Consider the following 230686-nt stretch of genomic DNA (forward strand, 5'->3'; position numbering starts at 1 on the left):
TCACTGATAAAGGTTTCGCAGAAGTTTTGATGATATCATCAATATTTTTATATCCCTCTTTATTTAACTTCACATTTAGAGGGAAATAGGCAGGAGGAGGTAATAATCCATCAGTAACTTCTTTGACGAATTCTTCTTTGGTCATATTTGCTCTTAATGCGTAATTGGTTTCTTTTTGATTCCCAATTGTACCAATCGTTTCTTTGCTTAAATTTTTACCGCAAGCAGAACCTGCTCCATGCGCAGGATATACAATAACTTCATCTGCCAAAGGCATTACTTTATTACGCAAACTATCAAATAAAAAACCTGCTAAATCTTTTTCTGTAAGCTCTCCTTTTTGAGCCAAATCGGGCCTACCAACATCACCTAAAAACAATGTATCTCCGCTAAAAAGTGCATGATCCTTGCCATATTTATCTTTCAATAAAAAACATGAACTTTCCATTGTATGACCTGGAGTGTGTAATACAGTTATAGTAATATCTCCAACTTTAAAAACCTGATCATCTTTTGCAATAATTGCCTCAAAATTGGTTTTTGCTGATGGTCCAAAAACAATTGCTGCTCCTGTCTTTTCTGCTAATGTAACATGACCACTAACAAAATCCGCATGAAAGTGGGTTTCAAAAATATATTTAATTTTTGCATTATTTATAGCTGCTTTATCTACATAATCTTGCACTTCTCTTAATGGATCTATAATTGCTACTTCTCCCTTACTTTCTATATAATAAGCCCCTTGTGCTAAACAGCCTGTATAAATTTGTTCTATTATCATAATTCTTAACTACCGCGATTTTTAACCGGTAAAATTACATTTAAGTTTAACTATTTTAAATGATATTTATCATCCAAATTATAACCTATTTGTATGCTTGATGTATATACTTTGAATACTTCTCTTGCTGTTTTCTATTGCCAGTTTTATAAAACTTTACCGCTTGATTTGCTTTCATAAAAAAATGATTGATATCTATAATCTCTAAAATACCACTTCTAAAAAAATCATCTCTTACGGGGCCTTTAACACCTGCAAAATAAAAAACCACCCCTTTTTTCTGATAATACTTAATGCGTTCTTTCAACATTTCTACTCCCGTACTATCTACTCTATTAATACTCTCTGCATCCAATACTATCAATTTTAATGCCTTTCCTTTTTGGGCTGCCATTTCGTCTAAATTATCTCTAAAATAACTTGAATTTGCATAAAATATCTGAGCATCAAACCTAAAAACTAAAATGTCATCCTCAATAATTACTTCTTCAAAACGATTTTTATTTCTGTAAAAATTTGAGTTTGGAACCTTTCCTAATTCAGTTACATAAGGTCTTGATGTTCTGTAAATTAGAACAACCAAAGACAAACCAACACCGACTATAATTCCGTATTCAATTCCTAATAACAAGGTTGCTAAAAAAGTGGATAACATCAACCAAAAATCTAAATTATTAGCCTTCCATAAAAAAATAGCTTCTTTGAAATTTATCAATCCAAAAACGGCAACAATAATAATTGCAGCCAATACTGTTTTTGGTAAATGATAAAATAATGGGGTTAAAAATAATAATGTAATGATAACCATGACAACAGAGATGAGTGCTGCCATTCCTGTTTTTCCACCACTTTCTTGATTGATTGCTGACCTAGAAAAACTTGAGGTTGTTGGATAAGATTTAAAAAAAGAACCAACCATATTACTTAACCCTAAAGCAATTAATTCTTGGTTAGGTCTTATTCTATATTCGTCTTGTTTTGCCTCCAAAGACTTACCAATAGAAATAGTTTCTAAATAACCCACCATGACTAAAGTTAATGCAATTGGAAACAACTCTCTTATAAGATCTAAATCAAATTCAGGAATCCCGAAAACTGGCAATCCTGACGGAATATCTTTTACGATTGAAACATCGTTAAAACTTTTTCCAAAATATTTCATAATTACAATCCCAAGAATTACAACGATTAAGGCATTCGGAATTTTTTTATTTATCTTTCTGAAAATAATTATAGTAATAACCGATATCAATCCAATTATTGTTGTGGGTTTCTTAAAGGTTGCCATTTGAAACCAAATATCTTCTAAAACATATTGAATTTGGTCACTTTGAATAAAATCTACACCCAATAAATTTCTGAATTGATTCAGCCCAATTATGAGGGCAACAGCAGAGGTAAATCCAGTAATTACTGGTTTTGATAAAAAATTTACAATAAACCCTAGACTAAAAACTCCTAGTATAAATTGAATAGTCCCTACCATTAAACCTAACAGAATAGCGATGGCAATGTAGCTTTCTGAACCTGCTAATGCTAAGGTCGATACACCCGTTGCAACAATTAAGGAATCCATTGCAACAGGACCAATAGCTACCTGTCTTGAAGATCCAAAGATAGCATACATAACCTGCGGAACTAATGCGCAATACAGCCCATAAATTGGTGGCAAACCAGCAATTAATGCATACGCAATTCCTTGTGGAATTAAAATGATACCCACAATAATTCCTGCAACTAAATCTCCTTTAAAAAGAGATCTATTGTAGTTTGGTAACCACTCTAAAATTGGTATAACTTTTTTGATATTCATGAATTCTTAGACTTTGCCTGTGAACTTTTTGTTAAGAACGAATTATTGAATCATAATTAGCCTTTTAAAACAATTTTCCTTGATCTCTGCCCTTCGTCCTACCCAAATGCTGATAGGCTAATTCTGTAACTTCTCTCCCTCTTGGAGTTCTCATAATAAAACCTTGCTGAATTAAAAAAGGTTCATATACTTCTTCAATAGTCTCTGTATTTTCGGAAACCGCAGTTGCGATAGTACTAATTCCTACGGGTCCTCCTTTGAATTTATCAATGATCACCTCCAAAATCTTATTATCCATTTCATCTAAGCCGTGAGCATCAACATTTAATGCTTTTAATGCATATTTTGCTATTGCAATGGTGATAGATCCATCTCCTTTTATCTGAGCAAAATCTCTTACCCTACGCAGCAAAGAATTCGCAATTCTTGGAGTACCTCTGCTTCTTCCTGCAATTTCAATTGCTGACTCCATAGAAATTGGCACTTTTAAAATATGTGCACTTCTTTGAATAATTGTTGTTAGCAGTTCTGTTGAATAGTAATGTAGTCTTGTACTTATTCCAAAACGAGCTCTCATTGGAGCAGTCAACAATCCTGATCGTGTTGTAGCCCCAATTAAAGTAAAGGGTTCTAAATTGATTTGAACAGTTCTAGCATTAGGGCCAGATTCGATCATAATATCAATTTTATAATCTTCCATTGCTGAATACAAATACTCTTCTACAATTGGACTTAATCTGTGAATTTCATCAATAAATAAAACATCTCGTTCATCAAGATTTGTGAGCAGTCCGGCTAAATCACCCGGTTTATCTAAAACTGGACCAGAAGTAACTTTAATACCTACCTGTAATTCGTTTGCTAAAATATGTGCCAACGTAGTTTTCCCTAAACCTGGAGGGCCATGAAACAAGGTGTGGTCTAAAGCTTCATCTCTTTGATTGGCCGCCTCAACAAATATTTTCAGATTTTCTAAAGCTTGGTCTTGTCCTGTAAAATCATCAAAAGATAGTGGGCGTAATTTTTTTTCTACGTCTATATCTTCATTTGTTAAATGACTGTTATCAGGATTTAAGTTTTCATTCATACTTACAAATATAAGAGATTTTGAATCAGGTTAAATATACCTTTTACCAGAGAATGAGAAAACCTTTCCAAATAGGAAAGGTTTTTAAATTTTTATGATAAGATACCGTTTATTAAACGGATAAAATCAGAACTTTAAGATTGTTCTTCTCCTTCTAATAAAGGTGTAGTTTGTAGCACAAAATCTTGACCATGTAAATAATCGCTATCATCATCATTTGCATCTACTCTTTTACTATAATCATAAGCCCATCTATGAACTTCTGGTATTTTACCTGGCCAATTTCCGTGAATATGTTCTACTGGTGTAGTCCATTCCAAGGTATTAGATTTCCAAGGATTTTGAGTTGCCTTCGCTCCTCTATACATTGAGATAAAAAAGTTCGCAATAAAGATTATTTGAGCAATACCACCTACTAAAGCAAAAAGTGTAATAACTACATTTATCTGAAGTAAATCGTCAAACATTGGAAATGCAGTATTAGAATAATATCTTCTCGGTAAACCTGCTAATCCAATAAAATGCATTGGCCAGAAAACTCCATAAGCACAAATAATTGTAATCCAAAAGTGCCAATACCCCAATGTTTTATTCATCATTCTACCATACATTTTTGGAAACCAATGATAAATACCAGCATACATTCCAAAAATTGCAGAAACACCCATCACCAGGTGAAAGTGAGCAACCACAAAATAGGTATCGTGAATATTAATATCTAGCGCAGAATCTCCTAAAACAAGACCCGTTAAACCACCTGTTACGAATGTTGAAACTAATCCGATAGAGAATAACATTGCAGGATTTAACTGCAAATTACCTTTCCACAAAGTTGTAATATAATTAAACGCTTTTACCGCTGATGGAATTGCAATTAATAGCGTTGTAAATGTAAATACTGATCCTAAGAAAGGATTCATTCCTGAAATAAACATGTGATGCCCCCAAACAATCGTCGATAAAAATGCAATTGCCATAATAGACATAATCATTGCTCTATATCCAAAAATTGGTTTTCTAGAATTTGTTGAAATAATCTCTGATGTTATTCCTAATGCTGGCAACAATACAATGTATACTTCTGGGTGACCTAGGAACCAAAACAAGTGTTCAAATAATACTGGCGATCCTCCTTGATAATGCAATACTTCTCCAGAAATAAAAATATCTGATAAATAAAATGATGTTCCAAAACTTCTATCAAAAATCAACAATAAAGCTGCCGATAATAAAACAGGGAAAGAAACTACACCAATAATTGCAGTGATAAAAAATGCCCACATTGTTAATGGCAACCTTGTCATTTTCATTCCTTTTGTTCTTAAATTGAATATTGTAACAATATAATTCAAGGCTCCAATTAGCGAAGATGCAACGAAAATAGCCATAGACACTAACCACAATGTCATACCTGCTCCAGATCCTGGAATAGCTTGTGGTAAAGCACTTAAAGGAGGGTAAATTGTCCAACCTGCAGACGCCGGTCCTGCTTCAACAAATAATGAAATTACCATGATTACACTCGATACAAAGAATAACCAATATGAAATCATATTTAAAAATCCAGAAGCCATATCTCTAGCTCCAATCTGCAATGGGATTAATAAATTTGAGAATGTTCCACTCAAGCCTGCCGTTAAAACAAAGAATACCATAATAGTACCATGAATTGTTACTAAAGCAAGGTAAAAATCTGGATCCATAACCCCATTGGTTTGATGAGAACCTAAGAATGCTTCAATGATTGTAAACGATGTTTCTGGCCAAGCTATCTGTAAACGAAATAACATAGACATAAAAACGGCTATCATTCCCATAAACATTCCTGTAACCAAGAATTGTTTAGAAATCATTTTATGATCTTGACTAAAAATATATTTGGTTACAAATGTTTCTTTATGATGATGTTCTGACATAATCTTTTAATTTGTAGTGTCTTTAAATTTATTATTTAATAATTGATGCTAAAGTTGGTTGTTCTGCAATCCACTCGTCATAATCTTCTTGCTCTACAACCGTAATCTTCATTTGCATGTTGTAGTGTGAAGCCCCACAAATTTTATTACATAATAACAAGTAATTAAACTCATAAAGTTCTTCTTCTCCTTTGGACTTTCTAATTTTATTGATTCCGATAGTTTTTGCAATAACCTCAGGATTCTGTCTCATTTCTTCTGTGGTAAACTTTGGCGTAAAACCAAACTCGGTCACCATTCCTGGTACACAATTCATTTGAGCTCTAAAGTGTGGCATATAAGCCGAGTGTAAAACATCTTGAGACCGGAACTTGAAATGAATCTTTCTTCCCTTGGGCAAATACAATTCAGTAACCTGCTTGTCATCTGATGCGTTTTTGTCAGACATATCCACACCCATTGTATTTATACCCTTGATATAATTTACGTTTCCTAGGCCTAAAGTATTATCTTCACCTGCATAACGCGCATCCCATCTAAATTGTTGAGAGTAAACTTCTATAACAATTGGATCTTCGGCATCCGATAAATCCATTACGTTATTCCATTGCCATAAACCATATGATACTAAAACTACTAGAACTACCGCTGGAATTATAGTCCAAATCATTTCTAATTTATGACTATCTGCATAAAATTTTGCTTTTCTTTCTTTACTTCCTCTGTACTTAAATGTAAAGTAAAAAATTAAAAATTGCATGATAAATTGTACAATCCCAATTAACCAAAAGGTAATATTAAATAAGATGTCATCGTGTTCCCCTTCAATAGAAGCAGATTCTGGTAACATTATTACATTCATGAAGATTAAACAATAAATCATCATTGCATAGAAAAATGCCATAAACCATAGCGAATACTTTCCTTGTTTTCTATTATCCTCGTCAGTAGCAATAACATCTCTCAGGTTCATGATTCTGGTAATTTGCCAGAAACTAACTCCGATTGCAATGCCTATAAAAATATAAAATAGCGCTAACATATATTTATCGTCTTAATTATTTTAATTCAATTATTTATTAATGATCTCCTGATTCTTCTCCTGAATGCTCAATATTGTAGTAATGAAAGTGTTTACTTTCTTCTAAAAAAGGATTTCCTTTTGGTATTGGACTCACTTTTGAAAATGCATTTAAAGTGGTGTAAATTAATAATCCAATAAAGAAACATAAAGCACTTATCTCTGGAATACCAATATACCATTGTGCACCTACTGTAGAGGGCATAACCATAATAAATACATCCATATAATGACCTGCTAAAATTACAAATCCTCCGATAAACACAAACCAAGGCTTGCTTTTAAAATCACTATTTAATAATAATAGTATTGGAAAAACAAAATTCATCACAACCATTCCTAAAAAAGGTAACTTATACTCCGTAAATCTTGCAACAAAATAAGTAGTCTCTTCAGGAATATCTGCATACCAAATTAACATAAATTGAGAAAACCATAAATACGTCCAGAACACAGAGAAACCAAACATAAATTTAGCTAAATCGTGAATATGACTATCGTTTACGTGAGGTAAAGCACCTTTAGCACGCAAATAAATTGTAAAAAATGCAATTACAGTTAATGCGCTTACTAATAAAGAAGCTAATACGTACCAACCAAATAATGTTGAAAACCAATGAGGATCTAGCCCCATAATCCAATCCCAAGACATCATCGATTCTGTGATCATAAATAAGAACAAGAAAATAACGGATGCGTTATAATTTTTCTTGTATGTTTTATTCCCATCATTTGCAGTATCTTCTTTAATAGAGCTCCTTCTAATAAAGAATCTATAAGCATTCCATATTAAAAGATACGCAATGCTTCTTAATAGAAAACCTGTAGAATTCATCCACCAAGATTTGCCATCTACAATTGGATCATAATTATCACTTGTAGGATCAACAGTACCTTCTGCCATCCATGGAAATAGATGATTCAAATGCATTACCGAAGCAACAACAACTATTGCCATTATAATCGAGACTGGTAATAGATTTGCTGTAATAGCTTCCATTACTCTTAAAATAACAACGGACCAACCAACTTGTGCAACTCTTTGAATCGCATAGAAAGCTAAAACTAATAATGTTATTCCTAAAGAGAAAAATAAAGCTACATAAAATGCTGACCAAGGTCTATTTTGTAGTTGATGTAAAACGTGTTCTGCATGTTCATTATCATGTGAATTTTCATGTGCAGCAGCAACTTCACTGTGTGCTTCAATCATTGAAGCATGTGCTTCTTTATCTGTTTTTTCAGCATGCGTATCATGGTTGACAGCTTCTCCATGTGGGGCAGCTGTTTCACCATGTGCGCCACCATGAGCATCACTGTTAGAAGCTTCTATTGCATGTTTTGCATCTTCTATAGTTTTTTGAGAACCACTATAAAAACTGAATGCAATTCCTACAACACCAAAAATAATTAGTGCTAATGAGAATGTTTTTAATTTACCTGAGAATTGATACATATCTTTCGTATTCTATCTTTTTGTATTCTATTTTAACAAATCAGCACGTAATACTTCTACGTGTTGAACAATTTGCCAACGTTCTTTGTATGTTAGTTGAGAGGAATGCGAACCCATTAAGTTTTTACCATGGATTAATACATGATAAATACTTCCCTCTGTGATGTCTCTGTCTTTATAGTTTGGAATTCCAGAAAATTTTTCTGAAGTTGATAAATAACCGTTACCATCCCCTTTTTTACCATGACAAGAGACACAATAAATTGTGTACATTTTCTTCCCATTAGTTAAATTCTTTTCATTTACTTCTAAAGGTGATTTTAAAGCTGTTTTAGCTTCTTCATAACCTTCCATAGTATCTGGAATATCATAAGCAGGAGTTCCTCCTCTTGCAATAGTACCAGTTACTGGTTTACTATTTACAGGTTCTCCTCCTAATCCTTCTGCACCATCCGCATTATAAGGAACAGATTCATACATGTCTGGCATGTATTGTGACTGTCTTGTTGTTTTGTCATTACAAGAAATAATACTTGCAAAAACTACTAAGGCGATAATTAATTTAAAATTCTTCATTATCTATTTATTAGTGCTTATCTACGATATTAATTTCTACAGCTCCAGTTTTCGATAACAAAGAAGTTAATGCTTCTTCATTATTGTGAATTGGAATTTCCATTAAAAAATGATCATCTGTAGTTCTAGGATCTGGATTTTCAGCATCTTTAAACGGCCAAATTCTACTTCTCATATAAAAAGTGATTACCATTAAATGGGCTGCAAAAAATACTGTTAATTCGAACATAATTGGCACGAATGCTGGCATATTTTCAAACCATGAAAAACTTGGTTTACCACCAATATCTTGTGGCCAATCCTCAATCATAATGTAATTTGTCATCCAAATTGCAAAAGCTAAACCCGTAATTCCGTACATGAAAGCCGTAATTGCTAATTTTGTTGGAGCTAAACCCATTGCTTTGTCTAGTCCATGCACTGGAAATGGACAAAATACTTCTTCGATATGATGGTGTTCTGCTTTTACAGCTTTAACCGCATCCAACAATACTTCGTCATCGGTATAAAATGCGTGAATAACTTTTGATGCTTCCATAATTATCCGTTTAAATTGTTATCAGAATCCTTCTTTTTATTCCTTGACTTTAAAACAACAATTGCTGGTTTAGTAGGAATTCCTTGTTCACTTCTCTTCTTGTAAAACTCACCAGAAGATTTTAGTATTGTTTTTACTTCCGCTTGCGCGATTACAGGGAACGTTCTTGCATATAATAAAAACAATACGAAGAAGAAACCTATGGTTCCAATAAAGATACCCACATCAACAAATGTAGGCTCAAAACGCCACCAAGTTGATGGCAAATGACCTTTACTTAATACAATTGCAATAATGTCGAAACGCTCAAACCACATTCCAATATTAATAGCTATAGAAATAATAAAAGTGATGATAAAACTTCTTCTAAATTTCTTTATCCATAATAGTTGAGGCGTAATAATATTAAATATAATTAACGACCAGAATGCCCATTTATAAGGACCCGTTGCAGCCCCTACAGATAAATACGTATAGTTTTCGTAAGGAGAACCTGTGTACCATGCGATGAAGAATTCAGTTGCATACGCTACCGCTACAATTCCACCTGTAAGAATAATTACAATATTCATATATTCAATGTGCATACGAGTAATATAATCTTCCATGTTTGTCACCTTTCTCATAATTCCTAATAACGTTTGAACCATTGCAAATCCGGAAAAGATTGCTCCTGCTACGAAGTATGGAGGAAAAATAGTTGAGTGCCATCCAGGGTTTATTGAAGTAGCAAAATCCATAGATACAATTGTATGCACAGAAAGAACTAATGGTGTTGCTAAACCTGCAAGCACTAAAGATACTTCTTCGAAACGTTGCCAATCTTTTGCTCTACCAGACCAACCGAATGATAATAATGCGTAAATTTTCTTTTGAAAAGGCTTCACAGCTCTATCACGAATCATTGCAAAATCTGGTAATAAACCTGTCCACCAAAAAACTAGTGATACCGATAAATACGTTGAGATTGCAAAAACATCCCACAATAATGGAGAATTAAAATTCACCCACAACGATCCGAATTGATTTGGAAGCGGTAACACCCAATATGCATTCCATGGACGTCCCATGTGAATAATTGGAAACAATCCTGCTTGAAAAACCGCAAAAATTGTCATTGCTTCTGCAGAACGGTTAATTGCCATTCTCCACTTTTGACGGAATAATAAAAGTACTGCAGAAATTAAAGTTCCCGCATGACCAATACCTACCCACCATACAAAGTTCGTAATATCCCAAGCCCATCCAATGTTCTTGTTTAATCCCCAAACTCCAATACCAGTTCCTACTGTGTAGAAGATACATCCAAATCCCCATAGCATTGCTGCTAAAGAAATATAAAATGCTATATACCAATTCTTATTTGCAGCACCTTCTATAGGTCTTGCAATGTCTTCGGTAATATCGTGGTAACTTTTATCACCTAATACTAAAGGTTCCCTTATGGGTGCTTCGTAATGAGACATATTTTTATATCTTAGTTTTTAATTACGCTTCGTTTGTATTCTTAACTTTCACTTGATAGATTACATTTGGTTTTGTCTGTAAATAATCTAACACGTTATAAGCTCTCTTATCCGCTGCTAATGCAGCTACTTTATCTTCTTTTTTATTAACATCTCCAAAAACCATAGCTCCTGTTGTACATGCAGACGAACAAGCTGTTTCAAACTCATCGGTATTTACAGTTCTACCTTCTTTCTTAGCTTTTAGAATTGTTGCCTGTGTCATTTGAATACACATAGAACACTTTTCCATAACTCCTCTAGAACGAACAACAACATCTGGATTCAATACCATTTTACCATATTCGTTGTTCATGTTAAAATCAAACTCGTTATTATTTGAATAATTAAACCAGTTAAATCTACGAACTCTATATGGACAGTTGTTTGCACAATATCTTGTACCTACGCACCTGTTATACGCCATTTGGTTTTGACCTTGACGGCCATGTGATGTTGCTGCTACTGGACAAACCGTCTCACATGGAGCATGGTTACAGTGCTGACACATCATTGGCTGAAAACTAACTTCAGGATTCTCTGCTTCAGTTTCTAAAGCTTTATATAAGTCTCCACCACTTAAGCCCATTTCTTTAGCTTCTTCTCGAGTTTCAACTTCTGAAGAGTAGTATCTATCAATACGCAACCAATGCATGTCTCTACCAACTCTAACTTCATTTTTACCTACAACAGGTACATTATTCTCTGCATGACATGCAACAACACAAGCACCACAACCTGTGCAAGAGGTTAAGTCTATTGATAAATTAAAGTGATGACCAATTTCTCTATTGTGCTCATCCCATAAATCAATTGTTTTTGCCTCAACTTCTTTATGATCGTATGATACATATGCAGGTTTGTTCCAACCGTGATGGTGGTCTTTAGGCGCTACTGTATTATATTCTTTTAATGATGCTACTTTTAGGATGTCATGACGACCTGCAATTGTTTTTTGTACTTGTGTACAAGCAAATTGATGCGTTCCATCCACTTTCTCAATAGCAACATTATATTGAATGTTATTACCCCCTTTGTATAAAGGATATGCATTAACACCTACTTGCATTTCTTCTTTTAAACCGAAGGTTTTTCCAAAACCTAAAGCCAATCCTACAGAACCTTTTGCTTGGCCTGGTTGCACCATAACTGGAACAACAACTTCAACGCCATTTAAAGATACTTTGGCATAATCGCCATCAATAGCACCATTATCTTTAACAGGATTAGAAAAACCTAAATCTCTAGCATCTGCCATAGACATGGTTAAATAATTATCCCAAGATGTTCTTGTAATTGGATCTGGAAATTCTTGCAACCAAGGATTGTTTGCTTGTTTACCGTCTCCTAAACCAGTTTTAATATATAAATTCAACTCCATCCCAGAAGTTAATGTACTTTTCTTTAATAATTTTGCAACTTCTGCAATTGAAATATCTCTTGGAGTTTCTGTTCCTAAAGAAACAACTTTATTGTAAAAACCATTATGTAAAGCTTTATTCCAAGAAGATCCATCCAAAACTTCTGCAGACCAGAAAGATTTTAAATAGTCATAATATGAAGTTGAACTTCCAGACCATTTTAATAATGTGTCTTGTATTTGACGTGTTTTGAATAATGGTTGAATTGTAGGTTGAATTAAACCATAATTCCCTTCAGAGAACTGAGTATCTCCCCAAGACTCTAAGAAATGTGGCGTTGGTAAAGCATATTCCATTGCATCTACAGTCTCATTATTCTCTATAGACAATGCTACTTTTAAATCTACTTTCTTTAATGCTTCTGTAAATTCAGCTGCATTTGGTAATGAATAAGAAGGATCCACATTCACCGTAAAAATACCACTAACCTTTCCAGATTTCATATCTGAAATCACCTCTTGAACTTGGTTAAAACTTCCTTGACGAATGTTTAATGAGTTCTTACTATCTAAAACTTCACTATTTAAAGCATTGTTAATTGCTAAAGATATTAATTGTGCATTCACATCATTAATACCCGTCATTACAACACCTTTAGAACCGGCTTTTTTAAGTGATTTTGCTAATTCCTTAATTTCACTATCAATAGTTGTAGCGTTCGATACTAAAGAATTACCTGTAATTTCATTATATAAGTTCAGTAAGGCAAAAACAACATCCGATGGTTTTGCAACTATACGTTTGTCTGCATTGGCTCCTGTAAGAGACATGTTACTTTCTATCTGAACATGGTAAGACATTTTACCTGATTCTGGTTTTCTACCAGCAACATACGCTTTTTCAAAACCTCCATGAAAATCGCCTAAAAAATCAGCACCAAAAGAAACAATTGTTTCTGCGTTTTCTAATTTATAATTTGGCAAAGCTCTTCTACCATACATTGTTTCAAACGCGTCTGCTGAGGGCGCTTCAGAAACTGCATCATAAATAACATGTTTTGCATTTGGATAACTCGCTAAAAATTCACCAACAACTTTATCTGTTGACGGGCTTGCCATTGTTCCAGTTAATAAAACAACTTGCTTCCCTTCTTTTTTAAAGACAGTTAATTTTTGTCCTATTTCCGAGTCAGCTTCCGCCCAAGAAATAGCATCACCATTTTTAGTTGGTTCTTTTAAACGTAACTTCTCATCGTATAAAGAAAGAACTGCTGCTTGAACTCTAGCACTTGTTGTTCCGTTTGCTTCTTTATTTGGCATTATTTGAATTGGACGACCTTCACGTGTCTTAACCAACACACTTGCAAAATCATACCCATCAGCCATAGACGTTGCGTACCAATCTGCAACACCCGCAATAATATCGTCTGGTTTTACTACGTAAGGAATAGATTTTACAACTGGTCCTTCACATGCCGCTAATGATGCTGCAGCTGTTGTAAAACCAATATACTTTAAGAAATCTCTACGTGAAGTAGAAGAATTCTCAAGTGTTTCTTTATCACCTAAAAAATCATCTGTAGGAATATTTTCTACAAACTCATTTTTACTCAGCGTTTCAACAACAGAACTATCTTTTAGTTCTTCAACACTTTTCCAGTATTTTTTGTTTGAAGCCATTTATACTTTTTTATTTAATGATTTAAAAAATTGAGAAAAAATTCTCGAGATTTTTTAATTTTTGAATTTTTTATTTCTTCCTTTAGTAATGACACTTACCACACTCTAATCCACCTAACTGAGATATAGTAACTTTTTCTACTCCGTATTTCTTTGCCAATTCGTCGTGAATCTTAGCGTAATATTCATTTCCTTTTAAATCTACGTTTGTCTCTCTGTGACAATTGATACACCAACCCATTGTCAATGAGGAATACTGGTACATTTCATCCATCTCCTCCACAGGGCCATGACATTTCTGACATTTCAAACCTGCAACCGTTACGTGTTGTGCATGATTATAATAGACAAAATCTGGAAGATTGTGAAGGCGAATCCATTTTATCGGTCTTTCTTTTCCTGTATATTCTAATTCTTCTGGATCCCAACCTGCGGCCTTGTAAACTTTTGCAATTTCTTGATCTAATTGTGTTTTACCGTATGTTTGACCGTTCCATTGAATCTCAGTTCCTTCTGCAACTTCGGCAATAGCTTTGTGACAATTCATACATACATTTACAGAAGGTATCCCTGAATGCTTGCTATGCTTTGCTGATGAATGGCAATATTGACAATCAATTTTATTATCTCCAGCATGAATCTTATGAGAAAATGCAATAGGTTGAATTGGCTGATACCCTTGATCTACACCAACACTGAACAACATTCCAAATACAATATAGGCTCCTATCAATAATAAAAATATTGTAGATAATACTTTTAAGAAGGTATTGTTTTTAACACCTACCCAAAGCTCTTGTAAATCTCTTCTTAAATTCGATTGTATTGCTGGTTTTTTATTCCCTTTTAACTCACTTACTTGCTTTAGCAAACTGGCAATCATTAAAAACGCAACTACAATAGCAGCTGCTAAAATATAAATTAACCAATCTGGAGCACCACTTTTCTCTAACACTTGTCCCCCTACTAAAACTTCACCCGCTGCTGGCGCATTTTTAATTTCACCAACAGTTGTATAGTATAAAATATCATCTATATTTTTATCTGTTAACTGAGGAAAAGCATTCATAGCTGTTGCGCTGTATTGAGCTGCTTCGTAGGCTTCAGCATTTACTTTTTGAAACTCTGCATTATTTTTTATCCAGGCTTTTAACCAATCATTTTCTCTACGCTCCTCAACTGCTCCTAAAGCAGGACCTACTAGTTTCTTATCCAATTTATGACAAGATGCACATAAAGATCTAAATAATTTTCTACCCTCTTTCTGACGAGCTTCATCCATCTCTTGGGAATACGAAGAAATGCTAAACCCAAAAATTAAAAGTAATGTAAGACTTTTTAGAAATACTGACATTAGTCTACTCTGAAATGCTACACTTTTCATATTTACAAACTATAATTTTAGTATTGTGTATAAAATGGCCCAAAACGATTTTTGAACAGTCCGTCAAAAGTACTACTTCTTCCTACATTTTGAAAAGTTAAAGGAACGTTAACTATTAATTTATAATAATTCTAAATAATAATTTATCAAATTTATTCTAAGACAACTCGTTACTTTTGTAGAAACGAATTTTAGAATGAAAAATAAATCTTATGTAAACGTATTTATCTTTGTATTAATTGCAGGTTGTTTCTCTTTTTCTGCTCAAAACAAGACAAATACTAGTAAACAAATTAAAAACTTGATCGCCCAAAAAAGAGCTTTTAACAAAAAGTATGGGTATGGTTTTAGGGTTCAGATATATTACGGTAATGAAACTAATGCAAGAAGCTTACAAAGTAAATTTAGACTAAATTACCCTAAAGTATTCACAAAGCTTGATTATGAACAACCATATTGGAAAGTACAAGTTGGAAATTATAAAACAAAATTAGAGGCAGATAAAGCCATGGTTGGATTTTCAGAAAAATTTTCAGGATTAATTGTGATTCCTTTGGGCAAATAAGCTTAAAAATAGTGCACAAAAAACGCCAAAATCAAAAATGATTTTGGCGTTTTTACTTTTCTTATAAAGGACGTTTATTTCAACTTCTTTTTAACGGCTACTTCTTTGTATGCCTCAATAACATCTCCTTCTACAATATCATTGTAATTTTTAAGTTGAAGACCACAATCATAACCCTTGGCTACTTCTCTAACATCGTCTTTAAAACGTTTTAAAGATGACAATACTCCTTCATGAACAACAATACCTTGTCTAATAATTCTAATTTGAGAATCTCTGAATATTTTACCAGACATCACCATACAACCAGCAATGTTACCAACTTTAGAAATTTTATACACCTCTCTAATCTCTACATTACCTGTTACTTCTTCTTTCATCTCTGGAGACAACATACCCTCCATCGCGTCTTTTAAGTCGTTAATAGCATCATAAATAATAGAATATGTTCTAATATCAACTTCTTCTCTATCTGCAATCATTCTTGCATTTCCTTGCGGACGAACATTAAACCCAACAATAATAGCGTCTGAGGCTGTTGCTAATAACACATCACTTTCTGTAATGGCTCCAACTCCTTTATGTAAAATATTAACTTGAATTTCTTCTGTTGATAATTTCTGGAACGAATCGGTCAAAGCTTCTACAGAACCATCTACATCACCTTTTAAGATAATGTTTAATTCTTTAAAGTCTCCAAGTGCAATTCTACGTCCAATTTCAGCTAAAGTAAGAGTTTTTTGTGTTCTTACAGATTGCTCTCGTTGCAATTGAGAACGTTTTGAAGCAATTTGTTTCGCTTCTCTTTCATCATCAAAAACAACAAATTTATCTCCTGCTTGTGGCGCTCCATCTAAACCTAAAATAGATACTGGCACAGATGGTCCAGCTTCTTTTAAGTTGTTTCCTTTATCGTCAAACATTGCTCTTACCTTACCACTGTGTTTACCTGCTAACAAGTAATCTCCAATTTTTAAAGTTCCTGCTTGTACTAATATGGTAGAAACATATCCTCTACCTTTATCTAATAACGCTTCAACAACTGCTCCAACTGCATTTTTATTAGGATTTGCTTTTAATTCTAAAATTTCTGCTTCCAATAAAACTTTTTCTAATAATTCAGGAATTCCTTCTCCCGTTTTAGCAGAAATATCTTGAGACTGAATGTTTCCACCCCATTCTTCAATCAACAAATTCATTGAAGATAATTGTGTTTTTACATTATCTGGATTTGCATTCGGTTTATCAATCTTATTGATTGCAAATATAATTGGCACACCCGCAGCTTGCGCATGAGAGATTGCTTCTTTGGTTTGTGGCATTACATCATCATCTGCTGCAACCACAATAATAACTAAATCCGTTACTTGTGCTCCACGCGCGCGCATTGCTGTAAAAGCCTCGTGACCCGGAGTATCTAAAAATGCAATATTTTGATCGCCAACTTTTACTGAATAAGCTCCAATATGCTGAGTAATTCCACCACTTTCGCCTTCTATTACATTCGCTTTTCTGATATAATCTAGTAAAGAAGTTTTACCATGATCTACGTGACCCATTACTGTAATAATTGGCGCACGCGTTTCTAAATCTTCTGGCTTGTCTTCTACTTCTTCTATAGATTCTTCTACCTCTGCACCTACAAACTCTACTTTATGGTTAAATTCTTCTGCAACGATCACTAATGTCTCCGCATCTAGACGCTGATTCATAGTTACCATCATTCCTAAAGACATACATGCCGAAATGATATTTGTTACAGGAACATCCATCATTGTTGCCACTTCACTTACCGTAACAAACTCTGTTACTTTTAATATTTTATTATCTAATGCTTGTGCTTCTAATTCAGCATCTGAATGCTCTCTACGGGCATCTCTTTTATTTCTTCTGTATTTTGCTCCTTTTCCTCTACTCGATTTTCCTTGAAGCTTTTCTAGGGTTTCTCTAACTTGCTTTTGAATATCTGCTTCTGTTGGCTCAACCTTTTTTACTACTGGCCTTTGAGCTCCTCTTGGCCTAAATGCAGGTCTACCAGTTCCTGAACCGCCTCTACTTGGAGTCCCTCTGCCTGGAGCTGTTCTCGTATTAGCAGTACCCGGCGCACCTGGTTTACTGATACGCTTACGCTTCTTTTTAGCGTCTGCATTTGCATCTTTTTTAACTTCAGGTTTTTTCTTTTTTGGTCTGTCAAATTGTTTTAAATCAATTTTCTTACCTGTAAAATTAGGTCCATCTAACTTTTTATACTGTGTTTTAATCGCTTCTGCATTTTCTGCCGTAACCTCTTCTGCTTTTTCCTCTGTCTTAGAAATTTCTTTTTTAGAAGGCGTTTTTTCTTCAACCTTAGAAGCTTCTTTTTCTATTTCAGAAACAGGCTTTTTAACTTTTTCTGTTTCAGAAACAGGCTGCACTATTTTCGGCTCAACAAAAACTTCCTCTTTCGCTTTTGGCTCAACAACAGGCTGTTCTATTTTAGGTTCAATAACCACAGCTTCTTCTTTTGCTATCGGATCAACGATAACTTCTTCTTCTTTTTTAACAACTGATTTTTTACCAACGTTGTCAATATCTATTTTACCTACAGTTTTAAACTCTAATTTATCTGCTTTGGCTTTTAAGACTTCTTCTTTCTTAGCTTCTTCTGCTCTTTTCTTTTCTAACTTAGCTTCTATCTCTAAACGAATTGCCTCTTTCTCTTTACGTTTTTCTTCGCCAACTTCTTTGGATGCAGCTTTTTTATTTGCATCTGTTTCAAAGCCATCTTGTAAAACTTGGTAGATATCACTAGAAATTTTAGTTGTAGGTCTTGCATCTATATCATGACCATTTTTTGCTAAATATTCTACTGCTCTATCAAGAGAAATATTTAATTCTCTTAGAACTTTATTAAGCCTCATTGTTTTGCCTTCAGACATATATTATTTTTTAGCCTTTAATTCTGTAAAATTATACTTTTTACTTTAATTTTATATTGTTGATTATTCTTCGAATTCTTCTTTCAAAATTCTTTGAACATCTAAAATAGTTTCTTCTTCTAAATCGGTTCTTTTCACCAATTCAGCAACACTAGTTTCCAAGACACTTCTTGCAGTATCCAAACCAATCTTTTTCAATTCTATAATCACCCAGTCTTCAATTTCATCTGTAAACTCGGTTAACTCTACATCTTCCTCCTCAAGTCCTTCTCTCTTAACATCTATCTCATAACCCGTTAACTCACTAGCTAAACGGATATTTACACCACCTCTACCGATTGCTTTCGAAACCTCCTCTGGTTTTAAAAGTACACTTACACGTCCTTTTTTACCATTCTTTTCTTCGTCGAACAATTCTATTTCCATAGAGGTTACTTTTGCTGGACTCAATGCTCTAGAAATAAATAATTGTTCGTTTTTGGTATAGTTGATAACATCTATGTTCTCATTACCTAATTCACGAACAATACCATGAATTCTGGACCCTTTAACCCCAACACAAGCTCCAACCGGATCAATTCTATCATCATAAGAATCTACCGCTACCTTTGCTTTTTCTCCAGGAATTCTTGCTACACCTTCAACAGTAATTAAACCATCAAAAACTTCAGGAATTTCTTGTTCAAACAATTTATTTAAAAATGCTGGTGCGGTTCTAGATAATATAATTGCTGGTTTATTCCCTCTTAATTCTACTGTTTTTATAACGCCTCTTACAGAATCACCTTTTCTAAAGAAGTCTGAACGGATTTGCTCGCTTTTCGGTAAGACAATTTCATTACCATCATCATCTAACAAAATAATTGCATTGTGACGTATGTGATGCACCTCTGCAGTATACAACTCGCCTTCTAAGTCTTTAAAATGCTTAAAAATATTTGTGCTATCGTGTTCATAAATCTTAGAAATTAAGTTTTGACGCAATGCTAAAATGGCTCTTCTTCCTAGATCCACTAATTTAACCTCCTCAGATACATCTTCACCAATTTCAAAATCCGGCTCAATTAATCGTGCTTCAGCTAATTCTATTTCTTCATTATCATCTTCAGAAAAACCGTCTGCAACTACCACTCTATTTCTCCAAATTTCTAAATCTCCCTTATCTGGATTGATAATAATATCAAAATTATCATCAGAACCAAACTTACGTTTTAAGGTCGCTCTAAATACTTCTTCTAAAATAGACATTAATGTTACTCTGTCTATACTTTTATTATCTTTAAATTCTGAAAACGAATCAATTAACGCTATATTTTCCATTACATTTTTGCTTAAAATACAATCTTCACTTTTGCTTCTATAATATCTTTATACTCTATAGTCACCGATTTTTGAACGGTAACTTTTCCTTTCCCTATCAGTTTTGGCTCTCTTGCTTTCCAGTTTAAAACAATTTTATCTTCATCAGCGGCTACCAAAGTTCCTTCAAACTCTTCTTCCGCATTTTTTACTTTAAGAATTCTATTTAAATTCTTAATATATTGTCTTTTTACTTTTAATGGATGTGCGATATCCGGCGTAGTAACCTCCAAAGAAAAATCTTCTTCTTCCCTATCTAAATTATCATTTATGTTTCTACTTATTCTTATACATTCACTTAATGGAACACCCGTATCACCATCTACAACAACTTGAACTTTGTTGTTTTCAGATATCGATAAATCTATTAAGTACAGTGACTCATTAAGTGCCAATGCTTCGTCTACTAAGTCTTTTACCGCTGTTTGAATCATCCTAAACCTTAAAATGAAGTATAAAAAGAGGGGACTTTTAAGTCCCCTTCCCTCTTCATCTAATATAATTTTCGGTGCAAATATACGAATTGTTTATGATTTACCAAACCAACTCTAATTCATTATTTTTTTGTAACTTTATGTATAGTAATTATTTCTACTTAAAATGCTGACTTATGAAAAAAATTCTAGTCCCAATCGACTTTTCTAAACCATCAGAATATGCTGCAAAAATGGCCGCTAAAATTGCTAAAAAAACCAGCGCTACAGTATATCTTATACATATGATTGAACTTCCTTCTGGCGTTATAGACATGGGTTCAAACAGTAAATTTAGCATCCCTGAAAGTATGTTATATCTTAGAAAAACAAAAGAAAAAGTATTAGAATATAAAGAGAATTTTTTTTCTGAAGATATTAAGGTCGAATATTTTATCAAAAAAAATAATCCGTTTGAAGGGATAAAAAAATATGCTGAGAAAATTGATGCAGATCTAATTGTAATGGGCTCTAAAGGACATTCTGAGTTTGAAGAAATTATGATTGGCTCTAACACCGAAAAAGTGGCAAGAACCTCTACCATACCTGTACTTATTGTAAAAAGAGATGCTAAAAAATTTAAATTAAAAAACTTAGTTTTTGCTTCTAATTTTAAAAAAGAAGATAAAGCTGTTTTTAATAAGTTTATCGATTTTGCTGAGCAGTTTAATAGTAAAATTCATTTATTAAAAGTTAATACACCATCAAATTTTGAGAGCACGAGGGAGGCTAAAGAAAAAGTATTGGATTTTATTAAAGATTATAGTTTACCTAAACACTCGATAAATATTTACAATGATACCTCTGTAGAAAAAGGAATTTTAAATTTCTCGAAAGACATTAACTCCGATTTAATTGCTCTGTGCACGCATGGCAGAAGTGGTTTATCGCATTTGTTTTCGCCAAGTGTCACCAAAAATTTATCTAAAAAAGCTTTAAAACCAATGCTAACAATTAAAGTTTAGTCTAAAAATTAATTCGCAGAGACCTTATTTGTGGTATCAAAAAAAAACCTCAAAAGACTGAAATAATTTCAGTTTAAAGAGGTTTTTTTAATTTCAAAATTTATTACAAAAGGTAATCTGTATTGATAAAATTAGAGTTTTTCTTGTCTAACAATTCTTGTAAAATTGCATTATTGTACGGCGTGTCTTTTGAAGCTACAAACGTTCTAATAGAAAAAGAACGCAATGCATCGTGCACACTTAAAGTTGCTACTGCTGAGTCTTTTCTTCCCGTAAAAGGATACACGTCTGGTCCACGTTGAGCAGCACTATTTAAGTTTACTCTGCACACCAAGTTTACTAACGCATCAATTAATGGTGCTAATGTTTTTACTTCGCTACCAAAAACACTTACTTGCTGGCCATAATTAGACTCTGCCATATCATTTAAAGGTTCTTGAATGTTTTTAAAAGAGACAATAGGCGTTACGGGTCCGAATTGTTCTTCTTGAAACACTCTCATGTCTTTAGAAACCGGATATAAAACTGCTGGGAAAATATAATTTTCCGTGGCTTCCCCTCCTTTTTTATTAATCACCTCTGCTCCTTTTGCAGTAGCGTCATCAATTAACTCTTGAATGTAAGAAGGTTTTCCTGGTTCTGGCAATGGTGTTAATTTTACCCCATTTTCCCATGGGTTTCCAAACTTTAAAGCATCTATTCTTTCTACAAATCGTTTGTTAAATTTAGTAACAATATGCTCGTGCACATATATTATTTTTAATGCAGTACATCGCTGTCCGTTAAAAGATGTTGCTCCAGAAATACACTCATCAATGGCCAAATCTAAATCTGCATCTGGTAATACAATTGCAGGATTTTTAGCCTCTAAACCTAACACTAAACGTAACCTGTTTTTAAAAGGATGGTTTGCCTGTATCGCGTTTGCAGATTTACTGTTCCCTATTAAGGCTAACACATCTACTTTACCTGTTTTCATAATAGGCGTAGCCAAAACCCTACCTCTACCATAAATTACGTTCACAACGCCTTCTGGAAAACTATTCTGAAAAGCTTCCATAAGCGGAGACAATAATAAAACGCCATGTTTTGCAGGTTTAAAAACAGCTGTATTCCCCATAATTAAAGCAGGAATCAATAATGCAAACGTTTCATTTAAAGGATAATTATACGGCCCTAAACAAAAAACCACCCCTAAAGGACCCCGTCTAATATGTGCATGCACTCCGCTATGTTTTTCAAACTTAGCAGAATTTCTGTCCATTTTCTTATAATCTTCAATTGTATCGAAAATATATTCTATGGTTCTATCAAATTCTTTTTCAGAATCTGGTAACGATTTTCCAATTTCCCACATTAATAGTTTTACAACTTCATCTCGTTTGGTTTTCATTTGCTCTGCAAATTCCTCCATACATTCAATTCTATCTATAACCCTCATTGTTGGCCACAAACCTTGCCCTTTATCATAGGCCTTATAAGCAGAATCTAAAGCCTCTAAACCTTCCTCTCCTGTTAAATTTGGAACCGTTCCTAGTAAAGTTGGTTGGTATTCTTTGGTTGATGAAATTGTGGAATAAACCTCCGTAAATGCGCCCTTCCACTCTTTTAATTCACCATTAACTAAATATGTTTTTTGATGCAAAAGTGACGTGATTTTATATGCCTCTGGAATTTCTGTAAATTGTTTGCTCATAAATTGCTTTTAAATCAAAACCCTAATTAATTCTATTGAGATCTCTAGTACCAAATTAACGAAAAATAAGAGAGAATTACCTTCATAATTTCAATTAAATGTTCATTTATTAACGAAAAGCATTTCGAAATTTTGGTTATTTTGATGGAAATATTAAATACACACTACACTAAAACCTGAAGTAAATCAGGCTTGTCATTTAGGTAATCACCAAAGAAATTGCTTTCTTTCATTCTATGGATTAAAGGTTGTAAATCTCGAGAAGATTTTAACTCTAAACCAACCACAGCAGCACCATTTGTCCTATTATTCTTTTTGGTATATTCAAAATGAGTAATATCATCATTTGGCCCTAAAATTTCCGCTACAAATTCTTTTAATGCTCCGGCTCTTTGAGGAAATTTTACTATAAAATAATGTTTTAAATTTGCGTATAATAATGCGCGTTCTTTAATTTCTGCCGTTCTTGTAATATCATTATTGCTACCACTTACAATACAAACTACATTTTTGCCTTTAATTTCATCAGCAAAAAAATCTAGAGCCGCAATACTTAATGCGCCTGCAGGTTCTACTACAATGGCATCTTTATTGTACAAATCTAAAATAGTCTGACAGATTTTACCTTCTGGAACTGTAATTATATCATGTAAATTTTGCTGACAAATTGCAAAATTTAAATCCCCAACCCGCTTAACAGCCGCTCCATCAACAAAAGAGTCTATTTTTTCTAAAGTTGTATTTTTTTTGTTTCTGATAGATGTTAACATAGAGGGAGCTCCTGCTGGTTCTACGCCAATAATTTTGGTTTTTGATGATAGGCATTTAAACATAGAGGATAAGCCAGATGACAAACCACCACCGCCAATAGCGACAAAAACATAGTCTATTTTTTTATCAGTTTGATTTAAAATTTCTAAACCCACTGTTGCCTGCCCTTCAATTACTTTTTTATCATTAAAAGGATGGATAAAGGTTTTATTTGTTGAATCACATTCGATTTTTGCGGCATTAAAAGCATCATCAAAAGTATCGCCTTCAATAACGACTTCAATAAAATCTTCACCAAACATTTTTACCTGATTAATTTTTTGATTTGGTGTTGGAGAAGGCATATATATAGTACCCTTTATTTGCAATAACTTACACGACAAAGCAACGCCTTGCGCATGATTTCCTGCACTTGCACAAACAATTCCGCGCTTTTTTTTAGCAACACTTAAAGAAGACATTTTATTATATGCTCCTCTTATTTTATAAGACCTTACCACTTGTAAATCTTCTCTTTTAAACAAAATAGTTGCTTCTAATTCTTTTGAAAGATTGAAGTTTTTACTTAAAGGAGTAATGGAAGCAACCCCTTTTAAATTTTCAGAAGCTGCCTTTACATTATCTAAGCTAGGGAAATAGGTTTGTTTAGTTTCCATTATTAAAAGGTAATAAGAATACCTGTCAGGTATTTAGATCTGACAGGTATTTATAAAATTTAAAATCTTTATTTAACTATGCTGATTTTATCACTTTCATTGCCGTCATAGAAGCTCTTAATTTTGCTCCTACTTTTTCAACAGGATGACTTCTAATAATAGCGTTTACTCTAATTAATTCTTGATTATCAACATCATTTGAATCTGTAAATTTCTTACCAATAAGATCTGTACTAACCATTTTCATAAAATCAGTTAATAAAGGCTTACAAGCATGATCGAATAAATAACAACCGTATTCTGCAGTGTCAGAAATTACACGGTTCATTTCATATAATTTTTTACGGGCAATTGTATTTGCTATTAATGGCGTCTCGTGCAAAGATTCATAATAAGCAGAAGCATCTATAATACCAGACTCTGTCATTGCTTCAAAAGCTAATTCTACACCAGCTCTTACAAAAGCAACTAATAATGTTCCGTGATCAAAATACTCTTGTTCTGGTATCTCTTGCTCTGTAACTTGTTGTTTTTCAAAAGCAGTATCACCAGTTGCAGCTCTCCAAGTTAATAAGTTTTTATCATCATTTGCCCAATCTTCCATCATGGTTTTAGAGAAATGACCCGTCATAATATCATCCATATGTTTTTGAAACAACGGACGCATAATGTCTTTTAATTCTTCAGAAATTTCAAAAGCTTTTATTTTAGCAGGATTAGACAATCTGTCCATCATATTTGTGATACCACCATGTTTTAAAGCTTCAGTTACAGTTTCCCAACCATATTGAATCAATTTAGCCGCATAACTTGCTTCAATTCCTTCTTCAACCATTTTATCAAAAGATAAAATTGCTCCTGTTTGCAACAAACCACATAAAATAGTTTGCTCTCCCATTAAATCTGACTTTACTTCAGCAACAAAAGAAGATTCTAAAACTCCCGCTCTGTTTCCTCCCGTTGCAACTGCATACGCTTTCGCTTGTGCCCAACCTTTTCCTTCTGGGTCATTTTCTGGATGCACTGCCGTTAAGGTTGGCACTCCGAACCCTCTTTTATATTCTTCACGAACTTCGGATCCAGGGCATTTTGGCGCTACCATAATAACCGTTAAATCTTCACGAATTTTCATTCCTTCTTCAACAATATTAAAACCATGAGAATACGATAAGGTTGCTCCTTTTTTCATTAAAGGCATTATCGTATGAACTACATTTGTATGCTGTTTATCTGGTGTTAAATTCAACACTAAATCTGCAGTAGGAATTAACTCTTCGTACGTGCCTACTTCAAAATTATTTGAAGTTGCGTTGATATAAGACTCTCTTTTTTGATCGATAGCAGCTTGTCTTAAGGTGTAAGAAATATCTAAACCTGATTCTCTCATGTTTAAACCTTGATTTAAGCCTTGCGCTCCACAACCTACAATAACAATTTTCTTTCCCTTCAATGCATCTACGCCATCTTCAAATTCCGAGGCGTCCATAAACCTGCATTTTCCTAACTGCTCTAATTTCTCTCTTAATGTTAATGTGTTAAAATAATTTGACATTTTTATTTATTTAGTTGTTGTATGTTTCTAACAATGTTGATATTTTCATTTCTTCTTTGGTAACTGCAATACGTCCTGAACGCGTATATTGCATAATACCAAAAACACTTAATTTTTTGTGTAACTGAACCAATTCTTCTTTCCTTCCTGATTTTTCAAGGACAAAAAAATCTGTATTTACTGTAACAATTCTAGCGTTACTTTCTTTGATAATATTTTGAATTTGGCGCTCTTCAAACAACAATTCAGACTTAATTTTAAATAAGCCCGAAATCTGATAAATAGTATCTTCTTCATTATGAAAATACGCTTTAATAACCTCTACTTGCTTTTCTATTTGACCTAAGATTTTCTTAATATTTACTTCTGTCATGTTCACAACAATCGTAAATTTAGAAACACCTTCAATTTCTGATGGAGAGGTATTTAAACTCTCAATATTTATATGCCTTCTTTGGAAAATTGCTGAAATTCTATTCAACAATCCAATATTATTTTCTGTATATATTGATACCGTATATTGCTGCTTTTCTCCACTCATATTATTCTAATCTTATATCTGAAACACATGCTCCTGAAGGAACCATTGGAAATACATTCCCTTCTTTTTCTACACAAACTTCTAAAAAGTAAGCTTCTTTACTTTCCATCATTTCTTTTACCGCTTCTGCTAAATCTTCTCTTTTTGTAACTTTTCTAGCTTTCAGATAATAGCCTTCTGCGATAGCAACAAAATTTGGATTTACCATTTCTGTAGAAGCATATCGCTTATCAAAAAATAACTGTTGCCATTGTCTTACCATTCCTAAAAAATCATTATTTAGAACCACTACTTTTACAGCTGCCTTTTGCTGAAAAATAGTACCTAATTCTTGAATGGTCATCTGGTAACCTCCATCACCAGAAATTGAAACCACTTCACGTTCTGGAGCTGCCATTTTTGCTCCAATTGCTGCCGGTAATCCAAAACCCATAGTGCCTAATCCTCCAGAAGTAATATTACTTTTTGTTTTGTTGAAATCTGCATATCTACAAGCAATCATTTGATGTTGACCAACATCTGTAACAATTGCAGCATCTCCTTTACTCTGAATATTAATTTGATTGATAACTTCTCCCATTGTTAATCCTTCTTTCGTTGGATGAATGTCACCTTTAATTACCTTTTCATATTCAATTTTATATAAATCTTTAAACTCTTGATGCCAAGCAGTATGAGAGTTATCATTTATTAGAGCGAGAATAGCTTCTAAACTTGTTTTTGCATCCCCTAAAACGGCAACATCTGTTTTTACATTTTTATCTATTTCTGCCGGGTCAATTTCAAAGTGAATTACTTTTGCCTGCTTCGCATACGTATCTAAACTACCTGTAACTCGATCATCAAAACGCATTCCGATTGCAATTAAAACATCACATTCATTTGTTAATTTATTAGGTGCATAATTACCATGCATGCCCAACATACCAACATTTAAAGGATGGGAAGTTGGCAGTGCAGAAGCTCCTAAAATTGTCCAAGCAGCTGGAATACCCGCTTTCTCAACAAAGTCTTTAAACTGCTGTTCAGCTTCACTTAAAATTACACCTTGTCCCCAAACAATCAATGGCTTTTTTGCTTCATTGATAATTTTAGCAGCCGCTTCCAAAGAACTTTGTGCCGTTTTTGGAACTGGCATATAACTTCTTACTTTCGTACATTTTTCATATGAAAAATCAAATTCTTCAAATTGAGCATCTTTCGTGATATCAACCAAAACTGGTCCTGGTCTACCACTTTTTGCAATATAAAATGCCTTGGCAATTGCTCCAGGAATTTGTGAAGCTTTTGTTACTTGACAATTCCATTTTGTAACTGGCGTAGAAATACCAACAATATCAGTTTCTTGAAACGCATCAGAACCTAATAAATGAGAAGGAACTTGACCAGTAATACACACCATTGGAGTAGAATCAATTTGCGCATCTGCAATGCCTGTAATTAAATTGGTTGCTCCTGGACCTGAAGTTGCAATTGCAACACCTACTTTTCCAGAAATTCGTGCAAACCCTTGTGCTGAATGCGTTGCTCCTTGCTCATGACGTGTTAATACGTGATGAATTTTATCTTGATATTTGTATAATTCATCGTAGACTGGCATGATTGCTCCTCCAGGATATCCATAAATTATTTTCACCTCTTCTTCTATTAAACATCTTACGATTGCTTCGCTACCAGAAATTCTTTCTGTAACGTTTGTTGAAGTATTTTTATTTAGTATGGTTTGTGTTTCCATATTTATTTATTTTAAATTCCTGCGTATTTAAGAATATCGATCTTTTTTTATAAGTCTGTAACGCATCCTTTAGACGCTGATGCTACTGATTTTGAGTATTTGTATAAAATTCCTTTAGTATGCTTTAATGCCGGTGCCACCCAATTTGCTTTTCTTGCTGCCAATTCTTCATCAGAAATTAAAACATTTATAGAGTTGTCTTCCGCACTAATTCTAATGATGTCTCCCGTTTTTAAAATTCCAATTGCTCCTCCTGATTGTGCCTCTGGTGTTATGTGACCAACTACAAAACCATGGGTTCCTCCAGAAAAACGTCCATCTGTAATTAAAGCTACCGATTTTCCTAAACCTGCTCCCATAATTAACGAAGTTGGTTTTAACATTTCTGGCATTCCAGGACCTCCTTTTGGGCCTACATATCTAATAACAACTACATCTCCTTTTTCTACTTCTCCGTTTGAAATTCCAGTATTTGCAGCTTGCTCACCATCATACACAACGGCTTTTCCTTCAAATAATAATCCCTCGTTTCCTGAAATTTTTGCAACGGCTCCTTCTAACGCAAGGTTTCCATAGATTATTTGAATATTTCCTGATGATTTTAACGCTTTATCTTTTGGATAAATTACATCTTGCTCATCAAATTCCATTGCTTCAACACTTGCTAAATTCTCCGCTAATGTTTTACCAGTTACTGTTAAACAATCACCATGTAAATACCCATTATCTAATAAATACTTCATAATTGCAGGCGTTCCACCAACCCCATGAACATCTTCCATTAAGTACTTTCCTGATGGTTTTAAATCTGCAATTAATGGTGTTCGGTCACTTACTCTTTGAAAATCTTCTAACGTAAACTCAATATCAGCAGCATGTGCAATCGCTAAAAAGTGTAATACGGCATTTGTAGACCCCCCTAAAGCATTTACAATAGCAATAGCGTTCTCTAAAGATTTTTTAGAGATAATATCCAAAGGTTTTAAATCTAATTCTAATAAGTTTTTTATTGCCAAAGCAGTTCTTTCTGCTTCAGATAATTTATTCGGATTTTCTGCGGGAATTGATGAATTATAAGGTAATGCAAAGCCCATACATTCTATGGCAGAAGCCATTGTATTTGCTGTATACATTCCTCCACAAGCACCGGCTCCTGGAATTGCTCTTTTTATAATTTCTCTATACTCTTCCTCTTCAATTTCTCCGGCGACTTTTTGACCTAAAGCCTCAAAAGCAGAAACAATATTAAGTTTTCTTCCTTTGTAATTCCCTGATGCAATTGTACCTCCATACATCATTATGGATGGGCGGTTTAAACGCAACATTGCAATTACAGCTCCAGGCATATTTTTATCGCAACCCACCACAGATATTAATGCGTCATAACTCTGCGCATTCATCACTGTTTCAATCGAATCTGCAATAATATCTCTTGAAGCTAATGAGTAATTCATGCCAGAAGTCCCCATAGAAATTCCGTCTGAAACTCCAATCGTATTAAATCCTAAACCGACTAAACCAGCAATTTTGCTTTCAATTTTTACCTCTGCAGCCAAATTATTTAAATGCATATTACAAGGGTTACCGTCATAACCTGTACTTGCAATACCAACTTGTGCCTTTTGCATATCTTCATCTGTTAAACCAACGGCATATAACATTGCTTGTGAGGCAGGTTGAGATTCATCTTGCGTTAATCTGCTACTATGTTTGTTTAGATTCATTTACTGTATTCTTCAATTTGTTGTCTAAATTACTAAGTTTCCCTCTTTTAAACTTACAACATTCAATAAAACTCTTTAAATTCAGGTGTTAAATTAACTACATAATTAACTTTAAATCAAATACTTAGATATAATTAATTATGACACTCAATCATAAAAATAAATTCATAAAAAAACCTTCTTTTTTACAAGAAGGTTCTATTTAATGTTAGGATATAAATATCACTTCCTGATCATGTCGCACTAATTACGATGACTATGATAATAGAAATAATATTTATAATCTGTTTTTTCATTTATCAAAAATTATAAATTTTTATTTAAGGACATAACTAATTCAATCTTTTTATTGACTAAAATTGATAAACTAGTCTAACTATGATCTAATGGTCTGTTTGAAATTTTTTTGTCTTTTCAAAAAAACAAGTAATGAAAACTGGAAATAGCGTCTAAAAAAAGGACTAAATAATAGTACTTTGCCCCATATGAATATTTTGAAAATTCATATTACTGTCTTCTTGATTTGCAATATAATCAGCAATGAAATGACCTACTTTTGATGTAGATGCTGAATATTGATTTTTACCCTTTATATCTTCTGTAGTTATACCCAAAGCCAACGATTTTTCAACGCCTCTTTGAATTGCATCTGCTTCCTCATGCAAACCTACATGTTCCAATAGCATTGCTGCGGATAAAATTGATGCCAGAGGATTTGCAATGTCTTTTCCTTTTGCTTGAGAATAAGAACCATGAATTGGCTCGAACAGCGCTGTTTTTTCTCCAATTGAAGAAGACGCCAATAAACCGATTGAACCAGCAATTACACTGGCCTCATCTGAAAGAATATCACCAAATAAATTTTCGGAAAGAATTACATCAAATTGTTTAGGATTTAAGATAATTTGCATGACTGCGTTGTCAATAAACATAAAATCCAACTCAACATTTTCATACTTTTTAGCAATCTCTGTAACTGTTTTTCTCCACAAACGAGAGGTTTCTAACACATTTGATTTGTCTACCAAAGTTACTTTCTTCTTTCTATTTTGTGCTGCTTTAAAAGCCAAATGTGCTACTCTAGAAATTTCTTCAACGGTATACGAGCAAACATCAAAAGCGGATTGTTTATCTTGACTTAATTCTTTGTTTCCTGAATAAATTCCACCACTTAGCTCTCTGTATATTGCGATGTCTGTACCTAGAATTACCTCTCTTTTTAAAGGAGAATTTTTAATTAACTTCTCGTAAGCCCTTACTGGCCTCACGTTACAATACAAACCTAACTCTTGCCGCAAACGCAATAAGCCTTGTTCTGGTCTTACTTTTGCGGTTGGATCATTATCATATTTTGGATCTCCAATTGCACCAAATAAAATAGCATCTGCCTTTTTACAAATTTTTATCGTCTCATCTGGCAAAGGATTCCCTGTTGCTTCAATAGCACAGGCTCCCATCTGAGCTTCTGTATATAAAAAAATATGGTTGTATACTTCTGCAACTGCTTCCAATGCTTTCTTCGCTTGAGCAGTTACTTCTGGACCTATTCCGTCTCCTGGAATTAAAGCAATTGTTAATTTCATTTTACTTTTCTAATCTTTAAAAAAATTCACTTTATCAAAGGTAATTAAAAATAATAAATGGATAAAAAGTTCGAACTCGTATAACTTCTTTTGAAGAATCAGCCTAGTTTAATTCCTTATTTTACAGCATTGCAATTTTAGAAATTTTATTAACCTCTTTCATAATTACATGCATATCTTCGTCTTTTACTTCTTTCTGTCTGTCCGCAGTTTCTAAAAAAGATTTATAAGCGATGTCTAGCTGAATTTTAGTTAATTCATATCCTATTTTTTTAGCTCTATACGCTAAAGCTGCTCTTCCACTTCTCGCGGTTAAAACAATGGCACTTTCTGTAACACCAACATCTTCAGGGTCCATAATTTCATAAGTCTCCCTGTTTTTTATAACGCCATCTTGATGAATTCCAGAACTATGAGCAAATGCATTAGCCCCTACGATTGCTTTATTTGGTTGTACCGGCATTCCCATGCTTTCGCGAACCATGATACTTGTATCATACAGCAATCTTGAATTAATACTTGTTTCTAAGTTTAAATATGGATGCTGTTTTAACACCATTACCACTTCTTCTAATGCTGTATTTCCTGCACGTTCTCCAATTCCATTGATGGTACATTCGATTTGACGCGCTCCGTTAATAACCCCTGCAATAGAATTTGCTGTCGCCATTCCTAAATCATTATGACAATGACAAGAGAGAATTACGTTTTCAATGCCCTTCACATTTTCACGTAGATATTTCATTTTTGCTCCGTATTCTTCGGGCAAACAATAACCTGTTGTATCAGGAATATTCAAAACGGTAGCACCTGCTTTAATTACTTCTTCACAAACTTCTGCCAAAAACTCATTATCTGTTCTTCCTGCATCTTCTGCATAAAACTCTACATCATCAACAAAAGATTTTGAATATGAAACTGCTTTCACCGCCCTTTCAATTACTTTTTCTCTGGTAGAATTAAATTTGAATTGTATATGAGAATCACTGGTTCCGATACCGGTATGTATTCGAGGATATTTTGCGTATTTTAATGCTTCTGCAGCTACTTTTATATCATTTTCAACAGCTCTTGTTAAACCACAAACTGTAGCATTTTTTACAATTTTAGCAATTTCAGCAACAGAATTGAAATCTCCTGGACTTGAAACTGGAAAACCTGCTTCTATAACATTTACACCAAGTAAATCTAATCTTTCTGCTATTACCAATTTTTGTTTCGTATCCAACTTACAACCAGGAACTTGCTCCCCGTCTCTTAGTGTTGTATCAAAAATGTGTACCTTATTATCCTGCATAACTTTGTAAAGATTATCTTTATATTTAATCAAATGTATATATTGCAATCTCAATAGATATTTTCACATACTAACTTGTACGATTTCTAATGCAATTATTGAAAATACAACTATTTAATTATCAGTAATTTATGAGTAAAATTGTTACATTAGCCAATCATCAAAATGATGCTCTTTTTGTCCTAATTAAATCTTTAACAAAGTCTGAAAAAAGACAGTTTAACCTTTATGTTGGTAGATTAGAGGGTAATGTAGATGCAAAGTTTTTTTCGCTTTTTAAATTTTTAGAAAAATTAAAAGTATATGATGAAAAAGTAATTATCAATAGTGGTATTGTTACGAAGCAACAACTTTCTAATTTAAAAGCTCATTTATACAAGCAGATATTAATCAGTCTGCGTTTGAATCCTGCTCATAAAAATATTAGAATTCAAATTAGAGAGCAATTAGATTTTGCAACTGTGTTATATCAAAAAGGACTGTATAAGCAAAGTTTAAAGCTATTGGATAAAGCTAAAAATTTAGCTTTAGAAAATGAAGAAAAAAACATTGCTTACGAAATTGTAGAACTGGAGAAAGTAATTGAAACACAATACATTACCAGAAGTTTAAGCAATAGAGCAGACCTGCTTTCAATTCAAGCGAAAACGTTAAGTCAGCAAAATGTAATTGCAAGTAAATTGTCTAATTTATCGTTACAACTATACAGTTATTTATTACAAAATGGATATGTAAAAAACAATAAAGAATTAGAGTTTATAAAGAACTATTTTTATAGTAAACTTCCAAAATATGATTTTGAAACCTTTGGTTTTAGAGAGAAATTATGGCTATACAAATCTCATTTATGGTTTAGTTTTCTATGTCAAGATTTTTTACATAGCTATAAATATGCTAGAAAATGGGTAGATTTATTTAAGGAAGATAAAAAATATATTTCCTTACATCCTGTTTTTTACTTAAAAGGCAAAAACTACTTATTAGAGGCTTCCTTTTTTGTGCAAAAAAGAGCTACTTTCAAAAAAGAATTGGCTTCTTTTGAAGAAGAAGTTGAGCAAAAAATCATTCCGATAAACACAAATACAGAACTTTTAATATTTGAATATTTATACGCCAATAAGTTGCACCTACACTTCTTAGAAGCCACTTTTTCTGAGGGTGAATATTTAGTTGAGATTATTAACAACAAAATTGAAAATTACGGAAACAGACTCGACAATCATTACATAGTTATGCTATATTATAAGATTGCTTGTTTGTATTTTGGAATGGGCAAAAATGAACTTTGTATAGCATATTTACAAAAAATCATAAAGTCTAAAAATTTAGGTTCCGCAGAAGATTTACAGTGCTTTGCAAGGGTTTTAAATTTGATTGCACATTATGAATGTGGTTTAGATTATGATTTAGAAAGACAGTTTGTAGACACTTATAAGTTTTTACTCAAAATGGAAAACCTACAAGAAGTACAAAAAGTTTTTCTAACTTCTATTCGAGATTTAAGTGATGTTTTTCCGCATGAAATAAAAAATGAATTCAAGAAAATTCATACTAAATTAAAAAAGTACGAAGAGCATCCTTATGAAAAAAGAGCTTTTTTATACTTAGATATTTTATCATGGTTAGAGAGTAAAATACAAAACAAACCTATTGCCATTATAATTAAAGAAAAAATAAAAAATAAACTTAAACAATAATAATTTTTGATTTTGGCATTGTTTTTTTTGCGAAAATCACATTAATTCAAGAGAAATCTAAAAAAATATCCACTAAAACCAATCAAAATAAATAATACCTCTATTTTTGTACTGTGAATTATTATAAAATAAATATAAACGCTTCTAAAACTACGGCCTTATTTTGTGTTTCTACGCACGCTTATATTCGCACAACTACCACAACCACAACCCTTTAGGGGTTATTCTATATTTATATCGCTTAGGTTATTTATTGTTTTGCAAAAACAAAAAAAACAATTATAAAAATAATTACACAATCTATCTATCATAAAAGATGAAAGTATTAAAATTTGGAGGCTCGTCTGTAGCCAACTCAGAAAACATAAAAAAAGTTTTAGACATCGTCTTTAACACATCAAAAAGCAGCAAAGTCGCAGTGGTTGTCTCTGCATTCGGAAAAACTACAGACAATTTGTTAGCTGGAGCGAATGAAGCTTTAAAGGATATTACAGGCGCTATTGAAATTTTAGAAACGATTAAGGAATTACATTATCAGGTTATTGATGATTTAATTTCTACAAATAATAAAGAGGTAAGCAAAGAAGTTACTGCTCTATTTAATCGGTTATTATCGATCTATGAAGGTGTTTTTTTACTACAAGAATTGTCCGACAAAACACTTGCAAAAGTTTCTAGCTTTGGAGAAAAACTCTCTTCATACATCATTGCAAATGCTGCCAAGGAGCTGTTTGATGCCACTCACAAAAAAAGTAGTCAATTAGTAATTACGAATAATGACTTCTTACATGCCCAAGTAAATTTTAAAATTACCAATACTAATATTACATCCTTTTTTGAAGAAAATGAGCATCAAGTTACTGTTTTGGGCGGCTTTATTTCATCAAATATTGAAGGAGAGACAACGACACTAGGAAGAGGTGGATCAGATTTTTCTGCCTCCATTTATGCCGCTGCTTTAAATGCTGATGAATTACAAATATGGACAGACGTTAGCGGTATGTTTACTGCAAACCCAAGAGTTGTAAAACAAGCATTTCCAATTTCAGAAATCTCTTATGAAGAGGCTATGGAACTGTCGCATTTTGGGGCAAAAGTTTTATACCCGCCAACAATCCAACCAGCTTTACGTAAAGAAATTCCGATTCGAATTAAAAACACTTTTGATCCAAAAAGTTCTGGAACCTTAATTTGTAAAGACCCAAAAAACAGCAATGAAGTTAAAGGAATTTCACATATCGAAGACATTAGCTTAATTACCTTAGAGGGTGGTGGAATGATTGGAATTCCTGGTTTTTCTAAACGGTTGTTTGAAACACTTTCTCAACAAAAAATAAATGTTGTTTTTATAACACAAGCTTCATCAGAACATTCAATTTGTGTTGGGGTGTATGAAAATGATGCTTCAAAAGCAAAAGATCTTTTAGACGAAACTTTTAATGTAGAAATAGAAAGAAAAAAAATAAAGCCAATTATAATAGAAAATGATCTAGCAATAATTGCTGTTGTTGGCGAAAGTATGAAAAACTACCAAGGTTTAAGCGGACAAATGTTTAGTGCCTTAGGAAGGAACAATGTAAATGTTCGAGCAATTGCGCAAGGTTCATCAGAAAAAAACATCTCTGCTGTGATCAACAAATATGACGCAAAAAAAGCTTTAAATACTTTACATGAGCAGTTTTTTGAAGAAAAAACGAAACAACTAAACTTATTTATAACGGGTGTAGGTAATGTTGGAGAACGATTATTAGCCCAATTGCAACAACAAAAGAAATTTTTAAAAGACAACTTAAAATTAAATATTAGAATAATCGGAATTGCTAATTCTAGAAAAATGTTTTTTGATAATAGCGGCATTAACTTAGGTAACTGGAAAGAAAACTTAGAAAACGGAGAGCCAGCGACCTTAGATAGCTTTTATAAAAAAGTAAAAGAAAGCAATCACAGAAATAGTGTTTTTATAGATAATACCGCAAATCAGCAAGTTTCTGAAGTGTATGAAAAGTATTTGCGTGAAAGTATTTCGGTGGTAACTTGTAACAAAATTGCGTGTGCATCTAGTTTTGACAATTACAAAACGTTAAAACGTGTTTCTAAAAAATACAATGCATCTTTCTTGTTTGAGACGAATGTTGGCGCGGGTTTACCAATTATAGATACACTTAAAAACTTAATTAATTCTGGAGATAGAGTTCATAAAATTCAGGCTGTTTTATCTGGAAGTTTAAACTTTGTTTTTAATAATTTTAATGAGGACTCAACATTTCATGATGTGGTTGCTCAAGCACAAAAAGAAGGTTTTACAGAACCTGATCCAAGAATTGATTTAAGCGGAATTGATGTTGCTAGAAAAATTTTAATTTTAGCAAGAGAAAGTGGGTATCAATTAGAATTAGAAGACATCTCTAATAATGCTTTTTTACCAGACGAAAGCTTAAAAACTACAAACAATCAAGATTTTTATAATTCACTAACAAAAAATGAAGCTCATTTTCAGCAAATTTTTAAAGAAGCAAATGATAAAAACTGTCGTTTAAAATATGTTGCAGAATTTATTGATGGAAAAGCAAATGTTGGTCTGCAACATATTGCTGTAGATCATCCTTTTTATAATTTAGAGGGAAGTGATAACATTGTTTTATTTTTTACGGATAGATATCCTGAAAATCCATTATTAATAAAAGGGGCCGGTGCAGGTGCAGATGTTACTGCTTCTGGTATCTTTGCAGATGTAATTAGAATTTCAAATCAATAAAAACATGGATTATTTAAAAATATTTGCCCCTGCGACTGTTGCTAATGTTTCTTGTGGATTTGATTCGTTGGGTTTTGCTGTGGATGCTATTGGAGATGAGATGACATTTACAAAAACAGATAAAAAAGGAGTTAAGATAACCAATATTACTGGTGCAGATTTAACCTATAATGTTGACGAAAATGCAGCAAGTACCGTTGTGAAAAAAATGTTAAGTGAAGTAAACGCTGATTTTGGAATTGAGCTCACAATTCATAAAGGCTTCTCACCAGGAAGTGGGTTAGGAAGCAGTGCTGCAAGTGCTGCGGGTGCTGCTTTTGGTGCAAATCAATTATTAGGAAATATTTTTCCTAAACTAGAACTCACAAAATTTGCAATGTTTGGGGAAAAAGTTGCTTGTGGAACCCCAATTGCAGATAATGTTGCTGCCGCTATATACGGAGGTTTTGTTTTGGTAAGAAGTTATGATCCTTTAGAAATTATAAAATTACCGGTTCCAACTGCATTGAGAGTTGTTGCCATTCATCCACAAATAGCGATAAAAACAAAAGATGCTAGAGCAGTTTTGCCAGAGAAAATCTCATTAAAAGACGCAGTGACTCAATGGGCAAATGTTGGAGGTTTAATTAGCGGTTTATATACCGATAATTACAATTTAATAAGTAATTCATTAATAGACGTTGTTGCAGAGCCTGCTCGCAAAAAATTAATTCCGTTTTTTGATGAAGTAAAAAGCAGTGCGATTTCGGCAGGAGCCTTAGGTGCGGGAATTAGTGGTTCTGGACCAACAATTTTTGCCCTATGTAAAGGCGATGAAGTTGCACAAAAGGTGTATAATAGCGTCCAAGAAAGTTATAAAAATACCGAAATTGATTTTGAAATGTTTATTTCAAAAGTAAATCAAGAAGGAATAAAAATAATAAATTAACCATCATTACGAAGGAAGCGTAACTAGAGAAATCTCACTGAATAAAAAGATATTCGTTTCTATCGAAATTACTAACAAACAATAAATGAACTATTACAGTTTGCATCATACATCACCAAAAACAAGTTTTAAAAACGCTGTTATTCAAGGTTTAGCAAAAGACAGAGGAATTTATTTCCCAGATAACATCACTAAACTTTCTGAAGACTTTATTAATAATATTTCTGATTTTACAAATCATGAAATTGCCTACGAAGTAATTAAACAGTTTGTCGGTGATGAGATTCCTACTAAAAAACTAAAAGAAATTGTTGCAAAAACGGTTTCATTTGATTTTCCTCTAGTTAAGGTTGATGACAACATAGCTTCTTTAGAATTGTTTCACGGACCAACAATGGCATTTAAAGATGTCGGGGCAAAATTTATGTCTCAATGTTTAGAGTACTTTAATAAAGACAATGACGATGAAGTTACAGTACTGGTAGCTACTTCTGGAGACACAGGTGGTGCTGTTGCCAATGGTTTTTTAGGTGCAAAAGGTGTTAAAGTTGTTATTTTATACCCTTCAGGAAAAGTAAGTGATATCCAAGAAAAACAATTAACTACTTTAGGTCAAAATATTACAGCCTTAGAGGTAGATGGAGTTTTTGATGACTGTCAAGAAATGGTAAAAACTGCTTTTTTAGATCAAGAAATTAAAAAAGCACTAACCTCTGCAAATTCTATAAATGTTGCACGCTGGTTACCACAAATGTTTTACTTTTTCTTTGCCTATAAAGAATTACATAAAAAACATAAAGATCTCGTATTTTCAGTTCCTAGCGGAAATTTCGGAAATATTTGTGCAGGGGTTATGGCTCAAAAATTGGGCCTACCGATCAAACATTTTGTGGCCTCTACGAATGTAAATGATACAGTTCCTAATTATTTAAAAGAGGGCGTTTACAACCCTAAACCATCAAAAGCAACAATTTCTAATGCTATGGATGTTGGAAACCCAAGTAACTTTATTAGGATACAAGAATTATTTAATAACGACATAGAAGCTCTTAAAAACACCTTTTCTTCATACAGTTTTAAGGATGATAAAACTAAAGCTATAATGAAAGAAATTTATACAAAATCTGGATATGTTGCAGAGCCCCATGGAGCAATTGGTTATTTAGGTTTAAAAAAACACGGATTAAAAAAAAACGAATTTGGTGTTTTTCTTGAAACTGCACATCCTGTGAAATTTTTAGATATTGTTGAAGCAACACTGCCTGTTAAAGTTGAAATACCACAGCAAATTCAGAAAATAATCAATAAGGAAAAAGTTTCAATAAAAGCAGCTAGCTATCAAGACTTGAAAGATTTTTTAATGAAATAATCTAATCAAAAACTATTAGAAAAATAAGACCCTAATAAATTTAATTTATTAGGGTCTTTTTGTTGGCCTACAAGGACTCGAACCTTGAATGTCGGTACCAAAAACCGGTGTGTTACCAATTACACCATAGGCCAATGCTTTTCTGCGGGTGCAAATCTAATCTAATCTTTTAATTTTACAAACATTTTTTTATTATTTTTAAGTTTAACATATTTTTATGAGGTATTCTGTATTTAGAAAAGTTTGTAGAACCTTCTTTTAAACATATTTATTAGTAAATTCGCCATAGATTATTTAGTAAATTATGACATCAGAAAAATTTAAAAAATGGAATATCATTTTAGGATGGGTTGCATTTGCCATTGCATTAATTACCTATACACTAACTATAGAGCCAACTGTTAGTGCTTGGGATTGTGGAGAATACATATCGACTTCTGTTAAATTAGAAGTTGGGCATCCTCCAGGAGCACCTCTTTTTCAAATGTTAGGAGCCTTTTTTGCTATGTTTACTTCTGAAGTTACTGAAATTGCAAAAATGGTCAACTTTATGTCTGCATTAGCAAGTGCTTTTACCATTCTATTTATGTTTTGGACAATTACCAATTTAGCAAAAAAATTGGCTTCAAAAACAGGTGAAATCTTAGACGGAAAATATATCGCCATTCTTGGCAGTAGTTTAGTTGGTTCTTTAACTTATACATTTTCTGATAGTTTTTGGTTTAGTGCTGTTGAGGGAGAAGTGTATGCAATGTCCTCATTTTTAATGGCTTTATTATTTTGGCTAGGCTTAAAGTGGGAAAGCGAATTGCATCACCCAAGGGGGAATAAATGGTTGATTTTAATAAGTTTTGTTGTCGGATTATCTTTTGGAGTTCATATACTTTCTCTCCTAGTAATTCCTGCCATTGTCATGTTGTATTTCTTTAAAACCTATAAAACTATTAACCTAAAAACAACGGCCATTGCTACTTTTGTTTCTGTATTCGTTTTGTTACTTGTATTTAAGTTTATATTTCCGTTCACTTTAAAATTCTTTAGCGCTTCAGAATTATTTTTCGTTAATTCGATTGGTTTGCCTTACAATTCAGGATCTATAATTGCTGCAATTATTTTAGTTGCATTGTTCTATTTTGGATTGAAATACACCAGAAAAACAGGAAAAGTAACTGCAAATACATTACTACTTTCTCTATTATTTATTATGGTAGGTTTTTCTTCTTGGATGATGTTGCCCATAAGAGCCAATGCAAATACTACTATTAACGAAAACAATCCATCAAGTGCTCGTGAATTACTAGCGTATTATGAACGAGAACAATATGGAGATGCAAATGTTTTTTACGATACATACTACTCAAATACGTATAGCAGAGAGCAAGACGCTACAAACCCTACAAAGGATGATAAACCTAAGTATGAAAAAAAAGATGGTAAGTATGTTATTGTAAATGTTTATAAAGATGTACTTCCTAATTGGTCGGATAAACACAAAGGTTTTATTCCAAGAATGGTAAACCCTGCTTCAGAAAAAATGTACAAAGCCATTGCTGGTATTCCTGAAAACAGCAAACGTAGGCCAACTTTTGCCGAGAACATTAAGTTTATGATGAGTTTTCAGTTTGGTTATATGTATGGCCGATATTTTATGTGGAACTTTGTTGGGCGTCAAAATGATATTCAAGGTAATTTAGATATTTTTAATGGTAATTGGTTAAGTGGAATTGACTTTATTGATGAAGTTAGATTAGGGTCTCAAGAGAAACTTCCTCCTCAAGTTTTAGAAAATAAAGGTCGAAATAAATATTATTTTTTACCACTGCTTCTAGGAATCATAGGTTTATTGTATCAAATAAAATGGGATAAAGAAAACTTTTTTGCTCTCTTTTTGTTTTTTGCTTTTACTGGTTTTGCGATCATTTTTTACACAAATCCAAAACCTTTTGAGCCAAGAGAACGCGATTATGCAATTGTAGGAAGTTTCTACATTTTTGCCATTTGGATTGGCTTTGGCGTGCTTGCTTTGTATGACTATTTGAAAAGTTTTGGTCCTCAAAAATTAATAGCTATTGCAGTAACATTTATTTCTTTTTTAGCAGTTCCATCATTAATGGCTTTTGAAAACTGGGATGATCACGATCGCTCAAATAGATACACAACTCATTTAAATGCTCAAGCATATTTAGAAAGTTGTGACCCAAATGCAATCTTGTTTACCATAGGCGATAATGATACGTTTCCTCTGTGGTATATGCAAGAAGTAGAAGGCATTAGAACAGATGTAAAATTGGTCAATACAAGTCTTTTTCAAACCGATTGGTATATAGATCAAATGAAACGCGCAACTTATAACGCACCTCCTATTCCATCGCAATTAACACATGATGAATATAAGTATGGAACATTAGATGTTGCTTATTATTTTCAAGAATTATTTCCGAATCTAAAAGATTCTGTTATCGATTTAAAGACCTATATGAAATGGGTTAGAAGTGATAGTAAGAAAACTTTTTATGATTTAGATGAAGATGGAAATCCTGAAAAAATGCTTCCAACTAATAAAATAAGAATTCCTGTTAACAAAGAAAATGTTTTAAAATACGGAATTGTAGCTCAAAAAGATGCAGATAAAATTGTCCCTTATATTGATATTACTGTGGACAGAGCTTTGGCTAAGAACACCCTTTTAATGCTAGATATTCTAAATAATTTTAATTGGGAACGTCCAATTTATTTTACTGGTGGTTCTAATACGGATAGTGAATATATTTGGTTAAAAGATTATTTACAACTCGATGGTGTTGCTTTTAAATTTGTACCAATAAAAACACCTACAAAAACATATAATCAAAAAGGAGAATTACAAAGAGAATTAAGCTTATTTGATATTGGCAGAATAGATGCCCAAAAAATGTACAAAAATGTACAAAAATGGAATTGGAGAAATATTAATGATGGTAAAATTTATTTAGACGAGCAAACTAAAAGAAATGCAATTTCTTTAAGAAATAGCTTAATGCGTTTATCTGCTGCTTTTGCAAAAGAAGGCGATACTTTAAATGCTTTAGAAGTATTAGATTTATCGATTGAGAAATTACCAATTAAAGATTTTGATCACTACAGCTTATCCATGGAATACCCAGAAATGTATTATAAACTGGGACAAAAAGAAAAAGCAAGAGCAACTGCAAAGACTTTAATCACCCTGTTTAAAGATAAATTAGTATGGTTTAGTACTTTTTCTGCAGAAGAATTTGACATGATTTTTGATGAGTTTGATATGACTTTTAGATATTTATATCGAGGAATCATAGATCAAGTTACTAAATATGACACGGATGAGGCTTTTACAACAGAGCTGCAAGAAGATTTTAACAAAACAATTAGTTTGTTTAGTCATATTATGCCAGAAGAAGAATAATTAAGAAAAAGTATAAAAAAGCCCAATTCAAAACATATTAATGTCTTTAGAATTGGGCTTTTTTTAATTTATATATTTAGAAACTAAATTTTAAACGTACTGTTGTACCAAACCAATTAAAGTATTAGCATCTTGAAAACCTGTTTGGCGCCATTTCATTTTTCCATTTTTATAAATCATAAAAGTAGGATTTCCTTTAACCCGCAGAGCATCTGCTAGTGTTTCATTTTCTTTAATATCAATTTTTATCACTTTTGCTCTATCTCCTAAAGCTGCAGCAACGTCCCTTAAGGTATCAATACTATTTTCAACCTCATCCCAATCTGCATAAAAATCAATTAAAACAGGTTTATCGACACTAATTAATTCTCCAAATTTTGTCATAACATAAAATTTTTAATGAAATTAAAATCACTAAACTATTCAATTTTAATCCACAAATATAATAAATCTTATTGAATAAGCTGATTATCAGGCTTTTTTCAGTTCTATGACTGTAATTTCTGGCCAAATACCAACCCTTCCAGGAAATGCATGGTATCCAAAACCTCTATTTACATTAATATATCTACCGAATTCTTGATACAATCCGGCCCATTGTTTGTAAACATATTTCGATGGGCTCCATTTAAACCAACCAGGAATTTCAATACCCATTTGCAAACCATGCGTATGCCCACTTAGAGTTAATTGATAATTAAACTTGTCTTGTTTTACTTTGTATTCCCAATGACTGGGATCATGACTCATTAAAATCTTAAAATCTTCTTTTTTAATATTTGCTGACGCTCTCTCCAAATCTCCTGCTTGGTTAAATCCTTTCCCCCAATTTTCTACTCCCAAAAGCGCAATTTTTTGTCCGCCTTTTTCTAAATAACGATGCTCATCTAACAACAAATCAAAACCAATTTTTTTGTGTATGTTTTTTACCTCTTGAAAATTTTTAATTTTATCTGCAGGGGATCCCCAATCCATATAATCTCCATAATCATGATTTCCTAGGATAGAATATTTTCCTTCTTTCGCTTTTAGCTGAGAAAAAACATCTATCCAATCAGTCATTTCATCTGCTGTATTATTTACAATGTCTCCTGTAAATAACATTAAATCAGATTTTTGTTCGTTGATTAAATCAACACCATACTGTATTTTTTCTTTGTTGGTAAAACTACCTGAATGAATATCAGAAATTTGTGTAATTGTATAGCCATCGAAAGCCTCCGGTAAGTCGTCAAAAGATAGCTGATGTTTTATTACTTTATAATTATATTTTCCTTGAATGATACCATAAGCGAAAGCAGAAAACGGCAATGCAGCAAGCACTAAGGCTAATTGCGAAATAAATTTTCTTCTTCCTTCTAAGGATTTAGTTTCTCCATTTGAAATTGCAGAAATTAGCTTTAAAATCCATCGATAAATGTCTTCTCCAAAAAGAAGTATGATAATCACTAATTTAGGAATAGAAGCGGTTAACAACAAGCCCATGGCCATTTGAAATTGAGGTGTTTGTCCATCGCTTCTTGAATAGGTTAATACTAAACTAAAAAAATTGATATATACCGCAACACTAGCTAATAAAAAGGAATAACGTACAATTTTACTTTTTAAAACTATTTTAAATGCTTGAAATGTATAAATTTCAACTACAATAATTAATATCGTTACAATAATTAATGGGAAAATCCAACGAGACATAAAAAAAGTTTTTACAAATTTAATTCTTTAATGGTTTACTAATTTAGTTTTTAGAAGAGTTTAACAATAAATGCCGAAAATTTATGAGTTTAAGTTTATAATTAAATTGAGCTTCCCTTATGATTTAGCCTCAGAGCTTTAGTTTTTTTTAATTTCTTTGGTCTTTTATATATATATTCATCTTTTATCAAATCATCCAAGCATATATATCATACTTTTTCTTTGCTTAAATTATTTATTTTTTTTGATTCATAAAATCACGAATACTATTTTATCAGCCAAATTAAGTTTCGTAGTTTTATATTCCACAATTTAACATACAATGTCAGATCAAAAAAGAGTTTTTTTAGTAGATGCTTTTGCATTAATTTTTAGAGGATATTACGCATTTATAAAAAATCCGAGAATTAATTCCAAAGGATTAGATACTTCTGCCATTATGGGTTTTATGAACTCTCTTTTAGATGTAATAAAACGAGAAAGACCTGATCATTTAGCAGTTTGTTTTGACAAAGGCGGAAGTGTAGATAGGGTAGAAATGTTTGAAGCCTACAAAGCCAACAGAGACGAAACTCCAGAAGCAATTAAAATTGCAGTGCCATACATTCAAGAGATTCTAAAAGCCATGCACATACCTATTATGGTAAAAGAAGGTTTTGAGGCTGATGATGTTATTGGAACCCTCTCTAAGCAAGCTGAAAAAGAGGGGTACAAAACCTTTATGGTTACTCCAGATAAAGATTTTGCACAGCTAGTTTCAGAAAATATTTTTATGTATAAGCCTCGTTTTGGAGGTGGTTACGATATTTGGGGAGTACCAGAAATACAAGAAAAATTTGGAGTAGAAAGACCAGAACAAGTTATTGATTTTTTAGGAATGATGGGCGATTCTGCAGATAATATCCCAGGTTTACCTGGCGTTGGAGAAAAAACTGCAAAGAAATTTTTAGCCACTTATGGTTCTATGGAGAACTTGTTCGCGAACACGCATGAGCTAAAAGGAAAAATGAAAGAAAAAGTAGAAGGCGCTAAAGAATTGGGCTTACTTTCGAAACAACTAGCAACCATTATGTTAGATGTTCCTGTATCTTTTCATGCCAAAGATTTTGAATTAGATCAGCCAAATATTGAGAAAGTTACTGAGCTTTTTAACGAATTAGAGTTTCGAAATTTATTAACGAACTTCACCAGAACTTTTGCTATTGAAAATGCAGTAAAAACAAATTCAGTAGAAAGTTCTACAAAAGAAAAAACAAACGTTTCCCCTAAAAAAGCAGTTTCAAGTCCGGAAGGACAATTTGATTTATTTGCAGCTCCCGGAACCGGAAGTATTTCTGAAGCCGAAGTTGCATCCGGATTTAAAACCATAAAAAATACGAGTCATTTTTATCAACATATAGACTCTCCATTCTCTAGAAAATTATTAATTAGCAAATTAATGCAACAAAATTCAGTTTGTTTTGACACAGAAACGACTGGTTTAAAAGCCTTAGAAGTTGAATTAATTGGAATCGCTTTTTCTTTTGAAATTGGGAAAGGGTATTATGTTGCATTCCCAGAGAATCAGGAAGAAACGAAAACGATTCTAGAAGAATTTAGACCGTTTTTTGAATCAGAAATTGAAAAAATTGGTCATAATTTAAAATATGACATCAAAGTTTTATCAAACTATAATATGCCAGTAAAAGGGAAATTGTTTGATACCATGATTGCCCATTATCTAATAAATCCAGATATGCGCCATACTATGGATATGCTGGCAGAAACCTATTTAAATTATCAACCAGTATCAATTACAGAATTGATTGGTAAAAAAGGGAAAAACCAACTTTCTATGAGAGTAGTCTCTATTAAAGAGCAAACAGAATATGCTGTTGAAGATGCAGATATTACGCTTCAATTAAAAGAACATTTTACCAAAGAATTAGAAAGCGGAAATGTGACCAAGCTATTTAATCAAATTGAATTGCCGCTAGTTTCTGTTCTAACAGCAATGGAAATTGAAGGAATAAATCTGAATTCTGATTTCTTAAAAGAATTATCCGTTGCATTGACTGATGATATAAACCGATTAGAAAAGAGTATTTACGAGCAAGCAGGAGAAGAATTTAATATTGCTTCGCCTAAACAATTAGGAATTGTTTTATTTGAGAATATGCAATTGGTGGCCAAACCAAAAAAGACAAAAACTGGGCAATACAAAACCGGTGAAGACATCTTATCCTTCTTGGCAAAAGACCATCAAATTATAAGAGATATTCAAGAATACCGTCAATATAAAAAATTACAAAGTACCTATGTAGATGCATTGCCAAATGAAGTAAACCCAAAAACTGGAAGGATTCATACGCAATATATGCAAGCTGTTGCTGCAACTGGGCGCTTAAGTTCTAACAACCCTAATTTGCAGAATATACCTATTAGAACAGAACGCGGACGTGAAGTGCGTAAAGCTTTTATCCCAAGAGATGAAAATTATGTTTTATTAGCGGCAGACTATTCTCAAATTGAATTGCGAATTATTGCTTCTTTAAGTGAAGAAGAAAATATGATCAATGCTTTTAAAAATGGTGAGGATATTCACGCTTCCACCGCTGCTAAAGTATTTAATGTTCCTTTAAATGAAGTAACTCGTGAACAAAGAAGTAATGCAAAAACTGTTAATTTCGGAATTGTTTATGGCGTTTCAGCATTCGGATTGAGCAACCAAACCGATTTGTCTAGAAGTGAGGCTAAAGAGCTAATTGAAACCTATTATGAAACCTATCCAAAATTAAAAGCATACATGTCTGCACAAGTAGATTTTGCCAGAGAGCACGGATATGTAGAAACGGTTTTAAACAGGCGCAGGTATTTAAAAGATATCAATTCTAGAAATGCTATGGTTAGAAGTGGTGCGGAAAGAAATGCTGTAAATGCACCTATCCAGGGTTCTGCTGCAGATATTATAAAGCTAGCAATGATTAATATTCATAATCGTTTTAAGAAAGAAAACTTTAAATCAAAAATGTTATTGCAAGTGCATGATGAATTGGTTTTTGATGCACATAAAGACGAGTTAGAAATCATACAACCAATTATAAAATACGAAATGGAAAATGCTTTTAAAATGAGTGTTCCATTAGATGTTGAAATGGGAATAGGAGAAAATTGGTTGGAGGCTCATTAAAAAATAAAAATGGAATTAGATTATATTGAAAATGTAAATGGTCTAGGCGAAAACATTGTTCGTCTCTTCGACTTTAACAAGGCCGAAGCAATTCTATTTAGAGATCTATTAAAAGAAATGATAATTGAAAAAAAACAAAAACTAGATTTATCGCAAATAGATTTTATAAACACCACTAACTACAATCTAATTTTTGGATTATTCAAATCTGACGAAGGCATATTAACAAAAGATAAAGAAACGTTTTTCTGCATTTTAACTATTGAAGGCTTTATAAAAATGATAAATTTTTTAGAACCTTTTTGTAAGAAGGAGTCAAAAGGATATACATATTTATACGATATTGATAACCCTACAGATTTGCTATTTTCTCCCTATGCTAGTTGATAAAAAAGCATGAAAAATTATTGTACTTAAAGTTTAGAGTAACAGTCAAAGATTAAACAGAATGAGGATTTCTTTCTAACAATTCATGTTTTGAAAACACTATAAGTTTATCGATTTTTAATTCCGCCTTTTACTTTACCTTTGACTTATAAAAAAATCATTGTTTTTTGGATTCGACATATTTTCAAAATTTCACCACTTCTATAGCAGGAATAAAAACTCCAAAAAAGTTTACCTTTCCGTTTTATTATGAACCACATTTACTTGCAAAAATTGCAGTAAAAGAATTACAAGATTATTTAGAATCTCAAACTGATTTTACCCATAACTTTGGATTAGATGCATCTCAAACTGATTTACCAATTGGAAAAATGTTTGGAGTATTAGTTGTTCAAAACCAACAAAATGAAATTGGGTATCTCGCAGCTTTTTCTGGAAAATTAGCAGATAAAAGTTTGCCGAAAAAATTTGTTCCTCCTGTTTTTAACATGAGAACAGAAGGTAGTTTTTATATAAAAGGGGAAATAGAAATTGATGAAATTAATAATCAATTAACTATTCTGGAAAGTAATAAAGCTTATTTAGCTTTAAAAAAAACGCAAACAAAACTTAAGAAAAGGATTGCTGAAAGTTTAGAAAATCAGAGAAAGAAAATGAAGCTTTCTAAATCTAGCAGAAAACTTCATAAGAAAAATGCAATTTTAATTTTAGGTGATTTAGAGTTTAAAGCTCTGACAAAAAAATTAATGCAAGAAAGTTATAATGATCAATTTTTATATAAAGAACTGCAAGAATATTATGATGTTAAACTTGAAAAAAACAGCAAAAAACTAATCATTTTTGAAGATAAAATTACTGCTCTTAGAAAAGAACGAAAAGAAAAATCTAACTATTTACAACAGACATTATTTAGTAAATACTCGTTTTTAAATCAACAAAAAGAGCATAAAAATTTGTTAGATATTTTTGCTAATCCAGCAATAAAACCTCCCGCAGGGTCAGGAGAGTGTTCCGCCCCAAAATTATTAAATTATGCTTTTGCTAGCGATTTAAAGCCGATTGTAATGGCAGAATTTTGGTGGGGTATTTCACCAAATTTAGCCATAAGAAAACATAAAAACTATTATCCTGCTTGCCAGAGTCGATGTAAACCTATTTTATCGCACATGCTCAATGGGGTAGTCATGGATGATAATTTATTATTAGAAAATCTAGCCGATAAAAAAGAACTAAAAATTATTTATGAAGATGATGTTTTAATTGTTGTTCATAAACCCACAGAATTATTGTCTGTCCCTGGTAAAGAAATAAATGACTCTGTTTATAGCAGAATTAAAGAAAAATACCCTGCTGCAAAAGGTCCTTTAATTGTGCATCGTTTAGACATGTCTACCTCTGGAATTTTATTATTGACCAAAACAAAAGAAGCTAATAAAATTTTACAAGGTCAGTTTATAAATAGAACCATTAAAAAACGCTATGTGGCTTTATTAGATGGAAATTTATCGGAAAATAAAGGAACAATAAAATTGCCTTTACGTGTTGATTTAGAAGATAGACCTAAACAGCTAGTAGATTTCGAATATGGAAAAAATGCGAAAACAAATTGGGAAGTCATCCAAAGAGAAAATGGAAAAACGCGTGTTTATTTTTACCCTATAACAGGTAGAACGCATCAATTAAGAGTACATGCCGCACATAAAGACGGCTTAAATACTCCAATTATTGGTGATGATTTGTATGGAAAAAAGACAAATAGATTACACCTTCATGCTGAATTTATTGAATTTATGCATCCATTCACAAATAAAAAAATGAGTTTTACTGTTGCTGCTGATTTTTAAAAAATAAATCAATTTAATCCGTAATTTTGCAAATGAATTATGAGCATTATTTCTAAAGACATACAAAAAGCAATCACACTATTAACCAACGAAGAACTGGTTGCCATACCTACTGAAACCGTTTACGGTTTAGCAGGAAATATCTTTAGTGAGAAAGCGATTAAATGTATTTTTAAAACTAAAAAGCGCCCTTTTTTTAATCCTTTAATTGTTCATATTTCCTCTGTTGATGTTTTAGAAACGATTGTTTCTGAAGTTCCTAAGAAAGCAAAAATCTTAGCAAAACATTTTTGGCCAGGCGCTATGACCTTGGTCTTAAAAAAGCACAAAGATATTCCTGATATTATTACTGCGGGCAAAGATACGGTTGCCGTGCGTGTACCAAATCATCCTGTAACGATAACCCTTTTAAACCAATTGCCATTTCCTTTAGCGGCTCCAAGTGCAAATCCTTTTAACAACATTAGCCCAACAAAACCAGCTCATGTAGAACGTTATTTTAAAAATGATATAAAAATGGTTTTAGATGGCGGTAGTTGTAAAAATGGAATTGAATCTACCATTATAGGTTTTGAGGATGATGAACCAATTATTTACAGATTAGGAGCTTTAGCTTTGGAGGATATTGAAGCCGTAATTGGTGCTGTTCGAATAAAAAATAAAAAGGAAGAAAATCCTGATGCTCCAGGAATGTTAGACAAACATTATTCTCCACTAACACGAACAATCTTAACTTCTTCAATTACTAAGGAAATTAAAAAATATCCAAATAAAAAAATCGGAATTTTAACTTTTAATACTTCTTTTAAAAGTGATGCTATTTCTTATGAAATTATCTTATCTAAAAATAAAGATTTACATGAAGCTGGAGCAAAATTATATGATGCTTTGCATGAATTAGATCATTTGAATTTAGATGTTATTATTGCAGAAAGATTACCAGATACTGGTTTAGGGAAATCTGTTAATGATCGTTTACAAAGAGCGGCATTTCATTAATAATTAGGCTTATCTTCTTTTAATAGTGAGAACAAAGCTGACCTAAAAATTGACAGTAAAATACTAAAAAAGAAGGCTGTAAAAAATCCTGAAACAGCAAAACCATCTATTAACTTATCTGCTAATAAAATAATAATTGCGTTTATTACAAATAAAAATAGGCCTAAAGTTACAATGGTTGCTGGTAATGTAAAAAATACCAAAAGCGGTCTTACAAACATATTTAATAACGAAATTACAACTGCAACAATAATTGCAGTTACATAACTTGTTACTGTTACTCCTGGTAAAATATTAGCTAAAACAATCACTGCTAAAGCCGTTAATAAAATTTTTAAAAAGGTTTTCATAATATTTAAGTTAAATTCCTATCTGCATAGAAATAATAATAATATAAAATCTATAAAGCTAAAATTATACCAAATATAACAGCTGCTTTTTTGGCAGACTTACTAAAAACAAGCCATTTTTCCTCTAAACTAAAATAAATACAACTATGCCTTTTGGAGGTCAGCAGCTTTACGTTCTAGTTCTGCCTGAAACTCTTCCATTACGGGTTTTACGGTACTTTCGGGTATATCTGCAACTTTAATATACATTAATCCATCAACTGCATTATTGAATTTTGGATCTACATTAAAAGCAACTAAACGTGCATTTTGCTTCACATATTTTTTAATTAAAACAGGAATCCTTAGTGCTCCGGGCTCAATCTCATCAATAATTTTATCAAACTTTTGCATATCTGCTTTGGTCGCGTCAAACACAAAATCTTTGTCATCATCCTTTAATTTTACTTTAAATTCTTTCTTTGGGTAAATATATTGAGCTATATATGGATCGTAATAATGAGATTTCATAAACTCAATCATCAACGATTTTGAAAAGTCTGAAAACTGATTGCTTATAGAAACACCGCCCATGAGATACTTATGTTCTGGATAACGCAGAGTTACATGCACAATCCCTTTCCAAAGCAAAAATAAAGGCATTGGCTTTTGTTGATATTCTTTTATGATAAAAGCGCGTCCCATTTCTATGGTGTTTTCCATCATTTGATGCAATTCTGGCTCAATTCTAAATAAAGTTTGCACATAAAAACCATTAATGCCATACTTTTTGTAAATCTCTTTTCCTAGACCCATTCTATAAGATCCAGCCAAACAATTAGTTTTTCTATCCCATAAAAACATATGATAATAATACCGATCATACTTATCTAAATCAATAGATTTTTTTGTTCCTTCACCAACATCTCTAAAAGTAATTTCACGCAACCTTCCTATCTCATGCAGTAAATTGGGAATTTGTTTTGCCTTGGCAAAAAAAACTTCATAATTTTTACTTTCTAATAATCTTCCATTATTTTCTCTTAAAACATCTACTTCTTTTGCAAAGGAATCGATACTTTTTTGAGGCGTAATTTCTTTCGAAGATTTTTTTATTTTTATTTTTTCTGTAGATAAAATCTTATTCTTTTTTTCAAACGGATTGGCCAACATATATGTCTTCCTTCTTATAAAATCAGAAAAAGCGTTAATGTTTTCAAATTCTTTCTGATCCTTTACAGAAATTGGTTTACCAATTCTTATTTTTATAATCTTATTTTTTTGATTAAGCAATTCGGATGGTAATTTTGCCGTTCTTAAAGTTCCACTAATTTTATTTAACATGTAGAAAAACTTACTGTTTTTGGCATGAAAATAAATTGGAATAATAGGTACTTCAGCTTTTTTTATTAATCTTACAGCACCTTCTTCCCAAGGCTTATCGACCATTAACTTACCTTCTTTAAAAGTGGAAACTTCTCCAGCGGGAAAAATACCTAACGAATTCCCTGCTTTTATATGACCTAAAGCTTGTTTAATTCCTCCAATACTAGATTTAGCATCTTTATGATCCTCAAAGGGGTTTACAGTAATTGTATGAGGCTTTAATGGTTCAATTCTGTGAATCAAAAAATTAGAAAGAGTTTTATAATCAGAACGATGTTCTAATAACAATTTCAAGATTAAAATTCCATCTACTCCACCCAGTGGGTGATTCGAAACCGAAATAAAAGGACCGTCTTTTGGTATTCTCTTAAGATCTTCTTCAGGTACTTCAAATTCAATTTGTAACTCGTCAATAACACCGTCTAAAAAATCTAAAACAGGTTTATCTTTATTCTTATTATAGATGCTGTTTATTACAGAAATCCTCAAAATTTTTATAAGTAACCAACCTGTAAATGTACCGAGAAAACCAAGCTTCTCGAGACCAATAACTTGTGCAATTTCTTTAGATGTTACTAATGCCATGTGTGAAAATTAGACCTATCTGCAAAAATAGTAAAAAAAATAAAGCAATCTTTTTTAATTCGGTTCTAAAACTATTTGAAAAGTTTCTTTGTTTATTTGCGTAAGTAATGACTTCCCTTTTGCTTCTATAACTGCTATAGCCTTGTCATCAAAATGGCGAACGGTATACAAATCAACTTCCTTTTGAACATCCATTTTAAACTGTTTTTTTAACTCGTTATAAAAGACATCAAATTTGTTAAATTTATTATCTATACAAACAGAAAAACTAATTGCTGAATTTTGAATTAAATTTACTTTTAATTGATAATCATGTAATTTTTGAAAAATATAACTGATATTATTTTCTACCATAAAAGAAAAGTCTAATGCCGAAATTGATAGTAAAATCTGATCTTTCTTCACAATGAAACAAGGAATGTAAGGCCTTAAACTGCTTCCTTTAGAAACTTTAGTACCAGTTTGTTTTGGATTTAAAAAAGAGCGAACCAATAAAGGAATTTCTTTCCTCTCTAAAGGTTGCAATGTTTTAGGGTGAATTACAGAAGCCCCATAAAAAGCCATTTCAATAGCTTCTTCATAAGAAATTTGTTTTAACAAAGTAGTCTCTGCAAAAACTCTTGGGTCTGCATTTAAAACACCATCAACATCTTTCCAAATGGTAACACTTTCTGCATGCAAACAATAGGCAAAAATAGCTGCTGTATAATCCGAACCCTCTCTACCCAACGTAGTGGAATTTTCAGTATCATTCGCCGCAATAAAACCTTGGGTAATATTTAGTTTAGAAGTATCAACTTTTTTAGAAATAATCTCCTCTGTAAGTTGCCAATCTACTTTAGCATCGCGATAATTACTGTCTGTTTTTATATAATTTCGCACATCAAACCAACAATTATCTATTCCTATTTTAGATAAATATGCACTTACAATTCTAGTAGATAACAACTCACCAAAACAAATAATTTGATCATACACATAATTAGATCTTTGTGAAGTGTTTCTTGCTAAAAACCAGCCAAGTTCGCCAAAAAGAATAGCTACATCTTTATAAACTGTATCCTCTTTATCAAAAAGAGAATTCATAATATTTTTATGAAAATCCTCTATAAAATTAAGCTTCTTGGGTAAATTTTCTGTTTTATTATAATAAGCTTCTACAACATCTTCAAACGCATTTGTCATTTTTCCCATGGCAGAAATAACAACTAAAGTATCTTTTGCTACTTCGGTTCTAATAATGTTGGCAACATTTTTTACACTTTCTGCATCTTTTATCGAAGCACCTCCAAACTTAAAAATCTTCATTTTAATTGTTTTGAATAAATTTCTCTAAACCCTCTTTGTTCATTTGTACCACAGACCAATCCTTTAAATAGATAGCCCCTGTACTTTTGTAAAAATTAATTGCATTTACATTCCAATCAATTACTTCCCATGCAACTCTATTAAAATGATGTTGATGAGCATATTTTAAAACTGCTGTATATAAGGCTTTCCCAGCACCTATCTTTCGTTTGCTTTTAGTAACCATTAAATCTTCTAAATGAATTGTTTTTCCTTTCCAAGTTGAATACCGTTCATAAAATAAGGCAATACCTATAACTAAGCCACTTTCTATAGCAACAAAAAGTTTAAACTTTGGTTCTTTAGAAAAACCGTCTCTTAGTAAATCATCAACAGTAATTTCTACAGCATCTGGCTCTTTTTCAAAAACTGCTAGCTCAATAATTAAATCTAAAACAGCTTGTACATCTTTTTCTTGCCCTTCTCTTATAATAAAACTCATCTTATAAAAATTTTGTCAAAGATAGTCGTTTTGAAATCACGGTAAAATATCTCATGTTTTTGAACATTTATTTTTGATTTGTTAAAAATTAACTTTTTTTAAAAAAGAAAACCCATTTTTACGAAATCGATTTAGTAAAAAATCAGCATCTTTGTAAAATCAATTTATCTCAAAAAAAAATGACTAGACAAAAAGAAACTTTAGGAGAGTTTATTATTAAAAATCAATCTTCTTTTCAATTTAGTTCGGGAGAACTTTCTAGACTTATCAATTCTATAAGATTAGCTGCAAAAGTAGTAAATCACGAAGTTAATAAAGCTGGTTTAGTAGATATTCTTGGTACTGCTGGCGATACAAATATTCAAGGTGAAGACCAACAAAAGTTGGATGTATACGCCAATGAAAAATTCATTCAAACTCTAACAAAGAGAAATATTGTTTGTGGAATTGCAAGTGAAGAAGAAGACAGTTTTATAAGCATAAACAGTCAAGATGAAAAACATCAAAATAAATATGTTGTTTTAATTGATCCTTTAGATGGATCTTCAAATATTGATGTAAACGTTTCTGTAGGAACTATTTTTTCTATATACAGAAGAGTAACTCCTGTAGGAACACCGGTACAGCTAGAAGATTTTTTACAGAAAGGAAGTGAGCAAGTTGCTGCTGGGTATGTAGTTTATGGCACCTCTACTATGTTAGTTTACACCACTGGTCATGGAGTCAATGGTTTTACATTAAATCCAGCTATTGGTTCTTTTTATTTATCCCACCCAAACATGCAGTTTCCAGAAGATGGTAATATTTATTCTGTAAATGAAGGGAATTATTTAGACTTTCCCTTAGGGATAAAAAAATATATTAAATACTGTCAGGAGGAAGAAGGAGAAAGACCTTACACAAGTAGGTATATTGGTTCTTTGGTTTCTGATTTTCATAGAAATATGATTAAAGGTGGAATTTATATGTATCCGAAAGGATCTAGAAACCCTAATGGGAAACTCCGTTTATTATACGAATGCAATCCCATGGCTTTTATTGCAGAACAAGCCAATGGAAAATCTTCTGATGGCTATATAAGAACTATGGATGTTATCCCAACAGAATTACATCAAAGAGTTCCTTTTGTTTGCGGAAGCAAGAACATGGTTGAAAAAGTAGAAGAGTTTATGCGCGCCCATGGAGAATAAATAGTTGTGAAGTAAAACAAATCAACAATTAAATACAAAAAAATATTGGAACCTTTCTATAATAATCAACTTTAAAAGGATGATTTAGATTGGTTTTTTAACGCCTTTGTTTACTCTTTTTATATATCAAAATAAGCCATCTTTATATCACTATCAATTATCAAAACTAGATCTTCTTGTAAAACTATTTTTTAATGTTTAAATTTGTCAATAAAAATTAATTTAATCAATTTAAATATAAAAAAATTATGGCTTTTCAATTACCAGATTTAGGGTATGCTTATGATGCATTAGAACCACATATTGATGCTAGAACTATGGAAATACACCATACAAAACATCATAATGGATATACAACAAAATTAAATGGAGCAGTTGCAGGAACTGATTTAGAAGGAAAATCTATTGAAGATATTCTTGCGAATTTAGACATGAGCAATGGTGCTGTTAGAAATAATGGAGGTGGATTTTACAATCACTCTTTATTCTGGTCAGTTATGAACCCTGAAGGGAAAGGATACTTATCAGGAGAATTAAAAGGGGCTATTGAGGCTGCATTTGGCACTAAAGATGCTTTTATGGAAGCTTTCTCTAAAGCTGCAGCAACACAATTTGGTTCAGGTTGGGCTTGGTTATGTGTACTTCCAGGAGGAAAAGTAGAAGTTTGTTCAACACCAAATCAAGACAACCCATTAATGCCAGGTGTAACTTGTGGCGGAACCCCTATTTTAGGATTAGATGTTTGGGAGCACGCTTACTATTTAAACTATCAAAATAGAAGACCAGATTATATTGATGCTTTCTTTAAAGTAATTAATTGGAATGAAGTTGAAAAACGTTACGCAGAAGCAAAATAATTAGTATAATTAGTTTTAATATCTCACTCGAATGTAAAAAAGTGATTCTATTAAAATTCTAATATAAATAAAAAAGCATCCAATATTTTGGATGCTTTTTCATTTACTATTTAAAAGCTAGTAAGATCTTTTATCACTGCCTTCGTAAAAGTTTATGAACGCCTGGTTTACAACTCTATTACCTCCAGGTGTTGGATAATCTCCCGTAAAATACCAGTCTCCTAAATTATCAGGACATGCTTTATGCAAACCTTCAATAGATTGATAAATAACCTCAACATCTGCTTTAATATCTTCGGTTTTTAACATTTCGGCAATTTTGGCCGATATTTCTTCAGGGGTAAATGGGCTATATATATCCTTTACATGATTTACAATTTCTTCATCACTTTTAGACAGTTGTGCTTTACATTTTTCATAAACAGCTTCTACAATATCATATTTATTATGATCTTTCAATAACTCCAGAGCAGCTTTAAAAGCAATAAAGGCTTCAATTCTTGCCATATCAATTCCATAACAATCTGGATAGCGAATTTGTGGCGCAGAAGAAACAACCACTATTTTTTTAGGACTTAATCTGTCTAAAATTTTAATAATACTTTTCTTCAAAGTTGTTCCACGAACAATACTATCGTCAATAATAACAAGATTATCAGTAGGTTTTACAACACCATAAGTAATATCATAAACGTGTTCTACCAAATCATCTCTAGAATTATCATCAGCAATAAAAGTTCTTAATTTTGCGTCTTTAATCGCAATTTTTTCAAAACGTGCTCTTTCAGATAAAATTTCAGTTACTTTTTCTGCAGATAAATTTTTTCCCCCTGCTAATATTTTTGCGGTTTTTTGTTGATTCAATAAATCTTCAGCGGCTTCGGTCATTCCGTAAAAAGAAGTTTCTGCTGTATTTGGAATATAAGAAAAAACCGTATTAGAAATATCAGAATTTATTGATTTTAAAATCTTTGGAAACACATATTTTCCTAAATTTTTGCGTTCTTCATAGATTCCTGCATCACTTCCTCGTGAAAAATAAATACGCTCAAAAGAACAAGCTTTATTTTCTCTGGGCTCTAAGACTTTTTTGACAGAAACTTTACCACTTCTTTTTATAATTAATGCATGACCTCTTTCCAATTCTTGGACCTCTTCAATCTTAACATTAAACACCGTTTGTATAACTGGTCTTTCTGAAGCAACCACTACAACCTCTTCATCTTCATAAAAAAAAGTAGGCCTAATTCCATTAGGATCTCTTAATACAAAAGCATCTCCATGACCAACTAAACCAGCCATCGCATAACCACCATCCCAATTTTTAGAAGATCTTTTTAGTACTTTTTTTAGACTTAAATTCTCTTCTATATAAGGTGATGCGTTTCTCTTATTAAATCCTTTTTTCTTTGCTTGCTGATATAATTTAGACACTTCATCTTCTAAAAAATGTCCAATTTTCTCCATCACTGTAACGGTGTCAGTAAACTCTTTTGGGTGCTGACCTAAAGATACTAACTCTTCTAACATTTGTTTAGAATTCGTCATATTAAAGTTTCCAGCAACAATTAAATTTTGATGTTTCCAATTACTTTGACGTAAAAAAGGATGCACACTTTCTATAGAATTTTTACCAAAAGTACCATAACGTACATGTCCTAAAAATAAGTTTCCAACATATGGCATATTCTCTTCTTGCCATCTTACATCATCCTTTTTGTCAGGATTTTCCTCTAAAACACCGTTTAAACGACCGTTAATTTGAGCAAAAATATCTTGTATTGGTGTTGGCTTGTTTGAACGAACTCTACTAATGTATCTTGTACCTGGTTCCACATTAAATTTTACACTTGCAAAACCAGCTCCATCTTGTCCACGATTGTGCTGTTTCTCCATCAATAAATACATTTTATTAATTCCGTAAAAAGCGGAACCGTATTTATCTTTATAGAATTGTAATGGTTTTTTTAATCTAACCAGCGCAATTCCACATTCGTGTTTAATAGCATCACTCATTTAGTCGGTTATTTAGTTGTATTTTATGTATAAAAAAATCCGCATTTTTAAACGCGGATTCTTATTTATGATAATTCTATATCAAATTGTGTTAACTCTTTAAAGGCTTGCAAGCGCTCTTTCACTTCATCACTTGTCAACTCTTGCATACGTTCTGTGCCAAATTTCTCAACACAGAATGAAGCTAAATTAGAACCGTAAATAATGGCGTTCTTCATATTCTCAAAAGAAATATCTTCTGTTTTTGCTAAATATCCACAAAAGCCACCTGCAAAAGTATCACCTGCCCCTGTAGGGTCAAAAACCTCTGCTAAAGGCAATGCTGGCGCATAAAACATACTGCCTTCATTAAATAACAAAGCACCGTGTTCTCCTTTTTTAATAACCACATATTTTGGCCCCATTTCATGAATTTTCTTTGCAGCATTTACCAGAGAATATTCTCCAGAAAGCTGACGAGCTTCTTCATCATTAATGGTAATTACATCTACTCTTTTTAAAACAGTATGCAAATCCGCGAGGGCAATATCCATCCAAAAATTCATTGTATCTAAAACAATCAATTTTGGTTGCTCGGTCATTTGATCTAAAACTCCTGCTTGCACCAGGGGGTGTAAATTACCCAACATTAAAATACCTGCATCTTTAAAATTCTCTGGCACAACAGGTTCAAAATTTTCTAAAACATTTAATTCCGTAATTAATGTATCTCTAGAGTTCATATCGTTATGATATTTACCACTCCAAAAAAATGTTTTACCTTCTTTGATGATTTCAATACCGTCTGTATTGATTCCTTTGTTATTCATCATTTTTAAATATGATGCTGGAAAATCTCCACCAACAACGGAAACAACTCCTGTTTCTACACCAAATTGACTTGCTGCTAAACCCACAAAAGTTCCAGAACCTCCAAGAATTTTATCGGTTTTACCAAAAGGAGTTTCAATTGCATCAAATGCTACAGTACCTACTGCTAATAATTTACTCATGTGCTTATCTCAACTTCCCAAAGGGAAGGAATTTAATACGTTAATTAATATGTATTGATACTAACTAACAAAATTAATAATCTATTTACTTTCTATGTATCAAGCATTTTTAATGCTTTTTTATCGTATTTTTGCCTTTTACAAAAGGCATCTTAGATTCCACAAAAATAAGTTTAAAAAATGACTATCAAAGAAATACAAGAAGAAATTATTGATGAGTTTTCTATGTTTGATGATTGGATGGAACGCTATGAATATATTATAGATCTTGGTAAATCTTTACCTATAATCGACGCTCAATATAAATTAGATGAAAATTTAATTAATGGCTGTCAATCTAAAGTGTGGTTGTATTCTGAGCTAGAAAATGATACTATAAAGTACACCGCTGATAGTGATGCAATACTTACAAAAGGAATTGTAGCCTTGTTATTACGTGTTTACTCAGGCCAAAAACCTGCAGATATTCTAACTGCTGAAACTAATTTTATTGATCAAATTGGATTGAAAGAACACCTTTCTCCGACAAGAGCAAATGGCTTAGTTTCTATGGTAAAACAAATAAAAATGTATGCAATTGCGCAACAAACAAAATTGCATAATTAAGATTTAAATAAAATGACAGATAAAGAATTAGAGGAAGTTGGTGATAAAATAATAAAAGTTGTAAAAACTATTTATGACCCCGAGATTCCGGTAGATATTTACGAACTGGGGTTAATTTATGATGTTTTTGTCTCAGAAGAAAACAATGCAAAGATATTAATGACGTTAACATCACCGAATTGTCCTGTTGCAGAATCATTGCCTCGAGAGGTTGAAGATAAAGTGAAAACTTTAAAAGAGATTAACAACTGTGAAGTTGAAATTACATTTGACCCTACGTGGACACAAGAAATGATGAGTGAAGAAGCTAAGCTAGAGTTAGGAATGCTTTAAAAGCTTTGGATAAAAAAACGTTGAAACGACTATAAAAAATGCCAGAAGAAATCTTAAATAGAGTTGCGAATAGTAAACTCAAAACATTTGATCTTGAAGAAATTTATCCAGAAGGAAAAAGAACTCTTTTTGATATTAAAGATTGGTTGTTTCAAGAAATCATTTTAAAAGAAAAAGATTTTAGAGAAGCAATTAGTAATCATGATTGGTCTCAGTATAAAAATTCTTTTGTAGCTGTTACTTGCTCTGTAGATGCGATTATTCCCTCTTGGGCTTTTATGTTGGTCTCATCAGAATTAACGCCTTTTGCAAACAAAGTTGTAATCGGTAATTTAGAATTGTTAGAAACTGTAATTTATCAAGAGTTAATAAGCTTTTTAGATTTTAAAGATTTTGCAGACAAACCCGTTATTATAAAAGGTTGTGCAGATAAACCAATACCAAATTCTGCTTTTGCTTTTTTAATAGCAAAACTACAACCAATAGCAAAATCTATTCTTTTTGGTGAAGCTTGTTCTACAGTCCCTCTTTATAAATCCAAAAAATAATTTTAACTTTTAAGAGATATTGTTATTTTTACTTTTCCAAAAAATACACTTGAAGAAAATTACAATCCTTTTATTTCTCTTATTTTCTGTTAATCTTTCCGCACAAAAAAAGGATACGCTTCCTATTCCTAAATGGAAAATTCAAGGGAGATTTGCATTCATTTTTAATCAATCTTCATTTTCTAATTGGGCATCTGGTGGTCAAAATACAATAGCTGGGAACTTTAACATCAACTACGATTTTAATTACAAAAAAGGAAATGTAAACTGGGATAGTCGAATTATGAGCGGTTATGGTATCAATCATATTAGCGAAAAAGGGTTTCGCAAAACAGATGATCGTTTTGAATTTAACACCTTATATGGTTTTAAAACCTCAAAATATTGGTTTTTTTCTTTTATTGGTAACTTTAAAACACAATACACGAAAGGTTTTGATTACAAAAAAGATCCTAAAATTTTAGTTTCGGAATTTTTATCACCTGCTTATTTAACTTTTGGACCAGGGATGTTATGGAAGAAATCTGATGATTTAAGCCTAAATATTGCGCCTGCAACAACTAGATATACCTTGGTAAATGATTTCTTTTCTGGTCAGTTTGGTGTCGAAGAAGGCAGAAATACGGCATTTAGTTTGGGGTTTAACTTATCTGGTTATTATAAAACAACTTTGATGGAAAATGTTGAAATGGAAAACATTTTAACTATGTATTCAGATTATTTAGCAAATATTGGGAATGTTGATCTTGATTATCAAACCAACATCCGTTTTAAAATAAATAAGCATATTAAAATGCATATGACTTTTCATACAATTATTGATGATAACGCTTCAAGCAGAATTCAATTTAGACAATTATTTGGTTTGGGCGTGAATTATCGATTTCATGAAAAAGTAACTTTTTGATGCCATTATTTTTACACAAAAAAAAAAATCGTATTTTTATGTTTAGAAAATGAAAAAAAATGAAAAAATTATCTATCTTATTACTGGTGTTCTTTATTAGCTTTTCAACCAAAGCTCAAACAGCTGAAGAATTAAAAAAAGAGTTAGCTTCTAAAAAAGACTCTATCTCAAAACTACAAACTAAAGCAAAAGCAATTCAAGGTAAAATAAATGCTCTTCCAGGTTGGAGAAAAGGTGCTTTTGGAACTATTGGTGCGAGCTTATCTGGCTTTAATAATTGGTATGCCAGAGCAGCTCCAAATACATCTGCCGGTAATATAGGTATTACTGTAAATGGGTATGCAAACTTAATTGAAGATAAATTTTTCTGGAGAAACTCTGGAGCTGTAAACCTTGGTTGGGTAAAAATAGACAACAGAGACGATGATACAGATAGCGATGCTTTTGAAACTGCATCAGATGTTTTTACAATTTCATCTTTATATGGTAGAAGAATCAATACAAAATGGGCGCTTTCAGCTCTAGGTGAATACCGAACTACTTTATTAGACAACTTTAATGATCCTGGTTATTTAGATATTGGTGCTGGTTTAACTTGGACACCAACTACCCATTTAGTTGTAGTAATGCATCCAGGAAACTACAATTTTGTTTTTAGTAGTGGAGATACGGTTTTTAACTCTTCTTTAGGAGCAAAAGTTGTTGCAGATTATACCAATAAATATGGTGGTTTAAGTGTAAAATCTAATTTATCGATGTTTCAAAGCTATAAAGATGGAGATTTATCTAACTGGACATTTACCAACTCTTTTGGTTACACAATTTGGAAAGGTATTGGTTTAGGTTTTGAGTTTGGTTTGCGTAATAATAGACAAGAAGCTGCAAATTTTCAAAAAGTTGATTTAGCAGATGCAGATAACAAATTACAATCGTATTGGTTATTTGGATTAAGTTATTCTCTCTAGAAGCTAAAAATATTATGTAAAAAACCTCAAGAAATTCTTGAGGTTTTTATTTTCTTGAATTTTAAGGTTAAATTGGTATTTCCTACTTTTGTATTCTAAATTTATGTAATGACATTATTAATAATTTACGCAACAGTTTCTATTTTCTTTTCTTTCTTATGCTCAATTCTAGAAGCTGTTTTACTAAGCATAACTCCAACTTTTATAAATCTTAAAAAAAGTGAAGGTTTTGAGTTTGCTAATGAATTAGAAACATTAAAAAAAGATGTAGATAAGCCTTTAATTGCCATTCTAACAATTAATACGATTGCACATACAGTAGGAGCAATCTTAGTAGGTGTTCAAGCAAAAGTTGCCTATATAGAAGTCTATGGAACTAAAGTAAGAACCATTTTTGGAATTCAAATAACTGAAGATGTAATGGTGGGTATTGTCTCAACAATTATGACTATTTTGATATTAGTAGCTTCAGAGATTATTCCAAAGACAATAGGTGCAACCTATTGGAAACAGTTGTCAAAATTCACATCTAAGGCCTTAAAAGTGATGATTTTTCCGCTTAAATACACAGGAATTTTATGGATACTACAATTAACAACAAAATTGATTGGCGGAAAAGGTCATGGTAGTATTTTAAGTAGAGAAGGTTTTTTGGTGATGACAGATATGGCTGAAAAGGATGGTGTTTTTCAAAAAAATGAAAGTAAGGTTATTAGAAATTTATTGGGTTTTAAAGAGATAAAGGTAAATGATGTAATGACACCAAGAACGGTTTTAGAAATAGCTGACGAAAGCCAAACTATCGAATCTTTTTATCGAGAACACAAAAATTTACGTTTTTCTAGAATTCCTGTTTTTAAAGAAAACCATGATGAAATAACTGGATATTTTTTAAAAGGAAGTTTATTAGAATCTATAATTAATGGTAAGGGTGCAGAAAAATTAGCTACAATAAAAAGGAATATTTTAATTACTAACAGAGAACAATCGATTCCTGATTTATTCGATAAACTTATTAAAGAAAAAGAACATATTGCCTTGGTTGTTGATGAATATGGTTCTGTTAGCGGAATTGTTTCTCAAGAAGATGTCATTGAAACCTTGCTTGGATTAGAAATTATGGATGAAACTGACTCTGTTGCAGATTTACAATCTTATGCAAGAAAATCGTGGAAAGATAGAGCCAAAAGAATGGGAATTATTGAAAATAAAAAGGACGAATAAACATACTCCAATTTTCTAATGAAGCTAGACCTTGAATTCTGTATTGTAAAAAAACATAATGAGTTTTTTAATTACTTAATATTATTCTTAAAGGTATTACTCTTCCACTTTATATTCATGATATAAAAAATCATTATAAGGGAAGCGTTGAATATGAATTTTCTTTACCTCCTGGTAGGTTTTCTCTTTAAAATTCTCTAGATTATCTTTATTTAATGCAGAAATAAAAATCGATTCTATTTCTAAATCATTCATCCATGTTTTTTCCCAATCCTCTAAAGTGTAGTGCTCTTTTCCTTTCTCTGTTACGATATCATCTTCCTCAATTGTTTCATGTGCAAACGCATCAATCTTATTGAATACCATTAAAGTTGGTTTGTCTCCACATTTTATATCATCTAAAATGGTGTTTACCGAAGCAATATGGTCTTCAAAATTTGGATGAGAAATATCAACCACATGCAACAACAAATCCGCTTCACGCACTTCGTCTAAAGTAGATTTAAAAGACTCAACTAATTGTGTTGGCAATTTTCTAATAAAACCAACTGTATCTGTCAATAAAAAAGGAATGTTTTTAATCACCACTTTTCTAACCGTAGTATCTAAAGTTGCAAACAATTTGTTCTCAGCAAAAACATCACTTTTACTAATTACGTTCATTAAAGTAGATTTTCCAACATTAGTGTAACCTACTAGAGCAACACGTACCATTTTTCCACGATTTTTACGCTGAACAGCCATTTGTTTATCAATGGTCAGTAATTTCTTTTTTAGTATTGTAATTTTATCACGAATTATACGTCTATCTGTTTCAATTTCAGTTTCTCCAGGTCCACGCATCCCAATACCACCTTTTTGTTTATCAAGGTGCGTCCAAAGTCTTGTTAAACGCGGCAATAAATATTGACATTGCGCCAATTCTACTTGTGTTTTTGCAGAACTGGTTTGTGCCCTTTGCGCAAAAATATCTAAGATTAAATTAGTTCGATCTAAGATTTTACAATCTAAAACTTTTTCTATATTTCTTATTTGGGCTGGCGATAATTCGTCATCAAAAATTGCAGTTCCAATACCATTAGACTCAATATAATCTCTTACCTCCTCTAATTTACCAACTCCTAAAAAAGTTTTAGGGTTTGGTTTTTCCATTTTTTGAACAAAACGTTTTATAGTAACACCGCCAGCAGTTAATGTTAAAAATTCTAACTCATCTAAATACTCTTGAGATTGAGATTCATCTTGCTGCTGCGTAATTACCCCTATTAAAACGGCTTTCTCAGAAATGGCTTCTTTTTGATCTATCATACATTGCAAAAGTACAAACAAATCTTGTTTTATAAACAGAAAAAACTTCAATAGAAATTGAGGTCTTAACTAATTAATTCAAATTTTACTATCTATTGTATTATACTTTCTCTTTTTAATAGTGATTTTCCCACTCCGCCTTTACACTTGACAAAAGTAGTTTTCTAAAAATAAATTTAGCAAGTCTTAATGTTAATAAAACATGTATTTAAGGTTATGAAATTACTATAACTTTCAACTCTTTTTAATACCAAATCACATTTATGATTCCGTCAATAGCTTCAATAAAAGAAAAAAAATAACAATTATTGCGTTTTATACGCTAGAAAATTTATTTGATATTGATGATAATTTTGCCTCCAAAAGAAGAATCAATCTTTTTCTTGATTTTTAAAAGCTTTCATCAACTTTTCATCATTTAAAATATATTTCTTGTATTTACCATCTCTATATCTGTAATAAATAAAAAGTGGCATTAACAAAAAAGAAAAGTAAAAAACACCTAAACCCATTACAACTTGTGCTTTTTGATGCTCTATGTTTATCAGATAAAACCCAATTGTCATCCATACTAAAAAGATAACAAACATTATTTTTAACGCTAATTTCATCTTGTAAATTTACAAAAGTTAAATTTTTAGAGAATAAAGAAAAGCATTCTTTTACTAATAATTATATTTGACTTAAAAACAGCTAAAAATATATGAACCCATGAATCAAAAAATTGTCATTGCACACAGAGGTGCTTGTGGGTATTTACCAGAACATACCTTAGAAGCAAAAGTTATGGCACACGCAATGAACGCAGATTTTATTGAGCAAGATTTAGTGTTGAGCAAAGATGATATTCCTATGGTTATTCATGATATTTATTTGGATGACATAAGCGATGTTGTCACAAAATTTCCAACTAGAAAAAGAAAAGACAATCGTTTTTATGTCATCGATTTTAACTTTGATGAGTTAAAAACTTTGTGTGTTACTGAACGTATTGACACAAAAACGGGAGAGCAAGTTTATAAAAATCGTTTTCCAAAAGGAAAAGGAAATTTTAAACTCAATTCTTTGCAAGAAGAAATAGAATTAATTCAAGGGCTAAATAAATCAACAGGAAAGAACATTGGAATTTACCCTGAAATTAAAAAACCTAGTTTTCATCAAAAGGAAGGTAAAGACTTACCCAAAATTGTTCTAAAAGTACTATCACATTATGGCTATAATAGCAAATTAGACCATTGTATCTTACAATGTTTCGATGCTAATGCGTTAGAGAAAATTAGAAAAGAATTGAAGTCTGAATTATTTTTAGTTCAGTTAATAGAATTACCTGAACAAACAAAACAACTGAAACATTTTGCAACGTATGCAGATGGAATTGGACCTTGGTACAAACAAATTTTATCAGAAAAAATTAATGGGAAATTCACCTTTACTTCTTTAGTTTCTGATGCTCATAAATTGGGATTAAAAGTCCACCCATATACATTTAGAGCAGATACTTTAAGTGAATTTTCTAACTTTGAAGAAATGATGCAAACGCTTTTAATCGATGCAAATATTGATGGTGCTTTTACAGACTTCCCTGATTTGGTAGTTGCTTTTTTAAAAAAAAATAAACATGAATAAAATTATTTATAAACTATCTCATTTTAATAACGAACTAAAAGTTTTTAAAGCTGATAACAAAGAAATAATCTATAGCTCTTTTTGGTTTATGGAATTTGGAAAAACTTGTGCCGAAGTTCAAAATTCAGCAGAAGAATTGATTTATTTCATCACAAAAAAGTTTCAATTTTGGAAATGGAGAATGGTTTATCTGATTAAAGATAATAATGAAAAAGACTTAATATTAATCTCTCAAAATAAAAGAAATACTATTTATAAAATTGAAATTGATTCAACTATTTATGAAATTAAAATTCATTACAAAAAGAAGAAATCAGTTTATAAAAACAATAAAAAAATAGCTGAATTTGATGAATCTCTTTCTGATGAAAAATTTATACAATTGTTAGTTTCTGATGAGAAAGATATTAAAATGGTTTTTCTTTTATATACTAGTTTACTAATTGGTGAAACTGATCAAAAGGCAAAAACAGTTATGATAAGTCAAAAACAATTAGAAACTATTAAAGAGCCTTGGAATTAGTTTAAGTGTTTTTTATTCTACCAAAATTAAAGGCAAAAATTGAAGAAGTATTAGAAATAATAAAATTAATAATGAGATAGTGAGGGGTTTTTTTATTTTTTTATTTTTGTATTGAGCATCTTTACCCAACTTTGTATTCCAAAAAAATTCAGTTAAGATCACATATCCAATAAGATTAAAAATCAAAGTAGTAAAAAAAGATTTTGGGAGATAATGTAAAACTACGGCTGAAAGTAAAGTATATCCAATTCCAAAAACAAGTACCTGAAATCTAGCCTTGTAATTATTTACAGCCTTTAAATTAGACATTAAAAGTACAGCTCCAAAAAGAGTACTAAAGAAAATGGTAAAACCTTGTATTGCTTTTTTTGAATACAAAATTGGTAATTCAAGTTCTTCAATAGAACTTTCTTTATTTTCATTAAATTTTTCAAAAATTTGAACATCTTGGTTTTGCGAAGTTTCTTCTAATTTAATTTCACCTTTCTTAATTAGTCTTCTATTTTCAAGTTCCCAAATTACTGCTTGTAATGCTTCTTGCGTATAGTTCTTTTTTTCTTGAATAATCTGCTCTAATTCTGTATTAGATTTTTTACTCATTTTTTGGGTAAAACTATTTGTTCTCATTTTTAATATTTATTGTAATTAAGCAGTTACTTCTATTAATTTATTTCTATACGCAGTAAGTAATTTCGATTTTGAAATAAAACCAACATACTTTTCATTTTCTACTACAGGTAAATTCCAAGCACCACTTTCTTTAAATTTTTTCATTACATCTTCAACAGCATCATCATGAAAAATAATGGCAGGAGCCAATTTCATGAAATCTGAAACGTAGGTCTTGTGATACTGAGATTGATCAAACATCATAGGCCTAATATCATCTAATAACACAATTCCTAAAAAATGTTTCTTTTCATCTAAAACAGGAAAAATATTTCTTTTTGATTTTGCAACCGAATTTTTAAGCATTTCACCAAGCGTCATTTCCCGTGTAATTGATTTAAAATTCCGCTCAATAAGGTTATCAATCCTCATCAACATTATTACGTTTTTATCTTTATTATGCGTAATTAATTGCCCTTTCTTTGCCAATTCTACCGTGTAAATTGAGTTGGATACAAAATATTTTGTAAAAGCAAAAGAGATGGCTGAAACCAACATTAATGGAACAAATAACTCGTACCCACCTGTTATTTCTGCAATCAAGAAAATAGCAGTTAATGGCGCATGGAGCACACCGGCCATTAAACCTGTCATCCCAATTAAAGTAAAATTAGATTCAGACACAAAAAAACCAAGGTGATTAATCACTTTTGCAATAGCATTTCCTAAAGCACTTCCCATAAAAAGTGTCGGAATAAAGATTCCTCCAACCCCACCGGCAGCAAAAGTAGTTGTCATTGCAATTGCTTTAAAAATGGCAATTAATAGCAACATTAAAACAACGACATATACATTTTCTAAATCTAGATTATAAGGAATGTCTTTAAGCGCTACTGCTGTATTTCCTTTTAATAAATTATTAATTAACCCATATCCCTCACCATATAAAGGCGGAATTAAATACAGCATAATTCCGATTGCAATTCCACCAATTAACAATCTTTTAAACGGACTATTAAACTGTTCAAAAAAGTTGATTATTTTAAAATACATTTTAGAAAAATAGACAGATGCAATTCCTGTTAAAAAAGCTAAGGCAGCATAAAAAGGAATATCTTTTACTTCAAAAACATCTACCAATTTAAATCTAAATAGCACATCGGTTCCTACAAAAAAATAGGTCGTAATGACTGCGGAAACTGATGCCAACAACAAAGGAACCAAAGATGCAAAAGCCAAGTCTAAACTAAAAATTTCTACCGCAAAAATAATGGCTGCAATTGGCGCTTGAAACATAGAAGACATTGCCCCAGCTGTTGCACAACCGATTAATAACATTCTTGTTTTAGAGTTCATATGAAACAATTGTGCAACATTAGAACCCAAAGCGGCTCCAGAACTTACAGCAGGTCCTTGAAGCCCTGCAGAACCACCAAAACCAACCGTAATTGGCGCTGTAATTAAAGACGCAAATATTTGATACCTCTTTATAATTCCGTTTCTTCTAGAAATAGCATGCAAAGTGGTCGAAATTCCATGACCAATATTTCTTTTTACTATAAATTTCTTAATCCCAAAAACTAAAAATAAACCTATAATCGGGAAAATAAAATAAAATGCATAATGATATTCCTTAATTAAATTACCTTGCAAACCCTCTTCTATTAAGAAGGTTAAATCTTTTAAAATAAAAGTTCCTATACCTGCCAAGAAACCTACTAATACACTTAAAATATAAATAAATTGTCGCTCAGAAATATATCTATATCTCCAAATTAGAATTTTTCTATATATTTTTTTTGTTGTTGGCATTCTTACTTTGAAATCAAAATATCGGTACCTAAATAACCGTCATTTTTATTATAATACCAAGCTCTATTTTTTGGCATTTTTATATCGTTTATAATTTCTAATCCTGATAATAAAATATACTCTCCACTGTCTTTTTTCTCTTTAAAAAACTGATATACTTCCATCGCATACGTTTTTGGATTGAAATAAAAGTACCAAGTATCTTTACCAACCTGTTTATTGTAAGTCGCTTTTAAAACCAAATACTCTTTTCCTTGGAACTTTTTACGTTCAACTTTTGGATGAATAATGGTCCCATCATCTTTCAGTTTCATTGGTAAACCATACAAATAAGTATAATAATTCTTATACATATTTGCACGTTCACAATTTAGATTATACCTATTTTTTAACTCTTCAGACGGATTTATGTTTCCATTAATTGACATACTACAATCGTCTTTTTGAATGATATATTCTGTAACAATTGTATCTCTAATAGCTTTCACTAAAAAATATTCTTCGGGAAGATTTATTTTAATAGTACTTTTTCTTGAAGCATTCTTTGGCGTTTCCATCGTCACAAAAAGTTCTCCTTTAAAAGTTTCCCAATTTCCCTTTGGGTCATGAAATTGAATCGCTTTTTCTAATAACTCATTGCCTGTAATTTTTTGAGAAAATGAAGTAATTGAAATAAGTAGTAGTAAAAGAGTGGTCGTTTTTTTCATGTGTTTAAATTAATAAAAAATCCCGCAAAAGCAGGATTTAAAATTTTATGATTGAATATCGAGTTTTAAACTTAATTCTTTTAGTTGATCATCATCTATAAATGCTGGCGCATCGATCATTACATCTCTTCCTGAATTATTTTTTGGGAAGGCAATAAAATCACGAATCGTTTCTTGTCCTCCTAAAATAGCAACCAATCTGTCTAAACCAAAAGCCAAACCTCCATGAGGTGGTGCACCATATTCAAATGCATCCATTAAGAAGCCAAATTGTGCTTTGGCATCTTCTTCAGAAAAACCTAAATGCTTCAACATTGTTGCTTGCATTTGTTTATCATGTATTCTAATAGAACCTCCCCCAATTTCATTCCCGTTTAAAACCAAATCATACGCATTTGCTTTAACAGCTCCTGGATCTGTATCTAACAATTCCAGTTGCCCAGGTTTTGGTGACGTAAATGGATGGTGCATTGCATGGTAATGACCCGTTTCTTCATCTAATTCTAACAAAGGAAAATCTATAACCCAAAGTGGCGCAAATACTTTTGAATCTCTCAATCCTAAACGTTCTGCTAATTCCATTCTTAACGCAGATAATTGTGCTCTTACTTTATTTGTTTCTCCGGATAAAACACAGATTAAATCTCCAGGTTTTGCCCCTGTAATTACTGCCCATTTAGCCAAGTCTTCTTGGTCGTAAAACTTATCTACAGAAGATTTAAATGTTCCATCTTCGTTTAAACGACAATAAATCATTCCTAAAGCACCAACTTGTGGCCTTTTAACCCATTTTATAATATTGTCTATTTCTTTTCTAGTATAGGTATTTCCTCCCGGCACTGCAAAACCAACAACTAATTCTGCACTGTTAAAAACACCAAAATCTTTATGTTGTGTAACTTCATTTAACTCTCCAAATTTCATTCCAAAACGAATATCTGGTTTGTCATTTCCATACAATTTCATTGCATCATCATAGAGCATTCTTGGAAATTCTGCGACCTCAACTCCATTAATTTCTTTTAACAAATGACGTGTTAGTCCTTCAAAAACAGCTAAAATATCTTCTTGTTCCACAAACGCCATTTCACAGTCAATCTGTGTAAATTCTGGCTGTCTGTCTGCTCGCAAATCTTCATCTCTAAAGCATTTTACAATTTGAAAATATTTGTCCATTCCGCCAACCATTAATAATTGTTTGAATGTTTGAGGACTTTGCGGTAATGCGTAAAACTGACCTTCATTCATACGAGAAGGAACTACAAAATCTCTTGCTCCCTCTGGAGTAGACTTAATTAAATAAGGCGTTTCAACTTCAATAAATTCTTGATCAGACAAGTATTTACGAACTTCCATCGAAACTTTATGACGAAATATTAAACTGTCTTTTACCGGATTTCTCCTAATATCTAAATACCTGTATTTCATCCTAATGTCTTCACCACCATCTGTTTTATCTTCAATTGTAAAAGGCGGCGTAATAGATGCATTTAAAATCTCTAGCTTAGAAACCAATACTTCAATATCTCCTGAAGACATTTTAGAATTCTTAGATTCTCTTTCGATTACAGTTCCTGTAATTTGAATCACAAATTCTCTACCTAAAGATTTTGCTTTTTCCATCATGTCTTTTGGAGTGCGCTCTTCATCAAAAATTAATTGCGTAATTCCATACCTGTCTCGTAAATCGACCCAAACCATAAACCCTTTATCACGCGATTTCTGGACCCAACCCGCCAAGGTTACTTCTGTATTGATATGCGATGCTCTTAACTCGCCACAAGAATGACTTCTATACATTTCTTTTCTTTTAATGAACCACAAAACTAAACATTTTCTATTAAATATGCCTTTTTTGGGCGTTCATTTCTAAAGAGAAATACCCCGCTTTTCGCACTCGCTTTTTTTAAACAAAAAAGAGCTCAAACAATTGCTGCAATCAGTAACGCAGAATCCATTCAATTCTTTGTAAATTTGCTTTATGAGTGTCATCAATATACAAGAGAAGTTCAAGCTATTTTCTGACCATTGGTCACCAAAAAAAGTAGGTGAATTAAATGGGCAACAAATATTATTAGCAAAATTAAAAGGTGAGTTTTTGTTTCATAAACACGATAATGAAGATGAATGTTTTATGGTGATAAAAGGTTCTTTAGACATTGAACTAAGAGACAAAACAATTTCTTTAAGCGAAGGCGAATTTTACATTGTTCCAAAAGGAGTTGAACACAAACCAATTGCAAAAGAAGAAGTTCATATTGTTCTGTTTGAACCTCTTTCTATTAAACATACGGGAGATATTGTTGCAGATATCACTGTTGAAACTTACGAAAGCATTTAATTATGAGTAAACTATATTTAGTTCCTACGCCAATAGGTAATTTAGAAGACATAACCTTTAGAGCAATTCGTGTTTTAAAAGAAGTCGATTTTATTTTAGCAGAAGATACTCGAACCAGCGGAAAACTTTTAAAACATTTTGAGATTGATACACAAATGCACAGTCATCATATGCATAATGAGCACAAATCTATCATTGGAATTATCAACCGGATAAAAAATGGAGAAACCTGTGCTTTAATCTCTGATGCTGGAACACCTGCCATTTCAGATCCTGGATTTTTACTCACAAGAGCATGTGTAGAAAATAATATAGAAGTAGACTGTTTGCCTGGTGCGACTGCTTTTGTGCCAGCCTTGGTAAATTCTGGCTTACCAAATGACAAGTTTGTTTTTGAAGGTTTTTTGCCCGTTAAGAAAGGAAGACAAACTCGATTTTTATTATTAGCGGAAGAAAAAAGAACTATGATTTTTTATGAATCTCCCCATAAACTAGTAAAAACCTTAGCACATTTTGTAGAATATTTTGGTGCTGACAGACAGGTCTCTGTTTCTAGAGAACTTACAAAAATGTTTGAAGAAACAATTAGAGGAACCGCCACTGAAGTTTTAGCGCATTATACAAACAAACCACCAAAAGGAGAGATTGTTATTATTGTTGATGGCAAAAAATAATTTATTTTTCTAGTTTTAATTCTTTGAATTAATTTCTTTTTTTATAAACCGAAGAATAAAAATTTATAACAAAAAAAAGGAGATTGTTTTTAATTATCTCCTTTTTCTGTTCAAAAAATATTACAATCAATTATTTACCGCCTAAAAATTTAGGCTTTATAACTAACATTGCCCAAGCCCAGTTTTGAGATCCTGCAGCTGCGGATTCAGTAATTCCTTTTAACTCATACATTCCCTCGTTTGCAAACATTTGAGAATATCCAAGTAGCAAAGCATACCCTTTAAATTTCTTTTTGTATACCAAATCTATTTCTGTTCCTAATGATTTTTCTCCACTAGCTAAGGCTTGTTCTCCTCTAAAGTTTAATGCTTTCACCATTAAACTAGAAGATTTATTTAAAGTAAAGTTTGCGCTTACATGAAAATCTACTAAACCAATAGAATTTGCATGGTTGCCCACATAAAAATAATCCATAAATCCATTAAACTTATGATTTGTCCCATATAATGGAAAGAATGCCCCTGTTTCTCCTGCATCACCGTCATTACCACTAATAATTTCTAGACCCGCTCCTAAATTAACTTTTGGCGTTGCTTTGTAACTAAAGTCTATTCCTAATAAATAAGCCCCTTTTGCATCTAATGCTCCTTGACGTTGTCCAGTCTGTAAATAGGCATTTGCGGCGAATCCAAAGCTTCCGTTTTTATAATTTAAATGCGTTCCTAATGTCTGTAAGTTACTTACGCCATCTGCATTATTGTCTGCGTCAAATTCTTGAAATCCATTATTCATTAACAATAAACTACTAGAAAATTTATCCCAACTCTTCTTCATATATAACATTTGCATAGTTTTATATGAGAAAAAACCTTTGGTATTGTAGCCTGTTCCTGCAGAAACAAAACCCGTTGGGTGCGAATAATCTTGGTTAAAAGCCAATGCTACATCTAACATAAAATTGTCCTTTTTATATTTGAGTAAAGCGGCATCATGATTACGTCCTTGCTGTGCCCAATCTAAGCCTCCTAAAATTCTTTGATCGTCGTAAGAAAGAACTTGACGCCCTATTTTTGTTGATGTATTTTCTCCTAACTTAATTTCAGCCCAAGCTTGAAAAACCGCAAAAGAATTGTTCTGATCGTAAGGTAAAATCTGTCTATTTTCTCCCCAAACCATGATATCTTGCAAACTAACATATACCCAATAATTGTCAGTCATATAACTAGTATTTAGTCTTACTCTAGTAGAAATTCCAAAACCAGCCTCAGCAGCATCTGGAATTAAACTTCCAAATCCATGACGATATTCTGTTCTTGGTCTAAACTCGCCATCTAATGTAAATTGTGCTTTTGCAAATTGGAAGCATAAAAGCATTAATCCTAAAATTACGTATTGTTTCTTCATTATTTTCTTATTTTAATTTAATAGTATTTCGTTTTTAATTACTTAAAATTGACCTTTCAAAGGTAAGACCAGTTCCACACCTATATTATGATAAATCTCATAATAAAACTGACAAATAAATCTAGTGCTCTAAAAAATCTATTAAGTGCTTTCTATATGTATAATAATCGTCGTGTTCTAAAACTGATTTTCTAGTTCTTGGTCTTTCAAAATTGATGTCTAGAATATCACCAATTTTTGCTTTGGGACCGCTTGTCATCATCACAACTCTGTCTGCTAAAAAAATAGCTTCATCAACATCGTGCGTAATCATAACAGCAGTAATTTTCTCTTTATTCCATATCTCAATTAAGATATCTTGCAATTCTCCTCTCGTTAAAGAATCTAACATTCCAAAAGGCTCATCTAATAAAAGTACTTTTGGTTTAATCGCAAATGCTCTTGCAATACCCACCCTTTGTTGCATTCCTTGAGATAATTCGCTTGCTTTTTTATGAAAAGAATCTTCTAAACCTACTTTTTGTAAATAGTATTTCGCAATATCATTTCGTTGCGCTTTTGTTCCGTGAGGAAACACTTTATTTACACCCAACAATACATTTTGTAATGAGGTCATCCAAGGCATTAAACTAGGTGATTGAAAAATAACACCCCTATCTGGTCCTGGTCCGCGTATATGTTTTCCTAATACAGAAATATTTCCTCCTGAAATTGGGTTTAACCCTGCAATCATTGAGAGCATTGTTGTTTTACCGCAACCTGAATGACCAATTATAGTCACGAATTCTTCTTTTTTTATCTGAAGATTTAAATCCTCTAAAACTACATAATCACCTTTCGGAGTAGGATACACTTTTTTTAGATTTTTTAAATCCAGCATAACTTCATTCGAATGAAACAGTCTATTATTAGTAATGATTTTAGCTTTTTTTTGTTCTAATATAGTGCTCATATCATTCCATATTTAAACTGATTAACAAAATCTTTCGGACGCAAATCTGGCAATATAAATTCTTCCTTAGCTTCAGATTTTCTCTCATTCCCAATATCCATCAAATACTCAATAATAGCATTTCTTGTTTTCTTAAAATTAGGATTATCGTTCATTTCCGTTTTATCTCTTGGACGATCTAAATCAATTTTAAATTCTGGTCCTAAAGTTGCTCTTGGACCTGGGCGAAGAGGAATAATTCTATCCGCCATATAAATTCCTTCATCTACATCATTGGTAATTAATAGCGCTGTTCTTTTGTCTTTACCCCAAATATTTAAGATTTCATCTTGTAAATTCCCGCGAGTTAAAGCATCTAAAGCTCCTAAAGGTTCATCCATAATTATCATCTCTGGTTTCATTGCCAAAGCTCTTGCAACGGCAACCCTTTGACGCATTCCTCCAGATAATTCTTTTGGTCTTTTATGCATAGCTGGTGTTAAACTCACCATTTCTACATAGTCAGAAACAATCGTTTTTAACTCCAATTTAGATTTCTGTGGAAAAGCTTCTTTTACAGCCATAAAGACATTTTGTTCAACTGTTAACCAAGGCAGTAAGGAATAATTTTGAAAGATAACTCCCCGTTCATGACTTGTACCAATCACGGACTCTCCTTTAAATAAAACTTCACCACTTGTAGGCGCTAACAAACCATTTATTAGGTTTACTAAAGTTGTTTTTCCACTTCCGGTAAAACCAACAATAGCGACAAATTCTCCCTCTTCTATTTTCAAGTTTATGTTAGATAATATTTCTGTTTCCCTATCCCCTTGACCATAGGTTTTGTAAATATTATTTAATTCTAAATATGCCATTTTATAATATTTAATTATTGAATTTTTTTATATTGAATTTTTTTATTTTACAATTTAATCTTTATAGAATTACACATTTATATTGCATTTGTTTTATCAAAAGACACCCAATTTTGTATCGTTAACATTAATCGATCTAATAAAAAACCAATAATCCCAATGACAAACATGGCAACAATAATTTTTGCATTAGAATCGTTTGCTCCATTTTGGAATTCCTCCCATACAAATAGTCCTAAACCAGGACTCTGTGCCAAAAGTTCAATCGCAATTAAAACCATCCAAGCCACTGATAATGTTATTTTTAATCCGGTAAAAATTAATGGCAAGGAAGAGGGTAATACTACTTTAAAAATTTTCTGAAAAGTGCCTAATTTCAAAACTTTTGCAACGTTTATATAATCTTTATCTACAGAAGAAACGCCCATTGCTGTATTGACCAAAGTAGCCCACATAGAGCATAAACCAACACTTATAAATGAGATTGTAAATGAACTGTCTTCATTAGAATCAATCAACAATGTTTTTACAATCATAAAAACTAACAAATACCAAACAACTGGTGATACTGGTTTAAAAATTTGAATAAACCAGTTAAATGAACTTTTTAATGTTGGACTCAATCCTATAAAAATTCCTAAGGGAACAGCGATTAATAACGCCAATAAAAAACCAGCAAATACTGTTTGTAAACTTCTAAAAATTTGATCTACAAAAGAAGGCCTTCCCGTATAGGTAATTGCATTTTTACCTTCAGCGACTCTTTTGGCATTTAAAACTGTTGTCTTTTCTATAAAAGCAGCTTTATCTGCAGTAATAATATTATGATCTCTTAACAAAGATTGAAACGATTTCCAAACTTGAACAGGAGACGGCAATGTATTTGGTTCACAACTAGATTCACCGGAAGCAATACAAACTTTTAAAGCATCTGCTGCAACTTGACCTTGATCTGCTAAAGCCTTTTCTATTTTAAATTCTGCCTCAATATTGTATAAAGACTTTGCTCCTAAATGCCACAAACCAATAAATAATAAAATGGAAGCAAGTGGCACTATAGTCTTGCGTAAAAAGTTTTTAAATTCTTCTTTTTCTAGTTTTCCTATAAACAGATCTTTTAATGTTGTAAAAAAACCTAATCCTATAAAATTAGAAACCTTCCCTAGTGTTAAACTTGCTTTCATAATATTATTTTCTGGGGTATTGTTATTTTTTGTCTTTATTTCCTATTTTGAAACTATTGATGTATCCTAAAGGATCTTTTGCATCGTAAATTGTTCCGTCAATAAAATCTGCTGTTGCTGGCTTATAACCATCGGTCATAGGAATATCTGTAGCAGGTATGTTTCCTTCAGCTACTAAAAGAGCTGCTGCTTTTTTCCAGATATCTGGTCTGTAAATATCTTTAATTGTACTTGCATACCAATCTGCAGTTTTTGCATCAGGTATCTGTCCCCATCTTCTCATTTGTGTTAAAAACCAAATTCCATCAGAATAAAAAGGATATGTTGCATTGTATTTATAGAATACATTAAAGTCTGGCATATCACGTTTATCTCCTTTCTCAAACTCAAAAGTACCTGTCATAGAATTTGCTAAAACTGCTTCTGGCGCACCAACATATTGTGACATTGATAAGATTTTTACCGCTTCTTTTCTGTTTGTTGGTTCATCTAACCACTTACCAGCTCTAATTAAAGCTTTAGTAACTGCAATTGCTGTATTTGGATTTTCATCAATAAATTTCTGAGTCATTACAAATACTTTCTCTGGGTTGTTTTTCCAGATATCATAATTTGTCACAACCGGAACTCCAATCCCTTTAAAAACAGCTTGTTGATTCCAAGGTTCACCAACACAATATCCATGAATGGTACCTGCTTCTAACGTTGCTGGCATTTGTGGCGGAGGGGTTACAGATAATAAAACCTCAGCATCAATTTGTCCTTGTACATTTTCTTTTGTGTACATTCCAGGATTGATTCCTGCTGCTGCTAACCAATATCTAATTTCATAATTATGAGTTGATACAGGAAAAACCATCCCCATTTTAAATGCTTTTCCAGAATTTTTATACTCAGTAATAACTGGTTTTAAAGCTTCTGCTTTTATTGGATGAACTGGCTTACCATCTTTATCTTTTGGCACATGAGATTTCATTTTAGACCAAACATCATTAGAAACTGTAATTGCATTTCCATTTAAATCCATAGAAAAAGTAGTAACTAATTTTGCTTGACGACCAAAACCTGCTCCTGCAGCAATTGGCTGACCTGCTAACATATGCGAACCATCTAATTGACCATCAATAACACGGTCTAAAATATTTTTCCAGTTAGATTGTGCTTCGACAGAAACAAACAACCCTTCGTCTTCGAAAAAACCTTTTTCTTTAGCAATTGCCAAAGGAGCCATATCTGTTAATTTGATAAAACCAAAAGTTAATTGTGGTTTTTCAATTTCTAATGTTTTTGTTTTTGATGTTTTTGCTTCAACAGCTGCTGTTGTCTTTTTAGTTTCTTTACCTCCACAAGCAAATAGTAACATTGCTGCAGGTAAAATGAAAGTTGATTTTTTAAATAGAGATTTCATTTTTAGTAAGTTTTTATTAATCTAAGTATTAATACTTATTTTTTGACAAATATATACCCAGACATAGTTTTAACTTATGGGATTAACCATAAACAAACCTCTTTTTAAAACATATTAAAAACTATTAAAAAACATATTTATATATTAAGTTTTTGATATACAAATATTTAAAATAAAATAAAACTACTTATATTTTATACTTAGTTATTTTTTTAGATTATTTCTATGCGCAAAAAAACCTTTCTAATTAATAAATACTGAAAGGTCTTTTTGTAAACTTATTTTGGGCTCTCGTTTTCACGGAAATAACAAGAATATATTATTTATGAATCTAAATAGTAGTTATGTTCACTAATTTCGTTCTTTAAAGCTTGAAGGTTATTAATGCCAATTTTTTTTCCTTTTGCCGTAATAAGATCTTCTTTTTTAAGTACAGAAAATATTCTGATAACCTGCTCTTCCGTAGTTCCTGCATAATCTGCATATTCTTTTCTACTAAGAGGTAAGTTTAAAAAAACACCTAAATTACCAAACTTTCTGTTGATGTATAATAAGGTGTCGATAACACGTTCGCGAACCGTCATTTGAGAAATAGACTTTACTTTAGATTCGCTTTTGTTTAGTTCATTAGCATAAAAAAGCATCATATCATAAGAAAATTTAGGATTTTCTAACAGAGCTTCTTGTAAATAATCTTTAGAGAAATAACATAATATTACATCTTGTAAAGCAATAGCTCCTATAGAATAATATTCTTCTGTACCAAAACCTCTGTGCCCAATAATTTCTCCTTCTTTAGCAAAACGCACAATCTGTTCTCTACCATTAATACCTGTTCTAAAAACCTTTACAGTTCCTTTAATAATAAAAAACAATCCATTTACAGAAGCTCCTTCCATAATAAATTGCTGCCCTTTCTTACATTTTAAGGTTTTCTTGTTTTTAACAAAAGCTGAATTGGAAAGATAATTTAAATTTTTATTTATCAGACAATTAGCATTAACACAAGAAGCGCAAGAGAAGTCTGTAACCACTTTTCTTGTATTATTTGACACTATATTTTGATGTAACATCAATTCTTATTCTGTTATAATTAAAGTTATTTTTTTTTTGTTTATTTCACTAATACTATTTTCTTAAAATAGTTTTTAGAAGCTTCACATAGAGAACACTCATAAGATACTGGCAATTCAGAAAACATAGTTTTTGGTGGTATATTCTGAGTAATATCTCCAAAACTGTCATCATAAATTGTTAAGCAATCTTGACATTGATAGACTTCTAATTTTGTAGTTTTTTTCTTTACTTTAATTACTATTTCTTCTTCTTTTTCATTTCCTAACTGATCAAAATAAAGTTGACTTAACTCCATTAATAAACCTGGTAATTCTACCTTATCTACATCTTGTACATGTAAGATATAATCTCTCGTATTTGGATCAAAATTTTTTGCATACAACAAATTATAGGTATCTCTTGTTTTAAAATTACCAATCATTTCTGGTTGTTTATTTTTTTCAACAACAATAGATGTAAAATAATAAAAAGACTTGCTGTAATCTGTAATTCCAAAGGTTAAACCATATGTACTAATATCATTTTGATCGAAATTAGAAACCAAATATTTCTTAAGATTTAACGCATCTTTATTAGAAACTGGCAAATGCCAGTTTAATTCTAACATTGAGTGCCTAACATTAATACCTCTTTTACCTAAAAATTTCTCCCATATTAATTTAGATTCTTTCGGTATTCCTTTTACTACAAATGATTTCCATGGAGTTATAGAAATTTTACCAATCTTATTTTCTGAACATAATTCGCACATTTCCTTTAAAAAAGAGATGTCATATTTGTTATTTCTCCAATACAAACCCAACCAATATTTATCCATTCCAATTTTATTCATTCCTTCAAAATATGGAAAAGGGTAAAAAGGCACTTCTAAAGGTTTATCTACGGTTCTATTATTGGTATCAACTGCATCACTTACCAACTCAAAAATAGTTTCTATAGTTTCTGGTTCTTCCTGAAGAATATCTTCAATTGCAGCTTCAATTTTATCTAAATCCCAACTATAAATTAATGCAGGATACATTTTTGTTTTTTTCCAATCTGGAAGTCTCACATACAAATACCAATAATCTTCGTGTTCTGAAGCAATAAAATTAATATGTCCTGTAAACAATGGAACTAAACGTTGTTTTGGATCTGTAATATTGATTTTCAATTTTGATTTAGAACGAAATTGCTCTAAAATATACAAGTATCTATCTCCTGTTAACCAAGAAGTACTTGGAAAAATATCTGCACAAACATAAGAGGAAACAATATTTTCTACACCAGTTTCATCAATTTCTACAATTTTTAGTTTATCAAATTGAGTAAGATCATCTCGTTGTACTTTTTTAGGCAATAAAATATCTTGTCTAGATCCAAAAGAAATCGTTTTTAACCCTAAACTTTCGACAGAATCGCAAATATATTTTAGTTCTCCAGGAGATAAAACGCCTCCTTTTATGATTAATCTATTTAACTGTTTGCTCATACTCCTACTTTTGCATTATTCAAAATTTCTCTAACTTCAGTTTTGCAACTTCCACACCCTAAACCGGCACCAGTTTTGTTACATAATTCTGTAAAATTTGTGCATCCTTTTGCTATTTCTTCTTCAATGTTCCCGGAACCAACTTGACTGCATGAACAAATCAATTCTCCTAACATTGGGGTATTATTTGATGTACCTCTTAATAGCGTGTTTCGCTTATCAGACATTTCGATTTTGCTTTCAATCATTGTTTTGAATTCTGCAAATTCGTTTTTATCCCCCATTAAAACTGCACCAATTAACAAGTCATCTTTTACAATACACTTCTTATAATAGCGTTTAGAAATATCAGTAAAAATGATTTCTTCGTAACTAGAATCATTTTCTGGAACAATAATTTCACCAATACTACAGAGGTTTAAATCATTAAATTTCAAAATATTCATCAACACAGAACCTTTATAAGACTCACTAATATCACCTGCAATAAAATTGGCTAAAACACCTGCTTGTTCTTCCGCTGCTGAAGTAATTCCGAATAATTTATTATTGAATTCTGCTATTTCTCCAATAGCAAAAATGTCTGGATGTGAAGATTGTAAGTGTTGGTTCACCCTAACACCTCTTCCGCAAATAATTCCGTTATCTTTTGCAATTTCTATGTTTGGTCTTGAACCAATTGCATAGACAATTGCATTGGCAGTTATGTATTTTCCACTTTTTAGATTAATGGTTAATTCACCTGTATCTTCATCATCAAAAACAGTGCTAACTTCGTTGTCAAAATAAATTTGAATACCTCTTTCCTGCACGTCTAAAGACAATAGTTTACTTGATGTTTTATCTAATTGACGCTCCATTAGTCTAGAAGCCCTTTGCACAATTGTAATTTTTACATTTTTGTGCTTCATAGCTGCTGCCAGTTCTAAACCCAATAAACCTCCACCAACAATAACAACATGCTGTTCTTCTGGCGGCAGACCTGTGTTCTCCAAATATTTTTTAAAATTATCTGCATCTGTTTTATTTCGCATGGTAAATCTACCAGGTAAATCAATCTGTACATCTTTTGGTATAAAAGCGCGACTTCCTGTTGCCAAAATCAGCTTATCAAATTTATGTGTTACACCATTAGAATCTGTAACTATTTTGTTGTCTTTATCAATCTTATCAATAAAAGTTTCTGGATGAATTTTAATCTCTAAATTGCTTAATTCCGCGTTTTTAATCTTTAATAACTGTTCCCAAGAAAGCTCTTCTGTAATATATTCTGGTAATAAAACTCGATTGTAAAACAAGTTCGTTTCTTTAGAAAAAACATGGATTTCATCCACGTCATTATAATCTCTATAATTTTGTAAAAACCGAAAAGCTGCTGCTCCTGCGCCGGCAATCACAATTTTTTCTTTTGCCTTTTTGTATTTAGAAACAGATACGGATGTAAATTTAAAATCGGGTTCTTTAGAAACCGGATCAACAAGCGTATTTGTTAAATTATTAGCCCTATTTAAATTACTTTGTAACACTTTTCCCCAGTGCATTGGCAAGAAAACAACACCTTCTTTAATGGCATCTGTAATTTTAGCACGAACCCTAACTACACCATTTGAACTTTTTATTTCTGTAATATCGCCATCTGAAACCTTATTTAAATAAGCATCAACCGGATTTATTTCTAAAACAGGTTTTGGATAATGTGTTTTTAATCTAGAAACTTTTCCTGTTTTAGTCATGGTATGCCATTGATCTCTAACACGACCTGTTGTTAAAATCAATGGAAATTCGTCATTTGTTTTTACTGAAGTATTTTCTATGGTTGATGGAATATTGAAAATTGCTTTTTGTGATGCAGTATAAAAGTTCTTATCTTCAAAAAGACGCGGGGTTCCTTTATGGCGATATTCATTTACTGGCCATTGAAAAGTTCCTTCTGTTTTTAAGCGATCATAATTCAAAAAAGAAACATCAATATTTGTTCCTTTTGTCATAGAGGCATACTCGTCGTAAATTTCTGAAGCACTATTATAATTAAAGCCTCTAAACCCCATTCTTTGTGCAAAATCACAAAAAATTTCTACATCTGGTCTTGCTTCTCCCGGAGCATCTATTTCTTTTGGTAAATAAGAAATTCTACGTTCAGAATTTGTCATTGTCCCTTCTTTCTCTAACCAAGCAGCTGCTGGCAAAACCAAATCTGCATATTGTAAAGTATCTGATTTATGAGATATTTCTTGCACCACAACAAACTTAGAATTTGCCATTGCTTTTTCTATCTGATGCGAATTTGGCATACTCACTAAAGGATTTGTACAAGCAATCCAAACTGCTTTTAATTTTCCGCTTTCTAAAGCATCAAACATTTCTGTAGCTGTTAAACCTGGTTTTGGTGAAATTTTATCCACTCCCCAAAATTGTGCAACTTCCCTCCTATGTTCTTCGTTTTGTAAATCTTTATGTACAGCTAATAAGTTCGCCATACCACCAACTTCGCGGCCACCCATTGCATTTGGCTGACCTGTTAAAGAGAAAGGCCCTGAACCAGGTTTACCAACTTGACCTGTAATTAAAGATAAATTTAAAAGTGATGTATTTTTATCTGTACCAATAACACTTTGATTTAAACCCATAGCCCACATGCTAATGAATCCTTTAGAAAGACCTATTATTTCTGCTGCTTTTTTAATGTTATCTTGAGAAACGCCACAGATTTTAGAAGCTTGCTTTAAGCTTGTTTCAAAAATAATTTTCTTGTAAGCATCAAAACCTTCTGTATAATTATTTATAAAATCTTCATTAATTAAACCACTTTTATACAAATATCTACCAATGGCATTGTATAAAATAACATCTGTACCTGGCGTTAGTTGCAAGTGTAAATCTGCAAAATTTGCAGAATCTGTTTTACGAGGATCAATTACAATTATTTTCACATTTGGGTTTTGCTCTTTGTGTTTTTCAATCCTTCTAAATAAAATTGGATGACACCAAGCGGGGTTTGCTCCTGTAATTAAAAAAGTGTCTGCTAATTCAATATCTGCGTAAGAAATTGGCACGCTATCTTCTCCAAAAGTTTTTTTATAACCAACCACAGCAGAACTCATGCACAAACGTGAGTTGGTATCTATATTATTGGTTCCTAAAAAGCCTTTTGTCAACTTATTTGCGATGTAATATTCTTCTGTTAAACTTTGGCCTGAAACATAAAAAGCAACAGAATCTGGACCATGTTTTTTTATAATAGACTTAAAAACACTAGCTGCTCTATCTAAAGCAGTATCCCAACTTACACGCTCACGAGGATGTGAACGACTCCATCTCATCTCTGGATATAAAACCCTGTCTGAAGTATCATTAGCAACATAATGCAAGTTCATCCCTTTAGAACATAACATTCCTTTATTTACTGGATGCTCTTTATCGCCTTCAACAAAAACCTTGTTGTTAATGTCTTTTTTTATGATAATTCCACAACCAACTCCGCAATAAGAACAAGTTGTTTTAATTTCCTTTTTTTTAATCATTGAAACCAAGGTTTTATACTAAATACGACATTAAAATTTTACTAACCAAAGTTTGAATTCATTATTCAGAATACGCTAAAAAAAAGTGTTAAGAATTTTTATATCGGCAAAATAAACATTGCAAATTGATGTATTAGCAATTTCAAAATTAAGTATAAATACTTAATTTTTTAATTAAAAAATACGTATTTATAAATTATTACTACATTAATAATTACGTAATAGTGATATTAAGGATTTGGTAAAATTGACGTTAAAAAATAACCAAAATAAAAAACAAGAAGAAATAAAATTCTTATATTAATTGATATTCTTTTGATTTACTATTTAATTCCATTAAGTTTTTGGCCTCTAATTTCTTCATCAAATTAAAACGATGCACTTCTGCAGTGCGTTTGCTGATTTGCAGTTCTTCAGCAATGTCTTTATTATTTTTTAGTTCTAAAACTAAAATCAATATTTGTTTCTCTCTTTTAGTTAATTTAAAAGGAAGCTCTTTTATTTCTTTTTGTGTCGCCGCAGTTTTACTAATATTGCCGTTTACAAAGTTGTTCATTATAATTGAAGAAACATCACCTGTAAAATACTTACCACCAGAAGCCACTTTATTTAATGCTTTCAAAAACTCTTCTTTACTTGCTCCTTTTAACAAATAACCATCTGCGCCCGCTTGAATAGATCTTACAACATACTCTTCTGAATCGTGCATAGAAAGAACTAGTGTTTTTACATCTTTATGATGTTTATTAATTTCAGCGACTACTTCAATTCCGTTCATTTCTGGCATGCGAATATCAACAATAAGTATGTGAGGTTTATTTTTTGAGACCACTTCTAAAGCTTCTTTTCCATTAGAAGCTTCATCTATAACGTTGATTCCTGTTTGATCTTCTAGAAGAGCTTTGATTCCATCTCTTACCAGAACATGGTCGTCTGCTAAAATTACATTAATCATAATTATAAAAACTAAAGTTATACGCACAAAAGTACCATTTTTTAAGTAAAACTAGGTATTTGTTAAATGGGTATATTTAAAGTAACTCTTGTCCCTTTTCCTAATTCAGAATTCAAAAATAATCTTCCATCAATATATTTAATTCGTTCTTTCATAAAGGTCATTCCCATTCCTCCATCTCCATTATTTACCTTCTTTACTTCAGAGGGCACAAATCCTTTGCCATCATCATCAATTACAAGGCTTAGTAAACTTTTACTGTGAGAAAGTGAAACTACAATATGAGAAGAATCAGCATATTTAATAGCGTTATTAATTGCTTCTTGGGTAATTCTATAAATATTAATTTCAGTTAAAGAATCTAATCGATTATTAAAATCGGTTTTATTAAAAAACAAAATTTCTTTTCCTGTTAACTTTCCTAATTCTTTCGCCAATTTTGCAATCGCAGGCACAATTCCATGATCGGATAATTCTGGTGGAGTTAAATTAAAAGTTGCAGTTCTTACTCCTTTAATAATATTGGTAGTTAACTCTTTTAAATGTTGAATTTTAATAGCTGTACGCTCAATATCATTAATATTAATACTTTCTAAATTGTATTTTAATCCTGTAAGCATTTGCCCAATACCATCATGAACATCTTTGGCAATTCTATTTTGTTCTTTTTCTTGATTCTCAATAATCTTACTAGAAATGATTTTTTGCTGACTCATCTTCTCTTCAAAACTCACTGTAGTTAATCTTTCAATTTCTAACTGTGCAGCTTTTCTTTCAGTAATTTCTGATGCTATTATTAACAATTCTGATTTATCTTCCGTTAGGCGATAAGGAATGATAGACATTTCTAACCAAATATCTAGACCTTCTTTCGTGGTTGATTTTACTTCACCCTGCCAACCTGTTTTTTTATGTTGACTAATTAAATCTTCAATGAATGCCTGTTCATTTTCATTACTGGTTAAAACATTCCAAAACAATACTTCTTTTTTAAATTTAGAAAGTTTAAATAAGCGAGAAAACTTTTTTCCCATATGAATTAAATTCCCTTTTGATGAAATTCTAGCAAACAACAAAGTTTCATCCATTGCATGACTTAAAGCACGTAATTCCTTAATTGATTTTTCTTTAGAAATACTTAATTTATCTGCATCAAAAGCCATTTTTTTAGCTTTCTTTTCTGCTGATAATAAATCTGATAATGTTGCCTTAACTGATTTGGCTGTGGGCCAAAAAATGAATAAAAATTCACCCAAAAGAATTAACAAAGTCAAAACCATTAGCGAAAATTCTAACTTTCTTAACCAAACTACTTTTTCATCAGCTTCTAAATCATATTGATTCACAATTTTATCCATAATGAATAAAAATTCACCTTCATTATTAATGATTTTCTTAATATCTAAAGCTAGCTCATCAATAGATGTTAAAGGGTTTATTTCTAAATTTTTAACAATAGATTTTGATGCTTTCTGAATAGTGTCAAAAACAGGATTAATTGCTTCAAATTGTTGTTTTATTTTAACGCTGTTTTTTTTAGGAAGTCCTAAACTATCATTCCCTTTTTGCAGAGAAGTATGAGATAAATTCCATAAAACAAGGGTCTCTTTGATATCTTTTTTAAGAAGATTTCTCTTATTTTCATCAAATGAAACAGTAAGAGAAACAATTTCTTTTGTTAATTTTTGACTCAGCATTCTTTGTCTTCCAGCAATATTTATAACTGTAGAGTCACTTTTTTGCGTGTCTAAATGATTACGAACTAAAATCTGACTAATAATTACAGAGAGTGCGATTGTGCTTAAAGCAATAATATATAAACGACTTAATTTATCAAACGTTTTTTTGTCTAATGAATTGCCGTTTTTTGTCATGTGTGTATGTGTGTTTAAGAAATCGCTTGTTTCACTAAAGCTAAACCTTTTTCAGAAAAAGTAAGTTTTAAAGCAGCTTCATGACCTTTTGCAGACATTTTAATCCAAGTTTTTTTTAGAATATCTATTACTTTTTCATCAGTATGTTTAGCTGCAAATTCATCAAAATAATAATCTAAAAAAACCAAACAAATAGTGTCTTCTAAAGTTTGAGATTCTTCATTTTTCTTAATCAATTTTTTAAGGATAATTTTCTGAACTCTATCTACAAACTTTTCATCATAATCAACTTGTTGCAAAATTTCACCAGTAATATCAGCATGTAATTTTTTTAGTGTTTCACGCCATTTAAAATAGCCGACTCTATCCATTGGATATTCATTTCTTTGAATTTTCCAACGACAAATGTGCTGCGCACGTGCTGCAATTTGAAGCGGTTTTGATGCATTAGGCTCAAACATTAACAATTTTCTTGTCATTCTTTGAGAATACAATAATTCTTTAGGATATTCTAATCCTGCAACTTGATAAGTATTCTCATCTTCAGCGTTTTTTTTATCTATTAATGCAATTGCAGTTTCAAATCTTGTAGGCCTCATTTTTTGAATTTAATCTAAAAAGCCAATATACACATTTCCATCTTTAATCTTTACAGGGTAGATGGCAATTTTTAAATCTTCACCGGCTAAATTTGATCCATCTTCTAAAGAAAAATTCTTTTTATGCATTGGGCAAGCTACTTTTGGAATCCCCGCCTTATCACCAATCATACCTAAAGATAAAACCATTTCCATTTTATGCGGACATAAATTTTGAGTGGCATACCACTTACCTGTTCTTGTAAAATTATATACTGCAATTTGCTTGGTGTTATGTTTTACACAAGCACCACTATCTTCTGGAAAGTCTGTCGTTTTACCAACCTTAAACCATTCACTTACATTTGATTCTGAAACTGTTTTATATTTTTCTAATACTTCTTGCATATTGTTATTGTTTGTTACTTATTTAAACCCAAGCTTCTGGTTTTTTTTGTCCTCTCATTTTTACAAATTTGATGTTGTCATCTGTATCATCAGAATTTATAAAATGTTTAAAACGCTTCATTACTTCCTCGTTTTCTATTGCCTGTTTCCATTCGCATTCATATCTATTTACAAGCCCTTGCATTTCAGTTTCCAAATCTTCAGCAATTCCTATAGAATTTTCAATAACAACTTGTTTTAAATAATCTATTCCGCCATCTAATTTATCTAACCAAGGAGCCGTTCTAACTAAAGGACCAGCAGTTCTGATATAAAACATTAAAAAACGATCTAAGTATTTTACGACTGTTTCATCATCTAGTTGTTCTGCCAATAAAACTGCATGTTTTGGTGTTGCCCCACCGTTTCCACAGACGTATAAATTCCAACCACCATCTACAGCAATTAATCCAAAATCTTTACCTCTGGCCTCTGCACATTCTCTAATACAACCTGAAACACCTCCTTTTAATTTATGAGGAGAACGCAAGCCTCTGTATCTATTTTCTATTTCAATGGCAAAAGTGACACTTTCATGCATACCATACCTGCACCAAGTAGAACCCACACAACTTTTTACGGTTCTTAGTGATTTTCCGTAAGCATGACCGCTTTCAAATCCGGCGGCAATTAGCTCTTTCCAAATCAGTGGTAATTCATGAACTTGTGCACCAAACAAATCTATTCTTTGGCCTCCCGTAATTTTAGTATATAAATCGTATTTTTTTGCAACTTCTCCGATTACAATTAATTGATCTGGAGTAATTTCTCCAGCAGCAACTCTTGGAACTACAGAATAGGTTCCGTTTCTCTGGATATTTGCCAAAAACCGGTCATTTGTATCCTGAATTGTGGGTTGACGATTTGGAGTCTCCATCGTTACAGTTGCAAAAATTGATGCAACTAAAGGCTTACAAATTTCACATCCGTGGCCCTTTCCAAAGGCATTCAAGGTTTCTTGATAATCAGAAACTTTACTCACTTTTACTAAATCGTATAACTCTTGTCTGTTATAATCAAAATGTTCGCAAATAGTTTCTTTTACTTCTTTTCCAAGAGATTTTAAAGTTTCATTTACCAAATCTGATACCATAGGCTTGCAACCACCACAACCCGTTGTTGCTTTAGTTTTAGAAATTACATCCGCTAAATTATTACAATCTTCTTCGGTAATTGAGCAACAAATATCACCTTTACTGATACTTTCACAAGAACAAACCTGTGCAGTATCTGGCAGATCTAAAACACTTCCAAAAGAAGAACCTCCTTCACTTGCCGGTAAAATTAATTGCGATGGATCTTCAGGAATTGCCATTCCGTTTAAATAAACCTGATGCAACATATTATAATCAGAGGCATCACCAACTAGAATTCCTCCTAACAGTTTTTTACCATCATGACTAACATTAATTCTCTTATATAAATGTTGTGTTTTATTTTCAAAAATAATAGAATGTCCTTTTGAAGCTGGCATAAAAGGCTCTCCAAAACTTGCAACATCCACGCCTATCAATTTTAATTTGGTAGACATATCGATCTCTTCTGGCATTATACTTTCTGTTTTTCCTATAATCTGATGAACAGCTACTCCAGCCATATCATAACCCGGAGCAACCAAACCATATATCATTTGATTGTACAGCGCCACTTCGCCAATTGCAAAAATATTTTCATCTGAAGTTTGCATTTTATTGTTTACAACAATTCCTCCACGCACTCCCATTTCTAAACCAGCATTTTTTCCTAATTCGTCTCTTGGTCTAATTCCAGCAGAAATTACTAACATATCTACATTTAATAAATCACCTACCCCAAACTCCATTCCAACAATAGATCCATTTCCTAAAATTTGATTTGTGGTTTTTCTTAAATGTATGTTTAAACCTAATGACTCTAACTTTAATTGTAATACTTGGCTACTTCTAGCATCTAATTGTCTCGGCATTAATTTAGAAGCAAATTCTACAATATGAGGTTCTAGACCCATATCCATAACTGCTTTTCCTGCTTCTAAACCCAAAAGACCTCCACCTAAAACTGCTGCTTTAGCATCAGGGTTTTCAGCTTTTAATTTTGCTGCATACCCTAACATTCCCTCTAAATCTTCAATTGTTCTATAGACAAAAACGCCTTCCTTTTCAACTCCTTTTATAGGAGGAACAAAAGCAGAAGAACCTGTAGCTAAGACCAAATAATCGTAACTTACAGCTCTATTTTTTGCAGTAATTATTGTTTTAGATGCTCTGTGAATTTCAGAAACTTTTTCATCAACAATTAAATCAATTCCGTTTGTCAAATACCATTCTGCAGGAGCCATTTCTAATGCTTTTGCATCTTGATTCTCAAAAAACTCACTTAAATGAACTCTATCATAGGCAGGTCTAGGCTCCTCTCCAAAAACAATGATTTTAAAATCCTTACTTCTACATTTTGCTGCAAATTTCTCGCAAAACTTGTAACCAACCATTCCATTTCCTACAACAATAACCGTTTGCATAACTACGTATTTTAATACAAAATTAAGTATTTGTACTTAATTTTGTATATTCAAAATTTAAATAATTACGTATTTATCAAATTATTATCGATTTAAAAAAATGAATACTTATAATTTTAATATTATTTAAAATATATCAATTAGAATTATTAATAGTGCATTTCAATTCTAAAAAAATTATAGCTTTTCATATCTTTGACACTCTGTAAATTAATGTTTTCTATGAATGATTTTGTGCTTTATTTTAAAATGGGTCTGAAACATGTGTTAGACTTTTCTGCCTATGATCATATTTTATTTTTAATTGTCTTAGCCGTTGTATTCAACTTTAAGCAGTGGAAAAAAGTTATGTGGCTAGTAACACTTTTTACAATTGGACATTCAATCACACTAGCTTTATCTGCTTATGAAGTATTAAAAATTAGAATGGATTTGATTGAATTCTTAATTCCGTTGACCATCATTATTACAGCTATCATTAATATCTTAATAGCAAAAAAATCACCAACAGGCAAAGAAAACATCAACTTAGTCTTTGCACTAATCTTTGGGCTAATTCACGGATTAGGATTTTCTAATTATTTTAAAATGATGGTTGGAAAAGAAGAAGATAAACTTATCCCTTTAGTAGAATTCGCTTTAGGAATTGAAGCATCACAAATAATTATTGTTTTTGGGATATTAATCTTAGGAACGACACTTCAAAATCTATTTAGAGTATCAAGAAGAGACTGGATTTTAGTTTGTTCCTCTATTGTTATTGGTTTTTCTTGTCCGATAATGATTGAGCGTATTTTTTGGTAACTTATTAACATGATAATTATTCAAATCTTTCTATTTTCGCTTCATGACTGAGAAGAAACAATTAAAATATGATATTGCTTATTTAAAAATGGCAAGGGAATGGGCAAAACTATCACATTGTAAACGCAAACAAGTTGGTGCTTTAATTGTCAAAGGAAGAATGATTATTTCTGATGGTTTTAATGGAACCCCTTCTGGCTTTGATAATTGCTGCGAAGATTCAGAAGGCGTGACAAAATGGGAAGTTTTACATGCAGAAGCGAATGCTATTTTAAAAGTTGCCTCCTCAACACAATCTGCAGAAGGTGCCACTTTATATATTACATTATCACCTTGTACAGAATGCAGTAAACTTATTCATCAAGCAGGAATAAAACGTGTTGTATACGCCAAAGATTATAGAGATTCTTCTGGTCTAAAGTTTTTAGAAAAAGCAGGTGTAGAAATTAAATATTTACCTTATGAATAAGAATAACTTGCCTATATATTTTGCAATTGCTGTTGTTCTCGGAATTATAATTGGTGTTTTCTTTAGTGGTAATTCTAACAATTTATTTTTACTTTCAAAAAACCCTTCTAAAGAGCAAAAAATAAAAAAACTGATCAATTTTATTGAGAAAGATTATGTAGATAATGTCAACACAGACAAATTATTAGATGGAGCAATAACACAAATACTAGGCAAATTAGATCCACATTCTGTTTATATTCCCAAAGAGAATTTGCAAGCAATTACAGAAAGTATGCAAGGTAATTTTGTAGGAATTGGTGTTCAGTTTAGAATGATAAAAGATTCTATTGCCGTTGTTCAAACTATAAAAAAAGGCCCTAGTATTAAAGCAGGACTTAAGGCTGGTGATAGAATTTTAATGGCCAACAAAGACACGTTATATGGCAAAGAATTTAGAAGTGGCAGTATTCCTAAATATTTAAAAGGAAAACCAGAGACAAAAGTTGCACTTCAAATCTATAGAAAAAGTAACGATTCTTTATTTATTGTTGACATTACTCGGGGTGAAGTAAATATTAAAAGTGTAGACTTAGCTTACATGATTAACGATTCTATTGGTTATATAAAAATAGATCGTTTCGCGAGAAATACGTACAAGGAATTCAAATCTTCCATAAATTCTTTAATTGCTAATGGGATGACAGATCTAGTTCTAGATTTACGTGGCAATGGAGGTGGTTTTATAGACATTTCGAACAGAATCATTGATGAATTTTTAGAAGATGATAAACTGATGGTTTTCACTAAAAATAATAAAGCACAAATTGAAGAATTCTTTGCAACCAAAATGGGTTCTTTCGAAAAAGGAGGTTTGTATGTTTTAATTGACGAAAATTCAGCATCAGCATCCGAAATTGTTGCGGGTGCTTTGCAAGACAATGACAAAGGAACCATTATTGGAAGACGTTCTTTTGGAAAAGGTTTGGTGCAAATAGAAATGGATTTAGGTGATGGTTCTGCCGTTCGTTTAACCACCGCAAGATATTACACTCCTACCGGGCGTTCTATTCAAAAACCATATTCAAATGGAGAAAAAGGAAACTATTATAAAGATTATCAAAAAAGAGTTATAAACGGAGAATTGTTAAATAAAGACAGCATTAAAGTAGTTGATTCTCTTCTGTTTAAAACGCCAAAAGGAAAAATAGTCTACGGTGGAGGAGGTATCATTCCTGATGTTTTCGTTCCTATTGACACCACTTCTTACATATCTAATTTCTATTTGAATTCTATAAATAATTTTGCTTTTGAGTATGTAGATAACAAACGAAAAGAGTTGTCAAAATGGACTGTAGACAGTTTTGTACTAGATTTTGACAAAGATGAAACTGTTTTAAACAATTACTTTTCTAAAACCAAATACCAATCAAATCCGTCATTTAAAACAATGGAAAGCATTAAAAAATATTTAAAAGCTTTTATTGCAAATATGCTTTTTGGTGATGTTGGTTTTTACCGAATTATTCATAAAGATGATAAAATGTTGCAAAAGGTTTTAGAGTTGGAAAGTAAGCAGGAATAGCTTTTCTTTGCACCAATGATTACAATAACCACTTCAGGAAATAAAAAAGTCTATTTTGCTTCAGATCAACATCTAGGAGCACCAACAGCAGCAGCAAGTTTTCCTAGAGAAAAAAAGTTTGTTGCTTGGTTAGATGAAGTTAAGAAAGATGCAGAAGCTATTTTTTTATTGGGTGATTTATTCGATTTTTGGTTCGAATATAAAACCGTTGTTCCTATGGGATTTGTGAGAGTTTTAGGAAAATTAGCAGAAATTAAAGACTCTGGAATTCCTGTTTATTTCTTTGTTGGTAATCATGATTTATGGATGCATGATTACTTTGAAACGGAATTAAACATTCCTGTATTTTATAGTCCTCAAGAGTTTCTCATTAACAATAAAAAGATCTTAATGGGTCATGGAGATGGTTTAGGACCGCATGACAAAGGGTATAAACGCATGAAAAAGGTATTTACATTTCCTTTGTTTAAATGGTTTTTTAGATGGTTGCATCCGGATTTAGGTGTAAAGTTGGGGCAATATATGTCTATTAAAAATAAGATGATTTCTGGAGAGGAAGATGCAAAATTTTTAGGCGAAGAAAATGAATGGCTAGTGCAATACTGTAAAAGAAAACTCACTCAACAACACTATGATTATTTTGTTTTTGGCCATAGACATTTACCTTTAGAAATAGAACTACAAGAAAACAGTACCTATATAAACTTAGGCGATTGGATTCAATATTTCACCTATGGACAGTTTGATGAAAATACTTTTAGCCTTCATAAATATAAATCTACGAAAAAAGACTGATTTATATACTAATTCCAGAAATCAGAAGATACCTTGAGAGCGAAAATTAAAAAAGGCCACTAAATTAATAATGGCCTAAATATAATAATATTTAATATTATTGAAATTACAATTTATAAATTGCTTTAAAATAAACCTGACCTCCACTATAACCAATTGGTGTACGTCTTGGAAAAGGCATCCCTTGAGATGCACGAGTTTCAACTTCGTTTGGATATGTATCAAAAACATTAAGTGCTCCTAAAATTAATTGAACAGTTTCTGAAGCTTGATAGCTAAAGTCTAAATCTATTAAAGTTCTTGCTTCTATTTCTTCTCTTTGAGATCTTTCATCAAAAGTAGTTTCGAAATAATTAGCTCGAACTGAAGCATCAAATTTGCCAAAATTACGTTCTAAAGATAAACTAGCTCTATTTTTAGGTAAATTATTCTCTAAGTTAAAAATTCCACTTTCGTTAACAGGATTCACTCCACTAACCTGATTTTGGGACAAAACTTTTGTCTGATTATAATTATATGCTAACCCAATTCATAGCTGGATTTGCTACCCCTTCAATCCCAGAATCTATAACTGCTTGAGCTGCTGCATGTTGATTACCTCTAGCTAATTTTGGATTAAAAGCATATTCTGCCCTTATGTTAATAAATCCATTTTCAGTTAATGGAAAACCGAAATTCATTCCTACTTTATAATCAGTTTCACTTCCATAATTTCTTCCATACCATTTACCAACTTGTGTTTGAACTTCTGCTCCACTTGAGACATCTTTTAATATAAAGTTCATAACCCCTGCAATTGCATCTGAACCATATTGTGCGGCCGCACCATCACGCAAAACCTCTATATTTTTTAACGCAATACTAGGAATATGACCTACATCTGCTGCATGAGATCCTGCATTCATTGCTGCACCAAAATGCGCTATCAAAGAAGATCTATGGCGTCTTTTAGAGTTCATAAGTATTAGTACTTCATCTGGTGGTAAACCTCTTAAAGATGTTGGTTTAACAAATGCTGATCCATCGCCAGTAAGTGGTGTAGACGTGTATGAAGGTATTAAAGCTTTTAATGTTTGTACTATATCACCGTTATTTTGTCTTTCAATCGCTTTTACCCCAATATTATCAATTGGAACAGCGGACTGTAGAACTGTTCTTGGTTTTGAACGAGTACCAGTAATAACAACTTCACTTAAAGCATTATCGTCATTAACCATTATTGTTAAATAAGAAGTATTGTTATTAAAATCAAAAAAAACATCTTTAACCAACTTTTAACAATTAAAAATTATTGAATATTGTAGCTTTGTTTTTCGTAAAATTTAACAGATAATATAAGAGTATCATGGATGTAGATGTAAGAGCTATTAATGAGAAAATAGAAAGAGAAAGTGCCTTTATAGACATTCTTACTTTAGAAATGAATAAGGTAATTGTTGGGCAAAAGCAAATGATAGAAAGTTTGTTAATTGGATTAATTGGAAATGGTCATATTTTACTAGAAGGAGTTCCTGGATTGGCAAAAACATTAGCAATTAATACTTTATCTAAGGCAGTTCAGGCAAGTTTTAGTAGAGTTCAATTTACACCAGATTTGTTACCTGCAGATGTTGTTGGAACGATGATTTATAACATGAAAGAGAATGATTTCATGATAAAAAAAGGACCAATTTTTGCAAATTTTGTGTTAGCCGATGAGATTAACAGAGCACCTGCCAAAGTGCAATCTGCTTTACTAGAAGCAATGCAAGAGCGTCAAATTACTATTGGTGACACTACTTTTAACTTAGACGAACCTTTTTTAGTTATGGCAACTCAAAACCCCGTGGAACAAGAAGGAACTTATCCTTTACCTGAAGCGCAAGTAGATAGGTTCATGTTAAAAGTAGTTATAGATTACCCAAAATTACAGGATGAGCAAATTATTATGCGTCAGAATTTATCTGGTGGTTTCTCAAAAGTTAACCCTGTAGTTTCTGTAGAACAAATTTTAAAAGCAAGAGAAGTTGCTAATGAAGTTTACATGGATGAAAAAATTGAGAAATATATTCTTGATATCATTTTTGCAACTCGTTATCCAGAAAAATACAACTTACCACAATTAAAAGATTTAATTAGTTTTGGTGCTTCACCCGTGGAAGTATCAATTTAGCAAAAGCAGCTAAATGTTATGCTTTTATTAAAAGAAGAGGTTATGTAATTCCTGAAGATGTTAGGGCGGTAGTTTTTGATGTTTTACGCCACAGGATTGGTATTACATATGAAGCGGAGGCAGAAAATGTAACTTCTGTTGAAATTATCAACTCAATTATTAATGAAGTAGAAGTGCCATAAAAGGAGTTTTCAGTAAATCAGTATTAGGAAGTAATTGCTTGCTTAAATCTGATTTTTTTTAAATCGTAACTGAAAATTGCATACTTAAAAGATGGAAACAAAGGAAATCCTTAAAAAAGTTCGAAAAATTGAGATTAAGACAAGACGATTGTCTGATCATATTTTTGGCGGTGAATACCATTCATCCTTCAAAGGGCGTGGTATGACTTTTTCTGAAGTAAGACAATACCAATTTGGTGATGATGTTAGAGCCATTGATTGGAATGTTACTGCGCGTTACAACGAACCTTTTATAAAGGTTTTTGAAGAAGAACGGGAACTAACCATGATGTTAATGGTTGATGTTTCTGGTTCGGAATCATTTGGAACTGCTACACAATTTAAAAAAGATACCGTTACAGAAATTGCTGCAACCCTAGCTTTTTCTGCTACTCAAAATAATGACAAAGTAGGATTAATTCTTTTTTCTGATGATATCGAACTATTCATTCCCCCAAAAAAGGGAAAAAGTCACGTTTTAAGAATTATTAGAGAATTAATAGAGTTTAAGCCAAAAAGCAAAAAGACTGATATTTCTGTAGCTTTAAAATTTTTATCAAGTGTGATGAAAAAAAGAGCCATAGTTTTTATGTTATCAGATTTTATGGATGATGATTATGAAAAAACTTTAAAAATTGCAGGAAAAAAACACGATTTAACAGGCATTAGAGTATATGATAAACATGATGAAGAAATTCCGAATTTAGGAATGGTGCCAATGATAGATGCTGAATCAGGTGCTATTCAACTAGTAAACACCTCGTCAAAAACTACTCGAAGAAACTATAAAGCAAATGCATTACGATTAACTGATTATTATATAAGTACGTTTAAAAGAAGTGGTGCAGGAACTATCAATACGAGAGTTGATGAAGGTTACGTGAAAAAGTTATTAGGATATTTTAAACACAAAGGAAGATAAGCAGAAATGAAAAAATACATTTTACATATTTTTCTATTAATTTCAATAATTGCTTTTGGTCAAAACCCGATGGTAAAGGCCCAAATTGAAACTTCACAAATTAGAATAGGTGAGCAATTCAATTTAAGGATTTCTGTCAATGAAATTGAGAATGTAATTCTACCTAAGCTGGAATTAAAAGGATTAGAAGTTATCGATTCAGCTATGATAGATACTCTAGGCAATATGCTAGTTCAAAAATATATTATAACCGGTTTTGACAGCGGAGCGTACTATATTCCTCAGCAACAAGTTTTTGTTAAAAATCAAGCCTATTTAACAGATTCATTACTAGTAAATGTCGCTACAGTAGCAATAGACACCACTAAAATTAAGAAATTTCCTATCAAAGCAATTAAAGCAGAACCATATACTTTTGATGATTTTAAAATCTATGTATATATTCTTTTAGCGGCATTAGTAATTATAGGTTTCTGGATTTATTGGTTTGTGATAAGAAAGCGAAAAATGGAAATAGAAGAACCAACTTTTAGAGCTTTACCTCCTTATGATGAAGCTATTTATAAGCTAAATGAGTTAGATGAAAAACTACTTTGGCAAAATAATAAAGTTAAAGAATATTATAGTGAGTTAACAGAGATTGTAAGAGGTTATATTGAGCGCGAATTGAAAGTACCTGCATTAGAGAAAACTACAGATGAAATTATAGAAACACTAAAAGATTTTAATGAGGCTGAAACGATATCGACATCCAAAGAAACCATTGACAAACTTAAAGCATTATTGCAAGAAGCAGATTTAGTAAAGTTTGCAAAATCGAAACCTTTAGCGATAGAAATTGAAGAAGATAGAAAAGATGCAAAATTAGTAATTGATAATTTAAAACCTAAACCAATTATAGAAGATGATGAATTGGAATAATTTTGAGTTTTTAAATCCAGAATTTTTGTGGCTGCTAATTTTAGTTATATTATTGGCAATTTGGTATTTTTTTATGCGTAAAAAAGATACTGCAATTTTAACCATGCCAAGTGTTAAAGGGTTTAAAGTAAAAGCATCCATCTTATCAAAATTAAAACCTATTTTATATGTTTTACGATTGTTGGCTTTGGCAGCAATTGTTATTGCTTTAGCAAGGCCAAGAAACGTGTCTGTGAGCAAAAAAACAAAAACAAATAGAGGTATCGACATTGTAATGGCCATTGATGTTTCTGCAAGTATGTTGGCTAGAGATTTAAAACCGAATAGATTAGAAGCTTTAAAAAAAGTAGCTGTAAATTTTGTTGATAGAAGACCCAATGACAGAATTGGAATTGTAGTGTATGCAGGCGAAAGTTTTACCCAAACGCCTATTACAAGTGACAAAGCGATTGTAAAACGAACCATTTCTGAATTAAAATGGGGGCAATTAGAAGGTGGAACCGCAATAGGAATGGGTTTAGGCTCTGGGGTAAATAGACTTAAAGAAAGTAAAGCAAAAAGTAAGGTTATTATTTTACTAACGGATGGAGTAAACAACTCAGGAAACATAGACCCAAGAACGGCAACAGAACTAGCTAAAGAATTGGGTATTAAAGTCTATACAATAGGAATAGGAACCAATGGAATGGCAGATTTCCCCTGGAGTAAAGACCCAAGAACTGGCCAATTAAACTTTAGAAAACAACAAGTAGAAATTGATGAAGATTTACTAAAAGAAATTGCATCAGAAACAAAAGGAAAATATTTTAGAGCAACAGACAATACATCATTAAAAGAAATTTATAATGAAATTGACAAACTCGAAAAAACAAAAATAGAAGAATTCAAGTATTACAATTATCAAGAAATGTACAGGTCTTTAGTACTATTAGCTCTAGGTCTATTGCTACTAGAATTCTTATTAAGAAATACATTATTTAAGAGTTTTATATAAAAATGTACAAATTAGAAGAACCAATTTATTTTTATTTATTAGCAATTATTCCTGTAATGATTGTTGTTTTTCTATTGGTTTTATGGTGGAAAAAAAGAATGCAGCGTAAATTCTCAAATCCTGATTTACTGAAAAAATTAGCTCCGAACTCATCAACATTTAAATCAATACTAAAACTAATAATGTTGTTATTAGGAATTGCCTTTTTAGTGATTTCTTTAGTAAACCCTAAAATGGGCTCTAAACTGAAAACGGTAAAAAGAGAAGGAGTAGATGTCGTTTTCGCTCTAGATGTTTCTAGAAGTATGCTGGCAGAAGATATTGCCCCTACTAGGCTAGAAAAAGCAAAACAAATCATTGCAAAAATTATAGATAAATTAGGAAGTGATCGAGTTGGTATTATCATTTACGCGGGTAACTCTTATCCTCTTTTACCCATAACAACAGACCATGCAGCAGCAAATATGTTTTTGCAAAATGCCAATCCCGATATGGTTTCTAGTCAAGGTACAGCAATTAATGAAGCTTTAGAATTAGCAAAAACTTATTATAATAATGACGAGCAAACCAACAGGTTTTTAGTCATTATCTCTGATGGAGAAGACCACCAAGAAGAAACCAAACAAGTAGCTCTTAATTTGGCTAATGATGGCGTACAGATTTACACTATTGGTGTTGGTACAGAAAAAGGCGGACCAATTCCTATACGTTTAAATGGAGCTATGATTGGTTATAAAAAAGATAACAAAGGAGAAACAGTTATTACCAAACGTATGCCCGATGTTTTAAACGGAATTGCAGATGCCTCTGACGGAGAATATATAGATGGTAATGTAACTGAAAATCCTGTAAAACAGATTTCAGACATTATTGCAAATGCCCAAAAAAGCGAATTTGAAACGAAGCAATTTTCTGATTACAAAGATCAATTTCAATGGTTTTTAGCGATAGGAATTTTATTTTTACTCTTAGATGGTTTCTTGTTAGAAAAGAAAACAAAATGGTTAAAAAAGGTAGATTTATTTAATGAAGAAAAAATAAAAAAATAAAAAATGAACCTTTTACAAAATATCCTTATTTTATTTTTGATGCTGTTTTCATCAACAACAATTCTTGCACAAAAAGATTCTATTGCTTTGCAACGCAAAGCTAGAAAAATGGTAAGACAAGGCAACGAATTATATCAAAAAAAACAATACACAGAGGCGTCTGTTGCTTACAGAAAGGCTCTAGACAAAAGCTCCTATTATGATAAAGCAAGTTATAATTTAGGTAATGCTTTGTATGAAAACAAGAACTTTAAAGAAGCTACACCTCAATATGAATTGAGTGCAAAAACTGCTTCAGATAAATATACGAAAGCAGAAGCTTACCATAATTTAGGTAATTCTATGATGGAAACTAAAAACTATCAAGGTGCTGTAGATGCTTATAAAAACTCCTTACGAAATAATCCTAATGATGATGAAACTCGTTATAATTTAGCGGTTGCTCAAGAATTCCTTGAAAAAGAAAAACAACAAAATAAAGACAATAAAGACAATAAAGACAATAAAGACAATAAAGACAAAGATAAAAAAGATAAAGACGAAAAAAACAAGGACAAAGATAAGAAGGAAGGTGATGATGACAAAGAGAAAAAAGATGGTGATGATGATGACAAAGATAAAGACGAAAAAGGAGATAAGAAGAAAGATAAAAAACAGGATCCTAAAAAGGACGATAAAAAAGAACAGAAGGAGAAACCCAAACCTCAACAAGGAAAAATGTCTCCTCAACAAATTAAGCAGCTATTAGAAAGCTTAAATAATGAGGAAAAAAAGACCCAAAAGAAAATGAATGCTAAAAAAGCAAAAGGTAAAAAAGTAAAACAGGAAAAAGATTGGTAAGTTTGTTGCTTTAAGATGAAGATGAAATTTTACATATCAATATTTATAAGCTTATTATCACTTTCAATTCTAGCACAAGAGGCAGAATTAAAAGTGAAAGTGAGTAAAAATAAACTAGGTTTAAACCAACGTTTACGAATAGACTTTTCTGTTAACAAGCAAGGTGCAGATAATTTTACGCCTCCAGACTTTAAAGACTTTAGAGTCATTCAAGGACCAAGTCAATCTGTAAGTCAATCTTGGATAAATGGAAAGGTTAGTTTCTCTCAATCATACTCTTATATACTAAAACCAAAGAGAAGAGGTGAGCTTATTATAAGTCCTGCAAACATTAAATACAGAGGAAAAACTTTGAATTCGAAAATGATGAAAATCGTTGTTTTGAATCCAGTGGAAATACCTGACAATCCTAATGACCCAAATTACATAGCACAACAAAACATACATTTAGTTGCAGAAACCTCTAAATCTAGACCTTTTGTTGGAGAAGGAATTTATGTTGAATACAGGTTGTATGTTAGCGAAAACGTGAGTGTTTTCGATACTTCTGTAACAGAAGCTCCGCAATATAATGGCTTTTGGAATCAAGAAATTAAAATAAATGGTTTCCCTGTAAAAATGGGAAAATACAATGGTGAAAACTACAGATATATTGTACTGCAAAAAGCGCTACTAATTCCTACAAAAACTGGAAAACTTACCATTGATCCTATGAAAATGGATATTGTCATTGGTGTACCAACAGGAAGAGTAGACTTTTTTGGAAATGTGATTACAAAAAACCTCAAAAAGGAATTCGCTTCTACCAAAAAAATTATTAGACCTAAAAGTCTTCCTTTAGAAAATAAACCAGAAAACTTCACAGGCGCTGTTGGAAAGTTTAAATTTGATGTTTCGTTAAGTAAAAATGCTTTAAAAGCAAATGAATCTTCTCAAATTAAACTAACGGTATCTGGTAAAGGAAATTTAAAATTATTTGAATTACCAACTGTAGAAACTCCTGCTGAATTAGAAAAATATCAACCAGAAAGAAAAGAAAGAGTAAGAGTTGCTGCTGATGGAATTACCGGATCAGTAACTGACACTTATACTGTAGTGCCGCAGTATAAAGGAAAGTACAAAATACCAAATATTGCTTTTTCATATTTTAATCCTAACGAAAAAAAATACCAAACAATTGCTACTGAAGATTTATTTGTTGATGTATTAGAAGGCAAAGAATTGGTGACTAACAACAACTCTTTAATACAAAAAAAGACCGTAATTTCTACCGGAAAAAACTTTAGATACATTCAAACAAAAAGTGAGTTTATGACTAAAGATAGTGCAGATTTTTTCAAATCGAATGTATTCTATTTATTCTTATTACTCCCTTTAATAAGTATTCCAATAGGTATTGTTATTGCTAAAAACAATGAAAAACGTAACCGAGATGTCATTGGCAGAAAACAAAGAAGAGCAGAAAGATTAGCTAAAAAATATTTATCTGAAGCACATAAACAGTTGGGTAAAAAAGAAGCTTTTTACGAATCTTTAGAACGTGCTTTGCATAATTATTTAAAGGCAAAGTTAGGAATTGAAATCGCTGATATTAGCAAAGAAAAAATAGCTCAAATTTTACAACAAAGAAATGTTGATAAGGATACTACTAAAGAATTTATAGCGGTTTTAGAACATTCGGACTTTGCACGTTACTCTCCAATAACTAATACAGAAATGAAGCAAGAATTTGAAAGAGCAAAACTAGTAATCGTCCAATTAGATAAGCAGTTGTAAGATGAAGAAAATCCTATTTTTATTATTGATAATTACTAATACAATCGCTAGTCAAACTACCAGTGAATCTTTTGCTTCGGCAAATAATTTATATAAAAATGAAAAATTTGAACAAGCTATAACTTTATATAAAAAAATAGAATTACAAGGTTTTGTTTCATCTGAATTGTATTATAATTTAGGGAATTCTTATTACAAAATTAACAAAGTAGGACCCTCAATTTATTATTATGAAAAAGCTTTAAAGTTAAATCCTTTAAATGAGGACGTAAAAAATAATTTGGTCTTTGCTAAAAGATTAGCATTAGATAATATTGAAGAATTACCAAAAACAGTCTTTCAAAAGTTTAATAAAAATTATTTACAAAAGCTTTCTTATAATCAGTGGGCAATTATAGTTGTTCTTTTTTCTTTCTTAGCTAGTGTGTTCTTTTTACTTTTTTATTTTGCCATAACTCCTGCTCAAAAACGCTTTTATTTCTCCATAAGTTCATTAAGTTTTATGCTCCTGATTATTTCTTTTTTAATTACCTATCAGCAATATTCATATACTATAAATAATAAAGAAGCTATTGTTTTTGTGGAAAAAACAGAGGTAAGAAATTCACCAACTTTAAATTCTGAGGTAGTTTTCACCTTACACGAAGGCACAAAGGTTTTGGTTTTAGATTTAGTAGACGACTGGAAAAAAATTAAATTAAAAGATGGGAAATTAGGCTGGATTATTGCAGATGAAATAAAAATGTTGAGTGATTTTTAAATTTTCTTTAACAATTATTTCATAAACCTTTATTATTTTTGCCTTTTATATTCTAACACAAAAATTACTTTGAAAACAAAAATTGCATTTTTTTTCATTATATTATTTAGCATTCTAATAGTTGCGCCTACAATCCTTAGTTTTGTAGATGCTAACAAAAATGTTGCTTTTTTTCTTGAAATAAATGAAGAAGAAGAAAATAAAGGTAAAGAAGCTGCTAAGGATTTAAAAATTAAAATTTACCCTTCCGACAACTGTAGCTCTCTGTTTTTAAAAGGAATTCAAAAAAAGAAAAATATAAGTTTTACATCTAAAAACTATATTTCAGAATACCCAAAGATTACAACCCCACCGCCAGAATTCTTAGTTTAAATATCGTTTACTAAGACAAATCAATTACTATTTTTAAAACAATAAACTCTAGATTATTTATTTAGAGTAAAATCATTACGCATATGTTTAAATATATTAAAAACGATTTACCTGCAAGTATTGTAGTGTTTTTCGTGGCATTACCATTGTGCTTAGGTATTGCCTTAGCAAGTGGAGCTCCATTATTTTCAGGATTAATTGCTGGAATTATTGGAGGTATTTTAGTAGGTTCTTTAAGTGGGTCTAAAATAGGAGTAAGTGGACCTGCAGCAGGTTTAGCCGCAATTGTACTAACAGCAATTGGTTCTTTAGGAGGTTATGAGAACTTTTTAGTAGCAGTTGTATTAGGTGGTATTATTCAACTAATTTTTGGTTTCCTAAAAGCAGGAATTATTGGATATTATTTTCCTTCATCCGTCATAAAAGGAATGTTAACTGGAATTGGAATTATTATTATTTTAAAACAAATACCACACTTTTTTGGGTATAACACAAATCCTGAAGGAGATTTCGCCTTCTTTCAAATGGATGGTGAAAATACATTTTCAGAAATTTTTAAAACCATTAATAATATTAGTTTAGGCTCTACGATTGTTGGCTTTATTGGTTTAGGTTTATTATTACTATGGAGTGCTGTTTTATCAAAAAAAGGTAAAATATTTCAATTAATTCAAGGTCCTTTAGTTGCAGTTGTTGCAGGAATTATATATTATTTTGTTACAGATCAAAACTCTAAATATGGAATTAGTCCCTCTAATTTGGTTAGTGTTCCTGTCCCTGATAATTTAGATTCATTTATAGGTCAATTTAGTTTCCCTAACTTCAATGCAATTACAAATCCAGAAATTTGGGTTGTAGCTTTTACCATTGCTTTGGTCGCAAGTTTAGAAACATTGTTATGTACTGAGGCAACAGACAAATTAGACCCTCACAAAAATGTAACACCTACAAACAGAGAATTGCTTGCACAAGGGACAGGAAACATTATTTCTGGCCTTATCGGCGGATTGCCTATTACACAGGTAATCGTTAGAAGTTCAGCCAATATTCAATCGGGAGGAAGAACAAAAATGTCTGCAATTATACACGGATTTCTTCTGTTAATTTCTGTTATTTTAATTCCTACATTATTAAATAAGATTCCCCTTTCTGTACTAGCTGCTATTTTACTTATTGTGGGCTATAACTTGGCAAAACCTGCTTTATTTGTACAAATGTACAAAGTGGGATGGAAACAATTTCTTCCTTTTACGGTAACGGTTTTCGGTATTGTTTTTACAGATTTATTAATCGGTATAGGTATGGGGTTAGCAGTAGGAATTGTAGTAATTCTTATAAAAAGTTTTCAAAACTCTCATTTTTTACATATCGAGGATAAGAGCAATGGCAAACATAAAATAAAAATGACTCTAGCAGAAGAAGTTACTTTCTTTAACAAAGGAGCTATTTTAAAAGAATTAGATAGCCTTCCGAGAGAAACCTATTTAGAATTAGATGTAAGAAAAACAAGGTATTTAGATAATGATATCATTGAAATTCTTGAAGACTTTGCTTTTAAAGCTAAAGAAAGAGACATCGATATTAAATTAGTTTCTGAAAGGGGTATTACAGAAAATCCATCAAGTTATATTGAGTTTTTCGAATTAAGACCTAAAACTGCCTAAAATATAAATATGATGGAAAAGAGCCAATACAAAATATTAGTGCTATCAGATTTAACGAAATCTGCCACTTCTACGTTAAGAAGTAGTGCGAGTTTAGCTAAAATGATAGATGGAAATGTTGAGTTTTTCTGTGTAAAAAAACCAACAGATATTGTTGAAAAAGAAAATCAATTATCAGCAATAAGAACCATAAACCAAAAATATAATATTACTGGTAAAGAAATTGAAAAGATTGTAAAACCTATTTCTGAAACTTATAATTTAGCCATAAAGTATAATCATACATTTGGGAATCTTAAAAATGAAATTCGCAATTATATATCAATTCACGAGCCAGATGTCATTGTTTTAGGAAAGAGAAAATCAAAAATATTAGGCATACTCGGTGATAATATTACTGACTTTATTCTAAAAATATTTGATGGGATTGTTATGATTGTATCCGAGAAAAATGAATTAACTATTTCTGATCAATTATCCATAGGAATTCTGAACGAATCGAAACAATCAAAAAGCAAAGATTTTATAGAAAGTTTAATTTCTGTATCTAAAACTCCACCAAAAGTTTTTAAAATATCTGAAGACAGTAATTTAGAAAAAAATAGTTCCTATTTTTCTACAAAACCTATTGAGTATGTTTTTGAAAAAGGAGCTAATGCTTTGCAAAATATTGCAAATTATTCAGCGAAAAGCAAAACAAATTTAGTGTTGCTTGATAGAAATAAAAATCAAAATAATTATACTTTAAAAGAGGCTATCAATAATTTTAATTGCTCTCTTATACTAACAAACTAAACAATATGAAAGCTCATACAAAAGAAACACAGATGTCAATTTCACCAGAAAAAGCAGTTCACCTTTTAAAAGAAGGTAACAACCGTTTCATAGAAAATAAAACAATAAGTAGAGATTTATTAGACCAAGTTAAGGATACAAGTATAGGTCAATTTCCTTTTGCAACAATTTTAAGCTGTATTGATTCAAGAGTATCCTCAGAGCTGATTTTTGATCAAGGGATTGGAGATATTTTTAGCGCCAGAGTAGCAGGAAACTTTGTTAACGAAGATATTTTAGGAAGTATGGAGTTCGCTTGTAAATTAGCAGGAACTAAAGTTGTCTTAGTTTTAGGGCATACTGCTTGTGGAGCAGTAAAAGGGGCTTGTGATAACGCAAAATTAGGAAATTTAAGCGCGTTGTTAAGTAAAATAAAACCTGCTGTTGAAGCTGTTACAAATCCAATAGATACTAGTTTAAGAAATTCTAGCAATATTGATTTTGTAAATACTGTTGCAGAGAAAAATGTACATATGACTATTGATAATATTCGAGCTCAAAGTCCCGTTTTAAAAGAAATGGAAGATGAAGGAGCGATTAAAATTGTTGGAGCTATGTATGATATTAAAAATGGCTCTGTAACTTTTTTTGACTAGTAAAAGTATGTTTTAATTTAAAAAAATAAAAAATCAATCTTAAAAAAATCAATCTTAATACAAGATTGATTTTTTTTTTGGATTAATAAGACTACATTGTAACATCAAAATTCAAGAGATTATGAAAACTTTATTTTCAAATATAAAAGGTGATGCTTTTGGAGGTATTACGGCAGGTATAGTAGCTTTACCTCTAGCTTTAGCTTTTGGTGTTTCTAGTGGACTAGGACCAAGTGCAGGTTTGTATGGTGCTATTTTTATCAGTTTTTTTGCAGCACTTTTTGGCGGAACTAATACACAGATTTCAGGCCCAACAGCACCTATGACTGCGGTAAGCATGGTAGTTATTGCAGGAATAGTTGCTGCAAATGACGGTGATATTACTAAAGCTTTACCTGCTATTTTAACGGTATTTTTATTGGCTGGGTTATTTCAAGTTGGCTTGGGTTTAATCGGTTTAGGAAAATATATACGATACATTCCTTACCCTGTGGTTTCTGGTTTTATGACTGCAATTGGAGTGATAATTTTATTAACTCAAGTTTTACCTTCGTTAGGATACTATCCAAAAGAAGATGTAGAGTTTGTGTCCAACTTTAAACCATTAGCAGAAGAAGTAATACTCGAAAACATCTTAAAAGAAGAAGCAAAAGAAGGTATTTTAGTTTTAGAAGACTTTAGTAAAACAATAGAAAGAGGAAGTAAAATTACGCCCGAAAATATTTTAAAAGAATCACAAACTTTGGCTGCGAAAGAAACTTCTGGAGCTTTAGGGGCTATAAAAGCATTTCCTAGAGCCATACAAAACATTAATTGGTTAGAATTACTTTTATCGCTTGGAACTATTTTTATTATTTATGGTTTTAAACGGATTACCACTAAAATTCCTAGTACCCTTGTTTCCTTAATTGTTATGTCTGGGATTGCAGTTGGTTTTGGCTTAGAATATAGAACTATTCAAGAAATTCCAAGTGGAATTCCTCAAATTAAATGGGAAATATTTTCAGGATTTTCTCTCAGTAATATTACTCCGTATATTTTTACAGCTTTAACGCTATCGCTTTTGGGGGCAATTGACTCGCTGTTAACGAGTGTCGTCGCAGATAATATGACGAAGACAAAACATAAACCTAATAAAGAATTAGTTGGTCAGGGAATAGGAAATAGTATTGCTGCTTTGTTTGGCGGAATTCCTGGAGCTGGTGCAACAATAAGAACTGTAGTAAATATAAATGCTGGAGGTAAAACCAAACTTTCTGGAATGATTGCTGGTATAATGCTTTTAATAATTATGTTAGGTTTAGGGCCTGTTGCATCTAAAATACCTGCTGCAGTTTTAGCTGGTATTTTAATTACTGTGGGCATTGGAGTAATGGATTATAAAGGTTTAAAAGCAATACCAAGTCTTCCTAGAGACATTAAATTTGGACCCTTAAAATTAAGTTCGGAAGTCTTAATAATGATTGTAGTGTTACTACTTTCAACATTTTGGAACTTAGTGTACGCTGTCGGTATTGGTTTGATAATTGCATCTTTAATGTTTATGAAAAAGATTGGGGATTTAACTGCTGAAAGATCAGATGTGAAAACACTAAAAGAAAAATCATGGGCAGATGAAAAAGACTTCCCGAAAGCTTTCGCAGAAAAAGTATTTATCAAACACATAAAAGGCCCTTTATTCTTTGGCTCTACAAGTGATTTTCAAGCATTAGCGCAACAAATACCAGACACTGCAAAAACGGTAATAATGCGTTTAGGAAGAATGCAATATATGGATCAATCTGGCTTATATGCTATGGAGGACATGTTGCAAGATTTAAAAACTAAAAATATTGAAGTGCTTTTTGTAAACTTATTAAAGCAACCAAGATATATGATGGAACGTATAGACATCATACCCGATTTTATACCAAAAGAGCACATTTTTAAATCTTTTGACGAATGCACAAATTGGATCAAAAAAAATATAAAAAATAATCTTTAAAAAAATAATAAAATGAGAAATACAGCAATAAATAAAGAGGTACAATTAAGTTTATCACCAAAAGATGTTTTACAAGATTTATTAGAAGGTAATCTTCGTTTTATAAATAATGACTTAGAGAAAGTTGCACATTTAGATTTAGTAAAACAAACTATTTCTGGGCAATATCCGAAGGCCGTTGTGCTCTCTTGTATTGACTCTAGAGTGCCTGTAGAACAAGTTTTTGATCAAGCTGTTGGTGATGTTTTTGTAACAAGAGTGGCAGGAAATTTTGAAAATACCGATATTTTAGGAAGTTTAGAGTATTCATGCGCTGTTGCTGGTAGTAAGTTGGTGTTTGTATTAGGTCATGAAAGTTGTGGTGCAGTAAAAGCTGCTTGTGATGGCGTAAAACTTGGCAATATTACCAGTATGTTAGATAATATTATGCCTGCAGTAAAAAAATCTTCCGAAGAAATAGAGGGAGAAAAAAACTCGTCAAACAATGATTTTGTTGCAAAAACTGTGGAAAATAATGTGCTTTTAACTATTGATAGAATTCGTGATAAAAGCGAAATTTTACGCGAATTAGAAAATAATGATAAAATTAAAATTGTTGGTGGAGTTTATTCCTTACAAACCGGTAAAGTAAATATGTTGTAAAAATGAAATTTGTAAAATTTTTTACTTTAGGAGGTCTATAGATGTTTCACCATTTTCATCTTCTTTTATAATCGATGGAAATAAAGCTGGTGCAATCTGCTTTACCGGCTTATAAAGGAGAGATTCATCTAAGGTTTCTTGTTTCAGAAACGGAATTGTATTATTTACTCTTCCAAAGAAAGTGAAAATTACACTTAAAATTAATGCTATTTTTAAAATAGCAAAAACGCCTCCTAAAAGTTTATTCAACATTCCTAATGCTGTAATGTCTGCAAGTTTTGTTAAAATTTTTCCGATAAAAATGATTGCGATAACTACTAACAAAAAAGTAACCGCAAAAGCCACAATTCTGTTGGTTTCATCAGACCAATTTAAATTACTAGAGTTCACTAAATACGCCTCTAAATGGAAGGCATAATGTATTGCCACATAAACACCAGCAATAATTGCTATTAAAGAAGCAACTTCAGCAAAAAGTCCTTTCATAAGTCCTCTTACAAATGCAAAAAGTAGCAAAGCAGCTATAATGATATCAAAAATATTCATTCAAAATAATTTCTTCAAACCTACATCTTTTTTTTACAATTTAAAAATGTGCATTGTATCTTTGCTCTTTAAACGTTTTTTATGGCTAAAGTGGGTAATTTAAAAGAAAAGTGGGATTTTTTAGTAGCAAAACTAACCAACGATTTCTCTGAAGGAGATGAATTAAATTTAGACGGAATCCTCTATTTAATTGGTGTACAGGAATTAGGCCAAGGTCATAGAGCTTTTAAAAAAGACGAAAAAATGAACCTTATGCACATTGCCATCTGTAAATTATTAGAATCGTATGGATATTATGAATTCGATTTTTTTGATGATGATGGTTGGCCACACTACAAATCACTTACTGAGTTACCCAATTTAAAAGCCGGTGAACAAACCGTATTAATGAAAGAAGCAATTATATCTTATTTTGAAGTTTTAGAATATTTTAAAGATTAAGTAACACTCAGTTTTCTTATCATTGTAGAAAAGAATTTCGGATAAAAACGTTTCGCATACACTCCTAATTTTTCTTTTGCACCAGCAATATAAACTTCTTCTTTTTTGTTTTCAATCGCTTTTGCCATCAATTTAGCAAAATGTTTAGGGTCAATTCCATTGGCCGTCGCCACATCCATTTTTTGTTGTGGAGTTCCATTTCCTGTTAATGCATTTTTAGAAATATTCGTATTTACAAAACCTGGACAAACTAAAGTTACTGCAATATTATCTTGATGATGTTCTGCTCGTAAGCTATCAAAAAACCCATGTAAAGCATGTTTACTTGCGGCATAGCTGGAACGCAAAGGAGTTCCTATTTTACCAACAATACTTGTAGTTACTACAAAATGACCGGTTTTATTTTTGATGAAATACGGTAAAACTGCCTTTGATAAAGCTACAGTTCCTAAATAATTAATATCCATAATTCTTTTATCAACTTCAATTTGAGTGTCTTTTACAAAGGATCTTTGACTAACTCCCCCATTATTAACTAAAATATCGATTTCGCCAAAAGCCGCCAGCGCTTCATCAACCTTCGGTTGTAAATTATTATAATCTTCTAAATCTAAAACAATAATTTTTACTTTTGAAGGATCTTTACAAGCACTTTTAACTAATTCTAAATCTTCTATTTTCCTTGATGACAAAATGATTTTTGCATTTTGATTTGAGAGTTCTAGAGCCAAGGCTTTTCCAATCCCAGAAGAAGCACCAGTAATCCAAATTATTTTATCAGAAAAGTTCATGATTTCATTTTTAACATTACAATATACCTATTTTAATGCAGAAATAGTACTTTTGGTGTACTTCTTAAAAATTGATATATCAAGAATAAAACCAACATAAAATAATCATGAAAAATATTTTTACTTTTCTGCTTTTAATATCCTCAATTGCTAATGCACAATATACAGTTAAAGGAATTATGAGTCCTAAAATTGAAAAAAGTGATTGGATTATTTTATATAAACTTGAAGGGACAAAACAAATATTTGTAAACAATACTTCGATAAAAGGTGATTCTATAGATATAAATGGTAAAAAAGAATTTGCTGGTAATTTCGAATTAAAAATTCCTTCATCTGCCAAATCCGGTGCATATAGAATAAATTACAGATTAGAGGGAGCAAGTTTTGTAGATTTTTTTTACAACAAAGAAGATGTTTCCTTTGTTTTTAACCCTGATTATCCAGAACAATCTATTGATTTTTTAGAATCATCAGAAAACAAGTTGTTTAATGAGTATATAGAAACTATTTCTATAGCACAACAGCAGGTAGACTCTATCCAAGTCGCCGTATTACAAAACCCAAATTTAGATTTAAAAAGTCATTACAAAAAAGCAAAGAAAAACGTAGATTCTATTCAAAACAAATTTATAGATATTTCTAAAAAAAAATATGTTGCTCCCTTTATAAAAGCTAATTTACGTAGCAATCCAAAAGGAGTTTTGACCTCTGTAAATGATTATATGTCCAACTTAAAAAACTCCTACTTTAATGCTTTAGATTTTTCTAATAAGACGTTAATGAATTCTTCTTTTTTAACGAATAAAATTTTAGAATATGTATTTTACATCAATTTTTCTGATGACAAAAAAACCCAGCAAAAATTATTTAAACAATCTCTAGAAACGGTACTTTCTAAGATTGACAGTCAACCTTATAAAAAAGATGTAATTGAGTTTTTAATAGAAGAATTTGAAGCTTCTAAAAATTTAGAAATCATAGATTATCTATTTGATAATCAATACAATAAGCTTCCAGAAAATTTACAAGATAAAAAGTTTAAATCTGAAAAAGTAGCTTTATTTATAACAGAAGTTGGCAGAATTGCTCCTGATTTTTCTTGGAAAGAAAATGATAAGACCTTCAACCTTTCTACTTTAAATGATGCGGAAAATTATGTGTTGGTTTTTTGGAGTACAAGTTGTTCTCATTGTTTACGTGAAATCCCTTTATTGCATTCTTACATGGAAAACAAAAAGAATATAAAAGTAATTGCTTTTGCCTTAGAAGATGACTCTTTTGTTTGGGAAAATTACTCTAAAACAAATCTTTTAGGGTGGCATAATGTGTTAGGTTTAAATAAATGGCAAAATAAAATTTCAAGAACCTATCAAGTTTCTTCTACACCAAGTTATTTTGTTTTAGATAAGAATAAAAAAATTATTGCAAAGCCAAATGAAATAAAAGATGTAAAAGCATTTTTTAATAAAAAATAATTATCAAAAATGAAGAAAAGCATCCTTTAAATGCTCAATTTTTGTTTCCTTTTTTTGATGAATGATTGCAATGATATCAAAACGCACTTCAACATCTAAATCCTTTTCAACCACATAATTGTCAATAGCAGAAAGCAATAACTTTATTTTCTTAGGATTTACAAAATCTTGTGGATTTCCAAAATAAGTTGTACTTCTTGTTTTTACCTCAACAACGGCTAAAACATCTTTTTTTTGAGCAATAATATCCACTTCTGCCTTTTGAAAGCGATAATTTTTTTCTAGGATTTTGTACTCGTTTTTAACTAAAAAAGCTATTGCTAGTTGTTCTCCTTTCTTGCCTAATTCATTATGGTCTGCCATTTTATTTTTTAAAAATAATTGAAGATTGTTGGCCATCACTCTTTACTGTTAGCTCAATCTTCCTGCCAAAAATCAAGGCTCTATTATCTAATTCATGACCTGCAGGAAAATCAAATAAAACAGGAATATCTTTTGGTAAAACATCCAAAATTAATTGTTCAATGGAACTTCCCCAAGCAGTAGTATTCTTCTTCACTTTTGTCATATCTCCAACAATAACAGCTTTTACTTGTGTAAAATATTTAGCTCTTTTTAAACTTTGTAACATTCTATCAATAGCATATTTATACTCACCAATTTCCTCAATAAATAATATTTTACCCTCAGTATTTAACTGACTTTGAGAACCTAACATTGATGACAGAATCGCCAAATTCCCTCCAATAACTTGCCCCTCTACTGCGTTGACTGGACTTCGCGAATAAACACTTCTATTGTAAGTTGATGAAGCAATTGTATATGAAAGATCGTCTCCAAAAATTGCTTTTTTCAAAGATGAAACCGTTTCAATGATATCTTCAAGTTCATCACTTAAACTTGTACCCATCATCCCATGAATAGATTCTACACCTAGCGTGTGAATGTGATTGTGGAAAGCAGTAATATCTGAATAACCTATTATCCATTTTGGATTTCTTTTAAACTTAGTAAAGTCTAATTTATCCAGAATTCTTACAGAGCCATAACCTCCTCTTGCTGCCCAAATTGCTTTAATGTTTTTGTTATCTAAAGCATCTTGAATGTCAATACAACGTTCATAATCTGTCCCTGAAAAATGATTATTCTGATTAAATAAATTTTTACCTAAAACCACTTTTAAACCCCAACTTTCTGCCAATTGTTTCGCTTTTTCAATAATCTCTTGCTTGTCTTTTAAAATTCCTGCAGGCGCAACAATTGCGATTGTATCTCCTACTTGCAAATATGGAGGAGTTTTTAATTTTTCTTGCGCGATTATTGATGAAAAGGTCATCAATAATATGGTCATAAATAGAATAGGTTTCTTCAAAATAAATCTTGCTTCTTAGTTCTAACAATGTAAAATTCTAACTATTGTAAATGTATCAAATTTCAATCGGTTTTAAAACTCGGTTTTTTGTACTTTTGTCCTGCAACAATCAAACCACAAATTAAATCAAGGAAAATTCGATGAATACTCCAAAAAGATATACAATTACCGCAGCTTTACCTTACACTAATGGTCCAATTCATATTGGTCATTTAGCGGGCGTTTACGTTCCTGCAGATATTTACGCACGTTACTTGCGCTTAACAGGTAAAGATGTTGCCTACATCTGTGGCTCTGATGAACATGGTGTCGCAATACCTATGAGAGCTAAAAAAGAAGGTGTTTCTCCTCAAGATATTATTGATAAATATCACGGAATAATCAAGCAATCTTTCTCTGATTTTGGAATTTCCTTTGATAATTATTCAAGAACTTCTTCTAAAATTCATCATGAAACTGCCTCTGAATTTTTTACAAAGCTTTATAAGAATGGCGATTTTATTGAGGAAACTTCTGCACAACTATATGATGCAGAAGCGAATCAGTTTTTAGCAGATCGCTTTGTGGTGGGAACTTGCCCTAAATGTGGCTTTGAAGAAAGTTATGGAGATCAATGCGAAAACTGCGGAACCAGTCATAATGCAACAGATTTAATCAATCCAAAATCTGCTATTACCGGAAACGCACCTACTGTGAAAGAAACAAAACATTGGTTTTTACCTTTAGATAAACATGAAGCATTTTTAAGAAAATGGATTTTAGAAGGTCATAAAAAAGACTGGAAACCAAATGTTTACGGACAGGTAAAATCTTGGTTAGAAGATGGTTTAAGACCAAGAGCTGTAACTCGCGATTTAGATTGGGGAATTCCTGTTCCTTTAGAAGGCGCAGAAGGAAAAGTACTCTATGTTTGGTTTGATGCTCCTATCGGGTATATCTCATCCACCAAAGAATGGGCTGCACGAGAAGGAAAAAACTGGGAAGACTATTGGAAAAAAGACGATACTAAATTAGTGCACTTTATAGGGAAAGACAATATTGTTTTTCACTGTATTATTTTTCCATCGATGCTAAAAGCGCACGGAGATTATATTTTACCTGAAAATGTGCCTGCAAATGAGTTCTTAAATTTAGAAGGAAATAAATTATCAACTTCTAAAAATTGGGCCGTTTGGTTGCACGAATATTTAGAAGAATTTCCAAATCAACAAGATGTGTTGCGGTATACCTTAACTGCAAATGCACCAGAGAGTAAAGACAACGATTTTACTTGGAAAGATTTTCAAGCAAAAAACAACAACGAATTAGTTGCTATTTTTGGTAATTTTATTAACCGAGTGGTTGTTCTAACAAATAAATATTACAATGGAATTGTTCCAGCTCCAAATGATTTCACAGAGGTAGATGAAGACGTTTTAGCGGCTGTAAAAGAATTTCCTAATATCATTGGAAAATCAATTGAAAGGTATCGTTTTAGAGAAGCCTCTCAAGAATTAATGAACTTGGCAAGACTTGGAAATAAATATTTGGCGGATGAAGAACCTTGGAAAGTGATAAAATTAGATGAAGAACGCGTAAAAACAATTATGTTTATTGCTCTACAGATCTCTTCAGCACTAGCAATATTGTCCGAGCCATTTCTACCCTTTACCTCAACAAAATTAAAAAATATTTTAAATATTGATAAAAAACTGTCTTGGAAAAACGTTACTGAAATAGCTATTTTATTGCCAGCAGGTCATCAAATAAACAAAGCTGAATTATTATTTTCTAAAATTGAAGACAAAGCTATTGAAGCGCAAGTCGAAAAATTGCAAGCAACTAAAATTGCCAACGAACAAGAGAATAAGGTTATAGAACCGCAAAAAGAAACCATCGATTTTGAAGATTTCACCAAACTAGATATTAGAATTGGAACGATTTTAGAAGCCGAAAAAGTAGTAAAAACAAAGAAGCTCTTAAAATTAAAGGTTGATGTTGGTATTGATACAAGAACCATTGTTTCTGGAATTGCCGAAAGTTTCTCACCAGAAGATATTATTGGTCAACAAGTGTCTGTACTCGTAAACTTAGCGCCAAGAAAAATTAGAGGGGTAGAAAGCCAAGGAATGATTTTAATGACAGATACACCAGATGGAAAATTAGCTTTTGTTGAGCCGGACAAGGCAGTTAAAAACGGACAAGAAGTTAGTTAATGCTAAAAATAGCATTCCATCCAATTTACAAACACGAGCTGCCAGTAGGTCATCGTTTTCCGATGGAAAAGTATGATCTGTTGCCACAGCAATTAATTTATGAAGGAACCTGTGTAGAAGAAAATTTCTTCGAGCCTAAAATTCCGAATAACAAACATTTCTTTACTGTTCATGACCCAGAATATTTTTTCGATTTATTAAATATTACACTCTCACAAAAAGCAGCTAGAAAAATTGGGTTTCCGCTTTCTGAAGTGCTCGTCGCAAGAGAAATGATTATTGCAGATGGAACAATAAAAGCCTCTGAATTTGCACTAAAAAACGGAATTGCAATGAATATTGCTGGCGGAACCCATCATGCATTTTCAAATCGTGGAGAAGCTTTTTGTATGTTAAACGACCAAGCAATTGGTGCAAGATACTTGCAACAAAAAGGATTAGTCAAGAAGATTCTAATTGTAGATTTAGATGTACATCAAGGAAACGGAACTGCAGAAATTTTTAAAAATGACACTTCCGTTTTTACCTTTTCTATGCACGGAAAAAGTAATTATCCTTTTATAAAAGAAACGAGTGATTTAGATATTGCTTTAGAAAATGACACAAAAGACAACGAATATTTATCCATTTTAAAAGAAACCCTTCCAAAGCTCATCAATCAAGAAAAACCAGATTTCATCTATTATTTATGTGGTGTTGATGTTATTGAAACTGATAAATTAGGTAAATTAGGGCTAACCATCGCAGGCTGTAAAGAGCGAGACAAATTCGTTTTACAAACGTCTTTCGATTTAAAAATTCCGGTGATGTGTTCTATGGGCGGAGGTTACTCTAAAGATATAAATATTATTGTAAATGCGCACGCTAATACTTTTAGGTTAGCACAAGAAATTTATTTTTAATTTAACCTAGAACATTCCTCTTTTTTAATTCTTTTACAAAAGGCTGCTTATACATTCTTTTTCCTAAAGCTGCATTAATCGCATTGGAAACTGCACCTCCTGCAGGCGGTAACCCAGGCTCTCCTAGACCGGTGGGCGATAAATTATTTTTCACAAAATGAACCTCAACTTGAGGAGTTTCATTCATTCTAATTAATCTATATGAATCAAAATTTTCGTGTTCGGGTTTTCCATTTTTAAAAGAGAAATCAGCATACATTGCATGTCCTATTCCATCTAAAACTCCTCCTTCAACTTGGTTTCTTGCGCCTGATGGATTTACGACAACCCCGCAATCCACAGCGACTGTGACTTTTTTAATAATTGGCAAACCATTTTTTAATTCGATTTCTGCAATTTCTGCAACATGTGTATTATGACTATAATAGGCTGCAAAACCTTGATAAACTCCTTCAGGTGTTTCACCCCAGTTTGCTTTTTCTCTTACTAATTTAATGGTATCTTCCATCCTTTGACCAGAATATTCTATTCTTTTATCATCAGTCTCTTTTACATTTTGTAATAAATCTATCCGTAATTGAATTGGATCTACATTTAATTCTATTGCTAATTCATCAAAGAAACTTTGTTCTGCAAATGCCAAGAAATTTGTATATGGCGCTCTCCATGCTCCTGTTGTAATATTACTTTTATAATTACCTGTTTCAACTTTGTAATTAGGAATGCATCCTGCAGGAAAAAAATTAGGTATTGAGCCATACATATTGCTACCAATAGCCGCTTCTTTTAAATGATAACTAGTAACTTTTCCATCTTTTAAAGCAGCTTTTATTCTATATTTTACAGAAGGTTTGTAAATACCTGTCGTCATATCATCTTCTCTTGTAGAGATTAATTTAACCGGTTTTTTAATTACAGCTGATATTTCTGCAGCTTCATACACAAAATCTCCATATAACCTTCTACCAAAACCACCGCCCATTCTAGTCATTTCTAAATGAACATTATTTACATCATAACCCAACATATCTGCTACAACCGCTGCTGCATATTCGGGTGTTTGAACAGAGCCAACTAAATGAATTTTATCTGCAGTGACATCTGCATAAAAATTCATTGGTTCCATACAATTGTGAGGTAAAAAAGGCGAGTGATACGTTTTTTCAACAACTTTATCCGCAGTTGAAAATGCTTTTTCAACATTACCATCCTCACGTCTAATATTCGATTTTTTAGTGTCTAGAATTTTTGTTAAAATATTATCGTGATCTTCTGTTGATTCTAATTTAGTATCATCTAACCAAATTGCGGAAAGTACTTTTTTACCCTTAATTGCCGCCCAAGTATTTTCTGCAATTACAACAACTTTATCTGTTTCAGACAATTTAAATGTCCAGTTCTTCTTACCCAATTGGATATACTTTCTTACTTTTTCGCCAATTGTTATAACATCTAAAACACCATTAATTTTCTTTGCTTCAGAAGCATCAAAACTTTCTAATTTTTGTCCAAAAATTGGTGGTCTTAAAACAGAAGCATATACCATGCCTTCTGCCTTATAATCCAAGCCAAAAAGTGGTTTCCCCAAAATAATTTTATCCATATCTACATTAACAATTTCTTGCCCAATTATAGTATAATCTTTAATTTCTTTTAGTTTTACGTCTTCAGGAACTTCCAATAACGCTGCTTCTTTTACAACCTCGCCATAACCAAGTTTATCACCATTTGCATTTGTTATAATTCCTTTTGATGCTTTGCAAGTTGATGCATCTACATTCCATTTTATGGCAGCAGCATTTACTAACATTTGTTTGGCAGTTGCTCCCGTTTGTCTAAAAGCATCCCAACTTGAACGTATTGATTGACTTCCTCCTGCGATTTGTCTTTTAAAATTTTTGGTATCTAATACCCCTTGAATTACATTAACTTTGCTCCATTCCACATCTAATTCTTCTGCAATAATCATTGGCATTGATGTTTTTACACCTTGACCAATTTCTGGATTTGGAGAAAAAACAGTGATATAACCATCATTAGAAATTTTTATAAAAGCATTAAAATCATTGAAATTTAAACTTTCAATATCTACAGGCATTACTGCCTCTGGCTTGCATGCTTTGAGCAAATTAAAACCAATTAACATTCCACCACTTGCTAAAATCGAAGTTTTTAAGAAATTTCTTCTGCTAAAATTATCTATTTTTTGAGATTTCATTTTTGAGTAGTTTCGTTAATTAAGACATTTTTTCTGCAGCAACTTTAACCGCTCTTTCAATTCTATTATAAGACGCACATCTACAAATATTTCCATGCATTGCTACTCTAATTTCTTCTTCTGAAGGATTTTTATTCTCCTTCAAGAATGCTGTTGCCGTCATAATTTGTCCTGCTTGGCAATAACCACATTGTGGCACGTCAAGTTCTTTCCAAGCTTCTTGTACGGGGTGTTTACCATCATCAGACAAACCTTCGATTGTAGTAATTTTTGCATCCTCTATGATAGAAACTTGCATTTGGCAACTTCTTGTGGCAACTCCATCTAAATGAACAGTGCAAGCACCACATTGTGCAATTCCACAACCAAATTTAGTACCTACTAAGTTAAGTTCATCTCTTAAAACCCATAACAGAGGTGTATCTGCATCTGCCGTTACAAAGCGTTCTTTTCCGTTGACATGTATCGTGTAGTTAGGCATAGAGAGTAATTTTATATTGATGTTGAAAGTTACAAAATTTATTTCTTCTTTATTCTAGCCTACAAGTAGTTTGAATTTATAATAACTTGACTAAAATTAAATACCGTGTTTTATTTTATTGTTACTTTTATTGTTTCTGATATGCTGTCTGATGCATTTCCTACATAGATGGAATAAGTCCCTTTTTCAACTGCCCAGTCTGAAATTTTCTCATTATAAAAAGCTAAATCTGAAACATTGATTTCTATTTTTGCAGTCTCCTTTTTATAACTTTTTAAGAATACTTTTTTAAATCCTTTTAATTCTTTTGAGGCTCTTTTTACGTCAGAATTTAATTTGCCAATATATACTTGTATAACCTCAGCCCCTTGTCTATTTCCGTTATTTGTAACAGTGCAATGAACGGTAATTTTATCTGTTAAAGAATACACATTTTTATCTGTTTTAATATCAGAAAATTTAAAATTTGTATAAGACAATCCATATCCAAAAGCATATTGAGGTGCTATTTTTTTAGTATCAAACCATCTGTATCCTACTAAAATATCTTCTTTATAATGTTGAGTCATATTTACTCCTGGATAAGAAGTTTCTCCATAAAAATGCGCGGCATTATCTTTTAATTTTTTAGGAAATGAAAAAGGTAATTTTCCTGAAGGATTTTTATCACCAGAAATAATTTGAGCAATTGCTTCTCCCGCCATACTTCCTAAATACCAAGTTTGTAAAACCCCTTTCGTTTTAGGTAACCAAGACATTTCTACTGCATTACCAGTTAATAAAAGAAAACCTATATTTTTATTTACTTCGTACATTCCGTTAATTAGTTTTTCTTGTTGATAAGGAAGTTGAAATATTTCTCTATCGTCTCCTTCACAATCTTGTAAATGATTTTTATTTAAACCCCCAATAAAAAGAACAACATCAGCTTTTTTAGCAATTTTAATAGCTTTCACGTACAATGAATCTTGATTTAATTTAGTTGGAATTACTTCATCATAAACAGATGGACCAGAAGAATACCCCATCGTATGAATAATTTTTGCATTCTTAAACCTTTTTTTAATCCCTTCTAAAGGAGAAATTTCAAACTGAGGTTTTAATTCTGATGATCCCCGCCGGGAGCCATAACTCTCGTTGCGTTTTCACCAATTACTGCTATTGTAATTGTTTTATCATCTTTAATTGGGAAAAAATCATCTTCATTTTTTAATAATACAATTCCTTCAGTTGCAACATTTAATGCAACTTCATGGTGTTCTTTATTATTAAGTTTCCCTAAAGGCCTATTAAAACTTAAATTGGTTCTGTACATTAATCGTAAAATTCTTCGAACTTTATCATCCAATAAATCTTCGCTTAAAACTCCTTTTTTAATTGCTTTTAAAAATGGTTTTGCTAAATAATAATTATCATAGTGGTTTGCGGTTGAAGTCCCTAAACCATCTGTTCCTGTTCCCATTTCTATATCTAAACCGTATTTTGCAGACTCTTCTGTTGTATGCGCTCCGCTCCAATCACTAATTACAACCCCATCAAAATTCCAATCCGTTTTTAAAATTTTATTTAATAGTAATTCATTATGGCAGGCATATTGCCCTCTAATCTTATTGTATGCGCCCATTATAGACCACACTTTTGCTTCTTTAACTGCTGCCTTAAAAGCGGGTAAATAAATTTCATATAGTGCTCTATCACTTAATTCTACATTAATTTTGTCTCTCCAATGTTCTTGATTATTTAATGCAAAATGCTTTACACAAGCAGCAACACCATTTTTTTGAACTCCCTTTATGTAAGGAACAACCATGGTTGCAGCCAAATAAGGATCTTCCCCCAAATATTCAAAATTTCTACCATTCATTGGTGTTCGGTATATATTTATCCCCGGACCTAAAAGCACATCTTTCTTTCTATATCTAGCTTCTTCACCAATACTAGAACCATAGTTCGCAGATAATTCTGGGTTAAATGTCGCCGCCAAGGCTGTTAATGCAGGAAAGGCTGTAATTGAATCATTTGTCCATTCTGCGTGACTCCAAGAATCCCAACTAATTTCTTCTCTCACTCCATGGGGACCATCTGACATCCAAATTTCTGGTATGCCCAATCTCGCAACACCTTTTGTACTAAATTTAGATTGCGCATGTGTCATTGCTATTTTCTCTTCTAACGTCAGTATTTTTATAATACTATCGATTTTAGCATCTAGTGCTATTGAAGTTAATTTCGTAGCTGTTAATTGAATATCTACTTCTTTATGTTGAGCGCTTGCATAGGTGACATAAAAACATGAGATTACAATAATTAGAAATAACCTTTGAGTAAATTTTATTTTCATAGCTTATTGACATTTTTAAATTAGAAATAATGGAATGAAGTTTCGAAACTATGAATTTTCTTTAGAATAAAAAAGACGATTATTTAGCATTGTCCTTTTTTAAACTATTTATAGTCCATCCTAAAATAGCTTTCCCTTTAAAAATATCTATTTATGGATACAATCGGCAGTAGATTCTCAAAACGTAAAAGAATCCGTCCACAAATGGACGGATTCTTATTTTTCTTAACAATTTTTCTACAGGTGTTTTTTAAAAATCTTTATTCTATGTCTTTTTTCTTTAAAAGGTTTTCTTCTTCCAAAACAAATACTAGTAGGTTTATATAATCATTTACTGTTTCTTGAATCGAAATTGGATGAACAATATCTATATATCCTTTCCAAATTAATTCGCGCTCTTTTATGGGACAAATACAATATAATGAGGTTTCTGCATGGTAAATATTAAACTTTCTATAATACTCTGGATTGTAAAAAATTTCTTGATTTAAATAATAATCATCTTTAAACTTTATATCTAAATAATCCTTTTGCTTAAATGTTTCTGAATAAACTATTTTGTTTTCTATTCCTTTAATTTTTGTAAATAAAATAGCATCAAAATAACTAGTTGCTAAAATTTGTTCCACAATTCTTAACTCTTGTTTAGATTTTTTTTCAGCGGTAAATGTTGGTTCAAATAAATCTAAACTCATTACAGCTTCAATATCTCTAGATTCGAATTCTTTTTTTAACTTTTCTTCAAATTGTTTTCTAGCTTCCATATTTGAAGTCATACCAACAATTAAAACTTTAGATACAGAAAGTGAATCTATTTTTGGATTTTTCCACATCTCTATAAGTTCTATAGAACTGCAGCTCGTTAATAATGTAAATAATAAAAAAAGAAAACTTTTCATCCTTTGTGTTTTTATTCAACATTTATTAACCTTTTTTGTTTTTCTTTTTTCTTAATTTCTTTTATTATGCCAAATAAACTATACTTCAGTTCTTTATGTTCTTTTAAATGATTTTTAAACGAAATTAAAAGTGATTTATGTCCATTTTTGTATGCTTCCTCTTCATTTGGCTGGTCAACTCCATCAATTAAAATTTCAAGTTTATTTTCATGCTCTCTTATTAACTCTTTTAAATTGTCATTCTCCTTTCTAGAATTACCAATTGCCTCAATAATTTTTTTATTTTTAGAATAATCTTGCAAATCAATTAGCTGAAGTGTATAAGATCTCATTAAATCTTCAAAAAAAAGATATTCATCATTTAAAAATTCAAGTTCTAAAACCCATTCTTTAGAATCATTGTGCATATCCTCTGCACTCAACCATTTTACGAAATTTGTGTGTGTCCGTGTTGCTTTCATAATATTATTTTTAAATTTATTACCTAGTTAAAAACTGTACTAAAATCTTAACTACCAAACAAATAGTACTTAAACAACCTCAATAATTTTTTTGGTTGTTCATTTTCTACTTTATTTTGTCGAAGATTCAAGTTTAAAACACCATTTTTATCGGCAGCTTTTAACATTTCTTTTCTATCAATAGCATTTGAAAAGATTAAAAGAATTACTGCCAAATTCTTTATGTTTAGAGCCTTCATTTTTTCCCTCACTAAATTATAAAGGAATACCGTTTAACAAAATGATCTTTATCAGTTTGAAAGAATAATTTAAAATTTAACTTTGAATACACTTTCTAAATATTGAAACCATTTGAATTTTAAATTCATAGATTTAATAAATAACTTCTGAATTTTTTCCTCCAATCTATCGTGACTTCCAATGAAAAAATTATCACAAACCAAGTCTTCACATTCAATTTTATTTGTAATTGAGTTTGAATGCGAATTAATATCTTTTAATAACTCTAAAGTTTCTTTTTCTAAACATTTCATATCTTTTTTAAACTTCTCTAAGTTTTCAAATAAATTAATTGAATTTGACTTATAAATTGATGCTTCTATAAGGTTCTTAAAAAATTTACATTCAATAATTAATTCTTCTAATCTTGTTTTAAATTGAAGCATATTATACTTTAATTCTTCAATCGATTTGTTTTCATTAAAGCTTTTAAAAATATTTTTTGTTTCCATTTTATTATATATTACTTAGATTACAAGTTCTTCAACACTTTCTAATTTTGGAATCGTTGCATCCCAATTATAGGTGTCTTTTATTTTTACTCGAAAAGCGTCTATAGCTGTTGGCTCTCCATGAATTAAAAAAACTTTTTCTGGAATATTTTTAATGTCTTTCATCCAGTTTAATAGTTCTTGCTGATCTGCATGAGCAGACAAACTTCCTAAGTTTTTTACGGCGGCTTTTACAGGATAATATTTACCATAAAAACGAATTTCATGTGCGCCTTCCAAAAGTTGTCTTCCACGAGTGCCTTCTGCCTGAAAACCAACTAACAAAACTGTTGTTGAGGGCTCGCCTATAAGTTGCTGCAGATACGTAAGTACTCTACCTCCTGTTACCATTCCGCTTCCAGCAATTATAATTTTAGATCTTTTATCATCAATTGTTTCCCATGTTTCTTTATATGATTGAATAATATTTATGTGATTACACATTTCATTATATTCTTCTTGAGGTAATTTATGCCATTTTGGGAAACGGTTAAAAACATCTAAAACTCTATTTCCCATGGGACTATCAACAAAAATTGGAATATTTGGAATCTTGTTTTTCTTGTACAATTTCCATAAAATATACATAAGTGTTTGCAAACGTTCAACAGCAAAACTTGGAATAATAAGATTTCCTTTATTAAAAATAGTATCTATAATTATTGTTGAAAGTCTATCTTCAACATCTTCTTTTGGATGCAATCTATTTCCATAAGTACTTTCAATAAATAAAAAATCTGCCCATTCTGGTGTTTTTGGATTTTCTAAAAGATAATCATTACTTCTACCAATATCTCCAGAAAATACAAAACGCTTTCCTTTAATATCTAATTCTATAAAAGTTGCACCAATAATATGTCCATTATATTGAAAACGATATGAAATGTTTTCAGATAAAACAATCCACTTATTTTCTATTTCTACTTCAAATTGATTAATGGTCTTCTCTGCTTCTTTAAGTGTGTAAAAAGGTAAAGCAATTTTATGCGAAGAATAATGCTCTCTATTTGCTTTTTCTGCTTCTTCTTCATGAATTTTAGCACTATCATTCAATATGATTTGTGCAATTGCCAATGTTGGCGCTGTGCCTATAATTTTCCCTATATATCCTTGTTTTACTAATCTTGGTAAATAACCAACATGATCTAAATGGCCATGTGTTAAAAGTACAACATCTATATCTCTAACATTAACAGACAAATCTTTCCAATTAAGCTCCCTTAGTTCTTTTAATCCTTGAAACATCCCACAATCTATAAGTATGTTTTTCTCTGAAGTTTCAATAAGAAATTTAGAGCCTGTTACAACCCCAGAAGCTCCCAAAAATTTGACTTTCGCAAAATGTTCCATTGTTTAATGATTTTTATTAGTACACAATTGCTTAATTTCATTTAGAATTTTTTCTTTTCTTATGTTAGAAATCCCTAAATGATCAAAGTAAAAAACGTCATCTATTAAATCTCTGCATAAAATTACATTTCTATTTAACAAAAATTGTTTTTCTCTTTTCGTAAGCAATGTAGAGACAGTTATGGGGTACAATCCTAAACGATCTATTCTATCTTTTAAGGCATTATTCTTTGGATAATCCCAACTTAACAAATACAGTCCACAACAATTTCCATATTTTATTGCATCTGCTGTAAATCTTGTATTTGTCACAACCCAACCTTTTGCTAATATATTCCTTATTTTATTGTTTTTTTCCCAATGCGTTTTAACATCCGTATAACGAGAGTTAATGTATAAAGGAATTTTAACATTACAGTTTAAACCTTGCTCACCATGAAACTTACATTCTATAATTGTGGTTTCATTGTTTTTGTTTGCAATAACATCTATTTCGTGTGTAACGCATTTACCATTTAGAGTTTTTCCTACTTCAATAGTAAACCCAGAATATTTTAAAATAGCAGCAACAAACCTTTCGAAAGGAAAACCTGTTGGACCTAATTCATAAATTGCTTTTTTCAATTTATATTTAGAGGCTAAATGACTTTCCTTTTTTTTAAGTAATGCAAATGCTCTGTTATAAATTTCTTTTGTTGAAATACCCTCATATAACTCGCTTATTACCCTATTTATAATTTGATTTACAATAGCGTCTTCTGCTCCAGTTCGTTTTAATGAAGTATATAGCTTGTTGCTAGAAAATTTTACTTTTTTCCCAGAATACTTTATGATATTTATGTCTTTATCATTCATATTGAAAACAAAAAAAATGAATTAAAAAACTAAGTTTTAAAGTAGTCTCTTGCCCAAGCTTTTACCTGATTATCTGTCATACTATCAGCCGTTTGAACATCTTTAACTTTTACATTAATTTCTTCATATGAGCTTTCTAATTCTTTTTTAAATTTATCTTTTACTTCTGCTGGTCCAAAAATTAGTATTCCATCTGAACCTTCTATTTCTGATGCTATCTCTTTAAAATAAACTTTAAATTGATGTTTTTCTCTTTCTAAATATTTGCTGTCTTGCACAACATCTTGCGGACCTCCTTTAAAACGTGTTCCGGATCCTCCATGAATATGAAAATTTTCTACGTTTGATATAATTGTTTTAAAGACTTCTGTTTCTTCTGTTAGTGAAACAATAAGTGCCTTGTTTTTATCTAGCCAAATTCCTGTATTTATCATCTTGTCTGTTTTTAGTTTCTTAAATCGTGCATCACTAGTATTGGAACTTTAGAATTAAATCCCATCTCTTTTACTAAAGGTTGTCTTAAAATACTGCCGAAGAAAGTATGCTTTTTATTTATAAATGCTACCATATCACTATCTCTACTCTCTATAAAAATATTTATTGCAGATTCTATCGAATTATTGCCTAATTCGTGAAAAGAATAGTTTACACCTTCAAAAATCTCTTTAAGCATTTGCTGTTTTTCTTTTTGATTTTCATCTAAATTCTCCTCTTCTAAAATATGTAAAACAGCAATTTTAGCTTCACATTTTTTAGCAATATCTATTAGATAATTTAATTCGCGCCGCTTATAATGTGTTTTATAACTTGTTGGAAATACGATTTCCTTTGGTAAATGCTGTTTTGCTTTTTCAGGAACAACAATTACTGGACAATTTCTTACCTTTTCCATCACATAAATTGCTGTATTACCATAGGCCAGGAGTTTAGAGTTAGTTATTCCTTTAGTACCCATTACGATCATTTCGATATCTTTTTTTTCAACAATATTTTTAATTGCTTCTAATGGGTTGTTAAAAGTCGAAATTGTTTTAAACTGATGCTTTTTATTTTTATATCCTTGAGTGTTCAGCCTATCAACAATGTTTTTTAAACCATTTTCGGATTCTATTTTTGCCATTTCATGTAACTCACTTCCTGGTTCTAGATGCGTTAGACTTTCTGCTATATTTCCAGTGGCATAAAAAACATTTAAAATATAAAAATCACAATTATCATTTTTATAGAGTTCTAAAGCATATTTTATAGCATGTAAAGAATTTTTTGAGAAATCTGTTGGTAATAATATTTTATATCTCATCAAAATATTTTTTAAATTTATTAATCTAAAGCTAAAGAAGTATTATTAGCTTAACAATGATATATATCAGTTATTCTGGAATGACCAGAAAAGGAACGATCGGATGAAAACCGATTTTTTTTATAATCGGTTCTTTTGTGATATTTTCTATAAGACTGTGTTTATAATTTACCAAAACAAGCAGATTTATTTTTAGGTCCTTTATAAAATTATTAACTTCTTCTGTTTTTTTTGTGTAATGCGGAATCAAATAAAGGTTATGCTCATATTCTTTTAAATAACTTTTGAGTATTTTAGAATTGTACTTTTGAACTTCATTTAAATATTCTTCATTGTTAATATGAAGAATACTTATTTTTGAATTGTATAAATTTGCAATATCTATTAATGGTTTCAGTTCTTTCTCGTCAAAAAACCGATTAAAATCCGTAGGGAAAACTATTTGTTTTGGAGCTACAAACTCAAAATTATCTGGAACTGTTAAAATTGGACAAAGTCTCATTTTGCTAATAACACTAACAATATTGCTACCAAAAAAGACTTGTTTTGCTCCAATTGCTCCCTTGGTCCCCATGACAACCATTTCTATTTGATGCTTTTTAACCGCTGACTCGATAGCTGTTTTTAATTCTTGAGTGCTTAAAATTATTTCAAAACTATGGTTTGCATTTGCATTAACTCTTTCTATCATTTGTTTTAAATCCAATAAATCATTCATAGCAGTTTCACGCACTGTTTTTGAAAACCTATTAGAAAAACTTGACATGGTTGGACTTTTTATCTGAATAGCATGAAGTATATAAAATTTACATGTTTCACTACTAAAGAGTTTTAATCCATAAATAATAGAATTCCATGCATTATCAGAAAAATCTGTAGACAACAATATTTTCTTTTGCATAGAATCTATTTTAAAAGTTAAACCTTAAAATTAAGTTTGAATACTCTTTTAAACCAGGATATTAATCAGTTTCAAAACCAAGTAAATCTATAATTTAGAGGGTATTACTAGGAGAGGAATATTTAAGTGAAAACCTATTTGATTAATTGTTGATTTAAAAAAAAGATTTTCAAAAAAAGAATGTTTGTTATTAATCAAAACTAATAGGTTAATCCGGACTTTTAATTGAAAATTAGAAATTGCTTCTGTTACATTTTGATTACTCACACTATGAAATAAATGGGCAACTTTTTTAAATAATCCCTCTAATTTTTCTTTATTTTTTTCTTGCTTTTCAGATAAATCATAACCATATGAAGCATTTAAAATATGAACTCTTGAATTATACAAATTCGTAATATCTAAAATTTGCTTTAGTAGTTTTTCATTAAAAGAAACTTCATAATCTGATGGAAATAATATTTCGCGAGGAGATTCAAAAACAAACTCACTAGGTACCGCTAAAACTGGGCATTTTGCATTTTTAATTACATGCACTGTATTAGATCCAAATAAGACTTCTTTTAAACCAGATGCTCCTTTAGTTCCCATAACAATAAGATCCATTACATTACCCTCGTGCAGTTCTTGTATCTCATTAGTTAAAGTGTTAAATGAAGAAATTTTACTAAAACTATGGTTTGGATTGTTAAACTTATTTTCAATTTTCTGCTGAACTTTATTTAGGTTATTTTTTGATGTTTCTCTCATGGCATCAATTAAACCAAACTTTGCAGTATTTACTTCCATGAACTCTACATTATAAATAATAGGAGTATATGTGTTCAATAGAAAGAAATTACATTTTTCATCTTTAAATAATTCAACTGCATATTGAATGGCATTCCATGAATTATCTGAAAAATCTGTCGGTAAAAGAATATTTTTCATAGTAGCTGTTTTTAGTATCTTATTAATTACGTCTCATATTTTGTAGGGCCAAAAAAGGAATATTTACGGATAAACCTATTTTATCTACATTATCTTGAAATAGAATATTTTCTAAAAAAGAATGTCTTCTATTTATCATAACTAAAAGATCAGTTTCGTAATCTTTTATGTATTTATAAATTTCATTCGAAATATTTTTATCTTTTGTTATTTTAAAATGAACCTTTGTATTTCTGAGGTTTTCTTTAATAAAAGACTGGTTACTTTCTTGTCTAAGAGATAAATGATTACCTTCTGAAATGTATAATAAATCTACTATTGAATTATTATCAGATGCTATTTCACCTAAAAGTTCTAACTCTCTTTGTTGATAGGGTATACTATAATCTGTAGCAAAAAGAATATGATCTGGTTCTTTATAAGTAAAACTTTCTGGAATAACCAAAACTGGACATTTAACATATTTTAAAACTTGAAGTGTATGGCTTCCAAAGGTTAATTTTTTGTTATTTGTTTTGCCGCGAGTTCCCATAACAATAAGATCTATATTTTTTTCTTCGACAACTCTATCTGCCTCATCTACAAGAATGTTATTGGCCGATATAATTTTAAATATATGCTTAGAGTTTTGTGAAAGCTTTTTAATTTGCTTTAGTGTATTTTTTAGTTGTAATTGAGAATCTTTTCCAACCGTTCTAATAACCTCTTTGATGATTTCTCTAGTAATTGGAACATTACTTAAATAAATATCTTCTTGATATGCATGTAAAATATAAAACTTGCAAAATTCATCTTTAAACAATGCCAAAGCATAATTAATTGCATTTATTGCATTTTCAGAAAAATCAATAGGAATTAATATTTTTTTCATTGTGAGCTTATTAAAGATATACTCAAAGTTACATTTGAGCACGAGAACAAACAATGACAAATATCAGCTTAAAAAAAGCTTTGTGTTTTTTAACTACATATATGGTTTTACAATTCCCTTTCTCTTCTTAAGTTGAATTTCTAAATCTTTTATTGTGTTTTTTATAGCAAGTTCATAATTTTTTTCATTCGAAGATGCAAACAATCTTGGTCCTGCTGCACTTATTGCTATTTCGCAAATGATTTCTTTTTCTTTATGACTGTTCTCTTTTTTAAAAAACACAGTGGCTTTTATTATCGAATCATATTTTTTTGATAAAGGTTTTAATTTTTTCATAGTATACGCCTCCATAGTTTCACTTGTTGACATATTAACAAATTGAATATTTATTGTCATTTTCTTATGGTTTTAAATTTATAAATCAATTCTTAAGGTTAGAAAGGTATTATTGAGTAAGCTATATTTAAGAGAAATAAACCTACCAGAAAAAGCAGTGTGTAAATTACTTGAATTAGTTTTATGTTTAAAAACGTTAACCAATCTGTTGTTCTTTTTGGAAAAATAAAAAGTGCTAAGCCTATAAATAATGAAGACCAACCTATTAATGTAATTATTAGTTTCCAATTAGATTCCCAAATATTATGAACTAAAATATTTAGCAACCCTGCAATTATTGATAAAAAAGACAAAATAATAAGAAACTTTTCATCTTTTAGATCGGCAAATATTTGCCGAATCCTTTTTGGGTTAAAACTTAAAATAATAAAAAATATAAGTAAAAAATAACCCCAAAACTTTGCTAAAAAAATTGAACTATCCATAATGTAAGTTTTTATTCATGAAGCACTAAAAAAGGTATATCTGTATGATAACTTATTTCCTCTACCTTAGTATGAAATAATATTTGTTCAAAATAATTGAGATTTTTTGCAACCATTGCAATAATATCTACATGTCTACTTTCTACAAAACATTGCACTGCGTCTTCTACTTTTTTATTCGTTAAAAAATAAAAATTGTGTTTGCGATCATAAAAATAATCTTCTAATAATTCTTTGTTTTTTTGCTGATCGGCATTTAATATTGGTGGTTTTTTACCAATATTTAATATACTTATCATTGCATTATTTTTTTCTGAAATTTTAGAAATAGGTTCTAATATTTGTAAATTATTAGAAAGCGAAAAATCTGTTGGAAAAGTAACTTCTTCTATCTTTTTAAACTTTGCATTTTCTGGCACAACTAAAGTTGTACATTTTACTTTTGTAATTACATCTCCTGCATTACTGCCAATAATATATTTACTGAGGCCAGAAGCGCCTTTGGTTCCCATAATAATCATATCTACTTTTTTCTCTTTAATATGTTTTCTAAGAGACTCGATAAAGAAATTATAATCTGTTAAGGTGTAAAAATTATGTTTTTTATTATTTGGGAATTTTTTTACTATTTTTTTTAAAAGTGTCTTTAACCGTGTTTTTGCTGGTTTCACAAACACATCTTCAATCACATCCTGATCAGGAATGTATGGATAATCGTTAGTTATAATATTACTCAATTTACTAACATGTAATAAATAAAAATTACAATCAGTATCCTTATTTAAATTAAGAGCATACTCAATAGCATTCCACGAGTTATCAGAAAAATCTGTTGGCAATAAAATCGTTTTCATAAAATTCATCTTAATATAAAGACAAATTTACAGTATGATTATATTCTAAAATATGATATTAATCATAATCTAGCTTGTGTTCTATGAGTATCTAGCAGATTTCTTGTAGCTTTTCTAAATCTAAAATTCTAATAGTTCTTCCATCAATTTCTATAAGGCCTTGTTTTTTAAAGTTAGACATTGTTCTTATTAATGTTTCTGTTGCAATGCCTGCCACACTGGCTAGATCGTTTCTAGAAATTTTAATTTGATCCTCAGGTTTATGATTTAATTTTTCTGCAAATTTTAAAATTGTTTTCGCTGTTTTTTTACCTACAGAACTATAAGCCATTTGTAACAGTTGATTTTTTACTCCTGCTAAATCCTCCGTCAATAACTCTATTAATTCTAGAGTTACTTTATGGTTTTTGTTTAAAACACTCGTTAATACATTTTTAGACAAACCTACTAATACTGTTTCTTTAATCGCAGTCGCAGATTCTTGGTAGGCTAAATTTTGGGTAAAAGAAGTATACCCAAACAAATTATCTTCCTGATATAAAGCAGTTGTAAGTTGTTTTCCTTGTTCATCTAGTTTATGACACTTTACGAGTCCGCTAATTATTAAATAAATATAATTAGAGTTGTTTCCTTCTTGATAGATGGCTTTATCTTTAGAAAAATGAAAAGTTTCACCATTATCATCAAAATAATTCTTTAAATCATTAAGGCTTCTTAGTTCGTCTCTTTCTTCTTTTATTTCTTCTTTATACTCTCTAATATCTTTTAAAATAGATGCTTTTGCTAATCTGCTTTCGATAGCACTAATAAGTTCATCCTCCGAAAAAGGCTTCGTTATATAGTCATCAGCTCCTAAATTCATTCCTTTTCTAACATCCTTTCTTTCTGTTTTTGCAGATAAAAAAATAAAAGATGTATGTTTTGTTTTATTATTTTTTGATAGTGCTTCAAGCACTCCATAACCATCTAATTCTGGCATCATAATATCACAAACAATAAGATCTGGCAAATTAATATCAGCAATTTCTACTCCTATTTTTCCATTAGCTGCGGTTATAACTTCATAGTTTGATAACTCTAAAAGTTCTGCAGTATTTTCTCTTAAAACTACATCATCTTCTATTAATAATATTTTTTTCATAGTAATACTTCATTAATAATTTTCATAACAAAAGTGGACCCAATATTCTCTTTACTTTCAAAAGTTATGGTTCCACCTATATTTTCTAAATGGCTTTTTATAATGTTTAATCCGATTCCAGTTCCTTGCGTTAACAAAGCATTTTCTGCTCTAAAATAACGATTAAATATGTTTTTTTGATCTGCTTCAGGAATCCCCATTCCGTTATCTTTTATATTGAAGGTAGTGTGAAATGCATCTTGTTTAATACCAATTTCGATTACCGAATTTTCTGGAGAATATTTGATAGCATTGTTTACTAAATTAGAAAGTGATAATTCAATAGTTTTTTCATCTTGTATTAATGAAATTTCATCAATATTTTCTGGATACTTAATTTTTTGACCTACTTTTAGAAGCATGTTTGCATTGTAAATAACTTCATCTACAACTTTGCTTAATTTAAAATTATCATATTTATATTTTATTTTACCCGTTTCTAGTTTTTCAACGGATAGAAAGTCATTTAAAATATTATTTAAATAATGAACTTTATTGGTAATCGTTTCTAAATGTTTTTCCCTTTTTTCTTGCTGTTCTGTTAATTTATATTTGCCTAATAATATTGTAGATGTTAAAATACCACTTAAAGGCGTTTTAAACTCATGAGAAACTAATGATAAAAATTTTGTTTTTAGTTCATTCAATTCTTGCTCTTTAGCAAGTGCTTTTTTAAGCTCTATAGTTCGTTGATCAACGGTGTTCTCTAATTTTTTCGTATAATTTTTTCTTTCTGTAATATCTAAAATTATAGCAACAAAAACTTCTTTTCCTTTAAAAGTAGACAACTGCAGATGTATTTCTACGGGATATTTTGTGCCATTTTTACGCAGATGTACAGTTTCAAAAATAAGTTTATCTTCTTTTTTCTCTAGCAAAGGTTGTACCTTTTTTCTAAATTGAGCTTCTGTATAATCTGGCTTGATATCCAAAGGAGTCAAACTTTTTAATTCGGTTAAATCGTAACCAATATTTTTTTGTGCACCAAGATTGACATTAATAAATTTGTATGTGTCAGAATTAAAAATATAGATTTCATTTAAAGATTCATTAAAAATATTTGCCCAATGAGTCAATTCTTGTTCTGCCTTTTTTCTAACAGTAATATCTATAATTATTGCAACCAAAACTACTTTAGTGTGAAGAGAAGATAACTGTAAGTGGACTTCTACAGGATATTTGGTGCCATTTTTTCGTTCATGCATATCTTCAAAAACAACTCTCTTTTTTTTCCCCTCTCGCAAAGGGTTGAGTATTTTTGCTAATTTAGCCCCTAATTTTTCTGCCATGATATCCACAGGAGTCATGTTTTTTAATTCGGATAAGTTATAACCAATATTTTTTTGCGCACCCTGATTGGCGTTAATAAACTTGAGTGTATCAGCATCAATGATATAAATCTCGTTTAAAGATTCATTAAAAATATTTGCCCAATGAATCAATTCTTCTTCTGCCTTTTTTCTCTCAGAAACATCTATAATTAAGGCCATTATAAAAGTTTTTCCATAAATTTTAAATGGATTTAAACCTGCTTCTAAAGGAAAAATATCCCCATTCTTTCTAGCGCCATACAAATGGCGCCCTTTACCCATTTGCCTTTTCTCTTTCTTGTTCAAAAAGCTCTTAAAATGATCACCATGACCTGCGTGATAATTTTTAGGTATTAAAATGTTCAGTTTTTCATGAACAAGCTCATCTTTTTCATACCCAAACATTTTTTCGATAGAAGAATTAATAGAAACTATTTTTTGCTGATCGTCAACAACTATAACACCTTCTGAAACAGCTTCAAAAAGTACGTTAAAAATATCCTGCTCTTTATTTAGCATCTCTTTAGAAGTTTTAGCAATTTTAGAAGTTCTAATGACTCAATAAAAATAGTACTTTTTAAACAAATATTAATATGAATACTGATTTTTATCATAATTTAAGAACATACAGTACTTTAATTTTATAACAACTTATAAATAGTTTGATATGAAACCTTCACAAGAAACAATAATGGATTTCTACCAAAACCTTGGTAAATTGTTTTACGCAATTGCTGCTGCAGACAATCATGTAGATGAGGCAGAATTCAATGCTTTAAAAGAAACTGTAAAAAATAAATGGACTAAAGTTGATCCTGTTGATGATGATTTTCACACGGATGCAGCTTATCAAATAGAAACTGTATTTGATTGGCTAAATAATGAAGGTTTTTCTGATTCTAAAACCTGTTACACAGAGTTTTTAGATTTTAAAAAAGAGCATCCTTCTTTATTTACCGGAGCTATTAATAGCCTTATTTTAAAAACTGCGAGTAGAATAGCTTCCTCTGTTTCTGGTTTAAACAAATCAGAATTAATGTTGGTTGCAAAACTTAGTCTAGAACTTAAAAAAACAACATAATGAGTTACTATCATCATAAAATAGTTTTTGGAAATTTTAATACTGTTATTAAAAAAGTAATAGCATTATTAAAAGAAGAAGGTTTTGGGGTTTTAACTGAAATTGACATACAACAAACATTAAAGAAAAAACTGAATGTCGATTTTAAAAAATATAAAATATTAGGTGCTTGTAATCCTGCTCTTGCATACAAAGCTTTGCAAGCTGAAGATAAAATTGGAACAATGCTCCCATGCAATATTATTGTGCAAGAAATTGATGAAAATAAAATTGAAGTCGCAGCAATTAACCCGCTAATTTCTATGCAATCTGTTAAAAATAATAACCTGGAAAATATTGCTAAAAAAGTAAGCGATAAATTAAAAAACATGATCCTAAATTTAGGAAACATCTAAATTTTAACATACTTATAGCGGAATAAAAAAGACCACTTTTTTTGTTTTAACATGATGAATATCATTTTATTACCTGTTTTTCTTAAGTAATTTTATGTTCTAAACTGTAAAATATAGTCGCAATGAAAAAAATAATAATATTATTTATTTTAATCCCATTTTTAGGATTTTCTCAAATACCAGATAAACTTGATTATATTTCTCCTTATAACGAAGGCTTTTCCGCAGTAAAAAAAGGAAATCAATGGGCCTTTATCAATCTGAAAGGAAATATTGTCATAGACTTTAGAGATAATTTAGTTTTAACAGAAACTAACAATAAAAAGTATCCCGTTTTCATAAATGAAAGATGTTTAATTTCAGAAAAAAAAGATGGAATCTCTTATTTTGGATATATTGATACATCTGGTACAACTATAATTGAACCTCAATTTTTAAATGCTACTAATTTTGATGAAGAATTTGCCATTGCCATTGAACTTTATAAAGAGATTTTAGGTAAAAATAATATATTGAATAAACAAACAGTAAGATATGAATCTACAGAAGTTATAATTAATAAATCCGGAATAATTATCCGCAAATTAACAGAACCAAAAGGTCTTGCCCTTTCAAGGAATTACATAAATAAACCCCCAAAAATATCCAGTAAGATTATTGCAGAAAATTTATTTTCTGCCTTAGGAAAAGACAATAAAATAATAATTAAAAAAATTAAAGAATAAATAAAAGATACCAAATAGCAATAAATTCTTAAACAATGAAAGCTAATGTAAATTTAGAAACGGTTTCTGGCATTATGAATCATTGGCCTTTATTTTTTGTAATTCTTTGTATTAATTGTTCTCCTAAAAAAGAGAAAATTTTACCTGAATATAGAAGCATCACTGAGTCTGTTTACACTTCAGTTATTATTCAGCCAGACAGTTTATATCAGGTTTACGCTTCTGTCGCTGGAATTCTAGAAAAAAATTTAGTGGAAGAAGATCATTTAGTTTTTAACGGAAGCTCTATCCTACAAGTTGTTAATAACACCCCAAAATTAAATACCAAAAATGCAAAACTATCTTTGCAACAAGCTAAAGCTGACTTTAACGGAAATGCTGCTGTTTTAAATAGCATTAAAGATGAAATTATCGCTGCTAAAATTAAACTTAAAAACGATTCAATAAATTTTATTAGACAGCGTAATCTATGGAAGCAAAAAATTGGATCCCAGGTAGAATACGATTCAAAAAAGTTAAATTATGAGTTATCATCAAATAATTTACAATTCATAAAAAGCAACTATTACAGAACAGAAAAACAACTACTTACAGTTCTGAAGCAAGCTGAAAACAATTATAAATCCTCGTTAATAAATACCAAAGATTTTACTGTAAAAAGTAAAATTAATGGTAAAGTATATGCGCTTCATAAAGAACCTGGAGAAATTGTATCTATTATGGAATCTTTAGCCACCATTGGCAGTGCAACAAATTTTATTATAGAAATGTTGGTAGACGAAGTTGACATTGTAAAAATAACCAAAAATCAAGAGGTAATTATTAGTTTAGATGCTTATAGAGGAGATATTTTTAGCGGAAAAGTATCTAAAATATATCCTGTAAAAGATGCCAGAAATCAAACTTTTAAAGTAGAAGCTTTGTTCGATAAAGCTCCAAAAAAATTATATCCAGGTTTATCTGGAGAAGCTAATATTATTATCTCTATGAAAGATTCTGCCTTAACAATACCAAAAGAATATCTTATTGACTTGAGCAAAGTAAAAACTGATAAGGGTGTTGTTGAAGTTTCAATTGGATTACAAAACATGGAATTTTTAGAAGTTCTCTCTGGAATCTCAAAAACTACAACAATTTACAAACCAAAATAATGGTAAACTGGATTATCATATTAAACATCGCTAAGATACATTTGTTAACTAAAATAAAGCAAACTGCAGTTGCTGCATTAGGAGTTACTTTTGGTATTGCAGCTTATATTACTTTGGTTAGTTTTATGACCGGTTTAAATAGCATGTTAGATGATTTAATTCTAAACCAAACACCACATATACATGTCTATAATGAAATTGAACCCTCAAAAAAACAACCTATTTCTTTATATGAAACCTATAAAAACAGTTTTAATATAGTACACTCTATTAAACCAAAATTAAGTCAAAAAAAAATACATAATGCATTACCAATTATTAATTATTTAAATAATGATAAAAATGTTAAAGGAGCAATTCCTCAAATAAAAGCAAGCATCTTTTACATTGCAGGATCTATAGAGCTTGGAGGAAACATAACAGGCATAAACCCATTAGAAGAATCTAGACTTTTTAATTTTAAAGATTATGTAATTAAAGGATCTCCTGAAGATTTAAAAAACACAGAAAACGGGGTATTAATTGGTTCTGGAGTTGCAAAAAAAATGTCTTTGTCAGTGGGTGATAGAGTTCAAATAAGTACGATAAAAGGAAATATATTTCCGCTTAAAATTGTTGGAATTTATCAAAGTGGAATAGCAGATTTAGATGCTATTCAAAGCTTTACAAATATTAAAACTGCACAAACTATTTTAGGAGAAAATAAAAATTATATTACCGATATTAATGTAAAACTTTACAACATAGATAGTGCTTTACCTTTCGCAAAAAAAATTGAGCAACAATTTAACCTCACGGCAGTAGATATTAAAACGGCAAATGCACAATTTGATACAGGTACATCTATTAGAAACCTAATAACATATGCAGTTTCTTTTACTTTACTAGTAGTAGCAGGCTTTGGTATTTATAACATTCTAAATATGCTTATCTATGAAAAAATGAATGATATTGCTATTTTAAAAGCAATCGGTTTCTCGGGTAAAGATGTACAAATGATCTTTATGAGTCAAGCCATGATTATTGGAATTGTAGGTGGATTTCTTGGTTTACTTACAGGTCTTATTTTTACAAATATTATTAATACAATTCCTTTTAAAACAGAAGCGCTACCTACAATAGAAACGTATCCAATAAATTTTAATCCATGGTTTTATTTTATTGGGATTGTTTTTGCCATCATATCAACTTTTTTTGCAGGTTATCTGCCTTCACAAAAAGCAAAGAAAATAGATCCAGTTAAAATTATAAGAGGTCAGTAAAATGAATAGTGTATTAGAAGCAAAACATATTAATAAATATTTTAAAAAGCCTCTACTTTTTCATGTGCTTAAGAATATTAATTTTAAAATTAAAAAGGGCGAATTTGCTTCTATTATGGGGAAGTCGGGTTGTGGGAAATCGACTTTATTGTATATTTTATCAACTATGGATACCGATTATGACGGCGAATTGTATTTAGATAACAAATTAATTTCTGGAGATAGTAAAGATAGTTTGTCATATTTAAGAAATAAACATATTGGTTTTGTTTTTCAGTTTCATTACTTACTATCAGAATTTTCTGTACTAGAAAACATAATGCTTCCTGCTAAAAAATTAGGAGAAAAATCTTTTCAAGAAATAGAACATGATGCAATACTAAAATTGAAAATGCTGAACATAGAGCATTTACTTCATAAAAAAGCTTCACAAATATCTGGGGGCGAAAAACAAAGAGTTGCCATTGCTAGAGCTTTAATAAATAACCCTTCTATAATTATGGGAGATGAACCTACAGGGAATTTAGATAGCCATAATTCAGATAATGTTTTTAATATTTTTAAACAACTGAGTAATGAACAAAATTTATCACTTCTGGTTGTTACGCATAATGAAGATTTTGCAAAAAGAACAGATAGAATAATTACTATGGAAGACGGTAAAATTATTACATAAAAAATTTATTGTAAACTGATAATTCTCATTTTATCTAAAATCTAATTCCAATACTTTTATAGCGTGTTGTTTAAACACTTAAAAAACACCTGCAATGGCGTCTGTAGATTATTATAAAATTTTAGGAATTCCCAAAAATGCTTCTGAAGCTGACATTAAAAAGGCGTATAGAAAATTGGCGCGAAAATATCATCCAGATTTAAACCCAAATGATAAAGTTGCAGAAAAAAAATTCAAAGAAATTAACGAAGCAAATGAAGTTTTAAGCAATTTAGAAAATCGTAAGAAATACGATGCATATGGAGAGCATTGGCAAAATGCAGAAGCTTATGAGCAAAAAAAACAGCGACAGCGACAATATGAAAGAAGTTCACAAGGTACTTCTGGTGGGTATTCTCAAGAAGATTTTTCTGATATTTTTGAAAACATGTTTGGTGGAGCCTCTTCTGGCAGAAGCACCAGTTCCAAATTTAGAGGTCAAGATTATAATTCTGAGTTAAAATTAAATTTAAAAGATGTTTATAAAACTCAAAAACAGGTAATAACTGTAAATGGAAAAAATATAAGAATTACGATTCCTGCCGGCGTAGAAAATGGGCAAATTATTAAAATAAAAGGGCATGGAGGTAAAGGGGTTAATAACGGACCAAATGGAGATTTATATCTTCAGTTTTCAATAATAAACAATACAAAGTTTAAAAGAAATCATAACAACTTATACTTAACTGTAGCTTTGGATTTATACACTGCCTTATTAGGTGGCGAGTTAATGGTTGATACTTTTGATGGAAAAGTAAAACTTACTATTAAACCAGAAACACAAAACAATACTAAAGTAAAACTCAAAGGAAAAGGATTTCCAATTTACAAAAAAGAAGGACAATTTGGTAATTTATATATAACCTATGAACTTAAAATTCCTACCAAGTTAAACGAAAAAGAAAAAGAACTAATTAAAGAATTACAAAAACAACGCTAATTATGGAAGCTCAAAACTTAATATCTATAGAGCGATTTTGTGAACATTATTGCATTCCTATTCATTTTATGAACGAATTAAAAGAGTACCAATTAATAGAGGTCATTGTTGCAGAAAATCAAGATTACATTAAAATAACTCATATAAACGAGGTAGAAAAAATGATTCGATTACATTATGATTTGAATATAAATTTAGAAGGTGTTGATGTAATTTATAATTTATTAAACCAAGTAAATTCTTTGAAAAAAGAAATAACTGATTTGCAAAATAAACTCCTTTTTTACGGACATTTTAAAAATCTATAATTATAACAAAGAAGACCTACAAAACCTGCTTTAACCAATTATATTATAAAAAAACGAGAAACTAAATAAAAGGTAACTTTAGCTTCTAAACCAAAATAAATGGTTCAAATTCCAGAAAAATATATTGATTTAAATGAATAAAATGAACTCTGAAAAATGTTAACTTTCAAAAATTATAATATTGCAGATTGGTTTTCTTTTTATAGAATTTTTGCTGCACCCTTTTTACTTCTTTTAATTTGGCTTGATATTCAATTAATTTTTACATGGTTTTTATTAATTAGTTATTTAACAGATGCAATTGATGGTTTTTTAGCTAGAAAATTAAAAATCACCACCGCAAGAGGCTCTCAACTAGATTCTTTTGGAGATCAAATAACTTTAATTATTGGATTAATTGGTTTGTTTTATTTTGAAAATGAATTCATAAAAACAAATCTAACGATCATATTAATTGCATTTATTCCTTATATAATTCAAATGTTACTTGCATTTTACAAATATGGAAAGGCAACTGCTTTTCATACCTATTTAGCAAAAATATCTGCAGTAGTACAGAGTTTTTTTATACTATGGTCGTTATTTTTTAACGCTGAATATTCATTGTTTTATTTAATGATTATTGTTGGGATTTTAGAGACTATAGAAGAAGTTTCTTTAATCTTTATGTATGATGATTGGGTTTCTGATGTAAAAAGTATTTTTTGGGCATTAAAAGATGAGCGCAGAATTAAAAACATTAAAAACAAAAAATAACTTCTTGTGAAAAGCTATTCATTATTTACTATTTTCCTTTTATGTTTAGCAATTTTAGCCGTAGATATTTTAGCTTTTTATTGGTTGCAATCTATTACGCAACTTATCAACTCAGAAAGTTTAAAAACAGCAATAAATATTATTTTCTGGATTTTTACAGCAGGCTTAGTTATTTTAATACTACTTCTAAAAGTTACTTTAGAAGATATTAACCCCAGAAGAAAGCACTTACTAGTTTCTTCTTTATCTGGATTAACTATTTCTTCTTTTATTCCTAAATTAATTTTTGTTGTCATTATTTCAATACTATTTTTTTCCAATTTTGTTTTTTCTGAAAAAGAATCATTAATTATTATTCCCTTAATTGGTTTATGTTCTGGATTTCTTCCCTTTTTTGTAATCTTGTATGGCTTTTTCAGAGCTTTATATAGATTTAAAGTACATCATGTTACTGTGAAACACAAAAAATTACCTAAGCCTTTTAATGGTTTAAAAATTATTCAAATTTCTGATATTCATTTAGGAAGCTTTAATTATAAATATCACATTTTAGATAAAGCCATAAAAGTGATTAATGATGCACAGTCAGATTTTATTTTTTTTACAGGAGATTTAGTTAATAATTATGCCTGGGAATTAATTGGGTGGGAAAAAGTTTTCAAAAAATTAATTGCTAAAAAAGGTAAGTATGCCATCTTAGGAAATCATGATTATGGTGATTATAGTGAATGGAACTCAGCTCAAGAAAAGCAAGATAATTTTGAGAAAATAAAAGAATTTTACAAAACTATTGATTTTAAACTTTTGTTAAATCAATCAGAAATAATTGAAAAAAAGAAGGGTAAATTAGCAATAATTGGAGTAGAGAACTGGGGAAAAGCACCTTTTAAACAATATGGAAATTTGCAAGAAGCACTTAAAAATGTTTCTGAAATTCCTTTTAAAATACTATTATCTCACGATCCAACACATTGGCGCGAAGAAGTCATAAAAAAAACAGGTATTTCCTTAACGCTTTCTGGACACACACATGGAATGCAGGTTGGTTTTCAATACAAAAAAATGAAATGGAGCCCCATAAAATACAAATACAAACATTGGGCTGGTTTGTATAATGAAAATGAAAAATATTTATATGTTAATCGTGGTTTAGGTTGGGTTGGTTTTCCTGGAAGACTGGGCATGAGACCAGAAATTACATTGTTTAAATTATTCAAAAAATAAATTTTCTCAACTGATACATATCATTTTTTTTCCATTCCATTTCAATTAATTTAGCTACCTGTTATATTTAAAACCCGCATTATGATAACTAGTTTGAACGAAAAAGAGTGTATGAATATACTTGCAGAGAATTATATTGGTCAACTCGCTTATATTTATAAAGACAGACCTTTTATTGTTCCAATTACCTATTATTTTGATAAGAAAAATATTATTGTCGGTTATTCTGACGAAGGGCATAAAACAATGGCGATGAGAAAAAACAGTAGAGTATCTCTTCAAATTTCAGAAATAAAAAACATTAATAACTGGAGCTCAGTTTTGGCTCATGGAATTTATCAAGAAATCTCTGGTTCTGATGCAAAAAAATATTTACATGAGTTTGCATTGGGAATTAAAGAGCTTATCTTAAGAAAAGAGGAAAGAAGTTTAAGTTCAATTGGTCATTTTTCTAGTAAAATATACACAAATAATCCTTCAATTATTTTTAAAATAAGTGTTGTTGAGATAACAGGAAAAAAAAGAATTTATTCAGAGAAAAAAGAGCGGTAAGCTTCAAACTTAGCGACAAAAAAATTAGATTTCTTTATGATGAAATCCTAACGTAGTTTTATAAGATGGAACTTCCCATTTTATCATTTCTTTTAAAAACTCATCTACTTTTTCAATAATAAGTTTCTCTGTAATTTCTGCTGGATTGTAAAACCCCAACTCTATACTACTATTTTCCATTTGTAATTGCTCTACAAATGGGAAAAGGACAATAACATAGACGTCTCCGCTGTAAGATTGAGAAAAAACTAAAGCTCCTCCTTGAATAAATTGATAAGTAGGAACCTTATTGGTACAATCAATAAGATCTGAAGGAAAAGAATTGAATGTAATATTAACTGCTTCATTATTGTAAATCCAATTAAGTTCTTGCACCTTCCAACCTATATTATAACTTTTAGCAATACTTTTTAAAACTCTTATTATTCGTTTTTTAGCACTACTTTTCCATTGAATTTTTTTATCAACAACTGTTTTAATAGATTCTCTGTAATCATTAACATGCTCTTCTAAATGTTCTACTTTCATAATAATATTTCTTAATTTCTTCTGTAAAAGAAATTAAAAATCTATCAAAACGAAATGATATTAGTCATATTTAAATGAAGCTGATAATTATCATTTCATTTCTTCTTTTCTAAACTTAACTTAGCGCTAGAGCGTTTCTAATTCTTAAAAGAATGAAAAATAAAATTATCCTTATTGTAATTATTTTTCTGATGGCATGTTTTAATATTGGCTATACATATTCACTTGCCCCTCTTCAAATAAAAAATATTTTATTTAGTAATATCTCTTCAAAAAAAATAAAGATTGAAAAAGATATTACCGTGGAAAACTACTTTCAATTTTTAGATTCTATTGTTACAAAACACGATTCTTTGACACCCTACAAATTAACAGAACATCTTTTAGTAAGAGCAAATCAATGGATAATTAACAGATTAAAAAATACTGATTATTATGTAATGAAAGAAAAAGATTCTTTTGTTTATAATCAGAAAAAAATGATAATTTTAAGAAAAGGTGATAAACTAATTGTACCCAACTCTAAATTAGCGAATAAAATTCTTAGCTCTTTTAAAAACACAAAAATAGATGTAAATATCCCTGAGTTTAAACTTCGAATTTTTGAAAACTCAAAAGAGCTTTTTAAATTTCCAATCAGAGTTGGAAGAGATGAAAAAAAATATCTTAAAATGGCTGGAAGAGTTTTAGACTTAAAAACAAAAACAGGAAAAGGTAAAATTGTAAAATACGAACGTTTTCCAGATTTCTATAATCCTGCTAGTGGACATCGATATTATGTCACAAAAAGAGATGACAACAAGGTTACAAAATTACCTCAAATTCCTTTTATAGAAACTGAAATTAATGGATTACGCTATGGTCAATTAATACACCCAACCACGAATCCAAACACCTTAGGAAAGGCTTATTCTAATGGCTGTATTGGCTCTAAAGAAGGGCATGCATGGATAATTTATTATTATGCACCTATTAATACTAAAATAACCATTAGGTATGATTTAAGAGTCAAAGATTCAGTAAACGGAAATACTATATCTTTAAAAGATATATATGGATATAACAAGAAAAAATAGTTAGTCCCTATTGATAAGGGTGTTCGTTAATTCGTTTTCTGTTTCTCTATTTTCACTCCAGCAATCTAAATTATAAATTGTTGTAGCTGCAATATTTGTTAAAGCTTCCTCCGTTAATAGAGCGTGATGTCCTGTAATTAACACATTGGGCATTGAATTTAATTTAATGAGCAGTTCATCTTTAACAATATCATTAGAATGATCCCTAAAAAAGATTTCTTTTTCATTTTCATAAACATCAATTCCTAAAAATCCAATTGTTTCATTTCTTAAGCCACTAATAATATCTTCAGTTTTTAAAATGGCTCCTCTTGCAGTGTTTATGATGACAACACCTGGTTTCATTTGTGCAATTAATTTTTTGTTTATTAAGTGATGTGTATCACTATTTAAAGGGATATGAAGCGAGATAATATCTGAATTTTTACATAAATCTTCTAAGGAATGATAGATCAAGTTATATTTTTGAATTAACTCTTTGTTTTCAACAAGATCAAAACCTAATAATTCACACCCAAAACCATGCATTATTTTAGTCATAATAGAACCTATTCTACCGGTTCCAATTATACCCACTGTCTTGTTGTTTAAATCAAAACCGATAAGATGATTTAAATCAAAGTTAAATGATTTCACTCTCTGATTAGATTCTATAAGTTTTCTATTTAAGGCTAATAATAAGCTTACTGCATGCTCCGCTATAGCATATGGTGAATATGCTGGTGTATTTGCAACTTTAATATTGAACTCAAGGGCGCTGTGTAAACTTACATTATCATGTCCTACAGAACGCAGGGTAATATATTTAACACCAAAATCACTAAGTTTTTCTATTATAATTGAGGAAACTTTATCCGCTGAAGAAATTGAAATAGCAGCATACCCTATCGCTTTCATTGCAGATTCAGAAGATAAAGCTTCTTTTATTAAGGTTAATTCATGTTTTCTGCAATTCGCTTTTTCTAAATAAGGAATTTCATAATCTTTAGTGCTGTATACAAGTGTTTTCATGTTTAACTACTTACTAGAAGAAATTATACCCTCTCTTTTTAATGATTTGATAATAACAGCTACATATTCATTAACGGTAGTACTGATAGCGTTAGGTTCAATGATTTTGTTTGAAGCAACCCAAATTAAAGATTTATCATTATTCTCTTTTAGTTTATATAATGAAGTTTCAACGTGATAAATTTTATACTTATTATAGTATCCTCCATCAAAATATACATCTTGATGCAGATAATAATAGCGTCTAAAAGGGTGTCTCCTATAATAGTAGTTGTTATAGTAATTAGTATTGTACATTACTTCTTCATCCACTCCTTTCACTGCTGAAATTAATATAGCATCAAAACCATTTTTAGTGATTTTTTCTACTTCTTCTTTGATATTTTCTTCAGTTTGCTTTTCAGTAGTAAATTTTAATGTAAATAGGTCATAACTTTCTGCTGAATCAACACCATTCTGTTTTAGTTTTTCTTTTAATTGTTCTTCAAATATTTTTCTAGCGGTTAAGTTTTCCGTAATTCCAACAATTAATAATTTTTTAGGTTTAAAGTCAGTGTATTCTTTACTTCTCCAACTATCTACTATTTTAATAGATGAGCAACCTGTAAAAATTATTATTGCTAAAATGAATATTAAATTTTTCATGACTTTTAGGTTTTATCTCGTAAATCTATTTGAATTAAATTCTTTTTACTATGATATTTATCATTTAGGCCCTTTTAAAATTGGGTTATTAAAAACGTAAAAAAAAGGACACTAAATTAGTGTCCTTTTTGAGTGTATTTTTAAAAACCGCTTTTTCTTAGTTAAAATTTAAATCATATCTTAATCCGAAAAAGAAAAGTTTAAATTATCCAAAGCTCAAATATGATCTGATAATTATTTTTTCATCTTTAGAATCTTCAAAACAGCTTTTAAATAAAAATAAGCTAGCCTTCGCATGGTTTCTGCGATCTTACTTATTTCCGAGCATCAGTAACTCGTTGCAAACAACTTCTGTTACATATCTTTTTTCTCCTTCTTTAGTCTCATAACTTCTAGAAGTAAGTTTTCCTTCAATAGCAACTTCATTTCCTTTTTCTAAGTATTTTTCTATAATATCCGCTGTTTTATTCCAGGCAATAATATTATGCCACTGTGTATCCGTTACTTTTTCTCCTTGAGAATTTTTATAACTTTCATTTGTAGCAATAGAAAACTTTGCTAATTTTTTTCCACTGTCTAAAGTGATGATTTCTGGACTGTTTCCTAAGTTTCCAATTAACTGTACTTTGTTTCTTAACGTACTCATAAGATAAGTTTTTAAATTATTATTAGTATTTGTCAATTCGTTTTGACTCTGCAAAGTTGCGACACAACAAAAATTTTATTCGGTTAAAAAACAATTACTTTCGGTTGTAATTACTTGTAGTCGTTTGTAAACGGATAATTTATTGTATATTTATCTAATGGAGGATAAAAAGTGTTTAGAATGCGAAGAAGTATTAAAAGGTAGAGTAGATAAGAAATTCTGTTCTGATTATTGCAGAAATGCGTATAACAATCGGGTAAACAAAGACAGTAAAAACCTTATCAGAAATATTAATAATCGCCTCAGAAAAAATTATAAAATCTTATCAGAATTAAATATTTCAGGCAAAACAAAAGTAACAAGAACCAAATTATATGATAAAGGTTTCGACTTTAATTTTTTTACTTCTATCTATAAAACCAAAACAGGAAACACTTATTTCTATATCTATGATGAAGGATATTTGCCTTTAGAAAACGAACTATTTTTATTGATAAAAAAAGAACGCTAATTTAGATTTTATGAAAATTAATCATAATACATTTACCAAAGTTAAAATCTAAAAAATACGTTAACTATTCCAAGTATTCCCTTTTACTTTAATCGCAGCTTTTAAGACATCTTTCTGACTTAATTGACCTATCAACTTTCCATTTTTTACAACAGGAAACCTTCTTCTGCGTGAGCTTATAAATTTAAAAGCAGCATCAAAAATATTCATGTTTTGATCAATTGTATCCACATCTGTAACCATATATTTTCCAACAGTATTATTCGTGTCAGAAGGCATGTTATAGTACTTACTTTCAGAAATGTGTTTAATACAATCTGTTTCAGAAATAATACCAATTAAATCGTTTTTATCATTAACAACTGGTCCTCCTGAAATCTTATGTTTAATTAATAAGTTTATAACATGGTCTAATGAATCATCAGCTTTAAAGGTGATGAGTTTTTTTGTCATATAATCAGAAACTAAAATTTGTTCTTCATTTTTCCCTTGAGATTCGTCTCTTTTTCCTTGAAAGCTTTTAATCCCCATACTTCAATATTTTTAAGTTGTTTTTAAATTTACAGTATTTTCTCTTTCAAACAACAATTTAAATTAAGTTTTTTTATTTCATACATTTATAAAAACTTTTAGTTCAAATGAAAAAAATATCTTCTGTCTTATCGGTACTCATAATTTTAGGTGTTATCTCTTGGAGTTTTTCTGATTTAAAACCTTCATTACAAAAAGAAAAATCTTTAACTAAAGAAGGTTTTTCTACTATCAATGCGCTTGAGCATGTAAAAAACATTAGCTTAAAACAACATTACGTAGGCTCTAAAGAGCATAAAAATGTTCAAAAATATATAGCTGAAGAACTGAATAAAATGGGCTTAGAAACAGAAATTCAAGTTCAAACTGCGGTAAATAAAAAATGGTTTGCTGCTACAACCGTACAAAATATTATTGCAAAAATAAAAGGCTCAGAAAACGGAAAAGCTTTAATGCTACTTTCTCATTATGATTCTAATCCGCATTCTTCTTTAGGTGCAAGTGATGCTGGCTCTGGTGTTGCAACTATTTTAGAAGGAGTAAGAGCATTCTTATCAAAAAATAAAACACCAAAAAACGATATTATTATTCTAATTTCTGATGCTGAAGAATTGGGTTTATTAGGTGCTCAAGCTTTTGTTGATCTTCATCCCTGGGCAAAAGAAATTGGCTTGGTTTTAAATTTTGAAGCTAGAGGCAGTGGTGGTCCAAGTTATATGTTAATGGAAACTAATGGGAAAAACAGTAAACTACTTTCAGAGTTTTTAGCTGCAAAGCCAAACTTTCCGGCAGCAAATTCTTTAATGTATAGCATCTATAAAAAGCTACCGAATGATACTGATTTAACCGTTTTTAGAGAAAGCGGAAATATAAATGGTTTCAATTTTGCTTTTATCGGCGATCATTTTGACTATCATACAGCACAAGATTCTTATGAACGCTTAGACAGAGAAACGCTTTTGCAACAAGCAGATTATTTAACTACCACTTTAAATTATTTTGCTTTTTCTGATTTAGAAAATCTAGATTCTAAAGAAGATTTTGTCTATCTAAATTTTCCTTTTTCAAAACTACTTACGTATTCTTTTTCTTGGGTAACTCCCTTATTGATTATTGCCATCATATTATTTATGATTTTAATTTTCTTTGGGTTTTCACTCAACAAAATCTCTTTAAAAAATGTTTTAAAAGGTTTTCTTCCATTTTTAACATCCATAATATTATGTGGTTTAGTTTCTTTTGGATTATGGAAATTAATCCTTCTCCTTCACCCCCAATACAATGACATTTTGCACGGTTTTACTTATAATGGATATCTTTATATCATCGCTTTTGTTTTCTTAAATCTTTCAATTTTACTAAAAATTTATAAATATTTTTCTCAAGAAGAAAAAACAGCAAATTTATTAATAGCGCCCATTTTTATTTGGTTGGTAATTAACTTTTTCATCAGCTCTTATTTAAAAGGAGCAGGCTTTTTTATCATTCCTGTTTTTTGTGCTTTATTGATTTTGATGATTGCTATTTTTATGAATATCGAAGAACGCTCAAAACGTATTTTATTTACCCTATTATCTATACCAACAATCTATATTTTTGCTCCATTAGTAAAAATGTTTCCTGTAGGTTTAGCGTTAAAAAATGTATTTATAAGTGGTGTTTTGATTGCTTTAGTTTTTGGGTTGATGATCTTTACTTTTAATCAGAAAAAAGCTTCTTGGATGCTAAAATTAAGTAGCCTTCTAACCATTATTTTCTTTGCTATAGCAACTTATAATAGTGGGTTTTCTACAGATAACAAAAAACCAAATAGTATTGTTTACATTCAAAATTCTGATAATAAAACTGCGTATTTTGGCACATATGACACAACTTTAGATAAGTATACAAAGCAAATTTTTGATAAAAGTGCTATTAAAGGAGGTATTAATAGTGCTGAAACCAAAAGCAAATACAACACACGTTTTGCCTATCATAAAAAAACAGATTACAAAGATATTCCTTCATCAACTATCAATATAGATTTTGATACTATTATAGGGAATAAACGCTTGTTAGAATTAGAAATAGTACCCAATAGAAAAATAAACAAATTTGAATTCATTACAGACAACAAACTAACTTTAAATCAATTTAAAGTAAATGATGCTCTTGTAAATAATGGAAAAAAATATACTGTAGAAAAAGGGACTTTTTTAATCTATTATATGGCAAATTCTGATAAAAGTGTAACAATTTCTTTTAGTATATATAAAGACGACGAATTAAATATAATTCTAAACGAAATATCTTATGATTTATTAGAGAATCAGAACTTTTCTATAAACCCAAGATCAGAAGAAATGATGCCTATGCCCTTTGTTACGAATGATGCAATAATCATCAGTAAAAAGTTAAAAATTTAATCGTTAATTTATATTCCACAAAAAAAGCGTTCTAAATATTTAGAACGCTTTTTTTATAAAGATGAAAGACCCTTTTATTCAATTTCAGAAACACGTAAGGTGTTTACCATTCCTCTAGCCTCAGCAGGCATTGATGCAAGGTTGATAATTAAATCACCAGGTTTTACAAAACCTTTTTCTTTTGCAATATTATTAATATCTACTACCGTATCATCTGTTGTTAGGTTTTTATTATAGTAGTATGCTTTTACACCCCAAAGAAGACTTAATTTTCCTAAAATTCTTTTATCTGTTGAAAAAGCTAACACAGGTGTTCTTGGTCTCCAAGCAGAAATTTGAAATGCGGTATAACCACTATTTGTTAATGTTGATATTGCTGCTGCATCTGTATTATTTGCCATTAAAGCTGCATGATGACAGATAGATTTTGTAACAAATCTATTCGTTCTAATATGAGGAGCTTCATGTGGTACTTTAATCATTCTAGAGTTTTCTACACTTTTAATGATTTCAGACATTTTTTGAATTACTTTTATTGGGTGTTTACCTACAGAAGTTTCTCCAGAAAGCATTACAGCGTCCGCACCATCCATAATAGAATTAGCAACATCATTAACCTCTGCTCTTGTTGGCACAGGGTTATCTATCATTGTTTCCATCATTTGAGTCGCAATAATTACAGGAATTCTTGCTCTTTTTGCTCTTCTAACTAATTTCTTTTGAATTAAAGGAACATCTTGCATTGGTATTTCTACACCTAAATCTCCACGAGCAACCATTAATCCATCACAATAAGGAATTAATGAATCTATATTTGCAACCGCTTCTGGTTTCTCTATTTTAGCAATGATAGGAATTCTATATTCAGAGTGCTGTGCAATTAAATCACGCAACATTCTTAAATCCTCAGGAGTTCTAACAAAAGATAATGCCATCCAGTCTACGTGCTGTTCAATTGCAAAAACTGCATCTGCCATATCTTTCTCTGTTAATGCAGGTAAAGAAATAGCTGTATTTGGTAAGTTTACACCTTTTTTAGACTTCAAAGCGCCACCAACAATTACTTTAACAATAACTTCTGTTTCTTTGTTAGTTGACATAACTTCAAACATTAACTTACCATCGTCAACTAAAATATGTTCTCCAACTTTTACGTCTTTCGGAAAGCGTTGATACGTCATAAAAGCCTTCTCTTTGGTTCCAATACATTTTTCTGTAGTGAATGTAAAAGTATCGCCATCTTCTAAAACAACCTCTTCTTCCATAACTCCAACACGCAATTTTGGACCTTGTAAATCCCCAAGAATTGCAATATTAAAATCATTTTCAGCATTTATTTCTCTAATAATTTTTACTTTTCTTTTTACGTCTTCATAATCTGCATGAGAAAAGTTAATTCGAAAAACATTTACACCATTTCTAGCTAATTCTGTTAAAATTTCTTTTGTATCTGTTGCTGGTCCTAAAGTGGCAACTATTTTTGTTTTTTTATTGTGTAACATGTTTTTTTTAAAATATTAAAAAGTCTTTAGACTTTAATGTATTCTTATCTATTGAATAAGAAGTGATTACTTGATCTATTTTTTTTATTTTACCTACGGTTTCCAAAACAAAACTATACGCTAAATCTCCCGAAATCTTTATAAAGAAATCTACTTTTTTCTTTTCAGGTATTAAATATGTCTTTGTTTCTGATGTTAGTAGAAGTTCATTCAATTCTGTTTGATTTTCTCTTTTAGAGCTGTTTGCAATTAAGAACCAATCAAAATCGTACTTTGTACTGGCATAATTAAAAATTGAAAAGGATGCTTTTTTTTGCTGATTTTCAAAATTTAAATCTTCTCTAGATTTATAAAAACTCGTACCTAAATTTTTATTCAACAAATAGGCTAATTTGAAATCTTCTAATGCTGTATGAATACCAATTAATGAGTATTCATCCTCACAGAAATCTTCTAAACCTAATGAGTGAATTTGCATAATTAATAACTAGTTTTAATTCATCTTCAAGATGCTAATTTACTAATTGTTTATGAGTTTTTCTGGGATTTTAACGAAAACGTTATCGTACTTAACCTAAAGAAATTTCACTTTGAAAAGCATAGTAGACTCTTTTAGAAGCTTGTTCTTCAGCCTTTTTTTTAGAGGTTGCTCTTCCTTTAGCAACTTGCTCTCCATTTATACTTAACTTAACGCTGAAGTGTTTGATGGACTCATTTCCAGAATCCTCATAAGTATCAAATTTATATTTCTTCTTCTTTTTTTGACACCATTCTATAATCAAACCTTTGTAACTAGTTATTTTACCTTCTAGTTTTTCGATATCAACATAAGGCACAATTACATGTTCGTGTATAAATTTCTGACAAAAATTATACCCTCTGTCTAAATAAATAGCACCTATTAAAGCTTCGAAAATATTGCCATGAATATTATCTCCAACGTTTGATTGATCTATATTACTTTTTACAAAACGAATTAAGTTTAAATCTTTGCCTAACTCGTTTAAATGCTTTCTACTAACTATTTTAGAACGCATTTGAGTAAGGTATCCCTCTGATCCCGTTGGAACTTTTTTATACAAGTAGGAAGCAATAACAGATCCTAAAATAGAGTCGCCTAAAAACTCTAATCGTTCGTAATTAATAGGAATCCCTTTTTTATCCAACATTTGCACAGATCTATGCGTAAATGCTTTTTTATATTTATTGATATTTTTTGGGGAAAAATTGAGTACTTTTTTTAATTCTATAAATAATTGTTGATCCTCTTGAGAATGGGATTTAACTATTTTACGAATAAAATTCATCGGTTATTCCTCTAATTTCTTAAAGGCAACACAAGCATTATGACCTCCAAAACCAAATGTATTGCTCATTGCTATTTTAATATCTCTTTTCTGAGGTTTATTTAGCGTAAGGTTTAATTCTGGATTAATGTTTTCGTCTACTTTCGTATGATTTATAGTTGGTGGTACGATACCATGTTTCATTGCTAAAATAACAGCAATAGACTCTATAGCCCCTGCAGCGCCCAATAAGTGCCCTGTCATAGATTTTGTAGAATTAATATTTATGGTTTTTGCATGACTGCCAAAAACTTGAGAGATGGCTTTTAATTCTGCAACATCTCCTAAAGGTGTAGAAGTCCCGTGTGTATTAATATGGTCTACATCTTCTGGTTTAATTCCTGAATTTTCTAGGCAATTTTTCATTACTGCGATAACTCCAACTCCTTCTGGATGTGGCGCTGTCATATGATATGCATCAGAAGACATTCCTCCACCGATAACCTCAGCATAAATTTTTGCTCCCCTCGCTTTCGCGTGCTCATATTCTTCAAGTACAATAGCGCCTGCTCCTTCACCCAATACAAAACCATCTCTTTCACCATCAAAAGGTCTAGAAGCTGTCTCTGGGGTTTCATTTCTTGTTGATAAGGCGTGCATGGCATTAAAACCACCAACACCCGCGATTGCAACAGCGGCTTCAGAGCCACCCGTTACTATAATATCACAAGTACCTAAGCGGATATAGTTTAAAGCATCTATCATAGCATTCGCTGAAGATGCACATGCAGAAACTGTTGTATAATTTGGCCCCATAAATCCATTCTTAATGGAAATATTTCCTGGAGCGATGTCTGCAATCATTTTTGGGATAAAGAACGGATTGAACCTTGGAGTACCATCTCCAGCTCCAAAATTTAAAGCTTCATTTTGAAAAGTTTCTAAGCCTCCAATTCCTGCTCCCCAAATTACACCAACGCGTAATTTGTTAATCTTTTCTAGGTCTAGATTTGAATCTGCAATTGCTTCATCTGAGGCTACCATTGCATATTGCGTAAATCTATCCATTTTACGTGCGTCTTTTCTATTGATAAAGTCGTTCACGTTAAAGTTTTTTAATTCACATGCAAAACGAGTTTTGAACTTGGCAGCATCAAAGTAAGTGATAGGAGCAGCACCACTAACTCCGTTAGTTAATGCATTCCAATATTCTTCAATATTATTACCAATTGGCGTTAATGCGCCAAGCCCAGTGACTACAACTCGTTTTAACTGCATATAAATTACTTTTTTGCTTCTTCAATATAGCTAACTGCCTGACCAACGGTACCGATGTTCTCAGCTTGGTCGTCTGGAATTTGAATATCGAATTCTTTTTCGAATTCCATAATTAACTCAACAGTATCTAAAGAATCTGCTCCTAAATCGTTTGTGAAGCTAGCTTCTGTTGTTACTTCATTGTCGTCTACTCCTAATTTGTCTACGATAATAGCTTTTACTCTTGATGCAATGTCTGACATAATTTTCTGTTTTTTAAAATTTAAATCGGGGCAAAAATACGAATCTTATTAATTCTAACTAACTTTTGCTCGAAAAATGATACTAAAAGATAAATAAAATCTTTAATCTCCTTTTAAAAAGATCGGTTTGTTAATAATTATTCCTTTTTTTGTAGTCTAGATTTATAGAAATGAAGCGTATCGTTATTTTTGCTTCTGGTTCTGGAACGAACGCAGAAAATATTATCCGATTTTTTAATCAAAACAAAACTGCTAAAGTTACTCAAGTACTTTGTAACAATGAGCACGCAAAAGTTATTGATAGATGTAAGTTGTTAAAAATTAGTTGCTTATGTTTTAATAAAAATGATTTTTTAAAAAAAGACACTATCTTAAATCTTTTAAAAGAAACCGCAGACTATATTGTTTTAGCTGGTTTTTTATGGAAGATTCCTGAAAATATTGTGGCCGCTTTCCCTAATAAAATCATTAATATTCATCCTGCTTTATTGCCAAAGTATGGTGGAAAAGGGATGTACGGAATAAACATTCACAGAGCTGTAAAGGAAAATAAAGAAACAGAAACAGGCATCACAATTCACTATGTAAATGAAAATTATGATGAGGGTGCTATCATTTTTCAGGCAAAAACTACTCTTTTAGAAGAAGATACTCCTGAAATTATTGCCGAAAAAATCCATATCTTAGAACAACGTTTCTTCCCAAAAATAATAGAAGACGTAATTTTAAATATAAATGAGTAAAAAAAAGTTTTATGTCGTTTGGAATGGAAGAAAAAAAGGCATTTTTTCTTCTTGGGGTGTCTGCAAAAAGCAAATTGATGGTTTTGAAGGCGCACTATACAAATCTTTTGCCAATTTAGATGAAGCTGAAACTGCTTTTGCTAAAAACTACGAAGACTATAAAGGCAAAAACACTAAAAAACCATCTTTATCCTCCTTTGAAAAAGCAAAATTTGGAAATCCTATTCTAGAAAGCATTTCTGTAGATGCTGCTTGTTCTGGGAATCCAGGAAAAATGGAGTATAGAGGGGTTCTTACCCATAACAAAAAACAACTTTTCATAAAAGGGCCTTTTAAAAAAGGGACGAATAACATTGGTGAATTTTTAGCTTTAGTACACGGAATTGCTTTATTAAAAAGTAAAAACAAAGCAAACATTCCTATTTATTCTGATTCTAGAATTGCCATGAGTTGGGTAAAAAAGAAACAATGTAGAACTAATCTTGTTTTTGATGCTTCTAACAAAGATTTATTAGACCTTATAAAAAGAGCTGAAAAATGGTTGGAAGAAAACACCTATAACAACCCAATTTTGAAATGGGAAACCAAAGCTTGGGGAGAAATTCCTGCAGATTTTGGCAGGAAATAAAAAAGAGTTATTACTAAAAAGTTACTTTGTTTAAAAGGGGTTTTAATCAGGTTCTATAATATAATTTTAGAAGACCAAACACTATTTATTTTTTTATAAGATTAGCATCAAATAATAAATCCCAAAACTAAAAAATAGTTTTGGGATTTATTTTATAATTATAAACGTTATCTGTTTACCTTTATGAGATTGCTTCGTAAAAACTCACAATGCTGAGCAACAATTAAATAGAAGCTTTCATTAACTCTCTGTTCATTCTTGCAATGTTGTCTAAAGAAATTCCCTTAGGACATTCAACCTCACAAGCGCCTGTATTTGTACAGTTTCCAAAACCTTCTAAATCCATTTGCGCAACCATGTTCTGCACACGATCTGAAGCCTCTACTTGTCCTTGTGGTAATAAAGCATACTGAGATACTTTTGCGCCCACAAATAGCATTGCAGAGCTATTCTTACATGTTGCTACACAAGCCCCACAACCTATGCAAGTTGCTGCATCCATAGCTTCGTCTGCTGCGTGTTTAGAAATCGGAATTGAATTTGCGTCTTGTGTATTTCCAGATGTATTCACAGAAATATATCCACCAGCATGCTGAATTCTATCAAAAGCGGTTCTGTCTACAACCAAATCTTTTATTACAGGGAATGCTGCAGCTCTAAAAGGTTCTATAGTAATTGTATCTCCGTCTTTAAACATTCTCATGTGTAATTGACAAGTTGTTATACCCCTATCCGGTCCATGTGCTTCACCATTAATATACATAGAGCACATTCCACAGATTCCTTCTCTACAATCGTGATCGAAAGCTACTGGCTGTTCTCCAGAGTTTACTAACTGTTCATTTAGAACATCCATCATTTCTAAAAAGGACATATGTTCTGAAATCTCAGTAACTTTGTAGTCTACCATCTGACCCTTTGAACTTGAGTCTTTCTGTCTCCAAATTTTTAGTGTTAAATTCATAATGTCTATCTTATTTATAACTTCTTTCTTTAACTTCTATGTTCTCGTAAACCAACTCCTCTTTATGTAAAACTGCGTCTTTTGGTTCTCCTTTGTATTCCCAAGCAGAGACAAATTGGAACTCTTTAATTCTCTTTGCTTCTCCGTCTTCTGTTTGATGTTCTTCTCTAAAATGTCCTCCAGCTGATTCTTCTCTTACTAAAGCATCTTTTGCAAACAATTCCCCTAACTCAAGGAAATCTGCAACTCTACCTGCTTTTGCTAATTGCTCATTATACTCTGTTTCTGTTCCAGGAACATTTACATTTTGCCAAAAGTCTTTTCTTAATGCAGAAATTTCTTCAATAGCTTCTTTTAAGCCTGCCTCGTTTCTCGACATTCCACACTTATCCCACATAATTTTTCCTAATATTTTATGGTAATAATCTACAGAGCGAGTTCCTTTATTATTGATAAAGAATGCTATTCTGTCGGTAACGTCTTTTTCTGCAGCTTCAAATTCTGGGGTTTGTGTTGATATTTTTCCTGTCCTTATATCATCCGATAAATAATCTCCAATAGTATACGGCAATACAAAATAACCATCTGCTAAACCTTGCATCAGTGCAGATGCTCCTAATCTATTTGCCCCGTGATCAGAAAAATTTGCTTCACCAATACAGTAACATCCGGGAATTGTAGTCATTAAGTTGTAATCAACCCAAACACCTCCCATAGTATAGTGAACTGCTGGATAAATCATCATTGGAGTTTCATATGGATTTTCATCAATGATTTTCTCATACATCTGAAATAAGTTTCCATATTTAGCCTTCACAATTCCTTGCCCTAATTCTTTGATTTTAGCTTCAGATGGATTTGATATATTTTGAATCTTCGCTTGCTCTTTTCCGTAACGTTCAAAAGATGCTGAAAAATCTAAATATACAGCTTCACCAGTTGCATTTACCCCGTAACCTGCATCACAACGTTCTTTTGCTGCTCTTGATGCTACATCACGTGGCACTAAATTTCCAAATGCAGGATAGCGTCTTTCTAAGAAATAATCTCTTTGCTCTTCTGTTAATTCAGTAGGTCGCTTACTTCCTTCTTTAATTGCTTTTACATCCTCTAAATTCTTTGGAACCCAAATTCTACCATCATTTCTTAAAGACTCAGACATCAAAGTTAATTTAGACTGATAGTCTCCCGATCGTGGAATACAAGTTGGATGAATTTGTGTGTAACAAGGATTTGCAAAATAAGCTCCTTTTTTATGTACTTTCCAACCAGCAGTTACATTAGATCCCATTGCATTGGTAGACAAGAAGTATACATTTCCATATCCTCCTGAAGCAATTACAACTGCATGTGCTGAATGACGCTCTATTTCTCCTGTAACTAAGTTTCTTGCAATAATCCCCCTAGCTTTTCCATCAACAATAACAACATCTAACATTTCATGCCTGTTAAACATTTCTATTTTACCACGAGCAATTTGTCTATTCATTGCAGAATAGGCTCCTAATAATAGTTGCTGCCCTGTTTGTCCTTTCGCATAAAAAGTTCTAGAAACTAAAACACCTCCAAAAGAACGATTGTCTAACAAACCACCATAATCGCGAGCAAAAGGAACTCCTTGTGCCACACATTGATCTATAATATTTGCAGAAACTTCGGCTAATCTATAAACGTTTGCTTCACGCGAACGATAATCTCCTCCTTTTACGGTATCATAAAATAAACGATACGTAGAATCTCCGTCTCCCTGATAATTTTTTGCCGCGTTGATTCCTCCTTGAGCGGCTATTGAATGGGCTCTTCTTGGAGAATCTTGGTAAGCAAATGCTTTTACATTATAGCCCAACTCTGCTAATGTAGCAGCAGCAGAACCACCTGCCAAACCTGTACCAACAACAATAACATCTATATGACGCTTATTTGCAGGATTTACCAAATCTATTTTATTTTTATAATCTGTCCATTTATCTTTAATTGGACCTTGAGGTACTTTTGAATCTAAAGCCATAACTTTATAAGATTAATGGTTAAGGTGATGAAATAATGCAATAAAAATAAATCCTAAAGGAACTATAATTGAATATGCTTTACCAATAGTTTGTAATGTTTTCTTTCTTCCTGCTGTGCCACCCATTGACTGAAATGCGGATGTAAAACCGTGTGCTAAATGCAATCCTAAAAATACAAATGCAACCACATACGCAGCAACTCTAATTGGATCTACAAACTTGTGCACTAATTCTTCATGATAACGCAAACCTTCTAAGCCTTCCATCATTCCCGACCAATCGCCTTGAATGAATTTTGTGTTAATTTCTGGAAACCAAAAATCAATAAAGTGCAATAGAACAAAAGCTAAAATTGCCAGTCCACTCCAAATCATGTTTCTACTAATCCAAGTTGAATTTGCAGCTCCGTTATTTTTCGCATAATTTACACCATTCGCTTTTCTGTTTTTTAGTTCTAGGATAAACCCCATAACAAAGTGAAAAACAACTGCAAAGATTAAGACAGGTTGCAATGCAAACTGCACTAATGGATTTGTTCCCATAAAATGAGATACTTCGTTAAAAGTCTCTGGACTAATTACTGATAAAATATTTATTGCTAAATGCTGAAGTAAGAAGAACATTAAGAAAAACGCTGAGAGCGCCATTGCCACTTTTCTTCCAATTGAAGATTTAAAAAATCCGCCCATTGTATAATTTAGTTAAAATTGTAACCACAAAAATACGGTTAAAGAGGTCTCGATACAAAGATTTTATATCGTTTTCGCAAATATTTAGAATAATTTTAAATAATAAATAAGACCATTTTAAAAAAAAAGGGTTTTTAAAAAAAGTTTGGGTTAATTTCTGGAATTAGATTTTACCAAACATTTATCATTATCCCATACTCCAATTAAATATTCTTCAGAAATAAGCTTTCCTTCAAATGTTAAAAAACGACCTTTTTTATCCTTTTTTATAATTTTCATTTTACCTTGATGGATAGCATTTATTACTCTATAAATTAGTCCTTTTTTGGAAACCTTGCTCCCTCTAGAAATCAATTTTAAGCCTTCATTATTATTCCATAAATCCATCTCTGAAGATTTTTTGTCAGGTACAATTCCGTCTTCTAATTTACTTTTTTTATATGATAAATAGTTTTCTTTTTCATGAGATTTCCCAAGAGATCGAGCTGCTTTTTCACCAATCTCTTGTCTTAAGCGAGCCATCCAATAGGCATGTCTAAAAGCATCTACCTGACCCCCAGAAGCATCCCCATCTAACAAATTAGTTTTTTTAATTGAATCTGCGATCCGTTTGGCTTCTTTCGAAATTTCTAATGATTTTATTGCTTTAAAAGGATGAAACAAAACCCAAGTTTTTTTTGGCCGTGAAAGGTCAAAAAAACTTTTAAAATTGGTTTGAGCGTTTGTTGAAATTACACTTAAATAAAAAATAAAAAAGAAATATTTTTTCACGTATTTAAAATAAGATTTTTCGTTAAAATTCTCTTGATTCAAGATAGATAAAATATTTAATGAAAATCCTGAAGTAAGATGGCATTAAAATAAGACCAAAAGCGCTATTGAAATTTTTCATCCAGTTAAAAATTAATTATTCTACTAATTACATGTTTCAAAACAAAAGTAAAAAAATAAAATCTTAACGCAACCTTTTAAAAGTATTTGCACCTAATACATATAATTATCAAAAAAATAGTTTAAAATGAAAAAAATAATCTTACCCCTAATATTATTAATTGCCTCAATATCTTTTTACAACTGCGAATCCAATGCTATAAATGAGACAACAAACCCTATAATTGAAGACCCAAACCCAATAACAAATCTTTCATTTGAAGAGGCCTACACTTTTGAGGCAAATCTTTTAGGAGGACCTCATATTGGAATGACGAGTTCAACATCAGAAAATAGCTTATATATTTCATGTAGAGAAAATGAGTCCTCAGGGAATACAACTGAAGAAGAGATTTTTAAATTAAACCTAGACACAAATCAACTAACTAGAAAAAACACCTCTCCTGGTGGATTTATTACAAAACAATTAACCATTAGTAACAATCAACTTGTATCAATTGGCGGCACCGAATTAAAAACCTACGACTTAAACATCGTTGATGAACCTTCAAGTAGAAGTTACTTTGGTATAGATGCAAAAAACCCATATTTCACTCTAAGTAAGTTCGGAATTGCAACGGACAATGGAAACACCTACATAATAGGAGGGTATCGACCTGATACCTCAACGAAAGAAAATAAAAAAATTTACAAACTAAATATTAATTCTGAAGAACTATTTGAACAAATTATTGACACTCCTGAAACTATGATTGGAGCCAGTGCTGCAGTAGTAAATGAAAAAATATATGTCTTTGGAGGTGCTTTGTATGAAGATTTTCAGGCAACAAATAAAATTTATATTTATCCTTTAGATAATTCATTAAATTATGAAGAACTTAGTATGACCGTAGCAGCAGATGTTACTTATGTTCATAAATATGGAGAGATCATATTAATAGCTGGACATAAAGGGCTTTATGCGGATGATAAAACTTCTTTTATTGGTACATTTGACCCTAGTACAAATATTTTTAAAGAAATTGAAACTAATTTAGATTCCGAAGGAGGCCTAAAAGCCATTCATCAAATGATGGTGAAAGACGATAAAATAAATATTTTATTTGGCAGTCCAGGTAATGGCCAAAATGTACAATCTGAATGGTCAATTCTAACAGCAAGTTTAAAATAAATATGCACAAAACAACACATGAAAGAGAGTTGTATTTTTTTTGAAGAGAACTTCTATTTATTTCAAATAATTGATACTAAATTAAGTAAACCACTTATTAATCTTAATAAAAATCAGTTATAGATATAGAAGTTCTCATACAAAAATGTTGCCGTCAAAATTTAAGTGCACAAACCAAAATTTATAGCTTGTTTGCTGATAAACTCTTCAGAGTATGCCTAAAATATTCTAAAAATCAGCAAGATGCACAAGACACACTGCAAGATAGTTTTATAATGATATTTAAAGATATTTCAAAATTTAAAAACAAAGGTTCTTTTGAAGGATGGTTAAAAAGAGTTACTGTAAATGTAGCTCTTCAAAAATTCAGAAATCAATCTATATTGCAATTTGACTCAATAGAAAATTTTCAAATACCTGAAGAAGATGTCTTTGTAAATATTGATGAAAAAAATATAAATCTTGATTATCTATTATCTTTAATTAAAGAACTGCCTCCTAAATATCAAATAGTTTTTAACCTATATGTTTTAGATGGATATTCTCATCAAGAAATTTCTGAGCTACTCAAAATATCTATAGGTACATCAAAATCTAATCTTTATAGAGCGCGAAAAATATTACAAAAAAAAATAAATGATGAATCTGAAATAAATAAATTATGCAGATTAGCTTAGACAAATTATTCCAAAAAAAAATACAAACTTCTGAAGTTAATCTACCTTCTGAAGTTTGGATTGCTATTGAGACTAAGTTAAGAAAAAGAAGACGAGTGCGTATTTTTTGGTCAGTTTTTGGAATCAGTTTTGTAATATTAATAATTTCTATATTAGTATTTTATCCTCCTAAAAAAGAGTTACCAATAAATTTTCACAAGAACACAAATTTAAAAGAATTGAAGGATGAACAAGTTAAAACTAAAAAGAAAAGCAACTTAGGAACAGACTTAAAAAATAAAAAAACCAAGAAAATATTTTCCTCAGTTTCAAATATTTCAGTGGAAAAGAGATCTGAATTATCAAATAGCCAAAACTATAAAACAATAAAAACAAAGGATAATAATAAATTAGAAGCTAATCGCCATAAAAAAGCATATGATTACAATAAAACAGAAGAAATTCTAAAAGATGATAGTTTTCAAAAAGATAAAAAAAGTATTTCGGTTAAGAAAAAAATAAATAAAATTGATTCTTTAGCACAAAAGCGTAAAAAAGATTCGTTACCTGTTAAAAATGAAAAAAAATGGATTATTACACCAGTTTTTGGCTTTTCAAATTCAGGTCGATTTACAAAAAACAGCTCAGTGATCGATAGTCGTTTTGATGATAATCCATCATCTGGCTTAATTTCAAAATTGTTTGGATATAAAATTGGATTTAAACTATCAGATAAGGTTTATTTACAAACAGGAATTATATCAAAAGAGCTTAGCTTCATTACAAAGGAATTATTTCTTAAGGGAATTAAAGGAAATAATAGTTTATTAAATGTAAATTATGATCCTGACGTTCTTATTAGGTTTTCAAACAACAACCGAAACCTCCCTGGTGAACCTGAGGCTCAAAAATCAGATTTAATCCAAACAATTGGATACTTAGAATTGCCAATTGAAATTAAATACAGACTCTATAACAAATCAAAATTCAGAACTAATTTTATTGGGGGTTTAAGTTTATTATACTTAAACAAAAACGAAATTCTTGCAAAAACAGATTTATTTACTAAAAAAATTGCGACAGCAAATAATTTATCAACTTACAGTGTTAGTTTTAATATCGGATTAGATATTGATTATAATTTATCTAGACGATTTGTTTTTAATACGGCTATAATGTTTAAAAAACATTACCAAACTTATAATAGATATAGCGACAAAACAGCACCTTTTGTAATAGGCATACACACCGGAATAGGCTATAGGTTTTAATACTTTAGAAGTATAGAGCGATTAAAAATCTAATATATCTCAAACCTTCCTGTAGCTGATTCCAGTTTTACAGTATATACTCCTTTTGGCAAATAATACTTTCCGTTTTTAGCATTTTTTAAAGTACTCTCTTTGTATTTACTAACAAAAGCTTTTCTACCTTTTTTAGAGAAAGAAACATCATATAAAACTTCATTAAAACCTTTATCTGCGTCCACAGAGATTGAATTTACTTTTATATTGTTAGAAAAAACATCAACAATAACTTTTTTCGTTTCATTTGAGTAGAAAGAAATATTTATTTCGGGAATATTCGGAGGAGACCAGTTACCTCTAGAGCTTCCCCAATTGTTGCTTTTTCTTATCGAATTAATTGCAAAAAAATGTGCTGATTTTTCGGCTAAATCATCCGTAAGCAATTGTAAAGGAGCAATGTTTGCTTTGTATAAACTTCGTCCATGAGTGCCAATAATTAAATGTTTTGCTGTAGGCTGAATCACTAAATCATGCACAGCCACATTCGGTAAATTCCTTGAAAAAACTTCCCAAGAATTTCCTTTATTAAAAGAAACATACAGCCCATTATCTGTGCCAACATACAACATGTTTTTGTTTACAGGGTCTTCCTTAATTACATTTACTGAAGCTATTGGAATTGCATTTCCAATATTTTTCCAAGTTTGTCCAAAATCATCAGACATAAAAATATATGGTGTAAAATCATCAAATCTGTAACCGTTTAAACTTACATAAACGCGTTCTTTTTTATGTGATGAGGCTGCAATTCTAGAAACCCATAAATCTTTTGGAAATGAATTTGAAATCTTTGACCAAGAACCTCCACCGTTTTTAGAAATATGCACTAATCCATCATCTGAGCCTGCATATAATAATCCAAATTGAAACGGACTTTCAGAAATAGTAGTTAAGGTTCCATAGGCTACATTCCCTTTTTTCCCGCCAGATGATAAATCTCCCGAAATAGTTTCCCAAGTATCTCCTTGATTTAAACTTCTGTGTAATTTATTACCTCCTAAATATAAAATATCTTGATTGTGTTTTGATAAATGAATGGGTGTTTGCCAATTAAATCTATACGGGGCTTCTCCTAAGGAATGTTTGGGCTGAATATATGTTCTTTTTCCTGATGCTCTATCAATTCGAAAATAATTTCCAAATTGATATCCTGTATACACAATATTTGGATTTCTATCATCTACTTGCACTTGCATTCCATCACCTCCCATAATAGATTCATAGGGATTTTGGCCTGTTTGATGCCAACGTTTGTTGATTTTAGCATCATGTGATGCTGTCCAAACACCGTTGTCTTGCAATCCTCCATATACCTTATAATTTTTCTGATTATCTGCATACACAGAATAAAATTGTCCAACAGCAGGACTATTTAATTTTATCCAACTGTCCCCATCATCATAAGACATGTTTAAACCTCCATCATTTCCATTTAAAATATGTCCAGATTTCTTTGGGTTTACCCATAAAGCTTGATGATCTGAATGTACATTTTCTCTACTAATTAATTTAAATGCTTTTCCTCCATTTTTCGATTTTAAAATTGGAACTCCCATTACATAAATTCCATTTTCATCTTGATGATCTACTCTAATTTCACCAAAATAATATCCATAAGAATAATACAAACCATCTAAATAATCTTCATGCGTTTTTTTCCAAGACGCTCCTCCATCTATAGTTTTAAAAACTTCTGCTCCAACAACAGGGGTGTCAAATAACAAAGAATTTGCGTCTTCTAAATATTTGGCTAAATCTATTGGCTTTACAGAACCAACTCTCACCATTTGTTTTACATTCTCTGCTCTGTATTTTTCCTGAAATCCGTTGTTTTTTAAATATGAGTTTAACTTTTTATCTGTAAGATTTAAGAATGTTCCAACAGACATTGTTTTAAAATCTTCTTTCGTTAAAGTACTTGAAGGTTTTTTGTTTGTATTTCCCTTTCTTCTAAACTGGCTATCATGCAAAGCATAAACAATATTTTCATTAAAAACAGCCAACCCAATTCTACCAACTCCATCTCCCATTGGAAAACCACTTTTATCTGAAACTTTTACCCAAGAATCTCCAGCATCTGTACTTTTATAAATGGCCGATTTGCTTCCATTTCCATGAAAATTCCATGCTTTACGATTTCTTTCCCAAGAAGCAGCATAAAGAGTCTCAAAGTTATTTGGGGCGGGCTGTACGTCAATTATACCTGTATTTTCATCAATAAACAAAGTTTTAGTCCATGTTTCTCCTCCATCCGTAGTTTTGAAAATTCCTCTTTCTTTATTCGAAGAATATAAATGACCAATAACTCCAATTACTACTTCATCTGTATTTTTTGGATTAATAAGAATTCTACTAATGTGGTGAGAATCTAACAAACCTACATTGTTCCAAGTTTTACCTTTATCTATAGATTTTAAAACACCTATTCCTGCATAAGACGAGCGAGAAGAATTTTTTTCACCAGTACCAACCCAAATTGTTCCGGAGCTCCAATCTATAGCGATATCTCCTACGTTTTGTGTTGCCGAACTATCTAAAACTGGTGTAAAAGTTGTTCCATTATTCTTTGTATACCACAAGCCTCCAGAGGCATAACCCACATAAAATTCCATGGTATTATTTGGGTTTACATCAATATCTGCAACACGTCCACTCATTATAGTTGGACCTATATTTGTAAAGTTGACGTTTTTTACTAGAGACGTTTTTTCTAAAATTTCTTTCTCTTTAAGAGCCTTTTCAATTAAAACAGCACTTGTAGCTGTTTGTTGCGCAATTAAAATACCGCTGAATAAAAAAAGTAAATACTGTATAATTTTTTTCATGTTTTGTTTATTGAATTAATAAGTTTATCAAAAGGATTAGAATACTTCTCTAATGGGCCTAAGTGATAAAAAAAATATTTTATTTTTTTTCACTAAATTAGCAATAATTAATCAATTAAATTTTTTGGGGAAATGGGAATCGTATATACAATAATTATTGGTGCTATTTGTGGATATATCGCTGATGCTCTTATGAAAAACAATGGCTATGGTTTAGTCATAAATATTATCATAGGTATTGCTGGTAGTTATATTGGAGGTTGGGCTTTTGCTCAATTAGGATTGACCATTAATGTTGGCCATACTATTCTAAATCAGATTATTATTGGTGCTGTTGGCGCTATTATTATTTTATTTATTCTTGGGGTTATTAGGGGAGGAAGAAAAAGAGGAAGAAGAAATCGTTAATTTAAGCGAACTAAAAAAATTAAAAGATGCTGAAGGGCATCTTATTTTTTGATGGTAAATTTCATGAAATAATATAAAGTGCATATTACAGACTCTTAACAATTAATCAATGTACATTTGCATTTCTATACAGAACAGAAAGAATTTCTTAAATATTATAAATGTCATTTAAAGACCTAGGTTTATCGGATGCTTTAGTGAAAGCAGTTCACGAAAAAGGATACACAGTTCCTTCTCCAATTCAACAAAAAGCAATTCCTCATATTTTAGAAGGAAAAGATATATTAGCTTCTGCACAAACAGGAACAGGAAAAACTGCAGGTTTTACTTTACCTGTTTTGCAGCATTTAGTAGCAACAAAGCACTCAAAATATAGACCTTTACGTGCACTCGTTTTAACCCCAACAAGAGAATTGGCCGCACAAGTACATGATAATATTAGAGAATACAGTAAATATGTAGACATAAGATCTGCTGTTGTTTTTGGTGGTGTAAAAGCAAAACCTCAAATTGCAACCTTAAGAAGTGGTGTAGATATCTTGGTAGCAACTCCGGGTAGGTTATTGGACTTACACGATCAAAAAGCAGTTTCATTTAAGCGTGTTGAGGTTTTAATTCTCGACGAGGCAGATAGAATGTTAGATATGGGTTTTGTTAGAGATATTAACAAAATCATTAGCTTTATGCCTACAAAGCGCCAGAACTTACTATTCTCTGCCACTTTTTCTAATGATATCAAAAAGTTAGCTTCAGGAATTTTAAGAAATCCTGTTTCTGTAGAAACGGCTCCACAAAATTCAACAGCAAAAAAAGTAACACACAAGGTTTATAAGGTTGATAAAAGCAAAAAAACAGCGTTTACTATTAAGTTAATAAAAGACGGAAATTGGAACCAAGTTTTAATCTTTACAAGAACAAAACATGGTGCTAATAAATTAACTGAAAAACTAGTAAAAGCTGGAATTTCTGCTGCCGCAATTCACGGGAATAAAAGTCAAGGTGCTAGAACAAAAGCCTTAAAGAATTTTAAGGATAATACTATTAAAATTTTAGTTGCCACAGATATTGCAGCACGTGGTTTAGATATTCCTTTATTACCTCACGTTATTAATTTTGAGCTACCAAATGTACCAGAAGATTACGTTCATAGAATTGGTAGAACAGGAAGAGCAGGAGCGGCAGGAGAAGCAATTTCTTTGGTGTGTAGTGAAGAAAGTGAATACCAAAGTGAAATAGAAAAATTACTAAAAGAGAAATTAAAATCTACGATTGTAGAAGGTTTTGAACCAACAGATACAGCTCCTCCTAAAAGAGCAGCTTCACAGAGCAAAGGTTCTTTTGGAAAGAAAAATAAATCAAGAAATTCAAATTCACCGAAAGCAAATAAAACAAAAAGTAAAGCACATTTTAGAGAGAACAAATCGGCTGATACTACTACGGGAAGAGGAAGAACTGGAGCGCCTAAAAAGAAACGTTACTAAAAAAATACTGCAAGGTTAAAAAACAGTTTAGGCCAGCGTAATTTCAAAGTTAATAGCAATAGAAATATTACTACCTTTGTATTTCAACATAAATACAGCTGTATGAAATACGATAAAATTAACTCACAATTATTTATAAAAAATCGCAAAAACTTTGCTTCAGCAATGAAGCCAAATAGTTTAGCGGTTTTTAATTCTAATGATATTTATCCAATAAGTGCAGATAGTACTATTCCTTTTGAACAGCATACAGATATCTTATATTTAAGTGGCGTAAATCAAGAGGAAAGTGTTCTGGTATTGTTTCCTGATTGTCCTAATGAAAACCTGCGAGAAATTTTATTTGTAAGAGAAACCAATGATCATATTGCTGTTTGGGAGGGTGAAAAATTAACAAAAGAAGCGGCTTTTGAAACATCCGGTATTAAAACAGTTTACTGGTTGCAAGATTTAGAGAAAGTGTTTTTCGAAATGTCTTGTTACTGTGATACTTTTTACATCAATACCAATGAACACTATAGAGCCAATGTAGAAACAGAAACGCGTGAAGATCGTTTTACAAAATGGTTGCTAGCAAAATATCCTGCACATTCTGTAGCAAAAAGTAATCCTATTTTGCAACGTCTGCGCGCTGTAAAAGATCCAATTGAATTAGACTTAATGCAACAGGCTTGTAATATAACAGAGAAAGGGTTTCGTAGAATTTTAAAATTTATAAAACCTGCTGTTTGGGAATATGAAATTGAAGCAGAATTATTGCATGAATTTGTAAGAAACCGTTCAAAAGGATTTGCTTACACGCCAATTATTGCTTCAGGGAATAACGCAAATGTATTACACTATATAGAAAATAATCAGCAATGTAAGGCTGATGATTTAATCTTATTGGATGTTGCCGCAGAATATGCGACTTACAAAAGTGATTTAACGAGAACAGTGCCTGTTTCTGGTAAATTTTCTGACAGACAAAAAGCAGTTTACAATGCTGTAAATCACGTAAAAAAAGAAGCTACAAAAATGCTGCTTCCAGGAACTTTATGGAAAGAATATCATGTAGAAGTTGGCAAAATAATGACCTCAGAATTACTTAAATTAGGTTTATTAGACAAAGCTGATGTTCAAAATGAAGATAAAGATTGGCCTGCTTATAAAAAATATTTCATGCACGGAACTTCCCACCACATTGGTTTAGACACCCATGATTATGGCTTATTACACGAACCAATGCAAGCAAATAATGTGTTTACTGTAGAGCCTGGAATTTATATACCTAAAGAAGGTTTTGGAATTCGTTTAGAAGATGATGTTGTAATTCAAGAAAAAGGGGAACCTTTTAATTTAATGGGTAATATTCCTATTGAAGCAGCTGAAATTGAAGACATTATGCAAGGTTAAACTTGAAATATACATACTTAAAAAACGAGTTATACAACTCGTTTTTTTTATGCTAACGAATTTATAAAACCAATCGTTTTGGTATTAAAAGTTTCTGGTTGCTCTACGTTTACAACATGACCACAATTATCAATTACAAAAAGGGATGAGGTAACATGTTTAGAAACAATATTTTTTATTGAGGGTAAAAACAAGTGATCCTCTGCCCCCATAACATATAATGTGGGAATCTTAATATCTTTTGTTCTAAAAAATCGCAGCAACGGATTAATTTCTGAAGTCAATTTAAACCATCGTAAAAATTCTTTTTGATATAATTTCTTCGCTTCATTTACAAACAATAATCTCGACTTTTTATGATTTCTCTTAGGCATAATAATAAATGCAAAGAGTTTATATAAAAGCATATAAGGAACCACCGATTTAAAAATATTACCCACTTTCATTAAAACTTGAGAGCGAAAATTCATCTTTATAATGGCACCACCCATAATCATACTTTGCACCAAATCAGGTCTTTTCTCAGCTAAATTCCGAATCAAAATTGTGCCCAAAGAGATTCCAATAAAATGAGATTTTTCTATTTTAATATGGTCAATAACCTCAACAATATCTGAAGTAATAGAATCAAAGGTATACTTTGTTTTAAAGGTATCTTTTAGCTTTGGCTTGCTATTTCCGTGACCTCGTAAATCTAAGATTAAAACATTAAAATGTTTTTTAAAATCGCGCACCTGTTTGTACCAAATAGAACTACTGCCTCCTGCTCCGTGAACAAAAGTTACCCACTTTGTGGATGTTTTATGAGAATAAGAATAGTAATTTAACAAGTGCCTTTTGTCTAATTTTGTAATTAATCTTTACAAAAATAAGGCTTTTAATTTTATAAAGACTTAAACACCAATTTGAAGGTTAATTAATTTAAAATAAGAAACCTATTCTCCTTTTTTTCAATTTTTCGTAAATTACCTACAGAATAAAATCTAATTCTGAAAAAAGTAAAAAAATGAAATTTAATTACGAAAAAGAACTTGAAAAATTACACATAGAACTAGTACACATGCAAGAATGGGTAAAAAAAGAAGGTTTAAAAGTGGTTGTTATTTTCGAAGGTAGGGATGCTTCTGGAAAAGGTGGCACAATTAAACGTTTTACAGAGCCTTTAAACCCTAGAATCTGTAAAGTGGTTGCTTTGGGCGTGCCTACAGAGAGAGAGAAAACACAATGGTATTTTCAAAGGTATGTGCAATATTTACCAGCTGCTGGGGAAATTGCACTTTTTGATAGAAGTTGGTACAATAGAGCAGGTGTAGAAAAAGTAATGGGGTTTTGTACAAATGATGAATATGATGAGTTTTTACGTTCTTGTCCCGAATTTGAACGCATGTTAGTTAGGTCTGGAATAATCGTTTTAAAATACTGGTTTTCGGTGAGTGATGAAGAACAAGAAAGACGTTTTAAAAATCGAATTTCTAATCCTTTAAAACGCTGGAAATTTAGTCCTATGGATTTAGAATCGCGCGCTAGATGGTTAGAATATTCTAAAGCTAAAGATCAAATGTTTGCACATACAGATACGAAACAAGTTCCTTGGTTTGTGGTAAATTCTGATAATAAAAAGAAAGCAAGATTAAACTGTATTAGTCATGTTTTAAGCAAAATTCCGTATAAAAAATTAGATGTAAAACCTATAGAACTTCCTCCTTTGCCAGATGATGGTAAAGGTTATGTAAGGCCTCCAATGGATTATCAAACTTTTGTACCAGAGAAGTTTTAAAAAATAAAAAGACCATCCGAAATGTTTGTCTTGTTTATTTTAACTCTAGTTTGATAGCTTTTTTTTTGCTGTTTTATTTTTTATAAACTCAAATTTAGGTAGGTTTAAGCAGCAATAAACTGAAAGTAGAGTTTTATGAGCAATAAAAAAAGTTACTTTTTCTGTATCAAATTCAACCCAGCAAAAACCAGAAAAGCAGGAATTACCCAACCCAAACTAAATTCAGCTAAGGGAATTATACTTTTAATTCCTGTTAAGTTTTCTCTGGGTATGATGAATCCTAAAAAATCTGTAATACTAAAGATAAAGGTTACCAAAACCACCCCTCTAAAAACGAGTTTTGTACCGTATTTGTTTGGGACAATATTTAGTAAAATCAACACAATTGTAATTGGATATAAAAACATTAATGCGGGTACGGCTAATGTGATGATAAAATCTACTTGATAACTACCTACAATAATTCCGATTACAGAAGCAATTGCAGCTGTAGCAATGTAGGCTGTTTTAGAACCTTTAAAAATTCCTTTAATATAATCTGCTGTTCCTGTTACAATACCAACTGCAGTTGTAAAACATGCTAAAGCTACAGAAATACTTAAAAAAGCGGCTCCAAAATTACCCAACGTTTTTGTACCTAATCCTGATAAAACTTCAATTCTTGTGGCGTTTTCTGCAAATGTTGCACTGAATAAAGATCCGCTTAAAATTAAACCTCCATAGACTAAAAACAAACCTGTTCCCGCAATGAATCCTGCTTTCGTTATCAGCTCTTTTTTTGCTTCAAAAGAAGTATGTCCTCTTAAGTTTAAAGAGATTATAATTACTGCACCAACAACGACACCTCCAATGGCATCAAAAGTTTGATAACCTTCTAAAATTCCGTCTACAAAAGGGGTTGTAAATGTTGATGGATTTACGATTCCTGAAGAAGTGAAAATGGCAATTACAATAATTACCAATAGAATTAAAACAATAATTGGGGTTAAAAACTTACCAATTAAACTGATGATTTTAGAACGATTTACCGCAAAAATAAAGACCAATAAAAAGTAAATACTACTTGTTAGCAAAGAGCTTGTTCCAAAAAAAGGATGAATTGCCATCTCATGTGTTACAGAAGCTGTTCTTGGTGAAGGAATTGCAATTGCAATTGTATAAATGAGTAAACAATAAACAGTGCTAAAAAACGGAGAAACTTTCTTCCCGAAGTCGTATAAAGTCCCTTGTAATTTTGCGTGTGCAAAAATTGCCAAAATAGGAATTGTTACGGCGGTTAGTACAAAACCAATAACAACAATCCACCAATCTAAGCCCGATTTTACGCCTAAAGTTGGCGGTAAAATTAAATTTCCTGCGCCAAAAAAGAGCGAAAATAATGCAAAACCTGCAATCCAAATTTCTTTTTTCTTATTCAAAATTATTTAACTTTTTTAAGATTTAAGTCATGAAAATCGAAACTAAAATCTGTTATTGGTGCAATGTATTTCATTTTTGCACTCGTTGTATTTCCTTTTTCATCAAAAGAAAATTGTACAAATACATCTGCATCATAGCTTCTATTCTTCCATTTAGCAACAAAGGTTGTTTGATTGTAGGGCAATAATTCACCAACTAAGTTCAAAGAACGTTCACATTTTATACTATACTTTTTTCCATCATTAGAAATTATAACATTTCCAAACCAATCATCTTTATAAGTACCTACAATTTGGGATGCTTTTGGTAAATTTTTATTTGTTTTAGCAATTGCTGATTTCGTAAAAACTGCTGCTTTTATGCTATCATTATACTTTAAATAATTGGTGTTTTTAGTTCCATAGTTGTTTAACCAATTTCTATCTTCATAGCCTAAATACGTGTCTTTTATCGTATTTGTAATCGTATTAAAAGCGCTTCCATTCATTTGATTGGTTAATACCACAATTGCTAAACCTAAATCAGGAATCATAGTAAACTGAGTTACAGTGCCCAAAAGCCCTCCTGTATGATAAACTTGCTTGTATCCTCCTTTTACATCCGTTAAAAACCAACCTAAACCATACCCTCTAAAATTAGCACTATAACTGTCGTTTTTTCTAACTTTTAAAGGAGTCTGTAATTGCCATAATTCATGAAATTGTTTCGCGCTCAATAATCGTTTTCCATCTTTGGTAACGGCACCATTCATTAAAAAATTTGCCCAGGTAAGCATGTCATGTACATTACTCATAATACCTCCAGCAGGATTTGCAATTGCACTCCAATCATGCGGAATTTGAATTACTTTTCCTTCTGCTCTTGTGTGTCCGTCAATAATATTTGTTCTATCTGTAACTCTATTATAAGATGCCTTACTATGCTTCATTCCAACAGGGTTCATTATTTTAGTTTCAATAAATTCTTCCCAAGAAAGACCACTTACCCGTTTTAAAACTTCCCCTGCAATAATAAACATATTGTTATTATACGTAAACTCACTTCTAAATGAACTCACAGGTTTTAAATATTTTACATTCTTAATAACATCTTTAGATGTAAAATCATTTCCTTCAGGAAAAAACATCAAATCTCCTGCTCCTAAGCTCATTCCGCTTCTATGCGTTACCAAATCTCTCACAGTAAATTGCTCGGTTACCCAAGCATCATACAACTGAAATTCCGGAATGTGTTTTCTTACTTTATCATCCCAATTTAGCTTTCCTGCATCAACCAGCATCGCCAAAGCAAAACAGGTAAACCCTTTGCTGTTAGAAGCAACACCAACTAAAGTGTTTTCGTTCATCTCTTTTTTGTTGGTTAAAGAACGAACGCCATGACCTTTTGCGTAAACAATTTTCCCGTCTTTTATAATTCCGACAGAAATTCCAGGAACGTCAAAAGTTTGTAAGGTCTCTTTTACCAAATTATCAAGATTTTCAGAATCAATTTGTGCATTTATAGATAAGGAAACTATAAGTAAGACAAGAAGTGATACTTTTTTGAAAAGCATAAGACTGGTTGTATTGAATTCGCCTCAAATATAGTAAATAGTTTATCATGTTTTAAGTTTCTAAAAACGAATCAAATAGTATCTTTGTTTCTATGGTTTTAGCTTATAAAAATGTAGATATTTATTATACAGATCAAGGAAAAGGTACCGCTATAATTTTGATTCATGGGTTTTTAGAGAATGCTAGCATGTGGAATGATATTGCTCCAGAACTTAGCAAAAGAAACAGAGTAATTACAGTTGATTTATTGGGTCATGGAAATTCTGATTGTTTAGGGTATGTGCATTCTATGGAATTGTTTGCAGAAACCATCAAAGCAGTAATAAAACATTTAAAAATTAGAAAGTATATTTTGGTTGGCCATTCTTTAGGTGGCTATATTTCTTTAGCGCTCGCTAAAACAAACCCTTTGCAAATAAAAGGGCTATGTTTGGTAAATTCGACTTCTAATGAAGACCCTGAAGAACGAAAAAAACTAAGAACTAGAGCTAATAAAATGGCAAAAAATAATTTTGAAAGCATGGTAAAAATGTCAATTTCAAATTTATTTCATATCAAAAACTTGTTAAAATTTAAAGACGAAATTGAAGCCGTAAAAAAGGAAGCTTTAAAAACTTCTATTCAAGGTTATATTGCTGCCAATGAAGGGATGAAAAATAGGGAAAACACCAATCATATTTTATTAGAAAGCAATTTTAAAAAGTTACTAATTATTGGTGAGAAAGATCCTGTTTTAGACTATCAAACATCGCTAGAAGAAGCTAAAAAAACGAATTCTAATTTTGTGGTTTATCCTGATGGACATATGAGTCATATTGAGAATACATTAGAATTGATTGCAACCTTAAAAAAATTTATAAAAAGTTGCTAAATATTTAATATTTTTAAAGCTCAAATCATTTTATTCCATGACAAAAAAAATGCTTTGCACATTCCTGTTCTGTGCCTGCTTCCTTGTGAACACTATTTCCGCTCAAACATCCATCAAAAAAGAGAATGATGCCTGGGTTTTATTGGTGGATGAAAATCCTTTTGAAGTGAAAGGAGTTACTTTTGGCTATGAAAATGATGTAGCAAATTATGACAAACATTTTAAAGATTTAAATTTTTTAGGAGTCAATACCATTAGAACTTGGGGTTCCGGAAAAAACACCAAAAAGTTATTAGATGCTGCTCATAAACACCAAATAAAAGTTATGTTAGGTATTTGGATGCGCCATGGAAGACCCGGTATGGAAGCAGATGATTCTTTTGATTATTTAGAGAATGAAAAAGGAAAAAAAGAGCTTTATGACGAGGCCATTAAAGTTGTTGAAACGTATAAAAACCATCCTGCAATTTTAACTTGGGGAGTAGGAAATGAGGTCTACTTAAACATGGCTACTGACCCTGAAAAAAAAGTGTATTCTAAACTATTAGAAACCATTTGTAAAAAGATAAAAGAACTTGATAAAAACCACCTTATTACCTCAGTAGAAGCCTGGACCTTTGGATTAGATTGGTGGCAAAAATATGTGCCTTCAATTGACATTTATGGGTTGAATAGTTATGGCGCTGGAGCTGGTTTTCTAACTTCAGAACTCGAAAAAAGAAAGATTGATAAACCTTATATAATTACTGAGTTTGGAGTTACGGGTGAATGGGACATTAAACAAGAAAAAAACGGCGTTAAAAAAGAACCTTCTGATGCACAAAAATATGATGCTATTGCAAAGGGATATGTTAATTGGATTCAAAGTAAACCTAATTGCTTAGGAGTGTATGTATTTAGTTTTGCTGACGGAAAAGATTTTATTGCTCCTTGGTTATTTACACATTACCAAGGTAATTATCGTCCACAATATTGGGCAATTAGAGAAGCATTTACCGAAAAAAAGCCGATAAATAATGTTCCTGAAATTCAAGAATTTACGTTGCCCGAAGGCTCTTTTAAAAGTGAAACTTGGGTACCTGTTTCTTTAAAAGTTTCTGACATTGAAAATGAAGCTTTACGTTTTAGTTTCTTTTACAATCAAAGAACAGGAAGCCGCAAGCGCAGAGATCAATTGAACAAACTCAATTTTAGAGGAAATTATACCAATGGCTTTCAGCTTAAATTACCAAAAGAGCATGGCGGTATTAAAGTATATGTAACCGTAAAAGACACCCATAACAATATGGGCATTGCATCCACTTCGATTCTCATTGAAGACGAAATCGCTAAACATAAAAAATTCTTGGTAGCCAAAGCAACGTTGCCTTTTTATGTCTATAAAGATGGGGAGAAAAACCCTTTTAGTCCAACTGCTTATATGGGGAATTACAAAGATATTGAGGTAGATTTACAGCACACAGAAGGGGTGCATTCTGGAAAAGCATCCTTAAGAATTCGGTATAAAGAAGTATATAATTGGTATGGTTTAGGTTTTGTAGATCCGCCAAATAATTGGGGAGATAAGTTGGGTGGCTTCGATATTTCTGGAGCTACAACATTTAGTTTTTGGGCAAAAGCAAGTAAAAAAAAGGTGAAAGTTACCATTGGTTTTGGATTAATTGGCAAAGACAAACCTTTTCCTGATTCTTCAAAAAAAGCCATTGAAATTAAACTTTCTACCAAATGGAAAAAGTATACGATTAAAACCGAAAAATTAGATCTTTCTTACATTAGATCTGGACTGGTACTCTTTTCTTCTGCGAATGGCACCGCACAAGATATTTTCTTAGATGATGTGGTTTTTGAGTAAATAAATACCCCATCAAAAAATAATGCGTGCTTAACTTTTTAACAAACAATCAACTACCTTAACGGTTTGATATAAAATATTCTATATAATTATTTTACCACACGTTTAAAAAAATAGCTTCAAATTGAAAAAAGAATACCTCTTTAAATCTGAAAGACTCGGATTTCGGAATTGGAATGAAAAGGACCTCACTGAATTTACGGAAATTAATGCTGATATGGCGGTGATGGAACATTTCCCAAAATCGCTAACGCATAAAGAAACATCAGAATACATTGTAAGACTGCAAAACCATTATCAAGAAAATGGATATACCTACTTTGCAACTGAAATTTTAAAAACAGGAGAGTTCATCGGATTTATTGGTTTAGCATACCAAGAATATAAAACTGATTTTACACCTGCAACTGATATTGGATGGCGATTGAAAAAAAATAGTTGGGGAAATGGATATGCAACCGAAGGTGCAAAAAAATGTCTTGAATTTGCGTTCAGTTCACTACATTTAGATAGAATAATTTCAGTTTGTACGCAACAAAACAGCAAATCAGAAAGCGTTATGAAAAAAATAGGGATGCAAAAAGTTGGTGAGTTTAATCATCCAAAATTAAAAAAATATCCAAAACACCAAAAATGTATTTGCTACGAAATCAATAGAAATGTATGGCAAAACCTTACGTAAAAAACGTTCAATTAGTTTTGATATAAAATATTAAACGCTCATGTATCATTGTTTGGGCTTCATTACTTCGATCGAAAATCAAATTAACGCTTCTATAAATTGAGTAACAGTCGGTTGTATCATTGCTAAGAGAAACGACTTGGTAATCTGTTTTTTTTTAGTTTTACTTCATGAAATTACTTTGATCATACTTCCCTCTGAATGCCCCAGTATTTTGGTCATTCAGAAACTATCATAACAATAATTAACGAACCTAATGCTAGACAAGCTCACCGAAATATCCAAAAAAAAACCTACTCTTTCTTTAAGCCATTCCAACCTTGCGCCTTTAATTCAATTTCTTGACCAGCTCTTGTAATTAAGTTTAAACCCTGATTTTCAGCAGTAACATGCCCTATAATAGAAAAGTTAGGGTTCCCTTTTATATTGTCAAAATCAGCAATTTGCACGGTAAATAGCAATTCATAATCTTCACCACCGCTTAAAGCAACCATCGTAGAATCTAATTCAAATTCTTCACAGGTAGAAATTACTTGCGGGTCTAAAGGCAATTTATCTTCGTAGATTTTACAGCCTACTTTACTTTGTGTACAAATATGAAAAAGTTCTGAAGACAGTCCGTCAGAAATATCAATCATAGAAGTAGGTTTTATATCCAATTCTTTTAAAAAACCCGCAACATCATTTCGTGCTTCAGGTTTTAATTGACGTTCAATTAAATAGGTATAATTATCTAAATCTGGCTGATTGTTCGGGTCTACTTTAAAAACTTGCTTCTCTCTTTCTAAAACTTGTAGCCCTAAATAAGCGGCACCTAAATCACCAGTAACCACAATTAGATCGGTTTCTTTTGCGGTGTTTCTATACACAACATCTTCTTTGTTTGCTTTACCAATGGCAGTCACAGAAATTAAAATTCCTTTGGTTGATGATGTTGTATCTCCGCCAACTAAATCTACTTTATACGTTTCGCAAGCCAACTGAATTCCTGCATACAACTCTTCAATTGCTTCTAAAGGAAATCGATTAGAAACAGCAATAGATACTGTTATTTGCTCTGCAACTCCGTTCATTGCATACACATCAGATAAATTTACCATTACCGCTTTGTAACCTAAATGTTTTAATGGCATATAACTTAAATCGAAATGCACACCTTCTATCAACAAATCTGTGGTAACTAAAGTTTGTTTTTCTGATGCCTCTAAAACAGCTGCGTCATCGCCAACCGCTTTTATCGTTGATGAATTTTCAACCTTAAAATATTTTGTAATATGATTAATTAAACCAAACTCACCAAGTTCAGCTAACGATGTTTTTTGTGTGTTTTTGTCTTCTAACATGCCGCAAAGATAACTAGATTCTAAAAGAATTTTTAAATACTTTAAGACTCTTATTAAATAAATTTAAACAATAAATGGTATTTTTGAGTAAATTTTAATTTAACTGATGAAAAAATTTACTTTTTTACTTTTGATTTTACCTTTTATTATAAATGCTCAAACACCTTGTAGTAATGGTTTTGCTGGCGAATATCCTTGTCTAGATTACGATTTAATGTCTCACATTCCTGTTACTGTTTTAGCAAACTCTAATGGAAATCCAGAAGGAAGTGATATTTGGGGATGGACAGATAGCACAACTGGCAAAGAATATGCCATTGCAGCCATGACGAATAGTACTGCTTTTGTAGATATTTCAGATCCTTTAAATCCTGTTTTTTTAGGAAGATTAGATTCGAGTGCGGGCAATAATTATTGGAGAGATGTTAAAGTTTATAAAGACCATGCTTTTATTGTTGCAGATAATGTTGGCGCTCATGGCATGCAGGTATTTGATTTAACTAAATTAAGAGGTCTTACTTCTCCTCAAAACTTTACGCAAGACGCAAATTATAGTGAAGATGGTTTAGGCAGCTGCCATAATATTATTATTAATGAAGATAAAGGTGTTGCATATTTAGTAGGTTGTAAAAACGGTATAAATCAAAGAATTTTTGGAGGCGGACCTATCTTTGTAGATGTTTCTAATCCTAAAATTCCAACAAAAATAAACCATTATGCAGGTGAAGGATACTCTCATGATGCACAAGTAATAACATACAATGGTCCAGATACAGAACATAATGGAAAAGAAATTTATGTAGGAAGTAATCAAAATGAAGTTGTAATTTTAGATGTAACAGATAAAAATAATGTTATAAAAATATCAGAAATTAACTACCCTCAAACTGGGTATACACACCAAGGTTGGTTTACAGAAGATCAACGATATTTTATTTTAGGTGATGAAACTGATGAACGAGATTTTGGAATGAATACAAGAACATTAGTTTTAGATTTTTCAGATCTAGACAGTCCAGTTTTGTCATCTACTTATTCAGGTGCTTCTGCTGCCATAGACCATAATGGCTATGTAAAAGGCAACCTATTTTATATGGCAAATTATACAGCTGGTGTAAGAGTAATGGACATTACAAATATTAGTGCAGCAACAAATTCTATGTCAGAAGTTGGTTATTTTGACACATATCCAGTAAACAATAATACTGCTTTTAATGGCGTTTGGAGTGTATATCCATATTTTGCAAGTGGAAATATAATTATTAATGATATTGAAAGAGGCCTTTTCATTGTAAGAAAAAGCGGCACTTTAGGTATAGAAAATCAGAACTTAAAGAGTTCTTTTGATATGTTTCCGAATCCATCATCTCAAAAAACAACAATTACTACTTCTAATAATGAAGTTATTAATACTATTGAAGTTTTTTCAATCTTAGGACAAAAGGTACTAGTTAAGGATAATATTAATGAACCAAAATACGTTTTAAATACATTTAGTTTACATAAAGGAGTTTATTTTGTAAAAATCAATAATTCTTTAACCAAAAAACTGATTATCAATTAAAATATACTGTTAAAATAATATTCTTTTTTTTAATTTTTTCAATCATTTTTGATTTTTCAGATTTAGACAATCCGGCGCATCATTCGGATTATTCTGGCAATACAACTGCCATAAATCATAATGAGTGTGTAAAAAGACAATATTTATTCTCAAGCAAATTATACAGCCGGTGCAAGAATGATTGATTTCTCGAATGTAGAAAACAAACATTTTACTGAAGTAGGATTTTTTGATACCTACGAAAGTAGTAACAAGTTAGCATTTAAGGGTGTTTGGAATGTATATCCTTATTTTCATAGTGGAAATTTTATTATTATTGATAACGGTTTTTTGTAATTAAAAAAAGTAACCCATAAAAAAATGATTAAATATTGGCCCGTTCTTTGTCTCATTGTTCTTTTCAACTGCTCTAAAAAAGAGGTATTTAATATCACTGAGATAACTGAAACAACCAATGAAATAGACTTTATTCAAACTCTAGGAGGCTCTAAAAATGATGCACTTTCTTCCGTAAAAAAAACGGCAGACGGAGGTTATATTGTTGCCGGATTTACGCAGAGTAACGACTTTGATATCGATTCAAAAACAAACGAATCTTTTGATTTTTTAGTTTCAAAATTTTCTTTCGATAACACCTTAGAGTGGCAAAAAACTTTTGGTGGTTCAGATGATGATAGAGCCGCAGATATTGTTCAAACTTTAGATGGTGGTTTTGCTGTTTTAGGGTACAGTAAAAGTTCAGATATAAATGTTTCAGAGAATGCAGGTGCTCAAGATTTTTGGTTGTTAAAAATTTCTTCTTTAGGAAGCCTTCTTTGGGAAAAAACATTTGGGTTTTCTGGGACAGATTTCGGTACCGCTTTGTTAGCGACAAAAGACGGTGGGTTTCTTATAACTGGTGTCTTAGATGTCTCTAGTTCTGGCGGTCAAGGAAACGCAAAGTCAACTGCAGTAAACCATTCTGGTGGAGATTATTGGGTGATAAAAACAGACCTTACTGGCAATTTAGAATGGAGCCGGTTTTTTGGCGGCTCATTTACAGAAATACCACTAGGAATTGTCGAAACTGACGATCATAATTTTATAATAGCGGGCTCATCAGACAGTGATGACTTTAATATTTCAAATAATCTAGGAACCTATGATTTTTGGATCATAAAAATAGCCCCCACAGGAAGTTTAATTTGGGAAAAAAGTTTTGGCGGGTCTGAAATTGACGAAGCCAGAGCAATTACAACCTCAAGTGACGGTAATTTTATGGTGGTTGGCGATACTAGAAGTTCAGATATAGATGTTTCTGAAAATAAAGGTGCCGCAGATGTTTGGATTGTAAAATTTTCTACAGAAGGAAGTTTGATTTGGGAAAAAACGATTGGAGGAACAAGTTTTGATACTGCAAGAGCTATCTATAAAACGCAAGACAACGGCTTTTTAATCGCAGGAAGCTCTCGAAGTTTAGATAATGATTTTGAAAATAATGGACAAAATGATGCGCTCATTTTAAAAATTGACAGCAACGGAAGCCTTTTATGGCAAAAAACAATTGGTGGGTCACAAATCGACTTTTTGTATGGGATTACTGAGTTGAATAATAAGGCAATTATCGCTGTTGGTGAGAGTAGTAGCTCAGACAAAGATATTACGGAAAACAAAGGTTTTACAGATGCGTTAATAATTCAAATGAAATAAGAAATGAAAAATATCATTACTTTTCTATGTATCTTACTAGTCGCTTTTTCTTCTTGTACAGAAGAGGAAGAAAATAGAACAATAACCTTAAATTTTTCTCATCATTGGGATGGAACAATAATTACCAATCAAGATTTTAACCAACTAAAATTTATAAATGCAAATGGCAACAAAGTAAGTATTGAAAGATTACGTTACCTCATTTCAAATATTAGTTTGGCAGGCTCAAAAAACTATCATTTGATAGATTTTACTGAAAATTCTGGAACTTCCATCTCAATTACGGACTTTACTGACGGCGTTTACGACCTCTCATTTAGGTTTGGTTTTTCAGATGAAGATAACAAAGACGGTATCTATCCTGATTTAAACACTGTAAGTTTTAATGTTCCGGGTATGTTGGGTGGTGGTTATCATTATATGCAATTTGATGGAAAATATGAAGATAATAACGATCAAGAAGCTGGTTTTAATTACCACGCCATTAGAGCTGTGGATAGAAATGACCCAACTAATTTAAAATTTGAAGACACCTCTTTTGAAGTAAGTTTAGGAACGGTAGAAATTACAAATAATGCAGAGATTACAATTAAAATGAATCTTGCAGAATGGTTTAAAAATCCATATACTTGGAATTTAAACGAATTGAACACCGTTTTAATGCCGAATTTTGAAGCTCAACAAATGATGAGTATGAATGGAAAATCCGTATTTAGTTTGGGGAAAGTAAATCAATAAAAATCTATCATTCCTAATAATTCATAAAAATATAATCTATCCAACAATAAAGAGATTGCCCCATTTCTCGGAATGATAGTCAAGTAAAAATGAAAAAACGATATCTATTTCTTATTTCCTTATTTCTTTTGATGAACTGCGCATCAAAAGAAGAAGAAATCTACACTCCGATTCCTTACAGTTTAGAAATTCCCGTCCTTTTTGCAGACAAATTAATTGCGCCTATAATTCCTGCGGACAATCCTTTAACGCAAGAAGGCGTTGCTTTGGGTAAGAAATTATTCTTTGACACCATATTATCTGGAGACGAGACACAATCTTGTGCCTCTTGCCACGATCCAAAGAAATCATTTACCGACCAACAACGACTTAGCAATGGAGTTAACGATAATTTAGGAACAAGAAACGCAATGCCTTTATTTAATTTAGCATGGAATTTTGACGAACGCTTTGCTTGGGATGGAAAAGAATTTAGTTTAGAAAAACAGGCTTTAGAACCTGTTTCTAATCCTATAGAAATGCATGGAAATTGGGAAAATATTACTAAAAAATTACAAAATAATTTAGAATATAAAGACCTGTTTTTAAGAGCATTTGGCACCTCCATAATCGATTCTACACTAGTTACTAAAGCCATTGCTCAGTTTGAAAGAACACTGATTTCGGGCAACTCTAAATTCGACAAATACTTGCGTGGTGAAATAAATTTAACTCCAGAAGAACAAAACGGATTTGATGTTTTTATGGACGAATCAAAAGGAGATTGTTTTCATTGTCACGGCAGTGATAATAATCCTATCTGGTCGGATAATAAGTTTCATAATAATGGTTTAGACAATGTTTTTGTAGACCTAGGTCTTGGAAAAATTACAGGAGACCCAAAGGATAATGGCAAATTCAAATCACCTTCCATTAGAAATTTAGCCTTCACCGCGCCTTATATGCATGATGGAAGGTTTGCAACTTTAGAAGAAGTAATCAATCATTATTCCGAAGGGTTGAAAAGATCCCCTACAATAGACCCACTTATGAAAAAGGTCGATGAAGGCGGTGTCCACTTATCAACCCAAGATAAATCTAACTTAAAAGCCTTTTTACAAACACTTTCTGATTATAATTTTATAAAGAACCCCACGTTTCAGAGGTAATCAATAAAACCAATCAAGTTATTGGATATCGGAATGAAAGTTCTTCGTTTTTCTTCGACTTATATCGTATATTTGCACTCAATTTAGATTTAATCTATTTAAACATATGATAAAAGTTTCAGACACAGCAAAGAAGAAGGTCGTAGAATTAATGACTGACGATGGCTTTAACTCAGAAACCGATTTTGTAAGAGTTGGCGTAAAAAGTGGTGGTTGCTCAGGCCTATCCTACGATTTAACTTTTGATAAAAATCAACAAGAAAACGATAAAGTTTTTGAAGAAAATGATATAAAAATCGTCGTTGACAAAAAGAGTTTTTTATATTTAGTTGGGACTACTCTAGAATTTTCTGGAGGTTTAAACGGAAAAGGTTTTGTTTTTAATAATCCAAACGCAAATAGAACTTGTGGTTGTGGAGAAAGTTTTTCACTTTAAAGACATCCATTTCAACTTCCCAAAAGGAAGGGAGTAAAAAGAAAAATTATGAGTAAGTATACGGAAGACGATTTAAAAGAAGAATTAAAAACCAAAGAATATGAATATGGTTTTTATACAGATATAGAGAGTGAGACTTTTGCCAAGGGTTTAAATGAAGATGTAGTTCGTGCCATTTCTAAAAAGAAAAACGAACCAGGATGGATGACTGAATGGCGCCTAGAAGCTTACAGAGTTTGGGAACAAATGGAAGAGCCAGAATGGGCAAATGTGCAGTACACGAAACCAAAATTTCAAGATATTGCTTACTATTCTGCGCCCAAAGAAAAACCAAAATTAAATAGTTTAGATGAAGTAGATCCAGAATTACTAGATACTTTTAAACGTTTAGGGATTTCTTTAGATGAACAAAAAAAACTAGCAAATGTTGCTGTAGATATTGTAATGGATTCTGTTTCTGTTGCAACTACTTTTAAGAAAACACTCGGCGAAAAAGGGATTATTTTTATGCCTATTTCTGAGGCCATTCAAGAACATCCAGAATTAGTAAAAAAATATTTAGGCACTGTTGTACCGACCACTGACAACTTTTATGCAGCATTAAATTCAGCAGTTTTTTCTGATGGTTCTTTCTGTTACATTCCAAAAGGAGTTCGTTGTCCGATGGAATTATCAACCTATTTTAGAATTAATGAAGGAGGAACAGGCCAGTTTGAAAGAACGCTTGTAGTTGCAGATAAAGGTAGTTATGTTTCTTATTTAGAAGGCTGTACAGCGCCAAGTAGAGATGAAAACCAACTACACGCAGCGGTTGTAGAACTCATAGCTATGGACGACGCAGAAATTAAATATTCTACTGTGCAAAACTGGTATCCTGGAAACAAAGAGGGAAAAGGTGGTGTTTATAATTTCGTAACCAAAAGAGGTTTGTGTGAAACAAATGCTAAAATTTCTTGGACACAAGTGGAGACAGGCTCTGCAATAACTTGGAAATACCCAAGTTGTATTTTAAAAGGAAACAATTCTATTGGAGAATTTTATTCGATTGCAGTAACAAATAATCATCAACAAGCAGATACAGGAACCAAAATGATTCATTTGGGAAAAAACACCAAATCAACTATTATTTCTAAAGGAATATCTGCAGGTAAATCACAAAATTCATATAGAGGGTTAGTGCAAATAAATGCAAGAGCAGAAAACGCTCGTAACTTTTCACAATGTGATTCTTTGTTAATGGGAAATGAATGTGGAGCACACACTTTTCCATACATTGAAGTTAAAAATAAATCCGCACAAATAGAGCATGAAGCAACTACCAGTAAAATTGGAGAAGAGCAGTTATTTTATTGCAATCAACGTGGAATTGACACTGAAAAAGCAATCGCTTTAATTGTAAACGGATTTAGTAAAGAAGTTTTAAATAAACTTCCAATGGAATTTGCTGTAGAAGCTCAAAAATTATTAGAAATTAGTTTAGAAGGGTCAGTAGGTTAAAATTCTGTGAATTGTAATTGTGGAATTACATAATAGTTGCTCGAATAAACAAATAAAAAGTTTTAAAAAAATAAGATATTTATATCATGTTAAAAATCAACAATTTACACGCCTCAATAGAAGATAAGTCTATTTTAAAGGGATTAAATTTAGAAGTTAAAGCTGGTGAAGTCCATGCAATAATGGGCCCAAATGGAGCAGGAAAGAGCACCTTAGCCAATATCATTGCAGGTAAAGAAGAGTATGAGGTTACCGATGGAATTATAGAGTTAAATGGTGAAGATATTAGTGAGCTTGCGCCAGAAGAAAGAGCACACAAAGGGGTGTTTTTATCATTTCAATACCCTGTAGAAATTCCTGGAGTTTCTGTAACAAACTTTATAAAAACTGCTATTAACGAAACTCGTAAAGCAAAAGGTTTAGAAGACATGCCTGCAAAAGACATGTTAAAAATGATTCGTGAGAAATCAGAATTATTAGAAATAGATCGTAAATTTTTGTCTCGTTCTTTAAATGAAGGGTTTTCTGGTGGAGAAAAAAAACGTAATGAAATCTTTCAAATGGCCATGTTAGAGCCAAAATTAGCCATCTTAGATGAAACGGATTCTGGTTTAGATATTGATGCTTTGAGAATTGTTGCAAACGGTGTAAACAAATTAAAATCTGAAGACAACGCAGTTATTGTAATAACGCATTATCAACGTTTATTAGATTACATTATTCCTGATTTTGTGCACGTTTTACATGATGGAAAAATCGTAAAATCTGGTGATGCTTCTTTGGCTTTAGAGTTAGAGGCAAAAGGGTATGATTGGATTAAGCAAGAACTTGTTTAAAATTAGTTTACAGTAACAATGAGCAGTTCTAAAACTGTTTATTGAATCTGAAAACTGAAAACTAAGAAAATGGAATTAAAAGAAAAAATACTAGCATCATACGTAGCTTTTGAGAATGGAATTGACATCAATACTGATGTTCATGAAATTAGAACAGAAGCTTTGGAAAATTTTGAAAAGTTAGGTTTCCCTTCCAAGAAATTAGAAGCTTGGAAATATACTTCTTTAAACGCAGTTTTAAAGAACGATTTTAGCATCTTCCCAGATAAAGAAGTTACGGTAGATTTGGCTGATGTCAAAAAATATTTTATTCATGATATAGATAGCTATAAGGTTGTTTTTATTGATGGTAAATACAGTTCGTTTTTGTCAGAAACTACGCATGACGGTATAGATGTTTGCCTAATGTCAGCGGCACTTACAAAGTCTAAATACAAAATAATTGTAGAAAATTACTTTAACAAAGTTGCAAAACAAGACAATTTAACATCCTTAAATACTGCTTTTGCAACAGAGGGTGTATACATCCATATACCTAGAAATACTGAGGTAGAAAAACCGATACAAATCATTAATTTTACAACAGGTTCTGAAGCGGCAACGATGTTGCAACCAAGAAACTTAATTGTTGTAGAGCAAAATGCACATGTTCAAATCATAGAACGTCATCAAAGTTTAACGTCAAATCCTGTTTTAACAAACGCGGTTACTGAAGTTTTTGCTGCCAAAGATGCTACTGTAGATATTTACAAGATTCAGAATGATGTTGAAAATGCTTCCTTAGTAGATAATTGCTTCATAGAACAAAAATCGAATAGTATTGTTTCTGTGCATACTTTTTCTTTCGGAGGAAATATTACTAGAAACAATTTAAACTTTTATCAAAGGGGAGAGCACATTGACTCTATTTTAAAAGGAATTACAATTATTGAAGGAAAACAGCATATAGATCATCATACTTTAGTGCACCACATAGAACCGAATTGTGAAAGTCATCAAGATTACAAAGGAATTTATGATGAACGCTCAACAGGTGTTTTTAACGGAAAAGTAATTGTAAATAAAGAAGCTCAAAAAACGAATGCCTATCAAAAAAACAACAATGTTTTAGTAAGTGACAAGGCGACTATTAATGCAAAACCTCAACTAGAAATTTTTGCTGATGATGTAAAATGCTCTCATGGTTGTACCATTGGTCAATTAGATGATGATGCATTATTTTACATGCAACAACGTGGAATTCCAGAAAAAGAAGGAAAAGCTTTATTGATGTATGCTTTTGCGAATACTGTTTTAGAAAGTGTAAAAATACCAGAAGTTAAATCTAGAATCACAAAAATAATAGCCAATAAACTTGGTGTAGATATTGGTTTTGATTTGTAAAATGGGTAAATCCATTTTTTATAAAATACAAACCACGCAAATTGCGTGGTTTTTTTGTAACTTTAATAAAAATTAAAGTGATGAATAAAACAATTAAAACTACATTATTACTCGTTGGAATAATCTTGTTAGCCTGCGGTATTTATATTTTAAACCCAGCTAAAGAACAGGGTAATCAAGCATCCTATATAATTATTGCATCTGGTTTTTTAAGCCTTATTTTAAGCCTGTTAAAAGAGAAGAAAAAATAATTACTTAATACTTTTAACAATTCCGCTCAAAAGCGCATCAATGTCTGCATTTTTAGTTAATCCCATTCTAACAACTACTAAATCTTGATCTGGAAAAACAAACACATTCTGACCTTGGTATCCACTAAAAAAATACATGTTTTTTGGCGCATTAGGGTATCTTTTTCCGGAATTTAACCAAATTTGTGCACCATACCAGCCATCAGAAGTTGGCGTTGGTTTTGTCGCGTATTTTACCCATTTCTCGTTAAACAATTCTTCTCCGTTCCAAGTTCCATTCTGCAAATACAACAAACCTAATTTAGACCAATCTCTCGCAGTTGCCCAAGCATAAGAAGAACCAACATAATTACCAGCCAAGTCTGTTTCTACAATCATAGAATTCATTCCAATTTTATCAATTAAAGCCGCATACCAAAAATCTAAATATTCTTGGTGTGTTTTAAATTGCCGACGTAAAATACCTGACAACAAATTTGTAGTTCCTGATGAATAATTCCAAGTTTCGTTTGGCATACCTACCAAAGGTTTCTCAATTTGAATTTTCGTCATATCTCTCTCTAAAAACAACATTTTGGAAACATCAGAAATGCTATTGTAGTCTTCATCCCACTCTAATCCAGAATTCATTTGTAATAAATTATGAATAGAAATCTCTTTTCTTTCATCCTTTCTCCATTCATCAAATAAATCTTTCTCAAATACATCTATTTCTTCTTGATGCTCTAAAACCCCAAATAAGGTGCTTAAAATACTTTTGGTCATAGACCAACCTAATAGTTTTGAGTTTTGGTTAAATCTATCCGCATAACGTTCTGCAATAATTTGATTTTTGTAGACTACCACTGCTGCTCTTGTTTGATTAACAGAATCAAACAAAACATCTAAAGTTTGGCTTAATTTCGCATAGTCTACATTGTTAAAAACGGTATCTTTTTGTGCTGCATTTCCATAAGGAAAAGGAGTTGTTTGATCAGCTAATGCTCTTTTTGGCGTCAAATAGTTTTTATTTAAATCCTGCTCTTCCAAAGCCAAAACACTTCCTAAACCTTCTCTGTAAAATGCTTTTCTAGTTAACAAACCAAAAGCACCTGACTGAGCAGATTTCTCAGAAATATTAACTTTATCATCCGCTAAATTTATTGGAGAAAAATTGGTATCTGTTTTATCCGTAAACTCCAATGTTCTATTGGCTACAAAAATAGAAGAAGCTGTACTTTTCGCAGAATAACCTGCTATGATATTCAGTTTTGGGTAATTATAAATTACTGCAGCTATCATCATAAGGAGGAGGATTAGCAGAATTTTTTTTAAAATTTTCATTAAATTGGATGTTTAGTTCTGTAAAAATAGGAAATTCATATTGACTTTTTTTACAACTTTAAAAATGCAAGGTTTATCTTTGTACCTTAAAATCATTTTTATGTTTAATGTTGATAAAATTCGAGAAGATTTTCCTATTCTAAAAAGAACAGTTCATGGAAAACCTTTGGTCTATTTTGATAATGCTGCCACTTCACAAACACCACAGATTGTTATTGACGCAATTGTAGATTATTACAGTAATTATAATTCAAATATCCACAGAGGTGTGCATACCTTAAGTCAAGAAGCAACAGATAAATATGAAGATGCTCGTAGAAAAATTCAACAACATTTTAATGCGAAAGAAGCCTACGAAATTATTCTAACATCTGGCACAACTCATTCAATAAACATTATTGCTGCTGGTTTTGCATCACTAATACAAAAAGATGATGAAGTGATCGTTTCTGCTTTAGAACATCATTCTAACATTGTGCCTTGGCAAATGTTATGTGAAAAAACTGGTGCTATTTTAAAGGTAATACCCATGTTTGAAAATGGCTCTTTAGATATGGAGACGTATCATACTTTAGTAAATGAGAAAACAAAATTAGTTTTTTGTAATCATGTCTCAAATGCTTTGGGAACTGTAAACCCTATTGAAGAAATTATTGAAACCGCTCACCAATTTAATGCTGCAGTTTTAATTGATGGAGCGCAAGCAACTCCTCATATAAAACCTGATGTACAAAAATTAAATGTAGATTTTTATGTTGCTTCTGCTCATAAATTATGTGGACCAACTGGCGTTGGTTTATTATATGGAAAACAAGAGTGGTTAGAAAAATTACCCCCGTATCAAGGTGGTGGAGAAATGATTAACACCGTTTCTTTTGAAAAAACTACCTATGCTGGTTTGCCGCATAAATTTGAAGCAGGAACACCAAATATTTGTGGAGGAATCGCTTTTGGAACAGCATTAGATTATATGAATACAATAGGTTTTGAAACGATTGCAAAATATGAAGATGAACTCTTACAATATGGAACTTCTGAACTATTAAAAATCGAAGGTTTAAAAATCTATGGAACTACTGCTGAAAAAACAGCTGTAATTTCTTTTAACGTAGGAGGCATTCATCCTTATGATATTGGTGCAATTTTAGACAAGTTAGGTATTGCAGTAAGAACAGGACATCATTGTGCACAGCCAATCATGGATTTTTATAAAATACCAGGGACGATAAGAGCTTCCTTTTCTTTTTATAATACCAAAGAAGAAATAGACATCCTTATTAAAGGAGTTAAAAAAGCACAAATGATGCTTTCTTAAACTTAAAGAAAACTGTTTAAAAAGTGCTTTTATAATATTATGAAAGTGCTTTTTAGGTTAAAAAAAAGAGGTTTTCTTGCGAGTATTAAAAAAAAATGTATCTTCGTAAAGTTAAAATTTTTTAACAAAAACACATACTATCATTAAAATAAACCCTAATCAGTGTGTTATTTGTAATTTTTTAACAAAAATTAACTTAATTATTTAACCCCTAAATCAATTTACAAAATGAAAAAAGTAATTTTTGGGCTACTAATTGTAGCTGGAACTTTAATTGGATGTCAAGAAAATTCATCCGACATGACAAATGAACTGCAGTCAAAAGTCGACATGAGCGATTTTTACGTTTTTACAGATGAATACGGATCAAAAGGAGACTCTAATACAAAAGAAAGTAGAGAATGTCATTCCATGAACGTTTTAAATAGACAATTAAAAGAAAATTCTGGATTGTATAAAAAAATGTATGATGTAGAATATAATACCAGAAAATTTATTGGTGCTAAAGGTAAACCGACTGGTACAGGTGGTGGTGGATCTGGAGGAGGAGACTCTGACGTAGATGTTGCTATTGTGCCTGATAATTTAGGAGTTATTAACATTCCTGTCTATATTCATATTGTTTATCCGAATGCTAATAGTATTTCTAATGCCCAAGTATCGTCTCAAATGAATGTCTTAAATGCTGATTTTACAAATACTAATGTTAGTCAATTGCCTTCTGGCACTACTTTTGCTAACGATGCAACGAATGCTGGTTTTAGTTTTTCTTTAGCAGGTACCTTCAGATATGATGACCCTAAAGCTTCTTGGGGAACTAATAATTCAGTAAAAGCGGCGTATCCGCCTATCACTCCAGAAACTCATTTAAATATTTGGGTATGTAATATTGGTGGTGGTATTTTAGGATATGCTCAATTTCCTGGTGGCGCTGCATCAACTGATGGTGTTGTTTTAGGTGGAGAATATTTTGGTGTTACTGGTGGTGTTTATGGTGCTGGTAGAACGGCAACGCACGAGGTTGGTCACTATTTCAATTTACGTCATATTTGGGGCGACGGAAGATGTCGTCAAGATGATTTCGTAGCCGATACACCATCTTCAGATTCTTCAAATGGTGGATGTCCTACATTCCCTTCTGTAAGTTGTAAAACTGCCGATATGACTATGAATTACATGGACTATACTTACGACAATTGTATGTATATGTTTACAGATGGTCAAAGAAATAGAATGAGGGCTCTTTTTGCTCCTGGAGGAGCAAGATTTTTAATGTCAGGTAGTTAGAATCCTACAATATCAATTAAAAGACGCCTTCATAGGCGTCTTTTTTTATATCTTTAAAACTCTAAAAACATCTTAGAATATGAATTTTCTACTTAAAATTACTGTTCCATTTATATTTATAATATTCTTGAGTTGCTCTGCGCAAGAAAAGAATAAAAAAGAGGTGTTCAAAATATCCTACAAAGCAGAAACAAGAGGAAGTTTTATAATCATTCACTTTAAAGACAGCAGCCTTGTTTTGAAATCGACTTCTGCTGACAAATCTGTCGTTTTAAGCAACGCAGAAGTAATTAATATCTACAATATTGTTTCCAAGATTAAACTCTCGGAAATAGGTGCTTTAATAGCGCCAAGTAATGAGAGATATAGAGATGCCGCATTGACTGGTAGTTTTATCATCCTAAAAAATGATACAAGTTATACTTCATCAAATTTTGACCATGGAAACCCTCCTAAAGAGTTGCAAGAGTTATATAATATACTGCAGAAGTATTTAAAATAAAAAAAGGTTGAGAATTAATTCTCAACCTTTTTTTATTTTAAATATGTTTTAATTTATCTCAACAAAGGAGAGTAATTTGTTGGGTAATCTCCTGCCTTTGCTAAACCATTTGTTGCCGTGGTAAAGTTAGAACCAAATTCAACATCAATTGATGCTAAAATTTTGTTTGCCATTAAAGCATATCCTCTTGCCGTTAAATGAACACCATCTAGACTTACTAACCCTCCCGTAACTAAGCTTGTGGTCATGGTATAATTATCAAACATAATTCCTGTAGATGCTTCGGTCAAAACTCCTTTAAAGTCTACCAATGCAACGTTAGGATTAGAAGCAGCAACTGTAGCGATAGTTGTATTGTAGGCATCTGTTGCCGTTCTTATAGAAGCCTGTTCTTGCGGTGTAAGCGCCCATTGATCCGCTAAAGGAACACCAACGCCATTTACACTTGCAGGATTACTAGGATCTGCTAACGTACCAATTATTGCTGAACTTGCCAATACTAATAAATCGTCAGAAGTTGCCTGTCTCATACTTATTAAACCTGGGTTTATTGCTGTTAAATCTGTTAAATCTTCATCCATAATAACAACTGCATTTTGTCCTGCTGTAAAAGATATTGTTCTTTTAGCGATTTCTGCATCTGCCATTTCTTGTGTCATAGGTGTTACAGCAACTAAATAAGCAAAAGCTTGTTGTATACCACCATTATATTGAGCATACGCTGAACTTACTGCTCCAGCAGTTGCAGCATCCATAGGAATTGGATTATAAGGTATTGTAATAAAATTAGCTAAATCTGTAATATAAGGTACATTAGCTACTACTCCTTTTGCTCCGTTTGCTGTTAAAGCGGTAACCATATCGCTAAATACTTGTGCAAAAACATTCGGGTTTGTAATGTCATTTCCTCCGTAATTTGCAGGATTTAAATTTTCTGCCGTATTTGGGCTTCTATCTACTCCTGACCCTCCTGAAAGGGCATAGCCTAAAACATCATTTCCTCCAATTTCTGACAATGTAAAGAAAGTTGGGTTTTGTGCTAAAGCATCTCCCAAAACTGTTGCTGTTGGGCTAGAAGCCATTCTTCCAAAATAAGGATTTAATTGTCCGTAACCAGGGACTCCTAAATGAAAACTTTTTGCTCCTGGAGCGCCAAAATTATTAAAAGGTCCTGAAAGAACCGCTGTTAATTCTGTAGTTGGCGTTGCAGGTAATCTTGCTGGTCCTGCACCATCAAAATAAAATCTTGGTGGCTGAACTGCTGCTCCGCCATAAACTAAACCTCCAATATTATCATTCATTAAAGGTTGTTTAAATTCAGTTCCAAAAATTCCTGCCAAAATATTTGGAAAAGAATTTTCTTGCGCCGCAATAAACATAGCTCCATCCGTATAGCCCGCTGTAAAAGAAGCTCCTACAGAAACATATTTAGAGAAATCTAATCCGTTTGTATTTAAAGCTACATTTTCAACTGCCTCTGCTGGTATTGCATCCAGCTCATTATTTACATCACAAGAAATAACTCCCAATGATAAAAGAAACAATGCTATATATTTATAATTTTTCATAAAATATGACGTTTTTTATTAGTTATTAATTGTCCAAGAAAGGTAATACTGAGAACCGATAGCTCCAACACCTGGTGCACTTAAATATTCTTGCCCCATTAAGTTAGCTCCTCCCAATTTAAATACAGACTTCCATTCCGGAACACTATAATTTACTTGAGCGTCTATAACTGTTCTTGATCCTATAGTTGCATCTAAGAAAGTAGATTCCCATCTATACTCATCTTGCCATCTTGCATTTACATTAAACCCAAAGTTTTTAAATAAATCTGTTTTACCAAATTGAAGTTTTACTTTATGCTCTGGTGTATTAAAGCCTGCCTCAAAATCTGGGTCTGAAGCTTCATCGAAATCAAATTTAGCATATGTATAATTCAATCCTAGACTAAAACCATCTAATATTTTAGTATTTAATCCAATTGTAGCTCCGTAAGAATTAATGTCAGCTTTCGAGTTTGTATATCCTTGAAAAGCAGTATAATCTCCACCACTTAAAGCCACTAACGCTAACGGTACTTGAGCCCCTCCTGGACCAACAGGTGCAGTTTGAGTAAGTGCAGCATCACCGTAAAAAGGTACTAAAACATTTTGTCCTGCAATAAAATCTTCATAAGAATTATAATACACACTTAAATCTACTGATATTCTTGAGCCTCCGGTTGGTATTAACCCTCTATATCCTATTTCATAAGCTGTAACTTTCTCTGGTTTTACCAAATCAATACTTGCTTTTGTTGGGTTTCCTGCGATTACTGAAGATGCAGAAAAAGAATTCTCATATGCAGATCTACCTGAAACTGATACTGTAGGTGAGCCTGTAAAATTTTGACCTAATCCACTAACCGATAAAGGTGTTGTTGTATATCTGTCTAAATTATCTGGTGCTGAACCTACTAAAAATGCTCTACCAGCATTTAAACCAATATATTGATCTTGTGTTGTTGGGTTTCTAAAACCTGTTTGAAAAGATGCTCTAAAATTTTGGTTTTTATTTTCCCCAGCAGCATATGCTAAAGATATTCTTGGAGAATAGTTTCCGTTGAAGTTTTGTGCTTTATCGTAACGCACAGATGCCGTAAATTTTAAACGATCATCTTCTAAGAATTTCTTTTGTAATTGGGTATAAACACCATATTCATTGTATTCAATAGGTCCATCATAATCAGTAAATATACTTCCATTAGAATTTAATGAGTATAATCTGTAAGACGCTCCCACTTGAATTTCTGCCCAATCTGTAACATCTTGAAAATTATAATTAGCATCTGCATGGTAATATTTAGTCTTATCTTGAAACTTAGAACCTGTTACTAAATCCGGGTCTGTAGTTATTCTATCAAACGCTTCTTGAAAACCAGCTGTTCCTGGTAATAATCTACCTGTTTCTGCTGTTTGTCTTGCTAGTGCATGGGCTTGATCAGAATTTAAACCACCTAGAGTTCCTGATAAATATGCTCCTGTGTATTCTCCGAACCAAGTATTATCGTCCTTCCAAGATCGATTAATATTAATAGCTGCAAAACGAGTGTCATAAGAATTACCTGCATCTTCACTAGTTAAATACCCTCTAACAAAGAAGTTTTTACCTTTAAACTCTAGTTTATGCTGTTCCATAAAGAAGTTTTTGATGTTGTATCTATTTGTTCCTTGATAGATGGTGTTACCGGTTCCATATTTGGAATTCCAAATAATTTCTAAACGATCATTTCCAAAAGGACGATAATTTAAAGAGGCACCAAACTTTACACTTTTCGCATCATACGTCATTAAATCTCTTTCATCATATCCTGTTCTACTAATATTCTCACTTGGCACTAGAGCTGATGCGCCATTAGGAATTATACCTAAACCTTCTAATGTTTGAGCAACCCCTCTTATATTTGTACTAACTTCATCACCATACACATTAACACCATCATAATTTCTGTCAGAATCTCTATCTCCAGAAATATAAGTACTACCATTTGTATTTCTATAATCTGTAGCGTACCATTCTGTACCATCTAAATAAGACATGGTTGCTTTTACTGCAAACTTATCAGAAAACGCATGCGCCATTCTAATGTTGAAATCCGTATATTCATTGTCCCCAGCTGCTTCTTGACTAGTGATACCTCCTTTTAAAGAAAAACTAATCCCTTGATCATCAAAAGGACTTTTACTGGTCATAAACATAATACCATTAAAAGCATTTGCACCATACAGCGCAGATGATGCTCCTGGCAATAACTCTACTGTTTTTACATCCAGTTCAGACATTCCTAATAAATTACCCAATGCAAAATTTAAAGCTGGAGATGAATTATCCATACCATCTACTAATTGCATAAAACGAGTGTTCGCAAAAGTTGCAAAACCACGCGTGTTAACAGATTTAAAAGTTAAACTATTTGTATTAATATCTACCCCTTTTAAATTCTCTAAACCATCGTAAAAAGTAGGTGCAGATGTGTTTTTAATAGCTCTAGAGTCCATCCTTTCAACAGTAACTGGAGACTCCATGATACGTTCTGGAGTTCTAGATGCTGAAACAACAATTTCATCTAAAGAAGTTTCGTTTTCTGTTAAGTTTACCTCAACTTTTTGATTATTTTTTGTGATTTCAACCTTTTCTGTTTGAAACCCTAACATGGAAATTTCAATTGTAAAAGGTGGTTTGTCTGTTACTTTTAAAACAAAGTTTCCATCAAAATCGGTGTTCGTTCCAACTGCCTTTCTGGAAATTTTGATGCTGGCTCCAGGCAGTGTCTCTCCTGTTTTTGCATCTGTAACGGTACCAGAAACGGTAGTCTGCGCTACCATTGCTAAGCTACCAAAAGCTATAAATGCAACAAGTAAAAAATTTTTTATCATAATTTGAATTATTTGTTAACTTAGATGCAAAGTACAATTTTTTTTGAATTTATAAATATATGAGGGGTAAATTTATCGTTTTAATAAAAATTAATCTTTAATTTTTTGAATATACACTTAAAACCAAATGCATTTATTTTAGTTTTCCCTCTCAGTTATTGTACATTTGTTCCTTAAAAATTTTCTTTTTTTGAAAATAGTACAAAACACTTCTAATTTTTCTGTTAAAGATGAAACTTACGTGACCATTGGCACTTTTGACGGTGTGCATTTTGGGCATCAAAAAATCATTGAAAAATTAGTTAAGGAAGCTAAAAAAGCGAATAAAAAATCTGTGGTGTTAACTTTTTTTCCCCACCCAAGAATGGTGTTGCAAAAAGATGCTTCTTTAAAACTACTTAATACAATTGAAGAAAGAGCAACTTTACTCGAAAAAACAGATTTAGATTATTTAATTATTCACCCGTTTAGCAAAGATTTTTCAAGAATGTCCGCGCTAGAATTTGTGAGAGATATTTTAGTGAAACAACTAAATATTTCTAAGTTAATTATTGGTTATGACCATCACTTTGGAAAAAACAGAGAAGGAAATATTACACAACTTTCAGAGTACAGTCATTTATATGGTTTTAAAGTTGAAGAAATTCCGGCACAGGATATAGATAGTGTTTCTGTAAGCTCTACAAAAGTTAGACGTGCTTTAGCAGCTGGAAACTTAAAAACAGCCAACCATTATTTAGGATATAATTTTATGCTTACTGGTACTGTTGTTAACGGTAAAAAATTAGGTGGGAAAATTGGATACCCAACAGCGAATATAGATGTTAAAGAAACCTATAAATTAATTCCTAAAACTGGGGTTTACGTTGTAAAGTCTTCTATTGGTAGAAAAACTGTTTTTGGAATGATGAACATTGGAAATAGACCGACTATAAATGGAAATCATCAAACTATAGAAATTCATTTTTTCGATTTTAATAAAGATTTGTATCATAAAAATTTAACCATTGAACTTCTTTATTTTTTGAGAGATGAACAAAAATTTGACACTATTGAATTTTTAGTTCATCAGCTTAAAAAAGACGAAGAAATTGCAAGAAATTATATCAAAAACAATCTCTAAACCTAAATTGCTAAAGTCTTAATCTTGCTGTATCTTTGTTGCTTACAAAACATGAAAAAATGTTACAAGTACACTTTATTAGAGAAAACAAAGAAACTGTTTTAGCCGGGTTAGCAAAACGTAACTTTGCAAATGCTGAAACCATTATAGAGCAAGTTTTAACTGCTGATGAAAATCGCAGAAAAACGCAAGTTGAATTAGACAATACTTTAGCAGAATCTAATAAAATATCAAAAGAAATTGGAACATTTTTCAAATCTGGAGAAGTACAAAAAGCGAATCTTTTAAAAGAAAAAACAGGCCTGTTAAAAGAAAAAACGAAAGAACTTTCTGAAAGATCAAATGCTTTTGCTGAAGAATTACAGGGGCTTTTGTATCAGATTCCAAATGTTCCTCATGCTTCTGTAAAGTCTGGGAAATCAGAAGAAGATAATGAGAATGTTTTTAGTGAAGGGACAATTCCTGATTTAGGAGAAAACTCACTTCCTCATTGGGAATTAGCTAAGAAATACGATATTATCGATTTTGAATTAGGTACTAAAATTGCGGGTGCTGGTTTTCCTGTTTACAAAGGTAAAGGTGCAAGATTGCAACGTGCTTTAATCAATTATTTTTTAGATAAAAACACACAAGCTGGTTATACCGAAGTTCAAGTTCCACACCTTGTAAATGAAGCTTCTGGAATTGCAACAGGACAATTACCAGACAAAGAAGGGCAAATGTATCATGCAAAGGTAGATGACTTATATTTGATTCCTACTGCAGAAGTGCCAATTACAAATATGTTTCGTGGAAATTTAGTACAAGAATCAAATTTTCCAATTAAGATGACAGGTTACACGCCTTGTTTTAGACGTGAAGCTGGAAGTTATGGAGCGCATGTTCGTGGTTTAAACAGATTGCATCAATTTGATAAAGTTGAAATTGTTCGTATAGAACATCCCGAGAATTCTTACCAAGCTTTAGACGGAATGGTAGAACATATTAAAGGTATTTTACGTGAATTAAAATTACCGTATAGAATATTACGTTTGTGCGGCGGAGACACTGGCTTTACATCGGCTTTAACTTTCGATTTTGAATTATTTTCTACAGCTCAAAACAGATGGTTAGAAATTAGTTCTGCATCAAACTTTGAAACTTTTCAGGCAAATAGATTGAAACTTCGTTTTAAAAATAAGCAAGGAAAAAGTGAATTAGCACATACATTAAATGGAAGTTCTTTAGCTTTACCGCGCGTTCTAGCCGGTATTTTAGAGAACTATCAAACTGCTGAAGGAATTAAAATACCAGATGCACTGGTTCCTTATTGTGGATTTAATTTTATTAAATAAACAATCATATAAAAGTAATTAAGTTCGATGTATCTAGTCAATTAATGAATATCTGCAGTCAACCTAGTTTGCTACAATAGCAATCATTAATCTTTTATATTTATTCATTTCTAAAAGTGCATTGAAATAAGCACTAATTTGACCATTTTTCATAAACTCAATGGAGTTTCCTTTTGCGTTTTCGTACTTGTTGGTTAAATCTCTCATAATCTTTTTTTGATTGGTTATTTTACAATTTAGACAACTTCTGTGCCAAAATGTTACAACAGAACTTTCAAAAATAGATTGCTTTAATAAAGTTTTAACATTTAGGTTGATTATCTTTGAAATTATGAAGCATCTTTTTGTTCTTATTATTCTTTTGATGAGCAACTTTTTAGTTGCCCAAGAATCTGTTCAAAACGATTTTTCCCTAGCTGAAAGCTATTTTAGACAAGGGTCTTATGAAAAAGCAACTCAAATTTATAAGAAATTATATGATAAAAGTGAATTTAACACCACTTTTTTAAAACGATTAATTTCTTGCTATCAGCAAATAGACAGCTTTAAAACTGCAGAAAATTTACTTCAAAAAAGAATTAAAAAAAATACATCTCAAGCTTATTTGTATGTATTCTTAGGATACAATTATGAGCGTCAACAAAAGCAAGAATTTGCAAATACTAATTATCAAATGGCAATTAATTCTTTAGATAAAAATGCAGCTTATGGAGGAAGCATTGGGCGCCTTTTTAAAGAGTACAATATACTAGACTATGCAATCTTAGCCTATGAAAAAGGAATGCAAAAAAACTCAAATGTAAATTATAATTTTCAAATAGCTCAGATTTATGGGGAACAAGGTGAGTTCAAAAAAATGTTTGAATCGTATATAAATTTGGTTGATAAAAATGCAAATTATTTGAACTTAATCCAAAGATATGCAAGTAAATATATTACTGATGATTCAGAAAATGCAACCAATATTTTATTTAGAAAAACACTTTTAAGAAAGTCTGTAAGCAATCCTAAAAACGAGTGGAATATTTTATTAAGCTGGTTATTTGCGCAACAAAAAGAGTACACAAAAGCACTGATACAAGAAAAAGCACTGTATCAAAGAAACGTGTCAGATTTATCTGCAATTTTTGATTTAGGAAGAATTGCATTTGACCATAATGATTTTAAGGTAGCTGCATTGTGTTTTGATTTTATCAACAAAAAATCATTTTTAAAAGAAGAAAAAATTGATGCTAATTTATACCTTTTAAAGATTGCTGTTGCTACAAAAAACCCAAAAACAACCGAGTTATTTGAATCATTATTCAATGAATTTGGAATTAATACAAGTACAATAAAGGTGCAAGTTGAATATGCCGATTTTTTAACTTTTAGTAAAAACAAACCACAAGAAGCTATTAATGTTTTAGAAAAAGCATTGACTTTTTCTAAAACAAAATTCGACAAAGCAAGAATTAAGCTAAAGCTAGGAGATGTATTAGTTTTTAGGGGGAAATTTAACAAGGCATTGATCTATTTTTCTCAAATTCAAACACAATTAAAAAATCATGAACTGGCGCAACAAGCCCGCTTTAAAGTGGCACAAACAAGTTATTTTAAAGGCGATTTCACCTGGGCTAAAGCACAACTAAAAGTGCTAAAAGGAGCAACAACGCAACTCATTGCAAATGATGCTGTCGCTTTATTTTTAAAAATCACAGATAATGAGCCTGTAGATTCTATTCCTTCTGGGTTAAAACAACTGGCCAAAGCAGAACTATTATCTTATCAGAATAAAAATGTGGAAGCTTTAATCGAATTAGAAAACTTATTTACTTCGAAAAATATTCTTGCCAATGGTCTGGTCCCCGGAGAAGTAATTTATGATGATGTGCTATTTTTTCAAGCAAAGTTATTCATCAAACAAAAAAAATATGAAGAGGCTATTTTCAGTTTAGAAAAAATCATTGCTGCTGATAATCAAGGTTTTTTAACAGATGATGTTTATTATCAAATGGCAGAATTATATAATTACAATTTAAATAATACAGAAAAAGCCAAAGAGTATTACCAAAAGATTATTTTTGATCATTCTTCCAGTATTTATTTAGTGGAAGCCCGAAAAAAATACAGAAATTTAAGAGGAGATACTGTTAATTAACCAGTGCAATCATTTAAAAATGTGACAATAATATTGTTACATTAATTCATTTTTACCTTAATTTATTGAATAATATGTATATATACAACGTAACTATAAATATTGATAACCTTGTTTATAATGATTGGTTAGCTTGGGTGGAAACTCATATTCTTGACGTGTTAAATACGGGTAAATTTACCTCCGCAAAGCTTACGGAAGTTTTGGTTGAAGAAGAAATGGGAGGCAAAACGTACTCCATACAATACAGCGCAAACACAAGAGAAAATTTAGACGATTATTACAAAGAAGATGCTGATAGACTGCGCTCAGAGAGTCTTAAAAAATTTGGAGATAAAATGTTAGCTTTTAGAACAGAATTAAAATTGATAAAAGAGTTTTACCCAATAAATAAAAACTCCTAAAATTAATCCATTTTGATAGGATATTTAGCAGTAATTTTTTAGATATTTTATTTAATTTAAACCTCTCACAATCCAAAAATAATGCCGATTTTTAACTGTACATTTGTGAAGTTATTTGGATTAAAACTAAATTATGTCAGTAAAAGCAAAAAAACATTTAGGTCAACATTTTTTGATAGATGAAAGTATTGCCAAAAACATTGCAGATGCTTTAAAAGGAAATGGATACGAGCATGTTTTAGAAATTGGACCAGGAATGGGTGTTTTAACTAAATACTTATTGCAGAAAAAATCTAAGCTTACTGTTATGGAATTAGACAGAGAATCGGTGGCATATTTGCATGAAACCTTTCCTTTAGAACACATTAAACTCGACACAACAAAGAAGCATTTTGAAATTATTGAAGGTGATTTTTTAAAGAAAAATATTCAAGAAGTTTTCAACAAAGAGCAGGTTGCAATTATTGGTAATTTCCCGTATAATATTTCTACTCAAATTGTTTTTAAAGCTATCGAAAATAGAGAATTTGTACCTGAATTTGCTGGTATGTTTCAAAAGGAAGTAGCAAAAAGAATCGCAGAAAAAGAAGGCAGCAAAGTTTACGGAATTCTTTCTGTTTTAACGCAAGCTTTTTTTGATGTAGAATATTTATTTACAGTACCTCCAGCAGTTTTTGACCCACCTCCAAAAGTAGATTCTGGAGTAATACGATTTACTAGAAAAGAAAATTACACGTTACCCGTTGATGAAAAATTATTTTTTAGAGTGGTAAAAACTGCCTTTAATCAGCGAAGAAAAATGTTGCGATCTAGTCTAAAATCCTTTAACCTTTCAGATACTTTAAAAGCAGACCCTATATTTACGAAAAGACCAGAACAATTGTCGGTTACGGCCTTTATTTTACTCACGCAAAAAATAGCAGCTCATGGCATTTGAGATTACAAATCAGTTTTTAGAAAAATTAGTTGGTTTTATATACGAAAACAACGATTCTAAAATTAAAAATTTATTTTCAGAGGTTCATTACGCAGATATCGCTGAAGTTTTAGACGAAGTAAGTTTTGATGAAGCTATTTACATCATTAAGCTTTTAGATAGCGAAAAAACATCAGAAATTCTTACAGAGTTAGATGAAGATACTCGTGAAAAAATTCTTGAAAACTTATCAGCAAAAGAAATAGCAGAAGAAATTGAAGAAATGGATTCTGATGATGCTGCAGATATTATTGGCGAACTTTCTGAAGAGCGACAAAACCGTGTAATAAATGCTATAGAAGATGATGAGCTTGCTGCAGATATCAAAGAATTACTTTCTTATAACGATGACTCTGCAGGTTCTTTAATGGCAAAAGAATTGGTAAAAGTTTATGAAACATGGACAGTTGCTGGTTGTTTGCGTAGAATTAGAGCCCAAGCTAAAGAGGTAAGTAGAGTGCATTCTATATATGTTGTAGATAAACAAGAAAAATTAATTGGTCGTCTTTCTTTAAAAGATTTAATTGTTGCTAAAAATGAACAAAAAATATCAGAAATTTATATTAATAAGGTAGATTCTGTAAATGTAAATGAAGACGATGAAGAGGTTGCAAAAATTATGGTAAAATATGATTTGGAAGCAATACCTGTTGTAGATGATGCCAATGTTTTATTAGGTAGAATTACAATTGATGACATTGTAGATCTTTTAAAAGAAGAAGCGGATAAAGATTATCAATTAGCAGCTGGTTTAACGCAAGATGTCGATTCTGATGATAGCATCTTAGATTTAACAAGAGCCCGTTTACCATGGCTTTTCTTAGGTTTAGTTGGTGGAGTAGGTGCTTTTATAATTATGGAAGGTTTTCAAAGTGTATTTACTAAATACGCAACTTTATTCTTTTTTACACCTTTAATTGCTGCAATGGCAGGAAATGTTGGCGTACAATCTTCTGCGATTATTGTGCAGGGGTTAGCAAATGATGATGTAAAAGGTAGTATAAATAGTAGACTTTTTAAAGAAATGCTTTTAGCAGCTTTAAATGGTGTTATTTTGGCGCTCTTTTTATTCCTTTTTGTTTGGATTTATGAAGGCAAAATAGATCTTGCTTTGGCTATTTCTGCCTCCCTTGTGGTTGTTATTATTATTGCAGGTTTAATAGGTACGTTTGTTCCCTTATTTTTAAATAAAAGAGGTATTGACCCAGCAATTGCAACGGGTCCATTTATAACTACAAGCAATGATATTTTTGGAATTTTAATCTACTTTTTGATCGCGAAATTAATTTTAGGGATATAAAAAAACCTTTCTGAATTAACAGAAAGGTCTTCTTCTTTTCACATAATAAATAAGCCCCTAACTCATTTCCGCAATTATTCCCAATTTTATAGAGTCTAATTCAAAACCCTATGCTGCAAAAATACTTGGATTAAAGAGAATAATTATGTAAAAAACCGCAATTAAAAGTGCGGATTTCCGCAAAACGAGTATTAATCTATAATTCCGAGTTCTTTTACCTTTAAAATTAAATCTGTATTATTATTAGCATTTAAATCTGTTCTTAAATTTGCTAATTTTGTTTCGATAGAACGAAGTTTAATTGCAGTTCCGTTATTTTTTTTAATAACTCCCTCTAAATTACTAATTTTAGAATGATTAGGGAGCTCTTTTAATATCTGTATAGCAACATCATCCATTTGTATCTGAACAACATTTCTACGCAATATTTTTTGATGAATTTCGTGGGTATAATAATATTCGTTAGCTAACATTTTTTGAACAGCAAAACCTATTTCTGTAGCACTAGACTTACTTTTTAATAAGTATGAATTTGGATTTAAATTGCTAATTACGTTATATATTCTATTCGTTTCTGTGTGACCAGTAATTACTCCAATTTTAATATCGAATTCATTATTTCTAATCGCTTTAATCAATTCTTCACCTCCATCTAAATCAGATTCCTCTGTAATATTATCAAAACTTAAATCAGTAAATAAAAGTTGAAAAGGATTACTATTTATATGTGTTTTTATCAAATCAAAAGCAGCATCGCAATTCGTGGTTGTAACCACATCAAAATCTCCTACTTCTTTTAAAGAATTTAAAAACCCTTCTAATACTAATTGATGATCATCTGCAATTAAAATTCTTATTTTATTTTCCATTTTTAGAGATTTCAATTGTTATTTTCGTTCCTTTTTCAATTTCACTTTCTACAGTAAAAACGCCACTAATTTCTTCTATTCTTTCCTTTAAATTCTTTAAACCGATTCCGTTCTTCTTAGCGTTAACCTCAAAACCCTTTCCGTTATCGGAAATAATTAAAACAATTGATTTTTTAGTTTCCTTAAAGCTTAAAATTAAAACCGAAGCTTCTGCATGTTTTTTAGCATTTTGAATAATTTCTCTTATGGTTAAAAATAGGGTTCTTTTAATTGAATTATTAATAGTTTTCCATTCAATAGTGTCAATTTCTTCTACTTTAATTCTAAAACTAACTTCAAAATATTCTGAGATTAGATTAATTATTTGATCTTTAAAAGAAACTTCATTAAAGCTTTCACTACTTATTTGATGTGATAAATTTCGTACATTTTCATTAATAATATCTAAACTTTTTGCGTCTTCTAATTGATTGGTTTTGGACAATTTTAAATGCAACATTCTAATATCCCCAGCAACTTCATCATGTAAAGATTTTGCAATTTGTTGTCGTTCTGTTTCTCTAACTTCTACTTGTTTTAATTGGGCTTCAAAAAGCATTTTCTTTCTTCTACTTAACACAAGACTTCCTCCAAAACCTATAAACAAAATACTAATCCCAGCAATTAACCACCCAATTATTTTATGTTGCTTCTCTGTTACTAATTCTAATTCTCTTTTGGAGTTTTCTTGCTTTAAACTAGCGTTTTCTCTATCTTTTTTTTCAGCTTCATATTGCACATTCGCAAACTGATTTTTTAAAGATCTTTCTCTTTTAAAAAGACTATCGCTTAATATAAAATGTTCTTGTAGCAATAACCTTCCTTTTTCTCCCTTTTCTAATTTAGACAACAAAAGAAGGTTTTCTAAAATATAAAAATTGTACTGCATTTTTTTTGCCTTTTCTAAGCCAATATTACTGTGAAATATTGCTTTTTTAGTCTCATTATTAGCGGTATAGGCATCCGCTAAACCCGAATGAGTAACCACTAAACCTCTTTCATACTTTCTATTTTGTCTAGATTTTAAAACTTCTGAATATTCTTTGATCGCTAGTTTAATATTTCCCAACATAAGATGATTAAACGCGATCCCTCCTAAAGCTACTTCATACCTTTGAATACTATTCAACATAATACTGTCAGTAGACAAACTTTTCTTATAATATTCTAATGCCCTTGTGTAATTTCCCTCAGATGTATAGGTGTCTGCTAAATGATTGTATAATCTAGCCTTTTGATATTTAATTTTTGTGTCTGCAAAATTAGCATATCCTCGCGCCTTTTGAAGTTCAAGTTTTTCTAAAGAACTTCTCTTTTGAAGTTCAAAAAATATTAAAAATTTTTTTCTAGCTTCTTTTTGCCTTCCGCTCCTATTTAGGGCATTCCCCAATCTTTCATATAAAAAACCCGTATAAAAAACCTCTTTAAGAGGCTCCACAAAACGTAATCCTTCAATAATAGAAATTTCACTACCCAAATAATCTCTCTCATCATACTGAATAGCCGCCATAGAAAGCAATCTTTTTGTTACTTCAAGAGAATCTTTTAATTGAGTAGAAATATTTTTAGATTTATTGTAATAATAAAAAGCACTATCTTGTTTTAATTTGACCTTAAAAAAAAGACCTTTGCAATAATACTGTTGAGCTAAAGCGGAAGAATCTCTCGTTCTAATATAAAATTCATGCAATTTTCTTTCACTTAAAGATAAATTCGCAAGATCTTTATTAAGAAAGCTTTTAACAGCAAAAGAGCTATATGTCCTCTTCAATAAAGAATCTCCTTTAATTTTTTCCGCTAATAAAAATGCTTTTTGAGGTAAATGAGGTTGTTTCGTTTTCTTATATTGATTTAATAAGAAAGTAAGAGAGTCAATCCTATTGTCAAAGTCTTTCTCTTGAGAAAAAACAGAAAAACTTACTAAGAAGAATAAAAAGAGAAGCTTTATTTGTCCGTAAAATAAATAATTAGTTTTGATGTTGAATTTATGGTTGCTCATCATCTTAAAAAAATTATAACTTATTATTAAAATGTCTTTTTCTAATTTCATTTAAATAGCTTTTTTTGCATAAAAATAAAAAAATAGAATTAAAAACCCGTTTTTTTGTTACATTTTCTGAAATAAATCCCATAAAACAATCCCTGTGGTTACAGAGATGTTTAGTGAGTGTTTTGTGCCTAATTGCGGAATTTCAATACACCAATCAGCAGCATCAACTACTTCTTGCTGAACTCCTTTTACTTCATTTCCCATCACAACTGCATATTTCTCGTTTTCCTCAGGAAAAAAAGTATGCAGTTTTGTGCTGTTTTCTGCTTGTTCAATAGCTAAAATCTTCACCTTATCTTTCTTTAATTTTTCAATCAATGTTAAGGTGTCTTCAACATATTCCCAGGCTACAGATTCTGTTGCTCCTAAAGCTGTTTTATGAATATCTTTGTTTGGTGGTGTTGCACAAATACCACATAGGTATATTTTTTCTATCAAAAAAGCATCCGAAGTTCTGAAAACAGAACCAATATTATTTAAACTTCTAATATTATCTAAAACGACAATTAATGGCGTTTTTTTCATAGTTTTAAAGGCGTCAACTGTAATTCTGCCTAACTCGTTATTTTTAAGTTTTCTCATAATTTGTGGATAATTCACTAACAACTAAAAATGAACAACTAATCACTTTTTTCTATCTTAGCAAAACTAATTGAAAATTTCCAAAAACTTGGCAAAATCTAACCCTAAAAAGGTAACTCCTTTAATGAAGCAATACAATGCTATCAAGACAAAATATCCTGATGCAATGTTACTTTTTCGTGTCGGAGATTTTTATGAAACTTTTGGTGAAGATGCTAAAAAAGCGGCTGGAGTTTTAGGGATTACACTAACGAAACGTGGTGCAGGAAGTGAAACAGAAACCGCTTTGGCAGGTTTTCCTCATCATTCTCTAAACACGTATTTACCTAAATTGGTAAAAGCAGGAATGCGTGTTGCTATTTGTGATCAGTTAGAAGACCCTAAAATGACCAAAACAATTGTAAAACGTGGTGTAACAGAATTAATTACTCCTGGAGTTTCTTTAAATGATGAAGTTTTACAAAGCAAAACCAATAACTTTTTAGCAGCCGTTCATTTTAATAAAAAACAACTTGGAATTTCATTTCTTGATGTTTCTACTGGTGAATATTTGGTAGCACAGGGAAATTCAGAATACATTGATAAATTATTGCAGAATTTTAACCCGAGTGAAGTACTGGTTCAAAAGCAAAATAAGCAGCAGTTTTTAGAGCTTTTTGAAAACAGGTATTATACCTTTTATTTAGATGATTGGGTTTTTCAACCTGAATATGCAAAAGAAACTTTACAAAATCATTTTGAAGTCAAAAACTTAAAAGGTTTTGGAATTCAAGATCTTAAAAACGGAATTATTGCTGCTGGTGCCGTAATGTATTATTTGTCGGAAACACAACACAAGCAATTAAAACACATTCAATCTATAAGCAGAATTGCAGAAGATAATTATGTTTGGATGGATCGTTTTACAGTTCGAAATTTAGAGTTATACAACCCGAATTCTATAAATGCCGTCACACTTTTAGATGTTATTGATAAAACCATATCACCAATGGGTGGAAGGTTACTAAAGCGTTGGCTGGCTCTTCCTTTAAAAAATATAGATGAAATTAAAAACCGCCACGAATTGGTGAAGTTTTTTATAGATTCTGATGATTTTTCGCAGATCGTAACATATCAATTAAAACAAATATCAGACTTAGAAAGATTAATTTCTAAAGTTGCTACCGGTAAAGCTTCTCCAAGAGAAATTGTTTTGTTAAAAGACTCTTTAAAAGCAATTTTACCCATAAAAACCGCCGCTGAAAAGAGTGCCAATAAAACAGTCAAAGAACTTGGAAATCAACTGTATACTTGTACTGATTTAATCACTAAAATTTCTGAAACTTTATTTGACAATGCTCCGGTAAACATCAATAAAGGAAATGCCATTGCAGCGTGTGTTCATCAAGAGTTAGATGATTTACGGGCCATTTCATCTACTGGAAAACAGTATTTAGATGATATGTTGGCGCGTGAAACAGAAAGAACAGGCATCTCAAGTTTAAAAATTTCGTTCAATAATGTTTTTGGCTACTACATAGAGGTTCGAAATACCCATAAAGACAAAGTTCCTGAAGAATGGATTCGTAAACAAACCCTAGTAAGTGCAGAACGCTATATTACTGAAGAACTGAAAGAATATGAAACTAAAATTTTGGGTGCTGAAGAGAAAATACAGAAATTAGAGCAAGAAATTTTTTCTAAATTATTGGAATATATCATTCAATTTGTACCAATTGTGCAAGAAAATGCGCAAATTATCGCCAAAATTGACTGTTTATTGTCTTTTTCGGTTTTAGCGATCGAGAACAATTATGTCCGCCCGCAAATGGATGAAAGTACTGTTCTAGAAATTAAAAACGGAAGACATCCTGTTATAGAAAAGCAATTACCAATTAGCGAAGAATATATTGCAAATGACGTTGTATTGAATAGAAATCAGCAACAAATAATTATGATTACAGGGCCAAATATGTCTGGTAAATCTGCTATTTTACGACAAACTGCATTGATTGTTTTACTCGCTCAAATGGGAAGCTATGTACCCGCTCAAAATGCAAGAATTGGTATTGTCGATAAGATTTTTACTAGAGTTGGTGCAAGTGATAATATTTCTATGGGTGAATCTACTTTTATGGTAGAAATGAACGAAACAGCTTCTATTTTAAATAATCTTTCTGAACGTAGTTTGGTGCTTTTAGATGAAATTGGTCGTGGAACTTCCACTTACGACGGAATTTCAATCGCTTGGGCAATTTCAGAGTTTTTACATGAGCATCCATCAAAAGCAAAAACATTGTTTGCTACTCATTATCATGAGTTAAATGAAATGACCGCTACTTTTAAACGGATTAAAAACTTTAACGTCTCTGTTAAAGAATTGGAAAACACCATTATTTTTCTTCGTAAACTGGTTTCTGGTGGGTCTAATCACAGCTTTGGTATCCATGTAGCAAAACTTGCAGGGATGCCCAATATGGTCATTCATAGAGCGAATAAAATTTTAGCGCAATTAGAGAAAAATAATAAAAGTTCAGAAACTAAAGAGGTTTTAAAACAAGCACAACATGAAGAAATGCAACTCAGCTTTTTTCAATTAGATGATCCTTTACTAGAAAATATTAAGGAAGAAATTTTAGCTACTAATATTGATACATTAACACCTATTGAAGCGCTCATGAAATTGAATGAGATTAAGAGGATGTTGATTAAAAAGTAAAGTTTTTATTAATAGATTCTCATTTTGACTAAGGTCTAAGTTCATAAATTAAAATGAATCAAAGAAGAATCAATTAGGTCTTGCAAATATGCACAGAATAAACAATGCACAGATAAAGTTTTATGGACTCCGAAACTATTTAAACAACCTTTTCTGGCAAAAATTACGATACTTCGACCATTATTATTTAACATAAATAGAACAAAAGAAATATTTTTTATCCTCAGGCAACCTTTTGCACAACTTTTGCGTCTTTATAAATAGAAGGCATTAAAAATCCATTTTTTGAAAGTTTTAAAATTATATAATAACGAAGCACAGCTTATTTATAAAGCGTCTAAAAACCATCGTGATGCGCAGCATGCTTTGTATAAAGCTCATGCTCCCAAAATGCTGAGTGTTTGTAGTTACTACATAAAAGATACACAACAAGCTGAGGAGGCACTTTTAAATGGTTTTTTTAAAGTTTTTAAGCAGATAAAGAGTTTTAAATCTCAAGGGAGCTTTGAGGGTTGGATACGACAAATTATGGTACATGAATCTATTTCTCTTCTTAGAAAGAAAAAGCAGCTTGAATTTTCAGCGGATGACATGGAGCTATATGATAAACCAATTAATTCTGATACTACAGAATTAGATCTCGAAAAAATTCAATTATTAATAAATAATCTTCCTAAAGGCTATCGAATAATCTTTATAATGCATGCTGTAGAAGGGTATAAACATCGTGAAATTTCAACATTACTCGGTATTTCTGAAAGCACCTCAAAATCACAATTATTTAAAGCTAGAAAGCTTTTGCAAAAACAGATTAAACAATTAAATAAAACCAGTTATGGAACTAATTAAATTTGAAAAACAAGCAAAGAATAAGCTGGAGCAAAGGAGAATTCAACCAAGTTCTGATGCATGGAACAAGCTTACTGATAGGCTAGATGCTAATCAAGAAAAACAAAAAAATAATCGTTTGTGGTGGCAAGCTATTGCAGCAATATTTATTGGGGCAATATTTTCTTTATCCTTTGTTTTTACTTCAGAATCTAATATAGTAGCGCCTGTAATTGTTGATGTAAAAGAACAACCAGCAATTAAACTTGAGGAACCGATACTGAAAAATAATCTAGAAGAAGAAGTTTTAATAGCGTTAGAAAAGCCCATTAGAAAAGAAATTAGTTCACCAAAAAAAGCTCCAATAAGAAAAAAGATTAGAGAAGTTATTTCGTTGAATGAAACACACTTAAATTCAAAAATATTAGAAAATAAAATAGCTGAAAAGAGTTATGAAGATGCGAGTTTTCAGGCACAAAAAACAAATGAAGGCATAGCGCAACTTAAACAGCCTACAATTGAAAAAACAGCGGTTACAAATGAAGAAATTACAATACTACTAGAGGCAGCAAAAAAAACAATTGCAATGCAAAAAACAATGGATGCGTCAATAAAAACTGTGGATGCCGATGCTTTGCTGTGGTCCGTTGAAAATAATTTAAATCCGTCTTTAAAAGATAAATTTTTTAGCGCCATTAAATCAGGATATGAATCTGTAACCGTCGCCTTTATAAAACGAAAGAATGAACAATAAATTAAAAAAACACTTATGAAAACAATTACAAAATACCTATCAATAATAGTCTTATGCTTTCTTTTTACCGTTACACAAGCTCAAGAAAAGCAATTAGATTCTGTGAGAACAAATTACAAAGAGTTAGAAATTAAAAAATTAATAAAAAGTAAAAAAACTGTTGAATTAAAGGAACGCGAATTTTTAAAGCAAGACATTACCGCTATTAATACTCGTTTAAATACCGGTGAAATAACTTTATCTCGAGCAAATAATTTAAAAAAGGAAGCTGCTAAAAAAAGAGCTTTAAATATAGAAAATCACATAGCAATTATCGACAATGAAATTGCTTTGTGGAATCGTAATGATAAATTTTATCAATTAGATATTAGAAGTGAAGGAGATCGTAAGATGATAAGAATAGGGTCCGGATCCAAAGAAAATTCTGGTGATAAGTTAATTTTTATTGGAAAAGAATCTAAGGATGCCAAAAAAAAGTATGATAAACGGACGTACAACGATCTTGTTTTTGCTTTTGGTTTTAACAATGCATTAATAGAAGGCCAGAGTTTAGATAATTCACCCTATAAGATAGGTGGTTCAGGCTTTATTGAATTGGGTTATGACTGGAAAAGAAGAATTTTTAAAGATTCTAACTTTTGGAGATTAAAATATGGTTTTTCATTTCAATGGAACAAATTTGATCTTAAAGACAACAAATTTCTAGTAAATACAGACGGTATGATTTCTCTAGAAGAATTTCCTGTAGAATTAGACAAAGCAAAATTTAGAACCACAAACTTGGTATTCCCTTTCCATATAGAATTTGGACCTTCTAAGAAGATTGATAAGAAAAAGTTCTTCAGATACTCCAACTATAAAAAGTTAAGAGTAGGCATAGGTGCTTATGCGGGTTTTAATATAGGCAGCATGCAAAAATTAAAATACAAGGAGGATGGCAATAAAATAAAAGACAAAAAACACAGAGACTTTGAAGTAAGTGATTTAGTGTATGGTATAAGTGGATATCTTGGTGTGGGTTCTAGCGCTTTATATATAAAGTATGATTTATCTCCAGTTTTTAAAAAACAATCTAAAAAACAAAATAATATCTCTGTCGGATTACGAATTGATTTAGACTAGATTTATTTATATAATTCAATCTTCTAGATTTTGAATTGCATCGTTAAATGAAACAATTTGGTAAAAAAAACTCCAAAAGCTAATGTCGCTTTTGGAGTTTTAAAAATGTTTTTTATTTATTTTTTAAATAGATCTTTTCATTTCTAATAAATTGTTGGTAGCATATACATAACTATTGTAAATAGATTCAAATGAAATTAATTCCTTAAAGCTATAAGGTGCATTTTCTGAGTCTCCAATAATTTTGTCCCCATTTTTTAACACAAAAGTTTGAAAAGCTTTTTCAGATGTATTTTGTTGGATAGCAATAGCACCTTTAAACTTGTTAATCTGAATGTTTTCAGAAGCTAATAAATTCTTTATCCCTGATACTTTATCCAAAAAAAATATTTTCGCATTAATATTATTAGCTCCCCTAACCTTTTTTACAAGATTAGCTTCTACATAAAACATATATTTTGAAGATGGCCTGCATTCGTATTTCTGCTTAGAAAGAATATTAATTACATTTATTTCTTCTAAATTTGATTTAATATCTGCCGAATTGATTTCTTTTTTAACAAAAGAAAAAAGAGTTAATAATAAGACAAATAATACTGTTATTTTTTTTAGGGGATTCATTGCAACAAAATTAAAACTATTTTTCCTAAATTATATAATTAATGAATACTTGTCAATCCTCAAGAACCATGAAATTTTCACCTCCTTATAAACAAGGAAGTACCTCCATGTTTATAGGGATATAAAAAAAATAAATAGCTGAATATTAGGTTTTTAAAAAATAAAATTTTTTATAATGAACCTCCTTTTTAAGCAGATGCCTAACATATCCACACACCCTCAAACGTCGATTCAAATATTTCTAAAACAGAAAACTGGTTAAAAAAGGTTTTGATGAACATTTCTGATTAACTCCAAAACAGCCTGCATTTACTCTTTTATTTCAATGTTAGATGCCTTAAAATGATTATTCACAAGCCTAAATACTAACATTTTTCTAGAAACCGAACTTTTGAGAGTTTATGATTCCCTTTGTACATTTTTATTAAAACGCACACAGTAGAATTGGGTGTAAATCAAAAATATGAATTCCTGTAAATTGCTATTTTGACTGACAAAGATTTATATCAGATAAAAAATAGGATAATTAACCAAGAGTAAATAGTGTTTTTTTAGTGGTAAAATGTTTTTAAAGTTCTAGTTTACAATTTACAAAAAAATAAAATTGACAAGTTTTTATCACATATAATATTTACCTTTGTAAAAGTATGAACTCAATTTTTTTATTTATTAGTGGTCCAGAAATTATGGTAATTATGTTAATTGTCGTTATGGTTTTTGGTGCAGATAAGATTCCTGAAATCGCAAGAGGCTTAGGAAAAGGAATGCGTCAAGTAAAAGATGCTACAAATGATATTAAAAAAGAGATTAATGATAGTGCAGAGTCTCCAGATTTAGATACAAATATTAGCAAAGACATTCATAAAGAAATAAATAAAGTTAAAGATCATATTGATGATTTAACAGGTCCAATTAAAAGACTCTGATAAAAATTTATATTTTATTTATTTAAATAAAGTACAGACTACACTCTTTAAGCGAAAAAGTTAAAATCTTAAAATTTATAACTTATTTTACTCTACTAATTGTTAATCCATCTCTTATGGGAAGTAGAACGGTTTCAATTCTATCATCAGAATTTAATAATTTATTGTATTCTAAAAGTGCCTTTGTATCTATATCTTTAGGACTTAATTCTTCCACCACTTTGCCGCTCCAAAGCACATTATCAGACAATATAATTCCTCCAGGATTCATTTTATGAATCATTAAGTAAAAGTAATTTACGTAGTTAGATTTGTCTGCATCAATAAATACTAAATCAAATTTTTTGTCAATTTTTGGAATAATTTCTAGAGCATTACCAACCTTTTGCTCAATTTGATTTCTAAAACCAGATTTTTCAAAATATTTATTTTGTAAAGTCTCTAGTTCTTCGTTTTTATCAATCGTTATAATTTTTCCTGTAGAAGGTAATCCTTCTGCTAAACAAAGCGCGGAATAACCAGTATAAGTGCCAATTTCTAATATAGTTTTAGGTTGAATTAACTTAGAAATCATAGATAAAACCCTGCCTTGAAAAGCGCCACTTAACATTCTAGGGTTCAATACTTTTTGCCAAGTCTCTTTGCTTAATTCTTGTAGAATCTTAGGTTCTTGCTGTGAATGATTTACAACGTAATTATCTATTAGCTCTGGTAAAAAATGCATCTTTTTAAAGATTTAAAATTATTTATTAACCTGTATTTCAAAAATACAAAAAACGGAATCTATATTTCTATAAATTCCGTTTCAATCTAACAAAAAATCAAAAACACGGTTTTGAGAAAACCGAAAAAACAAATTATACCTCAAACTCTTGTAATTGTTTTTTTAAGACTTCTTTATTTGCTTGAGAAAGGTTGTTCATTTTACCTTTGCAATCTAGAGCTTGTATTTTAAATAAACCTGACATTCTTTTATTTTGTTTTGTATAAAGTCTACAAATTTTACAACTTAAAAAATGTAGGTTTAACTTAATTTTTTCAAAAAAAGAAGCTTCTTTGTACTGACTTCTGTCACAAATGGTTGTTGCTTCATTGCAAGTTATGTGTAGTTTTTTAAACATCTCTTAATTATTAAACCAATTCTCTTCCATGCATTTTCTTAGCTGAGTTCTAGCTCTATGTATTATAACCCATAAATTTGACGTTGTAATATTCAACTCCTTACAAATTTCTTCAGTTTCAAACTCTTGAATGGTTTTCATTCTAAAAACCAAACCATATTTCTCGGGCAAATTATCTATACAAATTTCTAATTGAGTTTTTAACTCTTGGTTTTCTATTGCTTTTTCAGAGGCATTATCCCAACTTTGTGGCACACGTTCTTCAATCCAACTTCCTTCATTTTCTCCATTATCATAAAAATTCATTCTAACTTCTGCTTGTCCTTTTTTAGAATTAATTTTCCTGTAATGATCTATTACCTTTCTTTTTAAAATAGATACCAACCAAGTTCTTTCTGTAGATTTTCCTTGAAAATTTTTAGCAGATTTTAGGCCTGCAAAAAACGTTTCTTGCACTAAATCCTTGGCTAAGTCTCCATCATTAACACGCACAACAGCATAATTAAACAAGTAATCTGCGTAATTATCTATCCATTTATCAGAATTTAAAGTGATTTTTTCTTGAAGCATTTTCTAATTTAGAAATCAAATATAAAACTATTTTTTATCTTTTAACGCTTTACAATTACCTCCTCTTCTCACATTTCTAAATATATAATTACCTACTAGTCTTCTAATATTAAAACATTAAAAAAGCTTCAAACACTTTATTATAATGTTTTGTGGAGGTATCGTTAAAATAGACAGCCTAATGTAAATTCCTAAAGCAACTAAAAATATGATAATTCTCGAAAACATTGTGTAATTTTAAAAACATAACATCAAAAAATCATCCTCAAAAAGAATCCAATTAACTTGACGAAATATTAACTAGTAAAATATCTATTGATATTTCTTACTTTTACCACACTCAATAAATTAAAATATGTCTGTAGCAAAAAAACAGTACAAAAGAATTACCGTAAAATCTTTGGTAGAAATGAAAGCGAATGGAGAGAAAATATCCATGTTAACTGCTTACGATTATACGATGGCAAAAATTTTAGACAAAGCTGGTTTAGATGTACTTTTAGTAGGTGATTCAGCATCAAATGTTATGGCCGGACATGAAACTACTTTACCTATTACCTTAGATCAAATGATTTATCATGCAAGCTCGGTTGTTAGAGCAATTGAGCGCTGTTTAGTTGTGGTAGATTTGCCGTTTGGGAGTTATCAATCTGACCCAAAAGAAGCTTTACGTTCTGCCATTAGAATAATGAAAGAATCTGGCGGTCATTCTATAAAATTAGAAGGAGGAAGAGAGGTTAAAGAATCTATTAAACGTATTTTAAATGCAGGAATTCCAGTAATGGGTCATTTAGGTTTAACTCCACAATCTATCTATAAATTCGGAACATACACCGTTAGAGCAAAAGAAGAAGAAGAGGCAGAGCAATTAATGGAAGACGCTTTAATGCTAGAAAGGATTGGTTGTTTTGCAATCGTTTTAGAAAAAGTCCCTGCTGATTTAGCAAAAAAAGTTGCAGAAGCTATATCTATTCCTGTCATCGGAATTGGGGCGGGAAATGGAGTTGACGGCCAAGTTTTAGTAACCCATGATATGTTGGGAATGACCCACGAATTCAATCCACGTTTTTTAAGAAGATATCTAGATTTATTCGTTGATATGACAGGAGCATTTGAGCAATATGTTACAGATGTAAAAAGCAAAGATTTCCCGAGTGATAAAGAGCAATACTAAATTTTAGTAAATATCATTTTTGAAAATTAACGAAAAAATAACTGAATTTATAAAATTTGCAGCTATCACAGATTTATTTTTTATATCAATTGTTGCAATTATAAAGTTAAAGAAACACTAAGCACGTAATTTTTCACTTATGAAAATTCTACACGTCGACAAAAACCATTCTCTTTTATTAAATCAACTTAATGATTTAGGGTTTATAAATGATGAAGATTATACCTCTTCAAAAAAGGAAATTGAAGCTAAAATTCATTTGTATGAAGGTTTGATTATAAGAAGCCGGTTTTCTATTGATAAAGCCTTCTTAGACAAAGCAACAAACTTAAAATTTATTGGTCGAGTTGGTGCCGGTTTAGAAAATATACAATGTAATTATGCAGCCACTAAAAACATCCAATTAATCGCTGCTCCAGAAGGAAATAGAAACGCAGTTGGTGAACATTGTTTAGGAATGTTGTTGTCCCTTTTTAACAAACTCAATAAAGCAGACAAAGAAGTTAGAATCGGAAAATGGTTGCGGGAAGAGAATAGAGGAATTGAACTGAATGGAAAAACCGTTGGCTTAATTGGTTACGGAAATATGGGTAAATCATTCGCAAAAAAACTCCGTGGTTTTGATGTTGAAGTAATCTGTTATGATATAAAACCATATGTTGGAGATGAGAACTGCAAGCAGGTTTCCTTGCCAGAGTTGCAGGAAAAAGTAGATGTTTTAAGTTTACATACCCCACAAAACAAACTCACCACAAACATGGTTAATATTGGTTTTATCAATGATTTTAAAAAGAATTTTTGGCTGATAAATACTGCACGTGGAGCATCGGTAGTTACTAAAGATCTCGTTGAAGCTTTAAAATCAGGTAAAATATTAGGTGCTGGTTTAGATGTTTTAGAATATGAAAAAGCATCTTTTGAAAACCTTTTTACTGTTAATAATGTGCCTGAGGCTTTTAAATATTTAATCAATTCACAAAATGTAATATTGTCTCCGCATGTTGCAGGTTGGACTATTGAAAGCAAAGAAAAATTGGCACAAACTATTGTGGATAAAATTAAAGCAAAATTTTATTAACTTGTTGGCTTTAAATCATCCATAAAAATCAGAAAAGATGACTTACGAAGCAAATACACCTGAAGAATATATTGAACAATTACCAGAAAACAGAAAACAGGCCGTTCAAAAGATTAGGGCAGTCATCAAAAAAAATCTTCCAAAAGGTTTTGAAGAAGGTATCAATTATAAAATGTTAGGTTTTTATGTTCCTCATTCTAAATTTCCTGAAGGATATCATTGTGATCCAAAATTACCATTACCCTTTATAAATCTAGCTTCACAAAAAAATTCTGTAAATTTATATCATATGGGAATTTACGCGAAAAAAGAACTTTTAGATTGGTTTGTAAAAGAATATACAAAGTATTGTAAATACAAATTAGATATGGGAAAAAGTTGCATTCGTTTTAAAAAAATGGATGATATTCCTTTTGACCTAATTGGGGAACTCGCCAGTAAAATGACTGTAAATGAATGGATTAACACATATAATAGTGCAATTAAAAAATAATACCTTATGAAAAATGGAGTTACAGGAATTGGTGGTTTATTTTTTAAGAGTGAAAACCCTAAAGCATCCAAAGAATGGTACCAAAAACATTTAGGCTTTAATACAGATGATTATGGTTGTACTTTTTGGTCAAAAGATGTAGCTGGAAATGATTGCGCAACACAATGGAGTCCTTTTGAAGAAAAAACGGATTATTTTGAACCTTCAAAAAAAGACTTTATGTTTAATTATAGGGTTAAAAACTTAGTTGATTTATTAGTCGAACTTAAAAAAGAAGGTGTTACCATTATAGGAGAAATACAAGAGCTTGAATATGGTAAATTCGGTTGGGTTTTAGACAACGAAGGAAACAAAATTGAACTTTGGGAACCTATCGATTCAGTTTTTAAATAAAAACAGGGAATTATAATTCTAACTAAGAAAAAATCAAATCCCTTATTTCAAAAATTGTTGAGCAGATAGAATTACCATAATAAACATTTAACAAACGAAAAGAAACAAATAAAAACTTTAAATTAATGAAACTACTTTCTAACTACCCTACAGAGGTTTTAATACTTCTATTTTTAATAGTAACTTTTTTACAATCTGGAATTGACAAATTACTAGATTGGAAAGGAAATATTTCTTTTATCACAGGGCACTTCAAAAATTCACCATTAAAAAATGGTGTTCCCTTATTGCTCGCCATTATTTTAATTTTAGAAATAGTTGCTGGGTTTTTAATGCTATTCGGTGTTTATCAGTTATACACTTCTGGATTAAAAGAAATTGCTTTATTGGGAATAGAGCTTTGTGCCGTCACTTTAATTTTTTTGTTAATAGGACAACGTCTAGCAAAAGATTATGCAGGAGCAATGAGTTTAGCAGTCTATTTTATCATTACACTATTGGGTGTTTATTTACTAAATAGTTAAAACTTATTATTTACTACATCATCTATAAATATATTCTATAAGAAAACCTCTTAAAATAGTTGTTTTAAGAAGTTTTCTTTTTTTTTTAAGGTATTCTGTTGTTATTAAGCAATGCTTAAAACCTACCCTTTTTAAAATCGTTTTTTACTACTTTTTAAGTATATAAATCAAAGATGAATACTCTGTTGTTCTTTTTGCTTTTAAATTTGAAACAAAGCCTCTGTAAAAAGATTTTATAGGATTCATTTTTCCAGATTTATATTTCTCACTTAAAAGAGAAACATAATATGCATCAAATTTCATTGGAAGTGTTTTTTCAACCATCATATTAACTGCAGAAAATAATTTAGCAATAGATTCTTGAGAGAAATGCCACAAGTGTCTTGGTACATCAAAAGCGGCCCAAAACTCTTTGTAATAATTGGCATCATCACTTTTAAAGTTAGGCACTGCAATTATTAGTTTTCCATGATCAGCAAGCATGTTCTTTAAAATTGAAATGTACTCTGATAAATTTTCGACATGCTCTAAAACATGCCAAAGGGTTATTATTTCAAACTTATGACCTATAAGTTTTGATAAATCTTTTTGAAGTACAATTCCTTTTTTAGCTGCAATATTTCTTGCACCAGCATCTGGTTCTGTTCCAAAAACATTCCATGAATTGCTTTTACAAACTTTTAAAAAATCGCCTGTTCCTGCTCCAACATCTAAAATGTTTTTTTCAGGCCTAGATAAACTATCTTGATGAAGAAGACATTTACTTATTAATTTTAGCTTCCTTTTTAAGGTGATGTTTTTTACAAATTGATACACTTTATCAAACAATGATTTTTTAGAATCAGTGTGCGATATATAATCTTCACTTTTGTAGTATTTTTCTATATTTTCTGGGATAGGTTTTGTAACCAACATATCATACTCATCATTTAGCATTAGCTGGTAAACTTCAGCTGAAACTGTATGGTCTTTGCATTCTAAAAAAGGTTGAAGATTATTATAAAAATCGATATCTTTTGACATAAAAAACTGAATTGTTCCACGAGGAACATCTTAAAAAATTGTTGAAACTTAACGTCCCATATAAACTAGTAGAACAGAAATATCACTTGGTGAAACTCCGCTTATTCTGCTTGCTTGAGAAATAGAAGTTGGCTGAATTTTACTTAATTTTTCTCTAGCTTCAAAAGATAAAGATTGTAGCTTTTGATAATTAAAACTAGATGGTATTTTGACATTTTCCAACCTATTTAATTTATCAGCATTATTTTTTTCTTTATCAATATAACCAGAATATTTTAAGTGAATTTCAGCCTGTTCTATGATTTCTTTGTCAATGTCATTCTCTTCTAAAAATACACTTAACTTCTGAATATTCTTAAAATCAGAAAAATTTAATTGTGGTCTTGAAGCAATCTTAAACAACTTCATAGACTGATTAATAAGCGCCAACTTCTTTGCTTCTAAAATCGGATTTATCTCTTTCTGCTTTACACTTGTTTCGTTTAAAAACTTAACCAACAAATCCGTTTTTCGTTGCTTTTCAAGAACCCTATCCATTCTTTCTTTTGACGCCAAACCTAGTTCATAACCTATTGGCGTTAATCTTAAATCCGCATTATCTTGCCTCAAAAGCGTTCTATATTCCGCTCTTGAAGTAAACATTCTGTAAGGCTCTTCTGTCCCTTTTGTAATTAAATCATCAATTAAAACAGCAATATAAGCTTCATTTCTTTTTAACACAAAAGGTTCTTTTCCTTGTACTTTTAAGGCTGCATTTACACCAGCCATTAATCCTTGTGCCGCCGCCTCTTCATAACCGGTTGTTCCATTAATTTGTCCAGCAAAAAACAAATTTTCAATGAGCTTTGTTTCTAGCGAATGGGTTAGTTGTGTTGGTTGAAAAAAGTCATATTCTATAGCGTAACCGTAGCGCAAAAACTTTACGTTCTCAAAACCTTCTACAGCGCGAATTGCTTTATCTTGAATATCTTCAGGTAAGGAAGTTGAAAATCCATTTACATACATTTCTACCGTTGTCCAACCTTCTGGCTCTACAAAGATTTGGTGTCTTTCTTTGGCTGCAAAACGATCTACTTTATCTTCAACAGAAGGACAATACCTCGGTCCCGTAGACTGTATTCTACCATTAAACATTGGCGATCTATCAAACCCTTCTCGTAACAAATCATGCACCTTCGGATTTGTATACGTCAACCAGCAAGAACGTTGTTTTTGTAAAGAGCTTGTGGTTGGTAAATAAGAAAATTTTTCTGTAATTTCGTCTCCAGGCTGTTCTGTCATTTTAGAATAATCTAAAGACCTACCATCCACTCTTGGGGGTGTTCCTGTCTTCATCCTACCTGCCTCAAAACCTTTAGCAACCAACTCTTCCGTAATTCCTGTAGAAGCCCCTTCACCTGCTCTTCCTCCTCCAAAACTTTTATCACCAATATGAATTAATCCATTTAAAAATGTTCCGGCTGTTATAATAACAGTTTTTGATTTAATCTTTAATCCCAAAGAAGTTTTTACACCAATTATTTTATTGCCATCAAACAACAAACCGTTTACAGAGTCCTGATAAAAATCCACATTTTCTGTTTCCTCTAGCATGGTTCTCCAACACTCCGCAAACTGCATTCTGTCAGACTGTACTCTTGGACTCCACATAGCAGGACCTTTCGACTTGTTAAGCATCTTAAACTGTATTGCTGTCTTGTCTGTTACAATACCACTATATCCTCCTAAAGCGTCAATCTCTCTCACAATTTGACCCTTTGCAATCCCGCCCATTGCCGGATTACAACTCATCTGAGCGATATTTTGCAAATTCATTGTAATTAATAAGGTATGTGCTCCCATGTTTGCCGCAGCGGCAGCGGCTTCACTTCCTGCGTGGCCTCCACCCACTACAATCACATCGTATGTTGTTGAAAATAAACTCATTTTTCTATAGTTCCACGTGAAACTTTTATTTTATTTATCTGATTATCAAACACTTAAAATAGATAAAGCTCTATTTTCAGCACTCCTCATTTCTTTTTTATCTTCTTCAGACTTATCTTTAAAGCCTATATAATGCAAAACTCCATGAATCATTACCCGATGTATTTCTTCTTCGGACGAAACTTTAAAATCAGCCGCATTTTCCATTACTCTTTCCACAGAAATAAAAATATCCCCAGAAATTAATTTTCCTAAGGTATTATCGAAACTTATAACATCTGTTAAAGTATCGTGCTGTAAAAACTCTACATTTAATCGATGAAGATATGCATCATCACAAAAAATATAATTAATTTCTCCTATTTCAAAGCCTTTTTCTAAAACCACTTTTTCGATCCACTTTTCTGAAAGATTTTCATCTTTTAATTGAAACTCAGTTTCGTAATTAAATGCAATCATATTATTCTTTTTTTGTGTCAGAAAAATAAGCTCGAACTTTCTTTTTATAATTTTGCTGCAAAGGTAATGATTGTCTATTTAATATTTCAGTTTGATTATAAAACAGCTTTTTAAACTCAAGTGCTTTAATTTTATTCTTTTCATATTCCTTCTTATTGCCCGTAGATTTTCGCTTTTTATCTTTTCCTTGTTCTAGAGCAGCTTTATCTAACTTAAGTAACTCGTAATTCAATTGTTGCATTTTTTGAAGTGTGCCTGCATTAAAGCCTTTTTCTAAAATCTGATTTTCTAAATCTTCCATGGTTTTTAGTACCTTTTTATTAGCTGTATTTTCTCCAGACTTTCCTTCTTCACCCTCTTTTAATGCATCTTGAAGCTCCTGTCTTAACTGAGCTTGCTGCTTGAAAATTTCATACAATTCACCATCCAAGTCTTCATTCGAATTACCTTTACCTTCACCTTGTTTCTTTCCTCCCTCTCCAGATTTACCGCCTTGGCCCTCTTTGCCTTTCTCTCCTTTTTTTCCTGGTTTACCATTATTCTCAGGGTTTTCTCCTTCTTTCCCTTTTCCCTTTTTTTGTCCTTTTTTCACGCCCTCTTGCATTTTTTTTGACAAATCACCCTGCTTCTTTATCAAATCTGGTAAACTAAAACCTTGGCTATTACTCTTTTTACCTTTCCCCATTTTCATAGACGTGCTATTTTGCATACTATTTAGAATATTACTTAAATAATCTGCTAAATTATTAGTCGCAGTCAACACATAGCGTTGATTAGATACTCCTTGAGAAAACCTGTTCTCAGAAAAATTTTCTAGAGATTGATTTAAATTATAATGAACAGACGATAAGTCATCTTGAATTTTAGTCGATATTTTTGGAAGACGCATAGAAAGCACATACAAACTATCATCTATATGCTCAAAGTATGTTTTAATTCGATTTTGCTTTTTTAGATCTTTTCCAAAATCTGGATGAGAAGTAGAAGTTTCATTAAACTTTGTCATTAACTGCTCTTGTTCAAAAGAAAAAACAACCAAGTTTTCTAGCAACTTACGCAAATCATCCATGTTTTCCTCCATAGACTCTCCCTCCATCTCAAGCATTGCTTTTTGCATTTTAGCGCTCATCTCTTTCATTTTTTTAGAGGATTGCTTCTGACTTTTCTTAGCTTCAGATTGTTTTTGATTTTGTAATTCTTCTTCCGATTTCTTTAACTCCTTATCAATTTCATCCTCCTCGTCTTCAACATCTGGCAATTCCATAGGTTCTTTTAGCTTATCATTGTCTTTACCAAGCTCCTCTAACTCTTTTTTAATTTCATTAAACTTATTTTTAATTTCCTTCTGAGCTTCTAAAGTGTTTTTTACTCTCTTTTCCAAAACTTCTTGCTCTTTCGATAATTCTTCAATCTTACTGGCAATCTGCATGGTTTTTTGTTCTACATAAAAACGTTTTACCAACTCTAACATTTTTTCTAAACTACGCTGTTGTTGTTTGTTTTGTTGTGCTAATTCCTTTGCTTTCTTAACTAAATCTTCTTTATTTAATTTTTCCGCTATCTTTTGAATTTCATCTAACAACTTCTGTTGTTTTTCTAGTTTTTTTAATTCTTTTATACGCTCCCTTAAATCCTCTTTTTTCTCCTGTAAATTATCATTTTCTTCTTTCTTTTCGTCAAGATTTTCTTGCAGCTTATCAGTCTGACGCTGCATCATTTTTTTGTATTGTTGTTGGCGTTTAATAAAATTTTCTATTTTCTTTTTATCGTTCCAATTTATGCTCTTTTTATTCTGTAAATCTTGTTGAATAGTTTCTAACTGAACTTGCTCCTTTTTTTGTTTTTGAATAGAATTCTCTAAATCATTAATCGTATATTTTTGCTCTTTCAACAGCTCCTCCTCGACTTCTTTCTCTGTTTTTTTCCTATACTTAAAAACATTGCTTTTCGCACTCTTATTTCCATTTACTGCATCATTATCAAACACCTGAAAATACATTTCATAGTTCAATCCTTTTTGCAAGTTTAATCCATCAGGAAGTTGATAAAAAAATGTTTGAATACTTTCTTTTGTTATTGGAATGTCAAAAATCTGTGTTTGTTCCGAATTTTCTTCATCATAATAAATCAACTGTAGTTTTTTCAACCCATAATCATCAGAGATCTGACCAGCAAATTGCGCTGTTCCTCGTGAAATACTGTCAATATTTGAATTCACAGAAATTAATGGATATTCGTCCTTTATAACATCCACGCTAAACTGTAATTTTTCATAATCATATAAATTTTTATTAGATGACGAAATTTGATAATTCAATGCAGTTTTGATTTTTTTTGTGTACTCAAAATTACCGTTAGAAGTGTTTTTAAAATAAACTCTTTTTTGATCGTTGCTAAAAGCTAATGAATCTGTTTGTATTGTTTGTACTCGCCAGGTAATTAAAGTACCTTCTGGTACGGTCAAATTTCCAGAATTTTTAATAATTTCATTTCCTCTACCCAGATAATTAGGATACTTTATTTTTAAAGAAATATTTTGTATTGTCGGAGTTCCAATAACGTTAATTTGATAATTTTGAGACTGAACTCCATTGGCTTCTATGTAGAAGTTTATAGGTTCTTGTACATCCGAAAACAGGTAAGAAAAAGTGCTATTTCCTTTATTTTCTAAATAATACTGTTGGTTTTTAAAAATAATTTTAGCTTCATTAGGTACTGTATTTCCTACTGTTTTTACCGATATTCTAATAGGCTTTCCTTGTATGACTTGCAAATCAGAATTCACTAAAAAAAAAGAAAAAGGTGCAGGTGGAATATACGATGTTCTATGATGCACAACACGATTTAAACTCTGTGTAAGTGATTCATTAACCCCTGTGA

Annotated in this window: 207 protein-coding genes, 1 tRNA gene and 1 pseudogene (2 of these 209 cut by a window edge); 100 read left to right on the top strand and 109 right to left on the bottom strand. The window is 31.2% G+C overall.

Translation table 11 applies throughout. The features are described 5' to 3' along the window. The 11 genes from ATE90_RS11655 to ATE90_RS11705 all read right to left on the bottom strand — a co-directional run. Nucleotides 1-781: the 5' portion of an MBL fold metallo-hydrolase gene (locus ATE90_RS11655; protein ID WP_036784091.1), read on the bottom strand. Its footprint begins 626 nt before the window's first position; only the first 781 of its 1407 coding nucleotides appear in the window; it begins with the start codon at nt 779-781; its stop codon lies off the left edge, out of view. 85 nt (nt 782-866) lie between these two features. After that, nucleotides 867-2594, bottom strand: coding sequence for a SulP family inorganic anion transporter (locus ATE90_RS11660; RefSeq protein ID WP_101451444.1), 1728 nt, complete (start codon nt 2592-2594; stop codon nt 867-869). Nucleotides 2595-2658: 64 nt separating this feature from the next. Then, entirely contained in the window at nt 2659-3681 is a 1023-nt protein-coding gene (gene ruvB / locus ATE90_RS11665) for a Holliday junction branch migration DNA helicase RuvB (RefSeq protein ID WP_036784096.1), read from the bottom strand. Between the two features lie 134 nt (nt 3682-3815). Continuing rightward, on the bottom strand, nt 3816-5597 hold the full coding sequence (locus tag ATE90_RS11670) for a cytochrome c oxidase subunit I (protein ID WP_036784099.1): 1782 nt from the start codon (nt 5595-5597) through the stop codon (nt 3816-3818). 31 nt (nt 5598-5628) lie between these two features. After that, complete coding sequence (locus ATE90_RS11675; RefSeq protein WP_036784102.1) at nt 5629-6639, bottom strand: cytochrome c oxidase subunit II; 1011 nt, start codon at nt 6637-6639, stop codon at nt 5629-5631. Nucleotides 6640-6676: 37 nt separating this feature from the next. After that, on the bottom strand, nt 6677-8134 hold the full coding sequence (locus ATE90_RS11680) for a hypothetical protein (protein ID WP_036784104.1): 1458 nt from the start codon (nt 8132-8134) through the stop codon (nt 6677-6679). 27 nt (nt 8135-8161) lie between these two features. After that, on the bottom strand, nt 8162-8710 hold the full coding sequence (locus ATE90_RS11685; protein WP_180335209.1) for a c-type cytochrome: 549 nt from the start codon (nt 8708-8710) through the stop codon (nt 8162-8164). Between the two features lie 10 nt (nt 8711-8720). Then, complete coding sequence (locus tag ATE90_RS11690; protein ID WP_036784106.1) at nt 8721-9248, bottom strand: DUF3341 domain-containing protein; 528 nt, start codon at nt 9246-9248, stop codon at nt 8721-8723. Between the two features lie 2 nt (nt 9249-9250). Continuing rightward, on the bottom strand, nt 9251-10714 hold the full coding sequence (gene nrfD / locus ATE90_RS11695; protein WP_036784109.1) for an NrfD/PsrC family molybdoenzyme membrane anchor subunit: 1464 nt from the start codon (nt 10712-10714) through the stop codon (nt 9251-9253). Between the two features lie 22 nt (nt 10715-10736). Beyond that, nucleotides 10737-13793: a TAT-variant-translocated molybdopterin oxidoreductase gene (locus tag ATE90_RS11700; protein WP_101451445.1), complete on the bottom strand. Its 3057-nt coding sequence runs from the start codon at nt 13791-13793 to the stop codon at nt 10737-10739. Nucleotides 13794-13875: 82 nt separating this feature from the next. After that, on the bottom strand, nt 13876-15177 hold the full coding sequence (locus tag ATE90_RS11705) for a cytochrome c3 family protein (protein ID WP_101451446.1): 1302 nt from the start codon (nt 15175-15177) through the stop codon (nt 13876-13878). 196 nt (nt 15178-15373) lie between these two features. On the opposite strand from ATE90_RS11705, the gene ATE90_RS11710 reads away from it, so the two are divergent. Next, nucleotides 15374-15742, top strand: coding sequence for an SPOR domain-containing protein (locus ATE90_RS11710; protein ID WP_036784117.1), 369 nt, complete (start codon nt 15374-15376; stop codon nt 15740-15742). A gap of 74 nt (nt 15743-15816) precedes the next feature. On the opposite strand, the gene infB is transcribed toward ATE90_RS11710, so the two are convergent. From infB to rimP, 3 genes are all read right to left on the bottom strand, one after another. Next, nucleotides 15817-18660: a translation initiation factor IF-2 gene (infB, locus tag ATE90_RS11715; RefSeq protein WP_036784119.1), complete on the bottom strand. Its 2844-nt coding sequence runs from the start codon at nt 18658-18660 to the stop codon at nt 15817-15819. A 63-nt stretch (nt 18661-18723) separates the two neighbouring features. Next, complete coding sequence (gene nusA / locus ATE90_RS11720; protein ID WP_036784121.1) at nt 18724-19980, bottom strand: transcription termination factor NusA; 1257 nt, start codon at nt 19978-19980, stop codon at nt 18724-18726. Nucleotides 19981-19991: 11 nt separating this feature from the next. Next, the gene (gene rimP / locus ATE90_RS11725; protein ID WP_036784123.1) at nt 19992-20453 is read right to left on the bottom strand and encodes a ribosome assembly cofactor RimP; all 462 of its coding nucleotides are present in this window, start codon (nt 20451-20453) and stop codon (nt 19992-19994) included. A 176-nt stretch (nt 20454-20629) separates the two neighbouring features. Between rimP and ATE90_RS11730 the strand changes: the two genes are divergently transcribed. After that, nucleotides 20630-21457 (top strand): universal stress protein, encoded by an 828-nt coding sequence (locus ATE90_RS11730; RefSeq protein WP_036784125.1) that lies wholly within the window; start codon nt 20630-20632, stop codon nt 21455-21457. A 103-nt stretch (nt 21458-21560) separates the two neighbouring features. Here the strand turns inward: ATE90_RS11730 and ATE90_RS11735 are convergent, their stop codons facing one another. The 8 genes from ATE90_RS11735 to ATE90_RS11770 all read right to left on the bottom strand — a co-directional run bounded on the left by ATE90_RS11735 (nt 21561) and on the right by ATE90_RS11770 (nt 33012). Next, complete coding sequence (locus tag ATE90_RS11735; protein WP_036784127.1) at nt 21561-23153, bottom strand: NADP-dependent glyceraldehyde-3-phosphate dehydrogenase; 1593 nt, start codon at nt 23151-23153, stop codon at nt 21561-21563. Nucleotides 23154-23317: 164 nt separating this feature from the next. Next, on the bottom strand, nt 23318-24580 hold the full coding sequence (ilvA, locus tag ATE90_RS11740; protein ID WP_101451447.1) for a threonine ammonia-lyase IlvA: 1263 nt from the start codon (nt 24578-24580) through the stop codon (nt 23318-23320). A gap of 76 nt (nt 24581-24656) precedes the next feature. Further along, nucleotides 24657-26132, bottom strand: a complete 1476-nt coding sequence (gene ilvC / locus ATE90_RS11745) for a ketol-acid reductoisomerase (protein ID WP_036784132.1) — start codon at nt 26130-26132, stop codon at nt 24657-24659. Nucleotides 26133-26142: 10 nt separating this feature from the next. Continuing rightward, entirely contained in the window at nt 26143-26673 is a 531-nt protein-coding gene (gene ilvN / locus ATE90_RS11750) for an acetolactate synthase small subunit (protein WP_036784135.1), read from the bottom strand. 1 nt (nt 26674) lies between these two features. Then, nucleotides 26675-28408, bottom strand: a complete 1734-nt coding sequence (gene ilvB, locus ATE90_RS11755; protein ID WP_101451448.1) for a biosynthetic-type acetolactate synthase large subunit — start codon at nt 28406-28408, stop codon at nt 26675-26677. Between the two features lie 47 nt (nt 28409-28455). Continuing rightward, nucleotides 28456-30132, bottom strand: coding sequence for a dihydroxy-acid dehydratase (gene ilvD, locus ATE90_RS11760; protein ID WP_036784141.1), 1677 nt, complete (start codon nt 30130-30132; stop codon nt 28456-28458). A 461-nt stretch (nt 30133-30593) separates the two neighbouring features. Beyond that, nucleotides 30594-31715, bottom strand: coding sequence for a 3-isopropylmalate dehydrogenase (gene leuB, locus ATE90_RS11765; RefSeq protein ID WP_036784143.1), 1122 nt, complete (start codon nt 31713-31715; stop codon nt 30594-30596). 121 nt (nt 31716-31836) lie between these two features. Further along, a complete protein-coding gene (locus tag ATE90_RS11770; protein WP_052107500.1) occupies nt 31837-33012 on the bottom strand; it encodes a 2-isopropylmalate synthase in 1176 nt (391 codons plus the stop codon). A gap of 131 nt (nt 33013-33143) precedes the next feature. Here ATE90_RS11770 and ATE90_RS11775 point away from each other — a divergent pair, with 131 nt between their 5' ends. The 4 genes from ATE90_RS11775 to thrC all read left to right on the top strand — a co-directional run bounded on the left by ATE90_RS11775 (nt 33144) and on the right by thrC (nt 39761). Continuing rightward, the gene (locus ATE90_RS11775) at nt 33144-34709 is read left to right on the top strand and encodes a hypothetical protein (protein ID WP_036784146.1); all 1566 of its coding nucleotides are present in this window, start codon (nt 33144-33146) and stop codon (nt 34707-34709) included. Between the two features lie 316 nt (nt 34710-35025). Next, nucleotides 35026-37464 (top strand): bifunctional aspartate kinase/homoserine dehydrogenase I, encoded by a 2439-nt coding sequence (gene thrA / locus ATE90_RS11780; protein WP_101451449.1) that lies wholly within the window; start codon nt 35026-35028, stop codon nt 37462-37464. 4 nt (nt 37465-37468) lie between these two features. Further along, nucleotides 37469-38392, top strand: a complete 924-nt coding sequence (locus ATE90_RS11785; protein WP_036784152.1) for a homoserine kinase — start codon at nt 37469-37471, stop codon at nt 38390-38392. Nucleotides 38393-38477: 85 nt separating this feature from the next. Next, nucleotides 38478-39761 carry a threonine synthase gene (gene thrC, locus ATE90_RS11790; RefSeq protein WP_101451450.1) on the top strand — a complete coding sequence of 428 codons (1284 nt, stop codon included), beginning with the start codon at nt 38478-38480 and terminating at the stop codon, nt 39759-39761. 62 nt (nt 39762-39823) lie between these two features. On the opposite strand, the gene ATE90_RS11795 is transcribed toward thrC, so the two are convergent. Further along, a tRNA-Gln gene (locus ATE90_RS11795) sits at nt 39824-39895 on the bottom strand. A gap of 170 nt (nt 39896-40065) precedes the next feature. Between ATE90_RS11795 and ATE90_RS11800 the strand changes: the two genes are divergently transcribed. Beyond that, nucleotides 40066-43182, top strand: a complete 3117-nt coding sequence (locus ATE90_RS11800; RefSeq protein ID WP_036784155.1) for a glycosyltransferase family 117 protein — start codon at nt 40066-40068, stop codon at nt 43180-43182. Between the two features lie 90 nt (nt 43183-43272). On the opposite strand, the gene ATE90_RS11805 is transcribed toward ATE90_RS11800, so the two are convergent. Then, nucleotides 43273-43566 carry a thioredoxin family protein gene (locus ATE90_RS11805; RefSeq protein ID WP_036784158.1) on the bottom strand — a complete coding sequence of 98 codons (294 nt, stop codon included), beginning with the start codon at nt 43564-43566 and terminating at the stop codon, nt 43273-43275. 87 nt (nt 43567-43653) lie between these two features. Beyond that, entirely contained in the window at nt 43654-44877 is a 1224-nt protein-coding gene (locus ATE90_RS11810; RefSeq protein WP_036784161.1) for a metallophosphoesterase, read from the bottom strand. A 322-nt stretch (nt 44878-45199) separates the two neighbouring features. Here ATE90_RS11810 and polA point away from each other — a divergent pair, with 322 nt between their 5' ends. From polA to ATE90_RS11830, 4 genes are all read left to right on the top strand, one after another. Continuing rightward, nucleotides 45200-48046: a DNA polymerase I gene (gene polA, locus ATE90_RS11815; protein ID WP_036784164.1), complete on the top strand. Its 2847-nt coding sequence runs from the start codon at nt 45200-45202 to the stop codon at nt 48044-48046. Between the two features lie 9 nt (nt 48047-48055). Further along, a complete protein-coding gene (locus ATE90_RS11820) occupies nt 48056-48433 on the top strand; it encodes a hypothetical protein (protein ID WP_036784167.1) in 378 nt (125 codons plus the stop codon). 167 nt (nt 48434-48600) lie between these two features. Next, a complete protein-coding gene (locus ATE90_RS11825; RefSeq protein WP_036784170.1) occupies nt 48601-50277 on the top strand; it encodes an RluA family pseudouridine synthase in 1677 nt (558 codons plus the stop codon). Nucleotides 50278-50316: 39 nt separating this feature from the next. Continuing rightward, nucleotides 50317-51276: an L-threonylcarbamoyladenylate synthase gene (locus ATE90_RS11830; protein ID WP_036784173.1), complete on the top strand. Its 960-nt coding sequence runs from the start codon at nt 50317-50319 to the stop codon at nt 51274-51276. Here ATE90_RS11830 and ATE90_RS11835 read toward each other — a convergent pair. The 4 genes from ATE90_RS11835 to ATE90_RS11850 form a co-directional block, all read right to left on the bottom strand. After that, nucleotides 51273-51626 (bottom strand): phage holin family protein, encoded by a 354-nt coding sequence (locus ATE90_RS11835; protein ID WP_036784176.1) that lies wholly within the window; start codon nt 51624-51626, stop codon nt 51273-51275. The genes ATE90_RS11830 and ATE90_RS11835 overlap by 4 nt on opposite strands. 144 nt (nt 51627-51770) lie before the next feature. Then, nucleotides 51771-53576 carry a GNAT family N-acyltransferase gene (locus ATE90_RS11840; protein ID WP_036784178.1) on the bottom strand — a complete coding sequence of 602 codons (1806 nt, stop codon included), beginning with the start codon at nt 53574-53576 and terminating at the stop codon, nt 51771-51773. A 54-nt stretch (nt 53577-53630) separates the two neighbouring features. Continuing rightward, nucleotides 53631-54884, bottom strand: a complete 1254-nt coding sequence (locus ATE90_RS11845) for an aspartate kinase (RefSeq protein WP_036784181.1) — start codon at nt 54882-54884, stop codon at nt 53631-53633. Nucleotide 54885: 1 nt separating this feature from the next. Then, nucleotides 54886-55365 (bottom strand): GNAT family N-acetyltransferase, encoded by a 480-nt coding sequence (locus tag ATE90_RS11850; RefSeq protein WP_036784184.1) that lies wholly within the window; start codon nt 55363-55365, stop codon nt 54886-54888. A gap of 179 nt (nt 55366-55544) precedes the next feature. Between ATE90_RS11850 and fbp the strand changes: the two genes are divergently transcribed. Together fbp and ATE90_RS11860 are read left to right on the top strand one after the other, a co-directional pair. Continuing rightward, complete coding sequence (gene fbp / locus ATE90_RS11855; protein ID WP_036784187.1) at nt 55545-56555, top strand: class 1 fructose-bisphosphatase; 1011 nt, start codon at nt 55545-55547, stop codon at nt 56553-56555. A gap of 248 nt (nt 56556-56803) precedes the next feature. Beyond that, nucleotides 56804-57412: a superoxide dismutase gene (locus ATE90_RS11860; protein ID WP_036784190.1), complete on the top strand. Its 609-nt coding sequence runs from the start codon at nt 56804-56806 to the stop codon at nt 57410-57412. A gap of 117 nt (nt 57413-57529) precedes the next feature. Here the strand turns inward: ATE90_RS11860 and ATE90_RS11865 are convergent, their stop codons facing one another. After that, on the bottom strand, nt 57530-59428 hold the full coding sequence (locus tag ATE90_RS11865) for a hypothetical protein (RefSeq protein ID WP_036784193.1): 1899 nt from the start codon (nt 59426-59428) through the stop codon (nt 57530-57532). Between the two features lie 65 nt (nt 59429-59493). Continuing rightward, a complete protein-coding gene (locus tag ATE90_RS11870; RefSeq protein WP_036784195.1) occupies nt 59494-60420 on the bottom strand; it encodes a PfkB family carbohydrate kinase in 927 nt (308 codons plus the stop codon). Between the two features lie 180 nt (nt 60421-60600). On the opposite strand from ATE90_RS11870, the gene ATE90_RS11875 reads away from it, so the two are divergent. From ATE90_RS11875 to ATE90_RS11900, 6 genes are all read left to right on the top strand, one after another. Beyond that, nucleotides 60601-61026 (top strand): SufE family protein, encoded by a 426-nt coding sequence (locus tag ATE90_RS11875; protein ID WP_036784197.1) that lies wholly within the window; start codon nt 60601-60603, stop codon nt 61024-61026. Between the two features lie 12 nt (nt 61027-61038). Next, the gene (locus tag ATE90_RS11880) at nt 61039-61359 is read left to right on the top strand and encodes a DUF59 domain-containing protein (protein ID WP_036784199.1); all 321 of its coding nucleotides are present in this window, start codon (nt 61039-61041) and stop codon (nt 61357-61359) included. A gap of 38 nt (nt 61360-61397) precedes the next feature. After that, nucleotides 61398-61907: a DUF2480 family protein gene (locus ATE90_RS11885; RefSeq protein ID WP_036784201.1), complete on the top strand. Its 510-nt coding sequence runs from the start codon at nt 61398-61400 to the stop codon at nt 61905-61907. A gap of 49 nt (nt 61908-61956) precedes the next feature. After that, nucleotides 61957-62814, top strand: coding sequence for a DUF3078 domain-containing protein (locus ATE90_RS11890; RefSeq protein ID WP_036784203.1), 858 nt, complete (start codon nt 61957-61959; stop codon nt 62812-62814). 59 nt (nt 62815-62873) lie between these two features. Then, nucleotides 62874-63779, top strand: coding sequence for a DUF3078 domain-containing protein (locus ATE90_RS11895; RefSeq protein ID WP_036784205.1), 906 nt, complete (start codon nt 62874-62876; stop codon nt 63777-63779). A 108-nt stretch (nt 63780-63887) separates the two neighbouring features. Continuing rightward, nucleotides 63888-65003 (top strand): CNNM domain-containing protein, encoded by a 1116-nt coding sequence (locus ATE90_RS11900; protein WP_036784207.1) that lies wholly within the window; start codon nt 63888-63890, stop codon nt 65001-65003. 96 nt (nt 65004-65099) lie between these two features. On the opposite strand, the gene hflX is transcribed toward ATE90_RS11900, so the two are convergent. Together hflX and ATE90_RS11910 are read right to left on the bottom strand one after the other, a co-directional pair. Beyond that, entirely contained in the window at nt 65100-66311 is a 1212-nt protein-coding gene (gene hflX, locus ATE90_RS11905; RefSeq protein WP_036784208.1) for a GTPase HflX, read from the bottom strand. Between the two features lie 371 nt (nt 66312-66682). Further along, complete coding sequence (locus ATE90_RS11910; RefSeq protein WP_036784210.1) at nt 66683-66922, bottom strand: hypothetical protein; 240 nt, start codon at nt 66920-66922, stop codon at nt 66683-66685. Between the two features lie 100 nt (nt 66923-67022). Here ATE90_RS11910 and glpQ point away from each other — a divergent pair, with 100 nt between their 5' ends. Both glpQ and ATE90_RS11920 read left to right on the top strand, forming a co-directional pair. Further along, nucleotides 67023-67937, top strand: a complete 915-nt coding sequence (gene glpQ / locus ATE90_RS11915) for a glycerophosphodiester phosphodiesterase (protein WP_081958140.1) — start codon at nt 67023-67025, stop codon at nt 67935-67937. Continuing rightward, nucleotides 67930-68460, top strand: coding sequence for a hypothetical protein (locus ATE90_RS11920; RefSeq protein ID WP_036784212.1), 531 nt, complete (start codon nt 67930-67932; stop codon nt 68458-68460). The genes glpQ and ATE90_RS11920 overlap by 8 nt, the downstream gene beginning before the upstream one ends. A gap of 12 nt (nt 68461-68472) precedes the next feature. Here ATE90_RS11920 and ATE90_RS11925 read toward each other — a convergent pair whose 3' ends face one another. The 4 genes from ATE90_RS11925 to aspS are packed head-to-tail and all read right to left on the bottom strand — an operon-like array spanning nt 68473 to nt 73388. After that, complete coding sequence (locus ATE90_RS11925) at nt 68473-69060, bottom strand: hypothetical protein (protein WP_231960046.1); 588 nt, start codon at nt 69058-69060, stop codon at nt 68473-68475. Between the two features lie 45 nt (nt 69061-69105). After that, nucleotides 69106-70881, bottom strand: coding sequence for a chloride channel protein (locus ATE90_RS11930; RefSeq protein ID WP_036784217.1), 1776 nt, complete (start codon nt 70879-70881; stop codon nt 69106-69108). Between the two features lie 2 nt (nt 70882-70883). After that, the gene (locus ATE90_RS11935) at nt 70884-71588 is read right to left on the bottom strand and encodes a DUF6503 family protein (protein WP_036784219.1); all 705 of its coding nucleotides are present in this window, start codon (nt 71586-71588) and stop codon (nt 70884-70886) included. A gap of 45 nt (nt 71589-71633) precedes the next feature. After that, on the bottom strand, nt 71634-73388 hold the full coding sequence (aspS, locus tag ATE90_RS11940) for an aspartate--tRNA ligase (RefSeq protein ID WP_036784221.1): 1755 nt from the start codon (nt 73386-73388) through the stop codon (nt 71634-71636). 181 nt (nt 73389-73569) lie between these two features. Here aspS and ATE90_RS11945 point away from each other — a divergent pair, with 181 nt between their 5' ends. Together ATE90_RS11945 and rsmI are read left to right on the top strand one after the other, a co-directional pair. After that, complete coding sequence (locus ATE90_RS11945) at nt 73570-73929, top strand: cupin domain-containing protein (RefSeq protein ID WP_036784224.1); 360 nt, start codon at nt 73570-73572, stop codon at nt 73927-73929. 2 nt (nt 73930-73931) lie between these two features. Further along, nucleotides 73932-74603: a 16S rRNA (cytidine(1402)-2'-O)-methyltransferase gene (gene rsmI, locus ATE90_RS11950; RefSeq protein WP_036784226.1), complete on the top strand. Its 672-nt coding sequence runs from the start codon at nt 73932-73934 to the stop codon at nt 74601-74603. 130 nt (nt 74604-74733) lie between these two features. On the opposite strand, the gene ATE90_RS11955 is transcribed toward rsmI, so the two are convergent. The 13 genes from ATE90_RS11955 to nirB all read right to left on the bottom strand — a co-directional run bounded on the left by ATE90_RS11955 (nt 74734) and on the right by nirB (nt 92829). After that, entirely contained in the window at nt 74734-76008 is a 1275-nt protein-coding gene (locus tag ATE90_RS11955) for an alginate export family protein (protein WP_036784230.1), read from the bottom strand. A gap of 121 nt (nt 76009-76129) precedes the next feature. Further along, nucleotides 76130-76960, bottom strand: a complete 831-nt coding sequence (locus tag ATE90_RS11960) for an ABC transporter ATP-binding protein (protein ID WP_036784233.1) — start codon at nt 76958-76960, stop codon at nt 76130-76132. After that, nucleotides 76957-77817, bottom strand: coding sequence for an ABC transporter ATP-binding protein (locus ATE90_RS11965; protein WP_036784236.1), 861 nt, complete (start codon nt 77815-77817; stop codon nt 76957-76959). The genes ATE90_RS11960 and ATE90_RS11965 overlap by 4 nt, the downstream gene beginning before the upstream one ends. 77 nt (nt 77818-77894) lie before the next feature. After that, on the bottom strand, nt 77895-79001 hold the full coding sequence (locus tag ATE90_RS11970; RefSeq protein WP_091952521.1) for an ABC transporter permease: 1107 nt from the start codon (nt 78999-79001) through the stop codon (nt 77895-77897). A 22-nt stretch (nt 79002-79023) separates the two neighbouring features. Beyond that, entirely contained in the window at nt 79024-80409 is a 1386-nt protein-coding gene (locus ATE90_RS11975; RefSeq protein ID WP_101451451.1) for a CmpA/NrtA family ABC transporter substrate-binding protein, read from the bottom strand. 323 nt (nt 80410-80732) lie between these two features. Further along, complete coding sequence (locus ATE90_RS11980) at nt 80733-81464, bottom strand: Crp/Fnr family transcriptional regulator (RefSeq protein ID WP_254712322.1); 732 nt, start codon at nt 81462-81464, stop codon at nt 80733-80735. 59 nt (nt 81465-81523) lie between these two features. Next, nucleotides 81524-82957: a rubredoxin gene (locus ATE90_RS11985; protein ID WP_036784244.1), complete on the bottom strand. Its 1434-nt coding sequence runs from the start codon at nt 82955-82957 to the stop codon at nt 81524-81526. Continuing rightward, a complete protein-coding gene (locus ATE90_RS11990; protein ID WP_254712323.1) occupies nt 82954-86478 on the bottom strand; it encodes a nitrate reductase in 3525 nt (1174 codons plus the stop codon). Before ATE90_RS11990 ends, ATE90_RS11985 begins: the two co-directional genes overlap by 4 nt. A gap of 295 nt (nt 86479-86773) precedes the next feature. Next, nucleotides 86774-87433, bottom strand: coding sequence for a response regulator transcription factor (locus ATE90_RS11995; RefSeq protein ID WP_036784250.1), 660 nt, complete (start codon nt 87431-87433; stop codon nt 86774-86776). A 62-nt stretch (nt 87434-87495) separates the two neighbouring features. Then, the gene (locus ATE90_RS12000) at nt 87496-89307 is read right to left on the bottom strand and encodes a PAS domain-containing sensor histidine kinase (RefSeq protein ID WP_036784253.1); all 1812 of its coding nucleotides are present in this window, start codon (nt 89305-89307) and stop codon (nt 87496-87498) included. Between the two features lie 14 nt (nt 89308-89321). Then, the gene (locus tag ATE90_RS12005; protein WP_036784256.1) at nt 89322-89906 is read right to left on the bottom strand and encodes a DUF4202 domain-containing protein; all 585 of its coding nucleotides are present in this window, start codon (nt 89904-89906) and stop codon (nt 89322-89324) included. Nucleotides 89907-89915: 9 nt separating this feature from the next. After that, complete coding sequence (nirD, locus tag ATE90_RS12010; protein WP_036784259.1) at nt 89916-90293, bottom strand: nitrite reductase small subunit NirD; 378 nt, start codon at nt 90291-90293, stop codon at nt 89916-89918. Nucleotides 90294-90315: 22 nt separating this feature from the next. Continuing rightward, a complete protein-coding gene (nirB, locus tag ATE90_RS12015) occupies nt 90316-92829 on the bottom strand; it encodes a nitrite reductase large subunit NirB (protein ID WP_101451452.1) in 2514 nt (837 codons plus the stop codon). A gap of 222 nt (nt 92830-93051) precedes the next feature. On the opposite strand from nirB, the gene ATE90_RS12020 reads away from it, so the two are divergent. The 4 genes from ATE90_RS12020 to ATE90_RS12035 are packed head-to-tail and all read left to right on the top strand — an operon-like array spanning nt 93052 to nt 96461. Next, a complete protein-coding gene (locus ATE90_RS12020; RefSeq protein ID WP_036788074.1) occupies nt 93052-93633 on the top strand; it encodes a HupE/UreJ family protein in 582 nt (193 codons plus the stop codon). Between the two features lie 43 nt (nt 93634-93676). After that, the gene (locus ATE90_RS12025) at nt 93677-94102 is read left to right on the top strand and encodes a deoxycytidylate deaminase (RefSeq protein WP_101451453.1); all 426 of its coding nucleotides are present in this window, start codon (nt 93677-93679) and stop codon (nt 94100-94102) included. Continuing rightward, entirely contained in the window at nt 94095-95666 is a 1572-nt protein-coding gene (locus ATE90_RS12030; RefSeq protein ID WP_101451454.1) for a S41 family peptidase, read from the top strand. Before ATE90_RS12025 ends, ATE90_RS12030 begins: the two co-directional genes overlap by 8 nt. A gap of 15 nt (nt 95667-95681) precedes the next feature. Continuing rightward, nucleotides 95682-96461 carry a UDP-2,3-diacylglucosamine diphosphatase gene (locus ATE90_RS12035; protein ID WP_036784271.1) on the top strand — a complete coding sequence of 260 codons (780 nt, stop codon included), beginning with the start codon at nt 95682-95684 and terminating at the stop codon, nt 96459-96461. Nucleotides 96462-96567: 106 nt separating this feature from the next. Here the strand turns inward: ATE90_RS12035 and ATE90_RS12040 are convergent, their stop codons facing one another. Both ATE90_RS12040 and ATE90_RS12045 read right to left on the bottom strand, forming a co-directional pair. Further along, nucleotides 96568-96954 (bottom strand): TonB-dependent receptor, encoded by a 387-nt coding sequence (locus ATE90_RS12040; RefSeq protein ID WP_162178838.1) that lies wholly within the window; start codon nt 96952-96954, stop codon nt 96568-96570. 19 nt (nt 96955-96973) lie between these two features. Beyond that, on the bottom strand, nt 96974-97732 hold the full coding sequence (locus ATE90_RS12045; RefSeq protein WP_101451455.1) for a TonB-dependent receptor plug domain-containing protein: 759 nt from the start codon (nt 97730-97732) through the stop codon (nt 96974-96976). Nucleotides 97733-97806: 74 nt separating this feature from the next. On the opposite strand from ATE90_RS12045, the pseudogene ATE90_RS12050 reads away from it, so the two are divergent. The 14 genes and pseudogenes from ATE90_RS12050 to ATE90_RS12115 all read left to right on the top strand — a co-directional run bounded on the left by ATE90_RS12050 (nt 97807) and on the right by ATE90_RS12115 (nt 112188). Next, nucleotides 97807-98795: pseudogene (locus tag ATE90_RS12050) on the top strand (AAA family ATPase). A gap of 91 nt (nt 98796-98886) precedes the next feature. Further along, a complete protein-coding gene (locus ATE90_RS12055; RefSeq protein ID WP_036784283.1) occupies nt 98887-99756 on the top strand; it encodes a DUF58 domain-containing protein in 870 nt (289 codons plus the stop codon). 6 nt (nt 99757-99762) lie between these two features. Continuing rightward, nucleotides 99763-100677, top strand: a complete 915-nt coding sequence (locus ATE90_RS12060; protein ID WP_036784286.1) for a hypothetical protein — start codon at nt 99763-99765, stop codon at nt 100675-100677. Beyond that, nucleotides 100664-101671 (top strand): vWA domain-containing protein, encoded by a 1008-nt coding sequence (locus tag ATE90_RS12065; protein ID WP_036784288.1) that lies wholly within the window; start codon nt 100664-100666, stop codon nt 101669-101671. The genes ATE90_RS12060 and ATE90_RS12065 overlap by 14 nt, the downstream gene beginning before the upstream one ends. Before the next feature lie 2 nt (nt 101672-101673). Continuing rightward, nucleotides 101674-102720 carry a vWA domain-containing protein gene (locus tag ATE90_RS12070; protein ID WP_143741123.1) on the top strand — a complete coding sequence of 349 codons (1047 nt, stop codon included), beginning with the start codon at nt 101674-101676 and terminating at the stop codon, nt 102718-102720. Nucleotides 102721-102723: 3 nt separating this feature from the next. Then, a complete protein-coding gene (locus ATE90_RS12075) occupies nt 102724-103560 on the top strand; it encodes a tetratricopeptide repeat protein (RefSeq protein WP_101451456.1) in 837 nt (278 codons plus the stop codon). Between the two features lie 21 nt (nt 103561-103581). Beyond that, entirely contained in the window at nt 103582-105336 is a 1755-nt protein-coding gene (locus ATE90_RS12080; RefSeq protein ID WP_235317690.1) for a BatD family protein, read from the top strand. A gap of 1 nt (nt 105337) precedes the next feature. Next, nucleotides 105338-106096 carry a tetratricopeptide repeat protein gene (locus ATE90_RS12085; protein ID WP_036784295.1) on the top strand — a complete coding sequence of 253 codons (759 nt, stop codon included), beginning with the start codon at nt 105338-105340 and terminating at the stop codon, nt 106094-106096. A gap of 69 nt (nt 106097-106165) precedes the next feature. Continuing rightward, nucleotides 106166-106468, top strand: coding sequence for a hypothetical protein (locus tag ATE90_RS12090; RefSeq protein ID WP_036784297.1), 303 nt, complete (start codon nt 106166-106168; stop codon nt 106466-106468). Between the two features lie 83 nt (nt 106469-106551). Continuing rightward, on the top strand, nt 106552-108132 hold the full coding sequence (locus ATE90_RS12095) for a SulP family inorganic anion transporter (RefSeq protein WP_036784300.1): 1581 nt from the start codon (nt 106552-106554) through the stop codon (nt 108130-108132). A 12-nt stretch (nt 108133-108144) separates the two neighbouring features. Then, the gene (locus tag ATE90_RS12100; RefSeq protein ID WP_036788076.1) at nt 108145-108927 is read left to right on the top strand and encodes a universal stress protein; all 783 of its coding nucleotides are present in this window, start codon (nt 108145-108147) and stop codon (nt 108925-108927) included. A gap of 5 nt (nt 108928-108932) precedes the next feature. Continuing rightward, on the top strand, nt 108933-109562 hold the full coding sequence (locus tag ATE90_RS12105; RefSeq protein ID WP_036784303.1) for a carbonic anhydrase family protein: 630 nt from the start codon (nt 108933-108935) through the stop codon (nt 109560-109562). Between the two features lie 121 nt (nt 109563-109683). Continuing rightward, nucleotides 109684-111546: a SulP family inorganic anion transporter gene (locus ATE90_RS12110; RefSeq protein WP_036784305.1), complete on the top strand. Its 1863-nt coding sequence runs from the start codon at nt 109684-109686 to the stop codon at nt 111544-111546. A 12-nt stretch (nt 111547-111558) separates the two neighbouring features. Continuing rightward, entirely contained in the window at nt 111559-112188 is a 630-nt protein-coding gene (locus tag ATE90_RS12115; RefSeq protein WP_101451457.1) for a carbonic anhydrase family protein, read from the top strand. Between the two features lie 21 nt (nt 112189-112209). Here the strand turns inward: ATE90_RS12115 and ATE90_RS12120 are convergent, their stop codons facing one another. After that, nucleotides 112210-112734 (bottom strand): CvpA family protein, encoded by a 525-nt coding sequence (locus ATE90_RS12120; protein WP_036784309.1) that lies wholly within the window; start codon nt 112732-112734, stop codon nt 112210-112212. An 81-nt stretch (nt 112735-112815) separates the two neighbouring features. Here ATE90_RS12120 and ATE90_RS12125 point away from each other — a divergent pair, with 81 nt between their 5' ends. After that, nucleotides 112816-113175, top strand: a complete 360-nt coding sequence (locus tag ATE90_RS12125) for a hypothetical protein (protein WP_036784312.1) — start codon at nt 112816-112818, stop codon at nt 113173-113175. On the opposite strand, the gene ATE90_RS12130 is transcribed toward ATE90_RS12125, so the two are convergent. Continuing rightward, nucleotides 113172-113966 (bottom strand): SDR family oxidoreductase, encoded by a 795-nt coding sequence (locus tag ATE90_RS12130; RefSeq protein WP_036784314.1) that lies wholly within the window; start codon nt 113964-113966, stop codon nt 113172-113174. The two genes, ATE90_RS12125 and ATE90_RS12130, sit on opposite strands and share 4 nt — an antisense overlap. A 107-nt stretch (nt 113967-114073) precedes the next feature. On the opposite strand from ATE90_RS12130, the gene ATE90_RS12135 reads away from it, so the two are divergent. Then, the gene (locus ATE90_RS12135; protein ID WP_036784316.1) at nt 114074-115444 is read left to right on the top strand and encodes a TlpA family protein disulfide reductase; all 1371 of its coding nucleotides are present in this window, start codon (nt 114074-114076) and stop codon (nt 115442-115444) included. 3 nt (nt 115445-115447) lie between these two features. On the opposite strand, the gene ATE90_RS12140 is transcribed toward ATE90_RS12135, so the two are convergent. Together ATE90_RS12140 and ATE90_RS12145 are read right to left on the bottom strand one after the other, a co-directional pair. After that, the gene (locus tag ATE90_RS12140; RefSeq protein ID WP_036788077.1) at nt 115448-115807 is read right to left on the bottom strand and encodes a YraN family protein; all 360 of its coding nucleotides are present in this window, start codon (nt 115805-115807) and stop codon (nt 115448-115450) included. 1 nt (nt 115808) lies between these two features. After that, on the bottom strand, nt 115809-116795 hold the full coding sequence (locus ATE90_RS12145; protein ID WP_235317691.1) for a S66 peptidase family protein: 987 nt from the start codon (nt 116793-116795) through the stop codon (nt 115809-115811). A 161-nt stretch (nt 116796-116956) separates the two neighbouring features. Between ATE90_RS12145 and metG the strand changes: the two genes are divergently transcribed. Together metG and ATE90_RS12155 are read left to right on the top strand one after the other, a co-directional pair. Continuing rightward, nucleotides 116957-119011 carry a methionine--tRNA ligase gene (metG, locus tag ATE90_RS12150; RefSeq protein ID WP_036784322.1) on the top strand — a complete coding sequence of 685 codons (2055 nt, stop codon included), beginning with the start codon at nt 116957-116959 and terminating at the stop codon, nt 119009-119011. Next, entirely contained in the window at nt 119011-119913 is a 903-nt protein-coding gene (locus ATE90_RS12155; RefSeq protein WP_036784325.1) for a histone deacetylase family protein, read from the top strand. The genes metG and ATE90_RS12155 overlap by 1 nt, the downstream gene beginning before the upstream one ends. A gap of 1 nt (nt 119914) precedes the next feature. Here the strand turns inward: ATE90_RS12155 and ATE90_RS12160 are convergent, their stop codons facing one another. From ATE90_RS12160 to ATE90_RS12250, 20 genes are all read right to left on the bottom strand, one after another. Further along, nucleotides 119915-122131, bottom strand: a complete 2217-nt coding sequence (locus tag ATE90_RS12160) for a xanthine dehydrogenase family protein molybdopterin-binding subunit (RefSeq protein WP_101451458.1) — start codon at nt 122129-122131, stop codon at nt 119915-119917. A gap of 19 nt (nt 122132-122150) precedes the next feature. Continuing rightward, nucleotides 122151-122612, bottom strand: coding sequence for a (2Fe-2S)-binding protein (locus tag ATE90_RS12165; protein ID WP_036784330.1), 462 nt, complete (start codon nt 122610-122612; stop codon nt 122151-122153). A gap of 110 nt (nt 122613-122722) precedes the next feature. Next, nucleotides 122723-123697 carry a glycoside hydrolase family 3 C-terminal domain-containing protein gene (locus ATE90_RS13705; RefSeq protein WP_368073605.1) on the bottom strand — a complete coding sequence of 325 codons (975 nt, stop codon included), beginning with the start codon at nt 123695-123697 and terminating at the stop codon, nt 122723-122725. Between the two features lie 14 nt (nt 123698-123711). Continuing rightward, nucleotides 123712-124953, bottom strand: a complete 1242-nt coding sequence (locus tag ATE90_RS13710; RefSeq protein ID WP_254712324.1) for a glycoside hydrolase family 3 protein — start codon at nt 124951-124953, stop codon at nt 123712-123714. A 260-nt stretch (nt 124954-125213) separates the two neighbouring features. Continuing rightward, nucleotides 125214-125852, bottom strand: a complete 639-nt coding sequence (locus ATE90_RS12175; protein WP_101451459.1) for a hypothetical protein — start codon at nt 125850-125852, stop codon at nt 125214-125216. A gap of 11 nt (nt 125853-125863) precedes the next feature. Then, nucleotides 125864-126313 carry a hypothetical protein gene (locus ATE90_RS12180; protein ID WP_101451460.1) on the bottom strand — a complete coding sequence of 150 codons (450 nt, stop codon included), beginning with the start codon at nt 126311-126313 and terminating at the stop codon, nt 125864-125866. A gap of 47 nt (nt 126314-126360) precedes the next feature. Beyond that, the gene (locus tag ATE90_RS12185) at nt 126361-126552 is read right to left on the bottom strand and encodes a hypothetical protein (RefSeq protein WP_091952454.1); all 192 of its coding nucleotides are present in this window, start codon (nt 126550-126552) and stop codon (nt 126361-126363) included. A gap of 69 nt (nt 126553-126621) precedes the next feature. Then, a complete protein-coding gene (locus ATE90_RS12190; protein ID WP_036784339.1) occupies nt 126622-127044 on the bottom strand; it encodes a hypothetical protein in 423 nt (140 codons plus the stop codon). Nucleotides 127045-127059: 15 nt separating this feature from the next. Further along, on the bottom strand, nt 127060-128433 hold the full coding sequence (locus ATE90_RS12195; protein WP_036784341.1) for an MBL fold metallo-hydrolase RNA specificity domain-containing protein: 1374 nt from the start codon (nt 128431-128433) through the stop codon (nt 127060-127062). Between the two features lie 3 nt (nt 128434-128436). Beyond that, nucleotides 128437-129288, bottom strand: coding sequence for an ATP cone domain-containing protein (locus tag ATE90_RS12200; RefSeq protein ID WP_036784342.1), 852 nt, complete (start codon nt 129286-129288; stop codon nt 128437-128439). 29 nt (nt 129289-129317) lie between these two features. Continuing rightward, nucleotides 129318-129722 (bottom strand): hypothetical protein, encoded by a 405-nt coding sequence (locus ATE90_RS12205; RefSeq protein WP_036784344.1) that lies wholly within the window; start codon nt 129720-129722, stop codon nt 129318-129320. Nucleotides 129723-129733: 11 nt separating this feature from the next. Then, the gene (locus tag ATE90_RS12210; protein WP_036784346.1) at nt 129734-130588 is read right to left on the bottom strand and encodes a universal stress protein; all 855 of its coding nucleotides are present in this window, start codon (nt 130586-130588) and stop codon (nt 129734-129736) included. A gap of 70 nt (nt 130589-130658) precedes the next feature. Continuing rightward, a complete protein-coding gene (locus ATE90_RS12215) occupies nt 130659-131489 on the bottom strand; it encodes a universal stress protein (protein ID WP_036784348.1) in 831 nt (276 codons plus the stop codon). 87 nt (nt 131490-131576) lie between these two features. Then, entirely contained in the window at nt 131577-132419 is an 843-nt protein-coding gene (locus ATE90_RS12220; protein WP_036784350.1) for a universal stress protein, read from the bottom strand. 22 nt (nt 132420-132441) lie between these two features. After that, nucleotides 132442-133290, bottom strand: a complete 849-nt coding sequence (locus ATE90_RS12225; protein WP_036784352.1) for a universal stress protein — start codon at nt 133288-133290, stop codon at nt 132442-132444. Nucleotides 133291-133383: 93 nt separating this feature from the next. Then, the gene (gene hpf / locus ATE90_RS12230) at nt 133384-133686 is read right to left on the bottom strand and encodes a ribosome hibernation-promoting factor, HPF/YfiA family (protein WP_036784353.1); all 303 of its coding nucleotides are present in this window, start codon (nt 133684-133686) and stop codon (nt 133384-133386) included. A 38-nt stretch (nt 133687-133724) separates the two neighbouring features. Continuing rightward, entirely contained in the window at nt 133725-134111 is a 387-nt protein-coding gene (locus tag ATE90_RS12235; RefSeq protein ID WP_036784354.1) for a hypothetical protein, read from the bottom strand. Nucleotides 134112-134122: 11 nt separating this feature from the next. Then, complete coding sequence (locus tag ATE90_RS12240; protein ID WP_036784355.1) at nt 134123-134965, bottom strand: universal stress protein; 843 nt, start codon at nt 134963-134965, stop codon at nt 134123-134125. 91 nt (nt 134966-135056) lie between these two features. Beyond that, nucleotides 135057-136106, bottom strand: a complete 1050-nt coding sequence (locus ATE90_RS12245; protein WP_036784357.1) for a response regulator — start codon at nt 136104-136106, stop codon at nt 135057-135059. Continuing rightward, the gene (locus ATE90_RS12250) at nt 136103-137974 is read right to left on the bottom strand and encodes a PAS domain-containing sensor histidine kinase (RefSeq protein ID WP_101451461.1); all 1872 of its coding nucleotides are present in this window, start codon (nt 137972-137974) and stop codon (nt 136103-136105) included. The genes ATE90_RS12245 and ATE90_RS12250 overlap by 4 nt, the downstream gene beginning before the upstream one ends. A gap of 148 nt (nt 137975-138122) precedes the next feature. On the opposite strand from ATE90_RS12250, the gene ATE90_RS12255 reads away from it, so the two are divergent. From ATE90_RS12255 to ATE90_RS12305, 11 genes are all read left to right on the top strand, one after another. After that, complete coding sequence (locus tag ATE90_RS12255) at nt 138123-138536, top strand: hypothetical protein (protein WP_036784360.1); 414 nt, start codon at nt 138123-138125, stop codon at nt 138534-138536. After that, a complete protein-coding gene (locus ATE90_RS12260) occupies nt 138536-138931 on the top strand; it encodes a DUF302 domain-containing protein (protein ID WP_036784362.1) in 396 nt (131 codons plus the stop codon). The genes ATE90_RS12255 and ATE90_RS12260 overlap by 1 nt, the downstream gene beginning before the upstream one ends. A 122-nt stretch (nt 138932-139053) precedes the next feature. Continuing rightward, on the top strand, nt 139054-139656 hold the full coding sequence (locus tag ATE90_RS12265; RefSeq protein WP_101451462.1) for a WG repeat-containing protein: 603 nt from the start codon (nt 139054-139056) through the stop codon (nt 139654-139656). 35 nt (nt 139657-139691) lie between these two features. Beyond that, nucleotides 139692-140807 carry an efflux RND transporter periplasmic adaptor subunit gene (locus ATE90_RS12270; RefSeq protein WP_235317692.1) on the top strand — a complete coding sequence of 372 codons (1116 nt, stop codon included), beginning with the start codon at nt 139692-139694 and terminating at the stop codon, nt 140805-140807. Continuing rightward, entirely contained in the window at nt 140807-142069 is a 1263-nt protein-coding gene (locus tag ATE90_RS12275; protein WP_101451463.1) for an ABC transporter permease, read from the top strand. The genes ATE90_RS12270 and ATE90_RS12275 overlap by 1 nt, the downstream gene beginning before the upstream one ends. Before the next feature lies 1 nt (nt 142070). Further along, nucleotides 142071-142745 (top strand): ABC transporter ATP-binding protein, encoded by a 675-nt coding sequence (locus ATE90_RS12280; RefSeq protein WP_036784367.1) that lies wholly within the window; start codon nt 142071-142073, stop codon nt 142743-142745. A 94-nt stretch (nt 142746-142839) separates the two neighbouring features. Beyond that, nucleotides 142840-143724, top strand: coding sequence for a DnaJ C-terminal domain-containing protein (locus ATE90_RS12285; protein WP_036784369.1), 885 nt, complete (start codon nt 142840-142842; stop codon nt 143722-143724). A 2-nt stretch (nt 143725-143726) separates the two neighbouring features. Next, entirely contained in the window at nt 143727-144032 is a 306-nt protein-coding gene (locus tag ATE90_RS12290) for a chaperone modulator CbpM (protein WP_036784371.1), read from the top strand. A 156-nt stretch (nt 144033-144188) separates the two neighbouring features. Further along, complete coding sequence (locus ATE90_RS12295) at nt 144189-144788, top strand: CDP-alcohol phosphatidyltransferase family protein (RefSeq protein ID WP_036784374.1); 600 nt, start codon at nt 144189-144191, stop codon at nt 144786-144788. A gap of 6 nt (nt 144789-144794) precedes the next feature. After that, nucleotides 144795-146012, top strand: a complete 1218-nt coding sequence (locus tag ATE90_RS12300) for a metallophosphoesterase (protein ID WP_101451464.1) — start codon at nt 144795-144797, stop codon at nt 146010-146012. Between the two features lie 111 nt (nt 146013-146123). Continuing rightward, on the top strand, nt 146124-146564 hold the full coding sequence (locus ATE90_RS12305; protein WP_231960035.1) for a pyridoxamine 5'-phosphate oxidase family protein: 441 nt from the start codon (nt 146124-146126) through the stop codon (nt 146562-146564). 24 nt (nt 146565-146588) lie between these two features. Here ATE90_RS12305 and ATE90_RS12310 read toward each other — a convergent pair whose 3' ends face one another. After that, nucleotides 146589-147092, bottom strand: a complete 504-nt coding sequence (locus ATE90_RS12310) for a hypothetical protein (RefSeq protein ID WP_036784384.1) — start codon at nt 147090-147092, stop codon at nt 146589-146591. Nucleotides 147093-147244: 152 nt separating this feature from the next. Here ATE90_RS12310 and ATE90_RS12315 point away from each other — a divergent pair, with 152 nt between their 5' ends. Further along, complete coding sequence (locus tag ATE90_RS12315; RefSeq protein ID WP_052107505.1) at nt 147245-148168, top strand: L,D-transpeptidase; 924 nt, start codon at nt 147245-147247, stop codon at nt 148166-148168. Here the strand turns inward: ATE90_RS12315 and ATE90_RS12320 are convergent, their stop codons facing one another. The 3 genes from ATE90_RS12320 to ATE90_RS12330 all read right to left on the bottom strand — a co-directional run bounded on the left by ATE90_RS12320 (nt 148169) and on the right by ATE90_RS12330 (nt 150470). After that, nucleotides 148169-149179, bottom strand: a complete 1011-nt coding sequence (locus ATE90_RS12320) for a 2-hydroxyacid dehydrogenase (RefSeq protein WP_036784389.1) — start codon at nt 149177-149179, stop codon at nt 148169-148171. A gap of 6 nt (nt 149180-149185) precedes the next feature. Further along, nucleotides 149186-149824 (bottom strand): hypothetical protein, encoded by a 639-nt coding sequence (locus tag ATE90_RS12325; RefSeq protein WP_036784391.1) that lies wholly within the window; start codon nt 149822-149824, stop codon nt 149186-149188. Nucleotides 149825-150134: 310 nt separating this feature from the next. Beyond that, nucleotides 150135-150470, bottom strand: a complete 336-nt coding sequence (locus ATE90_RS12330) for a single-stranded DNA-binding protein (protein ID WP_036788079.1) — start codon at nt 150468-150470, stop codon at nt 150135-150137. 157 nt (nt 150471-150627) lie between these two features. Here ATE90_RS12330 and ATE90_RS12335 point away from each other — a divergent pair, with 157 nt between their 5' ends. Then, on the top strand, nt 150628-150981 hold the full coding sequence (locus ATE90_RS12335) for a hypothetical protein (RefSeq protein WP_036784393.1): 354 nt from the start codon (nt 150628-150630) through the stop codon (nt 150979-150981). A gap of 60 nt (nt 150982-151041) precedes the next feature. On the opposite strand, the gene ATE90_RS12340 is transcribed toward ATE90_RS12335, so the two are convergent. Further along, a complete protein-coding gene (locus tag ATE90_RS12340) occupies nt 151042-151512 on the bottom strand; it encodes a CBS domain-containing protein (protein ID WP_036784396.1) in 471 nt (156 codons plus the stop codon). 107 nt (nt 151513-151619) lie between these two features. On the opposite strand from ATE90_RS12340, the gene ATE90_RS12345 reads away from it, so the two are divergent. Next, the gene (locus ATE90_RS12345) at nt 151620-153917 is read left to right on the top strand and encodes a M28 family peptidase (RefSeq protein WP_036784399.1); all 2298 of its coding nucleotides are present in this window, start codon (nt 151620-151622) and stop codon (nt 153915-153917) included. Nucleotides 153918-153991: 74 nt separating this feature from the next. On the opposite strand, the gene pyk is transcribed toward ATE90_RS12345, so the two are convergent. The 5 genes from pyk to ATE90_RS12370 form a co-directional block, all read right to left on the bottom strand. Beyond that, nucleotides 153992-155419, bottom strand: coding sequence for a pyruvate kinase (pyk, locus tag ATE90_RS12350; protein WP_036784402.1), 1428 nt, complete (start codon nt 155417-155419; stop codon nt 153992-153994). Nucleotides 155420-155426: 7 nt separating this feature from the next. Beyond that, nucleotides 155427-155897 (bottom strand): IPExxxVDY family protein, encoded by a 471-nt coding sequence (locus ATE90_RS12355; RefSeq protein WP_091952412.1) that lies wholly within the window; start codon nt 155895-155897, stop codon nt 155427-155429. A 91-nt stretch (nt 155898-155988) separates the two neighbouring features. Beyond that, nucleotides 155989-156726, bottom strand: coding sequence for a ribonuclease III (rnc, locus tag ATE90_RS12360; protein ID WP_036784406.1), 738 nt, complete (start codon nt 156724-156726; stop codon nt 155989-155991). A 3-nt stretch (nt 156727-156729) separates the two neighbouring features. Beyond that, nucleotides 156730-157983: a beta-ketoacyl-ACP synthase II gene (gene fabF, locus ATE90_RS12365; protein WP_036784408.1), complete on the bottom strand. Its 1254-nt coding sequence runs from the start codon at nt 157981-157983 to the stop codon at nt 156730-156732. A gap of 5 nt (nt 157984-157988) precedes the next feature. After that, a complete protein-coding gene (locus tag ATE90_RS12370; protein WP_004569249.1) occupies nt 157989-158225 on the bottom strand; it encodes an acyl carrier protein in 237 nt (78 codons plus the stop codon). A gap of 170 nt (nt 158226-158395) precedes the next feature. On the opposite strand from ATE90_RS12370, the gene purN reads away from it, so the two are divergent. After that, a complete protein-coding gene (gene purN, locus ATE90_RS12375) occupies nt 158396-158968 on the top strand; it encodes a phosphoribosylglycinamide formyltransferase (protein ID WP_036784413.1) in 573 nt (190 codons plus the stop codon). Further along, nucleotides 158961-159596: a ribonuclease H1 domain-containing protein gene (locus ATE90_RS12380; protein ID WP_036784415.1), complete on the top strand. Its 636-nt coding sequence runs from the start codon at nt 158961-158963 to the stop codon at nt 159594-159596. The genes purN and ATE90_RS12380 overlap by 8 nt, the downstream gene beginning before the upstream one ends. 223 nt (nt 159597-159819) lie before the next feature. Here the strand turns inward: ATE90_RS12380 and ATE90_RS12385 are convergent, their stop codons facing one another. The 4 genes from ATE90_RS12385 to ATE90_RS12400 all read right to left on the bottom strand — a co-directional run bounded on the left by ATE90_RS12385 (nt 159820) and on the right by ATE90_RS12400 (nt 163921). Then, nucleotides 159820-160560, bottom strand: coding sequence for a succinate dehydrogenase/fumarate reductase iron-sulfur subunit (locus ATE90_RS12385; RefSeq protein WP_036784418.1), 741 nt, complete (start codon nt 160558-160560; stop codon nt 159820-159822). Nucleotides 160561-160570: 10 nt separating this feature from the next. Next, nucleotides 160571-162568, bottom strand: coding sequence for a fumarate reductase/succinate dehydrogenase flavoprotein subunit (locus ATE90_RS12390; RefSeq protein ID WP_036784420.1), 1998 nt, complete (start codon nt 162566-162568; stop codon nt 160571-160573). 12 nt (nt 162569-162580) lie between these two features. Beyond that, on the bottom strand, nt 162581-163258 hold the full coding sequence (locus ATE90_RS12395) for a succinate dehydrogenase cytochrome b subunit (RefSeq protein WP_036784423.1): 678 nt from the start codon (nt 163256-163258) through the stop codon (nt 162581-162583). Nucleotides 163259-163408: 150 nt separating this feature from the next. Beyond that, a complete protein-coding gene (locus tag ATE90_RS12400; protein WP_235317693.1) occupies nt 163409-163921 on the bottom strand; it encodes a DUF6973 domain-containing protein in 513 nt (170 codons plus the stop codon). A gap of 355 nt (nt 163922-164276) precedes the next feature. On the opposite strand from ATE90_RS12400, the gene ATE90_RS12405 reads away from it, so the two are divergent. The 3 genes from ATE90_RS12405 to ATE90_RS12415 all read left to right on the top strand — a co-directional run bounded on the left by ATE90_RS12405 (nt 164277) and on the right by ATE90_RS12415 (nt 167247). Continuing rightward, nucleotides 164277-165320, top strand: a complete 1044-nt coding sequence (locus ATE90_RS12405; protein ID WP_036784425.1) for a kelch repeat-containing protein — start codon at nt 164277-164279, stop codon at nt 165318-165320. A 137-nt stretch (nt 165321-165457) separates the two neighbouring features. Further along, nucleotides 165458-165997 carry an RNA polymerase sigma factor gene (locus ATE90_RS12410; RefSeq protein ID WP_366132839.1) on the top strand — a complete coding sequence of 180 codons (540 nt, stop codon included), beginning with the start codon at nt 165458-165460 and terminating at the stop codon, nt 165995-165997. Then, nucleotides 165982-167247, top strand: a complete 1266-nt coding sequence (locus tag ATE90_RS12415; protein WP_036784430.1) for an outer membrane beta-barrel protein — start codon at nt 165982-165984, stop codon at nt 167245-167247. Before ATE90_RS12410 ends, ATE90_RS12415 begins: the two co-directional genes overlap by 16 nt. 29 nt (nt 167248-167276) lie before the next feature. On the opposite strand, the gene ATE90_RS12420 is transcribed toward ATE90_RS12415, so the two are convergent. Then, entirely contained in the window at nt 167277-170108 is a 2832-nt protein-coding gene (locus ATE90_RS12420; protein WP_180335210.1) for an exo-alpha-sialidase, read from the bottom strand. A gap of 132 nt (nt 170109-170240) precedes the next feature. Here ATE90_RS12420 and ATE90_RS12425 point away from each other — a divergent pair, with 132 nt between their 5' ends. From ATE90_RS12425 to ATE90_RS12435, 3 genes are all read left to right on the top strand, one after another. Next, nucleotides 170241-170516 (top strand): GlsB/YeaQ/YmgE family stress response membrane protein, encoded by a 276-nt coding sequence (locus ATE90_RS12425; RefSeq protein ID WP_101451465.1) that lies wholly within the window; start codon nt 170241-170243, stop codon nt 170514-170516. A gap of 161 nt (nt 170517-170677) precedes the next feature. Further along, the gene (locus ATE90_RS12430; RefSeq protein ID WP_036784435.1) at nt 170678-171997 is read left to right on the top strand and encodes a DEAD/DEAH box helicase; all 1320 of its coding nucleotides are present in this window, start codon (nt 170678-170680) and stop codon (nt 171995-171997) included. Nucleotides 171998-172099: 102 nt separating this feature from the next. Beyond that, complete coding sequence (locus ATE90_RS12435; RefSeq protein WP_036784437.1) at nt 172100-173392, top strand: aminopeptidase P family protein; 1293 nt, start codon at nt 172100-172102, stop codon at nt 173390-173392. Between the two features lie 47 nt (nt 173393-173439). Here the strand turns inward: ATE90_RS12435 and ATE90_RS12440 are convergent, their stop codons facing one another. Then, nucleotides 173440-174222, bottom strand: coding sequence for an alpha/beta fold hydrolase (locus ATE90_RS12440; protein WP_036784439.1), 783 nt, complete (start codon nt 174220-174222; stop codon nt 173440-173442). Nucleotides 174223-174398: 176 nt separating this feature from the next. On the opposite strand from ATE90_RS12440, the gene ppk2 reads away from it, so the two are divergent. Beyond that, a complete protein-coding gene (gene ppk2, locus ATE90_RS12445) occupies nt 174399-175169 on the top strand; it encodes a polyphosphate kinase 2 (protein ID WP_036784442.1) in 771 nt (256 codons plus the stop codon). A gap of 152 nt (nt 175170-175321) precedes the next feature. Here ppk2 and brnQ read toward each other — a convergent pair whose 3' ends face one another. Both brnQ and ATE90_RS12455 read right to left on the bottom strand, forming a co-directional pair. Further along, nucleotides 175322-176587 (bottom strand): branched-chain amino acid transport system II carrier protein, encoded by a 1266-nt coding sequence (brnQ, locus tag ATE90_RS12450; protein ID WP_036784444.1) that lies wholly within the window; start codon nt 176585-176587, stop codon nt 175322-175324. A 2-nt stretch (nt 176588-176589) separates the two neighbouring features. Next, a complete protein-coding gene (locus ATE90_RS12455; protein WP_036784447.1) occupies nt 176590-178140 on the bottom strand; it encodes a serine hydrolase in 1551 nt (516 codons plus the stop codon). A gap of 92 nt (nt 178141-178232) precedes the next feature. Here ATE90_RS12455 and ATE90_RS12460 point away from each other — a divergent pair, with 92 nt between their 5' ends. The 3 genes from ATE90_RS12460 (at nt 178233) to ATE90_RS12470 (ending at nt 181546) form a co-directional block, all read left to right on the top strand. Next, the gene (locus tag ATE90_RS12460) at nt 178233-179012 is read left to right on the top strand and encodes an alpha/beta fold hydrolase (protein WP_101451466.1); all 780 of its coding nucleotides are present in this window, start codon (nt 178233-178235) and stop codon (nt 179010-179012) included. Between the two features lie 85 nt (nt 179013-179097). After that, nucleotides 179098-180864: a glycoside hydrolase family 2 TIM barrel-domain containing protein gene (locus ATE90_RS12465; RefSeq protein WP_235317695.1), complete on the top strand. Its 1767-nt coding sequence runs from the start codon at nt 179098-179100 to the stop codon at nt 180862-180864. A gap of 124 nt (nt 180865-180988) precedes the next feature. Next, entirely contained in the window at nt 180989-181546 is a 558-nt protein-coding gene (locus ATE90_RS12470) for a GNAT family N-acetyltransferase (protein WP_036784450.1), read from the top strand. Nucleotides 181547-181839: 293 nt separating this feature from the next. Here ATE90_RS12470 and thiL read toward each other — a convergent pair whose 3' ends face one another. Then, a complete protein-coding gene (gene thiL, locus ATE90_RS12475; protein ID WP_036784453.1) occupies nt 181840-182889 on the bottom strand; it encodes a thiamine-phosphate kinase in 1050 nt (349 codons plus the stop codon). A gap of 106 nt (nt 182890-182995) precedes the next feature. Between thiL and ATE90_RS12480 the strand changes: the two genes are divergently transcribed. From ATE90_RS12480 to ATE90_RS13605, 10 genes are all read left to right on the top strand, one after another. Continuing rightward, the gene (locus tag ATE90_RS12480; RefSeq protein WP_101451467.1) at nt 182996-184453 is read left to right on the top strand and encodes a choice-of-anchor B family protein; all 1458 of its coding nucleotides are present in this window, start codon (nt 182996-182998) and stop codon (nt 184451-184453) included. 177 nt (nt 184454-184630) lie between these two features. After that, entirely contained in the window at nt 184631-184789 is a 159-nt protein-coding gene (locus tag ATE90_RS13600; protein WP_180335211.1) for a hypothetical protein, read from the top strand. A gap of 24 nt (nt 184790-184813) precedes the next feature. Next, nucleotides 184814-186142, top strand: a complete 1329-nt coding sequence (locus tag ATE90_RS12490) for a hypothetical protein (RefSeq protein ID WP_036784457.1) — start codon at nt 184814-184816, stop codon at nt 186140-186142. 3 nt (nt 186143-186145) lie between these two features. After that, entirely contained in the window at nt 186146-186880 is a 735-nt protein-coding gene (locus ATE90_RS12495; protein WP_036784460.1) for an MbnP family protein, read from the top strand. 131 nt (nt 186881-187011) lie between these two features. Beyond that, nucleotides 187012-188028, top strand: a complete 1017-nt coding sequence (locus tag ATE90_RS12500; protein WP_036784462.1) for a cytochrome-c peroxidase — start codon at nt 187012-187014, stop codon at nt 188026-188028. A gap of 106 nt (nt 188029-188134) precedes the next feature. Continuing rightward, a complete protein-coding gene (locus ATE90_RS12505) occupies nt 188135-188464 on the top strand; it encodes a HesB/IscA family protein (RefSeq protein ID WP_036784464.1) in 330 nt (109 codons plus the stop codon). 48 nt (nt 188465-188512) lie between these two features. Further along, nucleotides 188513-189961 carry a Fe-S cluster assembly protein SufB gene (gene sufB / locus ATE90_RS12510; protein ID WP_036784466.1) on the top strand — a complete coding sequence of 483 codons (1449 nt, stop codon included), beginning with the start codon at nt 188513-188515 and terminating at the stop codon, nt 189959-189961. Between the two features lie 86 nt (nt 189962-190047). After that, complete coding sequence (gene sufC, locus ATE90_RS12515; RefSeq protein ID WP_036784468.1) at nt 190048-190797, top strand: Fe-S cluster assembly ATPase SufC; 750 nt, start codon at nt 190048-190050, stop codon at nt 190795-190797. Between the two features lie 69 nt (nt 190798-190866). After that, nucleotides 190867-192180 (top strand): Fe-S cluster assembly protein SufD, encoded by a 1314-nt coding sequence (gene sufD, locus ATE90_RS12520; protein ID WP_036784470.1) that lies wholly within the window; start codon nt 190867-190869, stop codon nt 192178-192180. 80 nt (nt 192181-192260) lie between these two features. After that, nucleotides 192261-192431 (top strand): hypothetical protein, encoded by a 171-nt coding sequence (locus ATE90_RS13605; protein ID WP_180335212.1) that lies wholly within the window; start codon nt 192261-192263, stop codon nt 192429-192431. On the opposite strand, the gene ATE90_RS12530 is transcribed toward ATE90_RS13605, so the two are convergent. Beyond that, nucleotides 192432-193754, bottom strand: a complete 1323-nt coding sequence (locus tag ATE90_RS12530; RefSeq protein WP_036784474.1) for a serine hydrolase domain-containing protein — start codon at nt 193752-193754, stop codon at nt 192432-192434. A gap of 100 nt (nt 193755-193854) precedes the next feature. Here ATE90_RS12530 and ATE90_RS12535 point away from each other — a divergent pair, with 100 nt between their 5' ends. From ATE90_RS12535 to ATE90_RS12545, 3 genes are all read left to right on the top strand, one after another. After that, the gene (locus ATE90_RS12535) at nt 193855-195069 is read left to right on the top strand and encodes an aminotransferase class V-fold PLP-dependent enzyme (protein WP_036788083.1); all 1215 of its coding nucleotides are present in this window, start codon (nt 193855-193857) and stop codon (nt 195067-195069) included. Nucleotides 195070-195297: 228 nt separating this feature from the next. Then, entirely contained in the window at nt 195298-196356 is a 1059-nt protein-coding gene (locus ATE90_RS12540; protein ID WP_036784477.1) for a zinc metalloprotease, read from the top strand. Nucleotides 196357-196435: 79 nt separating this feature from the next. Next, a complete protein-coding gene (locus ATE90_RS12545) occupies nt 196436-196858 on the top strand; it encodes a hypothetical protein (RefSeq protein ID WP_036784480.1) in 423 nt (140 codons plus the stop codon). A 53-nt stretch (nt 196859-196911) separates the two neighbouring features. Here the strand turns inward: ATE90_RS12545 and ATE90_RS12550 are convergent, their stop codons facing one another. Continuing rightward, a complete protein-coding gene (locus ATE90_RS12550; protein WP_036784482.1) occupies nt 196912-198426 on the bottom strand; it encodes an SGNH/GDSL hydrolase family protein in 1515 nt (504 codons plus the stop codon). A gap of 18 nt (nt 198427-198444) precedes the next feature. Then, on the bottom strand, nt 198445-201279 hold the full coding sequence (locus tag ATE90_RS12555) for a TonB-dependent receptor (protein WP_101451469.1): 2835 nt from the start codon (nt 201277-201279) through the stop codon (nt 198445-198447). A 190-nt stretch (nt 201280-201469) separates the two neighbouring features. On the opposite strand from ATE90_RS12555, the gene ATE90_RS12560 reads away from it, so the two are divergent. After that, nucleotides 201470-202402 carry a bifunctional riboflavin kinase/FAD synthetase gene (locus tag ATE90_RS12560; RefSeq protein WP_036784487.1) on the top strand — a complete coding sequence of 311 codons (933 nt, stop codon included), beginning with the start codon at nt 201470-201472 and terminating at the stop codon, nt 202400-202402. A gap of 59 nt (nt 202403-202461) precedes the next feature. Further along, nucleotides 202462-203736 carry a serine--tRNA ligase gene (gene serS / locus ATE90_RS12565; protein WP_036784489.1) on the top strand — a complete coding sequence of 425 codons (1275 nt, stop codon included), beginning with the start codon at nt 202462-202464 and terminating at the stop codon, nt 203734-203736. Nucleotides 203737-203799: 63 nt separating this feature from the next. Here serS and ATE90_RS13610 read toward each other — a convergent pair whose 3' ends face one another. Next, nucleotides 203800-203943 (bottom strand): hypothetical protein, encoded by a 144-nt coding sequence (locus tag ATE90_RS13610; RefSeq protein WP_172824221.1) that lies wholly within the window; start codon nt 203941-203943, stop codon nt 203800-203802. A 124-nt stretch (nt 203944-204067) separates the two neighbouring features. Between ATE90_RS13610 and ATE90_RS12570 the strand changes: the two genes are divergently transcribed. The 4 genes from ATE90_RS12570 (at nt 204068) to mgtE (ending at nt 208556) form a co-directional block, all read left to right on the top strand. Then, the gene (locus tag ATE90_RS12570) at nt 204068-205876 is read left to right on the top strand and encodes a tetratricopeptide repeat protein (protein WP_036784494.1); all 1809 of its coding nucleotides are present in this window, start codon (nt 204068-204070) and stop codon (nt 205874-205876) included. A gap of 74 nt (nt 205877-205950) precedes the next feature. Continuing rightward, nucleotides 205951-206280: a DUF4286 family protein gene (locus ATE90_RS12575; protein ID WP_036784497.1), complete on the top strand. Its 330-nt coding sequence runs from the start codon at nt 205951-205953 to the stop codon at nt 206278-206280. Between the two features lie 133 nt (nt 206281-206413). After that, nucleotides 206414-207217 (top strand): 16S rRNA (adenine(1518)-N(6)/adenine(1519)-N(6))-dimethyltransferase RsmA, encoded by an 804-nt coding sequence (gene rsmA, locus ATE90_RS12580; RefSeq protein WP_036784500.1) that lies wholly within the window; start codon nt 206414-206416, stop codon nt 207215-207217. Then, nucleotides 207207-208556: a magnesium transporter gene (gene mgtE, locus ATE90_RS12585; protein WP_036784502.1), complete on the top strand. Its 1350-nt coding sequence runs from the start codon at nt 207207-207209 to the stop codon at nt 208554-208556. The genes rsmA and mgtE overlap by 11 nt, the downstream gene beginning before the upstream one ends. 191 nt (nt 208557-208747) lie before the next feature. Here the strand turns inward: mgtE and ATE90_RS12590 are convergent, their stop codons facing one another. Genes ATE90_RS12590 through ATE90_RS12600 form a run of 3 tightly spaced genes read right to left on the bottom strand, consistent with a single transcriptional unit; the run spans nt 208748 to nt 212096 of the window. Then, a complete protein-coding gene (locus ATE90_RS12590; RefSeq protein WP_036784504.1) occupies nt 208748-209425 on the bottom strand; it encodes a response regulator in 678 nt (225 codons plus the stop codon). Continuing rightward, complete coding sequence (locus tag ATE90_RS12595) at nt 209415-211514, bottom strand: tetratricopeptide repeat-containing sensor histidine kinase (RefSeq protein ID WP_101451470.1); 2100 nt, start codon at nt 211512-211514, stop codon at nt 209415-209417. The genes ATE90_RS12590 and ATE90_RS12595 overlap by 11 nt, the downstream gene beginning before the upstream one ends. Nucleotides 211515-211571: 57 nt before the next feature. Next, entirely contained in the window at nt 211572-212096 is a 525-nt protein-coding gene (locus ATE90_RS12600) for an RNA methyltransferase (protein ID WP_036784509.1), read from the bottom strand. 88 nt (nt 212097-212184) lie between these two features. Between ATE90_RS12600 and mutS the strand changes: the two genes are divergently transcribed. From mutS to ATE90_RS12620, 4 genes are all read left to right on the top strand, one after another. Then, nucleotides 212185-214794 (top strand): DNA mismatch repair protein MutS, encoded by a 2610-nt coding sequence (gene mutS, locus ATE90_RS12605; RefSeq protein ID WP_036788084.1) that lies wholly within the window; start codon nt 212185-212187, stop codon nt 214792-214794. Between the two features lie 285 nt (nt 214795-215079). After that, nucleotides 215080-215643 carry an RNA polymerase sigma factor gene (locus ATE90_RS12610; protein ID WP_036784511.1) on the top strand — a complete coding sequence of 188 codons (564 nt, stop codon included), beginning with the start codon at nt 215080-215082 and terminating at the stop codon, nt 215641-215643. Next, the gene (locus ATE90_RS12615; RefSeq protein ID WP_036784513.1) at nt 215630-216376 is read left to right on the top strand and encodes a hypothetical protein; all 747 of its coding nucleotides are present in this window, start codon (nt 215630-215632) and stop codon (nt 216374-216376) included. The genes ATE90_RS12610 and ATE90_RS12615 overlap by 14 nt, the downstream gene beginning before the upstream one ends. Nucleotides 216377-216391: 15 nt before the next feature. After that, nucleotides 216392-217498 (top strand): hypothetical protein, encoded by a 1107-nt coding sequence (locus ATE90_RS12620; protein ID WP_036784515.1) that lies wholly within the window; start codon nt 216392-216394, stop codon nt 217496-217498. A 123-nt stretch (nt 217499-217621) separates the two neighbouring features. On the opposite strand, the gene ATE90_RS12625 is transcribed toward ATE90_RS12620, so the two are convergent. Further along, entirely contained in the window at nt 217622-218119 is a 498-nt protein-coding gene (locus tag ATE90_RS12625) for a hypothetical protein (RefSeq protein ID WP_036784518.1), read from the bottom strand. A gap of 647 nt (nt 218120-218766) precedes the next feature. Between ATE90_RS12625 and ATE90_RS12630 the strand changes: the two genes are divergently transcribed. Next, the gene (locus ATE90_RS12630; RefSeq protein ID WP_036784520.1) at nt 218767-219045 is read left to right on the top strand and encodes a Sec-independent protein translocase subunit TatA/TatB; all 279 of its coding nucleotides are present in this window, start codon (nt 218767-218769) and stop codon (nt 219043-219045) included. 82 nt (nt 219046-219127) lie between these two features. Here ATE90_RS12630 and ATE90_RS12635 read toward each other — a convergent pair whose 3' ends face one another. Both ATE90_RS12635 and ATE90_RS12645 read right to left on the bottom strand, forming a co-directional pair. After that, the gene (locus tag ATE90_RS12635) at nt 219128-219769 is read right to left on the bottom strand and encodes an O-methyltransferase (protein ID WP_036784523.1); all 642 of its coding nucleotides are present in this window, start codon (nt 219767-219769) and stop codon (nt 219128-219130) included. Nucleotides 219770-220169: 400 nt separating this feature from the next. Further along, nucleotides 220170-220736: a sigma-70 family RNA polymerase sigma factor gene (locus tag ATE90_RS12645; RefSeq protein WP_036784527.1), complete on the bottom strand. Its 567-nt coding sequence runs from the start codon at nt 220734-220736 to the stop codon at nt 220170-220172. Nucleotides 220737-221091: 355 nt separating this feature from the next. On the opposite strand from ATE90_RS12645, the gene panB reads away from it, so the two are divergent. The 5 genes from panB (at nt 221092) to ATE90_RS12670 (ending at nt 224398) form a co-directional block, all read left to right on the top strand. Further along, the gene (gene panB / locus ATE90_RS12650; protein ID WP_036784530.1) at nt 221092-221910 is read left to right on the top strand and encodes a 3-methyl-2-oxobutanoate hydroxymethyltransferase; all 819 of its coding nucleotides are present in this window, start codon (nt 221092-221094) and stop codon (nt 221908-221910) included. Nucleotides 221911-222049: 139 nt separating this feature from the next. After that, nucleotides 222050-222988 (top strand): 2-hydroxyacid dehydrogenase, encoded by a 939-nt coding sequence (locus ATE90_RS12655; RefSeq protein WP_036784534.1) that lies wholly within the window; start codon nt 222050-222052, stop codon nt 222986-222988. Nucleotides 222989-223025: 37 nt separating this feature from the next. Then, entirely contained in the window at nt 223026-223481 is a 456-nt protein-coding gene (locus ATE90_RS12660; protein ID WP_101451471.1) for a DUF1801 domain-containing protein, read from the top strand. 6 nt (nt 223482-223487) lie between these two features. Then, nucleotides 223488-223874, top strand: coding sequence for a VOC family protein (locus ATE90_RS12665; RefSeq protein WP_036784536.1), 387 nt, complete (start codon nt 223488-223490; stop codon nt 223872-223874). A 125-nt stretch (nt 223875-223999) separates the two neighbouring features. After that, entirely contained in the window at nt 224000-224398 is a 399-nt protein-coding gene (locus tag ATE90_RS12670; RefSeq protein WP_036784538.1) for a DoxX family membrane protein, read from the top strand. 147 nt (nt 224399-224545) lie between these two features. Here ATE90_RS12670 and ATE90_RS12675 read toward each other — a convergent pair whose 3' ends face one another. The 4 genes in view from ATE90_RS12675 to ATE90_RS12690 are tightly spaced (at most 48 nt apart) and all read right to left on the bottom strand, a layout consistent with a single transcriptional unit that may run on beyond the window. After that, nucleotides 224546-225421 carry a class I SAM-dependent methyltransferase gene (locus ATE90_RS12675; protein WP_036784541.1) on the bottom strand — a complete coding sequence of 292 codons (876 nt, stop codon included), beginning with the start codon at nt 225419-225421 and terminating at the stop codon, nt 224546-224548. A 48-nt stretch (nt 225422-225469) separates the two neighbouring features. Beyond that, a complete protein-coding gene (gene mnmG / locus ATE90_RS12680) occupies nt 225470-227347 on the bottom strand; it encodes a tRNA uridine-5-carboxymethylaminomethyl(34) synthesis enzyme MnmG (protein ID WP_101451472.1) in 1878 nt (625 codons plus the stop codon). A 45-nt stretch (nt 227348-227392) separates the two neighbouring features. Then, entirely contained in the window at nt 227393-227806 is a 414-nt protein-coding gene (gene ybeY / locus ATE90_RS12685; protein ID WP_036784547.1) for an rRNA maturation RNase YbeY, read from the bottom strand. Between the two features lies 1 nt (nt 227807). Continuing rightward, nucleotides 227808-230686 carry the 3' portion of a DUF4175 family protein gene (locus tag ATE90_RS12690; RefSeq protein WP_036784548.1) on the bottom strand. It continues 502 nt past the right edge of the window, so only the last 2879 of its 3381 coding nucleotides appear in the window; its start codon lies off the right edge, out of view; it ends in the stop codon at nt 227808-227810.

This window comes from Polaribacter sp. Hel1_33_96 (assembly GCF_002846595.1).
In the GTDB taxonomy this organism is placed as follows: domain Bacteria; phylum Bacteroidota; class Bacteroidia; order Flavobacteriales; family Flavobacteriaceae; genus Polaribacter.

What these genes read in the sequence shown, in the direction of transcription:
- ATE90_RS11660 (WP_101451444.1), bottom strand. Translation starts at nt 2,594, where the DNA reads ATGAATATCAAAAAAGTTATACCAATTTTAGAGTGGTTACCAAACTAC.
- ruvB (WP_036784096.1), bottom strand. Translation starts at nt 3,681, where the DNA reads ATGAATGAAAACTTAAATCCTGATAACAGTCATTTAACAAATGAAGAT.
- ATE90_RS11670 (WP_036784099.1), bottom strand. Translation starts at nt 5,597, where the DNA reads ATGTCAGAACATCATCATAAAGAAACATTTGTAACCAAATATATTTTT.
- ATE90_RS11675 (WP_036784102.1), bottom strand. Translation starts at nt 6,639, where the DNA reads ATGTTAGCGCTATTTTATATTTTTATAGGCATTGCAATCGGAGTTAGT.
- ATE90_RS11680 (WP_036784104.1), bottom strand. Translation starts at nt 8,134, where the DNA reads ATGTATCAATTCTCAGGTAAATTAAAAACATTCTCATTAGCACTAATT.
- ATE90_RS11685 (WP_180335209.1), bottom strand. Translation starts at nt 8,710, where the DNA reads ATGAAGAATTTTAAATTAATTATCGCCTTAGTAGTTTTTGCAAGTATT.
- ATE90_RS11690 (WP_036784106.1), bottom strand. Translation starts at nt 9,248, where the DNA reads ATGGAAGCATCAAAAGTTATTCACGCATTTTATACCGATGACGAAGTA.
- nrfD (WP_036784109.1), bottom strand. Translation starts at nt 10,714, where the DNA reads ATGTCTCATTACGAAGCACCCATAAGGGAACCTTTAGTATTAGGTGAT.
- ATE90_RS11700 (WP_101451445.1), bottom strand. Translation starts at nt 13,793, where the DNA reads ATGGCTTCAAACAAAAAATACTGGAAAAGTGTTGAAGAACTAAAAGAT.
- ATE90_RS11705 (WP_101451446.1), bottom strand. Translation starts at nt 15,177, where the DNA reads ATGAAAAGTGTAGCATTTCAGAGTAGACTAATGTCAGTATTTCTAAAA.
- ATE90_RS11710 (WP_036784117.1), top strand. Translation starts at nt 15,374, where the DNA reads ATGAAAAATAAATCTTATGTAAACGTATTTATCTTTGTATTAATTGCA.
- infB (WP_036784119.1), bottom strand. Translation starts at nt 18,660, where the DNA reads ATGTCTGAAGGCAAAACAATGAGGCTTAATAAAGTTCTAAGAGAATTA.
- nusA (WP_036784121.1), bottom strand. Translation starts at nt 19,980, where the DNA reads ATGGAAAATATAGCGTTAATTGATTCGTTTTCAGAATTTAAAGATAAT.
- rimP (WP_036784123.1), bottom strand. Translation starts at nt 20,453, where the DNA reads ATGATTCAAACAGCGGTAAAAGACTTAGTAGACGAAGCATTGGCACTT.
- ATE90_RS11730 (WP_036784125.1), top strand. Translation starts at nt 20,630, where the DNA reads ATGAAAAAAATTCTAGTCCCAATCGACTTTTCTAAACCATCAGAATAT.
- ATE90_RS11735 (WP_036784127.1), bottom strand. Translation starts at nt 23,153, where the DNA reads ATGAGCAAACAATTTACAGAAATTCCAGAGGCATATAAAATCACGTCA.
- ilvA (WP_101451447.1), bottom strand. Translation starts at nt 24,580, where the DNA reads ATGGAAACTAAACAAACCTATTTCCCTAGCTTAGATAATGTAAAGGCA.
- ilvC (WP_036784132.1), bottom strand. Translation starts at nt 26,132, where the DNA reads ATGTCAAATTATTTTAACACATTAACATTAAGAGAGAAATTAGAGCAG.
- ilvN (WP_036784135.1), bottom strand. Translation starts at nt 26,673, where the DNA reads ATGAGTGGAGAAAAGCAGCAATATACGGTATCAATATATACAGAAAAT.
- ilvB (WP_101451448.1), bottom strand. Translation starts at nt 28,408, where the DNA reads ATGGAAACACAAACCATACTAAATAAAAATACTTCAACAAACGTTACA.
- ilvD (WP_036784141.1), bottom strand. Translation starts at nt 30,132, where the DNA reads ATGAATCTAAACAAACATAGTAGCAGATTAACGCAAGATGAATCTCAA.
- leuB (WP_036784143.1), bottom strand. Translation starts at nt 31,715, where the DNA reads ATGAAATTAACAATTGCTTTAATTCCAGGAGACGGAATAGGTCCAGAA.
- ATE90_RS11770 (WP_052107500.1), bottom strand. Translation starts at nt 33,012, where the DNA reads ATGCAGGATAATAAGGTACACATTTTTGATACAACACTAAGAGACGGG.
- ATE90_RS11775 (WP_036784146.1), top strand. Translation starts at nt 33,144, where the DNA reads ATGAGTAAAATTGTTACATTAGCCAATCATCAAAATGATGCTCTTTTT.
- thrA (WP_101451449.1), top strand. Translation starts at nt 35,026, where the DNA reads ATGAAAGTATTAAAATTTGGAGGCTCGTCTGTAGCCAACTCAGAAAAC.
- ATE90_RS11785 (WP_036784152.1), top strand. Translation starts at nt 37,469, where the DNA reads ATGGATTATTTAAAAATATTTGCCCCTGCGACTGTTGCTAATGTTTCT.
- thrC (WP_101451450.1), top strand. Translation starts at nt 38,478, where the DNA reads ATGAACTATTACAGTTTGCATCATACATCACCAAAAACAAGTTTTAAA.
- ATE90_RS11800 (WP_036784155.1), top strand. Translation starts at nt 40,066, where the DNA reads ATGACATCAGAAAAATTTAAAAAATGGAATATCATTTTAGGATGGGTT.
- ATE90_RS11805 (WP_036784158.1), bottom strand. Translation starts at nt 43,566, where the DNA reads ATGACAAAATTTGGAGAATTAATTAGTGTCGATAAACCTGTTTTAATT.
- ATE90_RS11810 (WP_036784161.1), bottom strand. Translation starts at nt 44,877, where the DNA reads ATGTCTCGTTGGATTTTCCCATTAATTATTGTAACGATATTAATTATT.
- polA (WP_036784164.1), top strand. Translation starts at nt 45,200, where the DNA reads ATGTCAGATCAAAAAAGAGTTTTTTTAGTAGATGCTTTTGCATTAATT.
- ATE90_RS11820 (WP_036784167.1), top strand. Translation starts at nt 48,056, where the DNA reads ATGGAATTAGATTATATTGAAAATGTAAATGGTCTAGGCGAAAACATT.
- ATE90_RS11830 (WP_036784173.1), top strand. Translation starts at nt 50,317, where the DNA reads ATGAGCATTATTTCTAAAGACATACAAAAAGCAATCACACTATTAACC.
- ATE90_RS11835 (WP_036784176.1), bottom strand. Translation starts at nt 51,626, where the DNA reads ATGAAAACCTTTTTAAAAATTTTATTAACGGCTTTAGCAGTGATTGTT.
- ATE90_RS11840 (WP_036784178.1), bottom strand. Translation starts at nt 53,576, where the DNA reads ATGGCATTAGTAACATCTAAAGAAATTGCACAAGTTATTGGTCTCGAG.
- ATE90_RS11845 (WP_036784181.1), bottom strand. Translation starts at nt 54,884, where the DNA reads ATGAAGATTTTTAAGTTTGGAGGTGCTTCGATAAAAGATGCAGAAAGT.
- ATE90_RS11850 (WP_036784184.1), bottom strand. Translation starts at nt 55,365, where the DNA reads ATGAGTTTTATTATAAGAGAAGGGCAAGAAAAAGATGTACAAGCTGTT.
- fbp (WP_036784187.1), top strand. Translation starts at nt 55,545, where the DNA reads ATGACTAGACAAAAAGAAACTTTAGGAGAGTTTATTATTAAAAATCAA.
- ATE90_RS11860 (WP_036784190.1), top strand. Translation starts at nt 56,804, where the DNA reads ATGGCTTTTCAATTACCAGATTTAGGGTATGCTTATGATGCATTAGAA.
- ATE90_RS11865 (WP_036784193.1), bottom strand. Translation starts at nt 59,428, where the DNA reads ATGAGTGATGCTATTAAACACGAATGTGGAATTGCGCTGGTTAGATTA.
- ATE90_RS11870 (WP_036784195.1), bottom strand. Translation starts at nt 60,420, where the DNA reads ATGAGTAAATTATTAGCAGTAGGTACTGTAGCATTTGATGCAATTGAA.
- ATE90_RS11875 (WP_036784197.1), top strand. Translation starts at nt 60,601, where the DNA reads ATGACTATCAAAGAAATACAAGAAGAAATTATTGATGAGTTTTCTATG.
- ATE90_RS11880 (WP_036784199.1), top strand. Translation starts at nt 61,039, where the DNA reads ATGACAGATAAAGAATTAGAGGAAGTTGGTGATAAAATAATAAAAGTT.
- ATE90_RS11885 (WP_036784201.1), top strand. Translation starts at nt 61,398, where the DNA reads ATGCCAGAAGAAATCTTAAATAGAGTTGCGAATAGTAAACTCAAAACA.
- ATE90_RS11895 (WP_036784205.1), top strand. Translation starts at nt 62,874, where the DNA reads ATGAAAAAATTATCTATCTTATTACTGGTGTTCTTTATTAGCTTTTCA.
- ATE90_RS11900 (WP_036784207.1), top strand. Translation starts at nt 63,888, where the DNA reads ATGACATTATTAATAATTTACGCAACAGTTTCTATTTTCTTTTCTTTC.
- hflX (WP_036784208.1), bottom strand. Translation starts at nt 66,311, where the DNA reads ATGATAGATCAAAAAGAAGCCATTTCTGAGAAAGCCGTTTTAATAGGG.
- ATE90_RS11910 (WP_036784210.1), bottom strand. Translation starts at nt 66,922, where the DNA reads ATGAAATTAGCGTTAAAAATAATGTTTGTTATCTTTTTAGTATGGATG.
- glpQ (WP_081958140.1), top strand. Translation starts at nt 67,023, where the DNA reads ATGAATCAAAAAATTGTCATTGCACACAGAGGTGCTTGTGGGTATTTA.
- ATE90_RS11920 (WP_036784212.1), top strand. Translation starts at nt 67,930, where the DNA reads ATGAATAAAATTATTTATAAACTATCTCATTTTAATAACGAACTAAAA.
- ATE90_RS11925 (WP_231960046.1), bottom strand. Translation starts at nt 69,060, where the DNA reads ATGAGTAAAAAATCTAATACAGAATTAGAGCAGATTATTCAAGAAAAA.
- ATE90_RS11930 (WP_036784217.1), bottom strand. Translation starts at nt 70,881, where the DNA reads ATGCCAACAACAAAAAAAATATATAGAAAAATTCTAATTTGGAGATAT.
- ATE90_RS11935 (WP_036784219.1), bottom strand. Translation starts at nt 71,588, where the DNA reads ATGAAAAAAACGACCACTCTTTTACTACTACTTATTTCAATTACTTCA.
- aspS (WP_036784221.1), bottom strand. Translation starts at nt 73,388, where the DNA reads ATGTATAGAAGTCATTCTTGTGGCGAGTTAAGAGCATCGCATATCAAT.
- ATE90_RS11945 (WP_036784224.1), top strand. Translation starts at nt 73,570, where the DNA reads ATGAGTGTCATCAATATACAAGAGAAGTTCAAGCTATTTTCTGACCAT.
- rsmI (WP_036784226.1), top strand. Translation starts at nt 73,932, where the DNA reads ATGAGTAAACTATATTTAGTTCCTACGCCAATAGGTAATTTAGAAGAC.
- ATE90_RS11955 (WP_036784230.1), bottom strand. Translation starts at nt 76,008, where the DNA reads ATGAAGAAACAATACGTAATTTTAGGATTAATGCTTTTATGCTTCCAA.
- ATE90_RS11960 (WP_036784233.1), bottom strand. Translation starts at nt 76,960, where the DNA reads ATGAGCACTATATTAGAACAAAAAAAAGCTAAAATCATTACTAATAAT.
- ATE90_RS11965 (WP_036784236.1), bottom strand. Translation starts at nt 77,817, where the DNA reads ATGGCATATTTAGAATTAAATAATATTTACAAAACCTATGGTCAAGGG.
- ATE90_RS11970 (WP_091952521.1), bottom strand. Translation starts at nt 79,001, where the DNA reads ATGAAAGCAAGTTTAACACTAGGGAAGGTTTCTAATTTTATAGGATTA.
- ATE90_RS11975 (WP_101451451.1), bottom strand. Translation starts at nt 80,409, where the DNA reads ATGAAATCTCTATTTAAAAAATCAACTTTCATTTTACCTGCAGCAATG.
- ATE90_RS11985 (WP_036784244.1), bottom strand. Translation starts at nt 82,957, where the DNA reads ATGAGCAAACAGTTAAATAGATTAATCATAAAAGGAGGCGTTTTATCT.
- ATE90_RS11990 (WP_254712323.1), bottom strand. Translation starts at nt 86,478, where the DNA reads ATGATTAAAAAAAAGGAAATTAAAACAACTTGTTCTTATTGCGGAGTT.
- ATE90_RS11995 (WP_036784250.1), bottom strand. Translation starts at nt 87,433, where the DNA reads ATGATTAATGTAATTTTAGCAGACGACCATGTTCTGGTAAGAGATGGA.
- ATE90_RS12000 (WP_036784253.1), bottom strand. Translation starts at nt 89,307, where the DNA reads ATGACAAAAAACGGCAATTCATTAGACAAAAAAACGTTTGATAAATTA.
- ATE90_RS12005 (WP_036784256.1), bottom strand. Translation starts at nt 89,906, where the DNA reads ATGAGGCCTACAAGATTTGAAACTGCAATTGCATTAATAGATAAAAAA.
- nirD (WP_036784259.1), bottom strand. Translation starts at nt 90,293, where the DNA reads ATGCAAGAAGTATTAGAAAAATATAAAACAGTTTCAGAATCAAATGTA.
- nirB (WP_101451452.1), bottom strand. Translation starts at nt 92,829, where the DNA reads ATGCAAACGGTTATTGTTGTAGGAAATGGAATGGTTGGTTACAAGTTT.
- ATE90_RS12020 (WP_036788074.1), top strand. Translation starts at nt 93,052, where the DNA reads ATGAATGATTTTGTGCTTTATTTTAAAATGGGTCTGAAACATGTGTTA.
- ATE90_RS12025 (WP_101451453.1), top strand. Translation starts at nt 93,677, where the DNA reads ATGACTGAGAAGAAACAATTAAAATATGATATTGCTTATTTAAAAATG.
- ATE90_RS12030 (WP_101451454.1), top strand. Translation starts at nt 94,095, where the DNA reads ATGAATAAGAATAACTTGCCTATATATTTTGCAATTGCTGTTGTTCTC.
- ATE90_RS12035 (WP_036784271.1), top strand. Translation starts at nt 95,682, where the DNA reads ATGATTACAATAACCACTTCAGGAAATAAAAAAGTCTATTTTGCTTCA.
- ATE90_RS12055 (WP_036784283.1), top strand. Translation starts at nt 98,887, where the DNA reads ATGGAAACAAAGGAAATCCTTAAAAAAGTTCGAAAAATTGAGATTAAG.
- ATE90_RS12060 (WP_036784286.1), top strand. Translation starts at nt 99,763, where the DNA reads ATGAAAAAATACATTTTACATATTTTTCTATTAATTTCAATAATTGCT.
- ATE90_RS12065 (WP_036784288.1), top strand. Translation starts at nt 100,664, where the DNA reads ATGAATTGGAATAATTTTGAGTTTTTAAATCCAGAATTTTTGTGGCTG.
- ATE90_RS12070 (WP_143741123.1), top strand. Translation starts at nt 101,674, where the DNA reads ATGTACAAATTAGAAGAACCAATTTATTTTTATTTATTAGCAATTATT.
- ATE90_RS12075 (WP_101451456.1), top strand. Translation starts at nt 102,724, where the DNA reads ATGAACCTTTTACAAAATATCCTTATTTTATTTTTGATGCTGTTTTCA.
- ATE90_RS12080 (WP_235317690.1), top strand. Translation starts at nt 103,582, where the DNA reads ATGAAATTTTACATATCAATATTTATAAGCTTATTATCACTTTCAATT.
- ATE90_RS12085 (WP_036784295.1), top strand. Translation starts at nt 105,338, where the DNA reads ATGAAGAAAATCCTATTTTTATTATTGATAATTACTAATACAATCGCT.
- ATE90_RS12095 (WP_036784300.1), top strand. Translation starts at nt 106,552, where the DNA reads ATGTTTAAATATATTAAAAACGATTTACCTGCAAGTATTGTAGTGTTT.
- ATE90_RS12100 (WP_036788076.1), top strand. Translation starts at nt 108,145, where the DNA reads ATGGAAAAGAGCCAATACAAAATATTAGTGCTATCAGATTTAACGAAA.
- ATE90_RS12105 (WP_036784303.1), top strand. Translation starts at nt 108,933, where the DNA reads ATGAAAGCTCATACAAAAGAAACACAGATGTCAATTTCACCAGAAAAA.
- ATE90_RS12110 (WP_036784305.1), top strand. Translation starts at nt 109,684, where the DNA reads ATGAAAACTTTATTTTCAAATATAAAAGGTGATGCTTTTGGAGGTATT.
- ATE90_RS12115 (WP_101451457.1), top strand. Translation starts at nt 111,559, where the DNA reads ATGAGAAATACAGCAATAAATAAAGAGGTACAATTAAGTTTATCACCA.
- ATE90_RS12120 (WP_036784309.1), bottom strand. Translation starts at nt 112,734, where the DNA reads ATGAATATTTTTGATATCATTATAGCTGCTTTGCTACTTTTTGCATTT.
- ATE90_RS12125 (WP_036784312.1), top strand. Translation starts at nt 112,816, where the DNA reads ATGGCTAAAGTGGGTAATTTAAAAGAAAAGTGGGATTTTTTAGTAGCA.
- ATE90_RS12130 (WP_036784314.1), bottom strand. Translation starts at nt 113,966, where the DNA reads ATGAACTTTTCTGATAAAATAATTTGGATTACTGGTGCTTCTTCTGGG.
- ATE90_RS12135 (WP_036784316.1), top strand. Translation starts at nt 114,074, where the DNA reads ATGAAAAATATTTTTACTTTTCTGCTTTTAATATCCTCAATTGCTAAT.
- ATE90_RS12140 (WP_036788077.1), bottom strand. Translation starts at nt 115,807, where the DNA reads ATGGCAGACCATAATGAATTAGGCAAGAAAGGAGAACAACTAGCAATA.
- ATE90_RS12145 (WP_235317691.1), bottom strand. Translation starts at nt 116,795, where the DNA reads ATGACCATATTATTGATGACCTTTTCATCAATAATCGCGCAAGAAAAA.
- metG (WP_036784322.1), top strand. Translation starts at nt 116,957, where the DNA reads ATGAATACTCCAAAAAGATATACAATTACCGCAGCTTTACCTTACACT.
- ATE90_RS12155 (WP_036784325.1), top strand. Translation starts at nt 119,011, where the DNA reads ATGCTAAAAATAGCATTCCATCCAATTTACAAACACGAGCTGCCAGTA.
- ATE90_RS12160 (WP_101451458.1), bottom strand. Translation starts at nt 122,131, where the DNA reads ATGAAATCTCAAAAAATAGATAATTTTAGCAGAAGAAATTTCTTAAAA.
- ATE90_RS12165 (WP_036784330.1), bottom strand. Translation starts at nt 122,612, where the DNA reads ATGCCTAACTACACGATACATGTCAACGGAAAAGAACGCTTTGTAACG.
- ATE90_RS13710 (WP_254712324.1), bottom strand. Translation starts at nt 124,953, where the DNA reads ATGAAAATAAAATTTACTCAAAGGTTATTTCTAATTATTGTAATCTCA.
- ATE90_RS12175 (WP_101451459.1), bottom strand. Translation starts at nt 125,852, where the DNA reads ATGAAAAGTTTTCTTTTTTTATTATTTACATTATTAACGAGCTGCAGT.
- ATE90_RS12180 (WP_101451460.1), bottom strand. Translation starts at nt 126,313, where the DNA reads ATGAAAGCAACACGGACACACACAAATTTCGTAAAATGGTTGAGTGCA.
- ATE90_RS12185 (WP_091952454.1), bottom strand. Translation starts at nt 126,552, where the DNA reads ATGAAGGCTCTAAACATAAAGAATTTGGCAGTAATTCTTTTAATCTTT.
- ATE90_RS12190 (WP_036784339.1), bottom strand. Translation starts at nt 127,044, where the DNA reads ATGGAAACAAAAAATATTTTTAAAAGCTTTAATGAAAACAAATCGATT.
- ATE90_RS12195 (WP_036784341.1), bottom strand. Translation starts at nt 128,433, where the DNA reads ATGGAACATTTTGCGAAAGTCAAATTTTTGGGAGCTTCTGGGGTTGTA.
- ATE90_RS12200 (WP_036784342.1), bottom strand. Translation starts at nt 129,288, where the DNA reads ATGAATGATAAAGACATAAATATCATAAAGTATTCTGGGAAAAAAGTA.
- ATE90_RS12205 (WP_036784344.1), bottom strand. Translation starts at nt 129,722, where the DNA reads ATGATAAATACAGGAATTTGGCTAGATAAAAACAAGGCACTTATTGTT.
- ATE90_RS12210 (WP_036784346.1), bottom strand. Translation starts at nt 130,588, where the DNA reads ATGAGATATAAAATATTATTACCAACAGATTTCTCAAAAAATTCTTTA.
- ATE90_RS12215 (WP_036784348.1), bottom strand. Translation starts at nt 131,489, where the DNA reads ATGCAAAAGAAAATATTGTTGTCTACAGATTTTTCTGATAATGCATGG.
- ATE90_RS12220 (WP_036784350.1), bottom strand. Translation starts at nt 132,419, where the DNA reads ATGAAAAATATTCTTTTACCGACAGATTTTTCAGATAATTCATGGAAT.
- ATE90_RS12225 (WP_036784352.1), bottom strand. Translation starts at nt 133,290, where the DNA reads ATGAAAAAAATATTAATTCCTATTGATTTTTCTGAAAATGCAATAAAT.
- hpf (WP_036784353.1), bottom strand. Translation starts at nt 133,686, where the DNA reads ATGACAATAAATATTCAATTTGTTAATATGTCAACAAGTGAAACTATG.
- ATE90_RS12235 (WP_036784354.1), bottom strand. Translation starts at nt 134,111, where the DNA reads ATGGATAGTTCAATTTTTTTAGCAAAGTTTTGGGGTTATTTTTTACTT.
- ATE90_RS12240 (WP_036784355.1), bottom strand. Translation starts at nt 134,965, where the DNA reads ATGAAAACGATTTTATTGCCAACAGATTTTTCTGATAACTCGTGGAAT.
- ATE90_RS12245 (WP_036784357.1), bottom strand. Translation starts at nt 136,106, where the DNA reads ATGAAAAAAATATTATTAATAGAAGATGATGTAGTTTTAAGAGAAAAT.
- ATE90_RS12250 (WP_101451461.1), bottom strand. Translation starts at nt 137,974, where the DNA reads ATGCTAAATAAAGAGCAGGATATTTTTAACGTACTTTTTGAAGCTGTT.
- ATE90_RS12255 (WP_036784360.1), top strand. Translation starts at nt 138,123, where the DNA reads ATGAAACCTTCACAAGAAACAATAATGGATTTCTACCAAAACCTTGGT.
- ATE90_RS12260 (WP_036784362.1), top strand. Translation starts at nt 138,536, where the DNA reads ATGAGTTACTATCATCATAAAATAGTTTTTGGAAATTTTAATACTGTT.
- ATE90_RS12265 (WP_101451462.1), top strand. Translation starts at nt 139,054, where the DNA reads ATGAAAAAAATAATAATATTATTTATTTTAATCCCATTTTTAGGATTT.
- ATE90_RS12270 (WP_235317692.1), top strand. Translation starts at nt 139,692, where the DNA reads ATGAAAGCTAATGTAAATTTAGAAACGGTTTCTGGCATTATGAATCAT.
- ATE90_RS12275 (WP_101451463.1), top strand. Translation starts at nt 140,807, where the DNA reads ATGGTAAACTGGATTATCATATTAAACATCGCTAAGATACATTTGTTA.
- ATE90_RS12280 (WP_036784367.1), top strand. Translation starts at nt 142,071, where the DNA reads ATGAATAGTGTATTAGAAGCAAAACATATTAATAAATATTTTAAAAAG.
- ATE90_RS12285 (WP_036784369.1), top strand. Translation starts at nt 142,840, where the DNA reads ATGGCGTCTGTAGATTATTATAAAATTTTAGGAATTCCCAAAAATGCT.
- ATE90_RS12290 (WP_036784371.1), top strand. Translation starts at nt 143,727, where the DNA reads ATGGAAGCTCAAAACTTAATATCTATAGAGCGATTTTGTGAACATTAT.
- ATE90_RS12295 (WP_036784374.1), top strand. Translation starts at nt 144,189, where the DNA reads ATGTTAACTTTCAAAAATTATAATATTGCAGATTGGTTTTCTTTTTAT.
- ATE90_RS12305 (WP_231960035.1), top strand. Translation starts at nt 146,124, where the DNA reads ATGAATATACTTGCAGAGAATTATATTGGTCAACTCGCTTATATTTAT.
- ATE90_RS12310 (WP_036784384.1), bottom strand. Translation starts at nt 147,092, where the DNA reads ATGAAAGTAGAACATTTAGAAGAGCATGTTAATGATTACAGAGAATCT.
- ATE90_RS12315 (WP_052107505.1), top strand. Translation starts at nt 147,245, where the DNA reads ATGAAAAATAAAATTATCCTTATTGTAATTATTTTTCTGATGGCATGT.
- ATE90_RS12320 (WP_036784389.1), bottom strand. Translation starts at nt 149,179, where the DNA reads ATGAAAACACTTGTATACAGCACTAAAGATTATGAAATTCCTTATTTA.
- ATE90_RS12325 (WP_036784391.1), bottom strand. Translation starts at nt 149,824, where the DNA reads ATGAAAAATTTAATATTCATTTTAGCAATAATAATTTTTACAGGTTGC.
- ATE90_RS12330 (WP_036788079.1), bottom strand. Translation starts at nt 150,470, where the DNA reads ATGAGTACGTTAAGAAACAAAGTACAGTTAATTGGAAACTTAGGAAAC.
- ATE90_RS12335 (WP_036784393.1), top strand. Translation starts at nt 150,628, where the DNA reads ATGGAGGATAAAAAGTGTTTAGAATGCGAAGAAGTATTAAAAGGTAGA.
- ATE90_RS12340 (WP_036784396.1), bottom strand. Translation starts at nt 151,512, where the DNA reads ATGGGGATTAAAAGCTTTCAAGGAAAAAGAGACGAATCTCAAGGGAAA.
- ATE90_RS12345 (WP_036784399.1), top strand. Translation starts at nt 151,620, where the DNA reads ATGAAAAAAATATCTTCTGTCTTATCGGTACTCATAATTTTAGGTGTT.
- pyk (WP_036784402.1), bottom strand. Translation starts at nt 155,419, where the DNA reads ATGTTACACAATAAAAAAACAAAAATAGTTGCCACTTTAGGACCAGCA.
- ATE90_RS12355 (WP_091952412.1), bottom strand. Translation starts at nt 155,897, where the DNA reads ATGCAAATTCACTCATTAGGTTTAGAAGATTTCTGTGAGGATGAATAC.
- rnc (WP_036784406.1), bottom strand. Translation starts at nt 156,726, where the DNA reads ATGAATTTTATTCGTAAAATAGTTAAATCCCATTCTCAAGAGGATCAA.
- fabF (WP_036784408.1), bottom strand. Translation starts at nt 157,983, where the DNA reads ATGCAGTTAAAACGAGTTGTAGTCACTGGGCTTGGCGCATTAACGCCA.
- ATE90_RS12370 (WP_004569249.1), bottom strand. Translation starts at nt 158,225, where the DNA reads ATGTCAGACATTGCATCAAGAGTAAAAGCTATTATCGTAGACAAATTA.
- purN (WP_036784413.1), top strand. Translation starts at nt 158,396, where the DNA reads ATGAAGCGTATCGTTATTTTTGCTTCTGGTTCTGGAACGAACGCAGAA.
- ATE90_RS12380 (WP_036784415.1), top strand. Translation starts at nt 158,961, where the DNA reads ATGAGTAAAAAAAAGTTTTATGTCGTTTGGAATGGAAGAAAAAAAGGC.
- ATE90_RS12385 (WP_036784418.1), bottom strand. Translation starts at nt 160,560, where the DNA reads ATGAATTTAACACTAAAAATTTGGAGACAGAAAGACTCAAGTTCAAAG.
- ATE90_RS12390 (WP_036784420.1), bottom strand. Translation starts at nt 162,568, where the DNA reads ATGGCTTTAGATTCAAAAGTACCTCAAGGTCCAATTAAAGATAAATGG.
- ATE90_RS12395 (WP_036784423.1), bottom strand. Translation starts at nt 163,258, where the DNA reads ATGGGCGGATTTTTTAAATCTTCAATTGGAAGAAAAGTGGCAATGGCG.
- ATE90_RS12405 (WP_036784425.1), top strand. Translation starts at nt 164,277, where the DNA reads ATGAAAAAAATAATCTTACCCCTAATATTATTAATTGCCTCAATATCT.
- ATE90_RS12415 (WP_036784430.1), top strand. Translation starts at nt 165,982, where the DNA reads ATGCAGATTAGCTTAGACAAATTATTCCAAAAAAAAATACAAACTTCT.
- ATE90_RS12420 (WP_180335210.1), bottom strand. Translation starts at nt 170,108, where the DNA reads ATGAAAAAAATTATACAGTATTTACTTTTTTTATTCAGCGGTATTTTA.
- ATE90_RS12425 (WP_101451465.1), top strand. Translation starts at nt 170,241, where the DNA reads ATGGGAATCGTATATACAATAATTATTGGTGCTATTTGTGGATATATC.
- ATE90_RS12430 (WP_036784435.1), top strand. Translation starts at nt 170,678, where the DNA reads ATGTCATTTAAAGACCTAGGTTTATCGGATGCTTTAGTGAAAGCAGTT.
- ATE90_RS12435 (WP_036784437.1), top strand. Translation starts at nt 172,100, where the DNA reads ATGAAATACGATAAAATTAACTCACAATTATTTATAAAAAATCGCAAA.
- ppk2 (WP_036784442.1), top strand. Translation starts at nt 174,399, where the DNA reads ATGAAATTTAATTACGAAAAAGAACTTGAAAAATTACACATAGAACTA.
- ATE90_RS12455 (WP_036784447.1), bottom strand. Translation starts at nt 178,140, where the DNA reads ATGCTTTTCAAAAAAGTATCACTTCTTGTCTTACTTATAGTTTCCTTA.
- ATE90_RS12460 (WP_101451466.1), top strand. Translation starts at nt 178,233, where the DNA reads ATGGTTTTAGCTTATAAAAATGTAGATATTTATTATACAGATCAAGGA.
- thiL (WP_036784453.1), bottom strand. Translation starts at nt 182,889, where the DNA reads ATGTTAGAAGACAAAAACACACAAAAAACATCGTTAGCTGAACTTGGT.
- ATE90_RS12480 (WP_101451467.1), top strand. Translation starts at nt 182,996, where the DNA reads ATGAAAAAATTTACTTTTTTACTTTTGATTTTACCTTTTATTATAAAT.
- ATE90_RS13600 (WP_180335211.1), top strand. Translation starts at nt 184,631, where the DNA reads ATGATTGATTTCTCGAATGTAGAAAACAAACATTTTACTGAAGTAGGA.
- ATE90_RS12490 (WP_036784457.1), top strand. Translation starts at nt 184,814, where the DNA reads ATGATTAAATATTGGCCCGTTCTTTGTCTCATTGTTCTTTTCAACTGC.
- ATE90_RS12495 (WP_036784460.1), top strand. Translation starts at nt 186,146, where the DNA reads ATGAAAAATATCATTACTTTTCTATGTATCTTACTAGTCGCTTTTTCT.
- ATE90_RS12500 (WP_036784462.1), top strand. Translation starts at nt 187,012, where the DNA reads ATGAACTGCGCATCAAAAGAAGAAGAAATCTACACTCCGATTCCTTAC.
- ATE90_RS12505 (WP_036784464.1), top strand. Translation starts at nt 188,135, where the DNA reads ATGATAAAAGTTTCAGACACAGCAAAGAAGAAGGTCGTAGAATTAATG.
- sufB (WP_036784466.1), top strand. Translation starts at nt 188,513, where the DNA reads ATGAGTAAGTATACGGAAGACGATTTAAAAGAAGAATTAAAAACCAAA.
- sufC (WP_036784468.1), top strand. Translation starts at nt 190,048, where the DNA reads ATGTTAAAAATCAACAATTTACACGCCTCAATAGAAGATAAGTCTATT.
- sufD (WP_036784470.1), top strand. Translation starts at nt 190,867, where the DNA reads ATGGAATTAAAAGAAAAAATACTAGCATCATACGTAGCTTTTGAGAAT.
- ATE90_RS13605 (WP_180335212.1), top strand. Translation starts at nt 192,261, where the DNA reads ATGAATAAAACAATTAAAACTACATTATTACTCGTTGGAATAATCTTG.
- ATE90_RS12530 (WP_036784474.1), bottom strand. Translation starts at nt 193,754, where the DNA reads ATGAAAATTTTAAAAAAAATTCTGCTAATCCTCCTCCTTATGATGATA.
- ATE90_RS12535 (WP_036788083.1), top strand. Translation starts at nt 193,855, where the DNA reads ATGTTTAATGTTGATAAAATTCGAGAAGATTTTCCTATTCTAAAAAGA.
- ATE90_RS12540 (WP_036784477.1), top strand. Translation starts at nt 195,298, where the DNA reads ATGAAAAAAGTAATTTTTGGGCTACTAATTGTAGCTGGAACTTTAATT.
- ATE90_RS12545 (WP_036784480.1), top strand. Translation starts at nt 196,436, where the DNA reads ATGAATTTTCTACTTAAAATTACTGTTCCATTTATATTTATAATATTC.
- ATE90_RS12550 (WP_036784482.1), bottom strand. Translation starts at nt 198,426, where the DNA reads ATGAAAAATTATAAATATATAGCATTGTTTCTTTTATCATTGGGAGTT.
- ATE90_RS12555 (WP_101451469.1), bottom strand. Translation starts at nt 201,279, where the DNA reads ATGATAAAAAATTTTTTACTTGTTGCATTTATAGCTTTTGGTAGCTTA.
- serS (WP_036784489.1), top strand. Translation starts at nt 202,462, where the DNA reads ATGTTACAAGTACACTTTATTAGAGAAAACAAAGAAACTGTTTTAGCC.
- ATE90_RS13610 (WP_172824221.1), bottom strand. Translation starts at nt 203,943, where the DNA reads ATGAGAGATTTAACCAACAAGTACGAAAACGCAAAAGGAAACTCCATT.
- ATE90_RS12570 (WP_036784494.1), top strand. Translation starts at nt 204,068, where the DNA reads ATGAAGCATCTTTTTGTTCTTATTATTCTTTTGATGAGCAACTTTTTA.
- ATE90_RS12575 (WP_036784497.1), top strand. Translation starts at nt 205,951, where the DNA reads ATGTATATATACAACGTAACTATAAATATTGATAACCTTGTTTATAAT.
- rsmA (WP_036784500.1), top strand. Translation starts at nt 206,414, where the DNA reads ATGTCAGTAAAAGCAAAAAAACATTTAGGTCAACATTTTTTGATAGAT.
- mgtE (WP_036784502.1), top strand. Translation starts at nt 207,207, where the DNA reads ATGGCATTTGAGATTACAAATCAGTTTTTAGAAAAATTAGTTGGTTTT.
- ATE90_RS12590 (WP_036784504.1), bottom strand. Translation starts at nt 209,425, where the DNA reads ATGGAAAATAAAATAAGAATTTTAATTGCAGATGATCATCAATTAGTA.
- ATE90_RS12595 (WP_101451470.1), bottom strand. Translation starts at nt 211,514, where the DNA reads ATGAAATTAGAAAAAGACATTTTAATAATAAGTTATAATTTTTTTAAG.
- ATE90_RS12600 (WP_036784509.1), bottom strand. Translation starts at nt 212,096, where the DNA reads ATGAGAAAACTTAAAAATAACGAGTTAGGCAGAATTACAGTTGACGCC.
- ATE90_RS12615 (WP_036784513.1), top strand. Translation starts at nt 215,630, where the DNA reads ATGGAACTAATTAAATTTGAAAAACAAGCAAAGAATAAGCTGGAGCAA.
- ATE90_RS12620 (WP_036784515.1), top strand. Translation starts at nt 216,392, where the DNA reads ATGAAAACAATTACAAAATACCTATCAATAATAGTCTTATGCTTTCTT.
- ATE90_RS12625 (WP_036784518.1), bottom strand. Translation starts at nt 218,119, where the DNA reads ATGAATCCCCTAAAAAAAATAACAGTATTATTTGTCTTATTATTAACT.
- ATE90_RS12630 (WP_036784520.1), top strand. Translation starts at nt 218,767, where the DNA reads ATGAACTCAATTTTTTTATTTATTAGTGGTCCAGAAATTATGGTAATT.
- ATE90_RS12635 (WP_036784523.1), bottom strand. Translation starts at nt 219,769, where the DNA reads ATGCATTTTTTACCAGAGCTAATAGATAATTACGTTGTAAATCATTCA.
- ATE90_RS12645 (WP_036784527.1), bottom strand. Translation starts at nt 220,736, where the DNA reads ATGCTTCAAGAAAAAATCACTTTAAATTCTGATAAATGGATAGATAAT.
- panB (WP_036784530.1), top strand. Translation starts at nt 221,092, where the DNA reads ATGTCTGTAGCAAAAAAACAGTACAAAAGAATTACCGTAAAATCTTTG.
- ATE90_RS12655 (WP_036784534.1), top strand. Translation starts at nt 222,050, where the DNA reads ATGAAAATTCTACACGTCGACAAAAACCATTCTCTTTTATTAAATCAA.
- ATE90_RS12660 (WP_101451471.1), top strand. Translation starts at nt 223,026, where the DNA reads ATGACTTACGAAGCAAATACACCTGAAGAATATATTGAACAATTACCA.
- ATE90_RS12665 (WP_036784536.1), top strand. Translation starts at nt 223,488, where the DNA reads ATGAAAAATGGAGTTACAGGAATTGGTGGTTTATTTTTTAAGAGTGAA.
- ATE90_RS12670 (WP_036784538.1), top strand. Translation starts at nt 224,000, where the DNA reads ATGAAACTACTTTCTAACTACCCTACAGAGGTTTTAATACTTCTATTT.
- ATE90_RS12675 (WP_036784541.1), bottom strand. Translation starts at nt 225,421, where the DNA reads ATGTCAAAAGATATCGATTTTTATAATAATCTTCAACCTTTTTTAGAA.
- mnmG (WP_101451472.1), bottom strand. Translation starts at nt 227,347, where the DNA reads ATGAGTTTATTTTCAACAACATACGATGTGATTGTAGTGGGTGGAGGC.
- ybeY (WP_036784547.1), bottom strand. Translation starts at nt 227,806, where the DNA reads ATGATTGCATTTAATTACGAAACTGAGTTTCAATTAAAAGATGAAAAT.